Source organism: Citrobacter sp. RHBSTW-00570, assembly GCF_013739755.1.
GTDB lineage: Bacteria > Pseudomonadota > Gammaproteobacteria > Enterobacterales > Enterobacteriaceae > Citrobacter > Citrobacter braakii.
The window spans coordinates 2,126,456-2,357,141 of record NZ_CP056399.1; the positions used below are offsets into that span (position 1 = coordinate 2,126,456).

Annotated in this window: 220 protein-coding genes, 2 tRNA genes, 2 other RNA genes and 3 pseudogenes (2 of these 227 cut by a window edge); 124 read left to right on the forward strand and 103 right to left on the reverse strand. The window is 51.4% G+C overall.

Annotation, left to right across the window (positions count from 1 at the left end):
* The 4 genes in view from HV237_RS10080 to HV237_RS10095 are tightly spaced (at most 57 nt apart) and all read left to right on the forward strand, a layout consistent with a single transcriptional unit that may run on beyond the window.
* Window positions 1-2,401: the 3' portion of a type I restriction endonuclease subunit R gene (locus tag HV237_RS10080; protein ID WP_181541812.1), read on the forward strand. The gene continues 884 nt to the left of window position 1, outside the view; only the last 2,401 of its 3,285 coding nucleotides appear in the window; the start codon falls outside the window, past its left edge; it ends in the stop codon at window positions 2,399-2,401.
* Window positions 2,398-3,153: a SprT family zinc-dependent metalloprotease gene (locus HV237_RS10085; RefSeq protein WP_181541814.1), complete on the forward strand. Its 756-nt coding sequence runs from the start codon at window positions 2,398-2,400 to the stop codon at window positions 3,151-3,153. Before HV237_RS10080 ends, HV237_RS10085 begins: the two co-directional genes overlap by 4 nt.
* A 51-nt stretch (window positions 3,154-3,204) precedes the next feature.
* Complete coding sequence (locus HV237_RS10090; RefSeq protein ID WP_047358320.1) at window positions 3,205-3,714, forward strand: hypothetical protein; 510 nt, start codon at window positions 3,205-3,207, stop codon at window positions 3,712-3,714.
* 57 nt (window positions 3,715-3,771) lie between these two features.
* Window positions 3,772-5,643: a DUF262 domain-containing protein gene (locus HV237_RS10095; RefSeq protein WP_047358319.1), complete on the forward strand. Its 1,872-nt coding sequence runs from the start codon at window positions 3,772-3,774 to the stop codon at window positions 5,641-5,643.
* Between the two features lie 796 nt (window positions 5,644-6,439).
* Here the strand turns inward: HV237_RS10095 and cspH are convergent.
* On the reverse strand, window positions 6,440-6,652 hold the full coding sequence (gene cspH, locus HV237_RS10100; protein WP_049040548.1) for a cold shock-like protein CspH: 213 nt from the start codon (window positions 6,650-6,652) through the stop codon (window positions 6,440-6,442).
* A 297-nt stretch (window positions 6,653-6,949) separates the two neighbouring features.
* On the opposite strand from cspH, the gene cspA reads away from it, so the two are divergent.
* A complete protein-coding gene (gene cspA, locus HV237_RS10105; protein WP_016153470.1) occupies window positions 6,950-7,165 on the forward strand; it encodes an RNA chaperone/antiterminator CspA in 216 nt (71 codons plus the stop codon).
* Window positions 7,166-7,558: 393 nt separating this feature from the next.
* Here cspA and HV237_RS10110 read toward each other — a convergent pair whose 3' ends face one another.
* Entirely contained in the window at window positions 7,559-7,729 is a 171-nt protein-coding gene (locus tag HV237_RS10110) for a YnfU family zinc-binding protein (RefSeq protein ID WP_162835200.1), read from the reverse strand.
* 130 nt (window positions 7,730-7,859) lie between these two features.
* Between HV237_RS10110 and HV237_RS26180 the strand changes: the two are divergent.
* Window positions 7,860-7,994 (forward strand): annotated as a pseudogene (locus HV237_RS26180) (IS30 family transposase); the annotation flags it as partial.
* 58 nt (window positions 7,995-8,052) lie between these two features.
* Here HV237_RS26180 and arsH read toward each other — a convergent pair.
* The gene (arsH, locus tag HV237_RS10115) at window positions 8,053-8,751 is read right to left on the reverse strand and encodes an arsenical resistance protein ArsH (protein WP_016153469.1); all 699 of its coding nucleotides are present in this window, start codon (window positions 8,749-8,751) and stop codon (window positions 8,053-8,055) included.
* An 86-nt stretch (window positions 8,752-8,837) separates the two neighbouring features.
* On the opposite strand from arsH, the gene HV237_RS10120 reads away from it, so the two are divergent.
* From HV237_RS10120 to arsC, 3 genes are read left to right on the forward strand one after another with little or no spacing between them, the layout of a single operon-like run.
* The gene (locus tag HV237_RS10120; protein WP_016153468.1) at window positions 8,838-9,158 is read left to right on the forward strand and encodes a transcriptional regulator; all 321 of its coding nucleotides are present in this window, start codon (window positions 8,838-8,840) and stop codon (window positions 9,156-9,158) included.
* 44 nt (window positions 9,159-9,202) lie between these two features.
* The gene (locus HV237_RS10125; RefSeq protein ID WP_016156830.1) at window positions 9,203-10,492 is read left to right on the forward strand and encodes an arsenic transporter; all 1,290 of its coding nucleotides are present in this window, start codon (window positions 9,203-9,205) and stop codon (window positions 10,490-10,492) included.
* 12 nt (window positions 10,493-10,504) lie between these two features.
* Window positions 10,505-10,930 carry a glutaredoxin-dependent arsenate reductase gene (gene arsC, locus HV237_RS10130; RefSeq protein WP_019077061.1) on the forward strand — a complete coding sequence of 142 codons (426 nt, stop codon included), beginning with the start codon at window positions 10,505-10,507 and terminating at the stop codon, window positions 10,928-10,930.
* A gap of 220 nt (window positions 10,931-11,150) precedes the next feature.
* Here arsC and HV237_RS10135 read toward each other — a convergent pair whose 3' ends face one another.
* Window positions 11,151-11,492: a hypothetical protein gene (locus tag HV237_RS10135; protein ID WP_047358318.1), complete on the reverse strand. Its 342-nt coding sequence runs from the start codon at window positions 11,490-11,492 to the stop codon at window positions 11,151-11,153.
* Between the two features lie 218 nt (window positions 11,493-11,710).
* Between HV237_RS10135 and HV237_RS10140 the strand changes: the two genes are divergently transcribed.
* The 6 genes and pseudogenes from HV237_RS10140 to HV237_RS10160 all read left to right on the forward strand — a co-directional run bounded on the left by HV237_RS10140 (window position 11,711) and on the right by HV237_RS10160 (window position 15,707).
* A complete protein-coding gene (locus HV237_RS10140) occupies window positions 11,711-12,400 on the forward strand; it encodes a hypothetical protein (RefSeq protein WP_047358317.1) in 690 nt (229 codons plus the stop codon).
* Window positions 12,401-12,413: 13 nt separating this feature from the next.
* On the forward strand, window positions 12,414-12,884 hold the full coding sequence (locus tag HV237_RS10145) for an SRPBCC family protein (protein ID WP_047358316.1): 471 nt from the start codon (window positions 12,414-12,416) through the stop codon (window positions 12,882-12,884).
* 206 nt (window positions 12,885-13,090) lie between these two features.
* Window positions 13,091-14,233, forward strand: coding sequence for a transglutaminase domain-containing protein (locus tag HV237_RS10150; RefSeq protein ID WP_029139580.1), 1,143 nt, complete (start codon window positions 13,091-13,093; stop codon window positions 14,231-14,233).
* A pseudogene (locus HV237_RS26365) lies at window positions 14,211-14,554 on the forward strand (mercuric transporter MerT family protein). The gene HV237_RS10150 and the pseudogene HV237_RS26365 overlap by 23 nt, the downstream one beginning before the upstream one ends.
* A complete protein-coding gene (locus HV237_RS10155; RefSeq protein WP_047358315.1) occupies window positions 14,551-14,832 on the forward strand; it encodes a heavy-metal-associated domain-containing protein in 282 nt (93 codons plus the stop codon). Before HV237_RS26365 ends, HV237_RS10155 begins: the two are co-directional and overlap by 4 nt.
* Before the next feature lie 209 nt (window positions 14,833-15,041).
* The gene (locus HV237_RS10160; protein WP_016153459.1) at window positions 15,042-15,707 is read left to right on the forward strand and encodes a YecA family protein; all 666 of its coding nucleotides are present in this window, start codon (window positions 15,042-15,044) and stop codon (window positions 15,705-15,707) included.
* Window positions 15,708-15,735: 28 nt separating this feature from the next.
* Here HV237_RS10160 and tyrP read toward each other — a convergent pair whose 3' ends face one another.
* A complete protein-coding gene (tyrP, locus tag HV237_RS10165) occupies window positions 15,736-16,947 on the reverse strand; it encodes a tyrosine transporter TyrP (protein ID WP_019077056.1) in 1,212 nt (403 codons plus the stop codon).
* A 225-nt stretch (window positions 16,948-17,172) separates the two neighbouring features.
* Between tyrP and HV237_RS10170 the strand changes: the two genes are divergently transcribed.
* On the forward strand, window positions 17,173-17,412 hold the full coding sequence (locus tag HV237_RS10170) for a YecH family metal-binding protein (RefSeq protein ID WP_019077055.1): 240 nt from the start codon (window positions 17,173-17,175) through the stop codon (window positions 17,410-17,412).
* Between the two features lie 45 nt (window positions 17,413-17,457).
* Here the strand turns inward: HV237_RS10170 and ftnA are convergent, their stop codons facing one another.
* Together ftnA and HV237_RS10180 are read right to left on the reverse strand one after the other, a co-directional pair.
* Window positions 17,458-17,955 carry a non-heme ferritin gene (gene ftnA, locus HV237_RS10175; RefSeq protein ID WP_016153456.1) on the reverse strand — a complete coding sequence of 166 codons (498 nt, stop codon included), beginning with the start codon at window positions 17,953-17,955 and terminating at the stop codon, window positions 17,458-17,460.
* Between the two features lie 194 nt (window positions 17,956-18,149).
* Window positions 18,150-18,485: a YecR-like lipofamily protein gene (locus tag HV237_RS10180; protein ID WP_016153455.1), complete on the reverse strand. Its 336-nt coding sequence runs from the start codon at window positions 18,483-18,485 to the stop codon at window positions 18,150-18,152.
* A 268-nt stretch (window positions 18,486-18,753) separates the two neighbouring features.
* Here HV237_RS10180 and HV237_RS10185 point away from each other — a divergent pair, with 268 nt between their 5' ends.
* Window positions 18,754-19,392, forward strand: a complete 639-nt coding sequence (locus tag HV237_RS10185; protein ID WP_016153454.1) for an RpiB/LacA/LacB family sugar-phosphate isomerase — start codon at window positions 18,754-18,756, stop codon at window positions 19,390-19,392.
* A 33-nt stretch (window positions 19,393-19,425) separates the two neighbouring features.
* Here HV237_RS10185 and HV237_RS10190 read toward each other — a convergent pair whose 3' ends face one another.
* Window positions 19,426-20,847, reverse strand: a complete 1,422-nt coding sequence (locus tag HV237_RS10190; RefSeq protein ID WP_047358314.1) for an MFS transporter — start codon at window positions 20,845-20,847, stop codon at window positions 19,426-19,428.
* A 128-nt stretch (window positions 20,848-20,975) separates the two neighbouring features.
* Here HV237_RS10190 and HV237_RS10195 point away from each other — a divergent pair, with 128 nt between their 5' ends.
* Window positions 20,976-21,227: a DUF2766 family protein gene (locus tag HV237_RS10195; RefSeq protein WP_016153452.1), complete on the forward strand. Its 252-nt coding sequence runs from the start codon at window positions 20,976-20,978 to the stop codon at window positions 21,225-21,227.
* 138 nt (window positions 21,228-21,365) lie between these two features.
* Here the strand turns inward: HV237_RS10195 and HV237_RS10200 are convergent, their stop codons facing one another.
* Window positions 21,366-21,869, reverse strand: a complete 504-nt coding sequence (locus HV237_RS10200; protein ID WP_016153451.1) for a non-heme ferritin-like protein — start codon at window positions 21,867-21,869, stop codon at window positions 21,366-21,368.
* Between the two features lie 553 nt (window positions 21,870-22,422).
* Here HV237_RS10200 and HV237_RS10205 point away from each other — a divergent pair.
* The 6 genes from HV237_RS10205 to otsA all read left to right on the forward strand — a co-directional run bounded on the left by HV237_RS10205 (window position 22,423) and on the right by otsA (window position 29,291).
* A complete protein-coding gene (locus HV237_RS10205) occupies window positions 22,423-22,980 on the forward strand; it encodes a DJ-1/PfpI family protein (RefSeq protein ID WP_047358313.1) in 558 nt (185 codons plus the stop codon).
* A gap of 315 nt (window positions 22,981-23,295) precedes the next feature.
* Entirely contained in the window at window positions 23,296-24,285 is a 990-nt protein-coding gene (locus tag HV237_RS10210) for an arabinose ABC transporter substrate-binding protein (protein WP_003034602.1), read from the forward strand.
* A gap of 115 nt (window positions 24,286-24,400) precedes the next feature.
* Complete coding sequence (araG, locus tag HV237_RS10215) at window positions 24,401-25,915, forward strand: arabinose ABC transporter ATP-binding protein AraG (protein ID WP_019077050.1); 1,515 nt, start codon at window positions 24,401-24,403, stop codon at window positions 25,913-25,915.
* A 14-nt stretch (window positions 25,916-25,929) separates the two neighbouring features.
* Window positions 25,930-26,916 carry an L-arabinose ABC transporter permease AraH gene (gene araH / locus HV237_RS10220; RefSeq protein ID WP_016153448.1) on the forward strand — a complete coding sequence of 329 codons (987 nt, stop codon included), beginning with the start codon at window positions 25,930-25,932 and terminating at the stop codon, window positions 26,914-26,916.
* 175 nt (window positions 26,917-27,091) lie between these two features.
* Window positions 27,092-27,895, forward strand: coding sequence for a trehalose-phosphatase (gene otsB, locus HV237_RS10225; RefSeq protein WP_047358312.1), 804 nt, complete (start codon window positions 27,092-27,094; stop codon window positions 27,893-27,895).
* Window positions 27,870-29,291: an alpha,alpha-trehalose-phosphate synthase gene (gene otsA, locus HV237_RS10230; protein WP_181541816.1), complete on the forward strand. Its 1,422-nt coding sequence runs from the start codon at window positions 27,870-27,872 to the stop codon at window positions 29,289-29,291. The genes otsB and otsA overlap by 26 nt, the downstream gene beginning before the upstream one ends.
* Window positions 29,292-29,308: 17 nt before the next feature.
* Here otsA and uspC read toward each other — a convergent pair whose 3' ends face one another.
* On the reverse strand, window positions 29,309-29,737 hold the full coding sequence (gene uspC / locus HV237_RS10235; protein WP_016153445.1) for a universal stress protein UspC: 429 nt from the start codon (window positions 29,735-29,737) through the stop codon (window positions 29,309-29,311).
* A 792-nt stretch (window positions 29,738-30,529) separates the two neighbouring features.
* Here uspC and flhD point away from each other — a divergent pair.
* From flhD to cheW, 6 genes are all read left to right on the forward strand, one after another.
* On the forward strand, window positions 30,530-30,871 hold the full coding sequence (flhD, locus tag HV237_RS10240) for a flagellar transcriptional regulator FlhD (protein WP_016153444.1): 342 nt from the start codon (window positions 30,530-30,532) through the stop codon (window positions 30,869-30,871).
* Window positions 30,868-31,452, forward strand: coding sequence for a flagellar transcriptional regulator FlhC (gene flhC, locus HV237_RS10245; protein ID WP_085951062.1), 585 nt, complete (start codon window positions 30,868-30,870; stop codon window positions 31,450-31,452). Before flhD ends, flhC begins: the two co-directional genes overlap by 4 nt.
* Window positions 31,453-31,576: 124 nt before the next feature.
* On the forward strand, window positions 31,577-32,464 hold the full coding sequence (gene motA, locus HV237_RS10250) for a flagellar motor stator protein MotA (RefSeq protein WP_016153442.1): 888 nt from the start codon (window positions 31,577-31,579) through the stop codon (window positions 32,462-32,464).
* Window positions 32,461-33,390: a flagellar motor protein MotB gene (gene motB, locus HV237_RS10255; RefSeq protein ID WP_016153441.1), complete on the forward strand. Its 930-nt coding sequence runs from the start codon at window positions 32,461-32,463 to the stop codon at window positions 33,388-33,390. Before motA ends, motB begins: the two co-directional genes overlap by 4 nt.
* Window positions 33,391-33,394: 4 nt before the next feature.
* Entirely contained in the window at window positions 33,395-35,455 is a 2,061-nt protein-coding gene (cheA, locus tag HV237_RS10260) for a chemotaxis protein CheA (protein ID WP_047358310.1), read from the forward strand.
* A gap of 20 nt (window positions 35,456-35,475) precedes the next feature.
* Complete coding sequence (gene cheW, locus HV237_RS10265; RefSeq protein WP_003034638.1) at window positions 35,476-35,979, forward strand: chemotaxis protein CheW; 504 nt, start codon at window positions 35,476-35,478, stop codon at window positions 35,977-35,979.
* 75 nt (window positions 35,980-36,054) lie between these two features.
* Here the strand turns inward: cheW and HV237_RS10270 are convergent, their stop codons facing one another.
* Window positions 36,055-37,314, reverse strand: a complete 1,260-nt coding sequence (locus tag HV237_RS10270) for a dicarboxylate/amino acid:cation symporter (RefSeq protein ID WP_047358309.1) — start codon at window positions 37,312-37,314, stop codon at window positions 36,055-36,057.
* Between the two features lie 406 nt (window positions 37,315-37,720).
* Here HV237_RS10270 and tar point away from each other — a divergent pair, with 406 nt between their 5' ends.
* The 14 genes from tar to HV237_RS10340 all read left to right on the forward strand — a co-directional run bounded on the left by tar (window position 37,721) and on the right by HV237_RS10340 (window position 56,207).
* Entirely contained in the window at window positions 37,721-39,376 is a 1,656-nt protein-coding gene (tar, locus tag HV237_RS10275) for a methyl-accepting chemotaxis protein II (protein ID WP_047358308.1), read from the forward strand.
* A gap of 43 nt (window positions 39,377-39,419) precedes the next feature.
* On the forward strand, window positions 39,420-41,021 hold the full coding sequence (gene tap, locus HV237_RS10280; protein WP_065554700.1) for a methyl-accepting chemotaxis protein IV: 1,602 nt from the start codon (window positions 39,420-39,422) through the stop codon (window positions 41,019-41,021).
* 19 nt (window positions 41,022-41,040) lie between these two features.
* A complete protein-coding gene (gene cheR / locus HV237_RS10285) occupies window positions 41,041-41,913 on the forward strand; it encodes a protein-glutamate O-methyltransferase CheR (RefSeq protein WP_016153436.1) in 873 nt (290 codons plus the stop codon).
* Complete coding sequence (locus tag HV237_RS10290) at window positions 41,910-42,959, forward strand: chemotaxis response regulator protein-glutamate methylesterase (protein ID WP_016153435.1); 1,050 nt, start codon at window positions 41,910-41,912, stop codon at window positions 42,957-42,959. Before cheR ends, HV237_RS10290 begins: the two co-directional genes overlap by 4 nt.
* 18 nt (window positions 42,960-42,977) lie before the next feature.
* Window positions 42,978-43,367, forward strand: coding sequence for a chemotaxis response regulator CheY (gene cheY, locus HV237_RS10295; RefSeq protein ID WP_016153434.1), 390 nt, complete (start codon window positions 42,978-42,980; stop codon window positions 43,365-43,367).
* Window positions 43,368-43,380: 13 nt separating this feature from the next.
* Window positions 43,381-44,025 (forward strand): protein phosphatase CheZ, encoded by a 645-nt coding sequence (cheZ, locus tag HV237_RS10300; protein WP_029139578.1) that lies wholly within the window; start codon window positions 43,381-43,383, stop codon window positions 44,023-44,025.
* A gap of 487 nt (window positions 44,026-44,512) precedes the next feature.
* Window positions 44,513-45,364, forward strand: a complete 852-nt coding sequence (locus tag HV237_RS10305) for a helix-turn-helix domain-containing protein (protein WP_047358306.1) — start codon at window positions 44,513-44,515, stop codon at window positions 45,362-45,364.
* Window positions 45,365-45,521: 157 nt separating this feature from the next.
* Window positions 45,522-46,772: an MFS transporter gene (locus HV237_RS10310; protein WP_230675900.1), complete on the forward strand. Its 1,251-nt coding sequence runs from the start codon at window positions 45,522-45,524 to the stop codon at window positions 46,770-46,772.
* A 24-nt stretch (window positions 46,773-46,796) separates the two neighbouring features.
* Window positions 46,797-49,463 carry an alpha-L-rhamnosidase gene (locus HV237_RS10315; RefSeq protein WP_047358305.1) on the forward strand — a complete coding sequence of 889 codons (2,667 nt, stop codon included), beginning with the start codon at window positions 46,797-46,799 and terminating at the stop codon, window positions 49,461-49,463.
* Window positions 49,464-49,603: 140 nt separating this feature from the next.
* The gene (gene flhB / locus HV237_RS10320) at window positions 49,604-50,755 is read left to right on the forward strand and encodes a flagellar biosynthesis protein FlhB (protein ID WP_181541849.1); all 1,152 of its coding nucleotides are present in this window, start codon (window positions 49,604-49,606) and stop codon (window positions 50,753-50,755) included.
* Complete coding sequence (gene flhA, locus HV237_RS10325) at window positions 50,748-52,826, forward strand: flagellar biosynthesis protein FlhA (protein WP_016153428.1); 2,079 nt, start codon at window positions 50,748-50,750, stop codon at window positions 52,824-52,826. Before flhB ends, flhA begins: the two co-directional genes overlap by 8 nt.
* Window positions 52,826-53,218, forward strand: coding sequence for a flagellar protein FlhE (flhe, locus tag HV237_RS10330; RefSeq protein ID WP_016153427.1), 393 nt, complete (start codon window positions 52,826-52,828; stop codon window positions 53,216-53,218). The genes flhA and flhe overlap by 1 nt, the downstream gene beginning before the upstream one ends.
* 262 nt (window positions 53,219-53,480) lie before the next feature.
* Window positions 53,481-55,067, forward strand: coding sequence for an MFS transporter (locus tag HV237_RS10335; protein ID WP_016153426.1), 1,587 nt, complete (start codon window positions 53,481-53,483; stop codon window positions 55,065-55,067).
* Window positions 55,068-56,207: a glycoside hydrolase family 105 protein gene (locus tag HV237_RS10340; protein ID WP_047358304.1), complete on the forward strand. Its 1,140-nt coding sequence runs from the start codon at window positions 55,068-55,070 to the stop codon at window positions 56,205-56,207.
* Here HV237_RS10340 and mrdA read toward each other — a convergent pair.
* Window positions 56,179-58,098 carry a penicillin-binding protein 2 gene (gene mrdA, locus HV237_RS10345; RefSeq protein ID WP_047358303.1) on the reverse strand — a complete coding sequence of 640 codons (1,920 nt, stop codon included), beginning with the start codon at window positions 58,096-58,098 and terminating at the stop codon, window positions 56,179-56,181. The two genes, HV237_RS10340 and mrdA, sit on opposite strands and share 29 nt — an antisense overlap.
* Window positions 58,099-58,281: 183 nt before the next feature.
* On the reverse strand, window positions 58,282-60,015 hold the full coding sequence (gene argS / locus HV237_RS10350) for an arginine--tRNA ligase (protein WP_047358302.1): 1,734 nt from the start codon (window positions 60,013-60,015) through the stop codon (window positions 58,282-58,284).
* 238 nt (window positions 60,016-60,253) lie between these two features.
* On the opposite strand from argS, the gene HV237_RS10355 reads away from it, so the two are divergent.
* Window positions 60,254-60,820 (forward strand): VOC family protein, encoded by a 567-nt coding sequence (locus HV237_RS10355; protein ID WP_016153422.1) that lies wholly within the window; start codon window positions 60,254-60,256, stop codon window positions 60,818-60,820.
* 2 nt (window positions 60,821-60,822) lie between these two features.
* Window positions 60,823-61,569, forward strand: coding sequence for a copper homeostasis protein CutC (cutC, locus tag HV237_RS10360; RefSeq protein WP_047358301.1), 747 nt, complete (start codon window positions 60,823-60,825; stop codon window positions 61,567-61,569).
* A gap of 167 nt (window positions 61,570-61,736) precedes the next feature.
* On the opposite strand, the gene cmoB is transcribed toward cutC, so the two are convergent.
* The 5 genes from cmoB to HV237_RS10385 are packed head-to-tail and all read right to left on the reverse strand — an operon-like array spanning window position 61,737 to window position 65,315.
* The gene (cmoB, locus tag HV237_RS10365; protein ID WP_016153420.1) at window positions 61,737-62,705 is read right to left on the reverse strand and encodes a tRNA 5-methoxyuridine(34)/uridine 5-oxyacetic acid(34) synthase CmoB; all 969 of its coding nucleotides are present in this window, start codon (window positions 62,703-62,705) and stop codon (window positions 61,737-61,739) included.
* Entirely contained in the window at window positions 62,702-63,445 is a 744-nt protein-coding gene (gene cmoA, locus HV237_RS10370; protein WP_016153419.1) for a carboxy-S-adenosyl-L-methionine synthase CmoA, read from the reverse strand. Before cmoA ends, cmoB begins: the two co-directional genes overlap by 4 nt.
* A gap of 40 nt (window positions 63,446-63,485) precedes the next feature.
* Window positions 63,486-63,881, reverse strand: a complete 396-nt coding sequence (locus HV237_RS10375; RefSeq protein ID WP_016153418.1) for an MAPEG family protein — start codon at window positions 63,879-63,881, stop codon at window positions 63,486-63,488.
* 52 nt (window positions 63,882-63,933) lie between these two features.
* A complete protein-coding gene (locus tag HV237_RS10380) occupies window positions 63,934-64,752 on the reverse strand; it encodes a DUF72 domain-containing protein (RefSeq protein WP_016156804.1) in 819 nt (272 codons plus the stop codon).
* Window positions 64,749-65,315, reverse strand: coding sequence for a hydrolase (locus tag HV237_RS10385; protein WP_016156803.1), 567 nt, complete (start codon window positions 65,313-65,315; stop codon window positions 64,749-64,751). The genes HV237_RS10380 and HV237_RS10385 overlap by 4 nt, the downstream gene beginning before the upstream one ends.
* A 264-nt stretch (window positions 65,316-65,579) precedes the next feature.
* Here HV237_RS10385 and aspS point away from each other — a divergent pair, with 264 nt between their 5' ends.
* The 6 genes from aspS to ruvB all read left to right on the forward strand — a co-directional run bounded on the left by aspS (window position 65,580) and on the right by ruvB (window position 70,836).
* Window positions 65,580-67,352, forward strand: a complete 1,773-nt coding sequence (gene aspS, locus HV237_RS10390; RefSeq protein WP_016153415.1) for an aspartate--tRNA ligase — start codon at window positions 65,580-65,582, stop codon at window positions 67,350-67,352.
* Window position 67,353: 1 nt separating this feature from the next.
* Window positions 67,354-67,797 (forward strand): dihydroneopterin triphosphate diphosphatase, encoded by a 444-nt coding sequence (gene nudB, locus HV237_RS10395; protein WP_016153414.1) that lies wholly within the window; start codon window positions 67,354-67,356, stop codon window positions 67,795-67,797.
* 28 nt (window positions 67,798-67,825) lie between these two features.
* Entirely contained in the window at window positions 67,826-68,569 is a 744-nt protein-coding gene (locus HV237_RS10400; protein WP_016153413.1) for a YebC/PmpR family DNA-binding transcriptional regulator, read from the forward strand.
* A 34-nt stretch (window positions 68,570-68,603) separates the two neighbouring features.
* On the forward strand, window positions 68,604-69,125 hold the full coding sequence (gene ruvC / locus HV237_RS10405) for a crossover junction endodeoxyribonuclease RuvC (RefSeq protein ID WP_003034867.1): 522 nt from the start codon (window positions 68,604-68,606) through the stop codon (window positions 69,123-69,125).
* An 80-nt stretch (window positions 69,126-69,205) separates the two neighbouring features.
* On the forward strand, window positions 69,206-69,817 hold the full coding sequence (ruvA, locus tag HV237_RS10410; RefSeq protein ID WP_016153412.1) for a Holliday junction branch migration protein RuvA: 612 nt from the start codon (window positions 69,206-69,208) through the stop codon (window positions 69,815-69,817).
* Between the two features lie 8 nt (window positions 69,818-69,825).
* Window positions 69,826-70,836 carry a Holliday junction branch migration DNA helicase RuvB gene (gene ruvB / locus HV237_RS10415; protein ID WP_016153411.1) on the forward strand — a complete coding sequence of 337 codons (1,011 nt, stop codon included), beginning with the start codon at window positions 69,826-69,828 and terminating at the stop codon, window positions 70,834-70,836.
* Between the two features lie 74 nt (window positions 70,837-70,910).
* Here the strand turns inward: ruvB and purB are convergent, their stop codons facing one another.
* The 5 genes from purB to rluE are packed head-to-tail and all read right to left on the reverse strand — an operon-like array spanning window position 70,911 to window position 75,219.
* On the reverse strand, window positions 70,911-72,281 hold the full coding sequence (gene purB / locus HV237_RS10420; RefSeq protein WP_016153410.1) for an adenylosuccinate lyase: 1,371 nt from the start codon (window positions 72,279-72,281) through the stop codon (window positions 70,911-70,913).
* Window positions 72,282-72,284: 3 nt separating this feature from the next.
* Window positions 72,285-72,926, reverse strand: a complete 642-nt coding sequence (gene hflD / locus HV237_RS10425; protein WP_016153409.1) for a high frequency lysogenization protein HflD — start codon at window positions 72,924-72,926, stop codon at window positions 72,285-72,287.
* A gap of 34 nt (window positions 72,927-72,960) precedes the next feature.
* Window positions 72,961-74,067, reverse strand: coding sequence for a tRNA 2-thiouridine(34) synthase MnmA (gene mnmA / locus HV237_RS10430; protein ID WP_003832402.1), 1,107 nt, complete (start codon window positions 74,065-74,067; stop codon window positions 72,961-72,963).
* Between the two features lie 53 nt (window positions 74,068-74,120).
* A complete protein-coding gene (locus tag HV237_RS10435; protein ID WP_016153407.1) occupies window positions 74,121-74,582 on the reverse strand; it encodes an NUDIX hydrolase in 462 nt (153 codons plus the stop codon).
* 13 nt (window positions 74,583-74,595) lie between these two features.
* Window positions 74,596-75,219 (reverse strand): 23S rRNA pseudouridine(2457) synthase RluE, encoded by a 624-nt coding sequence (gene rluE, locus HV237_RS10440; protein ID WP_047358300.1) that lies wholly within the window; start codon window positions 75,217-75,219, stop codon window positions 74,596-74,598.
* A gap of 201 nt (window positions 75,220-75,420) precedes the next feature.
* Here rluE and icd point away from each other — a divergent pair, with 201 nt between their 5' ends.
* On the forward strand, window positions 75,421-76,671 hold the full coding sequence (icd, locus tag HV237_RS10445; protein ID WP_047358299.1) for an NADP-dependent isocitrate dehydrogenase: 1,251 nt from the start codon (window positions 75,421-75,423) through the stop codon (window positions 76,669-76,671).
* A 49-nt stretch (window positions 76,672-76,720) separates the two neighbouring features.
* Here the strand turns inward: icd and HV237_RS10450 are convergent, their stop codons facing one another.
* A complete protein-coding gene (locus HV237_RS10450) occupies window positions 76,721-78,094 on the reverse strand; it encodes an MFS transporter (RefSeq protein WP_016153405.1) in 1,374 nt (457 codons plus the stop codon).
* Window positions 78,095-78,268: 174 nt separating this feature from the next.
* On the opposite strand from HV237_RS10450, the gene kdgR reads away from it, so the two are divergent.
* Window positions 78,269-79,060: a DNA-binding transcriptional regulator KdgR gene (gene kdgR, locus HV237_RS10455; RefSeq protein ID WP_016156798.1), complete on the forward strand. Its 792-nt coding sequence runs from the start codon at window positions 78,269-78,271 to the stop codon at window positions 79,058-79,060.
* Window positions 79,061-79,172: 112 nt separating this feature from the next.
* Here kdgR and HV237_RS10460 read toward each other — a convergent pair whose 3' ends face one another.
* Window positions 79,173-79,412 carry a YobH family protein gene (locus tag HV237_RS10460; RefSeq protein WP_016153403.1) on the reverse strand — a complete coding sequence of 80 codons (240 nt, stop codon included), beginning with the start codon at window positions 79,410-79,412 and terminating at the stop codon, window positions 79,173-79,175.
* A 164-nt stretch (window positions 79,413-79,576) separates the two neighbouring features.
* Here HV237_RS10460 and mgrB point away from each other — a divergent pair, with 164 nt between their 5' ends.
* From mgrB to rlmA, 6 genes are all read left to right on the forward strand, one after another.
* Window positions 79,577-79,720, forward strand: coding sequence for a PhoP/PhoQ regulator MgrB (gene mgrB / locus HV237_RS10465; RefSeq protein WP_016153402.1), 144 nt, complete (start codon window positions 79,577-79,579; stop codon window positions 79,718-79,720).
* A 74-nt stretch (window positions 79,721-79,794) separates the two neighbouring features.
* The gene (locus HV237_RS10470; RefSeq protein WP_047358298.1) at window positions 79,795-80,079 is read left to right on the forward strand and encodes a YebO family protein; all 285 of its coding nucleotides are present in this window, start codon (window positions 79,795-79,797) and stop codon (window positions 80,077-80,079) included.
* A gap of 636 nt (window positions 80,080-80,715) precedes the next feature.
* On the forward strand, window positions 80,716-80,859 hold the full coding sequence (locus HV237_RS10475) for a DUF2627 domain-containing protein (RefSeq protein ID WP_006684179.1): 144 nt from the start codon (window positions 80,716-80,718) through the stop codon (window positions 80,857-80,859).
* 12 nt (window positions 80,860-80,871) lie between these two features.
* Complete coding sequence (gene cspE, locus HV237_RS10480; RefSeq protein WP_001062678.1) at window positions 80,872-81,081, forward strand: transcription antiterminator/RNA stability regulator CspE; 210 nt, start codon at window positions 80,872-80,874, stop codon at window positions 81,079-81,081.
* A gap of 219 nt (window positions 81,082-81,300) precedes the next feature.
* Window positions 81,301-83,046 carry a peptidoglycan glycosyltransferase FtsI gene (ftsI, locus tag HV237_RS10485; protein ID WP_016153400.1) on the forward strand — a complete coding sequence of 582 codons (1,746 nt, stop codon included), beginning with the start codon at window positions 81,301-81,303 and terminating at the stop codon, window positions 83,044-83,046.
* 63 nt (window positions 83,047-83,109) lie between these two features.
* Window positions 83,110-83,919: a 23S rRNA (guanine(745)-N(1))-methyltransferase gene (gene rlmA / locus HV237_RS10490; RefSeq protein WP_047358297.1), complete on the forward strand. Its 810-nt coding sequence runs from the start codon at window positions 83,110-83,112 to the stop codon at window positions 83,917-83,919.
* Here the strand turns inward: rlmA and mntP are convergent.
* From mntP to manX, 5 genes are all read right to left on the reverse strand, one after another.
* Window positions 83,916-84,482 carry a manganese efflux pump MntP gene (gene mntP / locus HV237_RS10495; protein ID WP_047358296.1) on the reverse strand — a complete coding sequence of 189 codons (567 nt, stop codon included), beginning with the start codon at window positions 84,480-84,482 and terminating at the stop codon, window positions 83,916-83,918. The two genes, rlmA and mntP, sit on opposite strands and share 4 nt — an antisense overlap.
* Window positions 84,483-84,915: 433 nt before the next feature.
* Window positions 84,916-85,374 (reverse strand): DUF986 family protein, encoded by a 459-nt coding sequence (locus tag HV237_RS10500; protein ID WP_047358295.1) that lies wholly within the window; start codon window positions 85,372-85,374, stop codon window positions 84,916-84,918.
* A 60-nt stretch (window positions 85,375-85,434) separates the two neighbouring features.
* The gene (locus tag HV237_RS10505) at window positions 85,435-86,286 is read right to left on the reverse strand and encodes a PTS mannose transporter subunit IID (RefSeq protein WP_016153396.1); all 852 of its coding nucleotides are present in this window, start codon (window positions 86,284-86,286) and stop codon (window positions 85,435-85,437) included.
* A 12-nt stretch (window positions 86,287-86,298) separates the two neighbouring features.
* Window positions 86,299-87,099 carry a PTS mannose transporter subunit IIC gene (gene manY / locus HV237_RS10510; RefSeq protein WP_016153395.1) on the reverse strand — a complete coding sequence of 267 codons (801 nt, stop codon included), beginning with the start codon at window positions 87,097-87,099 and terminating at the stop codon, window positions 86,299-86,301.
* Window positions 87,100-87,157: 58 nt separating this feature from the next.
* Window positions 87,158-88,120: a PTS mannose transporter subunit IIAB gene (manX, locus tag HV237_RS10515; RefSeq protein ID WP_016153394.1), complete on the reverse strand. Its 963-nt coding sequence runs from the start codon at window positions 88,118-88,120 to the stop codon at window positions 87,158-87,160.
* Window positions 88,121-88,579: 459 nt separating this feature from the next.
* Between manX and yoaE the strand changes: the two genes are divergently transcribed.
* Complete coding sequence (yoaE, locus tag HV237_RS10520) at window positions 88,580-90,139, forward strand: CNNM family cation transport protein YoaE (protein ID WP_016153393.1); 1,560 nt, start codon at window positions 88,580-88,582, stop codon at window positions 90,137-90,139.
* A gap of 6 nt (window positions 90,140-90,145) precedes the next feature.
* On the opposite strand, the gene HV237_RS10525 is transcribed toward yoaE, so the two are convergent.
* The 4 genes from HV237_RS10525 to pabB form a co-directional block, all read right to left on the reverse strand.
* The gene (locus HV237_RS10525; protein ID WP_181541818.1) at window positions 90,146-91,747 is read right to left on the reverse strand and encodes an EAL domain-containing protein; all 1,602 of its coding nucleotides are present in this window, start codon (window positions 91,745-91,747) and stop codon (window positions 90,146-90,148) included.
* A gap of 130 nt (window positions 91,748-91,877) precedes the next feature.
* Window positions 91,878-93,242, reverse strand: coding sequence for an L-serine ammonia-lyase (gene sdaA / locus HV237_RS10530; protein WP_016153391.1), 1,365 nt, complete (start codon window positions 93,240-93,242; stop codon window positions 91,878-91,880).
* 183 nt (window positions 93,243-93,425) lie between these two features.
* Entirely contained in the window at window positions 93,426-94,004 is a 579-nt protein-coding gene (locus HV237_RS10535; RefSeq protein WP_016153390.1) for a CoA pyrophosphatase, read from the reverse strand.
* A 3-nt stretch (window positions 94,005-94,007) separates the two neighbouring features.
* Window positions 94,008-95,369: an aminodeoxychorismate synthase component 1 gene (gene pabB, locus HV237_RS10540; protein WP_047358294.1), complete on the reverse strand. Its 1,362-nt coding sequence runs from the start codon at window positions 95,367-95,369 to the stop codon at window positions 94,008-94,010.
* 83 nt (window positions 95,370-95,452) lie between these two features.
* On the opposite strand from pabB, the gene HV237_RS10545 reads away from it, so the two are divergent.
* Entirely contained in the window at window positions 95,453-95,632 is a 180-nt protein-coding gene (locus HV237_RS10545; protein ID WP_016153388.1) for a YoaH family protein, read from the forward strand.
* A 6-nt stretch (window positions 95,633-95,638) separates the two neighbouring features.
* Here the strand turns inward: HV237_RS10545 and HV237_RS10550 are convergent, their stop codons facing one another.
* Complete coding sequence (locus HV237_RS10550) at window positions 95,639-95,983, reverse strand: RidA family protein (protein ID WP_016153387.1); 345 nt, start codon at window positions 95,981-95,983, stop codon at window positions 95,639-95,641.
* Window positions 95,984-96,124: 141 nt separating this feature from the next.
* Between HV237_RS10550 and HV237_RS10555 the strand changes: the two genes are divergently transcribed.
* The 5 genes from HV237_RS10555 to rnd all read left to right on the forward strand — a co-directional run bounded on the left by HV237_RS10555 (window position 96,125) and on the right by rnd (window position 102,558).
* Entirely contained in the window at window positions 96,125-98,035 is a 1,911-nt protein-coding gene (locus HV237_RS10555; RefSeq protein WP_016156792.1) for an ATP-dependent DNA helicase, read from the forward strand.
* 58 nt (window positions 98,036-98,093) lie between these two features.
* Window positions 98,094-98,789, forward strand: a complete 696-nt coding sequence (gene tsaB / locus HV237_RS10560) for a tRNA (adenosine(37)-N6)-threonylcarbamoyltransferase complex dimerization subunit type 1 TsaB (protein WP_029139572.1) — start codon at window positions 98,094-98,096, stop codon at window positions 98,787-98,789.
* Window positions 98,790-98,883: 94 nt separating this feature from the next.
* Window positions 98,884-99,468: a Slp family lipoprotein gene (locus HV237_RS10565; RefSeq protein WP_016153384.1), complete on the forward strand. Its 585-nt coding sequence runs from the start codon at window positions 98,884-98,886 to the stop codon at window positions 99,466-99,468.
* 204 nt (window positions 99,469-99,672) lie between these two features.
* Entirely contained in the window at window positions 99,673-101,358 is a 1,686-nt protein-coding gene (gene fadD / locus HV237_RS10570) for a long-chain-fatty-acid--CoA ligase FadD (RefSeq protein WP_131379489.1), read from the forward strand.
* 84 nt (window positions 101,359-101,442) lie between these two features.
* Window positions 101,443-102,558, forward strand: coding sequence for a ribonuclease D (rnd, locus tag HV237_RS10575; protein ID WP_016156789.1), 1,116 nt, complete (start codon window positions 101,443-101,445; stop codon window positions 102,556-102,558).
* Window positions 102,559-102,607: 49 nt separating this feature from the next.
* Here the strand turns inward: rnd and HV237_RS10580 are convergent, their stop codons facing one another.
* From HV237_RS10580 to HV237_RS10595, 4 genes are all read right to left on the reverse strand, one after another.
* Window positions 102,608-103,573, reverse strand: a complete 966-nt coding sequence (locus HV237_RS10580; RefSeq protein ID WP_047358293.1) for a PDR/VanB family oxidoreductase — start codon at window positions 103,571-103,573, stop codon at window positions 102,608-102,610.
* Between the two features lie 70 nt (window positions 103,574-103,643).
* Window positions 103,644-104,768 (reverse strand): carnitine monooxygenase, oxygenase subunit YeaW, encoded by a 1,125-nt coding sequence (gene yeaW, locus HV237_RS10585; protein WP_047358292.1) that lies wholly within the window; start codon window positions 104,766-104,768, stop codon window positions 103,644-103,646.
* A 45-nt stretch (window positions 104,769-104,813) separates the two neighbouring features.
* On the reverse strand, window positions 104,814-106,415 hold the full coding sequence (locus HV237_RS10590) for a BCCT family transporter (RefSeq protein WP_047358291.1): 1,602 nt from the start codon (window positions 106,413-106,415) through the stop codon (window positions 104,814-104,816).
* 256 nt (window positions 106,416-106,671) lie between these two features.
* Window positions 106,672-107,754 (reverse strand): tartrate dehydrogenase, encoded by a 1,083-nt coding sequence (locus HV237_RS10595; RefSeq protein ID WP_047358290.1) that lies wholly within the window; start codon window positions 107,752-107,754, stop codon window positions 106,672-106,674.
* 103 nt (window positions 107,755-107,857) lie between these two features.
* Between HV237_RS10595 and HV237_RS10600 the strand changes: the two genes are divergently transcribed.
* Window positions 107,858-108,775: a LysR family transcriptional regulator gene (locus HV237_RS10600; RefSeq protein ID WP_016153377.1), complete on the forward strand. Its 918-nt coding sequence runs from the start codon at window positions 107,858-107,860 to the stop codon at window positions 108,773-108,775.
* A gap of 85 nt (window positions 108,776-108,860) precedes the next feature.
* On the opposite strand, the gene minE is transcribed toward HV237_RS10600, so the two are convergent.
* From minE to minC, 3 genes are read right to left on the reverse strand one after another with little or no spacing between them, the layout of a single operon-like run.
* Window positions 108,861-109,127: a cell division topological specificity factor MinE gene (minE, locus tag HV237_RS10605; protein ID WP_001185666.1), complete on the reverse strand. Its 267-nt coding sequence runs from the start codon at window positions 109,125-109,127 to the stop codon at window positions 108,861-108,863.
* 3 nt (window positions 109,128-109,130) lie between these two features.
* A complete protein-coding gene (minD, locus tag HV237_RS10610; RefSeq protein WP_003020956.1) occupies window positions 109,131-109,943 on the reverse strand; it encodes a septum site-determining protein MinD in 813 nt (270 codons plus the stop codon).
* Between the two features lie 23 nt (window positions 109,944-109,966).
* Complete coding sequence (gene minC, locus HV237_RS10615; protein WP_016153376.1) at window positions 109,967-110,674, reverse strand: septum site-determining protein MinC; 708 nt, start codon at window positions 110,672-110,674, stop codon at window positions 109,967-109,969.
* A 126-nt stretch (window positions 110,675-110,800) separates the two neighbouring features.
* On the opposite strand from minC, the gene HV237_RS10620 reads away from it, so the two are divergent.
* From HV237_RS10620 to HV237_RS10630, 3 genes are all read left to right on the forward strand, one after another.
* Complete coding sequence (locus HV237_RS10620) at window positions 110,801-111,094, forward strand: YcgL domain-containing protein (RefSeq protein ID WP_016153375.1); 294 nt, start codon at window positions 110,801-110,803, stop codon at window positions 111,092-111,094.
* Between the two features lie 69 nt (window positions 111,095-111,163).
* Window positions 111,164-111,823, forward strand: a complete 660-nt coding sequence (locus HV237_RS10625) for a fumarylacetoacetate hydrolase family protein (RefSeq protein ID WP_016156786.1) — start codon at window positions 111,164-111,166, stop codon at window positions 111,821-111,823.
* A 92-nt stretch (window positions 111,824-111,915) separates the two neighbouring features.
* Window positions 111,916-112,362: a YcgN family cysteine cluster protein gene (locus HV237_RS10630; protein WP_016153373.1), complete on the forward strand. Its 447-nt coding sequence runs from the start codon at window positions 111,916-111,918 to the stop codon at window positions 112,360-112,362.
* Window positions 112,363-112,391: 29 nt separating this feature from the next.
* On the opposite strand, the gene HV237_RS10635 is transcribed toward HV237_RS10630, so the two are convergent.
* From HV237_RS10635 to nhaB, 3 genes are all read right to left on the reverse strand, one after another.
* Complete coding sequence (locus HV237_RS10635; protein ID WP_016153372.1) at window positions 112,392-112,733, reverse strand: DUF1971 domain-containing protein; 342 nt, start codon at window positions 112,731-112,733, stop codon at window positions 112,392-112,394.
* A 110-nt stretch (window positions 112,734-112,843) separates the two neighbouring features.
* Window positions 112,844-113,374, reverse strand: a complete 531-nt coding sequence (gene dsbB / locus HV237_RS10640) for a disulfide bond formation protein DsbB (RefSeq protein WP_003844060.1) — start codon at window positions 113,372-113,374, stop codon at window positions 112,844-112,846.
* Between the two features lie 141 nt (window positions 113,375-113,515).
* The gene (gene nhaB / locus HV237_RS10645) at window positions 113,516-115,060 is read right to left on the reverse strand and encodes a Na(+)/H(+) antiporter NhaB (protein WP_029139569.1); all 1,545 of its coding nucleotides are present in this window, start codon (window positions 115,058-115,060) and stop codon (window positions 113,516-113,518) included.
* 236 nt (window positions 115,061-115,296) lie between these two features.
* On the opposite strand from nhaB, the gene fadR reads away from it, so the two are divergent.
* Window positions 115,297-116,016, forward strand: a complete 720-nt coding sequence (gene fadR / locus HV237_RS10650) for a fatty acid metabolism transcriptional regulator FadR (protein WP_016153370.1) — start codon at window positions 115,297-115,299, stop codon at window positions 116,014-116,016.
* Between the two features lie 78 nt (window positions 116,017-116,094).
* On the opposite strand, the gene HV237_RS10655 is transcribed toward fadR, so the two are convergent.
* The gene (locus tag HV237_RS10655; RefSeq protein WP_003833557.1) at window positions 116,095-117,627 is read right to left on the reverse strand and encodes a SpoVR family protein; all 1,533 of its coding nucleotides are present in this window, start codon (window positions 117,625-117,627) and stop codon (window positions 116,095-116,097) included.
* 322 nt (window positions 117,628-117,949) lie between these two features.
* Between HV237_RS10655 and HV237_RS10660 the strand changes: the two genes are divergently transcribed.
* Window positions 117,950-119,248, forward strand: coding sequence for a D-amino acid dehydrogenase (locus tag HV237_RS10660; RefSeq protein ID WP_046275019.1), 1,299 nt, complete (start codon window positions 117,950-117,952; stop codon window positions 119,246-119,248).
* A 12-nt stretch (window positions 119,249-119,260) separates the two neighbouring features.
* Window positions 119,261-120,331 (forward strand): catabolic alanine racemase DadX, encoded by a 1,071-nt coding sequence (dadX, locus tag HV237_RS10665; protein ID WP_046275018.1) that lies wholly within the window; start codon window positions 119,261-119,263, stop codon window positions 120,329-120,331.
* 107 nt (window positions 120,332-120,438) lie between these two features.
* Here dadX and HV237_RS10670 read toward each other — a convergent pair whose 3' ends face one another.
* Entirely contained in the window at window positions 120,439-122,178 is a 1,740-nt protein-coding gene (locus HV237_RS10670; RefSeq protein WP_016153367.1) for a potassium/proton antiporter, read from the reverse strand.
* 97 nt (window positions 122,179-122,275) lie between these two features.
* Complete coding sequence (gene ldcA / locus HV237_RS10675) at window positions 122,276-123,190, reverse strand: muramoyltetrapeptide carboxypeptidase (RefSeq protein ID WP_047358289.1); 915 nt, start codon at window positions 123,188-123,190, stop codon at window positions 122,276-122,278.
* A gap of 98 nt (window positions 123,191-123,288) precedes the next feature.
* Here ldcA and emtA point away from each other — a divergent pair, with 98 nt between their 5' ends.
* A complete protein-coding gene (gene emtA, locus HV237_RS10680) occupies window positions 123,289-123,900 on the forward strand; it encodes a membrane-bound lytic murein transglycosylase EmtA (RefSeq protein WP_016153365.1) in 612 nt (203 codons plus the stop codon).
* An 11-nt stretch (window positions 123,901-123,911) separates the two neighbouring features.
* On the opposite strand, the gene ycgR is transcribed toward emtA, so the two are convergent.
* The gene (gene ycgR, locus HV237_RS10685) at window positions 123,912-124,646 is read right to left on the reverse strand and encodes a flagellar brake protein YcgR (RefSeq protein ID WP_016153364.1); all 735 of its coding nucleotides are present in this window, start codon (window positions 124,644-124,646) and stop codon (window positions 123,912-123,914) included.
* 200 nt (window positions 124,647-124,846) lie between these two features.
* On the opposite strand from ycgR, the gene HV237_RS10690 reads away from it, so the two are divergent.
* On the forward strand, window positions 124,847-125,101 hold the full coding sequence (locus HV237_RS10690) for a GlsB/YeaQ/YmgE family stress response membrane protein (protein ID WP_016153363.1): 255 nt from the start codon (window positions 124,847-124,849) through the stop codon (window positions 125,099-125,101).
* A 41-nt stretch (window positions 125,102-125,142) separates the two neighbouring features.
* Here the strand turns inward: HV237_RS10690 and HV237_RS10695 are convergent, their stop codons facing one another.
* The 17 genes from HV237_RS10695 to HV237_RS10775 all read right to left on the reverse strand — a co-directional run bounded on the left by HV237_RS10695 (window position 125,143) and on the right by HV237_RS10775 (window position 145,831).
* Window positions 125,143-127,113 carry a TonB-dependent receptor gene (locus HV237_RS10695; RefSeq protein WP_047358288.1) on the reverse strand — a complete coding sequence of 657 codons (1,971 nt, stop codon included), beginning with the start codon at window positions 127,111-127,113 and terminating at the stop codon, window positions 125,143-125,145.
* A 23-nt stretch (window positions 127,114-127,136) separates the two neighbouring features.
* On the reverse strand, window positions 127,137-127,994 hold the full coding sequence (gene modD / locus HV237_RS10700; protein ID WP_047358287.1) for a ModD protein: 858 nt from the start codon (window positions 127,992-127,994) through the stop codon (window positions 127,137-127,139).
* Window positions 127,991-128,803, reverse strand: coding sequence for a class I SAM-dependent methyltransferase (locus HV237_RS10705; RefSeq protein ID WP_047358286.1), 813 nt, complete (start codon window positions 128,801-128,803; stop codon window positions 127,991-127,993). The genes modD and HV237_RS10705 overlap by 4 nt, the downstream gene beginning before the upstream one ends.
* Window positions 128,804-128,812: 9 nt before the next feature.
* The gene (locus HV237_RS10710; protein WP_047358285.1) at window positions 128,813-129,574 is read right to left on the reverse strand and encodes an ABC transporter ATP-binding protein; all 762 of its coding nucleotides are present in this window, start codon (window positions 129,572-129,574) and stop codon (window positions 128,813-128,815) included.
* The gene (locus tag HV237_RS10715) at window positions 129,571-130,557 is read right to left on the reverse strand and encodes an iron ABC transporter permease (RefSeq protein WP_016156774.1); all 987 of its coding nucleotides are present in this window, start codon (window positions 130,555-130,557) and stop codon (window positions 129,571-129,573) included. Before HV237_RS10715 ends, HV237_RS10710 begins: the two co-directional genes overlap by 4 nt.
* Window positions 130,557-131,579 carry an ABC transporter substrate-binding protein gene (locus HV237_RS10720; RefSeq protein WP_047358284.1) on the reverse strand — a complete coding sequence of 341 codons (1,023 nt, stop codon included), beginning with the start codon at window positions 131,577-131,579 and terminating at the stop codon, window positions 130,557-130,559. Before HV237_RS10720 ends, HV237_RS10715 begins: the two co-directional genes overlap by 1 nt.
* Before the next feature lie 208 nt (window positions 131,580-131,787).
* Entirely contained in the window at window positions 131,788-133,500 is a 1,713-nt protein-coding gene (locus HV237_RS10725) for an alpha,alpha-trehalase (RefSeq protein ID WP_016153356.1), read from the reverse strand.
* A 171-nt stretch (window positions 133,501-133,671) separates the two neighbouring features.
* Window positions 133,672-135,102, reverse strand: coding sequence for a dihydroxyacetone kinase phosphoryl donor subunit DhaM (gene dhaM / locus HV237_RS10730; RefSeq protein WP_047358283.1), 1,431 nt, complete (start codon window positions 135,100-135,102; stop codon window positions 133,672-133,674).
* Window positions 135,103-135,112: 10 nt separating this feature from the next.
* Window positions 135,113-135,745, reverse strand: coding sequence for a dihydroxyacetone kinase subunit DhaL (gene dhaL / locus HV237_RS10735; RefSeq protein ID WP_016153354.1), 633 nt, complete (start codon window positions 135,743-135,745; stop codon window positions 135,113-135,115).
* Between the two features lie 11 nt (window positions 135,746-135,756).
* The gene (dhaK, locus tag HV237_RS10740; protein ID WP_047358282.1) at window positions 135,757-136,827 is read right to left on the reverse strand and encodes a dihydroxyacetone kinase subunit DhaK; all 1,071 of its coding nucleotides are present in this window, start codon (window positions 136,825-136,827) and stop codon (window positions 135,757-135,759) included.
* Between the two features lie 325 nt (window positions 136,828-137,152).
* Window positions 137,153-138,427, reverse strand: a complete 1,275-nt coding sequence (locus HV237_RS10745; RefSeq protein WP_016153352.1) for a Glu/Leu/Phe/Val dehydrogenase — start codon at window positions 138,425-138,427, stop codon at window positions 137,153-137,155.
* A 321-nt stretch (window positions 138,428-138,748) separates the two neighbouring features.
* A complete protein-coding gene (locus HV237_RS10750; RefSeq protein ID WP_047358281.1) occupies window positions 138,749-139,717 on the reverse strand; it encodes a spore coat protein U domain-containing protein in 969 nt (322 codons plus the stop codon).
* 13 nt (window positions 139,718-139,730) lie between these two features.
* Window positions 139,731-142,016, reverse strand: a complete 2,286-nt coding sequence (locus HV237_RS10755; RefSeq protein ID WP_047358280.1) for a fimbria/pilus outer membrane usher protein — start codon at window positions 142,014-142,016, stop codon at window positions 139,731-139,733.
* Between the two features lie 55 nt (window positions 142,017-142,071).
* Window positions 142,072-142,794, reverse strand: a complete 723-nt coding sequence (locus HV237_RS10760) for a molecular chaperone (protein WP_016153349.1) — start codon at window positions 142,792-142,794, stop codon at window positions 142,072-142,074.
* 14 nt (window positions 142,795-142,808) lie between these two features.
* Complete coding sequence (locus HV237_RS10765; RefSeq protein ID WP_016153348.1) at window positions 142,809-143,339, reverse strand: spore coat protein U domain-containing protein; 531 nt, start codon at window positions 143,337-143,339, stop codon at window positions 142,809-142,811.
* A gap of 327 nt (window positions 143,340-143,666) precedes the next feature.
* Window positions 143,667-144,398, reverse strand: coding sequence for a MerR family transcriptional regulator (locus tag HV237_RS10770; protein WP_032931597.1), 732 nt, complete (start codon window positions 144,396-144,398; stop codon window positions 143,667-143,669).
* 221 nt (window positions 144,399-144,619) lie between these two features.
* On the reverse strand, window positions 144,620-145,831 hold the full coding sequence (locus HV237_RS10775; protein WP_016156768.1) for a diguanylate phosphodiesterase: 1,212 nt from the start codon (window positions 145,829-145,831) through the stop codon (window positions 144,620-144,622).
* A gap of 318 nt (window positions 145,832-146,149) precedes the next feature.
* On the opposite strand from HV237_RS10775, the gene ycgZ reads away from it, so the two are divergent.
* The 5 genes from ycgZ (at window position 146,150) to HV237_RS10800 (ending at window position 147,927) form a co-directional block, all read left to right on the forward strand.
* A complete protein-coding gene (gene ycgZ, locus HV237_RS10780) occupies window positions 146,150-146,386 on the forward strand; it encodes a regulatory protein YcgZ (protein WP_016153345.1) in 237 nt (78 codons plus the stop codon).
* Between the two features lie 42 nt (window positions 146,387-146,428).
* A complete protein-coding gene (locus HV237_RS10785) occupies window positions 146,429-146,701 on the forward strand; it encodes a hypothetical protein (protein ID WP_047358278.1) in 273 nt (90 codons plus the stop codon).
* Between the two features lie 34 nt (window positions 146,702-146,735).
* On the forward strand, window positions 146,736-147,002 hold the full coding sequence (locus tag HV237_RS10790; RefSeq protein ID WP_016153343.1) for a biofilm development regulator YmgB/AriR family protein: 267 nt from the start codon (window positions 146,736-146,738) through the stop codon (window positions 147,000-147,002).
* Window positions 147,003-147,130: 128 nt separating this feature from the next.
* Window positions 147,131-147,376 (forward strand): hypothetical protein, encoded by a 246-nt coding sequence (locus HV237_RS10795; RefSeq protein ID WP_016156767.1) that lies wholly within the window; start codon window positions 147,131-147,133, stop codon window positions 147,374-147,376.
* A complete protein-coding gene (locus HV237_RS10800) occupies window positions 147,376-147,927 on the forward strand; it encodes a LuxR C-terminal-related transcriptional regulator (RefSeq protein WP_047358277.1) in 552 nt (183 codons plus the stop codon). The genes HV237_RS10795 and HV237_RS10800 overlap by 1 nt, the downstream gene beginning before the upstream one ends.
* A 142-nt stretch (window positions 147,928-148,069) precedes the next feature.
* Here the strand turns inward: HV237_RS10800 and HV237_RS10805 are convergent, their stop codons facing one another.
* The gene (locus HV237_RS10805; RefSeq protein WP_047358276.1) at window positions 148,070-148,861 is read right to left on the reverse strand and encodes an SDR family oxidoreductase; all 792 of its coding nucleotides are present in this window, start codon (window positions 148,859-148,861) and stop codon (window positions 148,070-148,072) included.
* A 148-nt stretch (window positions 148,862-149,009) separates the two neighbouring features.
* Here HV237_RS10805 and HV237_RS10810 point away from each other — a divergent pair, with 148 nt between their 5' ends.
* Window positions 149,010-149,903: a LysR family transcriptional regulator gene (locus tag HV237_RS10810; protein ID WP_016156764.1), complete on the forward strand. Its 894-nt coding sequence runs from the start codon at window positions 149,010-149,012 to the stop codon at window positions 149,901-149,903.
* Between the two features lie 24 nt (window positions 149,904-149,927).
* Here HV237_RS10810 and HV237_RS10815 read toward each other — a convergent pair whose 3' ends face one another.
* The 3 genes from HV237_RS10815 to HV237_RS10825 form a co-directional block, all read right to left on the reverse strand.
* Entirely contained in the window at window positions 149,928-150,917 is a 990-nt protein-coding gene (locus HV237_RS10815; protein WP_047358275.1) for an aldo/keto reductase, read from the reverse strand.
* Window positions 150,918-150,943: 26 nt separating this feature from the next.
* Window positions 150,944-151,795: an aldo/keto reductase gene (locus tag HV237_RS10820; RefSeq protein ID WP_047358274.1), complete on the reverse strand. Its 852-nt coding sequence runs from the start codon at window positions 151,793-151,795 to the stop codon at window positions 150,944-150,946.
* A gap of 267 nt (window positions 151,796-152,062) precedes the next feature.
* Window positions 152,063-153,292 (reverse strand): anaerobic sulfatase maturase, encoded by a 1,230-nt coding sequence (locus tag HV237_RS10825; RefSeq protein WP_047358273.1) that lies wholly within the window; start codon window positions 153,290-153,292, stop codon window positions 152,063-152,065.
* A gap of 157 nt (window positions 153,293-153,449) precedes the next feature.
* Between HV237_RS10825 and HV237_RS10830 the strand changes: the two genes are divergently transcribed.
* The 9 genes from HV237_RS10830 to HV237_RS10875 all read left to right on the forward strand — a co-directional run bounded on the left by HV237_RS10830 (window position 153,450) and on the right by HV237_RS10875 (window position 163,093).
* Window positions 153,450-154,994 carry a PTS transporter subunit EIIC gene (locus HV237_RS10830; protein ID WP_047358272.1) on the forward strand — a complete coding sequence of 515 codons (1,545 nt, stop codon included), beginning with the start codon at window positions 153,450-153,452 and terminating at the stop codon, window positions 154,992-154,994.
* A gap of 14 nt (window positions 154,995-155,008) precedes the next feature.
* Complete coding sequence (locus HV237_RS10835; RefSeq protein WP_047358271.1) at window positions 155,009-156,769, forward strand: sulfatase; 1,761 nt, start codon at window positions 155,009-155,011, stop codon at window positions 156,767-156,769.
* Window positions 156,770-156,771: 2 nt separating this feature from the next.
* Window positions 156,772-157,650, forward strand: coding sequence for an aldose epimerase (locus tag HV237_RS10840; protein WP_047358270.1), 879 nt, complete (start codon window positions 156,772-156,774; stop codon window positions 157,648-157,650).
* 43 nt (window positions 157,651-157,693) lie between these two features.
* Entirely contained in the window at window positions 157,694-158,575 is an 882-nt protein-coding gene (locus HV237_RS10845) for a MurR/RpiR family transcriptional regulator (RefSeq protein WP_016156756.1), read from the forward strand.
* Window positions 158,559-158,951 (forward strand): DUF202 domain-containing protein, encoded by a 393-nt coding sequence (locus HV237_RS10850; protein WP_016156755.1) that lies wholly within the window; start codon window positions 158,559-158,561, stop codon window positions 158,949-158,951. Before HV237_RS10845 ends, HV237_RS10850 begins: the two co-directional genes overlap by 17 nt.
* A gap of 815 nt (window positions 158,952-159,766) precedes the next feature.
* A complete protein-coding gene (locus HV237_RS10860) occupies window positions 159,767-160,720 on the forward strand; it encodes a lysozyme inhibitor LprI family protein (protein WP_047358269.1) in 954 nt (317 codons plus the stop codon).
* Window positions 160,721-161,520: 800 nt separating this feature from the next.
* A complete protein-coding gene (locus tag HV237_RS10865) occupies window positions 161,521-162,477 on the forward strand; it encodes a matrixin family metalloprotease (protein ID WP_227021138.1) in 957 nt (318 codons plus the stop codon).
* 5 nt (window positions 162,478-162,482) lie between these two features.
* The gene (locus HV237_RS10870; RefSeq protein WP_131350900.1) at window positions 162,483-162,680 is read left to right on the forward strand and encodes a hypothetical protein; all 198 of its coding nucleotides are present in this window, start codon (window positions 162,483-162,485) and stop codon (window positions 162,678-162,680) included.
* A 122-nt stretch (window positions 162,681-162,802) separates the two neighbouring features.
* Window positions 162,803-163,093: a hypothetical protein gene (locus HV237_RS10875; protein WP_131350897.1), complete on the forward strand. Its 291-nt coding sequence runs from the start codon at window positions 162,803-162,805 to the stop codon at window positions 163,091-163,093.
* Between the two features lie 411 nt (window positions 163,094-163,504).
* Here HV237_RS10875 and HV237_RS10880 read toward each other — a convergent pair whose 3' ends face one another.
* The 7 genes from HV237_RS10880 to HV237_RS10910 all read right to left on the reverse strand — a co-directional run bounded on the left by HV237_RS10880 (window position 163,505) and on the right by HV237_RS10910 (window position 169,616).
* Entirely contained in the window at window positions 163,505-164,569 is a 1,065-nt protein-coding gene (locus tag HV237_RS10880) for an alpha/beta fold hydrolase (RefSeq protein WP_047358268.1), read from the reverse strand.
* A gap of 135 nt (window positions 164,570-164,704) precedes the next feature.
* The gene (locus HV237_RS10885) at window positions 164,705-165,466 is read right to left on the reverse strand and encodes a carboxymuconolactone decarboxylase family protein (protein ID WP_047358267.1); all 762 of its coding nucleotides are present in this window, start codon (window positions 165,464-165,466) and stop codon (window positions 164,705-164,707) included.
* On the reverse strand, window positions 165,444-165,923 hold the full coding sequence (locus HV237_RS10890; RefSeq protein WP_047358266.1) for a cupin domain-containing protein: 480 nt from the start codon (window positions 165,921-165,923) through the stop codon (window positions 165,444-165,446). The genes HV237_RS10885 and HV237_RS10890 overlap by 23 nt, the downstream gene beginning before the upstream one ends.
* A gap of 107 nt (window positions 165,924-166,030) precedes the next feature.
* Complete coding sequence (locus HV237_RS10895) at window positions 166,031-166,678, reverse strand: DUF4405 domain-containing protein (RefSeq protein ID WP_052951271.1); 648 nt, start codon at window positions 166,676-166,678, stop codon at window positions 166,031-166,033.
* A gap of 51 nt (window positions 166,679-166,729) precedes the next feature.
* Window positions 166,730-167,350 carry a flavodoxin gene (locus HV237_RS10900; RefSeq protein WP_196406176.1) on the reverse strand — a complete coding sequence of 207 codons (621 nt, stop codon included), beginning with the start codon at window positions 167,348-167,350 and terminating at the stop codon, window positions 166,730-166,732.
* 100 nt (window positions 167,351-167,450) lie between these two features.
* Entirely contained in the window at window positions 167,451-168,920 is a 1,470-nt protein-coding gene (locus tag HV237_RS10905; RefSeq protein ID WP_047358264.1) for a heavy metal sensor histidine kinase, read from the reverse strand.
* 15 nt (window positions 168,921-168,935) lie between these two features.
* Window positions 168,936-169,616: a heavy metal response regulator transcription factor gene (locus tag HV237_RS10910; protein ID WP_046275295.1), complete on the reverse strand. Its 681-nt coding sequence runs from the start codon at window positions 169,614-169,616 to the stop codon at window positions 168,936-168,938.
* A 219-nt stretch (window positions 169,617-169,835) separates the two neighbouring features.
* Here HV237_RS10910 and HV237_RS10915 point away from each other — a divergent pair, with 219 nt between their 5' ends.
* Both HV237_RS10915 and HV237_RS10920 read left to right on the forward strand, forming a co-directional pair.
* Window positions 169,836-170,885: an alpha/beta hydrolase gene (locus HV237_RS10915; protein ID WP_016153322.1), complete on the forward strand. Its 1,050-nt coding sequence runs from the start codon at window positions 169,836-169,838 to the stop codon at window positions 170,883-170,885.
* A gap of 668 nt (window positions 170,886-171,553) precedes the next feature.
* Complete coding sequence (locus HV237_RS10920; RefSeq protein ID WP_047358262.1) at window positions 171,554-171,949, forward strand: VOC family protein; 396 nt, start codon at window positions 171,554-171,556, stop codon at window positions 171,947-171,949.
* A 670-nt stretch (window positions 171,950-172,619) separates the two neighbouring features.
* Here the strand turns inward: HV237_RS10920 and HV237_RS10925 are convergent.
* The 3 genes and pseudogenes from HV237_RS10925 to pth all read right to left on the reverse strand — a co-directional run.
* Window positions 172,620-173,258: pseudogene (locus HV237_RS10925) on the reverse strand (integrase arm-type DNA-binding domain-containing protein); the annotation flags it as partial.
* A 220-nt stretch (window positions 173,259-173,478) separates the two neighbouring features.
* The gene (ychF, locus tag HV237_RS10930) at window positions 173,479-174,573 is read right to left on the reverse strand and encodes a redox-regulated ATPase YchF (protein WP_016153303.1); all 1,095 of its coding nucleotides are present in this window, start codon (window positions 174,571-174,573) and stop codon (window positions 173,479-173,481) included.
* A 115-nt stretch (window positions 174,574-174,688) separates the two neighbouring features.
* Entirely contained in the window at window positions 174,689-175,273 is a 585-nt protein-coding gene (pth, locus tag HV237_RS10935; RefSeq protein WP_016153302.1) for an aminoacyl-tRNA hydrolase, read from the reverse strand.
* A gap of 274 nt (window positions 175,274-175,547) precedes the next feature.
* On the opposite strand from pth, the gene ychH reads away from it, so the two are divergent.
* On the forward strand, window positions 175,548-175,829 hold the full coding sequence (ychH, locus tag HV237_RS10940) for a stress-induced protein YchH (RefSeq protein WP_016153301.1): 282 nt from the start codon (window positions 175,548-175,550) through the stop codon (window positions 175,827-175,829).
* Window positions 175,830-175,953: 124 nt separating this feature from the next.
* Here ychH and lysC read toward each other — a convergent pair whose 3' ends face one another.
* Window positions 175,954-177,315 (reverse strand): lysine-sensitive aspartokinase 3, encoded by a 1,362-nt coding sequence (gene lysC / locus HV237_RS10945; protein WP_016156744.1) that lies wholly within the window; start codon window positions 177,313-177,315, stop codon window positions 175,954-175,956.
* Between the two features lie 611 nt (window positions 177,316-177,926).
* On the opposite strand from lysC, the gene HV237_RS10950 reads away from it, so the two are divergent.
* The 3 genes from HV237_RS10950 (at window position 177,927) to tnpA (ending at window position 181,446) form a co-directional block, all read left to right on the forward strand.
* A complete protein-coding gene (locus HV237_RS10950) occupies window positions 177,927-179,312 on the forward strand; it encodes a diaminobutyrate--2-oxoglutarate transaminase (RefSeq protein ID WP_019076946.1) in 1,386 nt (461 codons plus the stop codon).
* Window positions 179,313-179,327: 15 nt separating this feature from the next.
* Window positions 179,328-180,791 carry an aspartate aminotransferase family protein gene (locus HV237_RS10955; RefSeq protein ID WP_016156743.1) on the forward strand — a complete coding sequence of 488 codons (1,464 nt, stop codon included), beginning with the start codon at window positions 179,328-179,330 and terminating at the stop codon, window positions 180,789-180,791.
* A 196-nt stretch (window positions 180,792-180,987) separates the two neighbouring features.
* The gene (gene tnpA / locus HV237_RS10960; protein ID WP_079778750.1) at window positions 180,988-181,446 is read left to right on the forward strand and encodes an IS200/IS605 family transposase; all 459 of its coding nucleotides are present in this window, start codon (window positions 180,988-180,990) and stop codon (window positions 181,444-181,446) included.
* Between the two features lie 156 nt (window positions 181,447-181,602).
* On the opposite strand, the gene dauA is transcribed toward tnpA, so the two are convergent.
* From dauA to lolB, 4 genes are all read right to left on the reverse strand, one after another.
* Complete coding sequence (gene dauA / locus HV237_RS10965; protein WP_016153297.1) at window positions 181,603-183,258, reverse strand: C4-dicarboxylic acid transporter DauA; 1,656 nt, start codon at window positions 183,256-183,258, stop codon at window positions 181,603-181,605.
* 151 nt (window positions 183,259-183,409) lie between these two features.
* Window positions 183,410-184,357, reverse strand: coding sequence for a ribose-phosphate diphosphokinase (prs, locus tag HV237_RS10970; RefSeq protein WP_001518537.1), 948 nt, complete (start codon window positions 184,355-184,357; stop codon window positions 183,410-183,412).
* 217 nt (window positions 184,358-184,574) lie between these two features.
* Window positions 184,575-185,426 carry a 4-(cytidine 5'-diphospho)-2-C-methyl-D-erythritol kinase gene (gene ispE, locus HV237_RS10975; RefSeq protein ID WP_047358968.1) on the reverse strand — a complete coding sequence of 284 codons (852 nt, stop codon included), beginning with the start codon at window positions 185,424-185,426 and terminating at the stop codon, window positions 184,575-184,577.
* Window positions 185,423-186,046, reverse strand: a complete 624-nt coding sequence (lolB, locus tag HV237_RS10980) for a lipoprotein insertase outer membrane protein LolB (protein WP_047358971.1) — start codon at window positions 186,044-186,046, stop codon at window positions 185,423-185,425. The genes ispE and lolB overlap by 4 nt, the downstream gene beginning before the upstream one ends.
* 211 nt (window positions 186,047-186,257) lie before the next feature.
* Between lolB and hemA the strand changes: the two genes are divergently transcribed.
* Genes hemA through kdsA form a run of 6 tightly spaced genes read left to right on the forward strand, consistent with a single transcriptional unit; the run spans window position 186,258 to window position 191,562 of the window.
* The gene (gene hemA / locus HV237_RS10985) at window positions 186,258-187,514 is read left to right on the forward strand and encodes a glutamyl-tRNA reductase (RefSeq protein WP_016153294.1); all 1,257 of its coding nucleotides are present in this window, start codon (window positions 186,258-186,260) and stop codon (window positions 187,512-187,514) included.
* 41 nt (window positions 187,515-187,555) lie between these two features.
* Window positions 187,556-188,638, forward strand: a complete 1,083-nt coding sequence (gene prfA / locus HV237_RS10990; protein WP_016153293.1) for a peptide chain release factor 1 — start codon at window positions 187,556-187,558, stop codon at window positions 188,636-188,638.
* Window positions 188,638-189,471, forward strand: a complete 834-nt coding sequence (gene prmC, locus HV237_RS10995) for a peptide chain release factor N(5)-glutamine methyltransferase (RefSeq protein ID WP_047358967.1) — start codon at window positions 188,638-188,640, stop codon at window positions 189,469-189,471. Before prfA ends, prmC begins: the two co-directional genes overlap by 1 nt.
* Window positions 189,468-189,860: an invasion regulator SirB2 gene (sirB2, locus tag HV237_RS11000; protein ID WP_016153291.1), complete on the forward strand. Its 393-nt coding sequence runs from the start codon at window positions 189,468-189,470 to the stop codon at window positions 189,858-189,860. Before prmC ends, sirB2 begins: the two co-directional genes overlap by 4 nt.
* A 2-nt stretch (window positions 189,861-189,862) precedes the next feature.
* Window positions 189,863-190,672, forward strand: coding sequence for an invasion regulator SirB1 (sirB1, locus tag HV237_RS11005; RefSeq protein ID WP_003020775.1), 810 nt, complete (start codon window positions 189,863-189,865; stop codon window positions 190,670-190,672).
* Window positions 190,673-190,707: 35 nt separating this feature from the next.
* Window positions 190,708-191,562, forward strand: coding sequence for a 3-deoxy-8-phosphooctulonate synthase (kdsA, locus tag HV237_RS11010; RefSeq protein WP_016156739.1), 855 nt, complete (start codon window positions 190,708-190,710; stop codon window positions 191,560-191,562).
* Window positions 191,563-191,714: 152 nt separating this feature from the next.
* Here the strand turns inward: kdsA and chaA are convergent, their stop codons facing one another.
* On the reverse strand, window positions 191,715-192,815 hold the full coding sequence (gene chaA / locus HV237_RS11015) for a sodium-potassium/proton antiporter ChaA (protein ID WP_016153289.1): 1,101 nt from the start codon (window positions 192,813-192,815) through the stop codon (window positions 191,715-191,717).
* Between the two features lie 275 nt (window positions 192,816-193,090).
* Between chaA and chaB the strand changes: the two genes are divergently transcribed.
* Both chaB and HV237_RS11025 read left to right on the forward strand, forming a co-directional pair.
* Entirely contained in the window at window positions 193,091-193,321 is a 231-nt protein-coding gene (gene chaB, locus HV237_RS11020; protein ID WP_016153288.1) for a putative cation transport regulator ChaB, read from the forward strand.
* A 196-nt stretch (window positions 193,322-193,517) separates the two neighbouring features.
* Window positions 193,518-194,213, forward strand: a complete 696-nt coding sequence (locus HV237_RS11025) for a gamma-glutamylcyclotransferase (RefSeq protein WP_016156738.1) — start codon at window positions 193,518-193,520, stop codon at window positions 194,211-194,213.
* Window positions 194,214-194,267: 54 nt separating this feature from the next.
* On the opposite strand, the gene HV237_RS11030 is transcribed toward HV237_RS11025, so the two are convergent.
* Together HV237_RS11030 and HV237_RS11035 are read right to left on the reverse strand one after the other, a co-directional pair.
* The gene (locus HV237_RS11030) at window positions 194,268-194,513 is read right to left on the reverse strand and encodes a DUF1883 domain-containing protein (protein WP_003833405.1); all 246 of its coding nucleotides are present in this window, start codon (window positions 194,511-194,513) and stop codon (window positions 194,268-194,270) included.
* A gap of 262 nt (window positions 194,514-194,775) precedes the next feature.
* The gene (locus HV237_RS11035; RefSeq protein WP_016156736.1) at window positions 194,776-195,129 is read right to left on the reverse strand and encodes a DsrE/DsrF/TusD sulfur relay family protein; all 354 of its coding nucleotides are present in this window, start codon (window positions 195,127-195,129) and stop codon (window positions 194,776-194,778) included.
* A gap of 175 nt (window positions 195,130-195,304) precedes the next feature.
* Here HV237_RS11035 and HV237_RS11040 point away from each other — a divergent pair, with 175 nt between their 5' ends.
* Window positions 195,305-196,690, forward strand: a complete 1,386-nt coding sequence (locus tag HV237_RS11040) for a YchO/YchP family invasin (RefSeq protein ID WP_072058794.1) — start codon at window positions 195,305-195,307, stop codon at window positions 196,688-196,690.
* Between the two features lie 21 nt (window positions 196,691-196,711).
* Here the strand turns inward: HV237_RS11040 and narL are convergent, their stop codons facing one another.
* Window positions 196,712-197,362, reverse strand: coding sequence for a two-component system response regulator NarL (gene narL / locus HV237_RS11045; protein ID WP_003020756.1), 651 nt, complete (start codon window positions 197,360-197,362; stop codon window positions 196,712-196,714).
* Window positions 197,355-199,151: a nitrate/nitrite two-component system sensor histidine kinase NarX gene (narX, locus tag HV237_RS11050; RefSeq protein ID WP_047358965.1), complete on the reverse strand. Its 1,797-nt coding sequence runs from the start codon at window positions 199,149-199,151 to the stop codon at window positions 197,355-197,357. Before narX ends, narL begins: the two co-directional genes overlap by 8 nt.
* 340 nt (window positions 199,152-199,491) lie before the next feature.
* On the opposite strand from narX, the gene HV237_RS11055 reads away from it, so the two are divergent.
* The 5 genes from HV237_RS11055 (at window position 199,492) to narI (ending at window position 207,942) form a co-directional block, all read left to right on the forward strand.
* A complete protein-coding gene (locus tag HV237_RS11055; RefSeq protein WP_181541820.1) occupies window positions 199,492-200,883 on the forward strand; it encodes a NarK family nitrate/nitrite MFS transporter in 1,392 nt (463 codons plus the stop codon).
* 396 nt (window positions 200,884-201,279) lie between these two features.
* Entirely contained in the window at window positions 201,280-205,023 is a 3,744-nt protein-coding gene (locus HV237_RS11060; RefSeq protein ID WP_047358964.1) for a nitrate reductase subunit alpha, read from the forward strand.
* Window positions 205,020-206,558 (forward strand): nitrate reductase subunit beta, encoded by a 1,539-nt coding sequence (gene narH / locus HV237_RS11065; RefSeq protein ID WP_003833388.1) that lies wholly within the window; start codon window positions 205,020-205,022, stop codon window positions 206,556-206,558. Before HV237_RS11060 ends, narH begins: the two co-directional genes overlap by 4 nt.
* A complete protein-coding gene (gene narJ / locus HV237_RS11070) occupies window positions 206,555-207,265 on the forward strand; it encodes a nitrate reductase molybdenum cofactor assembly chaperone (protein ID WP_047358963.1) in 711 nt (236 codons plus the stop codon). The genes narH and narJ overlap by 4 nt, the downstream gene beginning before the upstream one ends.
* The gene (gene narI / locus HV237_RS11075) at window positions 207,265-207,942 is read left to right on the forward strand and encodes a respiratory nitrate reductase subunit gamma (RefSeq protein WP_016153281.1); all 678 of its coding nucleotides are present in this window, start codon (window positions 207,265-207,267) and stop codon (window positions 207,940-207,942) included. The genes narJ and narI overlap by 1 nt, the downstream gene beginning before the upstream one ends.
* 166 nt (window positions 207,943-208,108) lie before the next feature.
* Here narI and HV237_RS11080 read toward each other — a convergent pair.
* The 6 genes from HV237_RS11080 to HV237_RS11105 form a co-directional block, all read right to left on the reverse strand.
* A non-coding RNA gene (locus HV237_RS11080) (RtT sRNA) lies at window positions 208,109-208,240 on the reverse strand.
* Between the two features lie 44 nt (window positions 208,241-208,284).
* Window positions 208,285-208,416, reverse strand: a non-coding RNA gene (locus HV237_RS11085) — RtT sRNA.
* A 44-nt stretch (window positions 208,417-208,460) separates the two neighbouring features.
* Window positions 208,461-208,545: transfer RNA gene (locus tag HV237_RS11090), tRNA-Tyr, on the reverse strand.
* A 36-nt stretch (window positions 208,546-208,581) separates the two neighbouring features.
* Window positions 208,582-208,666, reverse strand: a tRNA-Tyr gene (locus tag HV237_RS11095).
* Window positions 208,667-208,822: 156 nt separating this feature from the next.
* Window positions 208,823-209,665, reverse strand: coding sequence for a formyltetrahydrofolate deformylase (gene purU / locus HV237_RS11100; protein ID WP_016153278.1), 843 nt, complete (start codon window positions 209,663-209,665; stop codon window positions 208,823-208,825).
* Window positions 209,666-209,720: 55 nt separating this feature from the next.
* The gene (locus HV237_RS11105) at window positions 209,721-210,176 is read right to left on the reverse strand and encodes a YchJ family protein (protein ID WP_016153277.1); all 456 of its coding nucleotides are present in this window, start codon (window positions 210,174-210,176) and stop codon (window positions 209,721-209,723) included.
* A gap of 111 nt (window positions 210,177-210,287) precedes the next feature.
* On the opposite strand from HV237_RS11105, the gene rssA reads away from it, so the two are divergent.
* The 3 genes from rssA to galU all read left to right on the forward strand — a co-directional run bounded on the left by rssA (window position 210,288) and on the right by galU (window position 213,416).
* Window positions 210,288-211,199: a patatin-like phospholipase RssA gene (rssA, locus tag HV237_RS11110; protein ID WP_016156731.1), complete on the forward strand. Its 912-nt coding sequence runs from the start codon at window positions 210,288-210,290 to the stop codon at window positions 211,197-211,199.
* 90 nt (window positions 211,200-211,289) lie between these two features.
* A complete protein-coding gene (rssB, locus tag HV237_RS11115) occupies window positions 211,290-212,303 on the forward strand; it encodes a two-component system response regulator RssB (protein WP_016153275.1) in 1,014 nt (337 codons plus the stop codon).
* Between the two features lie 204 nt (window positions 212,304-212,507).
* Window positions 212,508-213,416 carry a UTP--glucose-1-phosphate uridylyltransferase GalU gene (gene galU / locus HV237_RS11120; protein ID WP_016153274.1) on the forward strand — a complete coding sequence of 303 codons (909 nt, stop codon included), beginning with the start codon at window positions 212,508-212,510 and terminating at the stop codon, window positions 213,414-213,416.
* Between the two features lie 137 nt (window positions 213,417-213,553).
* Here the strand turns inward: galU and hns are convergent, their stop codons facing one another.
* A complete protein-coding gene (gene hns / locus HV237_RS11125) occupies window positions 213,554-213,967 on the reverse strand; it encodes a histone-like nucleoid-structuring protein H-NS (protein ID WP_003020723.1) in 414 nt (137 codons plus the stop codon).
* Window positions 213,968-214,590: 623 nt separating this feature from the next.
* Here hns and tdk point away from each other — a divergent pair.
* The gene (gene tdk, locus HV237_RS11130; RefSeq protein ID WP_019076935.1) at window positions 214,591-215,208 is read left to right on the forward strand and encodes a thymidine kinase; all 618 of its coding nucleotides are present in this window, start codon (window positions 214,591-214,593) and stop codon (window positions 215,206-215,208) included.
* 235 nt (window positions 215,209-215,443) lie between these two features.
* On the opposite strand, the gene adhE is transcribed toward tdk, so the two are convergent.
* Complete coding sequence (gene adhE, locus HV237_RS11135; protein WP_016153272.1) at window positions 215,444-218,122, reverse strand: bifunctional acetaldehyde-CoA/alcohol dehydrogenase; 2,679 nt, start codon at window positions 218,120-218,122, stop codon at window positions 215,444-215,446.
* Between the two features lie 487 nt (window positions 218,123-218,609).
* Between adhE and ychE the strand changes: the two genes are divergently transcribed.
* From ychE to HV237_RS11170, 7 genes are all read left to right on the forward strand, one after another.
* Window positions 218,610-219,257 (forward strand): NAAT family transporter YchE, encoded by a 648-nt coding sequence (gene ychE, locus HV237_RS11140; protein WP_003020714.1) that lies wholly within the window; start codon window positions 218,610-218,612, stop codon window positions 219,255-219,257.
* 772 nt (window positions 219,258-220,029) lie between these two features.
* A complete protein-coding gene (oppA, locus tag HV237_RS11145; protein WP_047358083.1) occupies window positions 220,030-221,661 on the forward strand; it encodes an oligopeptide ABC transporter substrate-binding protein OppA in 1,632 nt (543 codons plus the stop codon).
* Between the two features lie 121 nt (window positions 221,662-221,782).
* Window positions 221,783-222,703: an oligopeptide ABC transporter permease OppB gene (gene oppB, locus HV237_RS11150; protein WP_003020708.1), complete on the forward strand. Its 921-nt coding sequence runs from the start codon at window positions 221,783-221,785 to the stop codon at window positions 222,701-222,703.
* A 14-nt stretch (window positions 222,704-222,717) separates the two neighbouring features.
* The gene (gene oppC, locus HV237_RS11155) at window positions 222,718-223,626 is read left to right on the forward strand and encodes an oligopeptide ABC transporter permease OppC (protein ID WP_003020701.1); all 909 of its coding nucleotides are present in this window, start codon (window positions 222,718-222,720) and stop codon (window positions 223,624-223,626) included.
* An 11-nt stretch (window positions 223,627-223,637) separates the two neighbouring features.
* Window positions 223,638-224,651, forward strand: a complete 1,014-nt coding sequence (oppD, locus tag HV237_RS11160; RefSeq protein WP_003833364.1) for a murein tripeptide/oligopeptide ABC transporter ATP-binding protein OppD — start codon at window positions 223,638-223,640, stop codon at window positions 224,649-224,651.
* Window positions 224,648-225,652, forward strand: a complete 1,005-nt coding sequence (gene oppF, locus HV237_RS11165; RefSeq protein ID WP_016156729.1) for a murein tripeptide/oligopeptide ABC transporter ATP-binding protein OppF — start codon at window positions 224,648-224,650, stop codon at window positions 225,650-225,652. Before oppD ends, oppF begins: the two co-directional genes overlap by 4 nt.
* 46 nt (window positions 225,653-225,698) lie before the next feature.
* Window positions 225,699-226,535, forward strand: a complete 837-nt coding sequence (locus HV237_RS11170; RefSeq protein ID WP_016156728.1) for an ion transporter — start codon at window positions 225,699-225,701, stop codon at window positions 226,533-226,535.
* 36 nt (window positions 226,536-226,571) lie between these two features.
* Here HV237_RS11170 and HV237_RS11175 read toward each other — a convergent pair whose 3' ends face one another.
* Entirely contained in the window at window positions 226,572-226,901 is a 330-nt protein-coding gene (locus HV237_RS11175) for an HI1450 family dsDNA-mimic protein (protein WP_003020691.1), read from the reverse strand.
* Window positions 226,902-226,935: 34 nt separating this feature from the next.
* Entirely contained in the window at window positions 226,936-228,396 is a 1,461-nt protein-coding gene (cls, locus tag HV237_RS11180) for a cardiolipin synthase (protein WP_016156727.1), read from the reverse strand.
* 142 nt (window positions 228,397-228,538) lie between these two features.
* Between cls and HV237_RS11185 the strand changes: the two genes are divergently transcribed.
* Window positions 228,539-228,712, forward strand: coding sequence for a YciY family protein (locus tag HV237_RS11185; RefSeq protein ID WP_016153268.1), 174 nt, complete (start codon window positions 228,539-228,541; stop codon window positions 228,710-228,712).
* A gap of 51 nt (window positions 228,713-228,763) precedes the next feature.
* Here the strand turns inward: HV237_RS11185 and HV237_RS11190 are convergent, their stop codons facing one another.
* On the reverse strand, window positions 228,764-229,060 hold the full coding sequence (locus HV237_RS11190; protein WP_003020675.1) for a YciI family protein: 297 nt from the start codon (window positions 229,058-229,060) through the stop codon (window positions 228,764-228,766).
* Window positions 229,061-229,284: 224 nt separating this feature from the next.
* On the opposite strand from HV237_RS11190, the gene tonB reads away from it, so the two are divergent.
* On the forward strand, window positions 229,285-230,001 hold the full coding sequence (gene tonB / locus HV237_RS11195; protein ID WP_016156660.1) for a TonB system transport protein TonB: 717 nt from the start codon (window positions 229,285-229,287) through the stop codon (window positions 229,999-230,001).
* Window positions 230,002-230,076: 75 nt separating this feature from the next.
* Here the strand turns inward: tonB and yciA are convergent, their stop codons facing one another.
* Both yciA and HV237_RS11205 read right to left on the reverse strand, forming a co-directional pair.
* Window positions 230,077-230,478, reverse strand: a complete 402-nt coding sequence (gene yciA / locus HV237_RS11200; protein WP_016153266.1) for an acyl-CoA thioester hydrolase YciA — start codon at window positions 230,476-230,478, stop codon at window positions 230,077-230,079.
* Window positions 230,479-230,643: 165 nt separating this feature from the next.
* Window positions 230,644-230,686: the final stretch of a septation protein A gene (locus HV237_RS11205; protein ID WP_016153265.1), read on the reverse strand. 497 nt of this gene lie beyond the right edge of the window; the window shows 43 of its 540 coding nt (coding positions 498-540); its start codon lies off the right edge, out of view — the gene reads right to left on this strand; its stop codon occupies window positions 230,644-230,646.

A 230,686-nucleotide genomic window follows, 5' to 3' on the forward strand; every position in this document is an offset into this window, starting at 1 on the left:
ACGTCTGCTGGAGATGACCCGCTTCTTCACCCTGTTTGATAAAAAGACTGGGAAAATTGTTGCCCGCTATCAGCAGGTGTTCGGGATAAAAAGACTGCTGGAACGCATCAGTACTCGCAGACCGGATGGGGGCAGGGAAGGTGGGGTGATCTGGCATACCACGGGTTCCGGCAAATTGTACACTATGGTGTTCCTCAGCAAGGCACTGATTCTTCATGACAGCCTGAAGCAGTGTCGTATTGTGGTGGTGACGGATCGTGTAGACCTTGAAGGGCAGCTCAGCGGTACTTTCGCTTCTGGTGGAGAACTGGCCGGGAAGGATGATAAAGCCAAAGCGATGGCGACCTCTGGTCAGAAGCTGGCACAGCAGATTGGCTCTGGTAAAGAACGTATAATCTTTACCCTTATCCAGAAATTTAACTCAGCGACAAAATTGCCTGAATGCGTCAATACCAGCCCCAACATCATCGTTCTGATTGATGAAGGACACCGCAGCCAGGGTGGTGAGAACCATGTGCGAATGAAACTGGCCCTGCCGAATGCCGCCTTTGTGGCATTTACCGGTACGCCTCTGCTGAAAGAAGATAAGACCACCAATAAATTCGGGCCGATTGTCCACGCTTATACCATGCAGCGGGCGGTAGAAGATCAGGCGGTGACGCCTCTGCTCTACGAGGAGCGTATTCCTGATCTTGAGGTAAACGACCGGGCAATAGATGCCTGGTTTGACCGTATTACCGATGGGTTAAGCGAAGCGCAAAAAGCCGACCTTAAACGTAAATATGCCCGTAAAGGTGAGGTCTACAGTGCAGATGACCGCATCCGGCTGATCGCACTCGATATCGCCACACACTTCTCGAAGAATATCGATGAGGGGCTGAAAGGGCAACTTGCCTGCGACAGCAAGATTTCCGCCATCAAATATAAAAAGTATCTTGATGAAGCCGGGTTGTTTGAGTCAGCTGTAGTTATCAGCCCGCCGGATTCCCGGGAAGGGAATACCGAGGTGGATGAAAGCAAACTGCCGGAAGTGACGAAATGGTGGAAGGATAATGTCGGCACGCAGGAGGAGTCTGTGTATACCCGCAATATCATCAGTCGTTTCGATACCGATGATAAGCTTAAATTGCTGATCGTCGTTGATAAACTGCTCACCGGGTTTGATGAACCGAAGAATACCGTGCTGTATATCGACAAGCCGCTCAAGTCCCACAACCTTATCCAGGCGATTGCCCGGGTGAACCGACTGCATCCACTGAAAAAGTTCGGTCTGCTGATTGATTATCGCGGCATTCTGGCTGAGCTGGACACGACTATCGGTAAATATCAGGATCTCGCCTCCCGAACTCAAGGAGGATACGACATCAAGGATATTGATGGGTTGTACAGCGCCATGAGTTCTGAATACAAGCGGCTGCCACATCTCTATAACCAACTGTGGGCCATATTTGCCGGTGTCATAAACAAGAATGATACTGAGCAGTTGCGTGCAGTTCTGGTGCCTAAAATGGAAGAACGTGACGGAGATATGGTCGATATCCATCAGAAAACCCGTGATGATTTCTTCGAGGCATTAACGGCCTTTGCCGGATGCCTGAAAGTGGCACTGCAGTCCGCTACCTTCTTCACCGACAAGAGCTTTACGGAACAAGACCGAAATCTCTATAAAGAAACCGTAAAACAGATGTCCAGTCTGCGCCAGTGGGCAATGCAGGTCAGCGGCGAGCAGGTCAATTATGACGACTACGCTGAGCAAGTGAAAAAATTGCTGGATAAGCATGTCACCGGCGTTGAGGTTCGCGAACCGAATGGCGTATATGAAGTAGGTAAAATGGGCAAGAGCGAAAAGCCCGAAGAGTGGGACAACAATAAAACCCGCAATGAAACCGACATCATTAAAACCCGTGTGACGAAGATGATTGAGCAGGAACTGCGTGATGACCCGTACGCTCAGGAGGCTTTTTCAAAACTCCTGCGTATGGCTATCGAAGAAGCAGAAAAACTGTTCGACCATCCACTAAAACAGTATCTCCTATTCCGTGAGTTTGAAGAAAAAGTTGAAGCCCGCAAACTCAGCGACATCCCGGATGCGCTGGCCGTAAACAAACATGCGCAGGCATACTACGGAGTATTTAAAAAAGAGCTACCTGAGGTTTTTGCGGTAAACGACGATCAGGTGCAGGATAAGTGGACAAAACTTGCTTTTGAAGTGGACAGCATTATCGTCAAAGCGGTGGCAGAAAACTCCCTGAACCCTCAGGATATCGAGAAAGCCGTTAAGACAAGCCTGTTGCCGCGACTGTTTACTGCCTGTCGAGAGATCGGTGCTGGAATGAACCAGGTAAACCGTATCGTTGAAACCATCATACAGATCCTGCGCGTTGGTTTGATGAAATCATGAGTGAGAAAAAGTCACTATCTATGAATGCTGTACGTTTTGTTTATGGTGATGAAACCATCGTGGTTCAGTGTGTTTCGCGTCAGGTCGTTAAGGGCAGGGTGCTCATCAAGGTGCATCCGGACTGCCGGGTTATTGTCTCTGTACCTCCAGAAACACCGGAGCACGAGGTGTTGTCTGCGCTGAAAAAAAGAAGTCGCTGGATATACCAGCAACTGCGTGATTTCAGGGAGCAACAGACACACATTGTTTCGCGTCAGTATGTCAGCGGAGAAAGCCATTATTATCTCGGTAAGCAATATCAGTTGAAAGTGACAGAAGACGCTACTGTACCGCAACGAGTGAAAATGTTGCGTGGGCGGCTGGAAGTGACTGTCAGACACAAATCGGCAGAAAAGATTAAAGCGTTGCTGGCCGAATGGTATCGGGAACGTGCCAGAGATGTTTTTCAGCGCAGGCTTGATTTACTGATTCCGCAGACCCTTTGGGTCAGTGAGCGTCCTCCGATACGTCTGCGGGCGATGCAAACGCAATGGGGCAACTGTTCAGCAAAAGGCTGTCTGACCCTGAATCCATGGCTGGTTAAGGCATCCTCAGAATGTATCGATTATGTTTTGCTACATGAGTTATGCCATGTTGCTGAGCACAACCACAGTGAAGAGTTTTACCGCCTGATGGGGCAGGTTATGCCTGGGTGGGAAAAGGTCAAGAAACGGCTGGATGGCATGGCTGGGATGTTGTTGGCTGATATGTAGTAAGAGCCCAGCTAAATTAAAATATTACAGAACTATATAAGAAGGGGTTTTATGTTTTTCAAAATTGTTAGAAACTTTAAAGCCAAGATTGGACCGTTCTTATTAACCCTGTTTTTGGCTCCAGGTTATGTTCATGCCAATACGTGGGAAATAAATGTCACAAGAAAAGATAGTAATTTATATCAAATTACTGGGAAGGATTCTTTTGTTAATACTAAATATTGTTATGTTTATGCTTATTCTGAAGACGCATATCTCAGGGTTGATGGCTATGATAAAAAAATAATTTTTACAGATAGCAAGGATTCATGTGATGTAGATAATGTATTTAGCATGGTTAATATTGACTCAGGAAAGTATGAGGTAGAGGTTTCTAAAAAAGAAGATAACTGGTATGAGGTTTATGGTACAGATAATATGATAAAAACATCAATGTGCCTTAGTCTGGCTCTCAATGAAAAGGCTATTTTATCCATGGATGGTTATAGTGCAGGAGAGTTGATTTTTGATGACGGAGATAGCTGTAATGTAGAAGGGGTCTACTCTCCTGTTCGTTTGTGAATTGGATCTGGGATCAGTATGATCTGTGGTGTTCATCCAGCTATGTAAGGATATAAAATGAAAATAGAAGCCGATGTAAAAAATATATCAAAATTAAGCGATTATTATTTTTTAGTTCCCGATTATCAACGTGAGTATGTATGGAAGGTTGATGATCAGGTTGAACAGTTTATCATGGATTTAGACAATGAATACCAACCAGATCAGAAAGATCAAAATGGTTATTTTCTCGGTTCTGTTATTATCGTAAAGAATGGGGAAAAGCATGATGTAATTGACGGACAGCAGCGGTTGACCACTATTGTCATCACTATGTGTGCCTTACGGGATCTATTAAAAGATAGATTGGATACACTTGACAAAAAAGGGCTGGAATATCTGAAAACTATTGAGGAATGGCTCTCTAGTTATGATATTAACAGTGAGGAAAATCTAATTAGACTAGATCTTCAATATGAAGAAAGTCGAGGATTTATTTCGCGGTTAATTGAAGGGCAAACCAATACCTTTGCGGAAACAGCTTCAGTAAAAAAAATGGCTGACGCGTATGATCACATTCGTGATTATCTTAAATACCAATTGCAAGATAGCTTGAATGGATTAATCTCCTTCGCTCGCTTTTTTTTAACAAAAGTTGAGCTGGTTGTCATTGAATCAGAGAACTTAAGTAGCGCATTAAAGATCTTCGAAACGATCAATCAGCGTGGTGCCAGCCTTAATGCTATGGATCTTGTTAAAAATTTGATTTTCAGTCAGATAAAAGAAGAACAGTTTTCGGCAATAAAGACAACATGGAAATCCATCACTAATAACCTTGAGTCTTGCGGCGAAAGTGATAACCCGCTTCGTTTTTTACGTTACTTTCTGATGGCACGATATCATCACGGGATTTTGCGTGAAGATGATATATATAAATGGATCATTTCAGCTGAGGGGGAACTGTCGTTGCAGTATAAGACACGCCCTATGGTCCTCGTCAAAGAATTGGAAAAATTATCAGAACGATACGCTAACCTGGTCAATGCAACAAATGAAGCAGCCTACTGGCGTGAAAATATCCGTTTTCCAAACGTAAGTAACATTGGATATATTAATAAATATCGCTCACGTCAGCATTTGGTTTTACTAATGGCATTGGACATTAGTTGTTCTGATGATGTAATGGATTTCTTAGGTGCTCAACTTGAGAGCTTTTTATTCTTTACAAATACAATGGCTATTCAATCGAAGACATATGAGCAACGCTTTACTCAATGGGCTGTAAAGCTTCGGGATGTGAAAACGAAAGCAGAGGTTGCAAATGTTGTTTCAGCAACACTTATACCTTTTGTTGTGGAGCGTTTAGATGAATTTAAAGAACGATTCTCAATTATTAATGACTATAATTTTACGCCTCAGTATCGCCAACGTTATGTATTGGGTAGATTAGAGAATCATATCCGCCATCTTTGCGGTTTTCCGGAAAAGAGCCAGCAGGCTATTCAGCAGATGCAAATTGAGCATATTCTTCCTCAGACGGTACGAAACGCCCCTGAAAACGGGGAGTTCTCTGATGCAAATCGAACAAGTTATCTCTACAAGATTGGTAATGTAACATTATTAGAGGGTACAATTAACCAGTCCGTCAATAACTGCAATGATTTGAGTGAAGACTGGTTTTTGAAAAAACAAACAGAATATTTAAACTCTGAAATCATCATGACTCGATTACTCCACTCCCAGTACTCAATTGGTGATAACACTGCATTAAATCGCTTTAAGCTGAAATATGGATATGAATATCAAGACTGGTCCGCAGAAAATATCACCGCAAGGCAACGCCTGCTGATGGATCTTGCCATTGACTGCTGGCGATTTAATGATCAGAGAATAGATGCTTATATAGTAAATAACCTGGGCACTGGACCCGGAAACGAATTTACGCTGTAAAAATATCCTTCATCGCAAAGTACCCCCTGGAACGTTATGTTTACCAGGGGCTGGGTATTCAACCTCTAAAGGTAGCGCTGATTATGAATGGATCACATTCAGAGAGCGGTTCACAGAACAGATATTACTAACTGACAGTTGTACCGAATACTGGGGGCAGGTCAAGCGCTTTAGCCTGTGTGGCAACAACCTCCTTTACAGGACCAGGTAGACGATTACCCTGTGCTGTTTCTGTGCTCAACGCAATCTACGGCTATCCATTTTCTGCCAGTGGTTGCAAAGACGACCATTCAACGTCAGCAAAGTTTCGCAATGCACTGCTATGTAACTCATTGATCCTACGTAGAATTTAAAATCCCTCGGCGTTCGCGCTGTGTGGGTTCAAGTCCCACTCCGGGTACCATGGGAAAGAAAAGAATAATCAAAGCAATAAGCAGTGTCGTGAAACCACCTACGGGTGGTTTTTTTGTGCCTGAAATTTCTCGCTTCTCGCTCAGCGAACCTTCAAGCTCAGAAATCCCCTGGCTTTCATCCTATGCACATCACAGGCATTTGGGGTGTAACGCAAGCATATCACCCTGACGGGCTCAACATAGATACGCCAACGCTATTGCAACTCTTACCGGTCTTGAACTAACAGGTTAGATGAAAACAAGCAGAGTTACTATCAGCGTGCAGCATGAGCTCTTAAGGCCCGTCAGCCAGTCGTTGAGATAGATTTTCTGATACATATGAAACTCTCCCTGTTTTGAAATTCTCTTTTATGATTCCAGAAGTCAGGAGGGGCGGCTACAGGTCATGAGAGATAAACGTTCGCAGCCGAGGGGCCTCGAAGACCATTTATTCGACAAAACTCAACGCGTAATCCGGGGATGAGTACTTCTGAGTCACGGAGACTTAAGGCTGAAATGTGAAGCTGTACATCTTTGCGACCATCGGAGGGGGAGATAAGGCCTTTACCGCTCTTGCAGTCAAAGGCTTTGACAATTCCTGTCATTTTACGAGACAAAAAAATTCCTTAAAGCTAATAACGTGTTGCACTATACACATACCCTTGGATAATGCCAGAAATATTTTTCAGCTATCGTGAGATCTGGATAGCTAAAATAAACATTGATTATTATATACGCCCGTGCGTTAATGGTCGCGTCGGTTTGAAGAACAGACAAAATACAAAGTAGTTTACTAAAGCAGTTCTCATTTCAGGTGTTTTATATTTATCCCTTCTTTGAGTCTCCCCACTAAGCACTAAGTAGTTTCTGTAATAAAACCATGTTCGCCGGAAGGCCAAATTAAGGAATACAAAATGTCAAAAAAGATGAATGGTTTAGTAAAATGGTTTAATGCCGATAAGGGATTCGGTTTTATTTCTCCTGTTGACGGTAGTAAAGATTTATTTGTACATTTTTCTGCTATCCAGAGCGATAATTTCCGCACCTTGTTTGAAGGGCAAAAAGTCTCTTACTCCATTGAGAATGGTACTAAAGGTCCGGTTGCTGGCAATGTAGTTATTACAGAGTAAATCCTTTTTTTGTCTGTATGCGATAACGAAGAAGGCTAAAGCCTGAGTAGACATACTGACAGAAGCAATGGATGTATTGTTGGGTCAGTAGAGATGAAATGTTACTGATCCGGCATTCAGGGCAACGGTCAGCATATTTCATCTCTCTTTTGCATGAGAAAGTATGCTGACCATTGTGAGTACGTGTAGGTTCGCTGCACGAAAAGTCTAACCACTTGCTTTGCACGACAACATACGCAAGAAGATAGCTTTTCCCAGATATCACCATATTTTTTATTTTTAAATATGAAAATACTAAACCCGCAGCCAGCGGGTTTTCTATTATCTGTAGCTTGATAAATCTTAAAATACAGATGTGGTGATTCTGTTCCAGAAATAGAGTCTAAAACGGATTCAGGCTGCTTCTTTTTGGTTTGTCTGGAATACTTTATTGCAATGAGGACAGATTAAAAGAGAACCTTTTTGTACTCTTGAAAAACTGTGTTCAGATTGTTGGGTACAGTTTGGGCAGGTGCATTTGACAAGATAGTTGCGGCGTGATTTAGAGTCTTTACGTTCTGACATAGGCTTTTCCTTGAGTGGATGAACTTCAACCATACCCTAATTCGTCCAAAAAATCTTAACTTTATGATGTTTTGGATATGTAAATAAAAGAAAAGGTATCGCAAAGAGCCTGATGATAAGGGCGGCTTCCCAAATTTAATTCTGTAATCCTCAATCTTCCTGGCTGCGTGGTTCAAATAAAAATACGAAAAGATTGCTCAGACAGTATTTTCCAAAAGGAGCTGGCTTATCGGTTCGCAGCCAGCAAAGAATTAAAATTGTTGCATCCAGCGGTTGAACGCCCAGCAAAAAGCGGACGTTTTTGAGCTCAGTAAAAAAGGACTTTATATTTTCGCCTGATTGACGCGGGATGAAAGCTCCTGATGGCTCTCTTTTCGTTCGCTGTAGCGATCGGCAAGGTAATCGGTTTGCCCCTTGAGCAGCAGCGTGATTTTAAACAACTCCTCGGCGACATCGACGATACGATCATACCAGGACGAAGGTTTCATTCGCCCGTTCTCATCGAATTCTTGCCAGGCTTTGGCTACTGAGGACTGGTTAGGGATCGTGAACATCCTCATCCAGCGCCCAAGGATACGCATCTGGTTCACGGCGTTAAAAGATTGCGACCCGCCGCAGACCTGCATCACCGCCAGTGTTTTACCCTGTGAAGGGCGAACGGCCCCTTCGCTTAAGGGTATCCAGTCGATCTGTGCCTTCATCACCGCACTCATTGCCCCATGCCGCTCCGGGGAACTCCACACCATCCCATCACACCATCTGACCAGCTCGCGCAGCTCGGTGACTTTTGGGTGCGTATCTGGGGCATCATCCGGCAGGGGTAAACCTGAGGGGTTAAACAGTCTTACTTCCGCTCCCATCGCCGTCAGCAGGCGTCCCGCTTCTTCTGCGGCAAAGCGACTGTAAGAACGCTCTCTTACCGAGCCATACAGGATCAGTATGCGTGGCGGCTCCTGGAGCTGCAGGCGTTCAGCAATCTGCTGATCGAAGCAATCAGCATTCAGTGCAGGAAAGTGTTCCATTTTTTACTCCTCCGGGAGGTTCTGTGATTTTAAATTCAACACATATGATTTATCATATATGTATTCTAAAGGGAACGGAGTAAAAAATGCTACAGCCTGTTCAGCTTTTTAAAATCCTGTCGGATGAAACCCGTCTCGCCATTGTTATGCTTCTCCGGGAATCCGGCGAACTGTGCGTATGCGATATATGCGCGGCGACCTCTGAATCACAGCCTAAAATTTCTCGCCACATGGCTATTCTGCGAGAAGCGGAGCTGGTGCTTGACCGCCGGGAAGGCAAATGGATTCACTACCGTCTGTCTCCCCACATGCCAGCGTGGGCCGCTGAGACGATCACGACGTCCTGGCAGTGTCTGAGGAAAGATGTGGGTGAATGGCTGAAAAAATCAGCCTGCACATCCTGTTGAGAGAATTTTTTACATACGCATAATCATATATAAAGGAATCTAAAATGCTTTTGGCAGGGAGTATTTTTATACTGACGCTGGTCTTGGTCATCTGGCAGCCCAGAGGTCTCAGCATTGGCTGGAGCGCAAGTATCGGAGCCTTACTGGCACTGGGGACAGGGGTCATCCACATTGATGATATTCCCGTAGTCTGGAATATCGTCTGGAACGCAACAGCGGCATTCATCGCGGTGATTATCATCAGCCTGCTGCTCGATGAGTCCGGTTTCTTTGAATGGGCCGCGCTGCATGTCTCCCGCTGGGGTAACGGGCGTGGTCGCCTGCTGTTTACCTGGATAATACTGCTTGGCGCTGCTGTTGCTGCGCTGTTTGCTAACGACGGTGCAGCACTGATACTGACGCCGATTGTGATTGCGATGCTGCTCGCCCTGGGGTTCAGCCAGGCGACGACGCTGGCCTTTGTCATGGCTGCAGGATTTATCGCAGATACAGCCAGCCTGCCGCTGATTGTCTCTAACCTGGTCAATATTGTCTCGGCGGATTTCTTCGGCCTGGGCTTTACACAGTATGCCTCCGTGATGGTTCCTGTGAACCTGGCGGCCATTGCTGCCACGCTGGTCATGCTCCATCTCTTCTTCCGCCGCGACATCCCGGCCAGTTATGACGTTTCACTGCTCAAGATGCCTGCCAGTGCGATTAAAGATCCGGCGACGTTCAGGGCGGGCTGGATTGTTCTGCTGTTCCTGCTGGTCGGTTTCTTTGTTCTGGAGCCGCTGGGGATCCCAGTAAGCGCGATAGCAGCAGTTGGGGCTGCGGTGCTGTTCGTGGTAGCCAAGCGTGGCCACGCCATTAATACCGGGAAAGTGCTGCGCGGGGCGCCCTGGCAGATCGTGATTTTCTCGCTGGGTATGTATATGGTCGTCTACGGCCTGCGTAATGCAGGACTCACCGAGTATCTTTCTGCTGTACTCAATATGCTGGCAGACAAAGGTTTATGGGCTGCCACGTTCGGTACCGGCTTCCTGACTGCCTTCCTGTCGTCTGTGATGAACAATATGCCGACGGTGCTGATTGGTGCATTGTCCATTGACGGGAGTGCTGCGACCGGCGTCGTCAAAGAGGCGATGATTTATGCCAATGTGATTGGCTGCGATTTAGGGCCTAAAATCACCCCGATAGGCAGTCTGGCAACTCTGCTGTGGCTTCATGTGTTGGCACAGAAAAATATGACCATCACCTGGGGATATTACTTCCGCACCGGCATTATCATGACTCTGCCCGTGCTATTCGTCACTCTGGCCGCGCTGGCGTGGCGGCTCTCTGTCACTTTGTAATGAGATATTGATATGAGCAACATTACCATCTATCACAACCCGGCCTGTGGCACCTCACGTAACACGCTGGAGATGATCCGTAACAGCGGTAACGAACCAACTATTATTTATTATCTCGATACGCCCCCGACTCGTGATGAACTGACCAAACTGATTTCAGATATGGGCATTTCAGTACGCGCATTGCTGCGCAAGAACGTTGAACCTTATGAGCAGCTGGGTCTTGATGAAGATAAGTTTTCTGATGAGCAGTTGATCGATTTTATGATTCAGCATCCGATCCTGATTAATCGGCCGATTGTAGTGACGCCGCTTGGCACGCGTCTTTGTCGTCCCTCAGAAATTGTGCTGGATATTTTACCTGAAGGTCAGAAAGGCTCTTTTACCAAAGAGGATGGCGAAAAGGTCATTGACGAAACAGGGAAACGGGTTAAGTAATCTTTCCGCTTAATATTATCGGGAGCCTGTTTAACTTCATACCGGGGTCTGCTCTTGGCTGATAACCCTCATAGAACAATCAAAGCAATAAGCAGTGTCGCGAAACCACCTACGGGTGGTTTTTTTGTGCCGGCTTTTGACGAACCATAGATATTTTGCGTCAAGTAAGCCAGCCAGATACGTTAAGCCGCCCGCTACACACTCCCCATTGCCAATCAATCTATCGACGAATCGGTGCATTAAACATAAACCTTCCCCGGGCTGGGTTGTTGATAAAGCCATCCCGGGCGGGATTATAGTTGTGGTCCTGAAAACCATTCATCATGATGGGATCGCCTATGCCATCCTGAATCGCCAAATGTCTGTGGATTCGGTTACGTGCCCTGAATGTGAAAGCGAAATCATCCGTCCCGCCAATGATGATGACGCCATTTCCTGCAAGAAGTGCCGCGCTTAACTCTTGCTCTCTTGCGGCCTGGTTTTGTAACGCGCTGGCTGCGGCGGACGATGACGCCAGCAGCAATACGAGGACGGCGCATGAAAATACCGATGGCAGTTTCATGATTAATACCCATTAAAAGTATGGCTATTAAAGTATAGCTATTAAAGTATAGTCTTATACCTTCATCTCATCTGAATAGAAAATAAACAATTTAAGCCTGTTGCCTGTACGGAGTCTGAGTGGGCGGGAGAAGAGAGCCGCGCAATTAAGAACTATAATAAAAACAGTCGACAGCTGATGACTCCAGTTTACAGATAGTACCGATACAGGGGGCGGTTATGCGCGTCTCATTTTCTCCGCGAGTTGCGTTCACCGCATTGCTTATTTTTAGCTTTGCAGTATCCCCGGCGGAAAAAGGAGGGCCATTTTCGCCGTACGCCAGGAGCGCGGATCCTGTTGCATTGTCGCAGCAGTCATTCAATCACATGACCTCTTACCAGGTTATGATGCGATCCTCATCTGCGCATGATGAAAATAAAATCATTCGCTACAGTTATCAAAAACCCGGCTACGTGCGAATGGATTTTACCCAGCCGCATTCTGGCGCGGTGCTTATTTTTAATCCTGTCAGCGGGAAAGTGACTCTATGGCCATTTGGTGTGGGTACGTTGCCCGTTTTGCACCTGTCGCCCACCAATTCATTGATCCAGGATGAGCGAGGTCATCGGGTGGATCGCTCTGATATCGGCGTGTTGTTGGGCAATGTTCGCCATCTGCAACGCGGGGGAACAACTACCATTGTTGCTAAGGAGCGCCTTGCGGGACGGGAGACGACACACATATCCGTAATGGGGCTAGGAAAACAGACCGTAGATGGCGTTCACCGCTACGACATCTGGCTGGATAATTATCACGGACTCCCTGCCAAAGTGATCAGCTATGCGCCAGATGGGCAGCGATTAGAAACTGTTCTGCTGGATGCTATGGTTATCAACACCCGTTTCCCCGTCAATTTTTTCACGCCTTGAGGGAGCCTGCACTATGGCTGACTATCAGTTTTCCACAGTCTGGCGGGTTGAGGCTTCAATTCAGGAGGTATGGGATGTTTTTTCCCATCCGGATAGCTGGCCTGAATGGTGGGGAAGTCTGGAACGCGTCGTTGAGATAAGGAAAGGGGATTTACGGGGTATTGGGGCGTTGCATCGTTATACCTGGAAAGGGGCGCTTCCTTACCGCTTAACCTTTGATATCAATGTGTTGAAAATACGGCCTTGCACATTGCTTGAAGGACAAGCCAGCGGCGCGGTGGAAGGGCGAGGGGTATGGTCTTTTACTGCCAATGGTACAGCGACTATTGTCAGATATGACTGGAATGTGCGTACCACGATCCGCTGGATGAATTATCTCGCCCCGCTGGCAGCACCTGTATTTCGCTGGAATCACAATACGGTCATGCGCGAGGGGGCAAGAGGGTTAGCCCGCAAACTGGCAACGACTGTGTATATAGTCTGAACGTATCTCCGCTGCTGTACTTTTTTGGCTGTAAATGGCTTAATAGCGACCTTGCAGTTTCTCACTTCATTCACAGTTAACAGGTCTGTTATTGATGAATAATCTCCATCGACTCGCCTTTTTATGCCAGCCTCTGTCTGCTGTGATGATCGCGTACGGTTTCCCCTTTAGCCGTAGCTCAACTCTTACAACCTGGACAGACAGCAATGCAACGTCGTCAGTTTCTCAAAAATAGCGTTCTCCTTTCCGCCGCCGGATTAGTCGGCCCTGCAGTCATTAGCCAGACGGTACGTGCCGCTGAGCCATCCGTTGCGCCAATAGCTCGTCGACGCTTTGTCTTATCTCAAACGTATAAACTTAATCCTCCTAAGGGATCGAGCGGCGTGGTGAAACTGTGGATCCCGCTACCGGTGGATACCGCGTTTCAACAAATGACAGCGCTTGCCTTTAGCGGAAACTATAAGCAGGCGTACGTCACCACCAATAATACCTACGGCGCGAAAACGCTGTTTGCCACCTGGGCTGACTCGCAGGGTGAATTGTTGGTTAACGTTGATATCGACATTGAAACCGCCGACTGGGAACCGCTGAAGCAGGACGCGCTGAAAAACTGGCAGGCACCTGAGCAGATTATTTATCCGCTGGATGTAAAACCGTATCTGTTGCCGACGGCACATACCCCAGTTGATGGACTGGTCCTGGAAACCGCGCGTAAAATCACCGGTAATGAGCAGGATCCGCTAAAAAAAGCGCGCCTGATTTACGAATGGGTCAGCAGCCATATGGAGCGTGACAACGACGTTATTGGCTGCGGCACGGGAGATGTGGCGGAGATATTAAAAAGCGGTAAGCTCAAAGGAAAATGCACCGACATGAGCTCCGTTTTTGTTGCTCTGGCGCGGGCCAGCGGTATTCCGGCGCGCGAACTGTTTGGCATCCGTCTGGGCAAGGCCAATAAGCTCGAACGTTACTCGAAAAGTGCTTTTGGCACAGCCGACAGTGCAGGCGTTGCCAATGTGAGCGGCGGTCAACACTGCCGTGCTGAGTTCTATCTGGCAGGTTACGGTTGGTTACCGTGCGATCCTGCTGACGTGACCAAAATGCGTCTGGCAGAGAAAAAAACGCATCAGGATGCCGATGTCCAGGCGGTTAACGCTTACCTGTTTGGTAACTGGGAAATGAACTGGGTTGGATTCAACTACGGGCGTGATTTCGAGTTGTATCCGGCAACGGAGCAGGGGGCCATGAATAACTTTGGTTATCCTTACGCTGAAGTCGATGGCGACCCGATCAATTTTTATGATCCTAAAGCGTTCTCCTACAGCTATGTCGCCACAGAACAACGCTAAAGGTGCGGGGCGGCTGCTGCGGCCGCCGTCACCGCTGGCTTATGCTGTGTTGGACCGCTACTTTACCTGCTGTTTGGTATTTCGGCGGCGAGCTTCGCCGTTTTCACCCGGTTTGAGTTTTTGCGAACTCCTCTGGTACTGCTGTCCCTGGGATTATTACTGCGTGTCTTCTGGCGGCTCTATTTTTCCAAACGGTTGTGGTGCTCCGGGTGGTTAACTCTGAAGCAAGCGCGCGTTCTCTACTGGTGCGCGCTGGCATTGATTTTACCGGTGCTATTTTACCCAACGCTTGTTGCCTGGTTTTATGAGGTATTTGAATGAAGATCTTCGCGTTAGTTGCATGCTTGCTGTTGCCGCTGTGGGCTCAGGCGGCCAATCAAAAAGTGGTGCTGAATATACAAAATATGACCTGCTCGTTATGCGTTATTTCGGTCAATCAGGCGCTACGTGAAACCGACGGCGTGATTAAAGCAAAATCCTCTCTCAAAACCCGGCAGGCAGAAGCCATCGTGCCAGAAGGTTTCCCAACCGATACTCTACTTAACGCAGTAGCGAAAACGGGCTATACCGCAACGCTCAACCGTATTGAACAACAGTAAACCACCTGCGGGTGGTTTTATTGTGTTTTCCCGGTATGATGCCCGGCGGCTTAGTGTTCTCTTTTGTGCGTTAACTACCGGAATTCCCCTCTTTTCCTGTTAACCTGAACAGGCGGCTGCTGTAAGCCGCATATGCCCATTTATATCTGTTATCCCTCCAGCCATGTAGGATGATCACAGGCAAGATTTTTTGACTAAGGAAAAGCGTTATGAAAACGGGACCATTAAACGAGAGCGAACTGGAATGGCTGGATGATGTACTGACTAAGTACAATACGGATAAGGCTATTCTGGATGTGTCAGAACTGGATGGTTTACTGACGGCGGTACTGAGTTCACCGTATGAAATTGAACCGGAGCAGTGGCTGGTCGCTATTTGGGGCGGCGCGCAGTATGTTCCTCGCTGGTCCTCCGAAAAAGAAATGACGCGTTTCATGAACCTGGCGTTTCAACATATGGCGGATACGGCCGATCGCCTGGATGAATATCCTGAGCAGTTTGAGCCGCTGTTTGGTTTGCGTGAAATTGACGAGCATGAACTGACCATCGTTGAAGAGTGGTGTTTTGGTTATATGCGCGGCGTCGCGCTGTCGGACTGGTCCGCGTTACCAGACTCGTTAAAACCGGCGCTCGAGGCTATTGCGCTGCACGGTACGGAAGAAAACTTTGCGGTCGTTGAGAAAATGACGCCAGAAGCGTTCGAAGAGAGCGTGGATGCCATCCGCCTGGCGGCGCTGGATCTGCATGCTTACTGGATGGCGCATCCCCAGGAAACGCCGATTAAAGTACCGGTCAAAGTGGATGCCAAGGTAGGGCGCAATGACCCTTGTCCGTGCGGTAGCGGTAAAAAATATAAGCAGTGCTGTTTGCATTAAGAAAAAGGGGCGTTAAGCCCCTTTTGTTTTAACCCACTTCCGGTAGTAATCCTGCTGCAATAGAAAACTGTACGGCTATCACCACAATGCCGCACAAAAATACCAGCGCCAGCGCCGGAGCACCCCCTGCCACGCGATATTTAGCCTGTGGATTCTGTTTTCTGCTCTGCCATGCCAGCATCGAGGGAATGAGCAGCGCCAGCACCGCCAGGGCAACGCCCGCATACCCCAGGGCCATGACGAAACCACGCGGATAGAACAGCGCGAATGCCAGCGGCGGCAGGAAGGTCACCACGCCGGTTTGCATTCTTCCTGCTACGGTATTGCGGCGCTGGAAGAGGTCGGCCAGGTAGTCAAATAATCCCAATGCGACGCCGAGGAAAGAGGTTGCCAGCGCAAGGTCGGCAAACAGATGCACCGCCAGTTCGACGTGCGGCGAAGCCACGACTTCACGTAATGCTTGTAATAAACCGTTTAAACCAGCGTGGTTGGCTAACAGCCCCATGAACGTTGAGGAGTTAATACTGCCAAGCGTGGCCAGTTGCCAGAAGATATAGGCGACTAGCGGAATGGCACTACCGGTGATAAACACCCAACGCAGTTTACGGATGTTACCGTTCATATAGCTGACGATACTGGGGACGCTGCCGTGAAAACCGAACGAAGTGAAGATAACCGGGATTGCAGACAGTGCCAGCCCCTGCTGAAGCGGTAACGTAAGCAGGTTTACTTTATGGATATGCGGCATTAACAGGGCCAGCATCACCACCAGGAAGATTATCTTGGCACTGAACAACAGACGGTTGAACAGATCGACCAAAGATGTGCCAACGCAAACCACGCCACCGGCAACAAAGGTGAACAGCAGTACGCCTGTTGTCGGGGAGAGCGTTGTCCCGGTCCAGTCGCTGATGCTGGAAGCCAGCAACTCACCAGCGCCACTGATATACGCCGCCGTCAGCGCGTACATTAAAAACATCATGCTAAAGCCCGTTACCCATTGTCCGTAACGACCAAGATAACGTTTTGCCAGCGTACCCAACCCGGTGTCTGCCGGTACGTGTTGATACACTTCAAGCAGCAACAGCGCGGTGTAGCACATTAGCGCCCAAAGACTCACTAACAATACCAGCGTGACGCTAAACCCCACGCCTGCCGCGGCCAGCGGCATTGCCAACATACCGGCACCAATCGTGGTTCCCGCCACGATAAAAATACTACCCAGGGTTCTGTTTTTCACGCTTTCCTCTGTCCCAGAGATAATCAACGGTTATATCTGCGGCGCAGGTTAAGGCAAAACGCTATTTTCGTCAAATCACCGTTACAATGAATGTACATTAATCTTTACGATGTTTGGCGCATTAAGATGTATCACAAATGATATTTATCTGCGGGTAAACCTGCGTTAGCGCAAAGCAAGGCCGTGCCGTTCACATTAGGCTACGGACTTTATTGAGGAGGTAGTATGGAATCTATTCACGGTCACGAAGTGCTCAACATGATGATTGAATCTGGCGAGCAGTATTCACATGCCAGCCTTGAAGCGGCGATTACGGCACGGTTTGGCGAGCAGGCTCGTTTTCACACCTGTTCTGCGGCGGATATGTCGGCAGCCGAGCTGGTGGCGTTTTTAGCGGCGAAGGGAAAGTTTATTGCAAAAGAAGACGGCTTCTCTACGCACGAAAGCAAGATCTGCCGTCACTGATTTTAGCGGGTAATGATGGCGGGTTGCCTTCATTACCCCACAACATTAATTCTGTGTATCAAGCGTAGCCAGTTCTTTATCGATGAAATAAAGACCTTCGCCACTTTTCCCTGCCAGCGATAACTTATCAATGACAGATTTAAATAATTTTTCTTCTTCATGCTGCTCGGCAACATACCATTGCAGGAAATTAAACGTCGGATAATCCTGGTGGGTCATTGCCGCGTGTGCCAGCTCATTAATTTTCTGGGTGATCAACTGCTCGTGTTCATAAGTAACACGGAACAGTTCGTCCAGAGACGCATATTCAGCAAAGGGGGAAGGAACGGTGTTAATACACGGCAAGCTGCCAGTATCGGTCAGGTAGTCAAACAGACGCTGCATATGCGTCATCTCTTCCTGGGCGTGACGGCGCAGGAACGCGGCGGCGCCTTCAAAGCTGTGATAGCTGCACCACGCGCTCATCTGTTGGTAGAGCAGAGATGAATATAATTCAAGGTTCATTTGCTCATTCAGTTGGTCGATCATTTCTGTTTTCAGCATGGTTGTGCTCCACAAACGTTATTATATATTAGCGTGGCGTCACTATAATTTGTTATTTAATTATTTGCAAAAGGTAAAATAATAAATTTATTTATTAAAAATGCGAATGGGAATAAAACGCATTAACGCTATTAAGCGGAGAATATAAATAATGAAAAGGCAGAAGACCAGCAATAATGTGCTGGTCGAAAATATTAATAATTGAAGGCAGGCGACTGGGATACCGCAACGCCGTGACACTGCCAGGCGAGCGTGATTTTGGTATTTAAGCACAGAGAACCGGCATATACGCTACAGGTTGACACCGGCTGACCAAACGCCATGGCGTTGGCATAACCCAGGCGCTGACACTCTTTGGTGGCTGTACCTTGGGTAACGTAGTCATCAGTACGCGCCGTTTGTAGCATGGCCTGGTTGTAGGTCAGGCGAACGACGCCGGTGATGGCACTGGCTTCGCTGACCTGCGCCTGTTTAGTAATAGTGCATCCTGTCAGCACGAGCGGCAAAAGGGCAAGGATAAAGGTCTTCATGTGATCGCTCTGAAAGTTCGGAGATAGGCTATCATGGCATATGTGGTGGCGCATCAATGGCTTGAATAGCCCGAAGATCACCTGCGATTAATCGCAACGACGTCATTTTATTGAGGCTATTCTGAGCTGTCTCAGAAAAAATGTGAGCACCTCATTATTTTATAAAACAAAATTTCATTAAATTTGAAAGTGAGTTTGCAAAATAGTAATGTGGCCTGAATGTTATGACTTTCAGCGGGCCTCCGCAGCGCATTCAGGAGATTACAGAATGAAAATTGCATTGATGATGGAAAACAGCCAGGCAAGCAAAAATGCCATCATTCATAACGAGCTTAAAGCCGTTGCGGATGAGAAAGGTTTTCCAGTGTATAACGTCGGGATGAGCGACGAAAATGACCATCATCTGACCTACATCCATTTAGGGATTATGGCCAGCATCCTGCTCAATTCCAAAGCCGTGGATTTTGTGGTTACGGGTTGCGGTACGGGTCAAGGGGCAATGATGTCACTGAATATTCATCCGGGCGTGGTGTGTGGTTACTGTCTCGATCCGGCAGACGCATTCTTGTTCTCTCAGATCAACAACGGGAATGCGCTTTCTCTGGCATTCGCCAAAGGTTTTGGCTGGGGTGCTGAGCTGAATGTGCGCTATATGTTTGAAAAAGCATTCACTGGTCGTAACGGCGAAGGGTATCCACCAGAGCGTAAAGAGCCGCAGGTGCGTAACGCGGGTATTCTGAACCAGGTGAAAGCGGCGGTGGTAAAAGAAAACTATCTGGACACTCTGCGCGCTATCGATCCTGAACTGGTAAAAACCGCCGTATCTGGCCCGCGCTTCCAGCAGTGCTTTTTTGAAAACTGCCAGGACAAAGCGATCGAAGCGTTTGTACGCGAGATAGTTGGCTAAATCCTGTTGGCCCGGCGGTGTTCGCCTGCCGGGCTATTTGCTCTTGTTAGAAACCGCGCTTCCAGCATCATGGGCAAGCCGCAGCGTATCAACCATACCTACCAGACAAATAATCGCAATAGCGACAAAGGCCAGCCGGAAACTGATCCCCGGAATATTGCCTAACGCCAGCCATTCACTCACCTCATCGCCGATACGGATCCCGATAGCGGCCAACGAAATGCCCAAGCCTACCGCTAATTGTGTTGCCGTACTGAACAGCGTATTGGCGTAGCTCATTTGTGGTCCGGGGACGTCTGCAAAGGCAAGCGTGCTGATGCCGGTAAACTGAATTGAGCGGAACACGCCGCCCAGATACAACACCAACAAAATAACCCACACCGGGGTCTGCGGCGTAATTAATGCACAGGCCAACAGCGCCAGGACGTTTAGCGCACCGTTGATTAACAGCAGTTTCTTAAAGCCCAGCCAGCGTATCAACGGCGTGGTGGCAGGTTTTATCGTCAGATTGCCCACAAACACCGCCAGAACCAGCGAACCCGCGTGAAAAGCGTTCATGCCAAAACCGACCTGGAACATTAACGGCAGCAGAAATGGTACAGCGCTAATAGATGCACGAAATAGTGACCCGCCGTACAGGGTGACGCGAAAAGTAGGGACGCTCATGGCATCAAGACGAATCATCGGCCAGGTAGTGCGACGAAAATGATGCAGGGCAAACAGAAAGGTCACGGTTCCTAGCGCCAGCAGCCCGGCGGTTAGCCAGCCCTGCGGCTGCTGGGTTCCCAGTAACTCCATGGCATACACCAGGCTAACCATCGCAACAGAGGTCGCGATAAAACCCGCTATATCAAATGGACGGCGCTCGTCGTCATGAATATCCGGGATAAAACGTAGCGCCAGCGCGATCGCCAAAACTCCCAGCGGTACGTTAATAAAGAAGATCCAACGCCAGTTAGCATAGCTGGTAATGAATCCTCCAAGCGGTGGCCCGATGATAGGCGCGACTAATGCGGGCCAGGTCAGGGTCGCAATAGCGGTGATCAACTGATGTTTAGGCGTGGTGCGCAGTACCGCGAGACGGCCAACAGGAACCATTAGCGCGCCACCTACACCCTGTAAAATTCGCATTGCTACAAAGCTCTCAAGGCTTTCGGACAAACCGCATAAAACCGAAGCGAGAGTAAAAATCGCCAGCGCCAGGGTAAACACTTTTCGGGCGCCGAAGCGATCCGCAATCCAGCCGCTGGCGGGGATAAGCACCGCGAGGGTGATCAAGTAGGCGCTGATACCAATGTTCAGGTCTACCGCCTGTACGCCAAAGCTTTTGGCCATGTCGGGTAGGGCTGTGGCAATCACCGTGCCGTCAATAAATTCCATAAAGAAAGCCCCGGCAACAAGTAATGCTGCCGGGGAAAGACCGCGTTGGTTCTCAACCGCTAACTGTTCACTCATGTTGTGCTTGCCATCTCAAAAGAAACTGACTGGACCTTTTTTATTTTCAGCGCATTTGTAATGTGTGCGCGGCTATCGTTTCGATCGCTGAATAGGTACTATGACGACCTTTCTATAAGGAGCTCACTATGTCCCAAACATTGAATGCCGATCAGGAACTGCTCTCGGACGTTGTTGCCTGTCAGCTGGTTATCAAGCAAATTCTTGATGTTCTTGATGTTATTGCCCCGGTAGAAGTTCGGGAAAAAATGTCCAGCCAACTGAAAAACATCGATTTTTCCAGCCATCCTGCAGGGGCCGATCCGGTCACTATGCGCGCAATACAAAAAGCGGTTGCCTTGATCGAGTTGAAATTCACGCCGCAGAATGAATCCCACTAAAATAAACCGTTGTTTCAGGTTTTAGAAAGGTTTTTTTGCGCCTCGCAGAATGGGAGGCGCGTGCCAGGGAAAATCAGAGGTTGACCGGATAAGGTGCGCAGCATCGCTATCCGGCATTAACGCGATGAAAACTGAAGATTAGTGATGCTGGTAGTTAACGACGTTGAGCAAGTGCTTATCGGTTTGCGCCATGCACAACCCCGCGCGTTTGGCGCTGCGGACTTCATCAAGAATCGTCTGTAACAGCACGCCATCCTGCTGCTGCTCTTTTTCCAGATCGTGAAGAAAATCAATGGTTGGCGCATCGTTTAATGCTTCAGCTTCATTGGTTAAACGCGAGAGCTTACTCGAACGCTGCTGATATTCATCCAACGTTTTCTGAAACAATTCTTCAAGGGAACTCAGTTCATCACCCGGCACATCCATGGCCTTGACGATGGGATTAGCCCCGGCACTTTTCATAAAATTGAACATACGCATCATTTGAGTCACGTTACCTTGCGCCTGCGTGCGTAAAAACGTGGCTGTACCTGTCAGGCTATGCTCGTAGCACCATTCGCTGAGATGCAGGTAAAGATTCGAGGCGTAGAACTCGAGATTCATTTGTGTATTGAGTTTATGAACAATTCCAACTGCAGCCATATCAATATCCTTATTTCCAGAAAGGGGGATGTACGTTACTCACGCCAGTACAGCGGGCTGCCGCTGCACTTCACCTCTACGTACAATTAAAGCTGTTAGCAGAATAAATCCGTTCCGCCGGTCCTTTAGTGATCACGAATTATATTCGCTCCGATCGAGATTCAGCATAACGCTTGCCCTGGTATAAGAAAATCCTTAAATCTGCGTATTTATGTTTTTTTACATATTGTCATAACAGTATTCATGCTTCTGCTGTTTTGGCATATAGATGACATGAATGTAAGAGGTTGAAATTTATGTTATTAAATGATTTTTATGATAATGAAATGGTGTTTCATATCACAAAATTAAATTCCACAATAAGGTATTGTCTGGCATCTGATGATTATCTGCCCAAGTTGAAAGGCAATTTCACGATCGGGATGGATTAGTACAAATTATCTGATGGCTAATTTTTTGCGCCAGATCAGTTTTAATCAAATTGAGAAATTTAACAGTCTGCACTGGTCGTCATTAATTGTTTCGTTTATGTGGATTAAGCAAGGAGTTACATATGAAGAAGGTTGCGGTGCTGCTGGCACCCGGTTTTGAAGAGGCGGAGGCGATTGTTACCCTTGATATTCTGCGTCGCTTGAATATCGAAGTCGAAACCCTGGCCTGCGCAGAGTCACGTGCGGTGGTGAGTTATCATGACGTACCGATGGTGATGGATAGCACGCTGGCCACGCGCCAGACATATCTCTACGATGCCGTCGTATTGCCAGGCGGGCCGCAGGGCAGCGTTAATCTTGCCGCCAGTGAGGCGGTCATCCAGTTTGTATCCCGTCATGATCAGGCAGGAAAGCTCATTTGCCCGGTATGTTCTGCGGCCGCGCGCGTGTTGGGCGGCAATAGTCTGCTGAAGGGGCGTCGCTATGTTTGCTCAGGAGATCTGTGGCAAAACGTCACGGACGGGGAATATATCGATGCGCCGGTTGTTGAAGATGGCAATCTGATTAGCGGCAAAGGGTTAGGGCATATTTTCGATTTTGCATTGACGCTTGCGGCGCGCCTGCTGGGAGATGACATTCCGGTTCGCGATCACGCTGACCACATTTATTACCGATGGTAATCATGTTCCCGAATGCTTCGGTATTCGGGAACAAGGATTCGTTGGCTGATGTTATGGATTAATCTGCTACCCCTCTTTTTCCCCGTCGACAAAACCGCGTTTTTTTATGTCATTTCCCGCTGAATTTATGTACGCAATTACTGTAATTCTGTGGTGTGATGCCGCTCTCTTATGGAGAATCAATTTCCCGCTAAAACTACTCTCAGCACTGGCATTGATCTTATCACTAAAAGGTAATGCCTTGTTTTACGTCCGAATTACAAAAAATCGTCTGATTTTACCCTACATAAAAGAACGTTAAAGCTGGAGTTAACCATGCACAAATTCACTAAAGCGCTGGCTGCCATCGGTCTGGCTGCCATTATGTCACAATCCGCTATCGCTGAATCCATGAAGCTCGGTTTCCTGGTCAAACAACCGGAAGAACCGTGGTTCCAGACTGAATGGAAATTTGCCGATAAAGCCGGTAAAGACCTTGGCTTTGAGGTGATTAAAATTGCCGTCCCGGATGGTGAGAAGACCCTTAACGCCATCGACAGCCTGGCTGCAAGTGGCGCAAAAGGGTTTGTGATTTGTACGCCGGACCCCAAACTCGGGCCTGCCATTATGGCCAAGGCGCGTGGCTACGATATGAAAGTCATTGCCGTCGACGACCAGTTTGCTAACGCCAAAGGTAAGCCGATGGATACCGTGCCGCTGGTGATGATGGCTGCAACCAAAATTGGTGAGCGCCAGGGCCAGGAGCTGTATAAGGAGATGCAAAAGCGCGGTTGGGATGTGAAATCCACAGCCGTAATGGCCATTACCGCGAATGAACTCGATACCGCGCGTCGCCGTACATCGGGTTCAATGGAAGCGCTTAAAGCCGCAGGCTTCCCGGAAAAACAGATCTACCAGGTCCCCACAAAATCGAATGATATCCCCGGGGCATTCGATGCCGCTAACTCCATGCTGGTTCAGCACCCTGAAGTCAAACACTGGCTGATTGTTGGCATGAACGACAACACCGTGCTGGGCGGCGTACGTGCGACCGAAGGGCAGGGCTTCAAAGCGCCGAATGTGATTGGTATCGGCATCAACGGCGTTGATGCCGTGAGCGAACTCTCCAAAGGCGAAGCGACCGGGTTCTACGGTTCACTCCTGCCAAGCCCGGACGTTCACGGCTACAAATCAAGTGAGATGCTCTACAACTGGGTAACGAAAGGTGCAGAGCCACCGGCGTTTACTGAAGTGACGGATGTGGTGCTGATTACCCGCGATAACTTTAAAGAAGAACTGGCGAAGAAAGGCTTAGGCGGTAAATAACACAAATGCCGGATGCGACGCCAACGCGTCTTATCCGGCCTACGAATTGCGTACTCAGTAGGCCGGATAAGGCAAAGCCGCTATCCGGCATAAAGATCTGACTCACGGAGACGTTATGCAACAGTCTACCCCGTATCTCTCATTTCGCGGCATTGGCAAAACGTTCCCCGGCGTTAAAGCGCTCACGGATATCAGTTTCGACTGCTATGCCGGTCAGGTGCATGCGCTGATGGGCGAAAATGGCGCCGGGAAATCAACACTATTAAAAATTCTCAGCGGCAACTATGCGCCAACGACGGGATCTTTGGCGATCCGTGGACAAGAGGTTTCGTTTGCGGACACCAATGCCGCGCTGAACGCCGGTGTTGCCATTATTTACCAGGAGCTGCATCTCGTCCCGGAAATGACCGTTGCCGAGAATATTTATTTAGGGCAGATGCCGCACAAAGGCGGGATTGTGAACCGCTCGCTGCTGAACTATGAAGCGGGTCTCCAGCTTAAGCATCTGGGCATGGATATCGATCCCGATACGCCGTTGAAATACCTCTCCATTGGTCAATGGCAAATGGTGGAGATTGCGAAAGCGCTGGCGCGCAACGCCAAAATTATCGCGTTTGATGAACCGACCAGCTCCCTTTCAGCGCGCGAGATTGAGAATCTGTTTCGCGTCATCCGTGAGCTACGCAACGAAGGGCGCATCATCCTGTACGTTTCGCACCGTATGGAGGAGATCTTTGCCCTTAGCGATGCCATCACCGTGTTTAAAGATGGTCATTACGTCAAAACGTTCACGGATATGCAGCAGGTCGATCACGACGCGCTGGTGCAGGCGATGGTCGGGCGCGACCTCGGTGATATTTATGGCTGGAAATCCAGACCTTATGGTGCAGAGCGCCTGCGTTTGCATGAAGTCAAAGCCCCTGGCGTGCGTACCCCGATCAGTTTATCGGTGCGCAGTGGTGAAATTGTCGGATTGTTTGGACTGGTGGGCGCCGGACGTAGCGAATTAATGAAAGGTCTGTTTGGCGGCACGCGTATCACGGCAGGCCAGGTGTTTATCGATGAACAGCCTATTGATATCCGTAAACCGAGCCACGCCATTGAAGCGGGGATGATGCTGTGCCCGGAAGATCGCAAGGCTGAAGGGATCATTCCGGTCCATTCGGTGCGTAACAACATCAACATCAGTGCCCGTCGTAAACATGTTCTGGGCGGATGCGTGATCAACAACGGCTGGGAAGAGACCAATGCCGATCACCATATTCGCTCACTCAATATTAAAACGCCGGGCGCGGAGCAACTGATTATGAACCTCTCCGGCGGTAATCAACAGAAGGCTATTCTCGGCCGTTGGTTATCGGAAGAGATGAAAGTGATTTTGCTGGACGAACCTACACGCGGTATTGATGTGGGCGCCAAGCATGAAATTTATAACGTGATTTATGCCCTCGCGGCGCGCGGCGTGGCCGTGCTGTTTGCTTCCAGCGATCTGCCAGAAGTGCTCGGTGTCGCCGACCGTATCGTGGTGATGAGAGAAGGTGAAATTGCCGGTGAGTTACTTCATGAACAGGCGGATGAACGCCAGGCGTTAAGCCTTGCTATGCCAAAAGTTAGCCAGGCTGTAGCCTGAATAAGGAGAGAATGATGTCTTCCGTTTCAACATCGGGTTCAGGTGCTGCAAAGTCGGCGCTAAATCTTGGTCGCATTTGGGATCAATACGGGATGCTGGTCGTGTTCGCCGCGCTGTTCCTGGTTTGTTCCCTCTTTGTGCCTAACTTTGCCACTTTCATCAACATGAAGGGGCTGGGGCTGGCGGTATCGATGTCGGGTATGGTCGCGTGTGGGATGCTGTTTTGCCTGGCATCCGGTGACTTCGACCTGTCCGTTGCCTCCGTGATTGCCTGCGCCGGGGTTACTACAGCCGTGGTCATTAATATGACCGAAAGCCTGTGGATTGGCGTGGCTGCCGGGCTACTGCTCGGTATTCTATGTGGTCTGGTGAATGGGTTCGTGATTGCGCGGCTGAAAATTAACGCCCTAATCACGACCCTTGCGACGATGCAGATTGTGCGTGGTCTGGCCTACATTATTTCCGACGGTAAGGCGGTAGGGATTGAAGACGAGCGCTTCTTCACTCTCGGCTACGCCAACTGGTTTGGTCTGCCGGCACCTATCTGGATCACGGTCGTCTGTTTCATCGTTTTTGGCTTACTGCTCAATAAAACCACGTTTGGTCGTAACACGCTGGCCATTGGGGGGAATGAAGAGGCGGCACGTCTGGCTGGGGTTCCGGTCGTTCGTACCAAAATTATTATCTTTATTCTGTCCGGGCTGGTATCCGCCATCGCCGGGATTATCCTCGCATCACGTATGACCAGCGGCCAGCCAATGACCTCAATCGGCTATGAGCTGATCGTGATTTCCGCGTGCGTGTTAGGGGGCGTTTCGCTTAAAGGCGGCATCGGAAAAATCTCATATGTGGTGGCCGGGGTGTTGATTCTGGGTACGGTTGAGAATGCAATGAACCTGCTGAACATCTCTCCGTTCGCACAGTATGTCGTACGTGGTCTGATCCTGCTGGCGGCGGTGATCTTCGACCGTTACAAGCAAAAAGCGAAGCGTACTGTTTGATGATTTTAACCCCAACTTTTTAGTCTAGCTTTAGCTCATCGCCAGCCGCTACCCGGCTGGCGATTGTTTTTCCAAATGGCGAGCATGGTCACACTGTCTATACTTATATCCGTCATACATCATATATACGGCGCGATCCGCGCGGCGTACAGACCATGATGAGGAGGATAACCGGGTGACAGCATCACTGATCTTACCCCCTGAACAATCTGCAAGCTGTGCTTATTTTTTTGATCTCGATGGGACGCTGGCTGAGATCAAACCTTATCCAGACCAGGTCGTTGTCCCTCAGACAATCCTGCAGTTATTACATCAGTTGGCGACGCATAATGCGGGTGCGCTGGCATTGATTTCAGGGCGCTCGATGGTCGAGCTTGACGCGCTTACCACTCCCTTTCGTTTTCCGCTCGCCGGAGTGCATGGGGCAGAGCGCCGTGACATCAATGGCCAAACTCATATAGTGCGCCTGGCTGCGGCAATAGAGCGCGAAGCAGGAGAGCTATTAAGTGCCGCATTGGCGACGATGCCGGGTACAACGCTTGAAGCAAAAGGGATGGCGTTCGCACTGCACTATCGCCAGGCCACGGAACATGAAGCGGCGCTAATTAATCTGGCTGAGCGCATCACGCACAGATGGCCGCAGTTGGCTTTACAGCACGGAAAATGCGTTGTGGAGATAAAACCAAAGGGTACGAACAAAGGCGACGCAATTGCTGCATTTATGCAGGAAGCACCTTTTGCCGGACGGATCCCCGTTTTTTTTGGTGACGATTTGACGGACGAAACAGGATTTGGCGTGGTTAATCGCGCTGGGGGCATTTCCGTGAAGGTGGGGAATGGAGCGACGCAGGCGACATGGCGTCTGGATGGCGTGAGTGATGTCTGGCACTGGCTGGAACAAATTAACTCTTCGCAGCAAGAATCGAAAGCAACGAATAACAGAAGAGGTGGCTATGAGTCGTTTAGTCGTAGTATCTAATCGTATCGCCTCACCCGATGACAAAGGAAGCGCAGGTGGGCTTGCCGTCGGTGTGCTGGGCGCGTTGAAGGCTGCTGGTGGCCTGTGGTTTGGCTGGAGTGGGGACACGGGTAATGAGGACAAACCATTAAAAAAAGTCACGCGTGGCAATATTACCTGGGCTTCGTTTAATTTGAGTGAACAGGATTACGAAGAGTATTACTGCCAGTTTTCTAATGCGGTTTTATGGCCTGCATTTCATTATCGCCTCGATTTGGTGCAGTTTCAGCGTCCTGCATGGGAGGGCTATCAGCGGGTGAATGCCTTGCAGGTAGATAAACTGCTGCCGCTGCTCAGCGATGACGACATAATCTGGGTTCATGATTACCATCTGTTGCCGTTTGCCAGCGAGCTGCGTAAACGCGGCGTGAATAACCGTATCGGTTTTTTCCTGCACATCCCTTTTCCGACGCCGGAAATCTTTAATGCCTTACCCCCACATCAGATGCTACTTGAGCAGATGTGTGATTTTGATTTACTCGGTTTCCAGACCGAGAACGATCGTCAGGCTTTTCTGGATTGTCTGGCAGCCCAGACTCAGGTAACCACTCAGAGCGAGCAGCACCACCGTGCATGGGGAAAAGCGTTTCGTACCCAGGTCTATCCCATCGGTATTGAGCCGGATGAGATCGCCCGTCAGGCTTCCGGCCCTTTGCCGCCGAAGCTGGCGCAACTGAAAGCAGAACTTAAAAATGTGCAGAATATCTTCTCCGTTGAGCGTCTGGATTATTCTAAAGGTTTGCCGGAGCGCTTTCAGGCCTATGAGGCTCTGCTGGAACACTATCCGCAGCACCATGGTAAAATTCGCTACACCCAGATAGCGCCAACTTCGCGTGAAGAGGTGCAGGCCTACCAGGATATTCGGCACCAACTGGAGACTGAAGCGGGGAGGATTAACGGTAAATATGGGCAGTTGGGCTGGACGCCGCTCTATTATCTGAACCAGTACTTTGATCGTAAATTGCTGATGAAAATCTTCCGCTACTCTGATGTAGGGCTGGTGACGCCTCTGCGAGATGGTATGAACCTGGTCGCGAAAGAATTCGTGGCCGCGCAGGATCCTGCCAACCCCGGCGTGCTGGTGTTATCGCAATTTGCCGGGGCCGCGAATGAGCTAACTGCCGCGCTTATTGTTAATCCTTATGACCGCGACGAAGTGGCTGGCGCATTAAACCAGGCTCTGACGATGCCGCTTGCTGAGCGTATCTCCCGCCACGCTGAGATGCTCGAAACTATCATTAAAAACGATATCGACAACTGGCAGGCGAGGTTCATTTGCGATCTGGAAAAAGTCATCCCACGTCAGAGTAAACAGCCATTGCCAGACAACGTTTCTCCCTGCACTAAACTGGCGTAACGCTCAGTAAACGCAGGTCAATCTCCAGCCAGTGGAACCAGCAGAACATCCACGTGGCTGGCACCGATCACGCTTTTTGCTGAGCAGGACGCGCGCGAAAAGAAGCTGTGGTTATGGTTGCCATAAATGACCAGATCGACCGCGTGTTTACGGCATACATCCAGAATATGTTCATTCAGTGCCCCATAGGTAATAAAGGTATGCTCAATGGGGTACTGTGCTTCTTTGCTGAGCTTGTCGATAAAATCCTGAGTCTCCTCTTGCATCACTTCACGCAGGTCCTCCAGCATAGGTGCTGCAAACTGATTATACAGTTCAGGGTCTGAGACTAGGGTTATCAGGCTAATACGAGCGTTGACAGGGCGAGCGATTGAAACCGCCTTGGCTAACAACTGCTGGCTTTCAGGGGTGGCGGCAACGGCCACAAGAATGTGTGTATAGCTCATAACTCGCTCCTTTTTTCAAGAATTATGAGAGGGTTTCTCAGCATTGCTCAGCTTACTCCATACTGCAACGTTTCCTTCCTGGATAGTGTGAATGTCATCATGGTTATTCATTAATTATTCTTATAAATAGAATAATTGCGTCATATAAGTTGTAAATACGTTCAGCTTACTTAAGTAAAACTCACCGCTAATGAAAACAATGTGTTAATTAAAAATTAACATAAGTTAACATTTAACGGGTTATCACTACCCGGTATTAATTAATCACCCTTAATATTTAAGTCATTGTTTATAAAGGATTTAATTAAAATAGTGTTTTACATTAAATATGTGATCAAGCTCGCTATTTCACAAGGTGATATTAACGTTTGTGAACAAAATACTATTCGCTTTTATTGCAAGAATATTCGTATGTCAGGAATTGAAATGGCGAATTTGAGATTAAAAAATAAGCAAAGTAAAAGCTGTGCTGATGGATTTATGTTAAGTGTTTAGCTGGTTTATGTGATCTATGTCACATATTCTTCAAATTCGCAGCATAGCTACGTTGTATGTGTAACGGGCGGCGGGTAGAGTTGCGTCGAATTAGGAAAAATCTTAGACATTTGTAAGAATTGATGTGAGCTTGTAAGGGGCGCGGCTTTCTGAAAAGGGAATGTTTAGACAACGCGTAAGTGCCGTCACGCTGCTATGTATTTGACCTTTTGCTTTTTTTTACCGGGCCTTCCCGGCGACATCACGGGGTGCGGTTTCACCGCATGAAAACAATGTTGGTTATTATGGATGCAAATAATGCATACATCCGAGTTGCTGAAACACATCTATGACATCAATTTGTCATATTTATTGCTTGCACAGCGTTTGATCGTTCAGGACAAAGCATCTGCGATGTTTCGCCTTGGTATCAGCGAAGAAATGGCGGACACGTTGGCAACATTAACACTTCCACAAATGGTCAAACTGGCTGAAACAAACCAACTGGTCTGTCATTTCCGTTTCGACGATCACCAGACCGTTACTCGCCTGACGCAAGACTCCCGCGTTGACGATCTTCAGCAAATTCATACCGGTATCATGCTTTCAACGCGACTGTTAAGCGACATCGATGAAGCAGCACGCAAGAAAAGGGCTTGATGATGAGCGAAAAAAGCATTGTTCAGGAAGCGCGTGATATCCAGCTAGCAATGGAATTAATCACATTGGGCGCCCGTTTGCAAATGCTGGAAAGCGAAACGCAATTAAGCCGTGGCCGACTTATCAAGCTGTATAAAGAATTACGCGGCAGCCCTCCGCCAAAAGGGATGCTGCCTTTCTCCACCGACTGGTTTATGACGTGGGAACAAAATATTCATGCTTCGATGTTTTGCAACGCATGGCAATTCCTGCTCAAAACTGGTTTGTGCAGCGGCGTGGATGCCGTGATCAAAGCGTATCGTTTATATCTTGAGCAGTGCCCGCAGCCAGAAGAAGGGCCACTGCTGGCGTTAACTCGCGCATGGACGTTGGTGCGTTTTGTCGACAGCGGATTGCTGGAGTTGTCCCGATGCAATTGCTGCGGTGGGAATTTTATTACCCACGCTCACCAACCCGCAGGCAGCTTTGCCTGCAGTTTATGCCAACCGCCATCACGCGCCGTAAAAAGACGTAAACTTTCCCAGAATGCTGCCGATATTATTCCACAACTGCTGGATGAACAGATCGAACAGGCTGTTTAACTGATACGGTGTGGACAAACACTCCAGCAGCGGTAAGCGATTACCGCTGCTTTTTTTTGTCCTGACCTCGAGTTAACTGCCCGACTGCGCATCCTGTCATAGTCAATTGCGAAAGGATGATGTCGTGCTTATCTTATTAGGTTACCTGGTTGTTATTGGTACAGTTTTCGGCGGTTACATGATGACCGGCGGACACCTTGGGGCACTCTATCAACCGGCTGAGCTGGTGATTATCGGTGGCGCGGGTATTGGGGCATTCATCGTCGGCAATAACGGGAAAGCCATTAAGGGGACGATGAAAGCAATCCCGATGCTTTTTCGTCGTTCAAAATACACCAAAGCGATGTATATGGATCTGCTGGCGCTGTTGTATCGCCTGATGGCCAAGTCACGTCAACAGGGCATGTTCTCGCTTGAACGCGATATCGAAAACCCCAAAGAGAGTGAAATTTTCGCCAGCTATCCGCGCATTCTTGCTGATGCCGTGATGCTTGATTTCATTGTCGATTATCTGCGTCTGATCATCAGCGGCAACATGAACACGTTTGAAATTGAAGCGCTGATGGATGAAGAGATTGAGACGCACGAAAGTGAGGCCGAAGTCCCGGCCAACAGTCTGGCGATGGTGGGGGATTCATTACCGGCGTTCGGGATCGTGGCGGCGGTCATGGGGGTTGTCCATGCGCTGGCTTCTGCCGATCGTCCGGCGGCTGAACTGGGTTCGCTGATTGCACATGCCATGGTAGGGACATTCCTCGGTATTTTACTGGCCTATGGATTTATTTCTCCGCTTGCCAGCGTTCTGCGCCAGAAAAGCGCTGAAACCACCAAAATGATGCAGTGTGTGAAGATAACTCTGCTCTCCAATCTGAATGGTTACGCGCCGCCAATTGCCGTCGAATTTGGTCGTAAGACTCTGTATTCCAGCGAACGTCCATCGTTTATCGAACTGGAAGAGCATGTTCGTGCGGTGAGAAATCCAACTGCGCAGCAGACGACTGAGGACGCATGAAAAATCAGGCCCATCCCATTATCGTTGTAAAGCGACGCAAGCATAAAGGTCACGGTGGTGGGGCGCATGGTTCGTGGAAAATCGCCTACGCCGATTTTATGACCGCGATGATGGCCTTCTTTCTGGTGATGTGGCTCATTTCCATCTCTAGCCCTAAAGAATTGATCCAGATTGCCGAATATTTCCGTACGCCGCTGGCTACTGCGGTAACCGGGGGAAATCGTATTTCGAATAGCCAAAGTCCAATTCCAGGCGGCGGGGATGATTACACCCAGCAGCAGGGAGAGGTGAACAAGCAGCCGAATATCGATGATCTGAGAAAACGCATGGAACAAAGCCGCTTGAGCAAACTTCGCGGCGATCTCGATCAGTTGATTGAATCTGACCCCAAACTGCGTGCGCTGCGCCCGCATTTGAAAATTGATTTAGTTCAGGAAGGGCTGCGGATACAGATTATCGACAGTCAGAATCGCCCGATGTTTAAAACCGGTAGCGCTGAGGTGGAACCGTATATGCGCGATATCCTGCGAGCCATAGCGCCAGTGCTTAACGGCATTCCTAATCGAATCAGCCTCTCCGGCCATACGGATGATTACCCTTACGCCAATGGTGAAAAAGGGTATAGCAACTGGGAGTTGTCCGCCGATCGCGCTAACGCGTCGCGTCGCGAACTGGTTAGCGGCGGTCTGGATGATGGAAAAGTATTACGTGTGGTAGGTATGGCCGCCACGATGCGTCTGAGCGATCGCGGTCCTGAAGACGCTATCAACCGCCGTATTAGCCTGCTGGTTCTCAATAAGCAGGCGGAAGAGGCCATTTTGCATGAAAACGCTGAAAGCCAGAATGAGCCGGTAAGTGTCTTACAACAGCCAGCGGAACTCCCGCCGGCAAGCGTTCCCACATCGCCACCAGCCAATCCGAGGTGATAGCGTGAGCATGGATATAAGCGATTTTTATCAAACATTTTTTGATGAAGCTGACGAACTGTTGGCTGACATGGAGCAACACCTGCTTGATTTGGTTCCTGAAGCCCCGGATTCCGAACAGCTGAATGCAATTTTTCGTGCTGCGCACTCGATAAAAGGCGGGGCGGGCACCTTCGGCTTTACCATTTTGCAGGAAACGACCCATCTGATGGAAAACCTGCTGGATGAAGCGCGGCGTGGCGAGATGCAGCTCAATGCCGACATTATCAACCTGTTTTTGGAAACGAAAGATATTATGCAGGAACAGCTCGACGCCTATAAAAACTCAGAGGAGCCGGATGCCGCCAGCTTTGAGTACATTTGTAATGCGTTACGACAGTTAGCGCTCGAAGCGAAAGGTGAAACCGCACCGGCAGTCGTCAACACCGCAAAACTGAGCGTTGTTGACAGCGCTGCAATGCAGGAAGAGGCGGTTGCACAGCCTGAGTCTGCAAGTGAAGAGAGCAAGAAACGCATTATTCTCACGCGCCTGAAAGCCAATGAAGTGGATTTACTGGAAGAGGAGCTGGGGAACCTGGCGACCTTAACCGATGTGGTGAAAGGGAGCGACACGTTGTCAGCAACGCTTGATGGCAACCTCGCGGAAGATGACATCATCGCGGTGCTGTGCTTTGTGATTGAAGCTGATCAGATTGAATTCGAAACCGTCAGCGCAGCGCCCGTAGCCGTTGAAACTGAAACTGAAGCTGAAGCTGAAGCAGAAACGGTAGCCGTTGTCGCGAAGCCGCAGCCGGTTGCCGTTGCGCCAGCGGTGAAAGCCGCCGCCAGCGAAGCGCCAAACGGACGCGCGGAACGCGACAAACCCGCCCGCGCCAGCGAGTCGACCAGCATCCGCGTAGCGGTTGAGAAGGTCGATCAGCTCATTAACCTGGTCGGTGAGTTGGTCATCACCCAGTCTATGCTGGCACAACGTTCTAACGAACTGGATCCCGTCAATCATGGCGATCTCATCACCAGTATGGGTCAGTTACAACGTAACGCCCGCGACTTGCAAGAGTCGGTGATGTCGATTCGTATGATGCCCATGGAGTACGTGTTCAGCCGTTTTCCGCGTCTGGTGCGCGACCTGGCCGGTAAGCTGGGTAAACAGGTCGAACTGACACAGGTGGGAAGCTCAACCGAACTCGACAAGAGCCTGATTGAACGCATCATCGATCCGTTGACGCACCTGGTGCGTAACAGCCTCGATCACGGTATTGAACTGCCGGAAAAACGCCTTGAAGCCGGGAAAAGCCCAATCGGTAATCTGACGCTTTCCGCGGAGCACCAGGGCGGGAATATCTGTATTGAAGTCACCGATGATGGCGCCGGTCTGAACCGTGAACGAATCCTCGCCAAAGCTATCTCCCAGGGGATGCCGATCCACGAAAACATGAGCGATGACGAAGTCGGTATGCTGATCTTCGCCCCGGGCTTCTCGACCGCTGAACAGGTGACGGATGTCTCTGGCCGCGGCGTGGGTATGGATGTGGTGAAGCGAAATATCCAGGAGATGGGGGGCCATGTTGAGATCCAGTCCAAACAGGGGCAGGGGACGACTATCCGAATTCTGCTGCCGCTGACGCTGGCGATCCTCGACGGCATGTCCGTGCGCGTGGCTGACGAAGTCTTTATTCTGCCGCTGAATGCCGTTATGGAATCACTGCAACCGCGCGAAGAAGATCTCCATCCGCTGGCCGGAGGAGAGCGCGTGCTGGAAGTGCGTGGCGAATATTTACCGCTGGTTGAGCTGTGGAAAGTCTTTGAGGTTGAAGGTGCAAAAACCGAAGCGACTCAAGGTATTGTGGTGATTTTGCAAAGTGCAGGGCGTCGCTACGCGCTGCTGGTCGATCAGTTAATTGGTCAACACCAGGTGGTCGTCAAAAACCTGGAAAGCAACTACCGCAAAGTGCCAGGTATTTCTGCAGCAACGATCCTCGGCGACGGCAGCGTCGCGCTGATTGTCGATGTCTCTGCATTGCAGGGATTAAACCGCGAACAACGTGTGGCGATCACAGCCGCCTGATTGAGTGAGAAGGGAATAATATGACCGGTATGAGTAATGTAACTAAACTGGCCGGCGAACCGTCAGGTCAGGAATTCCTCGTGTTTACGCTGGGGGATGAAGAGTACGGTATCGATATCCTGAAAGTGCAGGAAATCCGAGGGTACGATCAGGTGACGCGTATTGCTAACACGCCTGCGTTTATCAAAGGTGTCACCAATCTGCGCGGTGTGATTGTGCCGATTGTTGACCTGCGCGTGAAGTTTAGCCAGAGCGATGTGGATTACAACGAAAACACCGTGGTGATTGTGCTGAATCTGGGCCAGCGGGTGGTCGGAATTGTGGTCGATGGCGTCTCGGATGTGCTGTCGCTGACAACGGATCAAATCCGTCCGGCACCGGAATTTGCCGTAACGCTGTCGACGGAATACCTGACGGGACTGGGGGCTCTGGGTGACCGGATGCTGATCCTGGTTAACATTGAGAAGCTGCTCAATAGCGAAGAAATGGCGCTGCTGGATATTGCCGCCAGCCACGTCGCGTAACCGCTATACCATATCCGGCCTACAATGATTGCTGTTGTAGGCCGGATACGCGTAGCACATCCGGCAGATTTCCCCTTACGCTTCCCGCTCAACCAGCTCCGGTTCTTCTTCCAGTAAACCCTCATCTTGTGCCAGCATCGCCGTTGCAATCCCGTTACCTAATACGTTAATTGCTGAACGTCCCATATCCAGGAAGTGGTCAATACCCATCAGTAACAGAATCCCGGCAACCGGAATATTAAAGCTTGGAATGGTTGCTGCCAGCACCACCAGCGCAGAACGCGGCACGCCGGCAATCCCTTTTGACGCCAGCATCAGCGTCAGCATCAGGACGGTGATTTCTGCAAAGGAGAGGTGAATGTTATAGGCCTGCGCGATAAACATCGAGGCAAATGAACAGTAAACCATCGAGCCGACCAGGTTAAATGAATAACCGATAGGCAATACAAATGACACGATGTTAGGCGAGCAACCAAATTTGGTTAATTGCTCCAGCGTTTTCGGATAGGCGGCTTCCGAGCTGCTGGTAGTAAATGCGACCAGAACCGGATCTTTCAGCATGCTTACCAGACGAAAAACCTCTTTTTTCAGCATGACATAACCGACCGCCAGCAGAACCAGGCAGGTCAGCAAAATAGCCACATAGTAGCCGCCGATGAACGACGCATAGTTGAGCAGGATCCCCAGACCCTGGGTGGAGATAACGGAGGAAATGGCGGCGAAAATGGCCAGCGGCGCAACGTACATCACGTAGCCAGTCACCTTCAGCATAATGTGGGAGACCACATCCAGCGCGGCAACCAGCGGGGCATTGAATTTCTCACCAAGGGATGCGCCACCAATACCGAAGAACATCGAGAACACCACAATTTGCAGGATCTCATTGTTGGCCATCGCCCCGGCTATGCTGGTTGGGATGGTGTGAGTCAGGAAACCTTTCAGGCTCATGCCGCTCACGGCCAGGCCGGTATCAGTGGCTTCCAGCGGGATCGCCAGGTTCAGGCCGCTTCCGGGTTGCTCAAGAGAAACCACAAACAGACCGACCAGAATAGACAGTATGGAAGAGCTGATAAACCAGATCATCGCTTTGCCGCCTACGCGCCCGATGGTGGACGTTTCCCCCAGGCGCATAATACCGACGGTCAGGGTGCTGAATACTAAAGGTGCGATCACCATTTTAATCAGGCGCAAAAAGATGTCGGTGAGAAGCGTAATATTATCGGCCCAGGCGGTCACTACGCCGGGGGCGGCATAAGAGTGGATCACCGCCCCTGACAGGATCCCCGCCAGCATGAAGATCACGATAAACAACGTGAGTTTGTTTGCATTTGCCACTAAAAAGCCCTCAGTAAGGATTTAACATTTATTGTTCGGTTACTCATTTTTTATATTTATTAATTGGTAACTAAGTATTCATCATATAAATTGAATTAAAGCGCCAGCTGATACAACTTTTTTTAATTTTTTATCCATTTTGTTGTGGTGCAGAGGATATGTATTTGTGATCTTGGTCACGAAATAATGACTATTTCATCCAATATGACCGCGCCCACAGATAAATTTGAATGTTATTCACATGATAATTGTGACGTTTTTATGTGAATGATTTGTGGTTGCCGTACACCCGTCTTCCCCTCCTTCCGCGAGGCTTCACGTCCCTTCAGGATTTCCTTTTCGCAAACGTAAAGTTATCTCAGCGACTGCCGATAACGTTGATAACTCGTTTTCAGGAAGGTGCCTTATGTTTAACCGTATCCGCGTTGTCACAATGCTGATGATGGTGCTGGGGGTTTTCGCACTGCTACAGCTTGTTTCCGGTGGTCTGTTGTTTTCTTCATTGCAGCAGAATCAGCAAAGTTTTGTTATTTCAAACGATCTTCGACAGCAGCAAAGTGAACTCACCTCAACATGGGATCTGATGCTGCAAACACGTATCAATTTAAGCCGTTCTTCTGCACGCATGATGATGGACGCGTCCAACCAGCAAAGCAGCGCGAAAAACGATCTGCTGAAGAATGCGAAAGCATCGTTGGCGCAGGCCGAAACACATTACGCAAAATTTAAAAACATCACACCGTTACCCGAGATGGCAGAAGCCAGCGGCAACGTTGAGGAGAAATATCAGCAGTACCATGCGGCCTTAACAGAACTGGTTCAGTTTCTGGAGAACGGCAATATGGATGCCTATTTCGCGCAACCGACTCAGGGAATGCAAAACGCGCTTGGTGAGGCGCTGGGCAAGTACGCCAGCGTTAGCGAAAAGCTTTACGCTCAGGCATTCGATCAAAGCGCGCGGGATTACCATTTCGCCCAATGGCAGCTTGGCGTGCTGGCCGTAGTGCTGGTGCTGATTCTGGTGGTGGTGTGGTACGGCATCCGCCATACCCTGCTTAATCCTCTGTCTCGCGTCATTGCCCATATTCGGGAAATCGCCAGCGGTAACCTGACCGCGACCCTGGCCGTCAGCGGTCGTAATGAAATCGGCGAGCTGGCCAGTACGGTTGATCATATGCAGCGCTCGCTGACGGAAACCGTCACCCTGGTGCGTGAAGGTTCTGATGCGATTTATTCCGGGACCAGCGAAATTGCCAGCGGGAACACCGACCTTTCATCTCGTACTGAACAGCAGGCCTCTGCGCTGGAAGAGACCGCAGCCAGCATGGAACAGTTGACCGCAACCGTGAAGCAAAATGCGGACAACGCGCGTCAGGCCTCGCAACTGGCGAAAAGCGCCTCCGATACCGCACAGCATGGCGGCAAAGTGGTTGATAGCGTGGTGAACACCATGCACGAAATCGCCGATAGCTCGAAGAAAATCGCCGACATCATCAGCGTTATTGATGGTATTGCTTTCCAGACCAACATTCTCGCACTGAACGCGGCGGTTGAAGCGGCGCGTGCCGGTGAACAAGGCCGTGGCTTTGCCGTGGTTGCGGGCGAAGTGCGTAATCTGGCAAGTCGCAGTGCGCAGGCGGCGAAAGAGATCAAAGCGTTGATTGAGGATTCGGTTTCCCGAGTGGATACCGGGTCCGTATTGGTAGAAAGCGCAGGCGAAACGATGAACGACATCGTAAATGCCGTAACGCGGGTGACCGACATTATGGGCGAGATTGCCTCGGCCTCCGACGAGCAAAGCCGGGGGATTGATCAGGTGGCGCTCGCGGTATCCGAGATGGATCGCGTTACGCAGCAGAACGCCTCGTTGGTACAGGAATCGGCTGCCGCTGCCGCTGCTCTTGAAGAACAGGCCAGCCGCCTGACGCAGTCGGTGTCGACTTTCCGCCTTGCGTCACGTCCGGCGTCGGCTAAGCCGCGCGATACACGATTACCTGCAACGGCGGCCGCATCCTATCCGCGCCAGAACAATGAACAAGATACGAATTGGGAAACATTTTGACTGATAGTTAAACCGCGGCCAGTGCCGCCCAATGGGAGCGTTGATGTTTAATCGTATTCGAATTTCGACCACGCTGTTTTTGATTTTAATCCTCTGCGGTGTTTTGCAGATTGGCAGTAATGGCTTGTCCTTCTGGGCATTTCGGGACGGTTTTCAGAACCTGAATCAGGTCGAACGAAGTAATCAGCAACGCGCTGCGCTGGCCCAAACCCGCGCTGTGTTATTACAGGCCAGTACGGCCCTTAATAAGGCAGGGACGCTGACCGCCCTGAGCTATCCGCCAGAGGATATCAACACGCTGATGACCCTCGCACGTGATAGCCTGGCGCAGTCTGAATTGATGTTTAAACGCTTTATGGCGACATCGGATACGACGGCACAAGGGAAGGCGCTGTTTGGCGCAACGGAGAAAAGTTTCAGCCAGTGGCACAGCGCTCTCGCGCATCAGGCCACCTGGCTTGAAAACAATCAGTTGTCAGATTTTCTGACCGCGCCGGTGCAGGCTGCTCAGGATGCTTTTGATGCAAATGTGAATGCGTGGCAGAGCAACATCGATCGCGTGTTGCAAACGGCAGGAGAGCAGAGCCAGCGAAATTACCATATGTCGGGGGTGATTTTCGCCACCATGGTGGTACTGGCGGCACTGCTCACCAGCGGTGCGCTGTACTGGTCGCGCAAGATGATTGTCCAGCCGCTGGCGATCGTGGGCAGTCATTTCGACAGCATTGCCGCGGGTAATCTGGCCCGGCCGGTAGCGGTTTATGGGCGCAATGAGATATCAGCCATTTTTGCCAGTCTGAAGAAGATGCAGCAGGCACTGCGTGAAACGGTAAGCGAAGTACGCCAGGGCAGCTCAGCCATGCATAGCGGTATTTCAGAAATCGCGATGGGCAATAACGATTTGTCTTCGCGCACTGAACAGCAGGCGGCCGCGCTGGCGCAAACGGCAGCCAGCATGGAACAACTGACCGCAACCGTAGGACATAATGCTGATAACGCGCGTCAGGCGTCAGGAATTGCCAAAAGTGCGGCAGATACAGCGCATAAAGGCGGCGAACAGACGTCCCGGGTCGCCAGCACCATGCATGAGATTTCCGCGAGCTCGCAGAAAATTGGCGACATCATCGGCGTGATTGACAGCATTGCCTTTCAGACCAATATCCTCGCGCTGAATGCCGCGGTTGAGGCCGCTCGCGCGGGTGAGCAGGGGCGTGGTTTTGCCGTGGTTGCGGGCGAAGTGCGCAATCTGGCAAGCCGTAGCGCACAGGCGGCGAAAGAAATTAAGGGGCTCATTGAGGAGTCTGTCACCCGAGTGCATCAGGGCTCGCAGTTGGTTGATATGGCAGCGCGCACCATGACGGAAATTGTCAGCTCGGTTACTCGGGTTAACGACATCATGGGCGAGATTGCCTCTGCGTCTGATGAACAGCGCAGAGGCATCGAGCAGGTGGCGCAGGCCGTCAGCCAGATGGACTCCGTGACGCAGCAAAACGCCGGGCTGGTGGAAGAAGCCGCATCCGCCACCGGACAACTTGCCATGCAGGCCGATAATCTTTCTGCCTGTGTCGCATTTTTTAAACTTGAAGAGCTAACCGTAGCAAAACAAGAGTTGGCGCAACCGCAGGTTGTGCCCGTTGTATCCTGAATGTGATTGAGAAGGCGCTATGACATCATCTCTGCCCCCTGGGCAAACGTCATTATTGTTACAGATGACCCAGCGCCTCGCGCTGTCTGACGCGCATTTTCGTCGGATATGTCAATTAATCTACCAGCGTGCGGGGATCGTGCTGGCCGACCATAAGCGGGACATGGTTTATAACCGCCTGGTCCGCCGTCTACGAACCCTGGGACTGGATGACTTTGGTCGCTATCTCAGCATGCTGGAAGCTAACCAGAACAGTGCTGAGTGGCAGGCTTTTATTAACTCCCTGACTACCAATCTGACCGCGTTTTTTCGCGAAGGGCATCATTTTCCAGTGCTGTCAGATCATGCTCGTCGGCGCAGCGGTGAATACCGTGTCTGGAGCGCGGCGGCGTCAACCGGAGAAGAGCCGTACAGCATTGCGATTACGCTCGCCGATACCTTAGGTATGGCTCCGGGCCGCTGGCGTGTTTTTGCCAGCGACATTGATACCGAAGTGCTGGAAAAAGCCAGAAGCGGCATCTACCGCCTTGATGAGCTAAAGACGCTGTCACCGCAGCAGCTACAGCGTTATTTCATGCGCGGCACCGGACCGCATGAAGGACTGGTACGCGTTCGGCAGGAACTGGCGGGGCATGTTGAATTTTCCAGCGTGAATTTACTGGATAAGCAGTACAACGTGCCAGGCCCCTTCGATGCCATATTTTGCCGTAACGTGATGATCTATTTTGATAAAACGACGCAGCAGGACATTTTGCACCGTTTTGTTCCACTTCTTAAACCAGATGGGCTGCTGTTTGCAGGTCATTCAGAAAACTTTAGCAACCTCGTGCGCGAGTTTAGCTTGCGTGGACAGACGGTGTATGCGCATGCGCCAGGTAAGGATAAAGCATGAGTAAAATCAGGGTGTTATCGGTTGATGATTCTGCACTGATGCGTCAAATCATGACCGAAATTATTAACAGCCACAGTGATATGGAAATGGTGGCGACGGCGCCGGATCCGTTGGTTGCCCGGGATTTAATCAAAAAATTCAATCCCGACGTCCTGACGCTGGATGTGGAAATGCCGCGCATGGACGGCCTCGACTTTCTTGAGAAGCTGATGCGTCTGCGTCCGATGCCAGTGGTTATGGTCTCTTCGCTGACCGGTAAAGGTTCTGAGGTCACGCTGCGGGCGCTGGAGTTGGGGGCGATTGATTTTGTCACCAAACCACAGTTGGGGATCCGTGAAGGGATGTTGGCCTACAGCGAAATGATCGCTGAGAAGATCCGCACCGCGTCGCGGGCAAAACTGGCGGCCCACAAACCCATGACGGCACAGGTGACCTTGAAAGCGGGGCCGTTACTCAGTTCTGAAAAACTGCTGGCGATTGGCGCCTCAACCGGAGGAACAGAGGCAATTCGCCATGTACTCCAGCCATTGCCGCTTTCAAGTCCCGGTATTCTTATTACCCAGCATATGCCGCCAGGATTTACCCGCTCATTCGCCGAGCGTCTGAACAAACTGTGTCAGATCACCGTGAAAGAGGCTGAGGACGGGGAGCGCGTGCTTCCAGGGCATGCGTATATCGCCCCTGGTGACAAGCATATGGAACTGGCGCGCAGCGGGGCGAACTACCAGATCAAAATTCATGATGGTCCACCGGTTAACCGGCATCGGCCTTCAGTGGATGTGCTGTTCCATTCGGTGGCCAAACATGCGGGGCGTAATGCCGTGGGAGTGATCCTGACGGGTATGGGCAACGATGGCGCCGCCGGAATGTTAGCGATGAACCAGGCGGGTGCCTGGACCATTGCGCAAAACGAAGCAAGTTGTGTGGTGTTCGGCATGCCGCGCGAGGCCATCAATATGGGTGGCGTAAGCGAAGTGGTCGATCTTAGCCAGGTAAGCCAGCAAATGCTGGCGAAAATCAGTGCCGGACAGGCAATACGTATTTGAATCAGGAGTTTATTTTTTATGGCGGATAAAGAGCTTAAGTTTTTGGTTGTGGATGACTTTTCCACCATGCGTCGCATCGTGCGTAACCTGCTCAAAGAACTGGGTTTCAACAATGTTGAAGAGGCCGAAGACGGCGTGGACGCGCTGAATAAGCTGCAGGCTGGGGGATTTGGTTTTGTCATTTCCGACTGGAATATGCCGAACATGGATGGCCTGGAACTGCTGAAAACCATTCGTGCTGATGGCGGAATGTCGGCCCTGCCGGTGCTGATGGTTACGGCAGAAGCGAAGAAAGAGAATATCATTGCGGCGGCACAGGCTGGCGCCAGTGGTTATGTCGTGAAACCGTTCACGGCGGCGACGCTAGAAGAGAAACTCAATAAAATCTTTGAGAAACTGGGCATGTGAGGGTGTGATAATGATGATGCAACCACAAATTAAACCTGCTGACGAACATTCAGCCGGGGACATCATCGCGCGCATCGGCAGTTTGACCCGAATGCTGCGCGACAGCCTGCGTGAACTGGGGCTGGATCAGGCTATTGCCGAAGCGGCAGAAGCGATTCCCGATGCCCGCGATCGTCTCGATTACGTTGTGCAGATGACCGCACAGGCGGCAGAGCGCGCGTTGAACAGTGTGGAAGCTTCGCAGCCGCACCAGGACGCGATGGAAAAAGGGGCCAAAGACCTGACCAAACGCTGGGATGAATGGTTCGAAAATCCGATCGAGCTGTCTGACGCCCGTGAACTGGTCACCGATACCCGCCAGTTCCTGGGTGATGTGCCAGGGCATACCAGCTTTACTAACGCTCAACTGCTGGACATCATGATGGCGCAGGATTTCCAGGACCTCACCGGTCAGGTCATCAAGCGCATGATGGATGTTATCCAGGAGATTGAACGTCAGCTGCTGATGGTTCTGTTGGAAAACATTCCAGAGCAGGGCGCTCGTCCGAAACGTGAAAACGAAAGCTTGCTTAACGGCCCGCAGGTTGACACCTCAAAAGCTGGCGTGGTGGCAAGTCAGGATCAGGTTGACGACCTGCTGGATAGCCTCGGGTTCTGATCCGTAGCGTTTTTATTTGCTGGCCCGGCAGGCGCTCGCCGCCGGGCATTCTAACCGATAACGGCTTGCGCGTTATCCGGCCTACAGATACCTATCGTTCTCTTTACTTACTATCCATTTTTACGGTGACGTTGCCAGAACGGGTTCGCTCGCTGCATACCGAGCGCTGCGCTTTTGTGGATCCCGCAGGGTTATTGGGCCGCCAGTCGGCACAATGTGTCCTGTACTATGATTCGTACCCGGTTGAATGCCTGGATGAAGTGGGTTCATCTGCACGGCGTATATCCTCTTTTTTATGCCATAACTTGGCGGTTATTTGCCGAAATGATGCTGAGGTCACAGCAGGTTACGCCTGAGTGACAGTGCGATATATAGACTTGTCATAATAATTGCAGTTAAATGGTTATCAGTGCAAGGCAATATATTATGTCAGTAGGTTATTTATCGATATCCCGAGTGTTTTTACTCGAATAGCGGCGGGGGAGATATGCGAATTTTACGTGAGAATGATTTTTTTCATTCAGAGCAACATGCGTTTTGTCTTTTTTCGATGAATAACCAATTAATGGAAGGTGTGCACGGGCATGATTTTGATGAACTGGTGATTGTCCGTAGCGGTAGCGGGTTTCATATTATTAATGACTTGGTTCGTTTTATCTGCCAGGGTGACTTTTTTTTAGTGACCGCTAACGATACCCATAGTTATGTTTCAACTAATAATCTGTCGGTTATTAATATATTAATTCGTCGCCCGCGCAGTTTTCATTTTTTACAGCACATTGATAATTTGCTCGATTGTATAAAAGAAAAACTTCTACAGCCTACCGCGCTGGCGTTAACTCAGGGAGCGCTGGCGCGTATTGAGGTATTGAGCCAGGAGATAATCTCACGTAACGAGAGTAACTATGACGTGCTCTATTTTTCATTGTGTGAAGTCGCTTTGCTGAACATCATCAACACACTTTGCCAGTGCGACCGCCAAACTGGGGCGCTTAGCCCTGATGAGCGAGGGCGAGCCAACCTGATCCGTATGCTCAAGACCAGTAGCTTGCGTCATTTAGACTGGAATGTGTTGAGTGATGATAACGGTGTCGCCAGGCGCACGATGTATCGCTTAATTAAGCGAGTGACCGGTTATACTCCGGTTAAATTCCAGATGTTGTATCGTGTATTAAAAGCTCAAGAATTACTGCGCACTACGGATAAAACCATCAGTGAAATTGCGGCACGTTGTGGTTTTATGAATGCGATCAGGTTGACTGAATCGTATCGACGGTATTTTCATTATCCTCCAAGCCATGAACGTGAACTTCATTCACGAGTTTTAATAGCGATTTAATTGTTAGGTTAATAACAATAAAAAATTATTACTACCATCCATCGTGACGGGGGTAGGCCATACGCTTATTTCTCGCCTTACTATCTGTAAATTTAAGGGAATCGTTATGTCAAAAAATAAAACACCTAACCCCTGGTATATTGGGGTGGTGTCTGGAATGGCATCATATATTGATTCGGCGGCTATTGTTTCCAGTGGTACAGCCTTAGTCATTTATCAAAAAACAATGGGTATTACTGCACTACAAATTGGCATTTTATCTGGATTATTAACGCTGAGTATTGCCGCTGGGGCTTTTGGTGGCGGTCGTCTTGGAGACCGTATTGGTCGTCGTAATGTTTTTATTATTACGATGGCGATGATTTTTATCGGCACGCTGGCGCTGGCCTTTGGTTTGAACTTCCCGTTCCTGGTGCTGGGCACACTCTTGGTGGGGCTGGCGACAGGGGCTGATTTACCTGTCTCTCTGGCGACTATCTCCGAAGCGGCGAACGATGAAAACCGCGGCAAGATTATCGGCTTGTCCAATTTACTCTGGCTGGTGGGAATTGGCGCCACGATGGGGATCTCCGCTATCGTCGGCGACTGGGGGCTGATTGGCGCGCAAATCATGTATATGCACGTTGGGCTGGTGGCGGTTGTGCTGATGATCCTGCGTTGGTCTATCCCTGAGTCGCCGCTATGGTTGGCGGCAAAGGATGAACTGCGTCGTGGCATCGCCACCGTGCGGGCGCAGAAAACCGGCTGGCGCGATCTGCTCGAAGGCAAATACCTGTGGCCGTTTATCTCGCTGTGCATCTTTTATACCTTCACCAATCTGGCGGCCAATACCGGCGGGCAGTTTGGGGCTTATGTAGCGGTAAATGTGGTGGGCATTTCGGTCAGCACGCACTCGCTGTGGGGGCTGTTGATTCTGCCAGTGAGCGTGGCGTCTGGGTTGATGTTTATGCGCGTCGTTGATACCTCAAAACGGGTTCCATTCTTTATTTTTGGCGCGGTGATGATGTCCGGTGGTTATTTCGTGCCGGTACTGTTTAATTTCTCGCCGCTCTCCTGGTTCTGCTGCCTGCTGTTTACCAATATCGGCACAGGATTTGCCTTCGAAGGCATCATGAAAGTGTGGGCGCAAGAGTCATTCCCCACCATGCTACGCGCCACCGCGCAAGGCGTGATTGTCGGTGTCGCCCGTCTGACCTGCGGCTTGTTGGCGTTCGTCACTCCTGTGCTGTTGAGCGCGGGGCCGGTGGTTCTTTATTGCCTGCTGACGGCGATTGTGGCGATAGGCATGGTTATCGGCTGGCTGTGCTTCCACGGCAAGCAACGTAATGAATTTAATGCAGAAACAGAAATGGTGGCGACGCCTGATAACGGACAGGCGTCGCACGATACTTTGCGGGCCAAAGCCTGAATATGAGCCACTGAGGGAAAAATTATGTTGGCAGTAGAAAAGATTACGCTCAACTATGAAACCACGCTGACGGGCTGCGAAACGTTGCCGGTTTTCGGCTGGATAATCACCAGCACCTTGCGCGATGTACAGCAGCGTAGCTGGCGTTTGCAGCTGTCGGCGCAAGAAGATTTTGCCCAATGCCTGTTTGACAGCGGCGAAATGCACGATGACCGCTCCAGTAATATCGAATTGCCCGACGTCGCCTGCCAGCACTCGACGCGCTATTTTGTGCGGGTGCATATTACCGACAACCACGGTGAAGAGAGCGGCTGGAGCCCGGCGGCAACGTTTATTACCGGCCTGCCAGCGCGAGCGTGGCAAGGGGTGTTTATCTCGGCTGAAACGCCGCAGGATAAAGACAACTCGAAAGGCACGTTGTTGCGCCATGCGTTCAGTTTGTCCGACGGTGATGACATTGTTTCGGCGGTGGTACATGCCAGCGCGCTGGGGTTGTACCAACTGTGGATCAACGGCGAAAAAGTCGGGCGTGATGAGTTATCGCCCGGCTGGACGAGCTACCACCACCATCTGTTGTATCAAACCTGGGATGTGACCGAGCACCTGCGAGAAGGCGAAAACGTGATTGGCGCGATGGTGGGGGCGGGTTGGTATAAAGGGGATATGAGCTTCAACCGCTATCGCAACTATTACGGCCAGCAGACGGGGTTTATTTGCCATATGGTGGTGACGCACCGCGATGGTAGCCAGCGGGTAATCGCCACGGATGCACAGTGGCAGGGCTGCGATGACGCGATTTTGTTTGCTGAAATTTATGATGGCGAAGTGTATGACGCACGTCGGGAGCAGCGCGGCTGGAGCGAGCCTGCGTTTAGCGCCGGGCATTGGCGTGCGGTGACGACGCTTGCGGCAGAGACGTCGGTGCTGCAACCGCAAACGGCCTGCCCGGTACAAGAAATAGAACGGCTTGCGCCGTGCTCAATCATCACGACGCCAAAAGGCGAGACGGTGCTTGATTTTGGCCAGAACCTCAGCGGCTGGGTGGAGTTTCGGGTGCGCGGTGCGGCAGGTGAGCGCGTGGTGCTGCGCCATTTTGAAGTGCTGGATGCCGAAGGCAATGTTTATCTGGCGAACCTGCGCACCGCCAAACAGTGCATTGATTACACCTTACGTGGCGAGGGTGAAGAATGTTATCACCCGCATTTTACCTTTCAGGGTTTCCGTTATGTGCTGATTGAACGTTGGCCTGGCACGCCGACGCGGGATGATTTTGTCGCGGTCGTGCTGCATTCCGCGATGACGCCGACGGGTCACATTGAAACCTCAAACGCGGATCTCAACCAACTGCATCACAACATCATGTGGGGGCTTAAGGGCAATTTCGTCGATATCCCAACCGACTGCCCGCAGCGCGATGAACGTCTGGGATGGACGGGCGATGCGCAAATTTTCTGCCGCACCGCCAGTTATCTGATGCAGACGCGCACTTTTTTTGCCAAATGGCTGACTGATCTTCAGCATGACCAAACGCCGGAGGGCGGTGTGCCGCACGTCATCCCCGATATCCTCACCGGCAAATGCGACAACGACCGCTTTTTATCCCACGGGCGCACCCATTCCGCCGCCGCCTGGGCCGATGCGGCGGTGATTAACCCGTGGACGCTGTACCTGATGTACGGCGATAAACAGACGCTGGCCCACCAGTACGACAGCATGAAAGCCTGGGTGGAGTTTATGCATGACAACGCTGTTGAGAACCAGTGGTCGTGGAAACTGCAGTTTGGCGATTGGGTTGCGCTGGATGCCAAAGAGGGCAGCTATTTTGGCGCAACGCCGAATGAACTGACCTGCATGGCCTACTATGCGTTGTCCACGCTGCTGCTGGCGAAATCAGCCAAAGCACTGGGAAATGACGTTGATCACACCCATTATCAGGCGCTGCATACCGCGATTGTCGAAAGCTTCCGCAAGGAGTTTTTTACCGCCACCGGGCGGCTGGCGGCACGCACGCAAACGGCGCATATTCTGGCGCTTTACTTCCAGTTAGTGCCGGACGCGCACCGCGAGCGCACCGTGCAAACGCTGCTGGAACTGCTGGCGGAAAATGACGGTCATCTGGTGACGGGGTTTGTCGGCACACCCTATTTCTGTCACGCATTGAGCGAAAACGGACAGGCCGACGCGGCGTGGCAATTGCTGATGAAAGAGGACTTCCCAAGCTGGTTGTATCAGGTAAAAGCCGGGGCAACGACGATTTGGGAACACTGGGATGGCGTGAAACCGGACGGCACAATGTGGAGCCCGGACATGAACTCCTTCAACCATTATGCCTACGGGGCGATCGGTGAATGGCTGTATCGCGTGGCGGCGGGAATAAATACCGAAGAACACGCGCCGGGCTTTAAATCTTCAGTACTGCGGCCTATTCCGGGCGGTGGCCTGACATGGCTGAAAGCGCGATACGGCTCGGTATATGGTGATATTGCCGTCCACTGGACGCAGGAACCGGCGCGCGATGGCTTACAGTCCATCACCCTTGAGGTAGATATTCCGCCGAATACTCACTCAATGGTGATCCTTGATGGCGCACAAACGCTGCTCGATACCGATGGCCTCGACTTCGCGCCAGTAGACGGCGGCTATAGCGCGCAGGTGGGATCGGGCCATTATCGCGTTATCTGGCAGCGCTAACCGCGTGGTTGTCACGGCAGCGTTCGCGCTGTCGTGGCAAACGAACGCTCGAATTCCTCTGTTTTCGTTTCGCTATTCGACGCATTGGCAATGGTTGCGGTCGCGATAATACTCGTGACCGTGACGACGAGAGTAATGCCGTGGCAGAAGAAAGCGACGACGACAAAACAGAAGCCCCCACACCCCACCGACTTGAAAAAGCACGGGAAGAAGGGCAGGTCCCCCGATCCAAAGAACTGACCTCACTGCTTATTTTGCTGGTGGGCGTGTGCATTATCTGGATTGGCGGGGAGTCGCTTGCCCGCAGACTGGCCGGTATGCTGTCGGCCGGATTACGTTTTGACCACAGTATGGTCAATGACCCTAACCTGATCCTCAGCCAAATCATCCTGCTGATTAAAGACGCGATGATTGCGCTGTTACCGTTGATTACCGGCGTCGTTCTGGTGGCATTAATCTCCCCGGTGATGCTTGGCGGCTTGATTTTCAGCGGTAAATCTCTGCAGCCCAAGTTCTCTAAGCTGAATCCGTTGCCGGGCATTAAACGCATGTTTTCAGCGCAAACCGGGGCGGAACTGCTCAAAGCGATACTGAAATCCACGCTGGTGGGGAGCGTGGCCGGATTTTATCTTTGGCATAACTGGCCGGCGATGATGCGTCTGATGGCGGAATCGCCGATTACGGCGATGGGCAACGCACTGGATTTAGTTGGCATGTGCGCGCTGTTGGTGGTGCTTGGCGTTATTCCGATGGTGGGGTTCGACGTTTTTTTCCAGATTTACAGCCATCTGAAAAAGCTGCGCATGTCGCGTCAGGATATTCGTGACGAATTTAAGCAAAGCGAAGGCGACCCGCACGTTAAGGGCAAAATACGCCAAATGCAGCGCGCGGCCGCGCAGCGTCGCATGATGGCGGATGTGCCGAAAGCGGACGTGATTGTTACCAACCCCACGCACTATTCGGTGGCGTTGAAGTATGACGAGAACAAAATGAGCGCGCCGAAAGTTGTTGCCAAAGGCGCGGGGCTGGTGGCGCTGCGCATTCGTGAGATTGGCGCTGAACATCGAGTCCCTACGTTAGAAGCGCCACCGCTGGCGCGTGCGCTATACCGTCATGCTGAGATTGGGCAACAAATACCGGGTCAATTATATGCCGCCGCTGCCGAAGTGCTGGCATGGGTATGGCAGCTAAAACGCTGGCGTCTCGCCGGCGGCAAGCGTCCACCACAACCTGAAAACCTTCCGGTGCCTGAAGCACTGGATTTCATGAACGAGAAGAATACTGATGGCTAATCTGGTCGCGATGTTGCGTTTGCCCAGCAACCTGAAATCCACGCAACTGCAAATCCTTGCCGGACCGATCCTTATCCTGCTGATCCTGTCGATGATGGTGTTGCCGTTGCCGGCTTTCGTCCTCGATTTGCTGTTCACGTTTAACATTGCGCTGTCGATCATGGTGCTGCTGGTGGCGATGTTCACCCAGCGTACGCTGGAGTTTGCCGCATTCCCGACGATTTTGTTGTTTACCACATTATTACGCCTCGCCCTGAACGTCGCGTCGACGCGTATCATTTTAATGGAAGGACATACCGGCGCGGCGGCGGCGGGAAAGGTGGTTGAAGCTTTTGGTCACTTCCTGGTGGGCGGTAACTTTGCGATCGGTATCGTGGTCTTCGTTATTCTCGTCATTATCAACTTTATGGTTATCACCAAAGGTGCCGGACGTATCGCCGAGGTTGGCGCGCGCTTCGTGCTGGATGGTATGCCCGGCAAGCAAATGGCGATTGATGCGGATTTGAATGCGGGTCTGATTGGCGAAGATGAAGCCAAAAAACGGCGCTCGGAGGTGACGCAGGAAGCGGATTTCTACGGCTCTATGGACGGTGCGAGTAAATTCGTTCGTGGAGATGCCATCGCCGGTATTTTGATCATGGTGATCAACGTGGTCGGCGGTCTGTTAGTCGGGGTGTTGCAGCATGGTATGAGCATGGGTAGCGCAGCGGAAAGTTATACCCTGCTGACCATCGGTGACGGGCTGGTGGCGCAAATTCCTGCGCTGGTAATCTCCACCGCGGCGGGGGTTATCGTGACCCGCGTGAGTACCGACCAGGATGTAGGCGAACAGATGGTGACCCAACTGTTCAGTAATCCTAGTGTCATGCTGCTTAGTGCGGCGGTGCTTGGTCTTTTGGGTCTGGTTCCGGGGATGCCGAACCTGGTGTTTTTGATGTTTACCGCCGCGTTACTGGGTCTGGCCTGGTGGATGCGTGGTCGTGAGCAAAAAGCTCCCGATGAGCCGCAGCCGGTGAAAATGCCGGAAAACAACTCCGTGGTGGAAGCAACATGGAATGATGTACAGCTGGAGGATTCCCTGGGGATGGAGGTAGGCTACCGCCTGATCCCAATGGTGGACTTTCAGCAAGATGGCGAGTTGCTGGGGCGAATTCGCAGTATTCGTAAGAAATTTGCCCAGGATATGGGCTTTCTGCCGCCGGTGGTACATATCCGCGACAATATGGATCTGCAGCCAGCCCGCTATCGTATTTTGATGAAAGGGGTGGAAATTGGCAGCGGTGACGCCTATCCGGGACGCTGGCTGGCCATTAACCCTGGTACTGCCGCCGGGTCACTGCCGGGCGAGAAAACGGTCGATCCGGCTTTCGGTCTGGACGCTATCTGGATTGAAAGCGCATTGAAGGAACAGGCGCAGATTCAGGGCTTTACGGTTGTTGAAGCCAGTACCGTTGTCGCCACGCACCTTAATCACCTGATTGGGCAGTTCGCTGCTGAGCTGTTTGGCCGTCAGGAGGCGCAACAGCTACTGGATCGCGTCTCGCAGGAGATGCCAAAACTGACGGAAGACCTGGTCCCGGGCGTCGTGACGCTCACTACGCTGCATAAAGTGCTGCAGAACTTACTGGATGAGAAAGTACCGATTCGCGATATGCGCACCATTCTCGAAACGCTGGCTGAACATGCACCGCTGCAAAACGATCCGCATGAGCTTACCGCGGTGGTACGTGTTGCGTTGGGACGCGCCATCACTCAGCAGTGGTTCCCGGGTAATGAAGAGGTTCAGGTTATCGGCCTTGATACTCCGCTCGAACGTTTGCTTCTGCAGGCGCTGCAGGGCGGCGGCGGTCTGGAGCCGGGTCTTGCAGACCGACTGCTGGCCCAGACTCAGGAAGCGCTGTCTCGTCAGGAAATGTTGGGTGCGCCGCCGGTCTTGCTGGTTAACCACGCGTTGCGTCCATTACTGGCACGCTTTTTACGTCGCAGCATTCCGCAACTGGTGGTGTTATCGAACATGGAGCTGTCTGACAACCGCCATATCCGTATGACGGCGACTATTGGAGGTAAGTAATGCGTAAATTACTGTGGTTGTTGTTTTTTCCTCTGGTAGCGCAGGCTGCCGGAGAAGGCGCCTGGCAGGCCAGCGGCATGGGGATTACTTTAAATCACCGCGGCCAGTCAGCCTCGTCTTCACCTCTGACGCCCAGCCAGCCGGTCTCGGGGTTGATGACGCTGGTGGCCTGGCGCTATGAGCTCAATGGCCCAACGCCTGCGGGTTTACGGGTACGTTTATGTTCCCAGTCCCGCTGTGTTGAGCTGGACGGGCAAAGCGGGACCACCAACGGATTCAATAATGTTCCCGCCATCGAACCGATGCATTTTGTCTGGGAAGTACCCGGTGGCGGTCGCCTGATCCCCGCCTTGCAAGTTCAGAGCAATCAGGTGATTGTGAACTATCGTTAACGCCTCCCTTCATTCCGGCCAGCAGCAGAAACTGCTGGCTGCTTCGCAATTCTAGTCCGCCTCTTTGATTAAATAGAAACACTGTTTTATAAAATAGGTGACATACGTTGCCGGACTCTTTGTGCTGTTGCCATTTCACGAATACCCCTGGCAAAAATAGAAAGGTTTCACTTGCTGTTAGCTTTTACTGTGGCCCTGTAAGGAGGCCCAATGTCAAAGCGAGGATTGCGGGGCCTCCCAATAATGTGCAGGGGTAACGGCAATGAATACACGTAAAATTGGGTTGGTTAACTATTTTGCCTACGGTTCGGGGGATTTTTTAGGCGCAGGCACCACGGCGTTAACCGCGGCCTGGCTACTCTATTTTTACACGACGTTCTGTGGCCTGACGCCAATCGAAGCAACCTTTATCTTCGCTACCGCCAGGGTGTTGGATGCCGTTGTTAGCCCATTAATGGGTTTTTTAACCGATAACTTTGGCTCCACCTGGCTCGGAAAACGCTTTGGGCGACGCAAGTTTTTTATTCTGTTGGGGATACCCTGTGTCTTTAGCTACTCACTAATGTGGGTGGGTGATATGGGGTTCTGGTACTACCTGCTCACCTATCTGATTTTTGACGTGGTCTACACCATGATTCTGGTGCCATACGAAACGCTGGTACCCGAAATGACCGATGACTTTAAACAGAAAACCAAATTCTCCGGCGCGCGCATTTCGATGGCGCAAATGTCTGCCATTCTGGCCTCATTCTTACCCGGCGTTCTGCTGACGCTGTTTGGCAAGGACAACCCCGTCTCTTTTTTCTACGCCAGCCTGGTGTTTTCTGTGCTGTGTGCACTGATGCTGACCTTCGTCTGGTTCTTTACCTGGGAACGCCCACGGGAAGAGTGGACTGAGGCGGCGCTGCGAGCCGAAGAAGAGAAGAAAAGCCTGACCTTGAGTCAGAGTATGAACCGTTTATTTGTGGAACTGAGTTCAACACTGCGCATCCGTATCTTTCGCCAGCATTTAGGAATGTATCTTGGCGGCTATATTGCCCAGGACGTCTTTAACGCCGTCTTTACTTACTATGTGGTGTTTGTGCTGATGCAGGAAGCATCGATGGCGTCAAACCTGCTGGGTACGATGGCTATCTTCCAGTTTATTGCTGTTATCGCCATGATCCCATTGTGCATCCGTTTCGGACCTGCGCCGTCTTATCGCATGGTGGTCGTCCTGTTTGGCCTCAGTTCACTCTCCTATGCGGGGCTGTATTACGCCGGATTAAGCGATGTTTATTCTCTGTTGCTATTGGTTTCCGCCGTTGCGGGCTTGGGACGCGGTGGTATCAACTACGTTCCCTGGAATATCTACACCTATATTGCCGACGTTGACGAAGTGATTACCGGTCAGCGTCGGGAAGGGATCTTCGCCGGCATTATGACGTTAACGCGTAAAGCGTCGCAGGCGGGAGCGGTGATGCTGGTGGGGATTGTGATGCAGTTGTCTGGTTTTGTCTCCGGTCAGAGCGCACAACCCGCGGCGGTCAGTCATACCATCCTGTTAATTCTGAGCTGCGGAACGCTGATTGTTCTGGCGCTGGGTTTCCTGGTTTCCTTGCGCTTCAAACTGAACCTGCAAACGCACAGCACCCTGCGTGAAGAGACAGCAAAAATGCGTGAGTCCGGGCAACCCGTGTTGGAAGGACTATCCGCTAAAGGACGCGCGACCGTAGAGATGCTATCGGGCATGCCTTATGAATCACTTTGGGGTAACAACAATATTGGTTACCTGAATCGTAATAAACCAGCGGCACCGAAACTGGAAAAGGGTGCTGTATTGAATTCGACATTGACAGAGGTTAAGTAAATGATTGTTTATCCGGTTAAACACAGTCCATTGTTGCGCCAGCCAGAACATTTTATTGCCAGGGATGAATTAAAAGCGTTGATCAAAAAGGTGACGCATAACCTGGTCAATATTCATGATGAGACCGGCGAGTTCTTGCTACGTCTGGATGACGGACGCGTTATTGATACCAAAGGCTGGGCGGGATGGGAGTGGACGCACGGCATCGGCTTGTACGGGATGTATCAGTATTATCAGCAAACCGGCGATGCCACGATGCGCGATATTATCGACAACTGGTTTGCCGATCGCTTTGCGGAAGGTGCAACGACCAAAAACGTTAACACCATGGCACCGTTTTTAACGCTGGCATATCGCTATGAAGAGACGCGTAATCCCGCGTATCTGCCGTGGCTCGACAGCTGGGCTGAGTGGGCAATGCATGATATGCCGCGTACCCAATTCGGCGGTATGCAGCACATTACGCTGGCGGAAGAAAATCACCAGCAGATGTGGGATGACACGTTGATGATGACGGTCTTACCGCTGGCGAAGATTGGCAAGTTGCTCAACCGCCCCGAGTATATTGAAGAGGCAACCTATCAGTTCCTGCTGCACGTGCAAAACCTGATGGATAAAGAGACAGGGCTGTGGTTCCACGGCTGGAGCTATGAAGGACAGCATAACTTCGCCAACGCTCGCTGGGCGCGTGGCAACAGCTGGTTAACTATAGTCATCCCGGATTTCCTCGAATTACTTGATTTGCCGGAAAGCAATGCAGTGCACCGCTATCTGGTGCAGGTTTTGAACGCGCAAATCGCGGCGTTGGCGAAGTGCCAGGATGAAAGCGGACTGTGGCACACCTTGCTGGACGACCCGCAGTCGTATCTGGAAGCCTCGGCAACCGCCGGATTTGCCTATGGGATCCTCAAAGCGGTACGTAAACGCTATGTCGGACAAGACTATGCGGCTGTAGCCGAAAAAGCCATCAGAGGCATTGTGCAACATATTTCGCCGGAAGGTGAATTGCTGCATACCTCGTTTGGTACCGGGATGGGCCACAATCTCGATTTCTACCGCAACATCCCCCGGACCTCCATGCCTTACGGTCAGGCGATGGCGATGCTGTGCCTTACCGAATACTTGCGTAAGTATTTTTGATATCGGTGTCCGATGGCGTTGCGGCTATCGGACCCGCTTGTGCATCGTCGCCCTGCGCAGCAAACAGATGATCCATGATTTGACGCATGACTGGTGCGGCGGTGACGCCATCGCTGCCGCCGTTTTCCAGAATTAACGCTATGGCGACTTTCGGGTTCTTATATGGCGCAAATGCGGTATAGAACACGTGGTCGCGCAGACGCACGGGGATCATTTTCGCATCGTAGGTCTGATTTTCTTTCAGGCTAAAGACCTGTGATGTGCCACTTTTCGCTGCAATGCCGTAAGGCGCGGTGTGAAAGAACTTATAACCGGTACCGTTTGGCTCATTCGCCATGCCGAACATCGCTTGACGCACCAGTCCCCAGTAGGGGGACGAAGCAGAGGCAATTTGTGACGGTGCTTCGGGAGCCTGGTACGGCGTGATGACTTTTCCGCTCTCTTCATCACGTAGCAGGTGAGGGGCGATAACCTTGCCGTTGTTAATCAGCGCGACCATGGCTTTAACCATCTGGATCGGCGTGGCAATCCAGTATCCCTGACCGATGCCAACCGAAATGGTATCTCCCTGATACCAGGCTTTTTTATGCACTTTCTGCTTCCATTCGCGGCTCGGGAGCAGGCCGTTATACTCCTCACCAAGATCGATGCCGGTCGGCTTGCCATAGCCAAACTGGCTGAGCATGCTGTTAATACGGTCAATCCCCATCATATATGCCACCTGATAAAAGAATGTGTCGGCAGATTCTTCAATTGCTTTGGTGACATCCAGCATACCGTGTCCCGTTTTTTTCCAGTCACGGTAATGTCGCTCCGTGCCGGTGAGCGTCCAAGTGGGGGCGCCGAAGAAACGGGTCTGCGGCGTGATCACGCCGTCCAGTAACGCTGACATCGCCATATACGGTTTGACCGTGGAGGCAGGAGGATACAACCCCTGCGTGACGCGGTTGATTAACGGCAGGTCCTTATCCTGAAGCAGCTTGTTATAGTCCTGATAGCTGATACCTTTGACAAACGGGTTGGGGTCATAGCTGGGGTTCGAAACCATTGCCAGCACGGAACCGTCATGTGGATCCTCAACCAAAACGGCGGCCCGCTGGCCCACCAACAGACTCTCAATATATTGCTGTAAATGGAGGTCCAGCGTCAGATGGATATCTTTTCCGGCAACGGGCGGCACATCTTTGATCAGGCGTACGATGCGTCCGTGGTTATCAACTTCGACCTCCTGATAACCGGTTTTCCCATGCAGTTCATTTTCATAGTAGTGCTCAATACCCTGCTTACCGATGTTGTGATCGGCGGCGTAGTTCTCTGTCAGGCCTTTTTGATCCAGCGCTTTCAGGTCGTTGTCATTGATTTTTGACACATAGCCAAGGACATGCGCCAGCGCTGCGCCATAAGGGTACTGGCGGTCTTCATAGCTATTGATATTGACGCCGCTGAAATGAAACTGGTTAACCGAGAAGCGGGCGATTTCCACATCGGTCAGCGCATTTTTTAGCACGACCGGGCGATAGCGGCTGCTGGCTTTCAGCGCATGGCGAAACTGGTCAATGTCATCAGGAGTGAGGTCAATGATAGGCGTGAGCTGCCTGATCAGGGCATTCATATCACTGATTTTATAAGGCGTAACGGAAATGTCGTACCAGGTTACGTTGCGCACCAGCGGGATGCCGTTGCGATCGTAAATCATGCCACGCGTCGGGGCCACGGGCAGCATTTTGATGTCGTTTGCATTCGAGCGGGTGGTGTAATACTGGTGCTGACAGATTTGTAAGTTGTAGAGATTGTAAATCAGGATGCCAAAGCAGATGACCACCAGGCCAAAGGCCACCAATACACGCCGCTGGAAGAGTTTTTCCTCCGCCTCAAAATCTCTGAATGTCATTGACCCGTACCCGATTAATTCGCCGCCTCATGATACGGAGGCTTAAACGGGATGACAGGCAAAAAATGTTCCATATCTCTACGGAAATGTGTCATTCCTTGTGAGTTGTTACAGATGGCCTGTTACAGAAATAAAAAAGGCCTGAGTCCGAATTTCGGAGTCAGGCCTGATAGATGAGCTGATTTACATACGTTCTACGGTTTCGATACCCAGCGTATCCAGACCCAGCTTCAGGGTTTTCGCCGTCAACTGTGCCAGTTTCAGGCGGCTGTTACGAATCTCTTCGTTTTCAGCGCTAAGGATTGGGCAGTGCTCGTAGAAGCCGGAGAACAGACCGGCAACGTCGTACAGGTAAGCACACATCACGTGCGGCGTACCTTCACGTGCAACAACGGTCAGCGTTTCTTCAAACTGCAGCAGACGCGCTGCCAGCTGAGCCTCGCGATCTTCACTGATAATCACCTGCGCATTTGCCAGCGCGCTTTCGTCGATATCCGCTTTACGGAACACGGACAGTACGCGGGTGTAAGCGTACTGCATATACGGCGCAGTATTCCCTTCGAACGCCAGCATATTGTCCCAGTCGAAGATGTAGTCGGTGGTACGGTTTTTGGACAGATCGGCATATTTCACCGCGCCGATACCGACTGCATTCGCCAGTTTTTCCAGCTCGTCGGCAGGCATGTCCGGGTTCTTCTCCGCTACCAGACGGCGTGCGCGTTCCAGCGCTTCATCCAGCAGATCGGCCAGTTTAACCGTGCCGCCCGCGCGGGTTTTGAACGGCTTGCCGTCTTTACCCAGCATCATACCGAACATGTGGTGTTCCAGCGGCACAGAGTCCGGCACATAACCGGCTTTACGCACGATGGTCCAGGCCTGCATTAAGTGCTGATGCTGACGGGAGTCGATGTAATAAAGTACGCGGTCGGCATGCAGCGTTTCATAACGGTACTTGGCGCAGGCGATGTCGGTCGTGGTGTAGAGATAGCCGCCATCTTTCTTCTGAATGATTACGCCCATCGGTTCACCTTCCTTGTTCTTATACTCATCAAGGAATACGACGGTAGCGCCTTCGCTTTCAACAGCCAGGCCTTTAGCTTTGAGATCGGCCACGATGCCAGGCAGCATCGGGTTGTACAGGCTTTCACCCATGACGTCGTCACGGGTCAGGGTGACGTTCAGGCGATCGTAGGTTAACTGGTTTTGCGACATGGTGATGTCGACCAGTTTGCGCCACATCTCACGGAAGTACTCGTCGCCGCCTTGCAGCTTCACGACATAACTCCGGGCACGTTCCGCGAAGGCTTCATCTTCGTCGTAATGTTTTTTCGCATCACGGTAGAAACCTTCAAGGTCAGCCAGCGCCATCTCGCCAGCATTTTCCTGCTGCTGTTTTTCCAGCCATGCGATGAGCATACCGAACTGAGTACCCCAGTCGCCGACGTGGTTGGCGCGGATAACATTGTGACCGAGGAACTCCAGCGTACGCACCGCAGCGTCACCGATGATGGTGGAACGCAGGTGACCAACGTGCATCTCTTTCGCTACGTTAGGTGCGGAGTAATCAACCACAACGGTTTGTTTAGCCGGTTGGGTGACGCCCAGACGATTGGAAGCCAGCGCCTGCTGAACGTGCTGCGCCAGAAATGCCGGATCGAGAAAAATATTGATAAAGCCCGGGCCTGCAATTTCAACTTTGCTGGCGATCCCGTTGAGATCCAAATGAGTCAGCACCTGCTCAGCCAGTTGTCGCGGCGCCATACCCAGTTTTTTAGCGACAGCCATCATGCCGTTAGCCTGATAGTCGCCGAACTGTACTTTTGCTGACTGACGAACCTGCGGTTCGCAATCTGCAGGCGCGCCTGCAGCAATCATGGCCTGACTGACTTTTTCTGAGAGAAGAGCCTGAATATTCACCGGAATACCTTACATTTATGAAGCGGCTTAAAATGCACCGCACCAGTTTAAGAATTAAGGGCGGGAGTATACTGCAAATGCCCGTTGCCGTCAGCATTGCGAGTATCGCCAGCAGCCTGAAATATAAACATTGTCATTACGTATAATTATTCATATTGCGCTTAAGAAAATCAGCAGTTGGTTGGGGCTGCGCAACAGGGTAAATTAGCGGCTTTGAATATGGATATGAGCTTTCATTATGGCGAACTGGCAAACAGTTGCAGAACTGCATGATATTTCCGCAGATTTACCGCATTTCATTCAGGCGTTAACGGATCTTTCCACTCGCCTTGGGCTGGATATCTCATCGCTTGAAGCCGATCACATTTCTCTGCGTTGTCATCAAAATACCACCGCAGAGCGCTGGCGTCGTGGGTTTGAACAGTGCGGCGAATTGTTGTCAGAAAATATCATCAATGGCCGACCGATTTGCTTGTTCAAACTCGATGAGCCAGTTTGTGTGCAACACTGGCAATTTACTATCGTAGAACTGCCGTGGCCGGGCGAAAAGCGTTATCCGCATGAAGGCTGGGAGCATGTTGAAATTGTTCTGCCGGGTGAGGTGGAGACGCTGAATGCACGAGCGCTGGCGCTGCTTTCAGATCACGGGCTGAGCCAGCCGGGTATATTTGTAAAAACCAGTTCGCCAAAAGGCGAGCGCGAACGTTTACCGAATCCAACGCTGGCGGTCAGCGATGGCAGTGTGACGATAAAATTCCATCCGTGGTCGATTGAAGCCATTGTGGCAAGCGAACGTCAGGAGTGAGTATGGCATTACTGGAAATCTGCTGTTACAGCATGGAGTGCGCGCGCACGGCGCAGCAAAACGGCGCGGATCGCATTGAGCTATGCTCGGCGCCCAAAGAGGGGGGCTTAACGCCGTCCCTGGGCGTCTTGCGTTCGGTTCGCCAGCATATCTCGATTCCGGTCAATCCCATTATTCGCCCGCGCGGGGGCGACTTTTGTTACACCGACGGTGAATTTGCTGCAATGCTGGATGATATTGCGATGGTAAGAGATCTGGGGTTCTCAGGGTTGGTAACCGGCATTTTAGATGCAGAGGGTGATGTCGATATGCCGCGCATGGAGAAAATAATGATCGCGGCGGGACCGCTGCACGTCACTTTTCATCGGGCCTTTGACATGTGCGCTAACCCACTCAATGTGCTAAAAAAATTAGCTGATTTGGGCATCGCCAGAGTGCTGACTTCCGGGCAAAAATCAGATGCGGCGCAAGGTTTAACAAAAATTATGGAACTTATTGCGCAGGGGGATGCTCCAATCATTATGGCCGGAGCGGGGGTTCGCGCCTCGAATTTGTCCCTGTTCCTTGATGCTGGAGTGCAGGAAGTCCACAGTTCTGCCGGAGTATGGCTGGCTTCCCCCATGCGTTATCGCAATTCGGGGTTGTCGATGTCTTCGGATGCACAGGCGGATGAGTATTCACGCTATGCGGTAGACGGGGCGGCGGTTGCGGAAATGAAAGCAATCATTGCACACCACCAGGCCAGCTGATTTTTACCGTTGCATCATGTCGCCCAATATGATGCTTGCTCGTACCAGGCCCCTGCAATTTCAACAGGGGCCTTTTTTTATCCTGCATATTTCAAGCCGCAGCGGAGTTGTCTGCCTTGCTGCAAGTTGAACTATTTTGCAGAAAGAGTGCTATCTGGCAAAAATAACTACGGCTTACGTGCAATCAATACCGCGCGTAATGGGGCCGGGTAGCCTTCCACCGTTTTGCTGTGATCGTTCGGGTCGAGGAAGTCGGCCAGTGATTCGGTTATCATCCACTCGGTGCGGCGCTGCTCTTCGGTGGTGGTGACGCAGACATCAGCGATGCGCACATCAACAAACCCACATTTTTCCAGCCAGTTTTTTAACGCCAACGCAGAAGGAATAAAGTAAACGTTACGCATCTGCGCGTAGCGATCGCCCGGTACCAGTACGGTATTTTCATCACCTTCGACGACCAGCGTTTCCAGTACCAGTTCGCCATCTTTCACCAACTGATCCTTCAACTGCCACAGGTGTTCCAGCGGTGAACGGCGGTGATAAAGCACTCCCATGGAGAATACGGTATCAAAGGCGTTGAGCGCCGGAAGCTGCTCAATACCCAGCGGCAGCAGGTGAGCGCGTTGGTCATTGCCCAGCAGTTTACGCACTGCCTCGAACTGGCACAGAAACAGCTGGGTAGGATCGATGCCAACCGCCAGATGCGCCCCCGCGCCAATCATGCGCCACATGTGATATCCACTCCCGCAGCCGACATCAAGAATGGTGCGCCCGGTGAGGTCAGACAAGTGCGGCAGAACGCGATCCCATTTCCAGTCCGAGCGCCACTCGGTATCTATATTGACGCCGTACAACGAGTACGGCCCTTTACGCCATGGCATCAGGTTACGCATCAGGGTGTCGATACGTTTGAGCTGACCGTCGCTGAGCGGCTCATCGCTTTCGGCGGTAACGCTATGCAGTAAGTCCAGGCGATGCGGCGTCAGCTCGGGCAGAAACTCGACCGCATTTGACCACTGCTTAAACAAGCCGTGCTGATCGCGCTGCCAGGTCGCGATTTGCGCCGGGAGCGTTTCCAGCCAATGAGAAAGGTGATTTTTGGCAATCAGTTGATAAAAGTTACCAAAGTCGATCATGCGCTAACCTCAGCTTTCAGTGCCACCAGAGAACCAAAGTTAAAGCACTGGAACCACAATTCGCTGTGTTCAAAGCCCGCCTGATGCAGTCTCGCTTTGTGCGTTTCGACCGAGTCGGTCAGCATCACGTTCTCCAGCATGCTGCGCTTTTGACTGATTTCCAGCTCGCTATAGCCATTTGCCCGTTTGAAATCGTGGTGCATGTTGAACAGCAGTTCGCCAACGTTAGCGTCTTCGAAACTGAATTTTTCAGACAGTACCAGCGCGCCGCCGGGGTTCAGCCCCTGATAAATCTTATCCAACAATGCCTGGCGCTCAGGTGGCTCAAGGAATTGCAGGGTAAAATTCAGCACCACCATCGAGGCGTTTTCGATAGTAATGTTGCGAATATCGCCTTCGACAACGTCAACCGGTGTCGGCGCTTTATAGGCGTCAATATGACGGCGGCAGCGCTCAACCATGGCCGGGGAGTTATCAACGGCAATAATTTTGCAATTCTCGTGATGAATATTGCGACGCACCGAGAGCGTCGCCGCGCCCAGAGAACAACCCAGATCGTAGACCTGTGTGTTGGGCTGTACGAAACGTTCGGCCAACATCCCAATCATAGAAATGATATTGGAATAGCCAGGAACGGATCGTTGGATCATATCCGGGAAGACTTCAGCTACCCGTTCATCAAAGGTCCAGTCACCCAGACTGGCGATAGGCGCAGAAAAAAGCGTGTCGCGGTGAGACATAACGTAAAAATCCGGGAAAAATAAAGTGGCGTATTGTGCGCTAATGCAGGGAGAAAACCAACTCCCAGGGCATATACCAAAGATTCGCCAGCACCATTAGCAACAGCGAACACCAGGTCGCGCTCATGCCTGAACGGCGCCAGCGGAAAAGCCGGTGATGGAATCCGTAATAATGCATCAATCGTCCGGCAATCAAAATCAGCCCGCAAATATGCACCATCCACGTTTCTGCGCCGTTCATTTCCATAAATAACAGCAGCACCAATGCGACGGGAATATATTCCACCGCATTACCGTGAATGCGGATAGCGCTTTGTAGTTCGCTAAAACCTCCGTCACCATATGCAACGCGGTATTGCATGCGCAGGCGAACGACGTCAAAGGAGAACTTAATTAACAATAACGCACCCAATACGGCATAAAGCGCGCTTACCATACAAACTCCCTTTTAAAATGGCTGATGGCATTGACTATGATAGGTGGCATTTTCAGAAAAGAGAAGATTGCTGTGGAATAGACGGAGCTGATCCGATCTCTGGCAGGGCGCTGCGTAAATTTGCCCATAGCGTATCGACAAGCTCCGGGGCCTGCGCGATATCCGGGGTATGTAAAAACAGATACGGCGTTGTGGTTTGTTGCCATTGCGACAGCTTGGTCAGCCAGACGGCAAAAAGCGCGCTGTTTTGTGCCATATTATCGCTGCCGATAAAGCGTACCATCGGATGGTTTGCCGTCACCACTGCATGCACCGGAACCTTTGGCTTCTTGCGCTGGGCGTCACGTATCGCTTCAGTATGTGGTATTGCGGCATGTACCGGTCGACTGTCCAGAATCACCCGATTTACCCTGCGCTCATGTAGGCCTCGATTGAATCGTTGCTCTGTTTCGCCTTTGGCAAAGAAGTCCGGATGGCGAACTTCCACACCGTAGGTAAAGGATTTGGGGAGCGCATCGAGAAACTGCCACAAGGCTGGCAGGTCGTGCGGGCCAAAAGTTGCGGGTAATTGCAGCCAGTATTGCCCAATGCGTGATTCAAGTGGCGACATGCGCGTGAAAAACTCTTGTACCAGGTCATCGCAATTACGCAGCGCGGCCTGATGCGAAATGGTGGCCGGAAACTTAAAACAAAATCGAAACGCATCGGTAGTCTGCGCATGCCAGCGGGCCACAATGTCGGCTTTTGGCAGCGCGTACAGCGTGGTATTGCCCTCCACACAGTTAAAGTGGCGGGCATACTCTTCAAGGCTGGTGATCCCCAGACGCACCCATTTGGGATGCGCCCACTGGGGTAAACCGATATAAATCATAGCGCTTGCAGGATCTCGTCCACGCTGCGTACGCGTGCGATACGCGGGAAAATATGCGTCATGCTGCCCTGATGTTGCTCAGCGCTGGCGGCACTACAGGCGTTTTCTGCAACGATCAGATTAAAACCCAGCTCCCACGCATTTCGCGCCGTTGACTCCACGCCAATATTTGTGGAGATTCCGCACAGGACGATGGTCTCGATGCCCCGACGACGCAGTTGTAATTCCAGATCGGTGCCGTAGAAAGCTCCCCACTGGCGTTTGGTCACTTCGAGGTCGCTGGCGCATTTACCCAGAGCGCTCGGGTAATTCCACCAGTTTTCGGGTAACGCTTTGGCCGGAGCGTGAGCATCAACTGGCTGTTTCAGCGCTTCGGCATAATCGTCAGACCAGCCGACGCGCACCATTACCACCGGGGAACCGTGGGCACGGAATTTTTCCGCCAACTGCGCGGCGCGGGCAACCACGTCGTTTGCCGAGTATGGGCCGCCAGCGAAAGGCAGGATACCTTCCTGTAGATCAATAACAACAAGAGCGGTTGTTTTTGCGTTCAGTTCCAGCATGATCACTCCAGTAAAAAAAGAATTCCGTTACACCTTAATCGCGAATCAGTGTGAAAGGGACGACAATTTTTGTTATTTTTTGTGAGATTACGCAATGCCCGTCCAGGAAACAGGCGTACAGTCAGTACCGGACTTATCGTGCGGCAGAATTTCCAGTATAATAGCCGCCTTTTTTCATTCAGTTGTGACATTCAGCTAAAGCTGCGACTTCGTCACCTGCGAGACAGGTGACAATCCGCCTGCGGCAAAGTTAAGGGATATCTCATGCGTACAGAATATTGCGGACAGCTACGTCTGTCCCACGAGGGGCAGCAGGTGACTCTGTGTGGTTGGGTCAACCGTCGTCGTGATCTTGGTAGCCTGATCTTTATCGATATGCGCGACCGCGAAGGTATCGTGCAGGTATTTTTCGATCCGGACCGTGCGGATGCGTTAAAGCTGGCCTCCGAACTGCGTAATGAGTTCTGTATCCAGGTTACGGGCACCGTGCGTGCGCGTGACGCGAAAAACGTCAACGCCGATATGGCGACTGGCGAAATTGAAGTGCTGGCCTCCGATCTGACCATCATCAACCGTTCAGACTCGCTGCCGCTGGACTCTAACCACGTAAACACCGAAGAAGCGCGACTGAAGTATCGCTACCTGGATCTGCGTCGCCCTGAAATGGCGCAGCGCCTGAAAACGCGTGCCAAAATTACCAGCCTGGTGCGTCGTTTTATGGACGATCACGGCTTCCTCGACATCGAAACTCCGATGCTGACCAAAGCTACGCCGGAAGGCGCGCGCGATTACCTGGTTCCTTCTCGTGTTCATAAAGGTAAGTTCTACGCGCTGCCGCAGTCTCCTCAGCTGTTTAAACAGCTGCTGATGATGTCCGGTTTTGACCGCTACTATCAGATCGTAAAATGCTTCCGTGATGAAGACTTACGTGCTGACCGTCAGCCTGAATTTACTCAGATCGATGTTGAGACTTCCTTCATGACCGCGCCGCAGGTGCGTGAAGTGATGGAAGCGCTGGTGCGTAACCTGTGGCTGGAAGTTAAAGGTGTGGATCTGGGTGATTTCCCGATCATGACCTTTGCCGAAGCCGAGCGTCGTTACGGTTCTGATAAACCAGACCTGCGTAACCCGATGGAACTGGTTGACGTTGCCGATCTGGTGAAAGGCGTTGAGTTCGCCGTGTTCTCTGGTCCGGCGAACGATGCGAAAGGCCGCGTGGCTGCCCTGCGTGTACCGGGCGGTGCGAGCTTAAGCCGTAAGCAGATCGACGATTACGGTAACTTTATTAAGATTTACGGCGCGAAAGGTCTGGCTTACATCAAAGTCACCGAGCGTGCGAAAGGCCTGGAAGGCATCACCAGCCCGGTTGCTAAGTTCCTGAACGCAGAAATCGTAGATGCGATTCTGGAGCGTACTGGTGCGCAAGACGGCGACATGATTTTCTTCGGTGCCGACAACAAGAAAGTGGTTGCCGACGCGATGGGTGCGCTGCGTCTGAAACTGGGCAAAGACCTGAACATTACCGACGAAGCCAAATGGGCGCCGCTGTGGGTTATCGACTTCCCGATGTTTGAAGACGATGGTGAAGGCGGTCTGACCGCGATGCACCACCCGTTCACCGCGCCAAAAGACATGACTGCCGCTGAGCTGAAAGCTGCGCCGGAAGACGCGGTTGCCAACGCGTACGATATGGTCATCAACGGCTATGAAGTGGGCGGTGGTTCCGTGCGTATTCACAACGGTGATATGCAGCAGACGGTATTCGGCATTCTGGGCATTAACGAGCAAGAACAGCGCGAGAAGTTCGGCTTCCTGCTGGATGCGCTAAAATACGGTACACCGCCGCATGCGGGCCTGGCGTTTGGTCTGGATCGCTTAACTATGCTGCTGACCGGTACTGACAACATTCGTGACGTTATTGCCTTCCCGAAAACTACGGCTGCAGCGTGTCTGATGACTGAAGCGCCAAGCTTTGCCAACGAAGCCGCGCTGGCGGAACTGAGCATTCAGGTTGTTAAGAAGGCTGAGAATAACTGATATGAGATACAAACAGCCTGTCTCGGTGTTAGTCGTGATTTATGCAAAGGACACCGGGAGAGTGCTGATGTTACAGCGACGCGACGATCCTGATTTCTGGCAGTCGGTCACCGGCAGCCTTGAAGAGGGTGAAACCGCGTCGCAAGCCGCGATGCGCGAAGTAAAGGAAGAGGTCGCCATTGATGTTGCGACTGAGCAACTGACCTTAATTGACTGTCAGCGCACGGTGGAATTTGAGATTTTTAGCCATTTACGTCATCGCTATGCGCCGGGAATTGAGCGTAATACTGAATCCTGGTTTTGCCTGGCACTTCCCTCTGAACGAGAGATCGTGTTCACCGAACATCTGACCTACCGTTGGGTTAATGCGCACGAAGCCGCGCAGTTAACCAAGTCGTGGAGTAACCGGCAGGCGATTGAAGAGTTTGTAATTAACGTCGCCTGAGAAGGCGCGCTTTTTGGAGAGATTATTTATGGCAGGTCATAGTAAATGGGCCAACACCAGACATCGTAAAGCAGCGCAGGATGCTAAACGCGGTAAAATTTTCACCAAAATCATTCGTGAGCTGGTGACGGCAGCCAAACTGGGCGGCGGCGATCCGGATGCTAACCCACGTCTGCGCGCCGCGGTTGATAAAGCGCTGGCAAATAACATGACCCGTGACACCCTGAACCGTGCAATCGCGCGTGGTGTTGGTGGCGACGATGATGCGAACATGGAAACCATCATCTATGAAGGTTACGGTCCTGGCGGAACAGCCGTTATGATTGAGTGTCTGTCTGACAACCGTAACCGTACCGTTGCGGAAGTGCGTCACGCATTCACTAAAACGGGCGGCAACCTCGGTACCGACGGTTCCGTAGCTTACCTGTTCAGCAAAAAAGGCGTGATCTCTTTTGAACAAGGCGACGAAGACGCCATTATGGAAGCGGCACTGGAAGCGGGCGCTGAAGACGTTGTGACCTTCGACGACGGCGCGATTGACGTTTACACCGCGTGGGAAGAGATGGGCAAAGTGCGTGATGCGCTGGAAGCGGCTGGTCTGAAAGCGGACGCGGCTGAAGTGTCTATGATCCCCTCCACCAAAGCGGATATGGATGCAGAAACGGCACCGAAGCTGATGCGTCTGATCGATATGCTGGAAGACTGCGACGACGTGCAGGAAGTTTACCACAACGGCGAAATCTCCGATGAGGTTGCTGCAACGCTCGAATGATGTGGTTAAGCCATAAACTAACAGGAGATGCGTGATGTCTATCATTCTCGGCATTGACCCGGGGTCGCGCATCACCGGTTATGGCGTAATCCGTCAGGTCGGCAGACAGCTGACCTACCTCGGTAGCGGCTGCATTCGCACCAAAGTCGACGATCTTCCATCACGTCTGAAGTTGATTTATGCGGGCGTGACGGAAATCATCACCCAGTTCCAGCCCGACTATTTTGCCATTGAGCAGGTCTTTATGGCGAAGAATGCCGACTCGGCGCTAAAGTTGGGGCAGGCGCGCGGCGTGGCAATCGTTGCGGCTACCAATCAGGATCTTCCGGTCTTTGAATACGCGGCCCGCCAGGTAAAACAGACCGTGGTGGGTATCGGCAGCGCGGAAAAAAGCCAGGTTCAGCATATGGTACGCACGCTGCTAAAACTCCCGGCAAATCCGCAGGCGGATGCCGCGGATGCGCTGGCGATTGCTATTACCCATTGCCACGTCAGCCAGAACGCCATGCAAATGAGCGAGTCGCGGCTGAATCTGGCGCGAGGTCGGTTACGTTAGTGACAAATGAGGCTGGATATCTATCCAGCCTTTTTTTATGATAGCGCATTACCTTTTAGCCCTTAACGCAGGAGCGTCACGTGATAGGCAGACTCAGAGGCATCATTCTTGAAAAACAACCCCCGCTGGTCCTTCTGGAAACCGGCGGAGTAGGCTATGAAGTCCATATGCCGATGACCTGTTTCTACGAGTTGCCGGAAGCCGGGCAGGAAGCGATTATCTTCACCCATTTTGTGGTACGTGAAGACGCTCAACTACTATATGGTTTTAACAACAAACAAGAACGCACGCTGTTTAAAGAGTTAATCAAAACCAATGGCGTCGGGCCGAAGCTGGCGCTGGCGATCCTCTCCGGTATGTCTGCACAGCAGTTCGTTAATGCCGTTGAGCGCGAAGAGCTTGGCGCGCTGGTGAAATTACCGGGCATAGGTAAGAAAACCGCAGAGCGTTTGATTGTGGAAATGAAAGACCGCTTTAAAGGCCTGCATGGCGATCTCTTCACGCCGGCGGCGGATCTGGTCCTGACCTCTCCGGCCAGTCCTGCAACGGATGACGCCGAGCAGGAAGCGGTTGCTGCGCTGGTGGCGTTAGGCTATAAACCACAGGAAGCCAGCCGCATGGTGAGCAAAATTGCTCGCCCTGATGCCAGCAGTGAAACCCTGATTCGTGAAGCGCTTCGCGCGGCATTGTGAGGTAAAGGATGATTGAAGCAGATCGCCTGATTTCGGCTGTCAGCACGACCCCTGAAGATCTGGTGGATCGCGCGATCCGCCCCAAATTGCTGGAAGAGTATATTGGCCAGCCTCAGGTGCGTTCGCAAATGGAGATTTTTATCCAGGCGGCGAAGCTGCGCGGTGAAGCCCTCGATCACCTGCTGATTTTCGGTCCTCCAGGTCTCGGTAAAACCACGCTTGCCAATATTGTTGCCAATGAAATGGGCGTTAATCTGCGCACCACTTCCGGTCCGGTACTGGAAAAAGCGGGCGATCTGGCGGCAATGCTCACCAACCTTGAACCGCACGATGTGCTGTTTATCGATGAAATCCATCGCCTGTCACCGGTGGTGGAAGAGGTGCTGTATCCGGCGATGGAAGATTATCAGCTGGATATCATGATTGGCGAAGGACCAGCCGCACGTTCGATTAAGATCGATCTGCCGCCGTTTACCCTGATCGGGGCGACGACGCGCGCCGGTTCGTTAACGTCTCCGCTGCGTGACCGCTTCGGTATTGTACAGCGCCTGGAATTCTATCAGGTGGCAGACCTGCAGCACATTGTTGGACGCAGCGCCCGCTTTATGGGACTGGAAATGAGCGATGAAGGCGCATTGGAAGTGGCACGCCGCGCCCGTGGTACGCCGCGTATCGCCAACCGTTTATTACGCCGGGTGCGCGACTTCTCCGAAGTGAAGCATGACGGCACAATTTCAGCAGATATTGCCGCTCAGGCACTGGATATGCTCAATGTGGATGCGGAAGGATTCGATTATATGGACCGTAAGCTGCTGCTGGCGGTTATCGATAAATTCTTCGGCGGACCGGTAGGACTGGATAACCTGGCGGCGGCGATTGGGGAAGAGCGTGAAACCATTGAGGACGTGCTGGAGCCGTATCTGATTCAGCAAGGTTTTCTGCAGCGAACTCCGCGCGGACGTATGGCAACGGTGCGGGCGTGGAACCACTTTGGCATTACACCGCCGGAAATGCCATAAGATCCAATAATCCCTAATGGCGCTACGCCTGGCAGGCCTACGATATGATGCAGGCCTGACAGGCGTAAAACAGATTACTTCAGTTCATCAACCATGGTGACGGCGCGACCAATGTAATTGGCCGGCGTCATTGCTTTCAGGCGTGTTTTCTCGTCTTCAGGCAGCGCCAGACCGTCGATAAACTGCTTCATACCTTCGGCGTCAACGCGTTTGCCGCGGGTCAGTTCCTTCAGCTTCTCGTATGGCTTTTCAATGCCATAGCGACGCATCACGGTCTGGATCGGCTCTGCCAGCACTTCCCAGTTATGATCCAGTTCATCCAGCAGATGATCGCGGTTCACTTCCAGTTTGCTCACACCTTTCAGCGTGGACTGATAAGCGATCAGCGCATAGCCAATCCCCACGCCCAGGTTACGCAGAACGGTAGAGTCCGTCAGATCGCGCTGCCAGCGGGAGACCGGCAGTTTGCTCGCCAGATGCTGCAGAACCGCGTTAGACAGGCCCAGGTTACCCTCGGAGTTTTCGAAATCGATTGGGTTCACCTTGTGCGGCATGGTGGAGGAACCAATTTCACCCGCGATGGTTTTCTGTTTGAAATGGTTCAGCGCCACGTAACCCCAGACATCGCGGTCGAAGTCGATCAGGATAGTGTTGAAACGGGCGATGCAATCAAACAGCTCGGCAATGTAGTCGTGCGGCTCAATCTGCGTGGTGTACGGGTTCCACTGGATGCCCAGCGAGGTGACAAATTCTTCGCTGAACTGATGCCAGTCCACTTCCGGATAAGCGGCGATGTGGGCGTTATAGTTACCGACTGCACCGTTGATTTTGCCGAGAATTTCGACCTGATTGAGCTGGCGGTACTGACGCTCCATACGGTAAGCCACGTTAGCCATTTCTTTGCCCAGCGTAGACGGGGTGGCTGGCTGACCGTGGGTACGGGAGAGCAGAGGAATATCGCGATACTGTACGGACAAATCTTTCACCGCGTCGATAAGCTTGCGCCAGTACGGCAGAACTACTTCGTCACGGGCGGTTTTCAGCATCAGCGCGTGAGACAGGTTGTTGATGTCTTCTGAGGTACACGCGAAGTGGATGAACTCGGAAACAGCGTGCAGTTCCGGGATATCCGCCACTTTCTCTTTCAGGAAATACTCAACTGCCTTCACGTCATGGTTGGTCGTACGCTCAATGGTTTTGATACGCGCAGCATCTTCTTCATTGAAGTTAGCGACAATCGCATCAAGGAAACCGATTGCGTCGGCAGCAAAAGCAGGAACTTCCTTGATCGCTGCGTGCGCGGCCAGTTTTTGCAGCCAGCGTACTTCAACTTGTACACGGAATTTCAGCAAACCGTATTCGCTGAAAATCCCGCGCAGCGCGCTGACTTTATCGCCGTAGCGTCCATCGACAGGGGAAACGGCGGTCAGTGAGGATAATTCCATAGATCACAACTCCGGGGTTAAATGAGCAAGAATTTGTTTAGCCTGAGTCGTCAGGCGATTACGAGAAAACATGAGTTGCAGACGGCCTCCACCAACCTGATGCCAGAGCACGGCAGCGCGAATGCCAGCCAGCAGGGAAGCGCGTACTTTAGCCTGAACCTGTGGGCTCTGAAGGATGGCCGGGGAGCCCGTAACCTGAATACGTGGGCCGAGTGGGCTGATGACGTCAACATAAATGCCTGCCATCGCACTCATCAACGTTTCTGACTGCAAATCAAAATGGTCCAGTTGGCGCTGCAAGCCGTTGATGCGGTCTCCCAGCGTGTCCATAGCGCCTTTAGCGGCTGACAGCTTACGCTCCAGCACCATCAGGCTTAACGTGTAGCGGGTGAGTTCCGCGTTCAGCCCCTGACGACTGCTGGCGTTGAGCACGCCGAGCATCGTTTCCAGACCTAAACGCAGGTTGGCCTCGCTACCGCCAAACACGCCCAGCGTAGAGCTGGGATTCATGTCGATGACACTGTTCAGTGAAACGTGCAATGCATCGGCATCACAATGCCCCTGGTGCGCCAGTTCCTGCACCAGGCGTGCCGACTGACAAATGCCTGCCAGAGCGAGGGTGATGTCATAATAATTCTTTGCCACGTTCACTGCTTCCTTGTATTAGATGTGTAAGTAATTATACAGGCAGAGGCAATCGTTGTTCGATAATGCCGCCGCCGAGGCACACTTCGCCATTGTAAAAGACAGCCGACTGACCCGGCGTTACCGCCGCGACTGGCTCGTCGAAAATGACTTCAATACGCTCAGCATCCAGCGCCTTAACGGTGCACGGAATGTCGGTCTGACGATAGCGGGTTTTCACCGTGCAGCGCATTGTGCCGGTGAACGGTTCGCGATCGACCCAGTGCAGCTGTTGCGCCACCAGGCCAACGGACATCAGACGCGGGTGTTCATGACCCTGAGCAACAACCAGAATGTTGTTCTCGACATCTTTATCCACCACGTACCACGGATCTTCAGTGCCTTCTTTCGTCCCGCCAATGCCCAGACCTTTACGCTGACCCAGCGTGTGGTACATCAGCCCCTGATGTTGGCCAATCTCTTCGCCATCAACGGTGATGATTTTGCCAGGCTGAGCCGGCAGGTAACGACCGAGAAACTCGCGGAACTTACGTTCGCCGATGAAGCAGATACCGGTTGAGTCTTTTTTCTTGGCCGTAATCAGACCGAGATCTTCGGCAATTTTACGCACCTGCGGTTTTTCCAGTTCGCCGACCGGGAACAGGCTTTGCGCGATTTGTTCATGACCGAGCGTGTAGAGGAAATAGCTCTGGTCTTTATTGCCATCGAGTCCACGCAGCAGGCGGCTTTTGCCGTCGACGTCGGCGCGGCGCACGTAGTGACCAGTGGCGATATAATCGGCACCTAAATCTTCGGCGGCAAACTCGAGGAAGGCTTTAAACTTGATTTCTTTATTGCACAGAATATCGGGGTTTGGCGTACGGCCCGCTTTGTACTCTTCAAGGAACAGTTCAAAGACGTTGTCCCAGTATTCTGCGGCAAAGTTGACGGTATGCAGTTCAATGCCGAGTTTGTCACAGACAGCCTGCGCATCTGCAAGATCGGCGGCCGCTGTGCAATATTCCTCGCCATCGTCCTCTTCCCAGTTCTTCATGAACAGGCCTTCTACCTGATAACCCTGTTGTTGCAACAGCCAGGCAGAAACGGAGGAATCGACACCGCCGGACATGCCGACGATCACTTTTTTTGGGCTTTCAGACATAGGAATACTCACGACATTGAACTTCAAGGCGGCATATTCTAGCACGCAGCCCCTTACTTGACACCCTCTGTAAACGGCCAGTTAAATTCGCCGATCATCGCCAGCGGGTAGCGCTGTCCGCTCTGATAGCAACGAATACTTTCCGCAACCAACGGCGAACGCAGATTTGGCGCTGAGAGAACCTCTTCTGCGCTGACCCAGCGACAGCAATCTATATCGCTGTCATGAGGTTCAGTAGCGCACATATTGGCAAGCTCGATAGAAAACAGAAAACGTAAAAATGGCGTTTTGTCCGGCGCAATCCATTGATGCATCCGGATGAAGTGCTGCGGCTGCGCTTTGATGCCCGTCTCTTCCCACAGTTCGCGAGCGGCGGCTTGCACCAGGGTTTCATCCGCTTCCAGATGTCCTGCAGGTTGATTCCACAGGGCTTTGCCATTGATTGTTTCCTCAACGACTAAGAACTTATCTTCTGCATGCACAATGCAGGCGACCGTGACGTGCGGTTTGAACATACCTGTTCCTTATTCAGTTAGTTGCATCCCGCCATTGACCGTTGGCGAGATTTTCCAGCGTGTAATCTCCCATGGCATAGCGGATGAGGCGCAGCGTCGGGAATCCAACATGCGCTGTCATACGACGAACCTGGCGGTTGCGGCCTTCATATAAAGTAACTTTCAGCCAACTGGTGGGGATATTTTTCCGTTCCCGAATAGGCGGGTTTCTCGGCCACAGCCAGGTGGGTTCCTCTACTATTTCAATACCTGCGGGCAGCGTGGGACCATCATTGAGCGTCACCCCGGTACGCAGCGCATCCAGCGCTTCTGCTGTCGGCTCGCCTTCGATCTGGACGTAATAGATTTTCCCCGTGCGCTTGCCGGGTTGCGTTAACCGCGCCTGCAGCGCGCCGTCATTGGTCAGCACCAAAAGTCCTTCGCTGTCCCGGTCGAGTCGGCCCGCAGCATAGATTCCCGGCACGGGAATAAAATCTTTTAACGTGCTTCTGCCCGCCTCGTCAGTAAATTGTGGCAAAACATCGTAGGGTTTATTGAACAAAACCACGCGTTTTGGTTGGTTTTCTTTACGCTGTTTGGTGACTTGTCGTGAGCTGAATCGCTCAACCCGGTGATTTCTAAAAGAAGTTTTTTGCATGGTATTTTCAGATTATATCAATTGCCGCATTATAGCCTAAGAACGAGTGTCTTTCATGGCGACGAACATTAGGGTAGTATTGACATGCTCATTACAAAACATTAACAAAAATTGCTCTAACGCATTCGTGCAGCAGGACGCAAACGCACATGCAGCGCGATGACAGACGAGCAGAACCAGAAGCGCTCGAAGGAGAGGTGAATGGAAAGCAAAGTAGTTGTTCCGGCGGAAGGTAAGAAGATCACCCTGCAAAACGGCAAACTCAACGTTCCTGAAAATCCGATTATCCCGTTCATTGAAGGCGACGGTATCGGCGTTGATGTAACCCCACCGATGATCAAAGTTGTCGATGCTGCTGTCGAGAAAGCCTATAAAGGCGAGCGTAAAATCTCTTGGATGGAAATCTTCACCGGCGAGAAATCCACTCAGGTTTATGGCCAGGACGTCTGGCTGCCTGCTGAAACCCTTGATCTGATTCGTGAATATCGTGTTGCCATCAAAGGCCCACTGACCACCCCAGTTGGCGGCGGTATTCGCTCTCTGAACGTTGCCCTGCGTCAGGAACTTGACCTGTATGTCTGCCTGCGCCCGGTGCGTTATTACCAGGGCACGCCTAGCCCGGTTAAGCACCCTGAACTGACCGACATGGTCATCTTCCGTGAAAACTCCGAAGATATCTACGCAGGTATCGAATGGAAAGCGGACTCTGCAGATGCCGAGAAAGTGATTAAATTCCTGCGCGAAGAAATGGGCGTGAAGAAAATCCGCTTCCCGGAGCATTGCGGTATTGGTATCAAACCGTGTTCTGAAGAAGGGACTAAACGTCTGGTTCGTGCGGCGATCGAATACGCCATCGCTAACGATCGTGATTCTGTTACCCTGGTACACAAAGGTAACATCATGAAATTCACCGAAGGCGCGTTCAAAGACTGGGGCTACCAGTTAGCGCGTGAAGAATTCGGTGGTGAACTGATCGACGGCGGTCCTTGGGTGAAAATCAAGAACCCGAAAACCGGTAAAGAGATCGTGGTTAAGGATGTTATCGCCGATGCGTTCCTGCAACAGATCCTGCTGCGTCCGGCTGAATATGATGTGATTGCCTGTATGAACCTGAACGGCGACTACATCTCCGATGCGCTGGCCGCACAGGTTGGTGGTATTGGTATCGCGCCGGGCGCGAACATCGGCGACGAATGTGCGCTGTTCGAAGCAACCCACGGTACTGCACCGAAGTATGCAGGTCAGGATAAAGTGAACCCAGGTTCCATTATTCTGTCCGCTGAAATGATGCTGCGCCACATGGGTTGGGTTGAAGCGGCTGACCTGATCGTTAAAGGTATGGAAGGCGCGATTAACGCGAAAACCGTAACCTATGACTTCGAACGTCTGATGGACGGCGCTAAGCTGCTGAAATGTAGCGAGTTTGGTGACGCGATCATCGAAAACATGTAACCCAGATTCTGGGTTGTGTGAAAACGGGAACCGAGAGGTTCCCGTTTTTTTATGCCTGAACTCGCGGTTGCGTAATACGTAAACCACTCACAATTGCTGCCAGCGAGGCCAGAATGCCAGCGGCTATCAGCGAGACGTGCGTTCCACTGTCGCCAAACTGGTTTAGCATCAGCGCGACCAGTGCGGCCCCGGTACTCTGACCCAGCAAGCGCGCCGTCCCCAGCATACCGCTCGCCCCACCGCTGCGTTCACGCGGCGCGGAGGTGATGATGGTGTGATTATTTGGGGACTGGAACAAGCCAAAGCCCGCGCCGCACAGAATCATCGGCCAGATGATATTAAAATCGGAGGGGGAAACGGGCAGCAGCACCAGCGAAAACAACCCGCTGGCCATCAACGCCATGCCCAGTGCGCCCAACAGCCCGGCGTGAACGCGTTCAATCAGATATCCCGCCAGCGGTGCCATCACCATGGTTGCCAGCGGCCATGGCGTCAACAGCAGGCCTGTTTCGACCTCGCTGCGTCCGAGCACCGTTTGCATAAAGAAGGGCAGGGAAACCAATGCCAGCATTTGTGCGCAGAATGAACATATCGAGGTACAAATCGAGAGTGAAAACAGTGGAATGCGTAACAGGTCAACCGGCAGTAACGGCACCTCCAGCGCGAGCTGGCGTCGGATAAAGAAAAAACCCACCACCATAAGCGCCACAAGCTCGGCACCAATCAGTTTTAGCGACTGTCCTTGTGCAAAGCCGCTGAGCGCCGTAATTAACAAGCCAAACGTTAAGGCATTCATTACCGCACTGGGCAGGTCAAAGCGTGGTTTAGTGCCGCGGGACGCATTGGCTGGCAAAAAACGCATCGCCAGCAACAGGGCAACTATTCCCAGCGGGACGTTAATCAGAAACAGCCATTTCCAGGAGGCAATAGAAAGAATTGCTGCGGCAATGGTCGGACCCGCAGCCGAGGAGACTGCGACGATAAAAGAGTTAATCCCCATCCCCCGCCCAAGCTGACGCTGGGGATAAATAAGTCGGATCAATGCCGTATTCACGCTCATTAGCGCCGCACCGCCAAAACCCTGGGCGACGCGAGCCAGCGTCAGCATGTGCAACGAATCTGACAAGGCACAAAATAGCGATGCAAGCAGGAACACGACCAGGCCACACTTATAAATGCGCCGGTAACCGAACATATCGCCTAAAAAAGAGAGGGACAGGAGCGAAACGACGATCGCGATTTGATAGGCGTTCACAATCCAGATTGAGCTGGCAGGTGAGGCCTGAAGATCGGCGGCGATAGTTGGCAGGGCCACGTTCGCTATTGCACCGTCGAGTACTGCCATAGAAATGCCAATAACAATGGTTAAAATTGCGCCATATCGCTGGGGCAATGGCAGACCATCGGCCTGAATTTTTTCCATAGAAAGTCGATATTTGTGGAATTTATGATGAGAGTAATAATTTTAGCATTGATATTCAGGTGTTAGGTCGCAGATTTGTAACTAAGTGAGCAAAGAGCGATTGCGAGGGTTGGTACGTGAAATTATAATAAAAACCGGTTCTGATTTTTATAAAACACTCGAAAGGGGTGATAAATGGCAATCGCAGATCTGGATAAGCAACCCGATTCTGTATCTTCCGTGCTGAAAGTTTTTGGCATTCTGCAGGCGCTGGGTGAAGAGCGCGAAATTGGTATTACCGAGTTGTCGCAACGCGTCATGATGTCGAAAAGCACCGTTTATCGTTTTTTGCAGACCATGAAAACGCTGGGTTATGTGGCACAGGAAGGGGAGTCTGAGAAATACTCACTGACCCTGAAATTATTCGAGCTGGGCGCGCGCGCGTTGCAAAACGTCGATCTTATCCGTAGCGCTGACATTCAGATGCGCGAACTTTCGCGCCTGACCAAAGAGACTGTACACCTCGGTGCGCTGGATGAAGACAGCATCGTCTACATTCACAAAATCGACTCTATGTACAATCTGCGCATGTATTCCCGCGTTGGTCGTCGTAATCCGCTGTACAGTACAGCTATCGGTAAAGTTCTGCTGGCATGGCGTGACCGCGATGAAGTGAAGCAGATTCTGGATGGCATTGAGTACAAACGCAGCACCGATCGTACCATTACGAATACTGATGAATTACTGCTACTGCTGGATAAAGTACGTGAGCAGGGTTACGGCGAAGATAACGAAGAACAGGAAGAAGGCCTGCGCTGCATCGGCGTACCGGTGTTTGACCGTTTCGGCGTGGTTATTGCGGGGTTGAGTATTTCATTCCCAACGCTGCGTTTCTCAGAAGAGCGTTTACACGAGTATGTGGCAATGCTGCATACGGCAGCGCGCAAGATTTCAGAACAAATGGGCTATAACGACTATCCGTTCTAATCTGACGTAATCGCGAATGTAAAAAACCCCAGGTATTTTGTACCTGGGGTTTTTTATGAACAGTCATAACGTTACCTGGCGTAAATAACGTATCGAATGTAATGTTGCATTATTAGCCGTTATCGATAATGACCGTGCTTTTCCTTAACAGGGGACAATCCGACAGGCCAATGATACCGCTACTGGTGTGGACGTACTGTGCCGTGCTGGTTCCACGGGCAGTCAGATATTGGCATTGCAGACCCAGACCGGCAGCATTCTCCTTACTTCCAATCAAAATTCCATAGCCGCTCAATAATAAACCGATCCAAACCAGAGCTAACAACACAATAGCGCGGATAATCAGACGCATTACAACCTCTTATCTTTTCTCATTGTTATTAGATTAGCCTGTACACGGTATGAAACAAGTCAATCATTCCTAAAAAGATTGAATGCCTATACAGTTAACTCTGGGTTTAGGTAACGCATGATAATTTATAGACATAAGATGTGGAGTTGAAGAGTGGAGCTGGAGTGAAAAAAATTCGCTGGGTAGTGCTGATTGTTGTTGTACTGGTATGCATACTGATGTGGGCGCAGGTGTTCAACATCATGTGCGATCAGGACGTACAATTTTTCAGCGGTATTTGTGCCTTCAATAAATTTATTCCCTGGTAAGCGCATTTTCGCAACAGTTGATTACCTTCTTGTGCGGCAGTGGTAAACTACGCTGTCTACATTGAGGTGGTAAAATGAACGAAGTTTTGAATTCTGGCGCGTTGAGTTTTGCGCCTTTAGCGGTATCGGTGGTGGTTCTGATTGTTGGGCTTGTTCTTTGGTTTTTTATCAATCGGGCAAGTTCGCGTACTAACGAGCAGATTGAGCTGCTTGAGGCATTGTTAGATCAGCAAAAAAGACAGAACGCTTTGTTACGTCGCCTTTGCGAAGCTAACGAACCCGAGAAAGCAGCAGAGCCTACTGCACTGCCCATTAAGGATGAAGACGATGACATCATCCGCCTGGTAGCTGAGCGGTAAAAAAGGTATGGCAGGATGAGGAACGGCTGTTGTTGTTCTCAGTTGCTTCATCCTGTCGTCAGCGCGTCAGATTATTTTCTTCTGTCCCCGTCGTGTAATTGGCGGCCGGGCAGTCATCTATTCTCAGTATTTTCAGATGCTCCGCCTAATTAATATCTTATCCCCAGTCTGATATAAATATAATCTTCCATACGTAAAAAATATGATTATGTCATTTTTGTGATAACGATCGTTTTATTAACAGCGAAACGTTTCTCTTACTTTTTTTGTGCCTTGTCATCATTCTTTCATTATTTTGGTGCAAAACCAGAAGGCGGATCTCATTTTTACGCTTGTGACATTTTATGCATTACTAAGCATAAAAAATGATATCTGGCAGAACCCGTAACAGATAACCTGGAACAACTGAAGCTATTGAGCTATGGTAGAAATATCCCGGCTATGGCGCAAGTCAGGCGGGGATAGGGGAGAGAGGCGAGAATATAATTCTACTCGATCTGGCGCATAACTGTGCAGTTGCTGTTTGATGGACGACGGGATTTGTGCGACCGATCGAGACACGTTTAAAAATGGCTTGCCATTATTAACGTTGTATGTGATAACACGTTTTGGGTTAAACGAGGTACAGTTCTGTTTATGTGTGGCATTTTCAGTAAAGAAGTCCTGAGTAAACACGTTGACGTTGAATACCGCTTCTCTGCCGAACCTTATATTAGTGCCTCAAGCAGTAATGTCTCAGTTTTATCTATGTTATGCCCGCGGGCGAAGAAAATACTCTAAGGAATTTTGCAAATGGCAAAGATTAAAGGTCAAGTTAAGTGGTTCAACGAGTCTAAAGGTTTTGGTTTCATTACTCCGGCTGATGGCAGCAAAGACGTGTTCGTACACTTCTCCGCTATCCAGGGTAACGGCTTCAAAACTCTGGCTGAAGGCCAGAACGTTGAGTTCGAAATTCAGGACGGCCAGAAAGGTCCGGCTGCTGTTAACGTAACAGCTATCTGATCGACACCACTGATTTGAAGCGCTTTTGCGCATCCATCTCAGATATAAAGCCTCGCTTATGCGGGGCTTTTTAATTCTAATTACGTCAAAATATTACTGAATGCCCATCCATTAGCGCTTTGTTGCAAAGGCGTGAGGTTCGTAGCATAGTTTTCCCCGCTTTCTTGCGGCATTTCCCGTTAAATCAGACACCTGAAAAACTATCTTGTTGGAGATCGGGTGAAAAAGAAAAACGACGGCGATGCGCGCAATTTTACTCCCGTACGTTTTGCCCTGCTTTGTGTGGCAATATTATTGAGCCTTGGATTGCTGCTGGGGCGGGTTGCGTGGTTGCAAATTGTCACGCCGACGAATCTGGTAAAACAGGAAGACATGCGTTCCTTACGCGAGGTGTCCATCGCTTCGCCACGCGGAATGATAACCGACAGAGAAGGGCGACCGCTGGCGGTAAGCGTTCCGGTTAACGCCGTCTGGGCCGATCCGAAGACGATTATCAGCAAGGGTGGTGTTGGCTATAACGAACGTTGGCAGGCGTTAGCGAAGACGCTGCATATTTCGCTCAGCACGCTGGCTGAACGCGTTAACAGCAATCCAGCCGGGCGGTTTATCTATCTGGCGCGCCAGATCTCTCCTCAGCAGGCAGAATGGGTCGATAAACTGGATCTGCCGGGAATCAACCTGCGTGAAGAGTCCCGCCGCTTTTATCCCGCCGGACATGTTGCGGCCAATCTGATTGGTTTCACCAACATTGACGGTCAGGGGATTGAAGGGCTGGAGAAAAGCTTCAATAGCCAGTTGATGGGCAAACCCGGCTCCCGCCTGGTACGGAAAGACAAATTTGGCCATGTCATCGAAAATATCACGGAAGTGATGCCGGTGCCGGCGCATGAATTACAGCTCAGCATTGATGAGCGTTTGCAGACGGTTACTGAAGACGCGCTGGACAATGCCGTGACATGGAATAAAGCGGAATCAGGGGCCGCAGTGCTGGTCAACATTGCCACCGGCGAAATACTCTCCATGGCAAGCTTTCCCGATTTCAATCCCAATAACCGTGATGGCGCGGTACTGGATGATTTTCGTAATCGTGCGATTAGCGATACCTTTGAACCCGGTTCAACCGTAAAACCACTGGTGATTATGACCGCTCTGCAGCAGGGGATAGTACAGCCTGACAGTGTGATTGATACTCATCCTTTTATTGTTGATGGGCATCGCATCCGCGACGTCGGATTTTACCCGGAGCTATCGCTGACCGGGATTTTGCAGAAATCGAGCGATACCGGCGTGTCACACCTTTCGCTGGCGATGCCGGTACAGAAATTACTGAATACCTATAAAAGCTTTGGCTTTGGCGATCCAACCGGACTGGGTTTAACCGGGGAAAGTCGCGGATTAATGCCTCAACGCCGCTACTGGAGCGATCTGGACCGGGCAACCTTCGCATTTGGTTATGGATTAATGGTGACGCCGCTCCAGCTGGCGCATGTATATGCCACCATCGGCAGTTTTGGTATCTATCGACCCCTTTCTATTACGCGTATCGATCCGCCGGTAATAGGTACGCGAGTGATGCCGGAGGCGTTGGTTCACCAGGTTGAACATATGATGGAAAGCGTCGCGCTACCCGGCGGCGGGGGAACCAAGGCCGCGGTCAGAGATTATCGCGTCGCGGTTAAGACCGGAACGGCAAAGAAAATTGGCGATGACGGCAAATATGTCGATAAATATGTGGCCTATACGGCGGGCGTTGCGCCAGCAAGCGACCCAAAGTTCGCGCTGGTTGTGGTTATAAATAACCCGCAAAACGGTGCTTATTATGGGGGGGCAGTCTCCGCGCCTGTATTCAGCCAGATAATGGGCGATGTCCTGCGTCTGGAAAACGTAAAGCCGGACGGTATGCCTCCCGGCTCCGATCATCTGCTGGTAATGCACGGCAGCAACGTATCCTCGCCGTCGCTGTAAGTTATTTTCCCAGGGCGCAATTCGCGTTACACTTGCGCCCTTAAGTCACCTGCCGGAGTTGTCATGTCGTTTTCCTGTCCTCTTTGCCACCAGCCTCTTACTCAAGCGAATAACAGTTTTGTCTGCCCTGGGCGGCACCAGTTTGACGTGGCGAAAGAAGGGTATGTCAACTTACTGCCGGTTCAGCACAAACGCTCGCGCGATCCGGGTGATAGCGCGGAGATGATGCAGGCGCGCCGGGCATTTCTCGATGCCGGACATTATCAGCCGCTGCGCGATGCAATTGTAGATGCGCTCACCCAGAGGTTGAGTTCAGAAGATGCGGCGATCCTGGATATTGGCTGTGGGGAAGGGTATTACACCCATGCGTTTGCTGATGCTCTGACGGGCTGTACAACCTTTGGTCTTGACGTCTCTAAAGTGGCGATTAAGGCCGCAGCCCGACGTTATCCGCAGGTGACCTTTTGCGTTGCCTCCAGCCATCGCCTGCCGTTTGCCGACGAGTCAATGGATGCCATCATCCGGATCTATGCTCCCTGTAAAGCGCCGGAGCTGGCTCGCGTGGTCAAACCGGGTGGCTGGGTTATTACCGCCACGCCGGGTCCGCGTCATTTAATGGAGCTGAAAGGGCTGATTTATGATGAGGTGCGTTTGCATGCGCCACACACTGAGCAACTGGACGGTTTTGTTCTGCAAGAGAGCCTTGCGCTGGGGTATCAGATGCAGCTCAAAGGTAGCGAGGCCGTTGCGTTACTGCAAATGACGCCGTTCGCCTGGCGGGCAAAGCCGGAAGTGTGGGAAACGTTAGCCGGAAAAACGACGTTTGACTGCCAGACAGACTTTAGTATTCATATCTGGCAGCGCCTGAATTAACCGTGGAAGTGTGCCCAGAGGATCTGGGCGCCAATACCTATCAGTACCACCCCGCCCAAAATTTCAGCTCGCTTGCCCAGCATCGGGCCAATGAAACGACCGATCATCATGCCGAGCGTGGACATAATCAACGTGGCACAGCCGATGGCCAGCGCTGTGGCAATAATGTTGACCTGCAGGAAAGCCAGACCCACCCCGACGGCCATTGCGTCGAGACTGGTTGCAATGGCGGTGGTGACCAGCAGCCAGAAGCCATGGCGGCGCTGTGGCTCTTCATCTTCATCCCTGTCGTCGCGAAAGCCTTCTATTATCATTCGTCCGCCTAAAAAGATCAGCAGAATGAAGGCGATCCAATGGTTCCACTCCAGTACAAATTTGCTGGCGAGCATACCCATGCCCCAGCCAATGAGCGGCGTAAGCGTTTCAACGGCGCCGAAAATAAGACCGGTGCGCAGTGCTTCAGAAAATTTGGGTTTATGCAGGGTGGCGCCTTTGCCAATTGATGCAGCGAAAGCATCCATCGACATGCCGAAAGCAAGAAGAACAGTAGCGGTGAGATTCATAACAGCGTCCTGACCGGGGTATCCATAAAACACATCACTGCCCCCAGTAACCATGCATACAGGCTGGAATCACTGTAAATACAGCGCCATTCAGGTATGCATTGCAGTTGATGTGCCTATGGTCTCGCCTGACTGAACCTGTAAGATCAGTCCGTACGCGCCACGTTTTTCAACGAGTATGTTGACACGTACATTTCCGGAGTCTGGAAATCGGCTACTCCCCAACGACGGGCGCAACCTTAACATATTTTGAGAATATAAAACAAGAAACGCAGAAATAATATTTGGCCTCTAATTGAAAACGATTTTCATTTAGATTTGTTTATAAATAAAACGTTAAAATAAATAACATTATGAGCGGTGGGATATAGCCTTAGCTATGTTTATTTTTGAATGGATATATAAAAAACATAGTTCAGGCTATATTTGTAACTTACTGATTTGAAATTAAAAGTTTATATATGTTTTCGAGATCGTCTATATTCCGTACGCGAATCAGTAATCTTCGATGTTCTAATTGCATCACCAGGACACCGTCTTCAGATAAATTCATCTCTTTAATCCGGTTATATTCAATCCAGACATTGGCGAAAAAAAAGCCTTTCTGTTTGAAGATGATTTTTGGCGTACGGATCCAAAACAGATACAGTCCCATCAATACCAGTGCACATAATAACCATGTAGTAAATTGCGCGCCGTGGCTGGTGATGTTGTTGTAGATAAGAATAGCAATCAAGCCAAGGAAGATAACGCTGTCGACTCTGCTACGAGGAAGCAGGGTGACAGACAACAAAGTGGGGCCATTACGGCGGGGCATGATGAACTGATCGTAAATGGCATACGCCAGCAGCGAAAAGATAAAAAGAACCAGCACCAGGTCCGTGATAGTCATGAATCCTCAACCCTCTAAATAGAAAAACCGGGGGCAAGCCCCCGGCGGTGTACAACAGTCTTACAGGCCGAGCAGTCCGACAGCGTAGCCCGCGATACCGATGACGAAGAAGCCAACGATGATCCACAGCGGGTTCACTTTTTTACGCAGCAGCCACATACAGGCGAAAGTTAACAGCAGAGGAACCAGACCCGGCATCAGCTGGTCAAGGATAGTCTGCACAGTGGTGACGCGAGTCTGACCATCCTGACCGGTGATGGTGGAAACCACCAGCGGGATGTTTACGTGCGTCCACTTGTTAACCAATGCCCCCATGACAAACAGGCCGAGGATTGACGCCCCCTCAGTCAGTTTCTGCAGGAAGCCGCCGCCCATATCTTTAACGATATCGATACCTTTACGGTAGCCGTATGCCACACCGTAGTAACGGGTTGCCAGACGAACCAGGTTAAACAGGATGAAGAACAGCAGTGGTCCAAGCAGACTGCCGCTCATCGCGATACCTGCGCCAAGTGCGGCGAATACCGGACGTACGGTACCCCAGAAGATCGGGTCGCCCACGCCTGCAAGCGGTCCCATCAGACCAACTTTGATACCGTTGATGGCACCATCGTCAATCTCTGCGCCGTTTGCACGCTGCTCTTCCATCGCCAGCGTAACGCCCAATACGGGGGCCGCTACGTACGGATGGGTATTAAAGAATTCCAGGTGACGCTTAATAGCCTGCTTACGTGCGTCGTTGTTTTCCGGGTACAAGCGGCGGATAGCCGGCACCATGGAGAAACAGAAACCCAGCGCCTGCATACGTTCGAAGTTCCAGGAACCCTGAAACAGGTTAGAACGAAGGAACACGCCACGAATGTCACTCGGAGTGAGTTTTTTCTCGGTGGTAGTTTTAGTCATATCAACCATTTCGCTCACCTGCTAGTCCAGTTCGTTATCGAGATCATTATTGCCAGCCGCAGCAGCAGGTGCACCGGCTACGCGGTTATATTTCGGGCTCAGCTGAATGTAGAGGATAGCCATTACTGCGCCAATCACACCCAGAGCAACCAGGTTGAAGTTAGTAAATGCCGCGGTGACGAAGCCGAGGTAGAAGAATGGCATCAGGTAGCCTGCGCGCATCATGTTGATGACCATCGCATAACCAACCACTACGATCATACCCCCTGCGATGTTCAGACCGCCGGTCACAACTTCCGGAATGGCATTAAGCATGCTCTGAACTTCACTGGTACCAACAGAAATCGCCACGATTACCGCCGGGATAGCGATACGCATAGCCTGCAGGAACAGGGAGGATACGTGCAGCCAGGAGATCGCCGTTAGGTTACCGTTTTCTGCCGCCTTATCCGCTGCGTGCTGGAATGCTACGGTGATAGTACGAACGATGATGGTCAGTACCTGGCCTGCTGCTGCCAGTGGGATAGCCAGCGCGATACCTGCACCAATGCTTTGGTGACCCGCGATAACCAGAACGGTAGAGATAATTGAGGCCAATGCGGCATCAGGTGCAACCGCAGCACCGATGTTCATCCAGCCCAGGGCGATCATTTCCAGGGTACCACCGATGATGATACCGGTTTTCATATCACCGAGAACGGCACCAATCAGCGTACAGGCCACCAACGGACGGTGGAACTGAAATTCATCGAGTACCGACTCCATACCCGCGATACATGCGACGATGAACACCAGCACAATCTGAAGAGTGGTAATCTCCATTGTACTTCTCCTATTGCTATACAGACTTAAGTGTGAAAACTAAGTAAATGCCAGGGCGTTATTTCACCTTGGCAATCAAATCCATCATTTTCAGTTTCTGATCGGTAGAAACCTTACGAGCCTCGAGCTCAATACCGCGTTCGTTGAGTTTCTTGAAGGCTTCGATGTCTTTTTCATCGACAGAAATTGCGTTGTTTACCTGCGTTTTACCCTGACGGAAAGCCATACCGCCAATGTTTACAGAGGTAATTTTCACACCACCTTCAACGATACGTTCTACGTCGGTCGGGTTGGTAAACAACAGCATCACACGCTCACCTGCATATTTCGGGTTGTTGTAGACGCGGATCATTTTCGCGACATCAACCACATGCGCCGTCACACCCGGAGGTGCAACCTGGGTCAGCAGCGTTTTACGCACGGTATCGGCGGCAACTTCATCACTGACGACGATAATGCGTGTTACGTTGGTTTCTTTGGTCCAGCGAGTTGCTACCTGACCATGGATTAAGCGGTCATCAATACGCGCCAGGCCGATCTGCATATAATCGTTCGGCCCCATCGGTTTGGCGGGAGCTGCTGCTTTTGGCGCCGCGACTGGGGCTGGAGCGGCTTTCTCCACCGGTTTTGCTTTCAGCGCTTTCACGCCTTCGCTACCGGTTTCAACGGCCAGTGCTACTAATTCATCGAAGCTGGGGTTGTCATCACGCGCCATGAAGGTTTCAACCAGCATGGGAATGTTCACACCGGCGATGACTTCGTAATGCTCTTTATCGACGACAATGCGGCTCGCAGCGTTAAACGGGCTGCCTCCCCATGTGTCAACGAGAAACAGCACGCCTTTACTGGTATCGAGTTTTGCCAACTGAGCGTTGTACTTTTCAATCAGCGTTTCGGCATTTTCGCCTGGAACGAAATCGATCCAGCCGACGTTTTCCTGCTCGCCTAACAGCATTTCTGCTGTCTTAAGTAACTGCTCTGCAGCCCAACCATGTGTGCCTATTACAATAGCAATGGTCACTTGCTACCTCCTTTATTATCGTTAACACATCAACGTGAAGATGTATTTGAATCGTCGTCCGCAATCGAATCGATTCAGATAAGGGTTACAAAGAAAAACCTATGATTTTCGTGAATTATTTTAGATATCGAAAAAAATATTTTATGTGATGAAGATCCGTAATTTAACTTCCGATAAAAAGAAATTTCGAAGGGTAAAATATCTCCGAAACAACTTATTGCAAAGGAAGGTAAATCTTTGCTAAAAAACGGTTGTCTCTGTTATGTTTAGCATCGGTTTAATTACTCAGGAGTATAGGGCAGTAGCTCACCATATGGATCGTCACCGACGTCATTTCACTATCAGGCCGTATCAAGCCTGTCAGATTGGCACTTTTTGCCACAAATTTTCTCTGCATATCGCTTCAACGCCTGAGATCCTCAGCGCGCAGTTTGGTCATTCCTTAAGCAGGAGCTTGTCATGGAATTATTAATGGACCCGCAGATTTGGGTGGGTTTGCTCACGCTTGTCGTTCTCGAAATTGTTCTGGGTATTGATAACCTGGTCTTCATTGCGATCCTGGCTGATAAGCTGCCGCCAAAACAGCGAGATAAAGCGCGTTTAATCGGTTTGTCACTGGCACTGGTTATGCGCCTGGGCTTGTTGTCCGTGATTTCGTGGATGGTGACGCTAACTAAGCCGCTATTTACGGTAATGGACTACTCGTTCTCGGGGCGCGATCTGATCATGCTGCTGGGGGGGATTTTCCTCTTGTTCAAGGCCACGACAGAGCTGCATGAGCGGCTGGAAAACCGTGAACATGATACCGGCCAGGCAAAAGGGTATGCGAGTTTTTGGGTTGTTGTGACGCAGATTGTCATACTCGACGCGGTGTTCTCGCTGGATGCCGTTATTACGGCGGTCGGTATGGTCAACCATCTGCCAGTGATGATGGCGGCGGTCGTGATTGCTATGGCCGTGATGCTGCTGGCTTCTAAGCCGCTGACACGATTTGTGAACCAACATCCGACGGTGGTGGTGCTGTGTCTGAGCTTCCTGTTAATGATCGGTCTGAGCCTGGTTGCCGAAGGGTTTGGCTTCCATATTCCGAAAGGCTATCTGTATGCGGCGATTGGCTTCTCAATCATCATTGAGTTGTTTAACCAGATTGCCCGTCGGAACTTTATTCGCCACCAGTCGACGCTGCCGCTGCGTGCGCGCACTGCCGATGCAATCCTGCGTCTGATGGGGGGTAAAAGTCAGGCCAGCGCGCAGATGGAATCCGACAACCCAGTGCCGGTTCCCGTCCCGGAAGGCGCATTTGTGGAAGAAGAACGCTATATGATCAACGGCGTCCTTTCTCTGGCGTCGCGTTCATTACGCGGCATTATGACGCCTCGTGGCGAAATTAGCTGGGTTGATGCAGACCTGAGCGTGGAGGAAATTCGCGAGCAATTGCTCTCGTCACCACACAGCCTGTTCCCGGTGTGTCGTGGCGAACTGGATGAAATCATCGGTATTGTGCGTGCTAAAGAGCTGCTGGTCGCGCTGGAAGACGGTGTGGATGTGGCGGCCATTGCCTCTGCGTCTCCGGCTATTATTGTCCCGGAAACGCTGGATCCTATCAATCTGTTAGGTGTTCTGCGACGCGCTCGCGGCAGCTTTGTTATCGTCACTAACGAGTTTGGTGTAGTCCAGGGTCTGGTCACGCCGTTGGACGTATTAGAAGCTATTGCCGGTGAATTCCCGGATGCTGATGAAACGCCTGAAATTATTGCTGATGCAGGCGGTTGGTTGGTGAAAGGTGGTACCGATCTGCATGCGTTGCAACAGGCGCTGGACGTGGATACGTTAGTGAATGAAGATGAAGACATCGCCACGGTGGCAGGTTTAGTCATTGCCGCTAACGGCCATATTCCACGCGTAGGTGATGTTATCGATGTTGCACCGTTGAGCATTACGATTGTCGAAGCCAATGACTATCGTGTGGATTTAGTTCGCATTGTTAAAGAACAACCCGCTCACGACGAAGACGAGTAAGCGGGGTTAGCGAAACGGCATAACGTGCATACTGTGTCGCCCGTTATGCCGGGCGGGCGGCGGCGTGCTGCCCGCCAGCCATTTGGGAAAATCGCGCAGCGGCATCGGCTTTGCATACAAAAAGCCTTGCAATAAATGTACGCCGTGTCGGCGTAAATGCTGTGCCTGCGCCTGTGTTTCAACGCCTTCCGCCACCAGTTCGATATTCAGTTTTTTCCCCAGAGCGATAATGATGTCTGTGACGGTTGAGTTCACGGCGTCTGTCCCGATTGCCGAGGTAAATGATTTATCAATCTTCAGCACATCCGGGCGAAGCTTTTCCAGCCAGGAGAGCGAGCTGTTGCCGGTGCCGAAATCGTCAATTGCCAGCTTTACGCCAAGCCGATTTAACTCGCGCACGACCCGATAATCCACATCCAGTAACGCATCGCGCTCGGTGAGTTCGATAACCAACTGCTGAATAGGGTGCTGGCTGAACCAGTACTGGTTGAGATCTTTTAGCAGCGTACCGTTACGAAAATGGCTGGCGGCAACATTTATTCCAATATGAAACTGGCTGCTCATCGGGAATACGTGCCGTTGCTGAATGGTTTCTGCGATGACATGACGGGTAAGCGGCACAATCAGGTTGTGCTCCTCTGCGATGGGAATAAACACTTCGGGAGAGATCCAACCCTGGCGCGGGTTATTCCAGCGTAAAAGGATTTCCACTCCCATACATTGCTGGGTTTGCGCATTAAGTAGCGGCTGGCAAAACAGCTCGAATTCCCGTGCAGCAAGGGCCAGATTTATCTCCCAGGAGAAGCTCATTCTGCTGGCGGTCGCCAGCCATGCCAGGTAGCCCACTAAAAAACTTAGGATCACCGCCAGCGGCAGTTGTGTTGGCAAATGTTTTATAGCCAGTTCGCTGGCACCCGGACCGGTAACGCTGATAGTAAAGGGGAAATGTTGCGATGAGAGCTGGTAGCGTTTTTCATTATCCAGTTCAGGTAGCGTATCGACAACACCCTGTCCATATAGCAAATGGCGATTACTGACGGTTAAGCTGGCATGGGTAATTTGCGGTGGCTGGGGTTCAAGCAACATGGACGATAATAAATCAATGTTAACGATTTCCAGCACGCCATCTGAGCCATCGGCAGATGCTGGATACCATTGCGTCAGAATCGGACTGCCCTTAATCAACGAATGGTCGGTAGACAGCAGCAATTGCGGCTCCCGACTGGGTAATTCAGGCTCCAGTTGGCGAATAGGCACATTGCGATAGCCAAAAATGCTGGAACAATAAAGGATCCCGCTCTGAATCAGGCTGATAGAACGTACCGTTTGCAGTCTGGCTGCATGCTTACTCAGAGGTAAACGCGCGACTGAGCAGGGAAGCCCAATCAGCGGTAGCAGTACATCGCGTCCGGTCTGTAGGGGCAAAAGCACGTCATCCAACTCTTCAACGGCGTGGTTGGCAAAGGTAACGGTATTGCGATGATTTAAATTACGCTCCGAAATAAATCGGACAGTTAATGTGAGAATGAGCGTCAGTAGTGCACATAATGTGCAGACGATTAAGCGATTCCGGCGATAGTTCTTGATGATCCTTTGCGCTGTTTGCATGCGGGCCGCCCGATAAGCCGTTGGTCACAGTAGCCAACAGCAACAGAGCAAGTGTAGTGGGGAAAATTACGCCAGACGAGGGAGAGGGGGCAAATTCGCCCATCCGTCGCAGATGGGCGAAAAATAAGTATTAGTCACATTGAACTTTGATTGCCAGACCACCGCGTGACGTTTCACGGTATTTGGCGTTCATGTCTTTACCTGTTTCGTACATGGTCTCAATGACTTTATCCAGCGAGACGCGCGGAGCGCTGGTACGGCGCATTGCCATACGCGCAGCGTTGATCGCCTTCACTGACGCAATGGCATTACGTTCGATGCACGGAACCTGTACCTGTCCCGCCACCGGATCGCAGGTTAAGCCGAGGTTATGTTCCATGCCGATTTCAGCAGCAACACACACCTGCTCAGGGCTTGCGCCTAACAGTTCAGCCAGACCCGCGGCAGCCATGGAACAGGCTACGCCCACTTCACCCTGACAACCCACTTCTGCACCAGAGATAGACGCGTTCATTTTATACAACGCGCCAATCGCGCCGGCCGCCAGGAAATAACGAGTATAGATATCCGGGCTGACGGACTCGATGAAATGATCGTAATAGGCCAGTACCGCAGGCACGATACCGCAGGCACCGTTGGTTGGCGCAGTGACTACGCGACCACCCGCGGCATTTTCTTCGTTAACGGCCAGCGCGAACATGTTCACCCAGTCGATCACGTTCATCGGATCGTTGGACAGTTTATCGCTGGAAACCAGCATACGACGCAGGGCTGAAGCACGACGAGGAACGCGCAGCGGACCCGGCAGCACGCCTTCGGTGTTCATACCACGATCGATACAAGCCTGCATGGTTTGCCAGACGTTACCAAAGTACTCTTCAATCTCTTTTTTACTGTGCAGAGCAAGTTCGTTCTGCATCGCCATGCCAGAGAGAGACAGGCCGGTGCTGTTGCAGTATTCCAGCATTTCGGTGGCGGATTTGAACGGATAAGGCACACTGACCTCGCCCGCGGCATCCTGACCAAAATGTTCTTCATCAACGATGAATCCACCGCCGATGGAGTAGTAGGTTTTGCTGTAAATGACGGTTTCGCCACTGTACGCGTGGATCTGCATTCCGTTTTCATGCAGCGGCAGGTTGCCGTTGTGAAAACGCATTCCGTCATTCTGCGGGAAATCCACTTCGTGCTGGCCCTGCGCAAGCAGCAGGCGTCCACGCGTTTCTACGTCGCGGATAAATCCGGGGATGCTGTCAATATCCACGGTAGCAGGCTCATTGCCCGCCAGACCCATAATAATGGCGATATCGGTATGGTGACCTTTACCCGTGAGCGACAGTGAACCATACACGTCGACGGCGACACGAGTAACGCTGTCCAGTAATCCTTTTTCGACCAGGTCATCGACGAACTGTTTACCCGCCTTCATAGGCCCTACGGTATGGGAAGATGAGGGACCAATCCCCACCTTAAACATGTCGAATAGACTAATCACGATAATACTCCTACAGGGCGACTGGGGTTTCCAGTAACGATGTTATAACTGCGCATAGTGTAAGAGGGAACGCGGCGATCGGCTTAACTATTCACATGAATTAAACTAATAGATAACCGCGGTTTTACTAATGTTGTGACCTGAGTTTCAAGTTGTCTATGGTGTGCGTAAAGATAAGTATAGTCAGGGCTTGACGCCAATTTGCAGCGCCAGCTCACGAATTATTCCGGCGGTCATTCCCCAGACGAAATATTGCTCATACCAGGAAAGCCATACACGATGTGAATCGCCGCGACGGTAGATATCCAGCGGATGATAACGACCTAAATGCAGGGCTTGTGCCAGCGGCATTTCGAACACGGCGGAAACTTCATCAACACTTGCGCGATACGGCAAATTTGGCGGGATAATGCCTACCACCGGCGTGACCTGGAAACCGGTCACGCTGTCGACCGGCGGCAGAACGCCAATCACCTCAACGCAGGATGGTGGGATCGCCACTTCTTCCTGCGCTTCGCGAAGGGCGGCGGCAATTAACGAGGCATCGCTGCTATCCACCGCGCCGCCGGGAAAGGCGACCTGTCCGGCATGCTTGCGCAGATGAACGGAACGCTGAGTTAATAGTAACCCCGGCTGTGCACGACGCACGACGGGGATCAGTACGGCGGCCTGACGCTGGTTTAACGCAGTATGATTAACCTGCGGGCGCAGGAGTTGAAAGCGCGATAAAAAATCATCAAGCGTCAGGCTGCTGTATTCCACGTGTCAGTTCTCCAGTTGGTGCAAAATACGATTCACTTTATCAAACGTTTCCTGATACTCCGCATCTTCCTGGCTGTCCGCCACAATGCCACCGCCAGCGGAACAATAAATGCGTCCGTTGGTGGCTGTCAGCGTGCGAATGGTGATGCTGGTATCCATATTGCCGCAAAAGCTCAGATAGCCAATGCTACCGCACCAGGCGTTGCGTCTTTGCGGTTCCAGTTCGTCAATAATTTCCATTGCCCGCACTTTTGGCGCACCGGTAATAGAGCCGCCGGGGAAGGCGGCGCGCAGCAGGTCAGTGGCGTGCAATGATTCTGGCAGACGCGCGGTAATGGTGCTGACCAAATGATGAACGGCAGGGAACGGTTCGACAACGAACAGTTCCGGAACCTGTACCGAACCGGGTTCGGCAACGCGGCCGATATCATTACGCATTAAATCGACGATCATCAGGTTTTCCGCCTGATCCTTTGGGGAGTTCGCCAGTGATTGAGCCTGCAGACGATCGGCATCGGCATCTTCAAGTCTGGGCAGCGTGCCTTTAATCGGACGCGTCTGGATGTGCTGGTTTTCCAGCAGAATAAAACGCTCAGGTGAAAGGCTGAGAATCGCCCCCTCCTCAAGACGTATAAACGCACTGAACGGGGCGCGGTTCGCATGGTTGAGACGTACAAACGCCAACCACTCATCTCCTTGATAATGCGCCTGAAAACGCTGGGCAAGATTGACCTGATAGCAATCGCCGCTGTGCAGATAACGCTGCACCTGACGGAACCTTTCACCATACTGCTCGCGGGTCATGTTTGACTGCCACGAGGATGTTAACGAAAACGGTTCGCGCACGGGTATCTGTTGATTTTCCAGCCAACGGCGTCGTGCCTGTACATCGGAGTGGCTAAGTAGCGACACCCTTTGCAACTGATGATCGACAATCAGCGCCCAATCGTAAATGCCAACCGCCATGTCCGGTAGCGTGATATCCTGTTCGGCTTCCGTTGGCAGAGATTCAAAACGACGGCCTAAGTCATAACCGAACAGACCCAATGCGCCTCCCTGGAAGGGAAAATCGGGATTATAATCGGGCTGAATAGTCAGCGATGTCAGCGCCGAACGTAAAACTGTCATCGGATCATCAACCGTTTGCATAGTGCCGTGATGGTCATGCACAACGGTCTCTTCTGCATGTGTGACCAGCGTGGTAATGGGGTCGGCGACCAGAATATCAAAGCGATTATGCGGATGGTCGGCATGGCCTGAATGCAAAAGCATTGCCCAGGGCTGGTGGCTTAATGTGGCAAAATAGTGCTCAGCGGCGTCCAGACGCCAGGGGAGTGTGATTACAGCGGGAGATAACGTCTTCATCAGTCCTGACTCGTTGCTACTTCACTGGCTATGTGCCGGGTAGCATGAAATAATTAGCGCTAATAATTTAGCAGGAGTTCACCATGATTGCAGGTTTACCTTCACTCACGCACGATCAGCAGCAACAGGCGGTTGAACGCATTCATGAACTGATATCCCAGGGGATGAGCAGTGGCGAGGCGATTACGAAAGTGGCTGCTGAATTACGCGCCAGCCATACCGGCGAGCGGATCGTGGCGCGTTTTGAAGATGAAGACGAATAACGCCGCTTATACCGCAGCGATAATCTTAATTTCAACTTTGTATTTCGGGTTCATTAACCCGGCCTGAACGGTGCAACGTACCGGCGCGTGACCAGCAACAACCCATGCGTCCCAGGCTTTGTTCATGGCGGCAAAATCATTTTTGTCCGCCAGGAACAGGGTTGCATCAAGAATACGTGACTTGCTGCTGCCCTGTTTTTCCAGCACCGCATCAATTTGCGCCAGCGTATTTGCCGTTTGCTCAAAGGCGTCGGCATCCAGATTTTCCGGTACGCCGGTGTAATACAACGTGTTGTTGTGGATAACCACGTCGGACCAACGCGCTTCGGCATCAATGCGCACAATCGTCATAAATCATTCCTCATTTACGTTTTTTCATAATGGCTTCGGGTTGCGCCAAGACTGCCATAATGTTGTGTCCACGTCACCTCTTCAACTGGCGAAAGAGCCGCTGGCCTGACATAATCCCTGTTCAAATTAACAGGGGGCAGTGTGACGGACGATTTTGCAGCAGACGGTCAGTTGGCTAAAGCGATACCCGGTTTTAAACCGCGTGAACCACAGCGGCAGATGGCCTTCGCCGTCAGTCATGCTATCGAAAAATCACAGCCGCTTGTTGTCGAAGCCGGAACAGGAACGGGTAAAACCTACGCTTATCTTGCCCCCGCGCTGCGTGCCGGAAAGAAAGTAATTGTCTCCACGGGCTCGAAGGCGTTGCAGGATCAGCTATACAGCCGCGATTTACCCACAGTAGCGAAGGCTCTGGAATTCACGGGTAAACTGGCGCTGCTGAAAGGGCGTTCAAACTATCTGTGTCTTGAGCGTCTCGAACAACAGGCGCTGGCGGGCGGTGACCTGCCGGTACAGACTTTAAGTGACGTCATTCTGCTACGCTCCTGGTCAAATCAAACCCTTGATGGTGACATCAGCACCTGCGTCAGCGTGGCGGAAGACTCTCAGGCCTGGCCGCTGGTGACGAGCACAAACGATAATTGCCTTGGGAGCGACTGCCCGCTGTACAAAGAGTGCTTTGTCGTTAAAGCGCGCAAGAAGGCGATGGATGCGGATGTCGTCGTGGTAAACCACCATCTGTTTCTCGCTGATATGGTGGTGAAAGAGAGTGGGTTTGGCGAGCTGATCCCGGAAGCTGAAGTGATGATCTTCGATGAAGCGCATCAGTTACCGGATATCGCCAGCCAGTATTTTGGTCAATCGCTCTCCAGTCGCCAACTGCTGGATCTGGCGAAAGACATCACCATTGCCTATCGCACCGAGCTGAAAGACACTCAGCAGCTTCAAAAATGCGCCGACCGACTGGCGCAAAGCGCGCAGGACTTCCGCCTGCAGTTGGGCGAGCCGGGCTATCGAGGAAATTTGCGGGAACTGCTGGCCGACCCGCGCGTGCAGCGCGCGTTTTTGTTGCTCGATGACACGCTGGAGCTGTGTTACGACGTGGCGAAACTGTCTCTCGGACGTTCCGCTTTGCTGGATGCCGCGTTTGAACGTGCCACGCTTTACCGTACTCGTCTGAAGCGCCTGAAAGAGATCAACCAGCCAGGTTTCAGCTACTGGTATGAATGCACCTCGCGCCATTTCACCCTTGCGCTGACGCCGCTCACGGTGGCGGATAAATTCAAAGAAGTGATGGAACAGAAGCCGGGCTGCTGGATTTTTACCTCCGCGACGCTGTCGGTAAACGATGACCTTCATCATTTCACCGCGCGGCTGGGTATTGAAGATGCCGAGTCGATGCTGCTGCCAAGTCCATTTGATTACACCCGCCAGGCGCTGCTGTGCGTGCCGCGTAATCTCCCGCAAACCAACCAACCGGGAGCGGCGCGTCAGCTGGCATCCATGCTGCGTCCTATTATCGAAGCGAACAACGGTCGCTGCTTTATGCTGTGTACCTCGCACGCGATGATGCGCGATCTGGCGGAACAATTCCGCGCCACCATGACCCTTCCCGTGCTGCTGCAGGGCGAAACCAGTAAAGGGCAACTGTTACAGCAGTTTGTCAGCGCAGGTAATGCGTTACTGGTTGCCACCAGCAGCTTCTGGGAAGGGGTGGACGTGCGTGGCGATACGTTGTCGCTGGTGATTATTGATAAACTGCCGTTCACCTCGCCGGACGATCCGCTGTTAAAAGCGAGGATGGAGGACTGCCGTTTGCGCGGCGGCGATCCGTTTGAAGACGTTCAGTTGCCGGATGCGGTAATCACCCTGAAACAGGGCGTGGGGCGTCTGATTCGTGACGCTGACGACCGCGGGGTGCTGGTGATTTGCGACAACCGTCTGGTGATGCGACCTTACGGTGCCACTTTCCTGGCAAGCCTTCCGCCTGCGCCGCGGACACGTGATATTGCTCGCGCTGTTCGTTTTCTTGCCATACCAACGACTGAGTAATTTGTTACGGAGTGTGGTAAGATGCGCGCCAAATTTATTGACCTGATCACAAACACCCATGCGAATTCTGGCTATCGATACCGCCACAGAGGCGTGCTCTGTTGCCCTGTGGAATGACGGTACTACCAAGGCTCATTTCGAGCTTTGCCCACGAGAACACACCCAACGAATTTTACCAATGGTTGAGGAAATCCTGGCCGCTGGCGATCTCACGTTAACCGATATCGACGCTCTGGCGTTTGGTCGCGGTCCTGGCAGTTTCACAGGTGTACGTATTGGTATTGGCATTGCTCAGGGGCTGGCGTTAGGCGCGAATTTACCGATGATCGGCGTCTCCACCCTGGCAACAATGGCGCAGGGAGCCTGGCGTAAGTCGGGCGCGACCCGCGTACTGGCCGCGATCGACGCGCGAATGGGCGAAGTCTATTGGGCCGAATACCTGCGTGATGAGAACGGCAACTGGCACGGTGAAGAAACCGAAGCGGTGCTAACCCCCGAGCAGGTGCATGCGCGTTTACTGCAACTGTCTGGCGAGTGGGTAACGGTCGGAACGGGCTGGCCTGCCTGGCCTGAGCTCGGTAAAGACAGCGGTCTGACGCTGAGCGATGGCGACGTTTTGCTTCCGGCGGCTGAAGATATGCTGCCTGTTGCCACGCAAATGCTGGCTGCCGGTAAGACCGTGGCGGTTGAACATGCGGAACCGGTTTATTTACGTAACACCGTGGCATGGAAGAAACTTCCCGGTAAAGAATGAATCTTAGTAGTACATCCCTGGTTAATTCGCATAGCCGTCAGTGCGCAGCATGGTGAATTGGTCGGGGCAGAAGCTAAGAAAAGGGAGTCGCAATATGGCGGTGCAAAAGCAGTTATTGAAAGGTGTGTTGGCGGGCGCATTCGCGTTAATGCTTAGCGGTTGTGTCACCATCCCGGACGCGATTAAAGGTTCGAGCCCTACGCCGCAGCAGGATCTGGTGCGGGTTATGAATGCCCCGCAGCTGTATGTCGGACAGGAAGCGCGTTTCGGCGGTAAAGTGGTGGATATTCAGAACCAGCAGGGGAAATCCCGTCTGGAAATTGCCACTGTTCCTCTTGATAGTGGGGCGCGACCGGTGCTGGGCGAAGCCTCCCGCGGGCGAATTTATGCTGATGTAAATGGCTTCCTCGACCCGGTGGACTTCCGCGGTCAACTGGTTACCGTCGTCGGTCCGATTAGCGGTACTGTGGATGGAAAAATCGGTAATACGCCGTATAAATTCATGCTGATGCAGGTAACTGGCTATAAACGCTGGCATATTACTCAGCAAATTGTTATGCCGCCTCAGCCGATCGACCCCTGGTTCTACGGTGCGCGTGGCTGGCCTTACGGTGGCTACGGTGGATGGGGATGGTACAATCCCGGCCCGGCACAGGTTCAGACCATAGTAACTGAGTAACTCTTTGTTTTATGAGTAAAAGAAACAGCGGCTCGTCCGCTGTTTCTGCATTAACGTGGATATAAGAAAAATAAATAGTGACGTGCTTCGCAACCTTGTCGTTGTGTAATAAACAAACTGGTACGCTGAGTTAATATTATGTTAACAGTTTGTTTATTGCCTGGGGTTGTGATGACGACGAATACGCATTTTAGAGGTGATGTATTGAAAAAGGTTTGGCTTAACCGTTATCCCGCTGGTGTTCCTGCGGAGATCAATCCTGACCGTTATCAATCCCTGGTGGAACTCTTTGAACACTCAGTAAGACGGTATGCCGATCAGCCCGCGTTTGTAAACATGGGGGAGGTGATGACCTTCCGCAAGCTTGAAGAGCGTAGCCGGGCATTTGCGGCCTATTTGCAACAGGGACTCGGGCTGAAGAAGGGCGATCGCGTCGCATTGATGATGCCGAACCTGCTGCAATATCCGGTCGCACTGTTTGGGATTTTACGTGCTGGCATGATCGTCGTGAACGTGAACCCGCTGTACACGCCTCGCGAGCTGGAACATCAGCTCAACGACAGCGGCGCGTCGGCGATTGTCATCGTGTCTAACTTTGCCCACACGCTGGAAAAAGTCGTCGACAAAACGTCGGTGCAACACGTGATTCTGACGCGTATGGGCGATCAGCTGTCGACCGCCAAAGGGACGTTGGTTAACTTCGTCGTCAAGTATATCAAGCGTCTGGTGCCGAAATATCACCTGCCGGATGCCATCTCATTTCGTAGTGCGCTGCAAAACGGTTATCGCATGCAGTATGTGAAACCCGAAGTAGTGTCGGAAGATCTGGCGTTCCTGCAATATACCGGGGGGACTACCGGTGTGGCGAAGGGCGCGATGCTTACGCACCGTAACATGCTGGCTAACCTTGAGCAGGTTAATGCCACTTATGGCCCGTTGCTGCATCCGGGTAAAGAACTGGTGGTGACGGCCCTACCGCTGTATCACATTTTTGCGCTGACGATGAACTGCCTGCTGTTTATTGAGCTGGGCGGTCAAAACCTGCTGATTACCAACCCGCGTGATATTCCGGGACTGGTAAAAGAGCTGGCGAAGTATCCGTTCACCGCCATGACCGGCGTCAACACGCTGTTTAACGCGCTGCTGAATAACAAAGAGTTCCAACAACTGGACTTCTCGTCACTGCACCTTTCGGCTGGCGGCGGGATGCCTGTTCAACAGGCGGTAGCTGAACGTTGGGTGAAGCTGACCGGTCAGTATCTGCTGGAAGGCTATGGCCTGACGGAGTGTGCCCCTCTGGTGAGCGTCAATCCTCATGATATCGACTACCACAGCGGCAGTATCGGGTTACCGGTTCCTTCCACCGAGGTCAAACTGGTGGATGACGACGATAACGAAGTGCCGCCGGGAGAACCGGGCGAACTGTGCGTGAAAGGTCCGCAAGTGATGCTGGGCTACTGGCAGCGACCAGACGCCACCGACGAAATCGTCAAAGACGGCTGGCTGCACACCGGCGATATTGCGGTGATGGATGATGAAGGCTTCCTGCGTATTGTCGATCGTAAGAAAGATATGATCCTGGTGTCCGGCTTTAACGTCTATCCAAATGAAATTGAAGACGTGGTTATGCAACATCCTGGCGTACAGGAAGTGGCTGCGGTTGGTGTTCCGTCGGGCAGCAGCGGTGAAGCGGTGAAAATTTTCGTGGTGAAGAAAGATGCCTCGTTAACTGATGAGGCGCTTATCACTTTCTGCCGTCGTCACCTGACGGGCTATAAAGTACCGAAGCTGGTGGAGTTTCGCGACGAGTTGCCGAAATCTAACGTCGGTAAAATTTTGCGACGAGAATTACGTGACGAAGCGCGCGCCAAAGTGGACAATAAAGGCTGAGCGTTAAGTCAGCCAGCAGAAAACGCCGGGTAAACCGGCGTTTTTTTTGGCGCAAACCTAAGAGAGCACGATTTGAATTATCAAATGATCACCACGGACGACGCGTTAGCCACGCTGTGCGAAGCCGTCCGTGAATTTCCGGCGATAGCCCTGGATACCGAATTTGTTCGCACACGTACCTATTATCCGCAGTTGGGGCTGATCCAACTGTTTGATGGCAAACACGTTGCTCTGATTGATCCGCTAGGGATCACCGACTGGTCGCCCCTGCGCGATATTCTGCGTGATACCGCCATCACCAAATTCCTGCATGCGGGAAGTGAAGACCTGGAAGTGTTTCTCAACGCTTTTGGCGAACTTCCGCAGCCGTTAATTGACACACAAATCCTGGCTGCGTTTTGCGGTCGTCCGCTGTCGTGGGGCTTCGCCTCGATGGTGGAAGAGTTTACGGGGGTGGCGCTCGACAAAAGTGAATCGCGTACCGACTGGCTGGCCAGACCGCTGACCGAGCGTCAGTGCGAATACGCGGCGGCTGACGTCTGGTATCTGTTACCGATCACCACAAAACTGATGGCTGAAACCGAAGCCAGCGGCTGGCTGCCAGCTGCGCTGGACGAATGCCGCTTAATGCAGCAGCGTCGCCAGGAGATTCTGGCGCCAGAAGACGCCTGGCGTGACATCACCAACGCGTGGCAACTGCGCACCCGTCAGCTAGCCTGCCTGCAATTGCTTGCCGACTGGCGACTGCGTAAAGCACGCGAGCGCGATCTGGCGGTAAACTTCGTGGTGCGTGAAGAGCACCTGTGGGCGGTGGCGCGTTATATGCCGGGCAGCCTGGGTGAACTGGATAGCCTGGGTCTTTCCGGGAGCGAAATTCGTTTCCACGGTAAAACGCTGATCGCCCTGGTAGAAAAGGCCCAGGCTTTACCGGAAGAGTCGCTACCGCAGCCGCTGCTGAATTTGATGGATATGCCAGGGTATCGCAAGGCGTTCAAAGCCATCAAAGCGCTGGTTGCCGAGGTGAGTGCGGAACATAATCTCAGCGTCGAACTGCTTGCTTCGCGTCGCCAGATCAACCAGTTGCTCAACTGGCACTGGAAATTAAAGCCGCAGCAATCCCTGCCAGAGCTGGTTTCCGGCTGGCGTGGCGAATTGATGTCCGATCGCCTCAACGCGCTGCTGCAGGAATACCCGCAGTAAGTCACCAGGCTCGCCGGGTCGCGCGTTTGCTGACCCGGCCTGCGCAACGCTACAGATCGAGCACCAGGCGCTTACCTTTGGCGCGCGAGCAGCAGATGAGCATGCTTTGCTGGCTGGCTTTTTCGTCGTCGCTGAAATACTGATCGCGGTGATCCGCTTCCCCTTCGAGAATCGTCGTTTCGCAGGTGCCGCAAACACCTTCCCGGCACAGGCACTCAACCCGGGCGGCTTTGTTATTTTCGATAACCTGCAAAATGGTCATCTCTTCCGGGACCACAAACTCGCGCCCGGAACGCGCCAGCACCAGGGTGAAGGCGTCGCCGCCTTTCTCTTCCACGGCAAATTGTTCGAAATGTAGCGTATTGCTGTCCAGCCCAAGGCGGGAAGCCGCTTCTCTGACAGCATCGTTGAGCACCGCAGGGCCACAGGTGTAGATATGCGTGCCGGGTTCAACATCAGCCAGCAGACGGGCTAAATCGAGGCGGGTGCCTGCGTTCGACAGGTGCAGATGAATGCGATCGGCGCTGGGGTGTTGCATGAGTTCGTCATGAAACGCGCAGGTCTCCTGGCTGGGAGAACAATAGTGCAGTTGCCATTGCGTCTGAGATTGTTCCAGCTCCGGGAGTTGCGATAAAAACGGTGTGATGCCGATGCCTCCGGCAATCAACAGATGTTTTTGTGCCTGAGGGGCGAGGGCGAAGAGATTATTTGGTGTGGAGATCGTGAGCGTGTCGCCGGGCTTCACGTTTTGATGCAGATATCGTGAGCCGCCTTTGGACGCTTTCTCCAGGCGTACGGCGATTTTATAGGCGCGCGTATCGCGTGGTGAACTCATCAGCGAGTACGCATTGCTGTACAGGTTCTCGCCATCGCGCATCTGCACGATAATATGGCTGCCACCTTGAAACGCAGGCAACGGCTGGCCTGAGGTCGCCGTTAAGGTGAAGCATTTTACCTGCGCGGTAATCGTCTCAATCCGGCTGACCCGGACTTCTTGCATTTGATAATCAGACATTGCGGCCTCCCTAAAAAATCTGTCCGACGCGCCTCAGCGACGCGCCGGAACCTGTCGTAACAGCCCCGGGTTATTTCTGAAAAACCTGGGCGACCAGATTATGAAAATGGGCAATGCCATGCTCGGAGATGCCACTGCCGCTGGTGTCTGCCATAATGCGTCCCTGGCCGCGATACCCGCGCGATTTCAGCCCTTTTTGTACGCTTTCAACCAGACGTAAATCTTCAGGACGAAAGACGTTGCGATACCATTCGATCAGTTGTTTCTGCTCTTCGGTCAGCTCTTCGTTGGTGAAGTAGATGTCATAGTTTTGCAGCGTGGTTTCCGCATCTACCGGGAATTCGTAGATAACGGTCATCATGCCTTTGATTGGCGTCACGTTGAGCATGGTGCACGGCCACAGCCAGAAACCGTGGAAGGCGGCATCAACTCCTTCTTCGAACTTAAATGACTGCTCTGAAGGTTTGGCGAAACCGTATTGCAGCGTCCAGTTGCCGTGCATGGTATGCCAGTAACGGTCAACCTGGACCGAGTCGGAAAAACCTGGATGGGCCGGACCGCAGTGGTAGCACTCCAGATAGTTATCGACGATATTCTTCCAGTTGGCTGGGGTACGGGTAGTAAAACGTGCAGCAAGTTTCAGGTCATGCACGTCTGGGCAGGCTTCGATAACTTTGTCTGCAAGACCAGGGAGTTGTTCTTCCACGCTGCCCGCATTCGGATCCATGTTAATAAACACGAATCCGGCATATTCTTCCAGGCGTACCGGTGTAAGGTGCGCTTTTTCGCTGTCGAAGTTGGCGACGTTTTCGCAGTTACGCGCATGCGCCAGATTGCCGTCAAGTTTGAACGCCCATGCGTGGTAAGGGCAGGTAATCACATTTTTCGCTTTCCCCTCGCCGCTCAACAACTGATGACCGCGATGCGGGCAGACGTTGTAGAAGGCCCGCAGCACGTTATCGCGCCCACGTACCAGCACGATATTCTCGCCAATCACTTCTCGGGTAACATAATCATTGGGTTTCGCCAGTTCGCTACTGTGAGCGACGCAAATCCAGCTTTTAGCGAACACCTTTTCTTGTTCGTGTTCGAAAGCCTGATGGTCGGTATAAAACCGGGCCGGGATAGTCCAGGCATCCTGCGGGTTGGCACAGAAATTTTGCGGCAGAATAAACTCAGGGCTCAGATTGCTCATTGGAATACCTTTAATTTGTGAGTAAGAGGATTTTTGTACTGGCGCTTAATTGTCGCCTTTGAGTAGTGTCCCGGCCGGTGGCGCGACCGGGACGTCAACTGGCACTTCGGGAATATGACTTTCAATTTGATGCGCAGGAACGTGGGCATAGTCCTGCCGTACCCAGCGCAGAAAACCGCCAACCTTCACCAACAGGATGGCGAGGAATGGAAGAGCGGTCAGAACCACCGTGGTCTTCATGGTTTCCAGTGACGCGCCGGTGAACAAAATCGATAATGGGATCAGGGTGATAACCACGCACCAGAACAGACGAAGACTGCGCTGCGGATCTTCCCCTTCCTGCAGGTTGCGCGTGCTGGTGGCCGCCATGGTGTAGGCCACAGCATCCATGTGTGAGGCGAGGAATATAATCATGATCGCCAGATACGCCACCAGAAACAGTTTCCCGGCAGGCAACGACATCAACACTTGCTGTACGGCCGTCTCACCGCCCAACGTCGCCATAACCTGCGGTACGTCGATCACACCGTTCACAAACTGGTGAATGGAGTAGCTTTCCATCACGCCAAAGAAGAACCAGCAACCAACAGTGCTACCGAGGATTAATGCCCAGATAACCTCTTTGATTTTGCGACCACGGGATACGCGAGTGACAAACATTGCTACGCCCGGCGTGTAGGAGATCCACCACAGCCAGTAGAACACCGTCCAGTTACGGGTGAACTCACCGTTGCCAAGCGGGTCGGTGAAGAGGCTCATTTGCAAAAAGTTTTGTGTCGTCAGGCCGATGGCGTTGATGATGTTGTTGGTGATGAACTCGGTCGGGCCGACGATCAGCACCAGCAGCGGCAGTAAAAATGCCCCCCAGCCGACCATTTTGCTCAGACGTTGCAAACCGTTATTGATGCCAATCCAGGAGCTCAGGCAGAAAATGCCGCCAGAGAACAGGATCACAAACGCCTGCACCGTGAAGTTATCCGGTAACCCCGTCAGGGCAGACAAACCGCGGGTAAAGGTGGCGGCGGTGACGACCAGAGAGATAGTTAACGCGCCAACTGTCGCGATCAGGAACATCAGGTCAACCAGGCGACCCCAGACGCCCTGCGGATGCACGCCGGTAATGGCGGCGATAATCCCGGACAGGCTCAGTCCTTTGTTTTTACGCACATGGAAGTGGTAGGCCATGGTTAATGAGGCCAACGTGTAGGTCGCCCATGCGCTGATCCCCCAATGGAAAAAGGAATAGGGCAGGCTGTATTCCAGCGCTTTTTGCGAGTGCGGCGCGATATTCAGACCCGGGGTCTGGTAATAATAGGCCCACTCAGCAACGCCCCAGTAGAGCGTGGAGGAGCCTAATCCGGCGCATATAAACATAAACAGCCAGGAGAGCGTGCTGTATTCCGCTTTACCTTCTCCCAGACGGATGTTGCCGTATTTGCTGGTAGCCAGCCAGACGACCAGACCCATAGCCATCAGAACGAGGATCTGCACGGCGGAACCCAGCATCCGGGTAACGCCGTTAAAAAGGGTATTTGCGACTTGTGCAGACTGCTGAGGGAAGAGACTAAGTGTGGCGGCGATGAAAAGAATAGCCACCAGGCTGATGGCTATCAGCGGCATGTCTTTTTTCTTGACGTTGCTCAACATGGGATCTCCTGGGCACAGTTGCCCGCGTATGGCATTAGCCTGTCGTTGTTATCATGCTGTAGGGGTAGAATGAGTTACTTTGTATTTAACAATTTTATTATTTGTTCTTTACATGAATTAAACAATTGCTCGATGCGTGAAGCAATAAAACACGGAACGGAAATAATAAAAGGTGAATTAGCGCAGGTTATTGGCTCCACAAAACGCATAAAAAAAGCCGCGTCAGTGACGCGGCTCATATTTCGTGGTTTGACCTCTAACGTAGTGCCTGACATATGGCTTCACCCACCTGTTGCGTGGTGGCGCTGCCTTTCATATCCGGCGTTTTCGGGCCACAGGCAATAACGTGCTCAATTGCCGCCAGAATACCGTCGTGGGCAGCCTTATAGTTGGCATCACCGTTGCCAAGGAAGTCCAGCATCATGGCGCCAGCCCAGATAGTGGCAATCGGGTTGGCGATGTTTTTTCCGTAAATATCGGGGGCCGAACCATGTACTGGCTCGAACAGGGACGGGAAGGTGCGTTCCGGGTTTAAGTTGGCAGAAGGCGCGATGCCAATCGTCCCGGTACAGGCCGGACCCAGATCGGAGAGGATGTCGCCGAACAGGTTGGAAGCAACCACAACGTCAAAACGCTCCGGCTGCATCACAAAGCGGGCGCACAGTATATCGATATGCTGTTTATCCCAACGGATTTCAGGAAAGTTAGCCGCCATTGCTTCAACACGCTCGTCCCAGTAAGGCATGCTGATGGCCAGACCATTGGATTTGGTCGCCGAGGTCAGGGTTTTGCGCGGGCGGTTTTGCGCCAGCTCGAAGGCGTAACGCAATATACGATCTACGCCGCGACGGGTGAAGACCGACTCCTGGATAACCACCTCGTGTTCCGTCCCTTCACTCACGCGTCCGCCGAGAGAAGAGTATTCTCCCTCGGTGTTCTCGCGTACGACGTAGAAATCAATGTCGCCTGGCTGCTTGCCCGCCAGTGGGCAAGGGACTCCCGGAAACAGGCGTACCGGACGCAGGTTGACGTACTGGTCGAATTCGCGGCGAAACTTAAGCAGCGAGCCCCATAAAGAGATGTGGTCCGGTACGGTGTCCGGCCAGCCAACGGCGCCAAAATAGATAGCATCAAAGGATTGCAACTGCTCATGCCAGTCATCCGGCATCATTTTACCGTGATGGGTGTAGTACTCGCAGCTCGCCCATTCCATTTGCTCAAAGCTGAGCGACAACCCCCAACGCTCGGCGGCTGCCTGTAACACATGAATACCTTCAGGCAGCACTTCTTTACCAATGCCATCTCCGGGGATAGCGGCAATACGACAGGTTTTCTTCATAGCAGCTCTCACTTGTACGCCATCAAAATTGACTTTCCCCTTATCCTATAATTGACTGATTAAGAGTTAATCCCCCTAACTGGTGAAACATAAAACACAGATCATGAATAATCTGCCGCTGCTAAATGATTTACGCGTCTTTATGCTGGTTGCCCGTCGGGCAGGATTTGCCGCCGTTGCCGAGGAACTGGGTGTATCACCGGCTTTTATCAGTAAGCGAGTAGCCCTGCTGGAGCAGACGCTGAACGTGGTGCTGCTGCACCGGACAACGCGGCGTGTAACCATCACGGAAGAGGGGGAGCGGATCTACGAATGGGCGCAGCGGATCCTGCAGGATGTCGATCAGATGATGGACGAGTTGTCTGATGCCAGGCAGATCCCGCAGGGGATGCTACGCATTATTAGTAGCTTTGGTTTTGGCCGTCGGGTGGTGGCTCCGGCGCTGTCTGCGCTGGCAAAAGCGTACCCGCAGTTAGAACTGAGGTTCGATGTTGAAGACCGCCTGGTGGATATGGTGAATGAGGGCGTCGATCTTGATATTCGTATCGGGGATGATATCGCGCCGAACCTGATTGCCCGCAAGCTGGCGACTAACTACCGTATTCTGTGCGCCTCGCCGGAATTTGTGGCGCAGCACGGGACGCCGAAGCAACTCAACGATCTCTCCACTTTTCCTTGTCTGGTTATCAAAGAGCGCGACCATCCGTTTGGTATCTGGCAAATGCGTAATAAAGAGGGCGCTCACTCAATTAAAGTTACGGGGCCTCTGTCGTCTAATCATGGCGAAGTGGTACATCAGTGGTGTCTTGATGGGCAGGGAATTGCCCTGCGTTCGTGGTGGGACGTTTGCGACAACATTGCCGGTGGACATCTGGTACACGTATTGCCCGAGTATTATCAACCAGCAAATATATGGGCGGTTTATGTTTCTCGGCTGGCGACGTCGGCAAAGATCCGTATTACGGTTGAGTATTTGCGCCGCTATTTTGCCGAAAACTATCCAAAGTTTACTTTGGAATAAATCCGCAACAGCTGGCAAGAAACTGAAAATAAAAAAGGCAGAATAATCTGCCTTTTTTGCAACTATAACTCACTGAGCAAAGCCGTTATTTAGACTCTTCAGCTTCAGGTAATGTCACGTTAAGTTCGAGGATAGAAATATCGCCGTCTTTTTGTTCAAGCTGTACGGTGACCATTTCGGGATCAATTTGTACATACTTGCAGATAACCTCGAGAATATCTTTCCTCAGTTGCGGTAAATAATGTGGCTCGGCGTCACTACGACGACGTTCCGCAACAATAATCTGCAGTCGCTCTTTAGCGATGTTCGCTGTGCTCTTTTTCCGCGAGAGAAAAAAATCCAGTAATGCCATAACTTATCCTCCGAACAGGCGTTTGAGGAAACCTTTCTTCTCTTCTTCAATGAAGCGGAAAGGACGTTCTTCTCCCAACAGACGGTCTACGGTATCAGCATAGGCTTTACCGGCATCAGCATTGATGTCGAGAATAACCGGCTCACCCTGGTTAGACGCGCGCAGGACTGACTGATCTTCAGGAATCACGCCAACCAGCTTGATTCGCAGAATTTCCAGTACGTCTTCCATGCTCAGCATGTCACCTTTATTTACGCGGCCAGGGTTGTAGCGCGTCAGCAACAAATGCTCTTTAATCGGATCTTCACCGTTTTCCGCACGACGAGATTTCGACGCCAGAATACCCAGAATACGGTCAGAGTCACGTACAGAGGAGACTTCCGGGTTAGTGGTGATAATCGCTTCATCGGCAAAATACAGGGCCATCAGCGCGCCGGTTTCAATACCCGCCGGGGAGTCGCAGACGATGAAATCGAATTCCATCGTTTTCAGGTCGTCCAGAACTTTCGCGACGCCTTCACGCGTCAGCGCGTCTTTATCGCGAGTCTGTGATGCCGGAAGAATAAAGAGATTTTCGGTACGCTTATCTTTGATTAACGCCTGATTTAACGACGCATCGCCCTGAATAACGTTGACGAAGTCGTAAACGACGCGGCGTTCACAACCCATAATCAGATCGAGGTTACGCAGGCCGATATCAAAATCAATAACGACAGTTTTCTTTCCCTTCTGGGCCAAACCTGTAGCGATGGCCGCGCTGGAGGTGGTTTTGCCAACGCCCCCTTTACCCGAAGTAACAACAATAATGCGTGCCATAGAAATTCCTTGTTAAAAAGGGATCAATTCAACGGTTGAACTGTCAAAGCGTTCTCTGCTAATTGCAGACGGGCCGCTTTGCCATAAAATTCTGCTGGGATTTTATCACTCAGCCAATAAACACCTGCGATAGACACCAGTTCTGCCGTCAGATGGGTACAAAAAATTTGCGCTTCACGATCGCCGCTTGCACCTGCCAGCGCACGGCCTCTCATCATTCCATAAACATGAATATTGCCATCAGCGATAAGCTCTGCGCCCGCACTGACGTGGCTTGTAACAATCAGATCACATTGTGGAGCATAAATGCGCTGACCGGAACGAACCGGCACATTTATTAATCGTGTTTTTGTGATGGGAGTAACGTTTTGCGGCGGAGCGACGGGAGCCGGGACCTCAACAGGCGCAGGACGAATAGCTTTTTCTTTACCTTCAGTCAGTAAAGGAAGACCCATTTCGTCGATTTCTGCCTTTAGTCTGGCGTCTTTGCATCCGCTAACGCCAATAATGCGCAATCCGGTAGACGCGACCACTTTCTGCAGCGCTGACCAGTTTACCGGGCTTTCAAGACCACTCACGTTAACCACCACGGGAGCATGTTTTAAAAAAGCCGGTGCCTGCGCGATTTTGTCTTCCAACGCCTGACGAATAACCTCGGGTTCTGCTTCATGTAAATGAACCACTGATAAGGTGAAGCTACTGCCTTTAAGCTCGATTGGCGTGTTTGACATCCTGGCCTTACTCAATTTGCTATTTATCATCCCCAGCGCGGGGTGATATTCCGAAGACTATAAGGCATGTTATAGTCAGTATTATATTGAGGCAAGCCACCATTCCGTGAATTCAGAGTAAAAGATATGTTTTGTGTGATCTACCGAAGCAGCAAACGTGACCAGACCTATTTATATGTCGAAAAAAAAGACGATTTCTCGCGCGTTCCTGAAGAACTGATGAGAGGATTTGGTCAGCCGACGCTGGCAATGATGTTACCGCTTGATGGGCGTAAAAAATTAGTTAATGCCGATCTTGAAAAAGTAAAACAGGCCCTGACTGAGCAGGGCTATTATTTACAAATACCCCCGCCGCCAGAAGATTTACTTAAACAGCATCTGGCAGCGGCAAAACAAAATACACCAGACGCTAAACGTTAAACTGCATCGGGCAGCAGCACGTTCCATCGATGCAGTACCTGAAATCTATGACTACGTTAGGGGAAAGTAATGTATCAACATCACAACTGGCATGGTGCTCTGCTGGATTATCCGGTGAGTAAGGTGGTTTGCGTAGGGAGTAACTATGCCAACCATATTAAAGAGATGGGTGGAACTACCCCGGAAGAACCGGTTCTGTTTATTAAACCGGAAACCGCGCTGTGCGATTTGCGCCAGCCGCTGGTGATCCCATCTGATATGGGGTCTGTCCACCATGAAGTTGAGCTGGCTGTGCTGATTGGCGCGACCCTGCGGCAAGCGACAGAAGATCATGTGCGCAAAGCCATTGCCGGTTATGGTGTCGCGCTGGATCTGACTCTGCGCGATATTCAGGGCAAAATGAAGAAGGCGGGGCAGCCATGGGAAAAAGCGAAGGGTTTTGATAACTCTTGCCCGCTGTCTGGATTTATTCCGGTGGCGGAGTTTAACGGCGACCCGCAGGATACGATGCTTGGATTAACGGTCAACGGTGAAACTCGCCAGCACGGCTCCACGGCGGACATGATCCATCACATCGTTCCCTTGATTGCTTATATGAGCCGTTTCTTTACCCTCAAAGCGGGCGATGTGGTGCTAACGGGAACGCCAGCAGGCGTGGGACCTTTAAGCAGCGGCGACGAACTGGCCATCAGTTTTCACGGTCAAACGCTAACAACCCGTGTACTGTAATCTCTGCTTGCCGCCTTTTCGGGCGGCAAAACTTGCATCAGCGTGCCAGACTGGTTATAAGGTGCAGCTTTATTGCAATAGCGGAAACCCTGATGAGCGACATACCTTTCTGGCAAAGTAAAACCCTTGATGAAATGACCGATGCCGAGTGGGAGTCATTATGTGACGGGTGCGGTCAATGCTGCCTGCATAAGCTGATGGATGAAGACACTGACGAAATCTACTTTACCAATGTCGCCTGTCGTCAGCTCAACATTAAAACCTGCCAGTGTCGTAATTACGAACGTCGATTCGAGTACGAGCCTGACTGCATCAAACTGACGCGTGATAATCTGCCGACTTTTGAATGGTTGCCTATGACCTGCGCCTATCGTCTGCTCGCAGAAGGAAAAGGGCTGCCGGAGTGGCACCCGTTGCTGACAGGATCAAAAGCGGCGATGCACGGTGAACGTATCTCCGTTCGTCATATTGCGGTGAAAGAATCGGAAGTGCGTGACTGGCAGGATCATATCCTGAACAAACCTTCATGGGCGGACTGACCCGCCCATCGATTAGCAGGCGTTAAGGGTTAAGACTTTTTCGCCTGATACATTTCATCGGAGTGGTTGTCATCTTCCACCCAGAAGTTAATGTTGAATTGCGCATCGTCGCTTAATTCAACGCGATGCCAGTACTGCGGTGGGCTGGTCGCGAACTGACCGGCATTAATCACCACTTTCACTTCAGGTTCTTTTGCGTCTTCATTGGCAAAGCCATAATACGTTACCGTACCTTCCATTACGCAGAGCTGTCCAAACACGCCTGCTGCGGTGTTATGGTGAGAAAGAAGTGCTGCCGGGACGTTGTCTTTGGTAAAGAAGGGAGTAGAGCGTTTTACTTTCCAGTTTGCCGGGATGCGTAAATGGGACATCAGACATCTCCTTGGTGTGGCATCTATAAGATGTATTTAATATGCATTTTATAGATGCCAGCAGGCAATGAATTTAAGGCAAAAAAAACGCTCCCGAAGGAGCGTCTCTGTTAGCGACCGAAGAGGTCACGTTTTTTCGGTTTAAACGGCTGTGCTATGACTACCAGCACGGCGACCACCAGGTAAGCGGCGAAGATCCCCAACAGCCACTGTGGCATTTCCAGGGTTAAAAAAGACCACTGGCGTTCAGCACAGTCACCGGATGCTAAAAACACCTGCGGCAGCCATTTGTCCAGCGGCAGCCAGCTCGGGAAGCGTGCTGCAAAATCACAGGTCATAAACGGTGATGGGTGCAACTGAATCATGGTGTGCTCATAAGCTAACTGCAGTCCGCGCCAGGCACTGTAAATCCAGATAATCATCGCCACATAGCGTAGTGGCGTTTTTGGTGCGATAGCCCCCACCAGCCCCGCGCCCATCACGCCAAATAATGCGCTACGTTCGTAAATACACAACACGCAAGGTTTTAGCAGCATGACGTGCTGGAACCACAGCGCGACAAGCTCCAGCGCAAAGGCGGTTAACGCCAACAATAACCATGCACCACGACCTCGGGAGCACTGGTTTAAAAATCGCAACATAATAATTTCCCTGCAACATGCGTAGAGAGCGCAGTTTAAACCAATTCAATTTATGCGCCACTAGCAGGAATTGAAAATTTGAGTAATCGGATAATTATCATGCAAAAAGTCAAACCGGGCAGTGATTTGCCCGGTAAATTGTTATGAAAGTGTAGCTAACCAGCCCGCCTGGGTCATCCACTCAGTCACCGGAACAAGCGTGAACTCGACGCAAAGCAGACCAACCAGCGTCAGGACGAGAGTATAAGGCAGAGCCATCCACACCATGCGGCCATAAGAGAGTCGAATCAATGGTGCCAGCGCGGAGGTCAGCAGGAACAGGAATGCCGCCTGGCCGTTTGGCGTAGCAACGGAAGGCAGGTTAGTCCCGGTATTGATCGCCACCGCTAACAGCTCAAATTGGTTAAGGCTGATGGTCCCATGTTCCAACGCGGCTTTGGCTTCGTTAATGTAGATGGTGCCGACAAACACGTTATCAGAGATAGAAGACAGCAGGCCGTTAAAGAGATAGAACAGCGTCAGTTGAGCATGTTCAGAGGACTGCAAAACAAACTGAATAATCGGTGAAAAGAGCTGTTGATCGATAATCACCGCAACGATAGAGAAGAACACGGTTAGCAGGGCAGTGAAAGGCAGCGACTCGGTAAACGCTTTACCAATCGCGTGTTCGTCAGTAACGCCGGTCAACGACGTGGCCAGGATAATGACGGACAGACCGATTAATCCGACTTCCGCCAGATGCAGGGCCAGGGCAACCACCAGCCAGATACCGATAATCGCCTGAACAATCAGTTTGATTTTTTCCTGACGAGTACGCTGCTGACGGCTTTGATCGTCAAACTGTTGCAGGACATCGCGGACGGTCTCCGGCAGCGTTTCGCCATAGCCAAACCAGCGCAATTTCTCAACCAGCATGCAGGTTAACAGGCCGCAAATCAGCACCGGGACGGTGACCGGCGACATGCGCAGGAAAAAGTCACCAAAATGCCAGCCAGCCGCTTTGGCGATAATCAGGTTTTGCGGTTCGCCGACCATAGTCATTACGCCGCCTAACGCCGTACCGACACCCGCATGCATCATCAGGCTGCGCAGAAAACCACGGAACTGCTCCAGTACGACCTTATTGTGCTGATCGATATGGCTATCATCGAGCATATTGTTGTCTTCCGTGCGGGAAGAGGCGAAGCGATGGTAAATACCATAAAAACCAACCGCTACGCTGATTACCACGGCAACAACGGTCAGCGCATCCAGGAATGCAGAAAGGAAGGCAGCGGCAACGCAAAATGCCAGCGACAGCAGCATCTTGGAGCGAATCGTAAGCAGTAGGCGGGTGAAAATAAACAGCAGCAACTGCTTCATAAAGTAGATGCCAGCCACCATAAACATCAGCAGCAATAGCACCTCAAGGTTAGCGGCAACCTCTTCACGCACATGTGTGGCGCTGGTCATGCCGATGATGACCGCCTCGATGGCTAGCAGCCCGCCTGGTAGCAGCGGGTAACATTTTAACGCCATCGCCAGCGTAAAAATGAACTCGGCCACCAACAGCCAGCCCGCAATAAAGGGATTGATGAAAAATATTACCGGGTTAACGACTAAGAATACGAGTAGTGCAAGTTTGTACCAGTCAGGTGATTGACCTAAAAAATTGCGCCACATAGCGCGGCCCCATGATAGCTCCATGGTGATTTCCCTACCTTTAAAAATGAAATCATGTTTTTATGTTTGACCGCAAAGCTTAGCGGGAGGAGGGAGTACAGGCAAGCTATTCACGCGACGGACAAGGCTGGCTGTGCTTCAGCGTAATCTGGAAAATGAAGCCTTGATCCACTTTTTCTTCATTGCGTCAGCTATCAGCCATGTAGCCCGTCTGGTATGATAACTGTAACTATGTTTTGCTGTGTAATGGAATTATCACTATGGTCATTAAGGCGCAAAGCCCGGCTGGGTTCGCGGAAGAGTACATCATTGAAAGTATCTGGAATAACCGCTTCCCACCTGGCACTATTTTGCCTGCTGAACGTGAACTCTCTGAACTGATTGGAGTGACACGTACCACGTTACGCGAGGTATTACAGCGTCTGGCGCGGGACGGCTGGTTGACCATTCAACACGGCAAGCCGACGAAGGTGAATAACTTCTGGGAAACCTCCGGGCTAAATATCCTTGAAACGCTGGCGCGTCTCGATCACGAGAGCGTGCCGCAGCTTATTGATAATCTGCTGTCCGTGCGTACCAACATCTCGACGATCTTTGTTCGTACCGCGTTTCGCCAGCATCCTGATAAAGCGCAGGAGGTTCTGGCAACGGCAAATCAGGTGGCCGACCATGCTGATGCGTTCGCCGATCTGGACTACAACATTTTCCGCGGTCTGGCATTTGCCTCTGGCAATCCGATTTACGGTTTGATCCTCAATGGAATGAAGGGATTATATACCCGCATTGGCCGCCATTATTTCGCCAATCCGGAAGCTCGCGCGCTGGCGCTGAGCTTTTACCGTAAGCTGTCAGAACTTTGTGATCAGGGTGCTCATGAGCAGGTATATGAAACGGTGCGTCGCTATGGTCACGACAGCGGCGAGATTTGGCATCGTATGCAGAAAAACCTGCCGGGCGATTTAGCTATTCAGGGGCGCTAATCGCACCTTATCCGGCCTACGAACTGCACGATTGTAGGCCGGATAAGACGTTTTCGCGTCGCCATCCGGCAATAAGATTTACAGACCGTTCATCCTCGGCGGGCAACGCTCCAGCAGTTCCACACTGCCGTCTTCATTCTGCTGCTCCAGCATTACGTCAAAACCCCAGAGCCGGTGCACATGCTTGAGCACCTCTTTGCGTCCTTTATCCAGCGGAGCGCGGTTATGCGGAATATAGCGCAAGGTGAGCGAGCGGTCGCCGCGCAGATCGACATTCCAGATTTGAATATTCGGCTCAAGGTTGCTCAGGTTATATTGCGACGACAGCCTGTTGCGGATCTCACGATATCCTTCCTCGTTGTGAATCGCGGAAATCTCCAGATAATTATGACGATCGTCATCCAGCACGGTGAACAGGCGGAAATCACGCATAACCTTCGGTGACAGGAACTGGCTGATAAAGCTCTCATCTTTGAAATCGCGCATCGCGAAATGCAGGGTTTCCAGCCAGTCAGAACCCGCTATATCCGGGAACCAGTATTTGTCCTCTTCGGTAGGCGACTGACAAATTCGTTTAATATCCTGGAACATGGCAAAACCCAGAGCATAGGGATTTATCCCGCTATACCACGGGCTGTTGTACGGCGGCTGGAACACCACGTTGGTATGGCTATGTAAAAACTCCAGCATAAACCGTTCGGTGACTTTACCTTCGTCATAAAGGTGATTAAGGATGGTGTAATGCCAGAAAGTGGCCCACCCTTCGTTCATCACCTGGGTCTGTTTCTGCGGATAAAAATACTGGCTGACCTTGCGCACAATGCGCAGCACTTCGCGTTGCCAGGATTCCAGCAGCGGGGCGTTCTTCTCCATGAAGTACAGAAGGTTCTCCTGCGGTTCAGAAGGATAACGTCGGGCTTCCGCAACGGTTTTCTCTTCCTCTTTCTTCGGCAGCGTACGCCACAACATATTTACCTGGCTTTGCAGATACTCTTCACGGCTTTTCTGTCGGGCTTTCTCTTCCTGTAGGGAGATTTTTTGCGGGCGTTTGTAACGATCCACGCCGTAGTTCATCAGCGCGTGACAGGAGTCGAGGAGCTTTTCGACTTCATCCACGCCGTAACGCTCTTCACACTGGGTAATATAGTTTCGCGCGAAGATCAGGTAATCGACGATGGAGCTGGCATCCGTCCAGCTACGGAACAAATAGTTGTTTTTAAAGAAGGAGTTATGTCCGTAGCAGGCATGCGCCATCACCAACGCCTGCATGGTGATGGTGTTCTCCTCCATCAAATACGCGATACACGGATTGGAGTTGATAACAATCTCATAGGCCAGCCCCTGCTGACCATGCTTATACAAACGCTCGGTTTCAATAAATTTTTTACCAAACGACCAGTGAGGATAGTTGATTGGCATCCCGACGCTGGAGTAAGCGTCCATCATTTGTTCGGAGGTGATCACCTCGATTTGGTGCGGGTAGGTATCCAGTCTGTAGAGTTTCGCCACGCGGTCTATTTCCGCCAGATAGACATCCAGCAGATCAAACGTCCAGTCGGGTCCATCGCTTAACCGTGTGCTGTCCTTGTTCATGGAATCAATCGTAGCCATTCGCGCACCCTCATTGTTGGCGGCACTCTCTGTCTGGAGTACCTCATTTCAAGCATAGATCATGGTGTTAAAAAACGTGCTGCGGCTGAATTTTTTTCTTTGCGATTTCTTGTTAGCGAGGCGTCGAAAAACGGTATGGCCGCAAAATTTTATGCTGGATAAAAATAACGCACAGCAGGAGATACCAAAGCAGGGAGTTCCCCGCCATCACCGCCATATGTGAGATAAGTCACCATAAAAAAGCCATATGTTGAATAATATTTTCAACTGAGTTATCAAGATGTAATTAGATGATTGTTCTTTTACTGTTAACGGAGTGGCTATGCGAGTTGTCATACTGGGAAGTGGTGTCGTTGGCGTGACCAGCGCCTGGTACTTAAGTCAGGCTGGACACGATGTCACCGTCATTGATCGTGAGCCCGGTCCGGCACTGGAAACCAGTGCGGCGAACGCGGGGCAAATCTCTCCAGGTTATGCAGCACCCTGGGCGGCGCCAGGCGTACCGCTTAAAGCAATTAAATGGATGTTTCAGCGCCATGCGCCGCTGGCCGTTCGCCTCGACGGGACGCAGTTCCAGTTGAAATGGATGTGGCAGATGCTACGCAACTGCGACACCAGCCATTACATGGAAAACAAGGGCCGGATGGTGCGACTGGCGGAATACAGCCGTGATTGCCTGAAAGCGCTACGCGCCTCTACCGGTATCGAGTACGAAGGACGCCAGGGCGGAACGTTACAACTGTTCCGTACCGCTCAACAGTATGAGAATGCGACCCGCGACATCGCCGTCCTTGAAGACGCAGGCGTGCCGTATCAGCTCCTGGAAGCAAGCCGTCTGGCGGAAGTTGAACCGGCGCTGGCGGAAGTGGCACACAAGCTGACCGGCGGTCTGCGTTTACCGAATGACGAAACGGGTGACTGCCAGCTGTTTACCCAGCGTCTGGCGCTGATGGCGGAGCAGGCGGGGGTGAAATTTCGCTTTAATACTCCGGTCGATAAGCTGTTGAGCGATGGTGAGCAGATTTATGGCGTTCAGTGTGGCGAGGAGATAGTCAAAGCCGATGCCTATGTAATGGCGTTCGGCTCGTACTCTACGGCGATGCTGAAGGGGATCGTTGATATTCCGGTCTATCCGCTCAAAGGCTATTCATTGACCATTCCGGTGGCGCAAGATGACGGCGCGCCGGTTTCAACGATCCTTGATGAAACCTACAAAATCGCCATTACCCGCTTTGATAATCGTATTCGCGTTGGCGGCATGGCGGAGATTGTCGGCTTCAATACGGAATTGCTGCAACCCCGTCGTGAGACGCTGGAGATGGTCGTCCGCGATCTCTTCCCACGCGGTGGGCATGTGGAGCAGGCAACCTTCTGGACCGGGCTGCGTCCGATGACGCCGGACGGTACGCCAGTGATCGGGCGAACGCGCTTTAAGAATCTACTGCTTAATACCGGCCACGGCACGCTGGGCTGGACCATGGCCTGCGGTTCGGGTCAGTTGCTGAGCGACATTCTGTCTGGCCGCACACCAGCCATTCCTTACGACGATCTGAGCGTGGCGCGTTACAGCCCGGGGTTTACCCCATCTCGTCCACGGCATTTACATGGCGCACATAACTGATAAGGACGTGAGATGACTCGCCCGATACTGGCCAGCATTGACCTGCAGGCGTTGAAACAAAACCTGACCATTACCCGCCAGGCCGCGCCGGACGCCCGCGTCTGGTCGGTGGTGAAAGCCAATGCCTACGGACACGGCATTGAACGTGTCTGGAATGCGCTGGGCACAACCGACGGTTTTGCCATGCTCAATCTTGAAGAAGCGATAACCCTGCGTGAGCGCGGGTGGAAAGGCCCGATACTCATGCTGGAGGGATTTTTCCACGCCGAAGACCTGATGGTGTATGACAAATATCGTCTAACCACCTGTGTACACAGTAACTGGCAATTAAAAGCGCTGCAGAATGCGCGCCTCAACGCGCCGCTGGATGTTTACCTGAAGGTGAACAGCGGCATGAACCGACTGGGTTTCTTACCGGAAAGAGTATCAACGGTCTGGCAACAGCTGCGGGCAATGCCCAACGTCGGTGAAATGACGCTGATGTCCCACTTTGCAGATGCGGAGCACCCGGAAGGTATTCAGGACGCCATGGCGCGGATTGCACAGGCGACAGAAGGGCTGGAGTGCAGACGGTCGCTGTCCAATTCGGCCGCCACGCTGTGGCACCCTGAAGCACATTATGACTGGGTGCGCCCGGGCATTATTTTGTATGGCGCATCACCTTCGGGACAGTGGCGGGACATCGCCAATACCGGCCTGAAACCGGTCATGACCCTGAGCAGCGAGATAATCGGCATACAGACGCTGAAAGCTGGAGATCGGGTGGGCTACGGGGGACGCTATACCGCCAGCGGCGAGCAGCGCATTGGCATTGTGGCGACCGGGTATGCAGACGGTTACCCGCGCCATGCGCCAAGCGGAACGCCGGTGCTGGTGGACGGCGTACGCACTACAACGGTGGGGACGGTCTCAATGGATATGCTGGCGGTAGATCTGACACCGTGTCCGCAGGCGGGGATCGGGACGCCGGTAGAGCTGTGGGGCAAAGAGATTAAAATTGACGATGTGGCCAGCGCAGCGGGTACGGTGGGCTACGAGTTGATGTGTTCTCTGGCGCTGCGCGTGCCGGTTGTGACGGTGTAACGTATCTAAAGCCGGATGTCGACGCTGATGCGTTTCATCCGGCTACACCGTTTATGCGACGCAGAGCGCAAACCGGGCAAAGCGCTGCCGCCGCCCGGCAAAAAGCATCAACGCGCCTCATCCTCATCTTCAGCAACGCGAACACCGACCTTCAGCACCGCATTATCTTCTTTCTCAGCAACCGTCCAGATCATGCCAGCAAATTCAACCTGGTCACCGACGACCGGCGCGGCGCCAAGCAGATGCTGGACAATTTCACCCAGCGTTTGCTGTTTATCACGATACTCTGTGCCATCTTCCAGGCCATATATCAGTGCCACATCGGCATATTTTGCGCTGGCCTCGAGAATAAAATCACCGAAGAAGCGCTGGTCTAACGATACCGGCGGCGACTGGCTAAACAGCTTGCCGAGAGCAGGGAGATCGCGCTCACGACCAATGACGCACAGAACATCGCCTTCACGCAGCCGCGTACTGCCGGATGGGTGAAACAGCACGTTGTCACGAAACAGGGCGGCAATTCGCGTCTCTTCCGGCATATGCAGGTCACGCAGTGCGGCTCCTACACACCACTTATCCGCGCTGAGCTGATAAACGAACTGCTCCCAGGGGTTTTCCGGATGAATATCCAGACCAATGCGCGAAACGGGCCAGCCGACGGGAGGAACCACCACTTTGGCTTTTTTGGCGGCCCAGGAAAGCGACGTTCCCTGAAACAGCAGCGAGATCAGAACCACGAAGAACGCGACGTTAAAGAACAGGCGCGCATTCTCCAGACCCGCCATCATTGGGAACACGGCGAGGATAATGGGGACTGCACCGCGCAGGCCCACCCAACTGATGAAAATGCGCTCGCGCAGATTGAAGCCACGAAACGGCAGCAGTCCGGCGAAGACCGACAGCGGACGGGCAATGAATATCATCCATGCAGACAAAATCAGCGCAGGGATCGCGATAGGCAGCAGGTCGGACGGCGTAACCAGCAGTCCCAGCACCAGGAACATGGCGATTTGCGCCAGCCAGGCCAGACCGTCGAAGTTTTGCAGAATGCCAAATCGGTTGCGGATGGGGCGATTACCCAGCAGGAAACCACACAGATAGACCGCCAGAATACCGCTGCCTTCCAGTGCAGTGGTCAGGGCAAAAATCAGGATCCCACCGCTTAAGGCCAGTAGCGGATAAAGCCCGGCAGGCAGTGAAATGCGGTTAATCATTTGCTGAAGCAGGTAGCCACCACCGAGACCCAGTATGATCCCTAAGCCGAACTGCTGGATAATATGCACTGCAAACATCCAGCTTAAACCGGTCTCGTGATTTTGAATCATGGCGATAAGCGTGATGGTTAAAAACACCGCCATCGGGTCATTACTCCCGGACTCAATTTCCAGCGTAGAGCCAACACGTTCGTTAAGCCCCTTGCCGCCAAGCAGGGAAAAAACCGCCGCGGCATCGGTTGAACCGACAATCGCGCCAATCAGGAGTCCTTCGATAAGATCCAGATGAAACAGCCACGCGGCCATCATGCCGGTGAGTCCGGAGGTAATCAGCACCCCGACGGTCGCCAGCGACAGCGCCGGGCCTAACGCGACACGAAATGAGCTGGCCTGGGTGCGCATCCCGCCGTCGAGCAGGATAACCGCCAGCGCCAGGTTACTCACCATATAGGCGAAAGGGTAGTTATCGAAAGGAATACCGCCCACGCCGTCGACTCCCGCTAACATACCGATAGCGAGAAATATCACCAGAATAGGGATACCAAGACGTGATGAGAATGAACTGAGTAAGATACTGCAGGTGACGAGTACGGAACCCAAAATAAAAAGGCTAATTATTGCTGCGGCATCCAACGTTCGGTTACTCCTGAATTACGCTGTTTCGTATATATAAACCCTAACATAATAACGACAGAAACAGCGTTTTACTTAGCCCTGTTAACCGCTTTTTTTACGATTTAAGTACCGGATGCCCACTTAAGGTGAGCTGAGCGCCGTTTTTATCATTTTTCAGTACCGCTCTTGCCCCTAACGGCAAGGTGACGGTGCGTTGTTCATGACCAAAATCGAGGCCGTCGATCAACGGAACCGATAACCTGGCGCGTAGAAAATCACAAACTGAGTCAAGACTGTAGCCCGCGTCGTAATCATTAGGTGCGCTGCCGCTAAAACTGCCGAGGATAATGGCGTTTTGTCGGGCCAGTATTCCTGCGTGATACAGTTGCAGCAGCATGCGTTCAATGCGAAAAGGATGCTCGTTAATGTCTTCCAGCACCAAAATGCCGTTTTCGATAGCGGGCATCCACGGCGTGCCCATCAGAGAAATGAGCATCGCCAGATTTCCGCCCCATAGCGTACCTTCGGTCGCACATGCCGGACCGTTACCTTGCCACTCGAGGGTAAATTGGGCATTGCGAACAGCCTGCCAGAAATGGTGCTCGGTAAATGCGTTCATCTCCTCGGCACCAAAGTTAGCCGCCAGCATCGGGCCGCTGAAGCTAATCACATTCCCCTGCGCCAGCAGACCACACTGGATTGCGGTAAAATCGCTGTGTCCGCACAGCAGCAGTGGGTTGTGTTGCTGACGGTTCGCCAGCGCCTGCCAGTCAATATCTGCCAGTAAACGGCTCGCGCCATAGCCGCCGCGTACTGCCATCACAATGGTATCGGGCGTGTTCAGATTTACGAGCGCGTTCACATCAGCAAGCCGTTCTGCTTCTGTACCCGCAAAACGCTGGCAACGGCGCGCAATGACCGCTGAATTGTCGACCTGATGACCGGCCTCAGTAAGACGCGCCAGCCCGCGTAAGGCAGCCTGCTGGTTGATACAGTAGCCCGACGGGGCAATTAAGTGAAACCGGGACATGGCATTTCCTTGCTACAACTAAAACCAAATGTATATCATGCCGCGTAGGTATGTCGTTGTCACCTCAGCGACAGGTTCCGGCTATAAGGATAGATGACGTGAAATTGAGATGGTTTGCTTTTTTGGTTGTATTACTTGCGGGCTGTAGTTCAAAACAGGATTACAAAAATCCGCCGTGGAATGCTGAAGTTCCGGTTAAACGCGCAATGCAATGGATGCCGATCAGCGAAAAAGCCGGTGCGGCCTGGGGTGTCAGTCCACAATTGATTACCGCTATCATCGCCATTGAATCAGGTGGAAATCCGAATGCGGTCAGTAAGTCTAATGCGATTGGCCTGATGCAGTTAAAAGCCTCTACGTCAGGGCGTGATGTTTATCGTCGCATGGGGTGGAGTGGCGAGCCGTCGACCAGCGAGCTGAAAAATCCTGAGCGCAATATCTCGATGGGGGCCGCATACCTGAGCATTCTTGAGACCGGGCCGCTGGCCGGGATCGAAGATCCGCAGGTGATGCAATATGCGCTGGTGGTATCGTACGCCAACGGTGCGGGCGCGCTGCTGAGAACGTTCTCCTCCGACAGGAAAAAAGCCATTAATAAGATAAACGATCTCAGCCCGGATGAATTTATTGAACATGTTGCTGATAATCATCCGGCGCCGCAGGCTCCGCGCTATATCTGGAAGCTTCAACAAGCGCTGGATGTGATGTAATTCAGGTGATGCTAATCGCGCACCTTATTCGACTTTTCCCGGGCCTCGCGCTCGAGGGAAAAAATAATCCGCTGTAGGTTACGCTCCACCGCCGGGCCGACGTTGAGAAAACGAAAGCTCAGGCGGGGAGTGGTAATTGTTTCGTTTTTCCCGTCGATAACTTTGCGTTCACTAATGGAAATTAGCTGGGCGTCAACCTGATACACTCCCCATTGCTCCATGTTCAGTTCAACCTGTGAAAAGCGCATGCCTTCTACCAGTCCCTCTGGTTTTGCCGTTTCTAACAGCCCGCCCATACCGCCAAGAGACAAATCGAATAAGCGAAAACACAGCGTGCTGTTATCCGGCATTTTTACCGTGCAGCGATAGGGGGGATGCAGTGGAGCACCGATACGGAAATATTCCCGACGCTGGACGAACCACAGAGATGGCGGCAATGATGAGATAAATGCGGGTAGCCGCTGGTATTCGCCTTTTTTCAGCTGTGGCAGGGTGAACTCCACTTTGGCTCCCTGCGTTTCGGCGATAATCGTAATTTGATTGGCTCGCTGCACGGCCTGGTTTTCATATTCCTGACTACCAAAATCCATGATCAGTTCGTCCGGGCTGACCGCCAGTATTTTGCTGATGAACTGGCCACCTGACCAGGAGATACGCAGCGGAACCTGCTGCGAATTTAAGTCCCGGAGTACGCCTAACACCGCTAATGGATTTTGCTTCAGGAACTGCTCATTGTAGTTACTCACACCTAATGACTCCTGGATGCCTGGTTTATCGTTGGATTATCGGCATCAATCAACGGAACTTAATACAAATGGATGAAATTTTTTACCAAACCCAATGAATTAAGTCTGAGGGAAAAAGCACGTAGCGATGGCTTGCCTATACTTAACGTGCTGGCGCAAGAATGTCTTGCGCGTGCGTTCACTGGAAAGAGGGCCTGGAAATGGGAATTATTACCTGGATTATTTTTGGTCTGATTGCGGGGGTTATCGCCAAACTGATTATGCCGGGGCGCGATGGCGGTGGATTTATCCTGACCTGCATTCTCGGTATTATCGGTGCTGTGGTCGGTGGATGGCTGGCTACGATGTTCGGTATCGGCGGCGATATCAGCGGGTTTAATCTCCACAGCTTCCTGGTGGCCGTGGTCGGCGCGATTGTTGTGCTGGGTGTCTTTCGGCTTGTACGACGAGATTAATCGAACGGCCCCTGACGGGGCCGTTTTTCTGCATTGTTAAGTCAGAACTGATACTCAATGCCCGCCCAGTAATTACGCCCCTCTTCAATAAATCCTTCACTGTAAACGTACTGCGTATCGAACAGGTTATTGACCGAAGCGTTAACGCTAAACCCGTGACCAATGGCGTAATCAGCGCGCAAATGGGTAATGGCGAAACCAGCGGCTTTCTGCGAGCCGTCGGTATTGCTATAGCTTGACGAACGGGCCTCTTCGGACAGCGTAATGCTGAGTGGCTCCCACGGTTTCAGCGTCATCCAGGCTGTCAGGGTTTGCGTCGGCAGATCGGTAATCTTACCGATATCGCTGCGTTTGGCGTCCGCATGAATAAGGCCGTAGCTCAGCCCGACGTCCAGCATATCAAAAACTTTACCTTTAACGCCTGCATCCAGGCCGGTGTAATCCACCCGACCACTGTTTTGATTCTGGATGGTGTCGGCATCAATATTGTGCGAAAGAATCGCATCGCTGATGCGGTTGTAATACACGCTGGCTTCGAATCCCCAGTTCTGGCTAAGTGAACCATTCCATGTCAGGTCCACGCTGCGGGCGCGCTCCGGTTTAAGCTGTGGATTGACCAGCGCCACCTGGTTATAGGCCGGTTTCGAGGTCGTGTAGCGTTCTTTTAACGTTGGGAAACGCGTTCTGTCAGAGTAAGACAGCGCTAATGTGTCTGAATTTTCAAAGTGGTATTTGGTCATCACCTGCCAGTTAAAGGCCGACTGATTGTTGTCATCGTAGTGCGTGACGCTGCCGTTTTTCTCGTGCTTCATACCTTCCAGACTGTCTCGCCAGTCATAGCTTATTCCCGCCACCACATCGACATTATCCGCCGCAGCCCACTGGTATTCACTGGCCACGGACCAGGTGCGGTCTTCGTAGCGGTCGTAAGCCGCATTCGGTGCGCCTTTCTCGCGGTGAACATCGTCCTTCCAGTTCACGGCGAAAGAGAGCAGATCGTTTTCTCGCATATCCGCAGCGAGCTGCAGGCCAGCCCCATCGCTATAGTCCGAATAATGGCTGTAGCTGCCTTTCTTATTTTTCAGATCGGCCAGCGAGTTGTACATCATCAACGTATTTTCAAAGGTGTCGCGATACAGACGGCTTTTCAGGGTAAAACGGTCGCCCAAATGCGTGGTTCCCTGATAGTAATAGCTCTCTTTATCGTATTGTGGCCATTGCCAGTAGCGTGATTTCTGGCTGCTGGTTCCGGCGTACGGTGGATTATCTTTTTCACCGTCCTGATTTATATAGGTCAGCACATATTCATCATCTCCACGAGGGGTAAAGCCCAGCTTCACGATGCCACGCTTGTCATCAGCGGAAGAGTTGATCATCTTGCCGTGACTGCCTGCAACCGGGTTGTCCACGCCATGCGGTAACCCAAGAAAATCCTGCTTCAGCTGACTGCCGCTGAGCTGGATATAGCCGAGATCGTTACTGGCGCCAAATGAAGCGTGCATATCGTGGGCGTGGTCTTTGCTGCGACTCCAGCCCTGGCGATAGCCAATGCTGCCTTCAAGCGGTTTGGTCGGTTTTTTTGTAGTGATATTGATGGCACCGCCCATCTGGTTTGGCCCCTGTAACAGAGACGAGTAGCCTTTGGAGACTTCAACCGAAGCGATATCGGATGTCAGAAAACGGCCTAAATCGAGGTTGCCGTCATAGGGGATGTATACCGGCACGCCGTCGAAAAAGACGGGAACCTGACGGCTGTCAAATCCGCGCACTTTTACCTGTTGCTCGTTGCGGTTGCCTGACTTTTGCAGCACGACGCCAGGGACGACGCTCAGCGCCTGCGCCACGTTCTGTTTATCCAGCTGTTGTATCGTTTCCTGGCCGAGAACCGTGGTGTTGGCCGCGGAGACCGGACTAGACCAGACGGTCATGGTTTCGCTTTCCTGCCCAGCAAAAGCACTGTGCGCGAAAGCAAACGACAGGGCTGTGTAAAGACAACTTTTGTTGAAATTCATTATTTTTAGTCCATTTTTTGATGTTATAGGCCACGTGCGTCCGGGCTCATGCTCACTTTGATATCCGCAGGTGGAGCGTAGTAAGGCGCGGAAGTGATAAAGAGTCTGATACCGCAGTCGAGATAACCCGCCAGCGAGGCGAGGGTAATGCCGCCGGTCAGCGCCAGCGTGCAATGGGGGGCCAGAGCAGGGGCCTGACGGGCAATTTCTGCCGCCTGCTCGGGGGTAAATTTGTCGAGTTGTAGGACATCAGGGGCGGCACGTAGGGCGGCCAATGCCTCATCTGGCGTATCCGCTTCGACCACGATCTTTTTTTCTGGCGCATGGCTGCGTAAGCGCGCAATCGCGCCTGTCCAGTCGTTTGGGTTGGTAAGAAAACGGCGGTGATTAGCAAACAGCAGTACCGTTTCGGCGCATCCTCCCCGATGGATAATGCCCCCGGCGGCAAGTATTGCCTGAGTCGCCAGTAAACGCGTACCGGGAATGGCTTTGCGGGTGCAGGCAATCTGCCCATCGGGATAGCGTTGATGCAGCATGCTCAGCATCTCGACGAGATAGCCCGACACGCCGCAGCTCCACTCCAGTACATTTTGTACCGCTTTCCAGCCCTGGTGCAGCGCCGCCGCCGGTCCGTGTGCGCGAATCAGTCGCTGTCCGGCGTTCGCCCGTTCGCCATCAGACAAAATATCGGTGACGGTTAATCCCAATGACGTCAGCATTTGTCTGGCAACAGCGGTACCGCTAACGCATCCGCCCTGGCGATGGTTAAACTCGATGACGCCTGGTTGGGCGCCGATACCCAGCGCGCGGGTGGTCAGATCGCCGCCCTGAATATCTTCCAGCAGCAGCGCGTCAATTTGCGCCTGCGAAAAGTAGATCATCGCAGCGCCTCCCGCGGGATGCTATCCCACCAGATAAGCGCCCAGTCACGGCTTGCGGGGGCAATAGCGCGTGGATCCTGCTGTTGGTACCAGTTTTCCAGACGTTCGACCTCGTCGGCGCTCAGTTCACCCATACTCCAGCGCACGTTTTCCAGAAAACGCGTCCAGGTGCTGTTGTCCTGCTGACAGTTGGGACCGCGGATAAAATCAACGTGCGCGTGGATCCCCATCTGATAAAGAACATTAAGCGCATAGATATAGTTGGGCAGTTCAATCACTTCGCGGCCCAGTGCGCGCTGAATGGTGGGAGAAACGAAAGATGAACTGACGAGGTGGGTGGTATAAACCCGCAGCCGGGCCTGATTATTCAGCTTGCTCATTGCCTGACGCATATCGGCAACCAGCGTGGAGCGCGAGGCGACGGCGATATCGCACTGGGGTAAATCATCCCAGTGCTCTTCCCAGGCTCGTTGCACCCATTGTACGTGACGGGCGTTCATTTGTGCGGCGCGGCGGGCAGCTACGCTCAGCATTCCCTTGCTGTAATCTACGCCGTAAATTATTGGCATTTTTTTAGCCAGCGCCAGCGAGACTGTACCGGGGCCGCAACCCATATCAAACAGCGACTCTGCACCTTGCAGGTCGATTTTCCCCAGCAGTTGCAGCAGATAGCTGTCGGTTAATGAGGCGCAATTCTCCGCCATTTTTTCCGCACGTTTGTCCCAGTGCTCCGGCTTTTTCTCGGTTCTGTTCGCCAGCTGTAATTGCTTACGGTAAAGATCGGCAAAATCAATGTCGTCAATGAGCATGAATATTCCTTAATTGAGTGAACCATAAAGATGGTGGGTAATTTGTGACGGTGTAACGCGATACAGCGCGGCCAGGCGGTCGGCGGCGAGCTGATGTTCAGGCAGACCCTGCGACACCTCGCCGTTTGGTTCAACCCGTACCACGCTGTCGGCGATTGCCCGGGCGTGCAACGGGTGATGGGTCGACATCAGCAGGGCCATACCGGAATTTTTCAGCGTCACCAGCGTGTCGAGCAGACGGATTTGATGCCCAAAATCAAGGCTGGATGCGGGTTCATCCAGCAATAAAAGACGCGGACGTTGCGCCAGCGCGCGAGCGATCAACACCAGTTGCCGTTCGCCGCCGCTCAGGGTGTTCCAGCGTCGAAGTGCCAGGTGAGAAATCTCCAGTATCGCCAGTTTCTGATGCGCAATTTCACGCTCTTTAGCGCCGGGAACCGCAAATGCCGCCAGTTGCGGGGCCAGTCCCATCATCACCATGTCCAGGGCGGTGAAGGCAAACGCGCCGTCGTGCGCCTGAGGAACCCAGGCGATGGCTGCGGCGCGTTCCCGATCGCTGAGATGATTCACTGCGACGCCATCAAGCAGAATGTCACCGCGAAGCGGCGGAAGAACGCCGAGAATGGTGCGCATCAGGGTGGTTTTACCGCTGCCGTTAGCACCAATCAGACAACAGACAGAACCGGGCGAAACCTGAAAGGAGATATCACGTAACACGGGTTGTTTACTGTGGTATCCCAGCGACGCGTGGCGCACGAGTAATAGCGTCATGGGCGGTTTCCCCGCAGCAAAAGCAGCAAAAAGAACGGTGCGCCAATAAATGCAGTCAGGATCCCCAGCGGGATTTCCGTGCGGCTCAGCGTGCGGGCGAGGGTGTCGGTGAGCAGGAGTAGAATGGCGCCGATCCCCATGGACACCGGCAGTAACTGCTGGTGGTTATTCCCGCTGAGGAGTCTGCCGATGTGCGGCACCACCAGTCCAATCCAGCCGATAATGCCGGCAATGGCGACGGTACAGGCGGTGACTAACGTTGCGCAGACGATCAGTCCCAGCCGCAGTCGGGAGACGTTGATCCCAAGCGATCGGGCTTCATCATCCGACAGAGTGAGCAGGTTCATGCGCCAGCGCAGCAGCAATAACGGGACCAGTCCAGCAAGGATCAGCGGTGCTGAGAACCACAGATCGTGCAGAGTAATTGTCGATAAACCGCCGAGCAGCCAGAAGGTGATCGACGGGAGTTGGGTATACGGGTCGGCCAGCGTTTTGATGAGCGAGATTCCCGCGCCGCAGACCGTACCCAGCGCAATCCCGACCAGCACCAGCGTTAACACCGGATCGTGACGCTTGACTCGCCGGGTGATCAGCCAGACACCGGCGACCACTAACAAACCGCCAGTGAACGCATACAGCTGAATAAACAGGATTGGTAGCCCCAGCAGGATTGCCGTACAGGCGCCCAAACCGGCACCGGCCGCCACGCCGAGGATATCCGGCGAAACCAGTGGGTTACGGAACATTCCCTGATAGGTGGTTCCTGCACCAGCCAGCGCTGCGCCGAGTAACAATGCAGCCAGAATGCGTGGCAGTCGGATTTGCCAGAAGACGATTTTGTCCTGCATCGGGACGCCATCCCTGCCTGCAATAAGATCCACGACCTGCTGTGCATCGAGGCGATAAGCACCCGACACCGCGGCGATGCTCGCGCAAAGCACCACCGTCGTAATCATCAGAAAACCGAGGGTAGATGTTTTCATCAGACGCTCACCAGTTGTTGATACTGTGCGTCGCTTAACGTGGTGTGCCAGAACAGTTCACTGTAGCGCTGCATATCGGTTTTAAAGCCCGCTTCAACCTGTGGATCAAGCCAGGCATGCAGACGGCGTAACCCCAGCAAACGATTGATGCCGGGAGGCGCGTCCAGCCAGCCAAACGGCAGGCCGCTGAGAAACAGAATGCGCCGATCGGCAACCGCTTTGACTCCTTGCCAGACGGGATCTTCTCGCAGGTACTGTGCCGTAATCGCATCCTGTACCAGAATAATATCGGGCTGCCAGCTCAACAGGTTTTCCATTGAAACCTGCGCCAGCCCGTGCCGCCCAGGAATTTGCGCCACATTGTGTAATCCCAGTAGTTCTGCCGCTTCGGTATGCAATGAACCTTGTAATCCAGTTTCAAGTCCGCGGGCGCCGCGCGCGGCATAAAAACGCAGCTTTGCTGCGGGAGAGTGTGAAAACGCGAGGGCTTCATCAATAAAACGCTGGGCCAGTTTGGCCTGAGTCCAGGCCCGCGTTGCGACTCCCAGCGCTTCACCTGCCGCGAGTAGCTGTTGCGGGCTGAGCCGCAGTTCGCCATTAATCAGCAGCCAGGGAATTTGCGTTTGCGCGTTGACTTGTCTGGCCTGAGAAAGCCAGGTTTCATCGGCATTGCCGCAGTCAATCACCAGGTCGGGTTTAAGCGCCAGTAGCGCTTCAAGCGAGAGTGTGCTGGCGCGTCCCGCCAGCTTGCCCAGTTTCGGTAAAGCCCGAATGTCTTCGTGAAACGGGATGGCGGTCTGACGAGAAAAATCAAAGGATGAAAAACCAACCAGTTTTTCCGGCGCGACGGCCAGCAGCAGCATGTCGGCGGGTGCGCCTGCGCTGACCACGTGTTGGGTCGCCTCTGGCGCTGGGTGGCCTCCAACGGCAACGGTTAGCGGTGTTTGAGCCAAGGCGGGAAGATGGCGTAGCAGCAATGCAGATGCCACAAGCTGGGCAAACATCCGTCTTGTCAGTGGCATAATTGTTATCCTGAAGGTGATAAAATCGCTATATATTTACATATACAGCGAATAAAAACATGTTCAGAATCAATTTCTCACGGATGAAAACCCGGAATACCCCATAAGGGCTAGATGGCGTAGAGACAACAGGAATGGCGGAATAGAAGCCAGAAAAAATCCGCGACGCAGCGCGGATTCGGGGAGTAAAACGCTTCAGGTAACGGCGTTAAGACGTCGGCTGAGCCTGTTTTTTAGGCTCGACTGGCGTGGTACTTGCCGGGGCCGGGCGCGATGCGGGCACGCTGTCACAGGGCTTTTCTTTGGCACAGATCAGGTCGAGCATTTTAAGCGTTACGCCGTTGGTCCAGCCAAAACCATCCTGCAACGGATATTCGCCGCCGCCTCCGCCAGTGCCTGTGCTGCTCACGTCATACTTTTCAACCAGCTTTTTCTCACGATCGTAGGTGTGCTGCACGTTGGTGAGGAATCGCCAGGTCACGTCCATGGCGACGTTATCCTGACCGTAATTCTGTAATCCCGATGCGGCGACCCACTGGAGCGGGGCCCAGCCGTTGGGAGCATCCCACTGCTGGCCGCTTTTCACCGACGTGGTGGCCAGGCCGCCGGGTTGCAGCAAATGCGCCTGGGTTGCCGCGGCCACTTTACTGGCGCGATCTTTTGCCGCTGCATTGACATACAACGGGAACAGGGCAGCGGCCGTCAGTTGGTTACGTACTTTGTGGCTCTTCAGATCGTAATCGGCATACCAGCCTTCTTTGTCGTTCCACAGGTGCTTTTCGATCCCTTTTTGTCGGGCATTAGCGAAGCCTTCATATTGTGCAGCTTTGGCATTATCCCCGGCGGCCTTGCTGGCGAGGGCGATCATCTTTTCCATTTTGTACATCAACGCATTGAGATCGACCGGAACGATGCTGGTGGTGCGCAGGGTGCCTAGTTGATTGGGGTTATCCATCCAGCGGGAACTAAAGTCCCAACCCGACGCGGCGGCAGAACGCAGGTCGCGGTAGATTTCTGTGGCCGGTCGGTTCGGATTGCTTTTCGCTGTGGCGATATCCTCCACCCAGGACTCTGGCCGCGGCGTATCGCGGTCATCCCAGTAGCGATTCAAAATGGTGCCGTCATCCAGCTTAACCACGCGCTTATTCTGCTGACCGGGCTGGAGCGTTTCGACGCCTTCCATCCAGTAGGTGTATTCTTTGAGCATCTGCGGGAGGTATTTTTTCAGCGCGTCATCCCCGTCATGCTGCGCCAGCAGTTCCACCATAAAGGCAAAGAATGGCGGTTGAGAACGGCTCAGATAGTAGGTGCGGTTGCCGTTAGGAATGTGTCCCCAGGAATCAATCTCGTAAGCGAAGTTTGCCACCATGTCGGAGACCTTATCCCAGTGATTGCTCTCAGCAAGCCCCAGCATGGTGAAATAGCTGTCCCAATAATATATTTCGCGAAAACGCCCGCCAGGCACGACATACGGCTCCGGGAGCGGCAGCAGAGAGTCCCATTTTTCAGCGTCGGTTGTCGAACGGGTGAGTACCGGCCACAGTCCGTCAATATGCTCGCGCAGCGATTGCCCGGCTGGGGGGACGTATTTCTCGCCAGCTTTCGGCAAGGTGAAATTCACTTCCACAAAATGACGTAAGTCGAATCCGGACTGATTTTTCTGCATCCGGTAATCGGCAAGGATCATTAATGGATCGCTGTTAGGGACGGCGTCAGCAAAGGTTTTCTGGTCAGGAAACAGTTTGGCCGTTTGTACATCGTTAAACAGTGGGCCAAGCAAAATATCAGGCGGCTGAGGCGTTGCGGTTGGCGCGTCCTCGGCGTTGACGGCAAAAGAGGAAAGGGCAAAAAAGGTGCTTGCGAGCGTCAGTTTTATTGCAACAGAGAGCAGGCCTGGATGGCGAGTTGCAGGCGTTATCATCGGTTAATCTCCTTAGGGTGTGCCGAAGCAGCGGCATTTACCATGAGAAAACCTTAGTTCAGGATCGACCGTTGCGCGTGATCGACGCCCCATTTTGCGAATAAACAGACATTTCCCGACGCGAATCGAAAAGATGCACACCCTTTGTCGGCAAAGGGCGTGCAACCAACATCAGCCCGCGCGGGTTATCCGCTGGGCCACGCTGTCAAGGGTCAGGGTATCACCCATCGTGATACTCTCGATGGCCTCGCCTTGCTGACATAACCAACATAACCCCATTGCACGGGCGATAATCGCCGGGTGAGACGCTTCGCTCCCGTCTCGCAGGCAGATGCCTTTGATGGTCTTCGGATCGAGTTGCAGCACCGTAGATGGATAGATGACCTCCGCGACCAAAATAGTGGGGCGGATGAACGCGGGAATTTGTGCAGTCTCTCCCGTCAAATACTGCAGTGAACGAGACAACAAATCTTCAATATCGATGTATCGCGCCTGCAGGTAAGGATCGTCGAGCTGTAAATACTGCTGGCTGAGATCGCTCAGCACCTGATGCCAGGCCCAGGCCGCGCTGCACTGCGTTTCACGCATTAGATCACAGGCCATATCGAACAGATCCGGATCGTCCAACAGCGTGTGGTGACCGGAGAAAATAGCGGCGATATCTGCGGAATATCTCTCTTCTGCAAGCGCGGTTAGCCCGCTTAAGTCGTTCAGCGTGCTTTGGATAGCGACCCGTAACCGTTGCTGCTCAATCTGGAGTGAGGCTACAGGCTGCTGGCTTACCTGTGGTGAGAACGGTGTGTAACAGAATGCCGTCCCCGTGACCTGTGAGGGAACCTTCGTCACTACGGTATCAGCATGCGCGGGCTCGAGTGATTCACCAAAATTCTCAGCTGCCAGCTGTTTGAATGCGGCCAGCGCATCCTCTGCCTGTTCGCCCTTGGCAATCAGGCGCAGCGTGTCGTTACAGCGTACCTGCAGCAGGGCAATCTGATTCAGGCTATCAGGGACGACGCACTTGCCATTTTTCTCCAGCCACAAATCGGCGTTAAAGCCAGACAGCGCGGAAACCAGCCGTGAAGCCGGACGCACATGAATGCCGTTTGGATTTTTCACCACAATGGCCACTGAATGAGCATCTGCATCAGGCGCGAATTCGGCGGATGTCGGCTTTGCTGCAGATGGCGAAGGTAAACCCAGTTGCTCACATTTGGCGTCGAGGGCGTTCATGGCATCACAGATGACCCGCTCAATGTCAGCACCTGCGGCAGCGCTAACCGTTGCGGCGAGCGTGCCTTCGACCAGCGGCGCGGCGCACAGACGTACTTTAGCGGCAATGGCCGGATCGAGCAGTTCCAGCGCGGTTTCCGCACTCAATAGCGCACTACCGATATCCATCATCACCAGCACGTGATCCGTATCGGCCACGGACTCAATGGCTTCCATCACCTTGATAGGATCGGTACCAATCGGATTCTCAGGATCGTCAATGCCTGCGGCAATAGCGATTTTGCAACCATCACCCATTAACATCTGCCGGGCTAGCGCGCCGACGCCTTCGCCCAACTGGGCGCTGTGAGAAACAATAACCAGGTTTACCATCGCTTTATCCTTACTCTCTGGACGCCTGAGCCAGCATTTGCATCATAAACATTACGGACGTTGCGCCGGGATCCTGATGCCCAATGCTGCGCTCACCGAGATAGCTGGCGCGGCCTTTGCGGGCCTGCATGGTGATGGTGCTTTGCGCTGCTGCTTCCGCTTGTTGGCTTGCCGCTTCCAGCGCCGCCTGTACGCTCAGCTTTTGCTCGCAGGATTGGCGTAAAGATTCCACTACCGGCAGCCAGACATCGCACATGGTTTTGTCGCCAGGTTCAGCTTTACCGCGGCTAATCACACCTTCTGCGCCATCACGAATCATTTGATACAACTCCTCAAGCGTCAGGCTTTGATGAGCCTGGGTCACCTGGGCGGCGCGGATAAAAAAGGTACCAAACAGTGGACCGCTGGCCCCCCCGACGCTTGAGAGCAGCACCATGCCGGTGTTTTTCAAAATAAAACCAATGTCTTTATCGGCGATGGACGGCAGCTTTTCGACGACTTTGCTAAAGCCGCGGTGCATGTTCAGACCGTGGTCGGCATCACCAATTTCCCGATCAAGACCGGTGAGAAAATCACTTTCGGTGGTGAAGATCTCACCGCAGCGATAGAGCCAGTTAACAATTTGTGTTCTGTTGAGGGACATCATGTATCTCCTTATTTACCCCAGTTGAGAGCAGGGGTGTGAACCGGTGCATCCCATAAGCTCAGCGTGTCGTCATCCACCTGTAACAGGGTGATTGAGAAGCCGGTCATATCCAGAGAGGTACAGTAAGAACCGATCAGGTTGCGCTCAATGACGATGCCGGCGTCCTGGCAACGGCTTTCGAGGCGGTTATACACGCCGAAGAGTTCTGACAGCGGCGTCGCACCGAGATTATTGACCAGCGCAATGACGCGATCGCCGCTTTGCAACGCGCGCTTGCTTTCTTTGCCTTCCTGCCACGCGCCCTGAACGTTGTCCCAGTGGCGGAGCGTACGGCTGTAGTTGCCGTTTTCCAGCAGGGTATCGAACATTTCATCAACGGTCTGATCGAGGGAAGTGAAGGTGCGGCGGTCAATGCCCGGTTCCCCGTGGATACCCACGCCAAACTCCATTTCGTTATCCTGCAACGTGAACGACGGTTGTCCGGCGGCCGGAACGGTACAGGCGCCAATGGCTATCCCAATGGAGTGGCCCTGATTATTCAGTTTACGACCCAGCGCCGCACAGACTTCCAGTGAGTCACCGCGTTCGGCGGCCGCGCCGACCAGTTTTTCGATCAATACGGTATTCGCCACACCACGACGACCGGCGGTATACAGACTGTCTTTCACCGCCACGTCGTCATCCACTACCATGGTGGTGACTTTGACGCCGCTTTCATGCAACAGCTCGGTGGCGGTTTCGAAATTAAGAATATCGCCGGTGTAATTTTTGATGATCAGCAGTACGCCTTCGCCGCCATCAATTTGCATGGCGCATTCGAACATTTTATCCGGCGTGGGTGAGGTAAAAATTTCACCCGGGCAGGCACCAGAGAGCATGCCCTGACCAATATAGCCGCAGTGCATAGGCTCGTGTCCGCTGCCGCCGCCGGAAAGCAGCGCCACTTTGCCCATTACCGGCGCATCTGCGCGGGTGACATATACCGGATCCTGATGCAGTGCCAGGGAAGGATACGCTTTCGCCAGTCCGGTGAGTTGTTCAGTCAGTACGTCTTCAACACGGTTAATCAATTTTTTCATTATTTATGCTCCGCAGACAGTCCTGGATGGCTGCCAGATTCGGGCAGGCATCTGATGTAGGGTATCGGGTTATACAACGCCACGGCGACTGCTCGCTGCCGATAAGGTAATTTTGCACACGGGTTGGCAAAAGAAAATTGCTGTAATGGGCGTTTCAATACGAAACGTAGCAACATAATAATGTTCCGTATTGGAACGTCATGGTGCATAAAACAGCGAAAATGAGAGGTTGGGCCGTATTTGGCTGGGAAGCTGATTCACGGGTGTTTATGGAAAACAAACCACCTGCAGAGCAGGTGGTTTGTAGGCATGGTCGATTTCGGCGTTAGCCCGGATAAATTCCGCGATCTTTACGTGCCAGCAGAATGCGTTCGCAGGCAACAATGTAGGCTGCCGTACGCAGTGAGCAGGATTTCTCTGCCGCTTTTTCCCACACGTGTACCATCGCATCGGTCATGATTTTGTCCATGCGATTGTTAATCTCTTCTTCGCTCCAGAAGAAGCTAGCCATGTCCTGAACCCATTCGAAGTAGCTGACGGTTACGCCGCCGGCGTTACAAACAACGTCTGGGACAACCACGATACCGCGGCTTGCCAGAACGTCGTCGGCATCCGGATAGGTTGGGCCGTTAGCGCCTTCGAGTACCAGTTTACAGGTCAGCGTTTCCGCGCGGTGACGGGTGATCTGGCCTTCGAGCGCGGCCGGGATCAGAATATCCATCTCCAGGCTCCAGAAGGCTTCGCTGGCAATGGTTTCAGCGCCCGGGAAACCGGCAATCTGTTTGTGCTCCAGTTGCCAGGCAGACAACGCGGCCATGTCGATACCCGTTGAGTTAAACAGCGTTGCGGTGTGATCCTGAATCGCGACCACGCGTGCTCCTGCTGCCGCGAACAGGCGGGCGGCTTCGCTGCCGACGTTACCAAAACCTTGCACCGCTACGCGAGCGCCTTCAACGTCGATGTTGGCACGACGCGCCACTTCCAGACCGCTGACGAAAACACCACGACCGGTGGCTTTATCACGGCCTAACGAGCCGCCGAGGTGAATAGGTTTACCGGTGACCACGCTGGTCACGGTGGTGCCGTGGTTCATGGAGTAGGTATCCATCATCCAGGCCATTACCTTTCCGTTAGTCCCCACATCCGGCGCAGGAATGTCTTTCTGCGGCCCGATGATAATGCCGATTTCGCTGGTATAACGGCGGGTTAAACGCTCCAGTTCACCTTCGGAAAGCGAGAACGGATCGACGCGCACGCCACCTTTCGCACCGCCGTACGGCAGGTTCAACGCTGCGCATTTGATGGTCATCCATGCGGACAGGGCCATCACTTCATTAAGATCAACATCAGGATGATAACGCACACCGCCTTTGCCCGGCCCGCGGGAGAGGTTATGTTGCACGCGATACCCTTCAAAATGACGGATAGTACCGTCATCCATCTGCACCGGGATATCGACAATCAGCGCGCGTTTTGGGTGGCGCAGGGTATCCACCCAATGGGAAAGTTCGCCCAGGTAAGGGGCCACACGCTCGATTTGTTGCAGGTAGGTATTCCAGGCAGATGTGCTGCTATCTGAAGCGTAAGATAACTTATCCATGATAAACCTTAGTTATAAAAGTAATATGTTCTTAATTTGGCCGTGGTATACAGTGAATCACACCATATGAACCTAAATTTAACATTTATTTCATAGAATGGCCTGTCCGGCTAACACGGTTTATCGGCATGAAGCGTGTGGGCTTTAGCTGGGAAGTGAATAGTTATTCTTTGATTGTGCTGATATTTCGGTTATTTTGCTGGCTGGGTAATTTAATATGCATGATTTATAAAAAACGCAATTTGTCAGATTTATGACGCACCTCTAAAAGTAAATAATATGATAATAAAATGTATTTGCTTTATTGCGATTAAGCTGGGGTCAGTAGGTCACGGCGATGGTAACGGTATCAGCATAGTTGTCAGGCGTGTAGTTCGCGCTGGGAACGGTGGCGTAAACCGGGTAGGTGGTGGTGGTTCCCGTACCGTTGCCCGCGATGGTATTGAGCGATGAATTGCCCCAAACCGTTCCGGACGGCCCCGGCGTCGAGCTAAGCTGGTAGGGGACCTTGTCCGTATTTGACCCCGTGCCGGCCATCACGCCGCTGCCTGCCGTATTGCCGTTAGAGGGCTGAAGTCCGATGGTGTAAGGCGTGTTATTGGAACATGCTACGCCCACGGTATTTGAAGCCGTTAGGTTACGCCCGGTCGCCCCGGCGGGCGCAAAGCTAATATTGGTTGCAGAGGTGATATTGCACTGTTTGCTGACCGTCGCCGATACGGTGAAGGGAAGCCTGGCGGCAACGGTATCGCCACAGGTGGTCGGCGGGAAAAGCAATCCAGGATTGAGGGTGACAAGGGCTGTCGCCGCCGTATAGCTATCCTGATAGCTTCCGGGGACCGCTGAGGTTTGTGGCGTGACAATCTGTGCTGATACCGTGAGTGAGCCCGTCACTGGCGTCAGATTCAGCAGGTTAAGCTGTACCATTGGAAAAGTCGTTCCCGACTGATACTGACTCCCCCAGACTTTGGTGTGTCCGGCATCCTGGTAAAGCTGGTATGCCAGCGTTCTGGCAGGTGTTCCGTTTAATGACATATTTCGAGGTGTCACCTGGCCACTGACGGCTGAGGCGCCAATATTAAAACAGAGGTTGATCCCTGCCAGCGCGTCGCCAAGCTCTTTGGTGCAGGTGTAGTTGAACGTCATTGATGACGTTGCGCCTGTCGCAGACAGCGGATTGACTGAGCCCAAATTTATGGGTTGCACATTGCTCACCGAACAGGTTACGGCATGGCTAATCGCCGGACAAAAGAGTACGGCTGCGATGAGTAACAGATGCCTTAACCTCATGAGCGCACTCCTGTTAGTGTGGCCGGCAAACCAGTGGACCTATTTGCACAATCCCCTTTGCAGAAGTGGGATAGTCAAATTGCACGCGACAACTGCCGGTGTCTGTCTCAACGCGTAGCGCGTTGTGCTGTTCCAGCGTGTCGAACCAGGTCATCCCATCAAAACCAACGACAGACGATTGTCCTGCTCCGCTGATGGCGTATGCCATGCTGCCTTCGGTAATGGGTTTACCCTGATTGTCGACGAGGATGACCTGCGCAGCGCGTACCGGGGTAATGCCAAAGCTAACCAATGTACCGGAACGATCGGCAGGCGTTGCATTCGTCTCAACGCGTGCGATCCGCATATTGGCGGGGAGATCCATAGGGTCAATACTGATCAGGTTTTTTTGATAACTGTTCAGCGGCGTGACCAGTAATAGCCCCTGGTCGTCGCTGCGACCAATCAGGTTATTTTGTAATTTAATCGGGACGTCAGGAACGCCGTCAGTGGATACGACGGCAAAGCCATTGTTGATTTCACGTGCAGCAAACAGGCCGCCTCCCATGGTAACAAGCGATCCGGTGGCGCCTGCGTAGCCGTAGTGGTTATCCGGTAAACGGCTGAATCCCGCGTACGCTTTACCATAACGACCCAGATATCCCACTTCTCCCTGACCGCTTTGCCGGGAAGCCTGCTGACTGGCGGCCAGATTCCAGCCCCAACCGCCGTCGGCAGGAGGCGTCAGGCTGGCGTTGAGCTGGTAGCCGGTCTCATCATTGGTACGTTGTAGGGTGCTGCTGGCACTGAGATTGTTATCAGTGGTCATTGTCACCATCAGATAGAGACTGCGATCGCGGTTATCGTCGATGTTTTGGTTGAATCCGGCATTCAGTGAAATGTTGTCGGTAATCGATTTGAACCAGCTGGCGTTGGCGTAGCGCACCGCATTTTCGTGCGGATAACGAAACTGCAGGTAACTCAGGCTGACATTACCGGCAGCTTCCAGCGAATAGCCAATGACCGTATTGCTGTTAAGCGTCGGTGGCGGCTCGCCATAATGGGTGGCGACATCACGATAATCGCCGGAAGTGGCCGTCGTACTGGTACTGAAATTAAACCGTTCGCCGGACCAACGGTAACCAAAACTGTACAGAAAACCGTTCTTTCCTGAGTCGGTACTTGCGGCAACTGAGGTCGAAAACGTGCCGCTGCGGGTACCTGGGATCCAGTCGTTACTGAAGCCCGCGTTAATCAGTCCATCGCTGGTTTCAGCGTGAGTCCCGGCGGTGAACGTATTGCTAAACCCACGACGCCATGTACCGCTCAGTACCGGTGCGCTGGCATAATCAAAAGAGGAGTAACCATAGTTTTCGCGCACTGTACCCAGTTCTGCAGACCAGGCAGTTAATCCTTCCCGCAGCAGTTGCTGATCGTTGTAGAACGAAAAATTTTGTACGCTCGTTCTGCCCAGCGCATCCGTCATCATTACCTGACCCGTTCCCGCGCCGCTGATGTTCGGCATTGTGTTGATCTGAAAGCTACCCGCGGGGACTTCTCCGTTGTAGTACCTGACGCCGTCGACGTACAGCTCAACGTTTGACGGTAACGTCGCGGAGCCAAGATATGCAGGGAGCGGGGTGGTTGGCATATAGGGCCGCAAACCAAAATCGGTTCCTATCTGAATGCCGCCGATACGCGTCGGTCGGGACCAGATAAGTGAACTGGTCAGGGTATCGCCAACGGTTACCGCCAGCATCGTTTCGGGAAATGACGTACGCCAGCTGGTATCGAGTCGCTCAACGCTGTTATCCGCATTTTCCTCGGTGGAGTACTGCGTCAACTGGGTGGTGCTGAGCACGCCTGCAGCATTGAAAGCGCGGAGTTCGCTGAAGGTATTTATTGCGCTTTCATCCCCCTGTTGGGTATAGATATCGTAATTGAGCAGCGCTCCGCGTGATGTTGTCGCCGTCGGCGCGGTCTCTACGGGGGCGTTAAGCTGCGTGGTCGCAAGATCGAGTGAACTGAGTGGCGCAGTAAGCGAAAGCGTTTGCAACTGAACGTTATAGTCAATGGTTAGCTCGGGGATATCGTTCAGGCAGACGGCGTGAGTGGCGTCAGGCGCAAAGCGAAAGCCCATTTTTCGCAGGGTATCTGCCCCTGCATAGAGCTTTCCATTATCGTAACCCAAATGCACCAGCCCAACGGGATTCCCATTTAAGGTGACGTCGAGATACAAATTGACCCCCACGAGCTGCGCTGCGCCATTAATAACACCATCGTCGTTCAGGTTATTATTCAGCGTTTGTGCGCAAACCATTCCCGATATTAATACTCCATTGAGAAAGCAATATTTCACCAGAAGCCAGGATCTGTTACAGATCTTGTACTGTTTTTTGGCCATTGATTGTGACTTCAACTTTCCCGCCATCATGAGTATTACTGGCCGACGGAGAGACTATCCAGCGCATCGTTGAGCCGGGTAAAACGTAGCCTAACAGTCCGGGCGTAATAACTTTTTTAGCACCGTCAGGGCTTATAAATGTTGCAGCAGATAATTGTGCATGCCCATTTCCCTGGTTACTCACTTCAATAAATTTTTTGCCATCAAGCTGTTGTAATTTCCATTGCAATTTTGCCTGCGTTTGCGCCGCTGATGTTGGTTGAATGAAAACGGGGACGGAATAATGCAGCACAAACTGAAGCTTATTTTTTTCTACTTTTGCAGGCGGTAACTCATCTATCGATAACCGATAAGCGTCTTCAGCATGTGCCGAAGGTGGGCCGGTCCGAATAACGCGAATCAACTGACGTTCTCCGGGGGCTAATGCCAGCATCGGCGGGCTAATGACCAGCCCCTGAGAGGGGGAAAGTTTGTCGCCGTAAGCGCTCTGGCTCCAGCGAAAAACCCGAACCTGGGCATTGAGCACATTTTCACCCGCATTACTAAGCCAGATACCATCGGCATTTTGCGTCGCGAGCAAAGTTAATGTGACCGGGGCGATTTGCAGCCCGCTGGCGGCGGCAGGGTTGAGGCTCGCAACCATCCCTAACAGGCATGCGCAGGCACACTGCTGAACAGGCAGTTTTACTCTCATGTGGCTTCCTGAAGTTAGTAGTTAACGTTAACCGTTACCGTGTCGGCATAGTCGTCAGGAGTGAAGTTGGCGCTCGGTGCGGTGGCATAAACCGTAAACGTTTGCACCAGCCCGGTCCCCGTCGCCGCTACGCCGTTTCCAGGCGCGGTGTCGGTGGCGGTGTTCCCCCACACCGGACCTGTTGCTGATGTTCGATTTAGCTGGTAGGGCACTTTATCGGTATTGGTGGCAGCGTTAGCCACGGAGGACATGGCGCCTGAGCCCGTCGTCGTCCCCCCATTGGCGGCCGACGGCGCCAGGCCGATAAAATAGGGCGTGGTTTTTGAGCAATTAATCGAAATCGTGTTGCTTGCATTGGTATTTGTTGCCGTGGTATTCACCGGCCCAAGCGTGATATTTGAAGCCGAACCGGCAGTCACGGTACAGGCCTTTTGAATCGTCATCAGTACCTGAAATGTTCCGTTAACGGTTGCTGCATTTGCCACGGGAATAATGGAAAAGGCGCAGCAACAAAGAATTAAGCGTTTGTCTAAGACTAGAGCCATATCCTTTACCTTTTTCAAATAACCACATTTATTACTTTAGAAAAACAATAAACAATAATGTGGTACAAGAAGACATGGTTTAACCCTAGAATAAGTATTAGGCGTGCGCCAGTTGATCTAATGAATTTTACTTAGGAAAAAGGTGATGTCGTATGCAAAAAAATAATACCCACGGGTGAGTATATTGTTTTGTTTTTATGCTACTGCGGGCATTAAGTCAGGCAGGTAGGGAACACAGATTCATTGGATGGCATTCAAAATAACCACCCAAAAAATGAGAATTAGTAAGATTTATCTTACTCAGCTCATTACTGCGATACATGTTGGTTACGGGCTGTGAAAAATGACTTTATAACCTTGTTCGTTCCAGTGTTGTAGAAGTTCATTTTGTCTGCGGGTTGGCGTAATACCAGTCCAGACAAAAAGCGTTTGCCCGGGGAAGAGTTCAGGTCTTGGCGATTCAATGGGTTCAGCAAGCACGGCAATATGCCAGCCCGATTGCGATAAACGCCAGGCTTCGAGCCATAAACGGGTTCGGTCTTCAACATCCCAGGCCATCAGGATGGCATCTTTCCCTGATTTGCGCCGCGTTTCAGACAGCAGGGTGGCTACATATTCAATCAATGCGCCATCAAGCATACTGTTCATGATGCGGGATGTATTATGGTCAAGTATCAACCGCTGACGCACAGGAAGATAAACGCGATCAATCAACGCATCTACGGGGTAGGCGCGACCGAGTGCGATAATTTTGGCTCGCAGCTTCGGGGGATACGCCATACGAAGAATGCCCATCATCTCTTCTTGCAATTGATTCCAGTCGTCGTCAGTTTCGCGAGTACTGGTTTCCAGCAATGCTTTAACTTTGCCAACGGGTGTGCCACTGCTAATCCAACGTTTTATTTCTTCAATACGTTGAATATCCTCTTCATCAAAGAGTCGGTGGCCACCTTCGCTGCGTTGAGGTTTGAGTAAACCGTAACGTCGTTGCCATGCCCGAAGGGTGACAGGATTTATCCCGCAACGTTCTGCGACATCCCCAATGCTGTAATAAGCCATAATTCCCCCAGACACTCATGATTCTCCGTCACCGATATGCGGTTCCTGCTACTTTGTACAACATGCATCAAATTGTACAAAACATACATAGGATTCTAGCAAAATTAAGATTTACTTTACTATCACGTAGGGAGTAAATGCTGAATTTTTATGTTCAGCATAAAAGAGGTGGCGGGATTATTGTGTAATAACAATACGTTAATTATTATAACGCTGAGAAATCATTTTTTCTCTGGCCACGCGACAGACGGAGTACCATTCAGGCAGGCTCTTGCAAACAGGTTACCCTGGAAGATCTCAATACCCGCGGATTCAAGCCACATCCACTCTTCAGGTTTTTCGACGCCGACCGCAGAAATCATAATCTCCAGTGAAGCGCAGCATTTGATTATGGCCTGAATGATGGCCTGCCGTGGTCCACTTTTATGCACATCAGTGATGAGTTCGCGGCTTATCTTAATTCGGTCCGGTTGAAAGCGAGACAAAAGCTGAAGCCCGGCAAAACCTGCCCCGAAATGATCTATCGCCACACATATTCCCGCTGCCTTGAGTGACTTCACGGCCTGCGCGAACGTATCAAAACGCGAAATAACTTCACTTTCGGTAAACTCTACGATGATTTGTTCAGGCACCAGTCCATGCGCCGCGATTTCGTTTATAAGAAAGCTGACTGCATCGGGTCTGTTTACCAGGGTCATGGGTAACAGATTAACCGACAGCATTTTGTGATTAAGACCCAGTGCGCTTGCCATTGCAAATGCAGTCTTTTTGCTCTGCAGATCAGCGGTATACACATCTTCAGGTTTGAATTTGTCAAAATACGTTGCGGGCGTTTCACCGTCTTTACCGCGAATAAGGGCTTCCAGCGCAATGACGCGCTGTGACATAGGATCGATAATTGGTTGAAAAGCAAAGCTGAAATCTGTATCTGACGGGAGTGTGCTTTCATCCAGGATGGTACAGGTATTGTCGGTTATAAAACTCCAGTAATCAGGCGCAGGTATTTCAAAATAGCTCGATTTTTCCGTGGCGAGGACAAATGTGCGGAAAAACTGTAATGCTCTGTCATCATACGTGAGCTGAAATTTGGACGTACCCTTATTGAGTACAGCTTGCAGGACGTCATTCCGTTCATGTTTTTGTAAATCAAATAACTCCATCCCTACATTCCCGAATCTTCTCGCAGGCGCGTAATCACACATCAGTTCAACGATATTGTGGTGCCGGGGGTCGTTACAAATACAACGATAGATCTCTTTTACCTGCTCCTCTGGGCCTTCAAGCAGTTGGAAAAAGTGATGGCCGTTAAAGAGTAAGATCCCCGTAACATCTGATCGCCTGTTTTTGATATTTGCGGCTGTCACCATATCCTCAAGCGCTTTGAGAGGGGCGTCTTCACGTAGATGGCTACGGTAAATAATGGTCGTGAGCATGGACAGTCCGGGATCAAGGAAGGAGAAGAGGTCTGGTCAGTATCAGACAAACCAGGTTACGCCCTGATTTTAATACATAATTCTAACTTTGTCTTTACAAGTAAGCGGGCTAATACAGATCAATTTCATTGATAACACAAAGTGATTTGTACAAAGAAATTGGATTTCATATAGATCTGAACTATCGTAACTACATGATTTAATTAATTTAGCATTTTTTGCTAAAAATTAGCGTGCTATGTTGTACACATTTTCGGTACAGCTTTGCTACTGTTATAAAACTTAATATTCACCAGCATTTTGTTACAGGAGCACTCCATGCAGCAGCATACCGTTCGCACTGATTCTGCAAGCGCGATTTCTCGTTACTTTGCTAAAGCGCATCTGCCAACCCAACAGGAAACGTTGGGCGAAATCGTGACTGAGATACTAAAAGATGGGCGCAATCTCAGTCGCAAATCACTGTGTACCAAACTTCTGCACCGTCTTGAAAATGCATCAGGTGAGAATGAACAGAAACATTACAATGCGTTAATCGGCCTGCTTTTCGAATAAAATAAAGCCCTACTATGATAATGGGTAAGTAGTGAAGGAGTTATGAAGAAACCTGACAGTGAACGCTTGAAACATGAAATTACAGGTTTGGCTGTGCTAGAAATTTTGCGAATGCATAAAGACGTTTCGTTAGCTGCACTGATTAAGCAATTGCGGCTTATGCATGCCAGTGAAATGGATGGTACACGTAAACAATTAATTGACAGCGTTATCAATGATTTCACAAATGTTAATCCGGGGAAGATAAGCAGAAAACCGGAACAAACGAGAGATGAGAGTGCTTTCAGTGCCAGCAAAAACCCTAAATTACATTAAAGATAATTCTCCAGACTATACAAGCGAGGTTACCATGCTTCATGAAATTAATGTCCACAGTGTAATGACGGATAAAGCTTTATCAAGTTACTTCCATAATGCAGGTGAACTATTAGCAGATGAGTCAGTGGTATTGGGGCAGGCGGTGACAAATGTAATTCTGGCAGGTGATAATGTTAATAATAAAAACATCATTTTAAGCCTGATTAGTTCTCTGGAGTCAACAACTGACGTTGTCAAGGCAGACATTATCAGAAAAACCCTGGAAATAGTGTTACGTTATACGGCTGATGACGTCTAATGAGATAGCACATTAATATAAATACACAGCACAATTATTGTATGATGTAAGTTCTGTCGCTTCGCTGTTTGGATTAAGACTATACATAGCATCCTCTTATTTTTATGACTGCATATTATGGTGTTGATATGGCTAATTCAATTCCGGAAGATTTTATTTTCCGCTGCGCTTTGTATAAGGATATAGAGCGTAATGTCATGTTAAAACAGGGTTGTATCAGTAATGATGTTCTTATTCAGGCATTCAGCACGCAGTTGAAGAATGAGAAGAATGTGATACTGACCGATCTCTATTCACAGATTCTGGCACATCTTCAACTCGATAAAACTTCGCAGCCCGGTGAGGTCAATGGTGATTTTTCGTTGAGGTCATAATGATGAACATCATGCAGGAACATGCTGGAAACGCAGTTTTATGGATTGATGATATCTATATCAGGCAAGGGTTAAAGAATATCCTTGCAGATATCGTTTTTGAAGATGACAAGGCGCGACTTGTTTTCTTCACCGCTAATCACTTTGACGCGGTAAAAAAGCAAAATTACGATCTGAATACATATCGCCTGGTGCTGCTGATTGATGGCCATCTGTATCAGTATCTCAATGACATCTCACTTTACAGACTGCCAGTAGATAGCGATGTTGCCTCAATCAAGCAATTTATTATTGATATTACTCGTGCTGGTGGAAAGCACGAGCATCAATCGGAACTCAATATCTCCTTGACTGCGCGAGATAAATATATTTTAACGCAGCTAGGGGAGGGGCGAACTGTTTTTGAGATATCTGCCATGTTAAATCTACACTTAAAAACCATTTACCAGGCCAGGCAGAATCTGATCAAGAAACTTGGTTGCTCAGGGCTGATTGATTTTCAGGGAATACTGCAAGCGCAAATATTCCGGAACTGGCTGAAGCATGCCTGATCATCGATACGCTAAACTTACCTTCAGCGATTTGTGTAAGTTTAAATCAATCGCTCGGGTTATCTTATCGATGATGTCTTCTGTTGTGAACATAAATTAACGCTCATTATAAGAGGGCGATGATACAGCCTTGTCGAGATGCTTATGATTTATTTATAGATTTCAGCAACCCCGTGCGGTTCAGCTCGTTAATAATGCACTCAGGTTCTTCATACAGAGGCATATTGTCTATATCTAAAACGCCATCATTTTTTTGTGGATCATCAGCCTGCAGGTCTGCAAACAGTGGAGTAAGATCCTGCGGTGCTTCGCCTCGTTCGGCCACCAGCTCAAACGTTTTATTTTTTGCTGCCTCGTTGGTCAGGGCACTGACCAGAACCTGGGCGATTTGCTGCCTTGATATCACACCATCTTCTGGTGTTCCTGCATGGCGACGATCCCCCTGGAGCAAAACAATTCTGTGTTCATCATCATTGTTGTAATCAAACCAGCCGGGTCTGACGATGGTATAGGGGTGACCACTCGCTCTGACCAGACGTTCGGCACGTCTTTTCCAGTCATGAACCTCAGTGCGTTGATTCCAGGTACTGAGTCGTTCAGTCACGCCAATCGTGGTCATTAAACCGATGCGTACAGGTGTATCCCTGAAGAGTCGTAAAATGTTACGCACACCGCCGTAATCTATCGCTCTGGCGCCAATACGCCCCTGGCCATCGGAACCGAGAGTGAAGATGATGGCATCAATATCTTTCGGCAAATCGGTAAGTGTTTCAGGCATTGAAACATCGCCGTAAAAAACATCCGTTCCACGCGGAAGTAATTTTACTTTCCGTTTATTTCTGACCAGCGCCACGGGCTGATGACCCATTTCGATAGCGGTATTCACGACATGAAGACCAATACTTCCGGTCGCGCCTGCAATGAGTATTTTCATGATAAACCTTCTGATAATTCAGACTTATTTTCTCTACAGCCAGAATATCAATTATCATTATTGTCAGTAATAGGGCTAAAATGATTGTGTCTATGAACACCCTTCATGAGTGCGCGATGAAGGGAATGCCACCATAAGGAAATCGCCGATGCTCAAAGAAAACTTCAACGAACTGCAAATCTTTCTGGTGGTGGCAAGGGAGCGAAGTTTTACCAAAGCAGCGGGCAAACTGGGTGTATCTCAGTCTGCACTCAGCCATGCGATGAAGGCGCTGGAGGAAAGGCTCAATATCCGCCTTCTGACCCGTACGACCCGAAGCGTTGCCCCTACAGAGGCCGGTGAGAGAATTATTGCCTGCCTTGAACCGCGTATTGCCGATCTTGAGCAGGAGCTGGAATCGCTGGTTCAACTGAACGGCACTGCCTCCGGCAATATCCGCTTATCTGCTGGGGAGCATGCCGCGCGAAGTCTGGTATGGCCAAAGTTAAAACCTTTCCTCAGGGAATATCCGGAAATTAATCTCGAACTGGTGGTTGATAACGGCTTTGTCGATATTGTTGAGGGCCGTTTTGATGCCGGGATCCGCCTGGGCGAAAGCGTGGATAAGGATATGGTTGCTGTAAGAATTGGCCCGGACATGCGCATGGCCGTGGTGGGAGCACCGTCTTACTTCGCGGCAAACCCTGCACCTGAAACGCCGCACGAGCTACAAAATCATCGGTGCATCAATATGCGCCTGCCGACTGCCGGTGGGCTTTATCACTGGGAGTTTGAGAAGGAAGGGAAACCGTTACGGGTCAGAGTGGAAGGGCAGGTAACGTTTAACCAGCAGGCAGAAAGGATTGATGCTGCTTTATCCGGTTTTGGCATTGCCTGTATGCCTGAAGACAGGGTGCAGGATTATATAAAGTCAGGAGAGCTTATTCAGGTTCTGCAGGACTGGTGTCCATCTTTTCCCGGCTATTATCTCTACTACCCGAGCCGTAAGCAGCACCCGCCCGCATTTGCGCTGATGATCGATGCACTTCGCTACGCCCAATAACGGGTCCGTAGACCCGTTCGGGTATTAACGGCCTACGCGGGCCAGGTGCTCAGGAGAGTAACGTTCACCGACGATGTTAATCGTTTCCAGCGCCTGGGTTATCTGCTGCGTATCCTTCTGCGAAAGAATGATGTCGGCAGCCCCCAGGTTTTCCTCCAGCCGGTGTAGTTTGGTGGTACCAGGGATAGGAACAATCCACGGCTTTTGTGCCAGCAGCCATGCCAGCGCGATTTGCGCAGACGTCACGCCTTTCTCTGCCGCCAGTTCACCCAGCAAGGTGACCAGCTTTTCATTGGCTTCAATCGCCTGCTCGGCGAAACGCGGCACTTGGCTTCTGTAATCATCCTTGCCAAAAGTGGTTCCTGGCTTAATCGATCCCGTCAGGAAGCCTTTGCCTAATGGGCTGAAGGGAACGAAACCAATACCCAGTTCCTCCAGTAACGGCAGGATTTCCTGCTCAGGTTCGCGCCACCACAGAGAGTATTCGCTTTGCAGCGCAGTGACCGGTTGTACGGCATGTGCACGACGAATGGTTTGTGCGCCCGCTTCGGACAGACCGAAATGTTTGACTTTGCCTTCCGCTATCAGGTCTTTCACGGTTCCCGCAACATCTTCAATAGGGACATCCGGGTCGACACGGTGTTGGTACAGCAGATCAATGACATCAGTCTTAAGGCGGCGTAATGATCCTTCCACGGCTTCACGGATATGCTCCGGACGGCTGTTTAAAATCTGCTGCTTGTTGTCCGCACCGAAGGTAAAACCAAACTTGGTGGCAATAACCACACGGTCACGAAACGGTTTTAAGGCTTCGCCTACAACCTCTTCATTAAGAAAGGGGCCATACACTTCAGCGGTATCGAAGAAGGTGACGCCACGTTCAACCGCAGCGCGAATGAGCTCGATAGCCTGACGGGTATCGGTCGCCGGACCGTAGCCATGGCTTAAGCCCATGCAGCCGAGCCCAAGCGCGGATACTTCGAGTCGGGATTTACCCAGATAACGTTTTTGCATTGAATGAATACCTCTTTTATCGAGACTTAAACATCAAGTTTGCGGCCGGTCAGCCATTCCACCATCGCCGGATCGCGGTGAGAGAAGAAGGCGCTGGTTGCAGTGTCGAGGGCAGCAATCTGCAGCATATCTTCAGAACTGAGTTCAAAATCGAAAATGTTAATGTTCTCTGCCATGCGTTCTTTGCGCACCGATTTCGCCAGTGAAATGATGCCTCGCTGGAAGATCCAACGCAGAACAACCTGGCCCACGCTTTTGCCGTACTTCTGACCAATTGCCGTTAACACGGGATGCTGGAACAGACCATTTTTCCCTTCAGCAAACGGAGCCCAGGCTTCCGGCTGAATGCCACGGCTTTGATTCCAGGGAACGGCATGCAACTGCTGGTTGAAGGGGTTAACTTCAATCTGGTTTACCGCAGGGGCAACGTTGTTGAAGGCGATAAGGTCGGCCAGTCTGTCAGGATGGAAGTTGCTGACGCCAATGGCGCGAATTTTTCCTTCCTGTTGTAATTCTTCCATGGCACGCCATGCCCCATGGACATCACCGTAAGGCTGGTGAATCAGATACAGGTCAACATAATCAAGTTGCAGACGATTCAGGGAGCGTTCGAACTGGGCTTTAGCGCCTTCGTAATGAGTATCCTGCAGCCACAGCTTGGTCGTTACAAAGAGTTCGTTACGGTCGATACCGCTTTGTTTCAGAGCGTTCCCGACCTGGGTTTCATTCTGGTAAGACGCGGCGGTATCGATCAGGCGGTATCCCGTATTGATGGCATCAATAACGGCTCTTTCGCATTCAGCGGCATCAGACATTTGAAACACACCAAAGCCCAGCAGGGGCATTTCAATACCGTTGTTCAGTTTTACAGTTTGCATGACGTTATCCTTTGGCTGTTGTCGAGGAAAAGCATAACGCAAAGTTATTTATTCGATTAGATGGGGTAATTAGCTAGGGTTTATTAGATGTGTTCATTAATTTTGAGGAGGGCTGATGACCGGCGTTGTGCCAGATATCGTCATTCACACCCTGAGACCTTCAACAAAGGTTTGTCTGACGAACTTAGCACAATGCCTTATTTTCTTGCGTGGCCGAAAATATATCCATTACTGGAATCCATCAGCGATTTATAGCTGATGCGTTATCTATGAGCCCCGGGAATGGCTTTCCTGATTAGCAATAATCGCGGCCACCTGCATCACCTCTGCTGGTGGTCGCTGCATACTGATTTGTCTGGCCATATAATGCATGTAAGGGGAAACATGACTGAAAATTGCCTTGTAGCCCGCACACAGGTGATTATGCCAGCGCTCGCCCATTTTATGTATCCGGTGCTTCGGGCAACCGCCATGACAGGCAAATCGCCACTCACAGCGCATGCACTCTGAACTCACCTCTGTTTTAGCAAACCCAAACTTGCGTTGCTGTTTGCTGGCGACCATCTTCGCCAGGCTATCCCGGCGCAGATTTCCCAACCGGTGCTCAGGGTAAACGTAATGGTCGCAGCTGTAGACGTCACCGTTTTGCTCCACGATCAGACCAAAACCGCAGGAAGACTGCATTACGCACAGTGATGGCTTTTCACCAAGCCAGGCCGCCAGCGCGCTATCAAACATCTGTACATACACGCGGCCAACGTCCCTGCGTATCCACAGGTCAAATACCCCCTTCATGAAGTTCCCCCATTGTTCCCCGGATACTGACCACTCCGTGACGGAACCGGCGAGTGTCTGCGGGTAGAGTAATTCACCATACTTTTCGTTAGCCGGGCGCTGCTCGACCGCCGGGATAAACTGAACAAACTCAGCCTTCAGTTCCTGGGTCAGATACGCGTAAATCTCTTGCGGATGTTCAGCGGTGACATTATTGACGACAGTCAGAACATTCACATCAACATGGTGTTTCTTCAGCAAATCCATCGCCCGCAGTACGTTGTCAAAAACAGACTGCTTACTCCGGGTCTTCCTGTAGCGGTCGTGCAACCAGGCTGGACCGTCAATCGACAGGCCGACCAGAAACTGATTTTTCGCCAGGAATGCAGCCCATGCCTCGTCAATCAGCACGCCATTGGTCTGGATGCTGTTACTGATACGCTTCTTCCCGGCATATTTGCTCTGCAACTGCATCGCCTTTTCATAGAAAGCAATACCGGCAAGCGTTGGTTCGCCTCCCTGCCAGGTAAATTCCACCTCTGGGCCAGGGTTCGCCTCAATGTACTGCCGCACATAGGCTTCAAGCGTGACATCATCCATATGCCGGGCGGGTTTACGGGGTTTCAGCGTGCTCTGTTCTTTTTCCAGATAGAAGCAGTAATCGCAGGCGATATTGCACTGATAGCTGACGGGCTTGGCCATCAAATGGAATGGTTTGCTCATGGTCGCTCCTGAATAAATCACACACGAAATTTAGTGATATTGCTCACTCTTTTATCACTGTGTTTTGACTTTGGCCAAAAAAGACTGAAACATAGTTTTCATTGATATCAATATAACATGAAATATAAACTTCATAACGCCAACATTAGGGGTCTTTATGAGCAAACTGTTTGCCGGAGCACAAAATCTGGGTAAATCGTTTATGCTGCCGATTGCCGTCCTGCCAGCCGCAGGTCTGCTTCTGGGATTCGGTGGCGTGTTCACCAATCCGGTTACCATCTCCACCTATCCAGCCCTCAACAGTGAAGTGATTCAGGCGATTTTTACCGTCATGAAACTGTGTGGTAGCGTGGTCTTCGATAATCTCTCTCTGCTGTTTGCCGTGGGCATCGCTGTAGGTATGGCACGAAGCGACAAGGGAACGGCCGGTCTTGCTGCAGTACTTTGCTTTATCGTCATGAACAAGGCGATCAACGCGTCACTATTGCTATCTGGAACGCTGGCCTCAGAGAATCTGGCCGCAGCCGGGCAGGCGAGTGTAATGGGGATCACTACGCTACAAACCGGCGTGATGGGCGGGATCATGAGTGGTCTGCTGGCCTTCTGGGTTCAAAAGCGGTTTGGCAAAACCGAGCTACCCAGTCTGCTGGCCTTTTTCAGCGGCTCCCGTTTCGTGCCTATTGTCAGTTCCTTTTTTGCCATCTTCCTCGGGGTGGCGCTGTTCTGGGTCTGGCCTCATATCCAGACGGGCATTACCCATCTGGGGGGGCTGGTTGAAAAAACCGGTTATGTTGGGACCCTGTTCTACGGCATGATCCTCAAATGCCTCATTCCCTTGGGCCTTCATCATCTGTTCTACCTGCCATTCTGGCTGACCAGTGTGGGAGGGGAGCAAATGGTGAACGGACACCTGGTACAAGGAACGCAAAAAATCTTCTTTGCCCAGTTGGCCGATCCCTCTGTGACGCAGTACTACATCGGGGTATCCCGTTTCATGGCCGGGCGTTTCGCAGACTTTATGTTCGGCCTGCCGGGTGCAGCGCTGGCTATCTACCATTCTGCCCGTCCTGAGAACAAGAAAAAAGTTGCCAGCCTGATGCTTTCCGCTGCGCTAACTGCGTTTGTCACCGGCATTACTGAGCCGCTGGAATTTGCGTTCATGTTCTGCGCGCCGTTGCTGTATGTCATGCACATTGTGCTGACCGGCGTGGCATTTATGTTTACACACATCCTGCAAATCACGGTTGGACAGACATTCTCCGGCGGGCTTATCGACTTTCTGCTGTTTGGTGTTCTTCAGGGTAATGCCAAAACCAACTGGTTGCTGATGCTCCCTCTCGGTGTGGTCATGTTCTGCCTGTATTACTTCTCCTTCCGCTTCCTTATCAAATGGCGTCAACTGAACACGCCGGGCCGTGAAGATGACGCAGAAGATGAACAGCCGGTAGCGGCATCTGTCAGTGGCAGTGAACGGGCTGCAGGGATCGTGCAGGCACTGGGGGGCCGGGACAATATTGTTGATGTGGATTGCTGCGCTACTCGTCTTCGTATCACAGTCAAAAACCCACAAAGCGTTGTTGTGGACGCCTTTAAACTACTCGGCAGCCGTGGGGCGTTTATCCGTGGAGAGGGGGTGCAGGTAGTCTACGGCCCACACGTGACGCTGATTAAAAACGAAGTCGAAGAATTTATCGGTTCATAAAGAAGAGACGTTTTATGAAAGCTGTAATGCTGATGTTTGATACGCTGACGCGTAACCACCTCGCCCCTTATGGGGGCGATGCCATCACTCCCAATTTTACCCGGCTAGCCCGTGAGTCTGCGCAGTTTGATAACTTCTATGTCGGCAGCATGCCCTGCATGCCAGCCCGACGCGAACTGCATACTGGGCGTTATAATTTTCTGCACCGCAGTTGGGGGCCATTGGAGCCGTTCGATTTCTCAACGTTCCAGGCGCTGAAGCAGGCTGGCATTCATACCCATATGGTGACCGACCATAAACACTACTGGCGTGATGGCGGAGCGACCTACCATACCCGTTATTCCACCTTTGAGTTTATCCGCGGCCAGGAAGGGGATTGCTGGAAAGGGCAGGTTGAAAAACCAGCCATCAACTGGCAGGGAATGGAAGACGAAGAAACCCTGCGCCGTCGCAGCGGGCGTATGATCCAGGACCTGATTAACCGTGCGGCGATGTCCATCCAGGACGATCACTTTACTCACCGTACCATCAGTGCCGGTATAGATTTCCTGGAAACCAATAAAGATCAGGATAACTGGTTCCTGCAGATCGAATGTTTCGATCCCCATGAACCGTTCTTCGTACCGGAAAAATACCTTGCACAGTATGGCTGCACCCCTGATGAATTTGACGGGTGGGTGCCTTACTACTGCGGCGCACCTGGCGGCAGGGATGATGATAAAGTCCGAAAATTCTACCAGGCACTCATCACCATGTGTGACGACTACCTTGGCCAGGTGATGGACAAGCTGAAAGCACTGGAGCTGTGGGAAGACACGTTGTTCATCGTCTGTACCGACCACGGATTCCTGTTGGGAGAGCATCAATGGTGGGGCAAGAACATCATGCCGGTGTACAACGAAATCGCAAACACACCGTTCTTTATCCGCGATCCACGTTGTAAAGCAGAAGGCGTACGCCGCAGCGCGCTGGCACAGACTATCGATATTCCGGCAACTCTGCTGGAGTATTTCGATGTTCCACGTCCGCCATCCATGACCGGTAAGCCGCTGCGTCCGGCTGTGGAAAATGATACCCCAGTACGTGATTATGCGATGTTTGGCTACTTTGGCGGCCACATCAATATCACCGACGGCGAGTACGTCTATATGCGCTGCCCACGGGAGGAAGGGAAGGGGGGGCTGTATGAATATACCCTGATGCCGGCCCGAATCGACAGCATGTTCAAGGTGAATGAGCTGCAGAATATCACTATCCATCCCGGCTTTGATTTCACCCAGGGCGCGCAGGTCATGCAAATTCCTGCAACCTTTGGTTATCTGAATCCGTGGCGGTTCGGGGATAAACTCTTCGATCTCAACGCCGATCCGCAGCAGATGCGTCCTCTTCACGACAGTGAACGTGCGTTTCACTACGCGCAGGCAATAACCGGACTGATGGAACGGCATGATGCACCACCAGAACTCTACGTCCGCTTTGAACTGGACATGCTAACGCCGGAACGCGAAATGGCCTTCGCTGAGCGCTGGGCCAGACAGCGTCCATGGACCGGGAAAGCCTATCGCTGTGCGCATCATGGCGTGGAAGAGGCATTACGTTTTGTCCTCAGTGCAGCCAAAGAGCAGGGCATAACGCAGGATGCGTTGCTGAAGCATTTCCCGGCCGGGCATTCACTGGCTGAAAGGGATATCTTCACGCTGATTGATGCTTGTTTCACCGGAGACCGGCATAAGGCGCTGGTTTATCAGAGCCGATTGCTGCTGAGGACAGAGTAACCATGAACGTCTGGCAGCTTGAAAATAACCGCTTTCTGGTCGTGGTGAACGCGGCGGGCGGTGAGCTATCTTCTCTGCGCGATAAATCCACGGGGCGTGAATGGTTGTGGCAACGGCAGCCAGGCGTCTGGAATAACTCGGCTACGCAGCTGTTTCCTGTGGTCGGGGCGCTCATCCATGAAGGACTGCGTGTAGACAATCGACATCTGCCGTTACCGGCGCACGGTTTTTTACGACATCAGACGTTTACCTGCCTTGAACAAGGTGTGAACCATCTGTTGCTGGAAGCCTGCTCCACCTCTGAAACCCTTGGCGTATGGCCATGGTGCTGGCGGATTCAGTTACGGCTCATGTTGCATGAGTTTGGGGTCAGTGTGACACAGCGAGTTTTTAATGATGACCGTCAGCCATTCTTGTATTCCATTGGCTGGCACCCCGGGTTTGCGCTGCCTGTATCCAGCCAAACGGGATGGCAGGTGAAGTTTGGTGAGCTGGCGGTCAGAGGGCCTTTTCCGACGCGTAACAGAACACTGGTCACGGAAGACCTGACTCGAACAACGCAGTCCTTTGCACTGACAGAGGCAGCCTTTCGCGAGGGGGCCATTTACTTCGGTGACTGCCAGCAGCAACAGATCAGGGTTTGTTCACCCGACGGCACAATCGTCATGACGCTTGAAACGGCTGAATATGACTGGCTTGCGCTCTGGGGCGTTCCCGGTGCTGACTTGCTCTGTATCGAGCCACTCGCCGGGACGACCGATGCGCCAGATTTTGACGGAACGGTGGAGAAGAAGCGCGGAATACGACTGCTTGCACCGAACCAGAGTCAGAGATTCTCCGTGAAACTGCGTTTTACGGTGGACGCATGCGAAGGGGATTGACAGAATACCCGTTATTTTTCATGCAAAAGGATCGGGTGTTGCGATGAGCGTAAATCGTGAAAATGTGCGGGTGTATATCAGTAATGTGCTGGGTGGACTTGGTGAAACTGACCAGCATATTGCCCGGTTTATTCTTGAGCAGCCCGCTACGGTAGCGCAAATGCCGGTACGTAAACTGGCCGAAGCCATATCAGTCAGTGAAGCGACGATCGTGCGCTTTTGCAAAAAAATTGGTTATACCGGGCTGCTCGAGCTGAAAGCGGCGCTTAAACGTGAGCTTCTGGCCGATCGCGAGCAACTGCTGCCATCGTCCCCGGACATCTTCCTGGATGATTCCCGCAACGATGTGGCGCAGAAAATAGCCATGACGGTTGAAACCACCCTGAATGAGACCATCGGTCTGCTGGACATGAAAGTGGTCAATCCAGTGGTTGAGCGATTTTTGACCGCGAACCGCGTTTTGTTCGTGGGGTTTGGAGCCTCAGGTCTTTCCGCAATGGAAGCCCGCGACAAAATGAACCGTCAGGGCATTGATTCGGAAGCCTATACCGACCGTTTTACCATGACGTTGAAACTCGCCAACCTCAAACCAGAAGATCTGGTGGTCGCATTTTCTCATTCAGGCGAAACACCGGAAGTGGTTAATGCCTTCCGGCTGGCCAAAAAAGCGGGCGCGCATTGTCTGGCAATAACGCACAGTCCGCAGTCACCGCTGAATGAACTGGCAGACACCTGGTTGCTGACCAGCGGTAGTGCTGGCCCCTACCAGGGAGACTCGATCGCCACCCGTATGTCACAGCTGTTCATGATTGAGTTTCTGTGCACAGAAATCACTCGCCACAATCTGCGCGACAGCGAATCGACCGGACTGTCTATTAAAGAATTGTTGATAAAAGAAAGGATTAAACGTGAGTCTACAGGATAATACTCCGTCAATACGCCCAAAGGGGAAGTGGTGGCTTGAGGGCAAAACCCCCGATTATCGTTTTACGCTCGCCAACGAGCGTACATTTCTTGCCTGGATCCGTACTGCGCTGGCACTCATGGCCGGTGCTGTCGGCATCGAGCAGTTTTCCCCCCAATTATCTTCTGCGGAACTGCGTATCGGTATTTCAACACTGCTGCTGGTCGCTGCATCAGCGATGGGATATATGGCCTGGCGACGCTGGCGCAAGAATGAATATGCTATGCGTCTTGAAAATGATTTACCTTACACCCGTTTGCTGGTGGTTCTGTCAATACTGATGCTGGTTCTCGCAATATTGCTGGGTATATTACTCTGGCAGGGAAGACCATTATGAAAAGAGATCCGGGCTTACAACCAGAACGTACACACCTGTCATGGCGAAGAACAGGATGGTCAATGCTCGCGCCAGGTCTGTTGTGTTTTCGGGGATGGAGTCATACTGGTAATATTCTCTACGGTGTGGCGGGTATGCTGCTGATGGCTGGTTCTTTCGCTATTTTCTGCGGAGCCCTCACTTGCCGGCATGTAGTGATCTCATTCAATGTAATGATTGCAGGTGTATTGCTCTTGTTATCTCAGTTATAAGCGCACCGTGAAGGACGTAGAGGTAGAATTTAGTTTACAGGAAGGATTTCGTCCCAGGGCAGTCACTCTTTCACTCGGTTGGCGGGCCTGTTTTAGTTGACCTCTACCCTTTGAAGGGATCAGGACATATGAGCCAAGAACGACTTTCGGTGAAATTCTTATCTTGCATCGTGGTAGTGGGGGTAATCCCCCACGGTGATAAGAAGAATCAGGTCAAATGAGACTCGCTGTAAAAAATATACCAGCGAAGAAACCACCGTTCCGAACTTCTGTGCGGATTAGCGCAGGTGAAAGGTCATAAACGGTGCGCCAGCATTGGCTTTATCCTAGCCTTTATTAAGTCAGCAGCGAAAACCTGCATTGCATGTTTCCGGCTTCGGGATCATCGCTACAGTACCCTGTGCATACCGTTCTCATCAGTTGAATTAAAGATTTCACAGCCTTTGCCGATATCACCTTGGTTCTTGCTTGTGATGCGTTCAGTGTTCAGCGCTGTTTACTGTAGCCCTCCGGACTGATTACAGACCGCCTCTTAAAAGCCAATCCTTACTCTAAAGGGAACTCATGAGATTAAAATACTCAGCACTCTTACTCGCCGTTGCCATAACAGGCTGTGATAACAAAAAAGACGTGATCGGTTGTTCCTCTGAAATGACCCAGTCAGCCCTCATGGATTTATTAAAAAAGTCTGCTTATGAAGGACTCTCTGAACAGGTCGATAAATATCCTGACGTCACTAATCAGACCAAACGAAGTGCTTTGGACAAGATCAAACTGGCCATCTCTGAAATCTCCACAACCTCAAGTGACACGGGTAGCACAATGAAAACTTGTGAAGGGACCGTGACGATGACCCTACCTGCGAACGAGTACGCCCAGCTTTCTGATGCTTACAGAAAGAACTTTAACCGTAATCTCGACAAGCAAATGGAAAGCCTGTCTTTGGATAACAACGCCAACGCCTTTTCAAAACGCATCTCCTACACCGCACAGGCGACCGACGATCAGAAAAACGTTTTTGTAAAAGCCTCTTCTGATAATCCGATATCAGTGGGTGCCGCTGCACTGACATCGCTTTCCATCATCAATCCGATCGTTGAGCAGCAGAAAATCCAGCAGGCTAAGCATGCCCAGCAAAGCCAAATTGAAGCGGAACAACAGGCGCAACTCAGAGCGCAGCAACAGGCTAAGTATGAGGCGGCTCAGCAAATAGAGAGGCAGACACAGCTTCAGGCGCAAGAAAAGGCGGAGCAGCAGGTTCAGCAGCAAAAAGCTGACAGCCTTGATCTGTCCCGAATGGCGTTTGCGAATGCCGACTCTGATTTGAATACCGCCTGGAGCACGTTAACGCCGGCGAAGAAAAAAGAATTGCTGCCTTCTCAGCGTCAGTGGATCAAAACTAAGGATGCTATGTGCGGCAAAGTTTCAATGCAGGGAACAGATGCTGAAATCAAGAAAATGATCGACTGCCAGACGCAAATGACCCTTTCCAGGACCGATTTCTTCAGAAACCAATAGCTGAACTCCCCTTCAGGCTGGTGGTCAGTGCTAAGCTGGCGCCAGCGTAATGTGGGATAATTTCAGTCGTTTCCGCTGGCCCACGCCGGATATATTGCTCGCGGTTAGAACGGGATTTTGGGGCGTAGGTATTTCATTAAAGGCGATGGCCAGTGTAGTCATCAAGTGCATTTGCTGTTAGAGATATGCAAGAATTAAGACATCTTGCTTTCCGTGATTACCAATAATGTTCATCGTTGCAGGCACTCAAAAAAGAATTCATCGAGCATCATTTGCAACTGGTATTGCTTGTCCGAGATCGATAAATAAAAATTAAAAATTTTACTGGAAAATACTGTCTAATTAATCGGAAACGTACCTATGCCATGAGTAAAATGTCTGCTCCTCGCTCACAATGGACCTTTAGATCAGTTAGCGAGTCCGCCCTGTGCCATGAGCTGAAGTTCTAAAAACTAACTTCACTAATTTTTCATGATTAGAATCAATATAACCTCTTCCCCTTAATTAGCATCATACTGATTTGAGACAGGATAACATTATTCATTGTAATGTATCAACTTAACAATCTGTAAACTCGATAAAGCAACAATAATACTTCTGTATTATTGACGGTGACATGTACATTGAATATATATCTACCTGCAAATTATGCAATAGTCCATCTTAATTAATACCTTATCATAATTTCAACATTGAATACCTGCTGAGATAATCTATTCTAGGTAATGGCATATGATGAATTTATAATTTGTGCCATAATTTCCCATTAACATCATTATGCCCTTGACATTAAGGAGGGAATGGTGAAAAGACTTAATTTTCTCTTAACTATATACTTAACTGTGATACCTATTGCATCAGTAACCTCTGCGTCAACACTACCCACTGATGAACTGATTGAACAGGCAAAGGTTATAAGTGATATTAATGATGTAAAGCTTAGCCATAAGGTAGTAGTAAATGGCTTTGAGGAGTTTAAAAAAACGGTCTATAAAGAACCATTTTCTAGTGGTGTCTATATTGTTAATGGTGATACACCTATTGCTAATGAATCTGATTTGCGAGAGTTTTATGAAAGAGAACTTGCAGCCAGTTGGAAAAGTGTTTTATTCGGTTTGAATATAAATGAAAATACATGGCTTATTGTTGATGCCCCACAAGGGAATATAAGTAAATGGGACAACGTAACAAAAAGGAATATCACATATTGTGTCAGTACCTCGTTTGGAGAGAAATATGATTCCGTCGTAGCAGCAATGCAAGATGCAGCTAAAGCATGGTCAGAGGCAAGTGATGTAAGATTTATACATTCTTCATGGCTTGACCCACTTTGCAATGAGAATACAACTGATGTCATATTTGATGTTCGGCCTGTAGATGTCAATGGGCAATACCTTGCACGTGCGTTTTTCCCAAGATACGAAAGATTGCAACGAAATGTTCTTATCGACAAATCAGCGCTGAGTCTTTCCCCTGGAAAATTAACCTTGACCGGCATACTCAGACATGAACTAGGACATACGCTTTCATTTAGGCATGAGCAAACCCGCCCTGAAGCAGGCAAGTGTTTCGAGGACAAGGACTGGAAACCTTTAACTTCCTATGATGGGTTTTCAGTAATGCATTACCCTCAATGTAATGGGTTGGGTGACTGGTCACTTAATTTAACAGAAAAAGATAAAATAGGTTCTGCATGCCTTTATGGCCCAGTCCCCAATGCTGTTTTTGATCCTGCTGTATGCTCAATAAAAGGGTGATTATAATGAAATTATTACCATTCCTATTTTTAATTAGTATGCCATTATCTGGTATTGCTGCACAGGTGCCTAATAATGATTTACATGTGGATGGATATGATTCAAAAGGATTCCCTAATTTTGATAAGAAAAACCTTGGATCTGCTTTAAGTTCTGGTGGTCAGTATGGAAGGAAAAAATTGCACAGTGGGGAGATCCTCTGACACCACCGCAAACAAGAATAAGATGTATTGGTGAAGCATGGGGTAACTGGCCATGGGGAGGTGAATGGCGTACCTGTAACCAGTGGGCAACAGATTACCGGACAATGCAGGTAGAAGTATATATGAATGGAATTGGGCCCACAGATCTTTCAGAAGCCGCGCGCAGCGTAGTGGAAAATATAGTAGCGACGTGCGTTGGTCTCTCCTCCGCCGTTGCAGTTGCCGCACTTTGGGCTACACCATCACCAGAGCCAACTGCCCGAGTTGCTGCGGCATACGCAGGCGCATCTGCCACTTTCACTGGATGCCTGTCCGGTAAGGCTACTGAACTAACTGCCGTTGGACTGGCTACGGCTGCAATAAAACTGGCCTTTGAACAATCCGCTGGGTGGTCAAACTGGAGTAATGAATAAAATAATAGACGGTCACATATAACTTCTTGATTATTATCACACTAATCATACCCAAAGCTTACTTTTAAGATAACCCTTTTACTCTAAAAAAGAGTAAAAGGGTTCAGTCATGAAAACACGAATGTTATCAGCCGGCTTGTAGCGTCATTCTTGTTAGTGTAATGCCATTGATCTGTAAAATATTACCGAAAGACTAGAGGTATGAATCACTGTGATTAACTTTGTCAATTATGAATAATTTATTATCAAAGACGTTCTCAAACTTAACGTCCCCTTGATTAAGGATAGCGTTGCATCGACCCGTTGAACTCAAACCTTATAGCAGACTTTCGCTCCCCCATTTTATTTTTTTTTGATATAACTGATGATTGTATTGAGCCCTCAATAATGAAGGCTCAATACTAGCTCTTCCTATTGTAGATCTTTTTCCTCTAGGAATTTACTCACCATATCAGCAATCTGCACGTTATTCAGATCCGAGAACGGGAAGTGGGTATTCCCTTTGATTCCTTCCTCAGGCAGATGCGTCACAGTGACATCCCCGCCATGCTTGTTCACCACGTCACGCCACTCGCGAGCCATTGCCAGACGCACGCGCCAGCTGTCTTGCGCGGGCATGGCGACAGGTTTATCAGGGATGTTATCGCCGTAAATAATCAGAATCGGAATTTTAGTCAGTGCCATAAACTGCTCCATCGGCACCGGTTCACCCTTCAGCGTGTCGAACGCGCTTGGCATTGGGGCAGGGAGCTCTTTCTCCGGGAAGACAAAGCTGCTACCAGGCTCGAAGGCGACAATGGCTTTGACCTTGTCATTTTTCATCGCCGTGTACCAGCCTGGTCCGCCACCCTGGGAGTGGGTGAAAAGGATAGCCGGGCCGGATTTATCCACGACGGCGGACATCGCATCGGAGATAACATTGATATCAAACGGCCCGGTATTTGGGGTCATCTGACGGAAATACTGATTCAGGGCTTCTTTGTCGTGAGAAAACTGAACGCCCTGAAAATACTCTGGCCACACGCCAACGCGGAACTGGTTAAACCACATCTGTTCATCCGGTTTAGGCGTAACCGTACCTTCTACCGTCGTGCGCCCGGCGCTGCCCCGGCGGGGCTGATCGACAAGATAAGTTGAGAATCCACGACGCAGGAATATGTTCTGGAACCCTTCGCGACCATCCGGGGTGGTTTCCCAGGTGCGGGAGAACTGACCTGCGCCGTGCAGCATGACGATAGGGTATTTATGCGGATTTTCCGGAATTTGGTAGAACACAGACGCATGATCGCCATGCCAGGTTTGACCCGCAGAGTCCAGCGGCGTTTTCGCGTCAAATTTCCCTGGTGCGGTGATGATAGTGCCACCAGCAGAAAAGCTTCCCTGTTCCTGAATGACCAGCGGCTCGGCGTATACCGACTGAGCCACCATGCCACCCGCCATCGCGCAGATGGCCAGCGTTTTTAAGACAGTTTTCAAGATTACATCCTCTGTTATGTTTGCCGTTCAATCATATCTGAGTTGTCAGCGTGAATTATTTAGCACCTTTGATTGCCCTTATTTGGCAGACTCATGAATGCGGAGGATTAGCGCCGTATCGTCTCAAACCAACGCCTAACTGTTTGCTAACGCCCGTTGCAGCGCCTGTTCCGCCCGCGTAGCCGCATCTTCTTCGCCATTTTCACGAAGAACTTGTGCCAGTTGGCGCAGTTGCGCTGCCGTCAGGCCGACTCGCATGCTGGCTCGCGTATGCGATAACAGCTGAGCTTCAACGCCCGGCGTGGCGGCTAATGCGCCAACCGTTGCCAGCTCGCGGCTTTGCCAGTCGAGGTTATCGCGGGCGAAAATGTCGCCGAACAGATGCGTTTGTAGGAATTGATTAATGACCGGGGCAAAATCAAACAGAGGTCCCTGGACGGGGGCGCCGGAGATTTTAGTCTGGTTTGCGGTACCGACACGGCGAAGCTCATCTCCGACAGGGATGGCGGCGACCGGCTCTTTACCTTCAACGTCTTCAACGCCACGTTGTTTACGTGCTTCGACGACTTTCATCAGTTCATTCAGCGCGTTCAGGCTACGGGGAAATCCCGTATAGGCATAGAGCTGGACGAGAATCTCTTTGGTCTCGTTTATCGTAAGTCCTGCATCAAGCCCCTGATTCAGTGCGGCATTCAGCTTATCCATCTGACTGCTGGCCATTGATGCCGCAATCAACGGGATGGCTTGCTGGCGAGCTGACAGCGTATCTGAAACCGTTTGTTCGTGGTTCATTTCTGAGGCTCCTTTATTGACGGGCGCAGCATGTGCCGTGAGACCCAAACCAAAGGTCAGCAGTACCGCTGCCGTTAATGCCTTAATGGGCGTGGTATTGTTCATCTGTCACTTTCTCCATCCAGTTAACGCTTTTGCCATCCACAATCCCGGTTATCGCCAGGTGCGTCATTGCGCTGCCGGGTGCCGCCCCGTGCCAGTGTTTGACGCCCGCCGGACAAGAGACAACGTCGCCAGCGCGGATGACCTGCACCGGCTGGCCTTCTTGTTGGGTAAGCCCAACTCCCGAGGTTACAATCAGCCGCTGGCCTGCCGGATGCGTATGCCAGGCGGAACGAGCACCTGGCTCAAAGGTGACATAAGCCCCGGAAACGCTAATTTCGTTATCTGGTTTGAAGAGAGGATCAACCCGGACGCGACCGATAAAGTTCTCTGCTGCCCCGTACACCGCATTCTGGCTTCCGGCGGTGGCGATATGGACAGCGGGATTTTGCTCCGCCGCCCAGGATGAAAACGTAAAGAGGGGCAGTAACAGCCCGAGGTAACGTAAATGTCTGATCATGCAAAGCGTCCTTATCTACAATGATGGAGAGGGTCTGCAATGATTCTAATCAGGGGGAGATGTCGTCAGACTGACGCCAGCCTGACAATTCTGTCAGTTAACCCTTATTATGGTGACGCTGCTTTGTCTTTTCTAAAAATAAGGCCCCAAAGCGAAAACCGTGTCATTAATGAAAATAAAACAATAATGGCCAGGTAGCGTAGATAAAAAAGTAGGGCAGATTCATCGTAATCGAAAAAGGAGAAATCGACCTTCATCAACAAATAATCGAGATAGTCCCGGTTTAGTAATTCGTACAATCCCAGTAGAGCGATTAGCGAAAAAACTCCTGGCATCATGACATTTGCATAGAATGAATTGCTGGAGATGTTCAGGACCCGGCAGAAAAAAGTCGCCAGCATTTTCCAGTGCAACCCGATATGCAGCGCTAGAATGAGCATTCCCCAGTGGACCGACGTCATGTGTACTTTCCTGATCCAGCTCGCCGGGTTGTGGAACGCCAGGTCCAGAAGGATATGTCGGGACAGCATCATGCCCGATACAATCGCGGTCAGAATGACAACGAATGTCACTGCATTAATGATTCTGTTAACTACCAGCATGGTTAACGGAATATTGGGCGACAGTGACCACAAGCGATGCCGGTTAAGATATAAATGCAGCATGATGAGCAGCGTAAAAATAATACCCGCCCATTCATGCACGATTTCACCGTGAAGGTGAAATCCCATCAATACCAACAGAAGTAACGTCATCAGCGCATCCTGCATGACCTGGAAAATATAAATTTTCTTCATGTCGAGGGATTAACGCTGTGGCTGGACTTGTTTTACCCATTGCTCAACCTGCGCGGGTACGTCAGGAGCTGAAATATCGTTGCGCGAGATCGCGAGCGCACGAGTGACTAATTTGGCCTGTGGCTGCATGCGAGCAATTTCTCGCAGGGAGTCGGCTAACCTGCTGCCACCATGGGTGGTAAAGGGAACGACCGTTTTGCCTGCAAAGTCATTTTGCTCAAAGAGGCTGTATATCACCATTGGCATGGTATACCACCAGATGGGGTAGCCGACGTAAATGGTGTCGTAACTGCTCAGGTCAGGGAGCGGCGTTTTTAGCGAGGGTCTGGCTTTCGTTTGCTGTTCCTTTTCGGCAACGCGCAAAAGTGCATCATGCTGGCGAGGGTAGGGAGTGGCGGTTTCAATGCGAAACAGGTCGCCGTGAGTCTGCTTCTGAATCAGTTGCGCAATAAACTGCGTGCTGCCAGTCTCTGGCGTATTTTTTTGTAATACGCTGGCCCCGGAAAAACCATCCACGGCACCAGGTTTCATCTCCTCTGGTTGTGAAAAGTAGATAATCAGCGTGCGGGCGTGTGCGGATGAATCCTCTGATGCGAACGCGGGCTGCCCCAGAAGCCCCATGACCATCATCGCCAGAAACCCGCTAAATACCTTTTTCATTCTCACTGTTTCATTCCTTCAATCAGCCGTGGTGAGTATCAGCAGTGATTCTGGCGCAGATAGCCTGACATCAGACTGACGACTCTCTGACAATTTTGTCAGAAGTCTTTGCGCGCGGAGATCCCGATTTTGTCTCTGAAATCAGTCTCCCGATTCGGATAGCGTCAGGCTGTTTAGCAAACGTCAGGCCAAAGGTATTGATACCGTTCTCGCTACGGGCAAAGACATCTCCCCGGTGCATAATGGCGACGGCACGGACAATCGACAGGCCCAGCCCATGATGGGTATCACTCCTGGCTCGGGAGGTGTCAACACGATAGAACCGTTCGAAAAGCCGGTGTAAGTGCTCTGGCGCTATCGGATCGCCAGGGTTAGAAACGTCTACACAAACTTGATTGCCTTTTTCGCTTAAGCGCACCGTAACCGTGCTATTGGAGGGGGAATGCCTGGCGCTATTTTCCAGCAAATTAGCCAGTGAACGGTGAAACAGCCACCTGTCGATATGCGCCGTGACGTCGCCCTCAACCTCCAGCGAAAGCTGTTTTTCAGCAAAAGAGGGTTCAACATATTCCGCTGTTTTCAGGGTTTCTTCTCGCAGGGAGACTTGCGTAAGCTGGGAAGCATGTTCACCCGCGTGCGCATGAGACAGGAACAGCATGTCGTTAACTATCGACGTCATGCGTTCAAGCTCCTCCAGGTTTGAACCCAATAACTCTTCCAGTTCATCTTGTGAACGTCGGCGTGATAGCCCGAGTTGCGTCTGACCGATCAGGTTAGTCAGCGGAGTACGAAGTTCATGCGCAACATCGGCATTAAAGCTCTCGAGCTGTCGCCAGGCGATTTCCTGACGCTCTAACACACCGTTAAATGATGATGCCAGTTGCTGCAGTTCTTCGGGCAACGCGCAGGTATTCAGGCGCTGGCCATGGTCACCTGGTGCAAGGTGTTGTGCCTGCTGACTGAGCATGCCCACCGGACGCAGGCCAATCCGTGAAACAACGTATCCCAGTAAGGCGACAATCAGTACGCCCAGCGCGGCAATAATCAGCAGCGTTCGTGTGAACGCATCAAGTGTGCCCATATACGGCGTAGAGTCGATGGCAACCACATAGCGCAGCTCAGGCCTTTCACCGTTGGCGGGGATGGTTTTCACTAACAGGAACAGTGAGCATGCACCTTCCGATGCGCCGGGCACTTTATTAAATCCCTCCTGCAAAGAAGACCACTGAACGCCCACCGGTGGTATTCCCCCCATGCTAAAGCGCGGGTTATCGCTCACTATCCAGTAGCGAACGCGCTCACCTTCAGAATTGGTTAGCAGAGTAAATTTATTAGCCAACGTCGACCAGCCGTCAGCCGAGGTTCGTGCGGCGATCCACGGACTCATTAATGATTCCCGGAACAACAGTTCGTTGTGCATCTGCTTTTGCAAAGAGTCATGTAAGGAGCTTCTGAGCAGGATACCGATAATAGACACAATCAGCAGCGCGGATAAGGCAAACATCAGCGCCAGGTGAACGGAGATGGAACGTTTAGGCATGCTGAGCCTCTTCATTTATTCCGACCGGACTTCGAGGACATACCCCATGCCACGAACGGTATGTAACAGTTTGACGTCGAACGGGGTATCCACTTTGGCTCGCAGACGTTTAATGGCGACTTCAACTACATTGGCATCGCTGTCAAAATTCATGTCCCATATCTGCTCAGCAATCATCATTTTTGACAGGATCTCCCCCTGATGCCGGGCCAGAAGACTTAACAGGGAAAACTCTTTTGCGGTCAACTCAAGTCGCGTTCCGGCGCGAAATACGCGGCGGGCCAGCAGGTCGAGATGCAGATCGTGAATTTGCAGTTGGGTGATGTCTGCGCCATCCGTGGAGCGGCGACGCACCAGAGCCTGAATGCGCGCCACCAGTTCAATCAGCGAAAAGGGTTTAGGGAGATAATCATCCGCGCCAAGCCGAAGCCCTTTGACGCGCTCGTCGACCGAACCGCGGGCCGAGAGCATTAGTACCGGCGTCTGTTTGACGGCCCGCACCCCCTCAAGTACCCGGTAGCCATCCATCCCCGGCAGCATCACATCAAGGATTATCGCGTCGTAGTCAAGCTCCAGTGCGTAATGAAGACCTTCAGCGCCATCTGCAGAGACATCTACCGTAAATCCGGATTCACTCAACGCACGGTTGAGATAGGTTGACGTTTTTTCTTCATCTTCGACTAGCAACAGGCGCATAACGGGATTTCCTCTTAACTGTTCAATCGGGCTTATTCTGCCTCTTGATTGCCAACATAAAGCTGACGCTTACCTGACAGCATTGTCAGAAACATGAAGCCATCTCTGCCTGTTTGCTGACAAAAATGTTATTTACCTGTCACGATGCTGACAGGCCTCTCTCTCTAACCTGAGTCTGCACATTTAAATCCGCAAGCCTGAAACTCATCGGGAGAGACCATGAAATTCAATCTGTTAACTGCAATACTGCTCACGGCAATAACCGGGGCCACCTCAGTCAATGCGGCTGATTACAAAAAAAATCCATTCACCCTGGCCTATGACGGTGCCATCACTGAGAACGTCAAAGGCAAGGTCAACATTCATCCGGTGAAGTACGATCTGCATGGCATTCAGATAGCTGCGAATGTCTATACCCCTGCTAACTACGATCCCGCCAAAAAATATCCTGCCGTGGTGGTTGCACATCCGAATGGCGGCGTAAAAGAGCAGGTCGCAGGCTTGTATGCCCAGCGTCTCGCCGAACAGGGCTACATCACGATTACTGCCGACGCGGCTTATCAGGGCGCGAGCGGTGGGATGCCTCGCAGCGTGGATAAACCCGCTAATCGCATCGAGGATATCCACGGCATGGCTGACTACATCAGCCAGTATCCGGGAGTGGATACTTCCCGCCTCGGTCTGCTGGGTATTTGCGGAGGCGGCGGTTATTCACTTGTTGCGGCCGAAACGGATCAACGGTTTAAATCGATTGCAACCATCAGCATGTTTAATTCAGGCCTGGTGCGCCGCAACGGTTTTCAGGACTCACAGCTGGATACTATTCAGCAGCGTCTTCAGCAGGCTTCTGACGCACGTGCTCAGGAAGCTTCCGGAGGCGAAGTCCTGTACTCCGGTGATGCCAATCTGACTGATGAACAGATCGCTAAGTTGCCTTTTGCCTTATATCGACAGGGCTATGAGTACTACTGGAAAACTCACGCGCACCCGAACTCTACGTTTAAATACACGACAAGTAGCCTGTTAGATTTGATGAGTTTTGACGTTACGGACCATATCAACCTCATCAATAAACCGCTGCTGATGATTGCTGGTACAAAAGCGGATACGCTCTATATGACGGAAGATGCGTTTGCGAAAGCCACCGGTACAAAAGACAAAGAACTCTTCCTGATCGATGGCGCTACCCATATCGAGACGTATTGGGTTCCTGAGTACGTCGACAAGGCTTTGCAAAAGTTAGACGTCTTCTTCGATAAGAGTATTTAACCCCTATCAGACGATACCTTTGGCCAGCCACTCAGGCTGGTCATATCAGGACATAATGAGTGTGTCCGCATGTGACCAAGACTAACGAAGTCGGGAGGAAAGATAATTACGCACATTAAATAGCCGCTATGAATGAAATTCATAAAACGGCAGGGACATCTGAGGATTATTATTTGCCTGTAAGGTTTTACTTCGTGGTCCAGGCCAACTTTAGGTTTAGCATTACGGCATTGAGTGCCTCCTTATCCAGCATGGCTTCGGCACGCAGCTTCTTGAGGCGGGCGTTCTCCTCTTCAAGCGACTTGTTCGTCGGAAAAAACTTTAAAATAATACTTAAGGCGTTAAATGCTAATGCCCGACGCCTTTCAGGTTACTTGCAGGACGGTCACAGCGGGAAAATGCAAACACGGTTGTGCTATTAGTCAGATACACACCTTTTAACTTGCAAAGAAAAGCTATAATCTGATGTCGTCAACGCAAACTATAAGCTCAATGAGAGAATATACAGGAACAGAACTGGAATAATCGCACTTTCAGGAATACAAAGGAGCACCAGGATGATATATCTGAATTTTGACAGAGCTTATCTCTGATAAGCCAAATTAATAGTCACGCTCAGATGCTCAAACTTGCGTTTTGTGGTTTATGTAATATATAAGGGAAAATATATGAAATTCAACAATGTAAGACTGTTAGTCAAAGATTACCGCAAATGTTTCAATTTCTACACCCAGAAGCTTGGTTTGGAAGCTGTCTGGGATATTGAAGATTGCTATGCCAGCTTCAAAGTCGCTGAAGGTATAGAAGGCCTTGCTATCTTTACTTCTGATCTGATGGCACCAATTATTGGAAATGCTGACAGAGACAAATCGATAATATATCGCGAAAAATCAATGGTTTGTTTCGAGGTTGATAATGTAGATGAAAGCTTTGAGGCCTATTCGTTAAAAGGGATTAAATTCATTAACGAGCCAATGGATATGCCAGAATGGGGTGTGAGAGTGGTTCATCTGTACGATCCGGAGGAAAACTTGATTGAGTTATTTACGCCGCTTGGAGGCTAACAGGGGTGTCATTACTTGAGGCATAACACCCGACTGTTGATACACGGTTATCCGGACCAACACTAAACTCGTTGGGGACTGCAGACGTTTTGGCTATCGCATATATGACACCTCTGTATAGCTGAGGTCAGCATGCCTGCAACTGCTCCGTCATGTGCCCCCTAACTTCTCATTCGTGCTTCCTATTTCAAGTAGATTCCCCTCTGGATCGGAAATATAAAAATTTCGGATGCCAAAAGAAAGCGTCATTGGTCTACCTGCAGAAAATTGCAATTTCGACTTTAACTCTTTACTTGCAAATAATGGTTATTATCACCTGATAATATAACTGAGCTAATTCACTTATTACTTAACCACCTTTAGCTAAATTCGCAAAATCCCTTTTATTTCTACTAAAGGTGAATTGTAATGATGTGATTGATGCGCATCCCATTATATTCTTTGCTTACGCTTAATAACGTCTTAATTCAAGAATGAGATTACATAAACACGAACAGAGCTGTTGTGACCGGTTTCCCATTGATTAAGACACTCGTATTTAACCGTCGCCGCTGCCAGCCAGGTAACCGTCAGGCTTTTTTGAACGTGCACTGACCATCACCCGTGAACGCTACGCTTATTTTGGGCCAGCGAGAAGCTCGCTGAGGCTTATGGTCTTTGACCCTATGATATCGTCAAAACAGCTTAATAACTTTCCGATTTGCTGAGGATTCAGTGCCTGTTTGTGCTGTGTCTTATTGGCGGGGAGGGCCTTGCGCACAGGCCAGACAGGATCACTATCAGCTCTAAGTGTCGCGACTGCTAACTCGAAAACTGATGAAATGGTTCGACGAGCTTCAGCGGCAACGGTCGGAGCGCCGCGCTTAGCCGTTTCCTGAAGAATTTTAAGGATGTGGTGTGGAGTGATCTCTCTGACTGGGAGCTTACCGGTTGCGGGAAAAACTACTCGTTCAAGCATATCAAGTCGGCGCGTTTTGGTGATTTCGGCCCAGTCTTTCATCTGCAACCACTCTTTTGCGATTAGCTCAAAGGTGTTGGATGCGTCGTTGACCTTGCGAATCTTATCTAACTGACGAGCCTGTGTTGGGCTAACTCCATCCGCGACCTGCTTTCGCGCTTGCTCGCATTTCTCGTGGGCTTCGGCAAGTTTGACTGTCGGGTTCTCACCCAGCGCAAACATGCTGGATTTACCGTTGAGTCTAAACCGATAGCACCATGCCTTTTTGCCATTGGGTTTCACTTCGAGGTAGAGACCGTTGAAGTCATTGAGACGATAGAGTTTTTCTTTAGGCTTGGCAGTGCGTATCAGTGAACCAAACGAGCCTTGTTTATTTATTATACCGTTATTGTACTCACTTAAAATGAAGATGGAAGAATGTTGTACTCATCCGTGTACTCATTTTTGACTGCGTTATTATGAGATAACTTGAGACGTTATGAAATGAAAAATCCACGCAATTGCGTGGATTTTATGGGGTTTTCCATTTTTCATGCGATTCACTGAGATCGCATGAGACAACAGAAACGGCTTAGACGTTGAACAGGAAGTTCATCACATCGCCATCTTTAACGATGTAATCTTTACCTTCTGCACGCATCTTACCGGCTTCTTTCGCGCCTTGTTCACCTTTATAGGTGATGAAATCTTCAAACGCGATGGTTTGTGCGCGGATAAAGCCTTTCTCGAAGTCAGTATGAATTTTACCCGCCGCCTGCGGAGCCGTTGCGCCAACAGGAATGGTCCATGCACGAACTTCTTTCACGCCAGCGGTGAAGTAGGTCTGCAGGTTCAGCAGTTCGTAACCAGCGCGGATAACGCGGTTCAGACCAGGTTCTTCCAGACCCATTTCAGCCATGAATTCTTCACGGTCAGCATCATCGAGTTCTGCGATGTCAGCTTCAACGGCAGCGCAAACTGCAACAACCACGGAGCCTTCAGCTGCGGCGATTTCACGCACTTTATCGAGGTATGGGTTGTTTTCAAAACCGTCTTCGTTGACGTTGGCGATATACATGGTTGGCTTCAGCGTCAGGAAGCTCAGGTATTTGATAGCCGCTTTGTCTTCATCGGTCAGCGTTTTCAACGCACGCAGCATGCCAGCGTTTTCCAGCTGTGGCAGGCATTTTTCCAGTGCGGCCAGTTCCGCTTTAGCGTCTTTATCGCCGCCTTTAGCCTTCTTCTGTACGCGATGGATAGCGCGCTCACAGGTATCCAGGTCAGACAGCGCCAGTTCGGTATTGATAACCTCAATGTCGTCAGCCGGATCCACTTTGTTATTAACGTGGATGATGTTGTCGTTTTCAAAGCAGCGAACCACGTGGCCGATAGCTTCGGTTTCACGGATGTTAGTCAGGAACTGGTTACCCAGACCTTCGCCTTTGGACGCGCCTTTTACCAGACCGGCAATGTCGACGAATTCCATCGTTGTTGGCAGGATACGCTGCGGTTTGACGATTTCGGCCAACTGATCCAGACGCGGATCGGGCATCGGGACAACACCTGTGTTCGGCTCGATAGTACAGAACGGGAAGTTTGCCGCTTCAATACCCGCTTTTGTGAGCGCGTTGAACAGGGTGGATTTGCCTACGTTTGGCAAACCGACGATACCGCATTTGAATCCCATGTTTAAATCACCTTAATCTTTTGATATTCAACCTGTTATGGAAAACAGATTGTAGAAAAGTAAATAACTCTGCCTATTATACACAGCACGCGAGAAAAATGCCGCACATCGCTGCTTATTGCGCTTTAAAGGTGTGTAACCGGCTCGTTGCCTTGGTCAGGCCATCTTTGAATAAAATCTCGGTACAACGTGCCGCTTCGTCAATTGCTTCATCAATTAACTTCTGTTCTGAAACAGGCGGTTTGCCTAAAACAAATCCGACAACTTTGTTTTTATCACCCGGATGACCAATTCCCACGCGTAAACGATGAAAGTTGGGGTTATTGCCCAACTTGCTGATGATGTCTTTCAGGCCATTATGTCCGCCATGACCGCCACCGAGCTTAAATTTTGCCACGCCAGGCGGCAGGTCTAATTCGTCGTGCGCGACCAAAATTTCATCGGGGTTGATACGATAAAAACTGGCCATCGCACCCACGGCCTTGCCGCTGAGATTCATAAATGTGGTCGGTACCAGCAAACGGACATCTTCCCCTTCGAGCGTTACTCTGGAGGTGTAGCCGAAGAATTTCGGCTCATCACGCAGGGGCGCGCGTAATCTCTCTGCCAGTAAATCGACATACCATGCGCCTGCGTTATGTCGCGTTGCCGCATACTCTGCGCCGGGGTTCGCCAGGCCGACAATCAATTTAATCGTCACGTGTTTTGTCCTGAGTGTTTCCATAAACGACGTGTAGTTTACTGTCTGACGCTGCTCTTGACAAAAAACTGCGTTCTAATCGCCAAAAACTGAATAATTGCACAAATGGACTATTAGAAATTGAGTATGTTCAGTAGCTTATTTGTAAAGTTTTGTTGCGCGAGTGTTTGTAATTGTGATCGCTCCCGCACTTGCGAACGGCAGTGTTGTCTATACTTTACACATAAGGATTAGGGGTATTCCCTGTAGCAACCCAAAGTTCCGGAGGTGACACATGAAACGCAAAAACGCTTCGTTACTCGGTAACGTGCTCATGGCTTTAGGGTTGGTGGTGATGGTGGGGGGGGTTGGTTACTCTATTTTAAACCAATTGCCGCAATTTAATCTGCCACAGTTTTTCGCACATGGTGCCGTGCTCAGTATTTTTGTAGGTGGTGTTCTGTGGTTGGCGGGAGCCAGAGTGGGCGGGCACGAGCAAATCAGTGACCGTTACTGGTGGGTACGCCATTATGACAAACGCTGTCGTCGCGGTGATACCACTCATCGTCATAACTAAATCGTTTCCCGGCAGAGAGGGCTGCGGTTTGAATACAAAGTCCTGGTTGAAAAACCAGGACTCTGCTTGTTCATTATCCTTGCATAGAACGCACTTTTATATTCGCTATGGAATATAAGAAACGTTATTCGAATAACCGATAATGTAACGTTTTAACCGCGCTATCCGCGTCTTCAGCGGGCAACAGGAAACACAGGTTGTCATTTGACGCGCCGTGGCAGATCATTCGCACTGTATGCCCTTCAAGCCAGGCAAAAACGTCTTTGCAAACTCCCGCCGCCTGAGTCAGTCGATTCCCCACCAAAGTCACTAATGCCAGTCCGGTTTCCACTTCCACACGACAGTGGGAGGATAATGCGGTAAACAATGCGCTGGTCAGTATATGATCTTCACCTGAGGTAGCGTGAGTCGCGTCCAGCGCCAGCGCAATACTGTTCTCTGAGGTTGTAACCAAATCCACCGTGACCGCGTGGCGAGCTAAAATGGCGAAGGACTGCGCCAGGAAAGAACCTGACGGTTGTGTCTCCAGACTATGCAATCGCAACAGCGTCTGTTTACGGCGCACGGCAAGCGCACGATAGCGAGGTGGGTTGTCGGTGGTGTTATGCACCAGCGTACCACCGGCAGCAGTATCCTTACTTGAGCCAACAAACACCGGAATGCTTTTGCGCATTGCCGGAAGCAGCGTAGCCGGGTGGAGGACCTTCGCACCGAAGGCGGCCATATCGCTGGCCTCGGAAAATGAGATGTGGTCAATCCGTTTGGCCCGCGGCGCAATGCGCGGATCGGTGGTGTAGATCCCTGCGACATCGGTCCAGATGTCCACGCGTGCGGCGTGAAGCGCCTCACCGAGAAGCGTCGCCGTGTAATCACTACCACCGCGTCCCAGCGTAGTGGTATGCCCTGCGGCATCCCGGCCGATAAACCCCTGGGTCACCATAATCGCTTGCTCAAGACGAGGGCGCAGGTGAGTCTCCACCAGGTGGTGCAAGGTACTGAGTTCGGGTTCGGCGCAGCCGAAACTCGAGTTGGTACGCATCACGCTGCGGGCGTCAAACCACCCGGCCTCGGCATGCCGTTCACGTAAGACTTCAGTAAACAGTAAAGAGGACATCAGCTCGCCGTGACTGACCAATTCATCGCTTAGCGCATCAGACGGTGAAACGGTCGCCGTTTGTGCAAGATGGCGGATGTTGTTGAGAAGATTATCGATTTCCGTGCTGATAACGGACGGCTGCTTCAGGCGGGAAATAATGTTGTATTGGATGGCGCGTAAGGTCTCAAGCTTATCTAATTGTTGATGCGTTTCCAGACCTTCAGAAAGCTCGACCAGTAAGTTTGTAACGCCTGCTGAAGCAGACAGTACGACTAAACGGACATCTTGATCAGCAAGGACAATGCTGGCGCTTCGGTTCATCGCATCAAAATCAGCGACGCTGGTGCCGCCAAATTTGGCAACGACGGATGGTGGATAAATGCGAGTCATAACAATCTCATATCAGGGCGCCATAAAAGTATGGCTAGAAAATTTTCATTCTCGGCATAAGGGGAAACGGTGTTCGCCTTACGAAATGTCCGCCCGCGAACATTTCTGCTGACAACCCAGGGAATTCCTGTTGTCGAAAACGCGTGTCGCCTGTACGCGTTACCGGGTGCTGCGCATTAATTTTATTTACATAGCCTGCAAATAAGCGCGCCATACTAAGTGATTTATATTTAGGGATCGACTTTTTTATTCGATTTATCGACAAATAAGTGAAAAATCATGTCGTAACAAGAAAACGCGTACATTATTAATGGTAAAAACGTGTAAAAAAATAATAAAAACATGAAAATCACATGGTTTTTATAACATCGTATGCGTTGCAATTGGCTACGGTAATTGTTAATTAAATAGATATATTTCTTTAGGATTTCGTAATGAAGGGTGGCTATTACACTTTGAATTATAAAGAAAAAACACCTGCTAAATGTGTTGAAAAATAAATGATTGAGTCCAGGGCTAAAACAACATATATTAGCCGCGCTTTTTTACAGGTAACCCTTATAACCATTTATTCAATCAGGCGTTAATCTACACCTGGTTGTAGGAGTGATATGATGACGGATAAAGTCCGTATTGATACTTTAAGTGCTAATTCATTACCACAGAGCAATGATACCTTTTTAGCAAGACAGGCTGAGTTTGAATCTAATGTCCGCAGCTATCCACGTAAACTGCCATTAGCGATTGCTAAAGCGCAGGGCGTCTGGATTACTGACGTAGAAAATAATCAATATCTTGATTGCCTGGCAGGTGCCGGAACCCTGGCGCTTGGTCATAATCATCCTGAAGTGCTGCAGAGCATTCAAAGTGTCATCACAAGCGGCTTACCGTTACATACGCTTGACCTTACCACACCGTTAAAAGATGAATTCTCATCGTATTTACTTTCTTTATTACCGGGCCAGGGCAAAGAGTATTGCCTGCAGTTCACCGGGCCGTCCGGTGCCGATGCCGTTGAAGCGGCGCTAAAGCTGGCGAAGAAAGTTACCGGCCGTTCCAGCATCATCAGCTTCTCCGGTGGCTACCACGGGATGACCCACGGCGCGCTGTCCGTGACCGGCAACTTGTCGCCGAAAGAAGCCGTCAGCAACATGATGGCGGAAGTGCAGTTTATGCCGTATCCGCATCAGTACCGTTGCCCGCTGGGTATTGGCGGCGACGCTGGCGTCAAAGCATTGACCTACTACTTCGAAAACCTGATCAACGACGTTGAGAGCGGCGTGCGTAAACCGGCTGCCGTGATCCTCGAAGCGGTGCAGGGCGAAGGCGGGGTAAACCCGGCTCCGATCGAGTGGCTGCAGCGTATTCGTAAAGTGACCCAGGAACACGGCATTCTGCTGATTATCGATGAAGTGCAGGCTGGCTTCGCGCGCACGGGTAAACTGTTCGCCTTCGAACACGCCGGTATTGAGCCGGATATCATCGTGATGTCCAAAGCGGTTGGTGGCGGTCTGCCACTGGCGGTACTGGGCATTAAAAAGCAGTTCGATGCGTGGGCCCCGGGCCACCACACTGGCACCTTCCGCGGCAACCAACTGGCGATGGCGACCGGTCTGACAACGCTGAAAATCCTCAAAGACGACAAGATTGCCGATAAAGTTGCTGCGCAGGGCGAGTGGCTGAAAGGTAAACTGACTGACCTGCAGAAACGTTACCCGGTTATCGGCCAGGTACGTGGTCTGGGCCTGATGATTGGTCTGGAAATCGTTAAGCCGAACGAAGCGCAGGATCACATGGGCTGCTACCCGGCCGATGGAGAGCTTTCCGCGCTGCTGCAGAAAAAATGTTTCGAAAACGGCCTGATTCTGGAGCGTGGCGGCCGTAACGGTTGCGTACTGCGTCTGCTGCCGTCTCTGTTGATCACCAACGCAGAGCTGGAGATTTTCCTCGATAAATTCGAAAATGCCCTGCTGGGCGCTGGCGTGAAGCCGGTTTAAACGGAGTTGGATCGAATGTCAGACGTAAATCCGATTCTGTCCGGCTCGGCACAAAGCATTGCTGCCTACCAGGACGCTATCGAGCAGAGTACGCAAGCGGTCGTTGAATGGTTGAAGCAACCTGAGATGTATCAGGGCAAAACCGTTGAGCAACTGCGCGAACGTATCAACCTGAATTTTACGTCTCAGGGCCTGGGCAACCAGGCCGCTATTGAGCGTGCGGTTGAATACTTTCTGAAAGACAGCTTGTTGGTTCACCATGCGCAGTGCGTGGCGCACCTGCACTGCCCGAGCCTGGTGATTAGCCAGGCGGCAGAAGTGCTGATCAACGCCACCAACCAGAGTATGGACTCCTGGGATCAGAGCCCGTCGGCGACCATCATTGAGATCAAACTGATCGAATGGTTGCGTGAGCAGGTGGGCTATGCGGCAGGCGACGCGGGGGTGTTCACCAGCGGCGGCACCCAGAGCAACCTGATGGGCCTGATGCTGGCGCGCGACGCCTTCTTTGCCCGCCAGGGGCATTCCATTCAGCAGAATGGTCTGACCGGCGACCTGAGCAAAATCAAAGTATTTTGCTCTGAAAGCGCGCACTTCTCTGTGCAGAAGAACATGGCGCTGATGGGGCTGGGTTACCGTTCCGTCACCCAGGTGAAGACCGATGCGTTCTCACGCATGGATCTGGCTGACCTGAAAGACAAGCTGGCCCAGGCGAAAGCCAACGGCGAACAGGTGATGGCGATTGTCGCCACTGCTGGTACTACCGATGCGGGCGCAATCGATCCGTTAGCGGACATTGCGGCGCTGGCGGCAGAACACCAGATCTGGATGCATGTGGATGCAGCATGGGGCGGGGCGTTACTGCTTTCTGAGCAGTATCGTCACTTCCTGAACGGCCTTGAACTGGCGGATTCCGTGACGCTGGACTTCCACAAACAGTTCTTCCAGACCATCAGCTGCGGCGCGTTCCTGCTGAAAGACGCGCGTCATTACGAGCTGATGCGTTACCAGGCGGCGTACCTGAACTCTGATTTTGATGAAGAGGCGGGCGTACCGAATCTGGTGTCGAAATCGCTGCAGACCACGCGCCGTTTTGACGCGCTGAAGCTGTGGATGGGTCTCGAAGCGCTGGGCAAAAAGCAGTATGCCGAAATCATTGATAACGGCGTAACGCTGGCGCGTGATGTGGCTGCGTTTGTGAAAACTCAGCCACACCTGGAACTGGTGATGGAGCCGCAGCTGGCAAGCGTGCTGTTCCGTTTCCGTCCGCACAGTGACGACATGGCGTTCGTTGCGCTGTTAAACCAGCGTATTGGCGACGTTCTGCTGGCTTCTGGTAGCGCCAACGTTGGCGTGACCGAAGCGGATGGCGTAACCTGCCTGAAGCTGACGCTGCTGAACCCAACGGTGTGTCTGGAGGATGTCAAAGTCCTGCTGGCAAGCGTGAAAGCGACAGCTGAGCAACTGCTGAACGCGTAAGCAATAAGCTGGTTATAAAAATGGCTCCCACACACGGGAGCCATTTTTTTGTTGTGCACAGAAAACCCCCAGCTAGGCTGGGGGTTCCGGAAAGCTTTCAGCTTTGGGCCAGTTATTAAAACCCCTTTTGATTTGTTAAAACACATTGCGGTCTGGCAACTGCAAATGTTTAACAAGAAATCAAAAGGGGGTCCCAATGGGGGACGAAAAGAGCTTAGCGCACACCCGATGGAACTGTAAATATCACATAGTTTTTGCGCCCAAATACCGAAGACAAGCATTCTACGGTGAGAAACGCAGGGCGATAGGCAGCATCTTAAGAAAGCTGTGTGAGTGGAAAAACGTGCGGATCCTGGAAGCGGAATGCTGTGCAGATCATATTCATATGCTTGTGGAAATCCCACCCAAAATGAGCGTATCCGGCTTTATGGGGTATCTGAAAGGGAAAAGCAGTCTGATGCTGTATGAACAGTTTGGGGATATGAAATTCAAGTACAGGAATAGAGAGTTCTGGTGCCGGGGATACTACGTAGATACGGTGGGTAAGAACACGGTGAAGATACAGGAATACATAAAGCACCAGCTTGCAGAAGATAAAATGGGTGAGCAGTTATCGATCCCTTATGCGGGTAGCCCGTTTACGGGCCGTAAGTAACGAAGTCTGATGCAAATGTCAGATCGTATGCGCCTGTTAGGGCGCGGCTGGTAACAGAGCCTTATAGGCGCATCCGAAAAACCTCCGGCTATGCCGGAGGATATTTATTGCCTGTCATTTGTAGTCCGGCGGCGCTTCGCCTGGCTGGGCTACACGTCAGCTGATATCTGCCAGCGCGGCGTCTTTATTCGGGAAGAACGTCAGGCGTCCGGCAATCGGCTGAATGCCCGCGCGCGCCATGGTACGTAACGGCTGGAATTCCAGATTACTGATCCGCAGTTCACACCCTTCCGGGAGGCGTTTTACAAAACGCTGGAAAGCGTCCAGACCACCGGCATCCAGTACCGGGACCGCGTCCCACTTCAAGACCACAATACGTTTACCTGCAATGCGCGATTCGAGATCGGTAAATAATCCCTCCGCAGCGGCAAAGAAAAGTGGGCCAATAACGCGCAGCACCAGCACATCGTCAGGTACATCTACGTTGACCGGCGCCAGACGCGTCATGCGCGCGATACGACGCATAAACAGCAGGGAGGCGAGAACGATACCGACGCTGATGGCGATCACCATGTCGAATAGCACCGTCAGCGACATACACATAAGCATGACAATGATGTCGTCTTTTGGCGCATGACGCAGCAGATCCACCACTTTATGCGCTTCACTCATGTTCCATGCCACCATCAGCAGCAGGGCGGCCATGGCGGAAAGCGGTAACCAGGAAAGCAGCGGCGCAAGCACCAGCAGGGCAAGGATCACCAGAATCGCGTGGATGACCGCTGAAATTGGTGAGGTCGCCCCGGCGCGGACGTTTGCCGCAGAACGGGCAATTGCCGCCGTGGCGGTGATACCACCGAAGAACGGTGCCACGATGTTACCCAGGCCCTGGCCAATCAGCTCACTGTTGGCTTTATGCTTGGTGCCGGTCATCCCATCGAGCACGACGGCGCACAGTAGAGATTCAATCGCCCCGAGCATCGCCATGGAGAAGGCGGCCGGTAACAGCGCCTGTAACGAACTCCAGCTCAGGGTAAAGTTTGACTCCGGCATGTCCCACGGTAATACCAGTTGCGGCAGCAACTGCGGGATGCCGTTACCCTGCGAGCCGTCAGCCAGAATGTAGTGGAACTGAGAACCGATGGTGGCGACATGGCCGCCGGTCAGGTTCACAATCCCCATTACCGCACAGCCTGCCAGCAGCGCAGGAAGGTGGCCCGGCAGTCGGATCCCCAGACGCGGCCAGAAAATCAGGATCCCCAGCGTCACCACGCCAATTGCGGCATCGCCAACGTTGAGGGTTGGCAGGGCCATAAACAGCGCGCCGACCTTTTGCAGGTAGTGCTCCGGGACATGGGCCATTTGCAGACCGAGAAAATCTTTAATCTGCATGGTACCGATGGTGATACCAATACCCGATGTAAAACCTAACGTAACGGATACCGGGATATATTCGATCAGGCGACCAAAACGGGCGAGGCCGAAAAGGATCAGGAATATCCCGGACATTAGCGTTGCGACCAGCAGGCCTGCCAACCCAAACTGTTGCGACACCGGATACAGAATCACCACGAAGGCGGCAGTTGGTCCAGATACGCTAAAACGTGAACCCCCGGTAAGGGCGATAACAATCCCAGCCACGGCTGAGGTATACAAGCCGTACTGCGGCGCCACGCCACTGCCTATTGCCAGGGCCATCGCCAGCGGAATGGCAATGATCCCAACGGTTATCCCGGCGATCAGGTCGCGGGTAAAGCGAGAAGCGGTATATTTTTCTTTCCAACAAGCGTCGATGAGGGCGCGGAAAGGCATCACATGTGAGGAAAATAATCTGTTCACAATAATGTTTCATCCATGAGCGCATCATCTGTCAACTAAATGGCAGGTGAAGGAGGCATAAGTCATACAAATAGATGTTGCAGATAAAAAAACCCGCCGCAGCGGGTTTTTGAGCCGGGCTCGATTAATGCTCGAACATAGCAGAGATGGATTCTTCGTTGCTGATACGACGAATCGCTTCGGCCAGCATACCCGACAGGGTCAATGTACGCACGTTTGGCAGTGCTTTGATTTCGTCAGTCAGTGGAATAGTGTCACAGACAACGACTTCATCAATCACTGAATTGCGCAGGTTGTTTGCCGCATTACCTGAGAAGATCGGGTGGGTAGCGTAAGCAAATACGCGTTTTGCACCACGTTCTTTCAGTGCTTCTGCTGCTTTACACAGCGTACCGCCGGTATCGATCATATCATCAACCAACACGCAGTCACGACCTGCAACGTCACCAATAATGTGCATCACCTGAGAAACGTTCGCGCGCGGGCGTCGTTTGTCGATGATAGCCATGTCGGTATCGTTCAGCAGTTTAGCGATAGCGCGGGCACGCACGACGCCACCGATGTCCGGAGAAACCACAATCGGGTTGTCCAGATTCAGCTGCAGCATGTCTTCTAACAGGATCGGGCTACCGAATACGTTATCAACCGGTACGTCAAAGAAGCCCTGGATCTGTTCAGCATGCAGGTCAACGGTGAGGACGCGGTCAACGCCAACGCTGGACAGGAAATCAGCGACGACTTTAGCAGTAATCGGTACACGAGCGGAACGTACGCGACGATCCTGACGTGCATAGCCGAAGTAAGGAATAACGGCGGTGATACGGCCTGCGGAAGCACGGCGCAGCGCATCAACCATAACGACCAATTCCATCAGGTTGTCGTTAGTAGGGGCACAAGTGGACTGGATGATGAAAATATCACCACCGCGTACATTTTCATTAATTTGTACGCTGACTTCGCCGTCGCTAAAGCGACCTACAGCGGCGTCGCCGAGTGAAGTGTACAGGCGGTTGGCAATACGTTGTGCTAGTTCCGGGGTGGCGTTACCAGCAAAAAGCTTCATATCAGGCACGAGAAGAACCTCAGGCATGCGTCCATTGGTGGAAAGAATCTGCCGAAAACTGTGCGGGCCAGGCAGTATCCTCTCCATGCGGTGTATTAAAGAGCGCGATGCAACGTCTGGAACAGGGTGACGTTGTCACCGCAACTCAGCTTGCCCGGCTTACTCGTCATCTTTCACGTTTCATGTGTGCTGGCATATTTCGCCATCTTCCTGAAACCCGAATGATTTAGAGTAGCGCTCTGTGCAATGGGGAGAGGTTGACACCTTTCGCCACAAAGCCTTTGAGCCATTCCGGGGCTTGCTCAAGCACCTGGCGAGCACGAGACTCAGTGTCAAATTCAGCAAAGACACAAGCCCCTGTACCAGTCAGGCGCGACGGCGCGTATTCTAACAGCCAGGAAAGCGCCGCATCAACCTCGCGAAAACGTTTTCTTGCGATAACCTCGCAATCATTGCTGAATTCACATTTTAGTAACGTTTTTATTGACCTTTTTGGCGTGTTGCGCGGGAGGTCGGGATCTTTAAAAATCACTGGCGTCGGAATACTGACTCCCGGGTGGGCGACCAGATACCATTTTTCCTCTGGCTCGACCGGGGTCAGAATTTCACCTACGCCTTCAGCAAAGGCCGCATGGCCGCGCACGAATACGGGAACGTCCGCCCCCAGCGTTAAGCCGAGTCCTGCCAGTTCATCAACCGAAAGTCCGCACTGCCAAAGGTGATTCAGCGCCACCAGGACGGTAGCTGCATTAGACGAACCTCCGCCAAGACCGCCGCCCATCGGCAGGCGTTTTTCGATACTGATGTCGGCGCCGCTCCCTTTGGGAAGGCGATCGCTTTCAGACGCCGCCTTTATCAGCAAGCGCGCCGCACGGACAATGAGATTATCTTCATGTGCAACGCCTTCCACCGGCGTTAACAGGCGGATTTCGCCGTCGCCACGCAGCGCAATACCTAACGTGTCGCCATAATCAAGAAACTGGAATAGCGTTTGCAAAGTGTGATAACCGTCCGCACGCTGCCCGGTGATGTATAAAAACAGATTCAGTTTTGCCGGAGAGGGCCAGTGGGTCATCATTTCACAATCCAGTTATCCATTTTCAGCTTAATACGCTGATCGCCGTCGGACAGTTCCATGTTTGCCGGCATCGCAGGCTTAATTTTGCTGTCGTAGGCGCTATAGACCACTTTCCAGTTTTTACCGTCTTTGCTGTAGTTCACTTCACTCAGACGATACTGGTCGTCGAGTTTGTAATCGCTGGCGTCTCCCGGCAGGCCAAGGATCCACTGGCGCAGGCTGTTCAATGGAATAGGCATGCCGGTCAACTTACCAATCATCTCTTCGGCGTCGTCAGCGGTGTAGTGCTTGCCTTTGTTATCGACAAGTTCGACGTTGCCCGGCTGGGCATTGAGTTCCAGTTCAGTGCTGCCCAGGGGATTGGTCAGCAGGAGACGATAGCGATCCTGTCCGGTTTGTTGCCAGAAAAAGCGGGCATAGACTTTCTGTTGATCGGAAATATACGCAAACGCACCGCGCGTCTGATATTGGTTCAGGGCGCGTACTTCCTGCTGGTGCTGGCGCCACTGTGGAGAGTCAGGGCTTTTGCCGGGACCTTTCGGCGCGTTGAGCGTACAGGCGGTAAGAGCCAGGGCCGCCAACGGCAGCAGGCGAATCAGGCGAAAATCAGGCAGGGTCATAATGATGACAAATCCTTGAGATACGTTGCAGTTATAACTCTTAATGCTAGCGCCGCCATCATACATCGTCTACGTTCAAGTTATCTTAAATCGCTCAAATTTGTGCACTAAGCTATTACTCCAAAAGGGGGCAGTCTCTTTTATTGACCGCACGCATCCTGTATGATGCACCCAGTCTAACCTTATCAACGCTGGTACTATTCCCGCACACATGACCCTTTTAGCGCTTGGTATTAACCATAAAACGGCACCTGTATCGCTGCGAGAACGCGTAACGTTTTCGCCGGATACGCTCGATCAGGCGCTGGACAGCCTGCTTGCGCAGCCAATGGTGCAGGGCGGGGTGGTGCTGTCGACGTGTAACCGTACGGAACTGTATCTCAGCGTTGAAGAGCAGGATAACCTGCAAGAAGCGCTGGTTCGCTGGCTGTGCGATTACCATAATCTTAATGAAGAAGACTTGCGCAATAGCCTGTACTGGCACCAGGACAACGACGCCGTCAGCCATTTGATGCGTGTTGCCAGCGGTCTGGATTCGCTGGTGCTTGGTGAACCGCAGATTCTGGGGCAGGTGAAAAAAGCTTTTGCGGATTCGCAAAAAGGTCACCTGAACGCCAGTGCGCTGGAGCGCATGTTCCAGAAATCATTCTCTGTCGCTAAACGTGTACGTACAGAAACAGACATCGGTGCCAGCGCCGTGTCCGTGGCTTTTGCCGCCTGTACGCTGGCGCGGCAAATATTTGAATCGCTCTCCACGGTGACCGTGCTGTTAGTGGGCGCAGGCGAAACCATTGAGCTGGTGGCGCGACACCTGCGTGAGCATCAAGTGAAGAAGATGATCATCGCCAACCGTACCCGCGAGCGGGCGCAAGTGCTGGCGGATGAAGTCGGCGCCGAAGTGATTTCGCTGAGTGATATCGACGCGCGTTTACAGGATGCCGATATTATTATCAGTTCTACCGCCAGCCCGCTGCCGATTATCGGCAAAGGAATGGTGGAGCGCGCGCTTAAAAATCGCCGTAATCAACCTATGCTGCTGGTGGATATCGCCGTACCGCGCGATGTCGAGCCGGAAGTGGGTAAGTTGTCCAACGCCTATCTGTACAGCGTTGACGACCTGCAAAGCATCATTTCGCATAACCTGGCCCAGCGCAAAGCGGCGGCCGTGGAAGCCGAAACCATTGTGGCGCAGGAAACCAGCGAATTTATGGCCTGGCTACGCGCTCAGGGCGCAAGTGAAACTATCCGCGAGTATCGCAGTCAGTCAGAACAGATCCGTGATGAACTGACTGCCAAAGCGTTGGCCGCTCTTCAACAGGGTGGTGATGCGCAAGCCATTATGCAGGATCTGGCCTGGAAACTGACCAACCGCTTGATCCATGCACCAACCAAATCACTTCAACAGGCCGCCCGTGACGGGGATAGTGAACGCCTGAATATTCTGCGCGACAGCCTCGGGCTGGAGTAGCAGCACACCAATCTTATTTTTTACAGGGTGCATTTACGCCTATGAAGCCTTCTATCGTTGCCAAACTGGAAGCCCTGCATGAACGCCATGAAGAAGTTCAGGCGCTGCTCGGGGATGCGGGTACTATCGCAGACCAGGAACGCTTTCGTGCACTGTCGCGCGAATATGCGCAATTAAGCGATGTATCTCGCTGTTTTACGGACTGGCAACAGGTTCAGGAAGATATCGAGACGGCTCAGATGATGCTCGACGATCCTGAAATGCGTGAAATGGCGCAGGATGAACTGCGTGAAGCAAAAGATAAATGCGAGCAGCTGGAGCAACATCTGCAGGTTCTGCTGTTGCCTAAAGATCCTGATGACGAACGTAACGCCTTCCTCGAAGTGCGTGCGGGAACCGGTGGTGATGAGGCCGCGCTGTTTGCCGGCGATCTATTCCGCATGTACAGCCGTTACGCTGAATCGCGTCGCTGGCGGGTAGAGATCATGAGCGCCAGCGAAGGCGAACATGGCGGGTTTAAAGAAGTCATTGCCAAAATTAGCGGCGAAGGCGTGTACGGTCGACTGAAATTTGAGTCCGGTGGGCATCGCGTGCAGCGAGTACCTGCGACGGAGTCACAGGGCCGTATTCACACTTCTGCCTGTACGGTCGCGGTCATGCCGGAACTGCCGGATGCCGAACTGCCGGACATCAACCCGGCCGATCTGCGTATTGATACCTTCCGTTCATCAGGCGCAGGGGGTCAGCACGTTAACACCACCGACTCCGCAATCCGTATTACCCACTTGCCGACCGGTATCGTAGTGGAATGCCAGGACGAACGTTCGCAGCATAAAAACAAAGCGAAAGCGATGTCGGTGCTGGGGGCGCGAATTCGTGCCGCCGAAGTGGCAAGACGTCAACAGGCAGAAGCCTCTGAGCGTCGCAATCTGTTGGGCAGTGGCGATCGCAGCGATCGCAACCGTACCTATAACTTCCCGCAGGGTCGCGTGACCGATCACCGCATTAACCTGACGCTCTACCGTCTGGATGAAGCGATGGAAGGCAAACTGGATATGCTCATTGAGCCGATTGTCCAGGAATACCAGGCCGACCAACTGGCGGCGTTGTCCGAGCAGGATTAATGGATTATCAGCACTGGCTGCGTGAAGCGATAAGCCAATTACAGGCAAGTGAAAGCCCGCGCCGTGACGCCGAGATTTTGCTCGAGTTTGTTACCGGTAAGGGACGCACCTTTATTTTGGCTTTTGGTGAAACGGTGTTAACCGAGGCGCAGCGTCAACAGCTCGGCACATTACTGGAGCGCCGTCAGCGGGGTGAGCCGGTGGCGCATTTAACCGGCGTGCGGGAGTTCTGGTCGCTGCCGCTGTTTGTGTCTCCGGCTACGCTTATCCCTCGTCCGGATACTGAGTGTCTGGTGGAACAGGCGCTGGCTCGCCTGCCGGCGTCAGCGTGCCGCATTCTCGATTTGGGAACCGGCACGGGCGCCATTGCGCTGGCATTGGCAACCGAACGTCCGGATTGCGCGGTAACGGCGGTTGACCGCATGCCGGATGCTGTTGCGCTGGCCACTCGCAACAAACAGCATCTGGGCATCGACAATGTTTGCGTGCTGCAAAGCAACTGGTTCAGCGCTTTGCAGGGACAGCAGTTTGACATGATTGTCAGCAATCCGCCGTATATCGACGAACAGGATCCGCACCTGGCGCAAGGCGATGTACGCTTTGAACCTCTGTCGGCACTGGTGGCGGGCGATCGGGGACTGGCGGATATTGTGCATATCATTGACCAGTCTCAGCGCGTGTTAACGCCCGGCGGCTATCTGTTGCTGGAACATGGCTGGCAGCAGGGGCAGGCCGTCCGGGACGTCTTTACTCGTGCGGGTTACCAGGCGGTTGAAACCTGCCGTGATTATGGCGGCAACGAGCGAATTACGCTTGGACGCATCCCATCATGAGTACCTTCAGTGTGTTACTCAACATTCATCTCATCAGTATTGCGCTTTCCGTTGGCTTGCTGACGCTGCGTTTTTGGTGGCGTTACACCGACTCGCGTCTTGCCTGCGCACGCTGGACGCGCATTGTGCCACCGGTTGTGGATACTGTTTTATTACTCAGCGGCGTGGCGTTAATGGTTAAAGCGCACATCCTGCCATTCACTGAGCACGGGACATGGCTGACTGAAAAGCTGTTTGGGGTTATCATTTACATCGTTTTGGGTTTTATTGCGCTCGATTATCGTCGGGCGCGCAGTCAGCAGGCGCGATTAGTCGCATTTCCGCTGGCGCTGGTGGTGCTGTACATCATCATTAAACTCGCCACCACAAAAATACCGTTACTGGGGTAAGCATGAGGTCGTTAGCTGATTTCGAATTTAATAAAGCGCCATTGTGTGATGGGATGATCCTGGCGTCGGAGTCTATCCGTCTGGATTTTCCAACACAAACTGTCTACGACGAACTGGAACGTCTGGTCAGTCTGGCGCAAGAAGAAATTAGCCAGCTCCTGTCTCAGGATGAGCAACTGGAAAAACTGCTGGCACTTTTTTACGGCGAATGGGGATTTACGGATACCCACGGCGTCTATCGTCTTTCTGATGCACTCTGGCTTGACCAGGTACTGAAAAATCGGCAGGGTAGCGCCGTGTCTCTGGGGGCGATCTTATTGTGGATTGCCAACAGACTGGAGCTGCCGCTGGTACCGGTGATTTTCCCGACGCAACTGATCCTTCGTATTGAGTCGCTCGATGGTGAAATGTGGCTAATCAATCCATTCAATGGCGAAACGTTAAATGAGCACACGCTGGAAGTGTGGTTGAAGGGGAACATCAGCCCGGTCGCGGAGCTGTTTAATGAAGACCTGGATGAAGCGGATAACGCGGAAGTGATCCGCAAACTGCTCGACACGCTGAAATCATCACTGATGGAAGAGCGGCAAATGGAGCTGGCGCTGCGTGCCAGTGAAGCACTATTGCAGTTTAATCCTGAAGATCCGTATGAAATTCGCGATCGTGGTTTAATATACGCGCAGCTCGAGTGCGAACATGTTGCGCTGACAGATTTAAGTTATTTCGTTGAACAGTGTCCGGAAGACCCGATCAGCGAAATGATTCGTGCGCAAATTAATACTATTTCGCACAAACAAATTGTATTGCATTGATTAATCACACTTTACCTACCGTTTAAGGCGATCCTATGAAACAAAAAGTGGTTAGCATTGGCGACATCAACGTGGCAAATGACCTGCCGTTCGTGCTGTTTGGCGGAATGAACGTGCTGGAATCCCGCGATCTGGCGATGCGCATTTGTGAGCACTACGTAACCGTTACTCAAAAGCTGGGTATCCCTTACGTGTTTAAAGCCTCCTTTGATAAAGCCAACCGTTCTTCCATCCACTCTTACCGTGGACCGGGCCTTGAAGAAGGGATGAAAATCTTCCAGGAACTGAAACAGACTTTTGGCGTAAAAGTGATCACCGACGTTCACGAAGCCAGCCAGGCACAGCCTGTTGCTGATGTGGTGGATGTGATTCAGCTTCCGGCATTCCTTGCTCGTCAGACCGATCTGGTGGAAGCGATGGCGAAAACCGGTGCCGTAATCAACGTGAAGAAACCGCAGTTCATCAGCCCGGCTCAGATGGGCAACATCGTGGATAAATTCCATGAAGGCGGCAACGATAAGGTTATTCTGTGCGACCGTGGTGCGAACTTTGGTTATGACAACCTGGTTGTGGACATGCTGGGCTTCAGCGTGATGAAGAAAGTCTCCGGCAACTCACCGGTGATTTTTGACGTTACCCATGCGCTGCAGTGCCGCGATCCATTTGGCGCAGCAAGCGGTGGTCGTCGTGCGCAGGTTACCGAACTGGCGCGTGCCGGTATGGCGGTTGGTCTGGCAGGTCTGTTTATTGAAGCGCATCCGGATCCAGCCAATGCGAAATGCGATGGCCCATCCGCGCTGCCGCTGGCGAAGCTGGAACAGTTCCTGACGCAGATTAAAGCGATTGATGACCTGGTGAAAAGCTTCGACGAGCTGGATACCGAGAACTAAATGAGTGTGACAGGCCGGAGTTTCCCTCCGGCCTGCTGTTTGAAAAGGGTGTCAAGGTCGTCGTCAGGCACCAGACGCGCCATCGATTGTGTTATATCGGCAGAAAAGAAAACGGCCCTGAAGAGGACCGTGCGGTACGTCTAAAATAATAATCAGGCAAATATTGTCATCAGATAGGCGATAAACAGTGCCAGATGCGCTGCACCGTTAAGCACATTAGTACGTCCGGTGGAGAAAGAGATCTGACACAGAACCAGTGATGAAACCATCACAATCATCTCTGGCGCTCCCAGCGCAAACATCAAATCATTCCCGGTTGCCCATGCAATCAGCGTCACCACCGGTACGGTCAGCGAAATTGTGGCTAATACCGAACCGAAGAATAAATTCATTGCCCGCTGTACCTGATTGCTCAGAACCGCTTTCAGTGCGCCCAGTCCTTCAGGCGAGAGGATCAGTAACGCGACCAGGAAACCCGTAAATGCGACTGGCGCATTCAGTTCAGTCAGCAAGGTCTCAAGCGGGCTGGCGTTCATCTTGGTCACGGCGATAACAGCGATCAGATGAATGATAAGCCAGGCGGCGTGCCACAGATTGCTGTGCGCTGACGGCTTACCGTGATGCGGGTCGTCGTCGTCACCCTCGTCTTCATGCTCGTAAATGAACAGACTTTGGTGCGTTTTAGTTTGAATCAGCAAAAATACGCCGTACATCGCCGCAGAAATTAACGCCACCAACAGCGCCTGCGCGGTAGTGAAATTTGCCCCCGGCAACGCCATCGGGAATACCAGTACAATAATGGCCAGTGGGAACAGGGCGATTAAATACTGCTTAATACCAAATAGGTTCATATACTGAGTGGCAAATTTACGGCCACCTAATAGTAATGAAAAACCGACCAGACCCCCGGTTACGATCATAATGATTGAATACAGCGTATCGCGCATGAGCGTAGGTGCGGCATCGCCGGTTGCCATTAATGCGGAGATTAAGCTGACTTCAAGAATAACAACGGACAAACTGAGGATCAGCGACCCGTAGGGTTCGCCAAGTCGATGGGCTAATACGTCCGCATGACGGACAACGCTGAATGCGCTGCTTAATATACCAATAAGGGCCAGCGCATTAATACCGATGACCACTGGTAGTGACTGACTGCTCCCCCAGAAGAACAGGACTACCAGCGCCAAAATCGGGAAGACGAGAGAGGTCTCCTTGTGGCGGGTTTTTACCGCCTCATGTGCTTGTGTCATTGCATTAATTCTCCATCTCTGCAGGTATTTATAATTATAAAAAGTATTAAAGAATGTAAAAAATAACAGAAAACGTGGTTTTGTAGGTGACATTTTACGAAATTTTACTACATCACCTGTTTTCCCTCTCAAAGCGGCCAAAAACCAATTTCTTGTTTATAGACTGTTTAATTAACAGAAGGTTAGGTAAAGAAAATTTCTAAAAATGTCCATTATTGACGTCTCGCCGCATTGTTAACCACACTTAAGGTTTAGCCTAAAAAGAGGAGTTCACAATGCCCTATAAATCTAAAAGCGATCTGCCTGACAGCGTGCAGCACGTTCTGCCAGCCCATGCTCAGGACATTTATAAAGAAGCTTTCAACAGCGCCTGGGAACAGTATAAAGACAAATCTGACCGCCGTGACGATGCCACCCGAGAAGAGACGGCACATAAGGTGGCGTGGGCCGCGGTTAAAAATGATTACCAAAAAGGTGATGATGGTAAATGGCATAAAAAGACGTAACAGTATCAATTATAATGCCTTTATAAACTCGCTTGCATCAGGCGTTAGCGAATCGTGCTACGCCGCGCGGTTACTGGCTTGCAAGCGAGCGGTGAATTGCCTATTGTCCAGCTATTGGTTTCAAAATGAGCAGTAAAAAAGCCCGGAAGGCGTCAAAAAAGTTGTCGCAGGGAAGCAGCAGTGGCGGAGGTGTAAGGTGTTAACGCGTGATTTTTTATTGAATGCCGACTGTAAGACGGCATTTGGTGCTATTGAAGAATCACTACTCTGGTCAGCGGAACAACGTGCAGCCTCACTGGCCGCCACGCTCGCTTGTCGACCAGATGATGGACCGGTGTGGATCTTCGGTTATGGATCGTTGATGTGGAACCCGGCCTTAGAGTTTGAAGAGTCCTGTACCGGCACATTAGTCGGCTGGCACCGTGCATTTTGTCTGCGCCTGACGGCGGGGCGAGGAACGGCGTGTCAGCCAGGCCGCATGCTGGCCCTGAAAGAGGGCGGACGTACCACCGGTGTGGCCTACCGCTTGCCGGACGCGTCGCTGGAACAAGAGCTTTCTCTGTTGTGGAAGCGAGAAATGATCACCGGATGCTATCTGCCGACCTGGTGCCAGTTGGCGCTTGATGACGGCCGTACGGTGAACGCGCTGGTGTTTATTATGGATCCGCGCCATCCGCTGTTTGAGTCAGACACGCGCGCGCAGGTGATCGCGCCGCTTATTGCCGCGGCCAGCGGACCTTTAGGCACTAATGCCCAGTATCTATTCTCGCTGGAACAAGAGCTGGTCAAGCTGGGGATGCAGGATGATTGTCTTAATGATCTGGTGATCACGGTCAAACGATTGTTGGGAGAGAACCTGCCGGAAGGCGTTATGCGGCCAGGGTTTGCCTGAACCCGGCGTGGAATTGTATGCCCGAAAGCCAGGTGCTTTTCGGGCATGTCACGCTTAGGCTGCAATATAACTTATCGAATGCTCAAGCGACTGACTGTGGCTGTCGATCAGCACGTTCCAGACGCCGGTATAGGGCACGGTCAACCATGCGTTATCACGATCCTGCACGCTTAAGATGTCGGACTGCGTGTCTTTGACGTGATTTTTTTCGCTCATCAGGTGGATGTGACAGCGCTCGGAACAGCGCACAACCACCGTATCGCCACCAAATAACTTTAAACTTGCCTTCACTAATGCCATTTTTCACCCCGTTCTTGAAAACAACGTACTTTCTGTCGAAAGTGCTGCGTGATGTTGTTCACATTTCACTCATTGCATAACACCAAAGGGGGAGCAACAGGATGCTGATTTTGATCAAAAAATGGCATAACGATTAAACAAAAGTGACAAAACACCTCAAAAGGGTTGAACGGGCGTGCTAACGTTCAACGAAACCGCGCCCATCAAATATTAAATCCGGAAATTATCGACACTTTCAGTGCGCTTGCCTGAAAACGGTGTATCAGAAGGTCAACACTTTATCTGCAGCCAGCGTCCATTGAGCCAGTTCTACCAGCGTGCCGACGGCCACTCCATCAATTAACGGCAGCGCCGTGATCCCACGACCATCGGTGCAGGTTTTGCATAGTTTTACCGGAACATTTTGCGCAGTCAGGATCTCCAGCATTTGCTGAATATTGTAGCCTTCCGCGGGTTTCTGACCACGTAATCCTGCGGTTACGGCGTCAGACATTAAAAACAGACGCAGGTCGAGACCGGCTTCCTGTTCGCGCAGGGCGATAGCCAGACGCAGGCTGTTAAATAACGATTCACTTCCATAAGCCGCTCCGTTCGCGACGATCACTATCTTTTGCATTTTTACTCCTGTTACTGCATGTAAGCGTTAATAACCGACACGTATGTTACACCTATTTCTCAATGCCAGGATAATGCCGAAAAAAGGGGGAGGGGCTGAAAATCAACGCTGAAAACGTTATGGTTTAAGATAAGTATGCCACTGTGGCTAATTGATGTAAGAAACCACTAACGATTTGAGCCGTATTATCTGTTCTTCTCTTGCTGTATTCGCACTCTTGCCGCTGGCAGGCGGTACTGCTAACGCGCAGTCGTCCTTTGTGCACCAGGCTGAAAACCCTTTCGATAACAATAGTGATGGCTTGCCCGACCTTGGCATGGCCCCGGAGTCGCGGGCAGGCGAAAAGCATTTTGCCGAAATGGTCAAAGCGTTTGGTGAAGCCAGCATGACTGATAACGGGCTTGATACCGGTGAACAGGCGAAGCAGTTCGCGTTTGGCCAGGTGCGAGATACGGTCAGCGAACAGGTGAATCAGCAACTGGAATCCTGGCTTTCTCCCTGGGGAAACGCCAGCATCGGGTTGCAAGTTGATAACGAAGGCAGTTTTACCGGGAGTCGGGGAAGCTGGTTTGTGCCGTGGCAGGACAACCAACGTTATCTTACCTGGAGCCAGCTAGGAGTGACGCAACAGGAAGACGGCTTAGTCAGTAATGCGGGGATTGGGCAACGTTGGGTACGCGACGGTTGGTTACTGGGTTACAACACCTTTTATGACAACTTACTGGATGAAAATCTGCCCCGCGGAGGCCTCGGCGCAGAGGCGTGGGGCGAATATTTGCGCTTATCCGCTAACTATTATCAACCGTTGTCTTCCTGGCAGGATCGTTTTGCAACCCAGCAACAACGGATGGCCCGCGGCTACGATCTGACCGCGCAAATGCGGATGCCGTTCTATCAACACCTCAATACCAGCGTCAGCGTGGAACAGTATTTTGGCGACCGGGTGGATCTATTTCATTCGGGAACCGGGTATCACAATCCGGTGGCGGTGAACCTTGGGCTGAGCTATACACCGGTGCCGCTGATCACGGTGACAGCGCAGCATAAGCAGGGGGAAAGCGGCATCAGCCAGAATAACCTCGGCTTAACCCTTAGTTACCGTTTTGGCGTGCCGTTAAAAAAACAGTTGATGGTCAGTGAGGTGGCGAACAGTCGTTCACTGCGCGGCAGTCGTTATGACGATCCGCAGCGTAACAGTTTGCCGACGCTGGAGTATCGCCAGCGTAAAACGCTGTCGGTATTTTTGGCCACGCCACCCTGGGATCTCAAACCGGGAGAGACGGTGGCGCTGAAGCTGCAGGTGCGTAGTTTGCATGGGATCCGCCACCTGACGTGGCAGGGCGATACTCAGGCGTTGAGCTTAACGGCTGGCAGCAATAACCGAAGCGCGCAGGGCTGGACGATTATTATGCCGAAGTGGGACAGCAGAGAAGGTGCGACGAACCGCTGGCGGTTGTCTGTGGTGGTAGAAGATGAGCAGGGCCAGCGTGTCTCTTCCAATGAGATCACGCTATCACTGACCGAACCGTTTACTACCGTTTCGGAAAATGATCCTCGTTAACAATGACGCATGCGCGCGTTATCAGAAAATACGTTCCTGGTGCACCCATACCGCGGCTTCAACACGTGATTTGAGCTTCATTTTCTTCAGCATATGCTTCACGTGAACTTTTACCGTGCTTTCGGTGATGTCCAGGCGGCGGGCGATCATCTTGTTAGGCAGGCCCTGGGCGATGAGCTTAAGAATATCGCGTTCGCGCGGCGTCAGTTGGGTAACATCACGGTCGGACGTTGCGCGATTTGCGCGTAGGCTGGCGGCCAGAACCGGCGTTAAGGCTTCGCTCAGCACCATTTCACCGGCAGCCGCTTGCTGCAATGCTTTCAGCAAATCTTCCGGCTCCATATCTTTCAGCAGATAACCGTCGGCACCGCGCTTCAGTGCAGTAACCACGTCTTCTTCATGATTGGATACGCTAAACACGACGATACGGCCTGACAGTGATTTCTCACGCAGCTTGTCGAGTGTTTCCAGACCGTTCATGCCAGGCATGTTGAGATCAAGAAGGATCAGATCGGGATCAAGGGATTCTGCCAGCTCGATACCCTGCTCACCATTGCTGGCTTCGCCGACAACGGTGATATCGGGCGCCATGCTGACAAGCTGTTTTACACCGGTTCGCAGCATCGGATGATCGTCGATCAACAGGATGGTTGCCGGTTCCAGATTACTCATGGGTATCTCCTTGGACTTCTGTGAAGTTTGTTTCGGGAATAAAAGTGACAGCAACTTCAGTACCGCCTGTCTCGCGACGGCGTACACGGCAATCGCCGCGCAAGCTCTGCGCACGGTCGCGCATGATTATCATGCCGTAGTGGTTACTGCGTTCGGCGTTTTCCGGTACGCCGCAGCCGTTATCTTGCACTGTTAGTTTGACCTGCTTACCATTTTGCACCACCGTCACGACTACTTCATCGGCCTGAGAGTGTTTGAGGGCGTTGCTCAGGGCTTCGCGCGCAATTTGTAGCAGGTGAATCGCCTGATGCGAAGGGACCAGACGCGGTGGCAACTGATAATCCAGCTTAACCGTAAAGCCAAAACGCGCGCTGTATTCCTGACAGCTGGCTTCCAGCGCCGGTCTTAATCCAGGTTCCGTCAGCTGTAAACGGAAGGTCGTTAACAGCTCGCGCAGTTGCGCCCAGGAGGCGTTCAACTCGTTACGAATCTGACTGAGCAGCTCGCGGCAGTTATCTGAAAGCGCATCGCCCTGCATCTGCAAACAGCTCACCTGCATCTTCATACAGGAGAGCGATTGTGCAATAGAATCATGAAGTTCGCGCGCAATGGTGGCACGCTCTTCCATCACGATCAACTGCTGCTGACGCTCCTGATGCCTGTCGAGTGCAAGCGTTGCGGTCAGTTGCTCAACCAGGGTATCAACCAGTTGCTGCTGATCGTGGCTGAGATGGCGTCCGTACGGCAAAGTCGCGAGCAGGATACCATACTGGGTATGGGCATCGGTTAGCCGCCATTTCAGCGTGATACCGCCGTCAATGGCGGGTAGCGTACCGCGCGGACACAAATGGCAGCCTTTCTCATCACAGCTGACATTGGACTGGCAGGTAAATTCCTGATGATTATCTTCATCTTCCAGGTCATAGACCCGCAGTTCAATATCATGCAGCAGGGTCAAATTTTGCAGGCCGTTCAGTACCGGAGAGAGGCGTTCGCACAACGGCACCTGAGAGTGCAGGCGGCGGTTGGCTTGCCACAGGAAAGAGAGGATCTGATTTTTGTGCTCCAGACCCGCCGTTTTCTCCTGTACCCGCTGTTCCAGCACCGCGTAACTTTCGGCCAGTTCTTCCGACATATTATTCAGCGCCGAGCCCAGCGCTGCCATCTCATTACGCCCACTGATATGTGCGCGTTGGGTAAAATCACGTTGACTGACGGCTCGCGCCATCGCCAGCAGTTGTTTCCACGGCTGTAACAGGCGCACGCGCAGCCAGATAATGGTGAAGACCAGCAGCAACGCCATAAATACGGCCATCAGGCGATGCAGCAAGACGACGCGTTCAATGCGTAATTCGGTGGTATGGTCAAAGGCGGTGACCAGCTTATCCAGTCCGCCCACAAAGCGCCTGACATCCTGCGCTACCGCATCGGGCGTTTGCGCATGCGCAAGCCCCGGTGCCAGTTTGGTGTGCCAGTAATCCTGTAAGGCTTTTAACTGCGCCTGTTGTCCGTCACGCTGCGCGGCACGCGTCAATTCCGGGCTAAACGCCGTTTGCTCCATTTCATCCAGCAGTGGTTGATCGTTGGTGTCCAGCGGTATGGCCGCCAGCAGGCGATAGCTTTGCATGCGCAGCGATCCCGCTTTGTTGATTGCATGCGCGCTACCCTGAACGCCCTGAACCAGCCAGCCAGAGACTGCCATACCCGCCACGCCGATGGCAGTAGACAATAAAACAATCAGCGCCACCTGGTTGACCAGCGTAAGCGGGGAAAGACAACGTTTAAACATGGTGACTTGTTCCTTCGGGTTTTCGTAAAACCGAAAACCTTATTGAATGACGATTCTGCTGCAGGCAGTGGCGTTATTCTCGGCGATACACTGGAGTATACCCATACCTCAAACGGGCTACCCCTTAATTGCCGCCAGAGGGAGAGATCCTAAACGAGGGGGAGTAGGGGACGACAGAAGCGTGAAAAACCACATCTTTTTTACCGAAGTTATGTACTCATTTAGGATGATGATAAATTTCAGGCATCAATAATGACACCTTTTCCTTTGATTTATATCAACTTACCTCCAGCTGTAAACCCTAATGTGGCAGGCATCGAAACAAGTATCAGAGGTGTCTATGAGTCACTCATCTGCCCCGGAAAGGGCATCTGGAGCTGTAATTACCGAATGGCGGCCGGAAGATCCCGCCTTCTGGCAGCAGCGTGGTCATCGAATCGCCAGCCGTAACCTGTGGATTTCCGTCCCTTGCTTGCTGCTGGCGTTTTGCGTGTGGATGTTATTTAGCGCCGTGGCGGTGAACTTACCGAAAGTCGGATTTGATTTCACCACTGAACAACTGTTCATGCTGACGGCATTACCTTCGGTGTCCGGCGCGCTGCTGCGTGTACCGTACTCCTTTATGGTCCCCCTGTTTGGTGGACGTCGCTGGACGGCGTTCAGCACCGGTATCCTGATCATTCCTTGCGTATGGTTAGGTTTTGCGGTGCAGGATACTTCCACGCCATTTAGTACCTTTATCATTATCTCGCTGTTGTGCGGTTTTGCCGGCGCGAACTTTGCCTCCAGTATGGCAAACATCAGCTTCTTCTTTCCAAAACAGAAACAGGGCGGCGCGCTGGGTCTGAACGGTGGTCTGGGTAACATGGGCGTCAGCGTGATGCAGTTAGTCGCTCCGCTGGTGGTTTCACTGTCAATCTTTGCCGCATTTGGCAGCCAGGGTGTTGAACAACCGGATGGTACGCAGCTGTATCTGGCAAACGCCGCATGGATTTGGGTCCCGTTCCTGGCTGTATTAACGCTGGCCGCATGGTTTGGTATGAATGAACTGGCAACCTCAAAAGCTTCGCTGAAAGAGCAGCTGCCGGTGCTGAAACGCGGGCACCTGTGGATTATGAGCCTGCTGTATCTGGCAACCTTCGGTTCATTTATCGGTTTCTCTGCCGGTTTCGCGATGCTGTCAAAAACGCAGTTTCCTGAGGTACAGATCCTGCATTACGCCTTCTTTGGACCGTTGATTGGCGCTCTGGCTCGTTCAGCAGGCGGCGCAATCTCTGACCGACTGGGGGGGACCCGCGTAACGCTGGTGAACTTCGTGCTGATGGCTATTTTCAGTGCCTTACTGTTCCTGACGCTGTCATCAAACGGTGTCGGTGGCAACTTTATCGCCTTCTTTGCGGTGTTCCTGGCGCTGTTCCTGACGGCTGGTCTGGGGAGTGGTTCAACCTTCCAGATGATCTCTGTTATCTTTCGTAAGCTGACGATGGACAGAGTGAAAGCTGAAGGCGGTTCAGAAGAGAAAGCGATGCGCGAGGCGGCGACCGACACCGCGGCGGCGCTGGGTTTTATCTCAGCTATTGGTGCGATCGGCGGCTTCTTTATCCCGAAAGCATTCGGTACGTCCCTGGCATTAACTGGCTCTCCGGTCGATGCGATGAAAGTATTCCTGATCTTCTATGTCGCCTGTGTGGTTATCACCTGGGCGGTGTACGGACGTCATTCTAAAAAGTAAAAAAAGTAGTAACTGTTGATTATCCATTGCGCGGTGTTAGACCGCGCTTTTTTTTGCCCGCCATTAGTTACAACATACTTTTATATTGTGACGCGACAACAGCCTGTTAGAACGGTGCTCGTAATATGCTAAACAGGGGGGATACCCCTTAATACCCACTTATAAAGAATTTAACATTTGTATGATAAGTGAGTTTAAAAAACTCAATAAAATTCAATATGTTGATTGATTTATCGATATCCCACTAAGGGGGTATGTGAAAATCGACCCTTAATTTTCATCCCTGCCTGCCTTGATCGTTATCAATTCTCACGCCCTTTCAGAGCGTTACCTTCGCTCTCAATCAAGCAATGTCGATTTATCAGAGAGCCGTCAGGCTCCTACAGGAGAAAACCGATGAGTAAATTCCTGGACCGGTTTCGCTACTTCAAGCAGAAGGGCGAAACCTTTGCCGATGGGCACGGCCAGCTTCTCAATACCAACAGGGACTGGGAGGATGGATACCGCCAGCGTTGGCAGCATGACAAAATCGTGCGTTCAACCCACGGTGTAAACTGCACCGGCTCATGCAGCTGGAAAATCTATGTGAAAAATGGTCTGGTGACCTGGGAAACCCAGCAAACTGACTACCCACGCACTCGTCCAGATATGCCCAACCACGAGCCTCGCGGCTGCCCGCGTGGTGCAAGCTATTCATGGTATCTCTACAGTGCTAACCGTCTGAAATACCCGCTGATGCGCAAACGTCTGATGAAGATGTGGCGTGAAGCAAAAAGACTGCACAGCGATCCGGTAGATGCATGGGCATCCATTATCGAAGACGCCGATAAAGCAAAAAGCTTCAAACAAGCGCGTGGTCGTGGTGGATTCGTTCGTTCTTCCTGGCAGGAAGTGAATGAGCTGATTGCCGCATCTAACGTTTACACCATCAAAACCTATGGTCCTGACCGCGTCGCAGGCTTCTCGCCGATCCCGGCGATGTCGATGGTTTCTTATGCGTCCGGCGCACGTTATATGTCGCTGATTGGCGGGACCTGCCTGAGCTTCTATGACTGGTACTGTGACCTGCCGCCAGCTTCCCCGCAGACCTGGGGCGAGCAGACCGACGTACCGGAATCTGCCGACTGGTATAACTCCAGCTACATTCTGGCATGGGGCTCTAACGTACCGCAGACCCGTACCCCGGATGCGCACTTCTTTACTGAAGTTCGTTATAAAGGCACCAAAACAGTAGCAATTACTCCTGACTACGCAGAAATCGCCAAACTGTGCGACCTGTGGCTGGCTCCGAAGCAGGGAACCGATGCGGCGATGGCAATGGCGATGGGTCATGTCATGCTGCGCGAGTTCCACCTCGATAACCCGAGCCAATATTTCACCGACTACGTTCGTCGTTATACCGACATGCCAATGCTGGTGATGCTCGAAGAGCGCGACGGCTACTATGCTGCTGGTCGTATGCTGCGTGCTGCGGATCTGGTTGACTCTCTGGGGCAGGAAAATAACCCGGAATGGAAAACTGTCGCTATCAACAGCAACGGCGAAATGGTTGCGCCAAACGGTTCAATTGGTTTCCGTTGGGGCGAAAAAGGCAAATGGAACCTTGAGCAGCGCGATGGCACGTCCGGTGATGAAACTGAACTGCAGCTCAGCCTGCTGGGTAGCCAGGATGATATCGCTGAAGTGGGCTTCCCGTACTTTGGTGGCGAAGGTACCGAGCACTTCAGTAAAGTCGAACTGGAAAACATTCTGCTGCATAAATTGCCCGTTAAACGCCTGCAACTGGCCGATGGCTCTACGGCGCTGGTGACCACCGTTTACGATCTGACTATGGCCAACTACGGCCTGGAACGTGGTCTGAACGATGAAAACTGCGCGACCAGCTACGATGACGTGAAAGCGTACACGCCAGCGTGGGCAGAAAAAATTACAGGTGTATCACGTTCTCAGATTGTACGCATCGCCCGTGAATTTGCGGATAACGCAGATAAAACGCACGGTCGTTCGATGATTATCGTCGGCGCCGGTTTGAACCACTGGTACCACCTCGATATGAACTATCGTGGCCTGATCAATATGCTGGTGTTCTGTGGCTGTATCGGCCAGAGCGGCGGCGGCTGGGCCCACTACGTAGGGCAGGAAAAACTGCGTCCGCAAACTGGCTGGCAACCGCTGGCGTTTGCTCTTGACTGGCAGCGTCCGCCTCGTCATATGAACAGTACCTCCTACTTCTATAACCACTCCAGCCAATGGCGCTATGAGACGGTGACTGCGCAGGAACTGCTGTCCCCAATGGCAGACAAATCCCGCTATAGCGGTCATTTGATTGACTTTAACGTTCGCGCTGAACGTATGGGCTGGTTACCGTCGGCGCCGCAGTTAGGGACTAACCCGCTGTATATCGCGAAAGAAGCGCAGAAAGCAGGTATGACGCCGGTGGACTACACCGTTAAATCCCTGAAAGAAGGTTCTATTCGCTTTGCGGCAGAGCAGCCGGAAAACGGTAAAAACCATCCGCGTAACCTGTTTATCTGGCGTTCAAACCTGCTCGGTTCTTCCGGTAAAGGCCACGAGTACATGCTCAAGTATCTGCTGGGTACTGAACATGGTATTCAGGGCAAAGATCTCGGCCAGCAGAGCGGCGTGAAGCCAGAAGAAGTGGAATGGCAGGATAACGGACTGGACGGCAAACTGGATCTGGTCGTTACGCTGGACTTCCGCCTGTCGAGTACCTGTCTGTATTCCGATATCGTGCTGCCGACCGCTACCTGGTATGAAAAAGACGACATGAATACCTCGGATATGCATCCGTTTATTCATCCTCTGTCTGCGGCCGTTGACCCGGCCTGGGAATCGAAGAGCGACTGGGAAATCTATAAAGCCATCGCCAAGAAATTCTCTGAAGTTTGTGTGGGCCACCTCGGTAAAGAAACCGACGTCGTTACGCTGCCGATTCAGCACGACTCCGCCGCTGAACTGGCGCAGCCGCTGGACGTGAAGGACTGGAAAAAAGGGGAATGCGACCTGATTCCAGGTGTTACGGCACCGCACATCATGACCGTTGAGCGTGATTATCCGGCAACGTACGAGCGTTTCACTTCCATCGGTCCGCTGATGGAAAAAATTGGTAACGGCGGTAAAGGGATTGCCTGGAACACCCAAAGCGAAATGGATCTGCTGCGTAAGCTCAACTACACCAAGGCTGACGGTCCGGCGAAAGGCCAACCGATGCTGGATACCGCAATTGATGCTGCTGAGATGATCCTGACGCTGGCTCCGGAAACTAACGGTCAGGTTGCCGTTAAAGCCTGGGCGGCGCTGAGTGAATTTACCGGTCGTGACCATACGCATCTGGCGCTGAATAAAGAAGACGAAAAAATTCGTTTCCGCGACATCCAGGCGCAGCCGCGCAAAATTATCTCCAGTCCGACCTGGTCAGGTCTGGAAGATGAACATGTGTCTTATAACGCCGGTTATACCAACGTTCATGAGCTGATCCCATGGCGTACGCTATCTGGTCGCCAGCAGTTGTATCAGGATCACCAGTGGATGCGTGACTTCGGTGAGAGCCTGCTGGTGTATCGTCCGCCAATCGACACCCGTTCGGTGAAAGCGGTGATCGGCGAGAAGTCTAACGGTAACCCGGAAAAAGCGCTCAACTTCCTGACGCCGCACCAGAAATGGGGGATCCACTCCACCTACAGCGACAACCTGCTGATGCTGACGCTGTCTCGCGGTGGTCCGATTGTGTGGATGAGTGAAGTTGATGCGAAGGATCTTGGTATCGAAGATAACGACTGGATCGAAGTCTTCAACAGCAACGGGGCGCTGACGGCGCGTGCAGTTGTCAGCCAGCGTGTGCCGGCCGGGATGACCATGATGTACCACGCGCAGGAACGTATTGTTAACCTGCCGGGTTCTGAAATCACCCAGCAGCGCGGCGGGATCCACAACTCGGTAACCCGTATTACGCCGAAACCAACTCACATGATCGGTGGTTATGCGCAACTGGCATACGGCTTTAACTACTACGGTACCGTCGGTTCAAACCGCGATGAGTTCGTAGTTGTACGTAAGATGAAGAACATTAACTGGTTGGATGGCGAAGGCAATGACCAGGTACAGGAGAGCGTAAAATGAAAATTCGTTCACAAGTCGGCATGGTGCTGAATCTCGATAAGTGCATCGGCTGCCACACCTGTTCAGTGACCTGCAAAAACGTCTGGACCAGCCGTGAAGGTATGGAGTACGCCTGGTTCAACAACGTCGAAAGTAAGCCTGGCGTTGGCTTCCCGAACGACTGGGAAAACCAGGAAAAATGGAAGGGCGGTTGGATCCGTAAAATCAATGGCAAGCTGCAGCCGCGCATGGGTAACAAAGCACTGCTGCTGGGTAAAATCTTTGCTAACCCGCATCTGCCGGGCATGGATGATTACTATGAGCCGTTTGATTTTGACTACCAAACGTTGCACAACGCCCCAGCAGACAGTAAGGCGCAGCCGATTGCCCGTCCGCGTTCGCTGATCACCGGTCAGCGGATGGATAAAATCACCAGCGGTCCGAACTGGGAAGAAATTCTGGGGGGCGAGTTCGAAAAACGCGCCAAAGACCAGAACTTCGAAAACATGCAGAAGGCGATGTACGGTCAGTTCGAAAATACCTTCATGATGTATCTGCCGCGTTTGTGTGAGCATTGCCTTAACCCGGCGTGCGTGGCGACCTGCCCAAGCGGCGCTATCTACAAGCGTGAAGAAGATGGCATCGTGCTGATCGACCAGGATAAATGCCGCGGCTGGCGTATGTGTATCACTGGCTGCCCGTATAAGAAGATCTACTTCAACTGGAAGAGCGGGAAATCTGAGAAGTGCATTTTCTGCTACCCGCGTATCGAAGCCGGTCAGCCGACCGTTTGTTCCGAAACCTGCGTAGGCCGTATTCGTTACCTCGGCGTACTGCTGTATGACGCAGATGCGATCGAAAGTGCGGCAAGCACGGAGCACGAGAAAGATCTGTACCAGCGTCAACTGGACGTGTTCCTCGATCCGAACGATCCGGCTGTTATTGAACAAGCGCTGAAAGATGGTATTCCGCTGAGCGTCATTGATGCTGCACAGCAGTCGCCGGTTTACAAAATGGCGATGGACTGGAAGCTGGCGCTGCCGCTGCATCCGGAATACCGCACGCTACCGATGGTCTGGTATGTGCCGCCTTTGTCACCGATCCAGTCTGCCGCCGATGCGGGTGAGCTGGGCAGCAACGGTATTCTGCCGGACGTTGACAGTCTGCGTATCCCGGTTCAGTACCTGGCGAACCTGCTGACCGCAGGCGACACTCAGCCGGTACTGTTGGCGCTGAAACGTATGCTGGCGATGCGTCACTACAAACGTGCGGAAACCGTTGACGGTAAAGTTGATACCCGCGCGCTGGAAGAGGTGGGCTTAAGCGAAGCGCAGGCACAGGAAATGTATCGTTATCTGGCGATTGCTAACTACGAAGATCGTTTCGTGGTACCGAGCAGCCATCGTGAACTGGCACGTGACGCGTTCCCGGAGAAAAGCGGTTGTGGCTTTACCTTCGGTGACGGTTGCCACGGTTCTGATACTAAATTCAATCTGTTCAACAGCCGCCGCATCGACGCTGTCGATGTGACCAGCAAAACGGAGCCGCACCAATGATTGAACTTGTCATTGTTTCGCGTCTGCTCGAGTACCCGGATGCTGCCTTGTGGCAGCATCAGCAGGAACTTTTCGATGCACTCGCGTCATCTGAAAACCTGGATAAAGAGGATGCCCAGACTCTGGGCATTTTCCTGCGCGATCTCACCGCGCAGGACATGCTGGATGTGCAGGCAAGCTATAGCGAACTGTTTGACCGTGGCCGCGCCACCTCGTTGTTGCTGTTTGAACATGTACACGGCGAGTCCCGCGATCGTGGTCAGGCTATGGTTGACCTGATGGGGCAGTATGAACAGCACGGTCTGCAGCTCGACAGCCGCGAACTTCCCGATCATCTGCCGCTGTATCTGGAATACCTTGCGCAGTTGCCGAAAAGCGAAGCATTAGGGGGGTTACAGGATATTGCGCCGATTCTGGCGCTGCTCAGCGCTCGCTTGCAACAGCGTGAAAGCCGTTATGCAGTGCTGTTCGATCTGCTGTTAAAACTGGCGAATACCGTTATCGACAGCGATAAAGTGGCTGAAAAAATTGCAGATGAAGCGCGTGACGATACCCCACAAGCCCTGGATGCGGTCTGGGAAGAAGAGCAGGTGAAATTCTTCGCCGATCAGGGGTGTGGTGAGTCGGAAATTTCCGCTCACCAGCGTCGTTTTGCCGGGGCCGTTGCGCCGCAGTATCTGAATATCACCACCGGAGGACAGCAATAATGCACTTCCTGAATACGTTCTTCTTTGACATCTATCCGTACATCGCGGGTTCTGTCTTTCTGATTGGCAGTTGGCTGCGTTATGACTATGGGCAGTATACCTGGCGCGCGGCTTCCAGTCAGATGCTGGATCGCAAAGGGATGAACCTGGCGTCAAACCTGTTCCACATCGGGATCCTGGGGATTTTTGCCGGGCACTTCCTTGGCATGCTGACACCACACTGGATGTATGAAGCGTGGCTGCCGCTTGAAGTGAAACAAAAGATGGCGATGTTTGCGGGTGGTGCCAGTGGTGTGATGTGTTTGATTGGCGGCGTTCTGCTGCTGAAACGCCGCCTGTTCAGCCCACGTGTGCGGGCGACCACTACCGGAGCGGACATTCTGATCCTCTCCCTGCTGGTGATCCAGTGTGCGCTGGGCCTGCTGACCATTCCGTTCTCCGCCCAGCATATGGACGGCAGCGAGATGATGAAGCTGGTGAACTGGGCGCAGACAGTGGTGACCTTCCAGGGTGGTGCATCTCAATATCTGGATGGCGTCGCGTTCATTTTCCGTATGCACCTGGTCCTGGGTATGACGCTGTTCCTGTTGTTCCCGTTCTCGCGTCTGGTGCACATCTGGAGCGTTCCGGTCGAATATCTGACGCGCAAATACCAGATTGTTCGTGCGCGTCATTAATCGGTTATCTGTGTAAGACAAAACCCTGCTCCGGCGGGGTTTTTTTACGACTAATTGCCGGATAAGCATTGTGCATCAGGCAAATTGCCGACCCGAATTGAGGCTTGATCGAGGGTCGGGTATGGGGCATTACAGATGGATGGGATGCTGGTGCTTTATGGGGTGATGGTGGTGGGGGAAGGATTACTCAGCGCGGTGCGCTTCGCCCTTCGGGTCGTTGCCTGCGGCAACGCTTTCTCGCTAACGCTCGAATCGAACCTTAGTCGAAGCTTCTCATCCTTCCCGTCTGGGCAGAATATGAGACATTACAGATGGATTTGATACAGGTGCTTTATGAAGTGATGGTGGTGGGGGAAGGATTACTCAGCGCGGTGCGCTTCGCCCTTCGGGTCGTTACCTGCGGCAACGCTTTCTCGCTAACGCTCGAATCGAACCTTAGTCGAAGCTTCTCATCCTTCCCGCTTGGGCAGAATATGAGACATTACAGATGGATTGGATGCTGGTGCTTTATGAGGTGATGGTGGTGGGGGAAGGATTCGAACCTTCGAAGTCGATGACGGCAGATTTACAGTCTGCTCCCTTTGGCCGCTCGGGAACCCCACCAGGGGTATACTAATTTTATGAATCTATCGGAATGAATGGTGGTGGGGGAAGGATTCGAACCTTCGAAGTCGATGACGGCAGATTTACAGTCTGCTCCCTTTGGCCGCTCGGGAACCCCACCACGGGGTAATGCTAGTTACTGGCCTGCTTCCGTTGGAAGCGGGGCGCATCATATCAAATGATGCGCCCCTGTAAAGTATTCCGTTGATAAAAAAGAACTGGTTGCCTGATTTTTACGCGTAAAGATGTAAAGGTAACCAATTCAATTATCAATCGATTACAGAATAATCGTTCGGTTACCGTAAACAAAGACGCGTTGAGCCAGAACCTGATACAGCGCGCGGCTTAATACATTTTTCTCAACGTCGCGGCCCGCACGCATCATGTCTTCCGCGGTGTAGGTGTGATCCACATGAATTACGTCCTGCATAATGATTGGGCCTTCATCGAGGTTATCATTCACGTAGTGGGCTGTTGCACCGATGATCTTCACACCGCGCTCATAAGCCTGATGGTAAGGGCGAGCGCCAATAAACGCTGGCAGGAATGAATGGTGAATATTGATAATCTTATTCGGGAAGCGTGAAACAAATGTTGGCGTCAGAACGCGCATGTATTTTGCCAGCACGACATAGTCAGGTTGGTGCGCGTCGATAGCGTCGGCCATTTTCAGGTCATGTTCGTCACGCGTTAAACCTTCGTGGCTGACCAGCTCAAACGGGATATCAAACCGTTCAACCAAAGGTCGCAGCGTCTCGTGGTTGCCGATCACAGCGGCGATTTCAACATCCAGCCCGCCATAATTGGCCTTCATTAACAGGTCACCCAAACAATGAGCCTCCTTGGTGACCAGAATGACGATACGGCGGCGTCCTGCTGGTGTTAATTCACGAATGGAGCCATCTGGTAGGGCACTATCCAGATCGGCAAGCAGCGTGACGTCGTTAAAAATACCCTCCAGTTCGGTACGCATAAAAAAGCGCCCGGTACGGTGGTCCACGAACTCATTGTTCTGCACGATGTTCAGTTCATGCTTGTAACAGATATTCGTAATGCGTGCGATCAGACCTTTTTGGTCCGGGCAAATAGTACGCAGCACTTTTCGTTGTAATGAATGCATTTGCAGCGGTGATCCTGTTGAGAATGTTTGCAAAATTGATACTGTCGGGCGTTGATTAGCCGCAGCACTTTTTAAATTTTTTACCGGAGCCACAAGGGCAGGTATCGTTTCGTCCAATTTGAGGGCGTGTACCGTCTATATAGTACCACTGACCGTTTTCTTTTAAAAAACGAGAGCGCTCGATAATTGCACCTGTTTTACCTTGTTCAGAAAATCGCGCAACAAAGCTGACATAGCCGATATTTTCTGTGTCTGCCGTTTGTTGTTCAAAAACGGTCAGCCCGAGCCATTCGGTGTGGCTAAATCCTGCGATAATGTCGTCGCGAAACGCGGCTGCATGACAGTCCGGATGCCAGGTCTTGATAAGGTAATCTGCGTCTTTCATCACAAAAGCACAGTAACGAGAACGCATGAGGTGTGACGGCGTAGGTGCTACTTGCGCGCCGGACACATAACGGTAGCAACATAGGCTATACTCGACAGCGCTACCACAGGGACAAAGCTGAGACACAAAGTACTCCCTGGAATAAAAAAACGGCGTAAAAACGCCAGGGTAGCACTATGTTAACTGAGCGGTAGCGATGTTGCTACGTCTGCAAGCCAGGGGAAGTTTGTACGTACAATGAGAAAAATAAAAATTGGGCTGGCGCTAGGTTCCGGCGCGGCGCGAGGTTGGTCGCATATTGGCGTTATTAAGGCCCTAAAGCATATGGGCATTGATGTTGATATTGTGGCAGGGTGTTCCATTGGTTCGCTGGTTGGTGCAGCCTACGCATGCAATAAGTTACCTGCTCTCGAACAATGGGTTTGTTCTTTCAGCTATTGGGATGTCTTACGTCTGATGGATCTCTCGTGGCGCAGGGGCGGTTTACTGCGTGGTGAACGGGTATTCAATCAGTACCGTAATGTCATGCCGGTAGAAGCAATTGAGCAATGCACTCGCCGTTTCGCAACTGTGGCTACTAATCTGAGTACGGGTCGGGAGCTCTGGTTCACGGAAGGTGATTTGCACCTGGCTGTTCGGGCCTCCTGCAGTATTCCTGGTCTGATGTCCCCTGTAGCGCATAATGGTTACTGGCTGGTTGATGGCGCGGTGGTGAATCCCGTTCCTGTATCCTTAACTCGCGCGCTGGGCGCTGACATCGTTATTGCCGTCGATCTGCAACACGATGCGCATCTTATGCAGCAAGATTTACTCTCCTTTAACGTCAGCAGTGATGCCGAAACGGGTGATGATGTCGACGCGCTTTCATGGCGTGCCCGACTGAAAGAGCGCTTGAGCAACATAACGGCCAGGCGTGCGGTAACCGCGCCGACGGCGATGGAGATCATGACGACTTCTATTCAGGTTCTGGAAAACCGTCTGAAACGTAACCGCATGGCCGGTGACCCGCCAGACATCCTGATTCAGCCGTTTTGTCCGCAAATATCCACGCTGGATTTTCACCGCGCCAGCGCAGCAATTGCTGCTGGACAACTGGCGGTCGAGAAGAAAATGGATGAGCTTCTACCCCTGGTGAAAACCAACATCTAACGCATTTTTTATCAACACTTAAGCAAATTCTGACAGGCGTGAGTAGCAATAGCATGCCACTATTTACTAAAGCCAGTCAGGGGGGAGAATATGACGCAGCCATTGGTCGGAAAACAGATTCTTATCGTTGAGGATGAGCCGGTATTTCGCTCACTCATGGACTCATGGTTTTCCTCTTTGGGAGCGACAACGGCGGTAGCTGGCGATGGACTTGAAGCACTTGAATTACTCGGGCACTTTAACCCCGACCTGATTATCTGCGACCTGGCTATGCCACGTATGAACGGACTTAAGCTAGTAGAGTATCTGCGTAATCGTGGCGATCAGACCCCAATCCTGGTGATATCAGCGACGGAAAACATGTCTGATATAGCCAAAGCACTGCGATTGGGTGTGGATGATGTGCTGCTAAAGCCGGTAAAGGACCTGAACCGCCTGCGCGAAACCGTCTTTGCGTGTCTGTATCCGAATATGTTTAATTCACGCGTGGAAGAAGAAGAGCGGCTGTTTCGTGACTGGGATGCGATGGTTGGTGATCCTGCCGCTGCAGCGAAGCTGTTGCAAGAATTACAGCCTCCTGTGTCGCAAGTTATTTCACGATGTCGGATCAACTATCGTCAATTGGTAGCCGCCGATCAACCGGGGCTGGTACTGGATATTGCACCGCTATCGGACCATGACCTTGCGTTTTATTGTCTGGATGTGACGCGGGCAGGGGATAATGGCGTTCTGGCAGCATTGTTACTGCGGGCGCTATTTAACGGTTTGCTGCAGGAACAGCTCGCGCATCAAAATCAACGATTGCCGGAGCTCGGTGCGTTATTGAAACAGGTTAACCATTTATTGCGCCAGGCTAATTTGCCCGGACAATTCCCTTTGCTGGTGGGTTATTACCACAGCGGATTAAAAAACCTGATTCTGGTATCAGCAGGGCTGAATGCGACATTAAATACAGGTTCCCACAATGTACAAATCAGCAATGGCGTTCCGTTGGGAACCTTAGGGAATGCGTATCTTAATCAACTGAGCCAACGTTGCGAATCCTGGCAATGCCAAATTTGGGGGGCCGGTGGTCGGCTGCGCCTGATGTTGTCTGCAGAATGAACAACCGAGTGGAGTGAGAATGAAATTGGCTCACTCCCCTCATGCTGTGAGTGCTACTATCAGCGCCAGATTTATTCGTATTTATCTTAATTATACCGACGCGCGTCCTTTTCAGACCAGAAGCTTGTCGCGGTACTGATATACTTGGATGCGATACAGATTGATGAACACGTTCAATACATGAACAGTCCAGGAGAGTTTTAAATGGCTGCCCTTAATTCAAAAGTCAAAAAGGCCGTTATCCCGGTTGCGGGATTAGGAACCAGGATGTTACCGGCTACGAAAGCAATCCCGAAAGAGATGCTACCGTTGGTTGATAAGCCATTAATTCAGTACGTCGTAAACGAATGTATTGCTGCGGGCATCACTGAAATTGTACTTGTAACTCACTCGTCTAAAAATTCGATTGAAAACCACTTCGATACCAGCTTTGAACTTGAAGCTATGCTGGAAAAACGTGTAAAACGCCAGCTTCTGGAAGAAGTGCAATCTATTTGTCCGCCACATGTCACTATTATGCAGGTGCGTCAGGGACTGGCCAAAGGTCTGGGCCACGCGGTATTGTGCGCGCACCCGGTGGTTGGCGATGAGCCCGTTGCGGTTATCTTGCCGGACGTCATTCTTGACGAATACGAATCTGATTTATCACGCGACAACCTTGCCGAAATGATTCATCGTTTCGATGAAACAGGCAGCAGCCAGATTATGGTTGAGCCGGTAGAAGATGTTACCGCTTATGGTGTTGTTGATTGTAAAGGCGTTGAATTAGCGCCGGGCGAAAGCGTACCGATGGTTGGCGTTGTTGAAAAGCCGAAAGCGAATGTGGCGCCATCTAATCTGGCCGTCGTGGGGCGTTACGTCCTTAGCGCGGATATCTGGCCCCTGCTGGCAAAAACGCCTCCGGGAGCCGGTGACGAAATTCAGCTGACTGATGCTATCGATATGCTGATTGAAAAAGAAACGGTTGAAGCTTATCACATGAAGGGCAAAAGCCATGACTGTGGTAATAAGCTGGGCTATATGCAGGCGTTCGTTGAATATGGTATTCGCCATAATACTCTCGGCGCTGAATTTAAAGCCTGGCTGGAAGATGAGATGGGTATTAAGAAGTAACCTGCTGGTATTATCAGGTCTGAACGGTGCTGTTAATCCAGCACCGTTTTTTTATACCTGAACTGGGTAGGGACTGTGCGAAGTACAGGTAAAAAAAATCCCGCCACTGGCGGGATTTTAAGCAAACTATTTCTGAATTATTCTTTGATTAAGAAATCGTCCAGTTGTTTACCTTGTTCTTCCATCGCTTTTTTGATCACTGCCGGTGTACGACCCTGACCAGTCCAGGTTTTAGTTTCACCGTTTTCGTCAACATAGCTATATTTAGCCGGACGTGCAGCGCGTTTAGCTTTGGTGCCAGATTTAACAGCAGCCATGCTATTCAGCAGTTCGTTCGGGTCAATGCCATCAGCAATCAGCATTTCACGATATTGTTGCAGTTTACGAGTACGTTCTTCAACTTCAGCAGCTGCAGCGCTTTCTTCTTCACGGCGCTCGCTAACAACAACTTCTAATTTTTCCAGCATTTCTTCAAGCGTTTCCAGAGTACATTCTCTTGCCTGCGCACGAAGAGTACGGATGTTGTTCAGAATTTTAAGTGCTTCGCTCATTGTAGTAATCTCAAACTTATATTGGGGGTGGTTTGTTGAGCTAATAATAGAGCGATAAATTCAGTTGTGCAATAGCCAGGAATGTAAGGAATTCAAAATTGCGCTTTATTTAGTATCAGAATTAATTCATCTGTCTTAAATTCTCCGCGACGTTGGGCATAAAAAAGGCTTATTGGTGAGGGGGCTTCTCAGCGGCTGAGAGTAAAAATTCAAGATTCAGGTCACATTTTATGGTGTACAAATAGTATCTCTTTGCAGTGATTTCAACCTTTTGTATTAGTTTTGCTTACATGAATTCGCTAATACATGGCGACAGTGGGTAGATTCAATAACAATAAGGGAAGGGTTTCTTTATTGCCGTAAGAAGATAAGAGGTATGGATAAATTTCATGAGCACTATTTGTGAAAGAGTGTGTATATACCCGTCGAGTTTCAGGCTACCTGGGCCATGGCTGGAGTGTACTAGCGCTCCCATGTCACTTAAAGGATCGGTTATTTAGGCGACACTGAGCGAGTCTGAACGCCTATTTATACGCCTATGCAGGCAACGCTACACCGACACGTTCGTGAAATATGGTACAATCCTGCCCATATTTATTTCCCCGGGTGAGGGCCTACGGTCAATGGCACAGCTATATTTTTACTATTCTGCAATGAATGCCGGTAAGTCGACTGCATTGCTGCAATCTTCGTACAATTATCAGGAACGTGGGATGCGTGCCGTGGTATATACAGCGGAAATTGATGACCGCTTTGGTGCTGGAAAAGTAAGTTCACGTATAGGTCTGTCGTCACCTGCAAAATTGTTTAACCAAAATTCATCATTGTTCGAAGAGATTCGGGCTGAGAATGAGCAGCAAAGAATTCACTGTGTACTGGTTGATGAGTCGCAGTTTCTGACTCGACAGCAGGTTTATGAATTATCTGAAGTTGTCGATCAGCTGGATATTCCCGTGTTGTGCTACGGCTTGCGTACCGATTTTCGTGGTGAGTTATTTGGCGGCAGCGAATACCTGTTGGCATGGTCAGATAAACTGGTTGAATTAAAAACCATTTGTTTCTGTGGGCGTAAGGCCAGTATGGTGTTGCGTCTTGATCAGGCAGGACGACCTTATAACGAGGGCGAACAGGTGGTGATTGGCGGGAACGAACGCTATGTATCGGTATGCCGTAAGCATTATAAGCAAGCACAGTCTGAGGGCTCTCTGACGGCGATACAAGAACGACACAACCACGATTAACTCTACGCGCTTCTGGGCGCTTATTAGCACAGGGTAGGCTGCGCATTCGCTAATGTTCGCTACCCTGTCAGACACTCTCCTGACGCTATTCTCGCATCCTCCTAAGCATCCTTTTGCAGGGCCATCCTTTACACGTTGCTGAATTGGTCATGTATCGATTCTGATAACGTAAGATGTAAAAAAACGGCCCCAAATTGGGACCGTTTATGGTGAGACTAATACTTATCTGGTTGAATTAAGCGGATTTCTTCGCTTTCTTCTCAGCTTTCGGAGCAGCTACTGCTTCAGTCTTAACGGCGGTTTGATCTTCGCTGTATTCACGACCGTAGTAGGTATCCATCAGGATCTGTTTCAGTTCAGAAATCAGCGGGTAACGCGGGTTAGCACCAGTACACTGGTCATCAAACGCATCTTCAGACAGTTTGTCCACGTGTGCCAGGAAGTCAGCTTCCTGAACGCCAGCCTCACGGATAGACTTAGGAATACCCAGTTCAGCTTTGATTTCGTCCAGCCAGCCCAGCAGTTTCTGGATTTTTGCAGCAGTACGGTCGCCCGGTGCGCTCAGACCCAGATGGTCTGCGATTTCAGCGTAGCGACGACGAGCCTGCGGACGGTCGTACTGGCTGAATGCAGTCTGTTTAGTCGGGTTGTCGTTCGCGTTATAACGAATAACGTTGCTGATCAGCAGGGCGTTCGCCAGACCGTGAGGAATGTGGAACTGAGAACCCAGCTTGTGCGCCATTGAGTGACATACACCCAAGAAGGCATTAGCAAACGCAATACCGGCGATGGTTGCTGCACTGTGTACACGCTCACGCGCTACCGGGTTCTTAGAACCTTCGTGGTAGGACGCTGGCAGGTTTTCTTTCAGCAGTTTCAGCGCTTGCAGAGCCTGACCGTCGGAGAACTCAGAAGCCAGCACGGATACGTAAGCTTCCAGAGCGTGAGTGACGGCATCCAGGCCACCGAACGCACACAGGGACTTAGGCATATCCATCACCAGGTTGGCGTCAACAATCGCCATATCCGGAGTCAGCGCATAGTCCGCCAGCGGGTATTTCTGACCAGTTGCATCGTCAGTAACAACCGCAAACGGAGTAACTTCAGAGCCAGTACCGGAAGTGGTAGTGACGGCAACCATCTTCGCTTTTACGCCCATTTTCGGGAACTTGTAGATACGTTTACGGATGTCCATAAAGCGCAGTGCCAGTTCTTCGAAGTGGGTTTCTGGGTGTTCGTACATAACCCACATGATTTTCGCGGCATCCATCGGGGAACCGCCACCCAGCGCGATGATCACGTCTGGTTTAAAGGAGTTAGCCAGCTCAGCACCTTTGCGTACAACGGTCAGAGTTGGGTCAGCTTCAACTTCAAAGAACACTTCGGTTTCAACGCCAGCAGCTTTCAGCACGGAGGTGATCTGGTCAGCATAGCCATTGTTAAACAGGAAGCGGTCAGTCACGATCAGCGCACGTTTGTGACCATCGGTAATCACTTCATCCAGTGCGATTGGCAGAGAGCCACGACGGAAGTAGATAGATTTCGGAAGTTTGTGCCACAACATGTTTTCAGCTCGCTTAGCAACGGTTTTCTTGTTGATCAGGTGCTTAGGACCAACGTTTTCAGAGATGGAGTTACCACCCCAGGAACCACAACCCAGAGTCAGGGAAGGCGCGAGTTTAAAGTTGTACAGGTCACCGATACCACCCTGAGAAGCTGGGGTGTTAATCAGGATACGTGCGGTCTTCATCATCTGACCGAAGTAAGCAACACGTTCTGGCTGGTTGTCCTGGTCGGTGTACAGGCAAGAGGTATGACCGATACCGCCCATCGCAACCAGTTTTTCAGCTTTAATAACGGCGTCTTCGAAGTCTTTCGCACGGTACATTGCCAGCGTCGGAGACAATTTTTCGTGAGCGAACGGTTCGCTTTCGTCAACAACTGTCACTTCACCGATCAGAATCTTAGTGGTTTCTGGTACGGAGAAGCCTGCCAGTTCAGCAATTTTGTATGCCGGCTGACCAACGATAGCCGCGTTCAGCGCGCCATTTTTCAGGATAACGTCCTGAACGGCTTTCAGCTCTTTGCCTTGCAGCATGTAGCCGCCGTGAGTCGCGAAACGCTCACGTACTGCGTCGTATACAGAATCAACAACGACAACGGACTGTTCAGAAGCACAAATCACGCCGTTATCGAAAGTTTTAGACATCAGAACAGATGCAACAGCACGTTTGATATCAGCGGTTTCATCGATAACTACAGGGGTGTTACCTGCGCCTACACCGATTGCCGGTTTACCGGAGCTGTATGCTGCTTTAACCATGCCTGGACCACCGGTCGCAAGGATCAGGTTGATGTCCGGGTGGTGCATCAGTGCGTTTGACAGTTCTACGGAAGGTTGATCGATCCAGCCGATCAGATCTTTCGGTGCGCCAGCAGCAATTGCTGCCTGCAGAACGATATCAGCAGCTTTGTTAGTGGCATCTTTAGCACGCGGATGCGGAGAGAAGATGATTGCGTTACGCGTCTTCAGGCTGATCAGTGATTTGAAGATTGCAGTAGAAGTCGGGTTAGTGGTTGGAACGATACCGCAGATGATACCAATCGGTTCAGCGATGGTAATGGTACCGAAAGTGTGGTCTTCAGCCAGTACACCACAGGTTTTTTCGTCTTTATATGCGTTATAAATGTATTCGGAAGCAAAGTGGTTTTTAATCACTTTATCTTCGACGATGCCCATGCCAGATTCGGCAACGGCCATTTTCGCGAGAGGGATTCGAGCGTCTGCAGCAGCCAGAGCGGCGGCACGGAAGATTTTGTCAACCTGTTCTTGAGTGAAACTGGCATATTCACGCTGGGCTTTTTTTACGCGCTCTACAAGTGCGTTAAGTTCAGCGACATTAGTAACAGCCATAATGCTCTCCTGATAATGTTAAACTTTTTTAGTAAATCATCTGCTCGATACGAGAGTATAGACAGATCGACGAAAATTTGTGTAACGTTTTGAAAATCAAACGGTTAATTAACGTCCACTTTACCTTGATTTACTAAAAGAGCTTATACGCTAGCGCCACTTAATTCTAACGCGCTACCTCCAGGTGGCGTAAGCAAGATTACTCACTTCTGAGTAGTAATTGCGTGATCTGGATCAAAATTTCGCAAAGCTGACACCTTTCAGCAGGCCCTTTTAGCGTTTATCGGTAAGTGTTAATAAATTGATGGGGTGAATGTCATTAACATTAGCATATTTAATACATATTAATAACACTAAGTATTGGAAGTGTATTTACGTAGATATACACAGATAGAAGGTGAAGTATGCTGACAAAAGGCGTATCTTCAGCGCGGATTTTATCAATTTTTATGACTCATTTTATCCGGCTAACGCTTCGGAGCTAACCGTGATCCAAACGCTATTTGATTTTCCTGTCTATTTTAAGTTTTTCATTGGGTTATTCGCATTGGTTAACCCGGTCGGGATCATCCCTGTCTTTATCAGTATGACCAGCTATCAAACGGCTGCTGCGCGAAATAAAACCAACCTTACGGCAAACCTGTCGGTTGCCATCATCCTGTGGACTTCGCTGTTCCTTGGTGACGGTATTCTGCAGCTCTTCGGTATCTCGATAGATTCGTTCAGGATTGCCGGCGGCATTCTGGTGGTGACTATCGCAATGTCGATGATTAGCGGAAAACTGGGCGAAGATAAGCAAAACAAACAGGAAAAATCAGAAACAGCAATCCGCGAAAGTATCGGCGTAGTGCCGCTGGCATTGCCGCTTATGGCGGGGCCAGGGGCGATAAGCTCAACTATTGTTTGGGGTACGCGTTATCACAGTGCGATTAACCTGTTTGGTTTTTTTGTGGCGATTGCGTTGTTTGCCCTGTGCTGTTGGGGACTGTTTCGCATGGCACCGTGGCTGGTACGGCTGCTGGGCCAAACCGGTATCAACGTCATTACGCGTATTATGGGGTTGTTGTTAATGGCCTTAGGGATCGAATTCATTGTGACTGGAATCAAGTCCATTTTCCCCGGTTTGCTTGCCTGATATTCCTCTTCGGCATCAACGGAGCCTCTTTCGGCTCCGTTTCCTTTCGTTATTAGTAAAACTTCTCACTAAAGTTGAAAATCAGCATAGAAATATAAAAATATCTGATGGTTATTCATTGATTTATTCATTGATTTTATGGATATAACACTCAATGGTCCACCAGAGGGATCCCGATGTCACTGTTATTTTATTAACATCATACTCTGGGGCTTGCTGAAGGATTATCGAAATGTTATTAGTTATTTCAGCGTTTTTTTTAGATGAATGTGCTAATTAATAACCAATTGTTAAATTTATGTGCATTTTGGCGTGGTGTTGACACAGGACTGGGGAGTTAACACTGCGCGTTATGCAATATATTGATTTTTATCGTTTTATTGTCATAATCTTTCATTCGTAAGACTTTTTTAGTGAGATTTATTTCCAATAAAAGAGAATTGGTTAACAAATTTGTAAAATGTATTGGCGGTTAAGAAACGCATTTGATACTTTCCGGCCAGGTATTATGCAGAAGAATTCACGTTGATGAGAATCATTTTCAATTAGTTTCTCTCAACAGGGTAATAGCGTGTTTCCGGCAGGGGAGGCACGTAGATAATCGACGCAAGGCGATCATACGAATCGCCAGAAATAAATAAAGTCGGTGATAGCAAGCAGTAAAACAAGAAACTACCTGACGGCAGAAAATCTCCGGTGCCGTACAGGGATCCTGACAGGATTAACAGTCTGGTTAAAAAACCAGCCATAATAATGAGGGAGTACAAACACAATGACTAACATCACTAAAAAAAGTTTAGTAGCTGCGGGGATCCTAACTGCGCTAATCGCTGGGAATGTTGCTACGGCGGCAGTTGTGCCAGCAGGTGTGCAGCTTGCTGAAAAGCAGACTCTGGTGCGTAATAACGGTTCGGAAGTTCAGTCACTCGATCCACATAAAATCGAAGGTGTACCTGAATCCAATATCAACCGTGACCTGTTTGAAGGTTTATTAATCAGCGATGTCGATGGCAAACCATCGCCTGGCGTAGCTGAAAAGTGGGAAAATAAAGACTTTAAGGTGTGGACATTCCATCTGCGTAAAGACGCTAAATGGTCTGACGGCACGCCTGTTACCGCGCAAGATTTCGTGTATAGCTGGCAACGCCTGGCTAATCCAAATACCGCGTCACCGTACGCCAGTTATTTACAGTACGGTCACATTGTAAATATTGACGATATTATCGCCGGCAAAAAGCCGATCACCGATCTCGGTGTCAAAGCTCTCGACGATCATACATTTGAAGTCACCCTGAGCGAGCCTGTTCCTTATTTCTACAAATTGCTTGTGCACTCATCCGTTTCTCCGGTTCCTAAAGCAGCGGTTGAAAAATACGGTGAGAAATGGACCCAGCCCTCTAACATCGTCACCAACGGCGCCTATAAGCTGAAAGACTGGGTGGTCAACGAGCGCATTGTACTTGAGCGTAACACCAACTACTGGGACAACGCCAAAACGGTTATTAACCAGGTTACCTACCTGCCAATTTCTTCTGAAGTGACTGACGTTAACCGCTATCGCAGCGGCGAAATCGACATGACCTATAACAACATGCCGATCGAGTTATTCCAGAAACTGAAAAAAGAGATCCCGAACGAAGTTCACGTTGACCCGTATCTGTGCACCTATTATTACGAAATCAACAACCAGAAAGCACCGTTCAACGATGTTCGTGTTCGTACCGCCCTGAAACTGGCGTTGGATCGTGACATTATCGTCAACAAAGTTAAAAACCAGGGGGACCTGCCGGCGTATAGCTTTACCCCTCCTTACACCGATGGCGCGAAACTGGTTGAACCAGAGTGGTTCAAATGGTCTCAGGAAAAACGTAATGAAGAAGCGAAAAAACTGCTGGCTGAAGCCGGGTATACCGCTGAAAAACCGTTGACCTTTGACCTGCTGTATAACACCTCAGATCTGCATAAAAAGCTGGCCATCGCTGCGGCATCTATCTGGAAGAAAAATCTGGGCGCCAACGTGAAGCTGGAAAACCAGGAATGGAAAACATTCCTCGATACGCGCCATCAGGGAAACTATGATGTTTCGCGTGCGGGCTGGTGTGCGGATTACAACGAACCAACATCCTTCCTGAATATGGTGCTGTCTGACAGCTCCAACAACACCGTCCACTATAAGAGCCCGGCGTTTGATAAGCTGATTGCGGATACGCTGAAAGTGACTGATGAAGCGCAGCGCAGCGAACTGTATTCGAAAGCGGAACAGCAGCTGGATAAAGATTCTGCGATTGTACCGGTTTATTACTATGTTAACGCCCGCCTGGTAAAACCATGGGTTGGCGGATACTCCGGTAAAGACCCGATGGATAATATCCACGTTAAAGACTTGTATATTATCAAGCATTAATGGCAAGACGTGGGGCAATCATTTTGCCCCACAGTGTCTTTTTTCTTCGAACTATTAACACCGCTTTACCTGAACGTCGGGGTAGAAGAGGTGTAAAGGCACACGCCAGAAGGTACGGGCAATGTTAAAATTTATATTACGTCGCTGTCTGGAAGCGATTCCGACGCTGTTTATACTTATTACGATTTCATTCTTTATGATGCGCCTTGCGCCGGGAAGTCCATTCACCGGGGAACGTGCGTTACCGCCAGAGGTACTGGCTAATATCGAAGCGAAATATCATCTTAACGATCCTATCTCGACGCAGTACTTCAGCTACCTCAAGCAGCTGGCGCATGGCGATTTTGGGCCATCTTTTAAATATAAAGACTATACGGTAAACGACCTTGTGGCATCGAGCTTTCCGGTTTCTGCGAAGCTGGGAGCTGCGGCCTTTATTCTGGCGGTCCTCGTTGGCGTTAGCGCTGGGGTGATAGCCGCGCTGAAACAAAATACGCGTTGGGACTACACTGTGATGGGGGTGGCAATGACCGGGGTGGTTATCCCCAGTTTCGTAGTCGCTCCCTTATTGGTCATGATATTTGCCATAACCTTGAAATGGCTGCCCGGAGGCGGCTGGAATGGCGGGGCGTTGAAATTTATGATCCTGCCGATGGTGGCCTTGTCGCTGGCTTATATCGCCAGTATCGCCCGTATTACCCGCGGTTCGATGATTGAAGTGCTGCACTCTAACTTTATTCGTACCGCGCGCGCTAAAGGGTTGCCGATGCGGCGGATCATTTTCCGCCATGCGTTAAAACCTGCGCTGTTGCCCGTGCTGTCCTATATGGGACCAGCATTTGTCGGCATTATTACCGGTTCGATGGTTATTGAAACCATCTATGGTTTGCCGGGCATTGGCCAGCTCTTCGTCAATGGCGCGTTAAACCGCGACTATTCGCTGGTCCTGAGCCTCACCATACTGGTAGGGACGCTGACCATCGTGTTTAACGCGATTGTCGACGTGCTGTATGCCGTTATCGACCCGAAAATTCGTTACTGATACTGGAGCTCGCTATGATGTTAAGTAAGAAAAACAGCGAAGCGCTGGAGAATTTCAGTGAAAAGCTGGAGGTCGAGGGCCGCAGTCTGTGGCAGGACGCGCGTCGACGCTTTATGCATAACCGCGCGGCGGTGGCAAGCCTGGTAGTGCTGGTGATTATTGCGCTGTTTGTGACGCTGGCGCCGATGCTGTCGCAGTTTACCTACTTCGATACCGACTGGGGTATGATGTCCAGCGCGCCGGATACAGAATCTGGACACTATTTCGGCACCGACTCGTCAGGTCGAGACCTGCTGGTTCGTGTGGCGATTGGCGGTCGCATCTCGCTGATGGTCGGCATTGCCGCGGCGTTGGTCGCGGTAGTTGTCGGCACGCTATACGGTTCTCTGTCGGGCTACCTCGGCGGTAAAATCGACTCGGTGATGATGCGTCTGCTGGAAATCCTCAACTCCTTCCCGTTCATGTTCTTCGTGATTCTGCTGGTCACTTTCTTTGGGCAAAATATCCTGCTGATTTTTGTCGCTATTGGGATGGTATCCTGGCTGGATATGGCGCGTATCGTGCGTGGACAAACGCTGAGTCTCAAGCGCAAAGAGTTTATTGAAGCAGCGCAAGTGGGTGGGGTATCTACCGTGCGCATCGTTATCCGTCATATTGTGCCGAACGTGCTGGGCGTGGTGGTGGTGTACGCTTCGTTGCTGGTGCCCAGCATGATCCTGTTTGAATCCTTCCTGAGCTTTTTGGGATTAGGGACGCAGGAGCCATTAAGTAGCTGGGGGGCGTTGCTGAGTGATGGTGCCAACTCGATGGAAGTCTCACCATGGCTGCTGCTCTTCCCGGCAGGATTCCTGGTGGTCACTTTGTTCTGTTTTAACTTTATTGGCGATGGCCTGCGTGATGCCCTCGACCCGAAAGACCGTTAAGGAGTGCAGCCATGAGCGTAATTGAAACCTCAACCGCGCCGCTCGCGCAACAACAGGCTAACGCACTGCTGAACGTTAAAGATCTGCGCGTGACGTTTGCCACCCCCGACGGCGATGTGACTGCGGTAAACGATTTAAACTTTTCTCTGCGAGCTGGAGAAACGCTGGGTATTGTTGGGGAATCCGGTTCAGGGAAATCGCAAACGGCCTTTGCCCTGATGGGCCTGCTGGCAGCAAATGGCCGTATCGGAGGTTCTGCAACTTTCAACGGACGTGAAATTCTGAATTTACCGGAACGTGAGTTGAACAAACTGCGCGCCGAGCAAATCTCGATGATTTTCCAGGACCCGATGACCTCTCTCAATCCGTACATGCGAGTCGGCGAGCAGTTGATGGAAGTTCTCATGCTGCATAAAGGCATGAGCAAAGCGGAAGCCTTTGAAGAATCTGTAAGAATGCTGGATGCGGTGAAAATGCCGGAAGCGCGTAAGCGTATGAAAATGTATCCGCATGAATTCTCCGGCGGGATGCGTCAGCGTGTAATGATCGCCATGGCACTGTTGTGCAGGCCTAAATTACTGATAGCCGATGAGCCGACTACTGCGCTCGATGTTACGGTACAGGCGCAAATCATGACCCTGCTGAATGAACTGAAAAGCGAATTCAACACTGCGATTATCATGATCACCCACGATCTGGGAGTAGTTGCCGGTATTTGCGATAAAGTTTTGGTGATGTACGCCGGACGTACCATGGAATATGGCAGTGCGCGGGATGTCTTTTATAAGCCCGTTCATCCGTATTCGATTGGTTTGCTGAATGCCGTACCTCGTCTGGATGCCGAAGGGGAAGAGATGCTGACTATCCCGGGCAACCCGCCGAACCTGTTGCGTCTACCAAAAGGCTGTCCATTCCAGCCGCGTTGCCCGCATGCGATGGAAATCTGTAGCAGTGCTCCGCCACTGGAAGAGTTTAGTCCGGGCCGCCTGCGCGCCTGCTTTAAACCGGTGGAGGAACTGGTATGAATGCGGTCACCGAACAACGAAAAGTGCTCCTTGAAATTGCCGATCTTAAAGTCCATTTCGACATTAAAGACGGCAAGCAGTGGTTCTGGCAGCCGTCTAAAACCCTGAAAGCGGTTGATGGCGTGACTCTGCGACTGTATGAAGGTGAAACCCTGGGCGTGGTCGGCGAATCAGGCTGTGGAAAATCGACTTTTGCCCGTGCGATTATTGGCCTGGTGAAAGCCACCGATGGAAAAGTCGCCTGGCTGGGTAAAGATTTGCTGGGCATGAAACCCGATGAGTGGCGGGAAGTGCGTAGCGATATTCAGATGATTTTCCAGGATCCGCTGGCATCATTGAATCCGCGCATGACCATCGGTGAAATCATTGCCGAACCGCTGCGGACTTATCATCCGAACCTGTCTGGTCAGGAAGTCCGCGACCGTGTGAAGGCGATGATGATGAAGGTGGGGTTGCTGCCAAATCTGATTAACCGCTACCCGCATGAGTTTTCCGGCGGTCAGTGTCAGCGTATTGGTATTGCCCGGGCGCTGATCCTCGAGCCGAAGCTGATTATTTGCGATGAACCGGTTTCGGCGCTGGACGTATCCATTCAGGCCCAGGTGGTGAACCTGTTACAACAGCTCCAGCGTGAAATGGGATTATCGTTAATCTTCATTGCTCACGACCTGGCGGTGGTGAAACATATCTCCGATCGCGTGCTGGTCATGTATCTCGGACACGCGGTGGAATTAGGGACTTATGATGAGGTGTACCATAATCCGCTGCACCCTTATACCAAAGCGTTGATGTCTGCAGTGCCGATTCCCGACCCGGATCAGGAAAGGAACAAGGTTATCCAGTTGCTCGAAGGCGAATTGCCGTCGCCGATTAACCCTCCTTCCGGCTGCGTGTTCCGTACGCGCTGCCCGATTGCCGGACCGGAATGCGCAAAAACCCGCCCGGTTCTCGAAGGAAGTTTCCGTCACGCAGTTTCCTGCCTGAAAGTAGACCCGCTATAATCCTGAGGGCTGACAAAGGTCAGCCCTTCTTTTTGGTGAGGTATATGTGTCAGGTTTAGTCTCTTCTGTCCGCCGCGCGCTCTATCGCAAATTATTCGATTTAAACACCCGTTCAGGGCGTCGCTTTGAAGGTATGTGTGCGCTGTTCGCCTTGCTCAGCGTTATTGTTATCTTCATTGAGTCCGGCGTCGGGACGCAATACCATTTAACCTTCGAGGAATGGCGCATTTTTGTCTGGCTGGAGGTCTTTATTACTCTGGTCTTTACCCTCGAATATTTTCTTCGCTTATGCAGCTGGGCCAATCCCGCTAAATATGTGTTTAGCTTCTGGGGGATTATCGATCTGGCCACCATTCTACCGCTGTACGTGATGTGGCTATGGCCTGAAATAAGTCTGAGCTATGTCTTCGCCTGGCGAGCGATGCGTGTCCTGCGCGTCTTGCGTATTCTCAAGCTGCTGCGTTTTATGCCTTCTCTGCGAGTGTTCTGGAATGCGTTAAAAAGCGCCCGTCATCAACTGATGTTGTTCTATTCCTTTATTGCCATTCTGATGGTTGTTTTCGGCGCGATGATGTATCTGATAGAAGGGCCCAAATATGGCTTTACTACGCTGAATGCGTCTGTGTATTGGGCAATTGTTACGGTCACCACCGTCGGCTACGGTGACATTACACCGCACACGCCGTTGGGACGCATGGTGGCGTCAGTGCTTATCCTGATTGGATACTCTGTGATTGCGATACCGACCGGATTGATAACCACACACATGAGCAGTGCGTTCCAACAGCGCGGATATCAGCGTAGATGCCCACAGTGTCAGCAGGCGCAGCATGAACATAGTGCGCAGTTTTGTAACCGCTGCGGAAGTAAACTGCCGGGATAAAAATGAAAAAAGCTGCGAGAGCAGCTTTTTTGTTTGTTACTCGCGCCAGAGAATATGGCAGAGTTTGTGATCTTTTTCGCGACATAATAAAACGCGCGCAAAAATATCGTTAATCTCGCCGTCTTCTGTATCTGCCAGACCAATCACCACTTCGGCAAAGAAGTCAGGGTTCAGGTCAAAATCAACATGCTCCTGCCAGTCTTCTGCCGGGTCGAATAACTCGGCACCACCGCGCTCTTCAAACTGTAAATTGAACAGAATGATGTCGGCTGGATCCAGGTTGTCCGCAGCCAGTTCAAGAAAAATATCGTAAGCCTGCTCAAGCGTTTCGTCTTCAGTCAGGCGATTGTTCAAATCCATATCCATAATGACTACCTGTTTACTGTCTGATGGGCACGTTTTACAGCAACGGACTAAAGAAGTAAAACAGTCGCTCAGCGATCCGCTGCCAGAGTGGTCGTTTTACCCACAAACGGGCATCAAGCAGACGAGAACGCGAAATATAATCATCCTGTACTGCCGCGAGATCACCACCGAATCCGGCATCATCAATGACCAGCGTGATTTCAAAATTGAGCCACAGACTGCGCATATCCAGGTTAACGGTACCGACCAGACTCAGCTCGCCATCGACCAGTACGCTCTTGGTGTGCAGTAAGCCACCTTCGAACTGATAGATTTTAACGCCAGCCGCCAGCAGCTCAGTGAAAAAGGCCCGGCTTGCCCAGCCAACCAGCAGGGAATCATTCTTGCGTGGAAGAATAATACTGACGTCGACCCCGCGCTGCGCCGCTGTACAGATCGCGTGCAGCAGATCGTCGCTGGGAACGAAGTAGGGCGTGGTCATTATTAAATATTCACGCGCCGAATAAGCCGCGGTTAACAGCGCCTGATGAATCAAATCTTCAGGGAAGCCAGGTCCCGAAGCGATTGTGTGAATGGTGTGGCCACTGGCCTGCTCAAATGGCATGATATTGACGTCTGGCGGCGGGGGCAGAATGCGCTTGCCGGTCTCAATTTCCCAGTCGCAGGAATAGACAATGCCCATAGCGGTGGCTACCGGGCCTTCCATTCTCGCCATCAAATCCACCCATTGCCCGACGCCGGCATCTTGTTTGAAGAAACGGGGATCGACCATGTTCATGCTGCCGGTATAAGCAATATAGTTATCGATCATGATCATTTTGCGGTGCTGACGCAGGTCCATACGGCGTAAAAATACACGCATCAGGTTTACTTTCAGCGCTTCAACAACCTCGATACCCGCGTTACGCATCATCGCCGCCCATGGGCTGCGGAAGAACGCCACGCTACCCGCGGAATCCAGCATTAAGCGACAGTGAATTCCACGCCTTGCGGCAGCCATTAATGACTCGGCGACCTGATCGGCCATACCGCCTGGTTGCCAGATGTAGAACACCATCTCGATGTTGTGACGCGCCAGTTGAATATCACGGATCAATGCCTGCATCACGTCCTCTGAACTGGTGAGCAACTGCAGTTGATTCCCTTTAACGCCAGCGATTCCCTGACGACGCTCGCACAGCTTAAATAAGGATGACGCGACACTGCTGTTTTCCTGCGCAAAAATATGCTTACAGGCTTTTAGATCGTTCAGCCACTTGGCCGTTGACGGCCACATTGCCCGGGCGCGTTCGGCGCGACGTTTACCCAGGTGGAGCTCACCGAAGGACAGATAAGCAATGATCCCTACCAATGGCAGAATATAGATGATCAAAAGCCAGGCCATTGCGGAGGGCACTGCGCGTCGTTTCATTAGAATGCGTAATGTTACGCCAGCAATGAGTACCCAGTAACCCAGAATGACCAGCCAACTCACCACGGTGTAGAAGGTTGTCATAAATTTAAAAATCCTTTTGAAAGCGTATTGTTAAGAGTTTACGCATCAGGATTAATCTGGCAAATAAAAACACGGGAAAACCACTGGTCTGCATTCGGTGTGGCGTTATAATGGCCGCTCAGTGACTGAAAGAGTAGTAAACATGAAGCGTAGTAGAACGGAAGTGGGACGCTGGCGGATGCTGCGTCAGGCTAGCCGCCGTAAAGCACGTTGGCTTGAAGGACAATCGCGCCGTAATATGCGTATCCATACCATCAGAAAGTGTATTCTCAACCATCAACGTAACTCGTTGCTGTTTGCGATTCACAACATCTGATCTCAAAAGGGCACCGCTGTCGGTGCCCAATGTCTGCTTTTCGTTTTGTTTTTAAAATACTTTTTTGTACGGTTTTACTGAAACCTGCGCATAAACACCTGCCGCCACGTAGGGATCGGCTTCAGCCCACGCCTGCGCGGCTTCTAAAGATTCAAATTCTGCAATCACCGTTGAGCCGGTAAAGCCTGCGGCGCCCGGATCGTTACTGTCAACCGCTGGCATGGGACCCGCCGTGAGCAAACGGCCTTCGTCATGAAGGAGTTGCAGACGAGCCAGATGAGCAGGGCGTACGGAAAGACGTTTTTCGAGAGAGTCTGCGATATCTTGAGCGTAAATAACGTACAGCACGGGTAGAGCTCCTTGAACGGTAAAAGGTCATATTTACGTTATTGGAAAGGCCTGGTAACTGCAACGGAAAGATAACTAATATGTTAAGGCCATACTTTGAAAATGGTTTTTTATCATAAAATCGCGTTTTAAATGCCAGTTAGCTTCACGGTCTTATTGAATATGATTGCTATTTGCATTTAAAATCAGGGCCTGGTTTTTTTACTGAAACGATTATGACTTCAATGACCCTTGATTTACCTCGTCGCTTTCCCTGGCCTACGTTACTTTCTGTCGGCATTCATGGTGCTGTAGTGGCAGGTTTGCTGTATACCTCGGTACATCAGGTTATTGAACTGCCTGCGCCAGCGCAGCCGATCTCCGTTACGATGGTTGCGCCTGCCGATCTTGAACCGCCTCAGGCCGTTCAGCCGCCGCCGGAACCCGTCGTCGAGCCTGAACCGGAGCCAGAACCGATCCCCGAACCGCCAAAAGAAGCGCCGGTAGTGATTGAGAAACCGAAGCCCAAGCCTAAACCGAAGCCAAAACCGGTGAAAAAGGTGGAAGAGCAGCCGAAGCGTGATGTTAAACCAGCAGAGCCGCGTCCGACGTCCCCGTTTGAAAATACGGCGCCTGCGCGTCCAACAACCAGTACCGCTCCGGCAACCACTAAACCGGCGGTGAGTGCTCCATCGGGTCCGCGAGCCTTAAGTCGTAATCAGCCTCAATATCCGGCACGTGCACAGGCGTTGCGCATTGAAGGCCGTGTGAAGGTCAAATTTGACGTGACCTCGGATGGCCGGGTTGAAAATGTGGAAGTTCTGTCCGCACAGCCTGCGAATATGTTTGAGCGTGAAGTGAAAAATGCGATGCGCAGATGGCGTTATGAAGCCGGTAAGCCAGGTTCCGGGCTGGTGGTGAATATTGTTTTCCGCCTGAACGGCACAACACAGATCGAGTAAGCATCAGGCCGGATTTGGCGTTACGCCGCCAAATCCGGCAGAATGATTGCCGGATGGCGATGCTTGGGCGTGCTATCAGGCCAGGGAGGGAATCGGCCGCGGTTTACCGTCTTTATCAACGGCAACGTAGATAAACAGGGCTTCGGTAGCTTTATAGCGCTGGCCGATAGGTTCTGAAGCGACTTTCTTCACCCAGACTTCAATATTAATGCTGATCGAGGTCGTCCCGCGTTTCACGCAGCGTGCATAGCAACAAACCACATCGCCCACGGCAACCGGGCGCAAAAAGCTCATTCCTTCAACCCGCACCGTGACCACGCGACCATGTGCGATCTCTTTGGCCTGAATAGCGCCACCTATATCCATTTGTGACATCAGCCAGCCGCCAAAAATATCACCGTTTGCGTTGGTATCGGCAGGCATAGCCAGAGTGCGTAAAACCAGTTCGCCCTGGGGAGTGTTATTCGTTGTTGTCATTGTAGAACCGACTATAGAGAAAGATTACAGGCGCGATGCTACTAGAATTTACGCGCTGAGAACAGAGGGGATGCGGCCTGCGGGGCGGAAGTAAGCCAGGTTGATGGCAACAAGGAACTCGAAGGGATAAAAATTCGCCAGATCCGGAGATCTGGCGAGCATTTATTACGATTTATCTTCCTGCGGAAGGTGGCGGTAAATATAGACT

What these genes read in the sequence shown, in the direction of transcription:
- HV237_RS10135 (WP_047358318.1), bottom strand. Translation starts at nt 11,492, where the DNA reads ATGAAACTGCCATCGGTATTTTCATGCGCCGTCCTCGTATTGCTGCTG.
- HV237_RS10170 (WP_019077055.1), top strand. Translation starts at nt 17,173, where the DNA reads ATGGAATCTATTCACGGTCACGAAGTGCTCAACATGATGATTGAATCT.
- HV237_RS10185 (WP_016153454.1), top strand. Translation starts at nt 18,754, where the DNA reads ATGAAAATTGCATTGATGATGGAAAACAGCCAGGCAAGCAAAAATGCC.
- rluE (WP_047358300.1), bottom strand. Translation starts at nt 75,219, where the DNA reads ATGCAAAAAACTTCTTTTAGAAATCACCGGGTTGAGCGATTCAGCTCA.
- cheY (WP_016153434.1), top strand. Translation starts at nt 42,978, where the DNA reads ATGGCGGATAAAGAGCTTAAGTTTTTGGTTGTGGATGACTTTTCCACC.
- HV237_RS10315 (WP_047358305.1), top strand. Translation starts at nt 46,797, where the DNA reads ATGTTGGCAGTAGAAAAGATTACGCTCAACTATGAAACCACGCTGACG.
- HV237_RS10545 (WP_016153388.1), top strand. Translation starts at nt 95,453, where the DNA reads ATGATTGCAGGTTTACCTTCACTCACGCACGATCAGCAGCAACAGGCG.
- dsbB (WP_003844060.1), bottom strand. Translation starts at nt 113,374, where the DNA reads ATGTTGCGATTTTTAAACCAGTGCTCCCGAGGTCGTGGTGCATGGTTA.
- HV237_RS10690 (WP_016153363.1), top strand. Translation starts at nt 124,847, where the DNA reads ATGGGAATTATTACCTGGATTATTTTTGGTCTGATTGCGGGGGTTATC.
- HV237_RS10595 (WP_047358290.1), bottom strand. Translation starts at nt 107,754, where the DNA reads ATGAAGAAAACCTGTCGTATTGCCGCTATCCCCGGAGATGGCATTGGT.
- HV237_RS10380 (WP_016156804.1), bottom strand. Translation starts at nt 64,752, where the DNA reads ATGATTTATATCGGTTTACCCCAGTGGGCGCATCCCAAATGGGTGCGT.
- minC (WP_016153376.1), bottom strand. Translation starts at nt 110,674, where the DNA reads ATGTCAAACACGCCAATCGAGCTTAAAGGCAGTAGCTTCACCTTATCA.
- HV237_RS10475 (WP_006684179.1), top strand. Translation starts at nt 80,716, where the DNA reads ATGTGTGGCATTTTCAGTAAAGAAGTCCTGAGTAAACACGTTGACGTT.
- HV237_RS10900 (WP_196406176.1), bottom strand. Translation starts at nt 167,350, where the DNA reads ATGATGGTCATGGGGCTTCTGGGGCAGCCCGCGTTCGCATCAGAGGAT.
- tar (WP_047358308.1), top strand. Translation starts at nt 37,721, where the DNA reads ATGTTTAACCGTATCCGCGTTGTCACAATGCTGATGATGGTGCTGGGG.
- galU (WP_016153274.1), top strand. Translation starts at nt 212,508, where the DNA reads ATGGCTGCCCTTAATTCAAAAGTCAAAAAGGCCGTTATCCCGGTTGCG.
- modD (WP_047358287.1), bottom strand. Translation starts at nt 127,994, where the DNA reads ATGATCTACTTTTCGCAGGCGCAAATTGACGCGCTGCTGCTGGAAGAT.
- HV237_RS10830 (WP_047358272.1), top strand. Translation starts at nt 153,450, where the DNA reads ATGAGCAAACTGTTTGCCGGAGCACAAAATCTGGGTAAATCGTTTATG.
- chaB (WP_016153288.1), top strand. Translation starts at nt 193,091, where the DNA reads ATGCCCTATAAATCTAAAAGCGATCTGCCTGACAGCGTGCAGCACGTT.
- HV237_RS10745 (WP_016153352.1), bottom strand. Translation starts at nt 138,427, where the DNA reads ATGGATAAGTTATCTTACGCTTCAGATAGCAGCACATCTGCCTGGAAT.
- HV237_RS10460 (WP_016153403.1), bottom strand. Translation starts at nt 79,412, where the DNA reads ATGCGTCTGATTATCCGCGCTATTGTGTTGTTAGCTCTGGTTTGGATC.
- HV237_RS10950 (WP_019076946.1), top strand. Translation starts at nt 177,927, where the DNA reads ATGATGACGGATAAAGTCCGTATTGATACTTTAAGTGCTAATTCATTA.
- HV237_RS10720 (WP_047358284.1), bottom strand. Translation starts at nt 131,579, where the DNA reads ATGCCACTGACAAGACGGATGTTTGCCCAGCTTGTGGCATCTGCATTG.
- narI (WP_016153281.1), top strand. Translation starts at nt 207,265, where the DNA reads ATGCACTTCCTGAATACGTTCTTCTTTGACATCTATCCGTACATCGCG.
- tap (WP_065554700.1), top strand. Translation starts at nt 39,420, where the DNA reads ATGTTTAATCGTATTCGAATTTCGACCACGCTGTTTTTGATTTTAATC.
- HV237_RS10150 (WP_029139580.1), top strand. Translation starts at nt 13,091, where the DNA reads ATGCAACGTCGTCAGTTTCTCAAAAATAGCGTTCTCCTTTCCGCCGCC.
- ftnA (WP_016153456.1), bottom strand. Translation starts at nt 17,955, where the DNA reads ATGCTGAAAACAGAAATGATCGACCAACTGAATGAGCAAATGAACCTT.
- cheW (WP_003034638.1), top strand. Translation starts at nt 35,476, where the DNA reads ATGACCGGTATGAGTAATGTAACTAAACTGGCCGGCGAACCGTCAGGT.
- HV237_RS10860 (WP_047358269.1), top strand. Translation starts at nt 159,767, where the DNA reads ATGAGATTAAAATACTCAGCACTCTTACTCGCCGTTGCCATAACAGGC.
- rlmA (WP_047358297.1), top strand. Translation starts at nt 83,110, where the DNA reads ATGTCGTTTTCCTGTCCTCTTTGCCACCAGCCTCTTACTCAAGCGAAT.
- HV237_RS10660 (WP_046275019.1), top strand. Translation starts at nt 117,950, where the DNA reads ATGCGAGTTGTCATACTGGGAAGTGGTGTCGTTGGCGTGACCAGCGCC.
- narJ (WP_047358963.1), top strand. Translation starts at nt 206,555, where the DNA reads ATGATTGAACTTGTCATTGTTTCGCGTCTGCTCGAGTACCCGGATGCT.
- HV237_RS10865 (WP_227021138.1), top strand. Translation starts at nt 161,521, where the DNA reads ATGGTGAAAAGACTTAATTTTCTCTTAACTATATACTTAACTGTGATA.
- HV237_RS10825 (WP_047358273.1), bottom strand. Translation starts at nt 153,292, where the DNA reads ATGAGCAAACCATTCCATTTGATGGCCAAGCCCGTCAGCTATCAGTGC.
- cspA (WP_016153470.1), top strand. Translation starts at nt 6,950, where the DNA reads ATGTCAAAAAAGATGAATGGTTTAGTAAAATGGTTTAATGCCGATAAG.
- arsC (WP_019077061.1), top strand. Translation starts at nt 10,505, where the DNA reads ATGAGCAACATTACCATCTATCACAACCCGGCCTGTGGCACCTCACGT.
- HV237_RS10760 (WP_016153349.1), bottom strand. Translation starts at nt 142,794, where the DNA reads ATGAGAGTAAAACTGCCTGTTCAGCAGTGTGCCTGCGCATGCCTGTTA.
- araG (WP_019077050.1), top strand. Translation starts at nt 24,401, where the DNA reads ATGCAACAGTCTACCCCGTATCTCTCATTTCGCGGCATTGGCAAAACG.
- HV237_RS10190 (WP_047358314.1), bottom strand. Translation starts at nt 20,847, where the DNA reads ATGAGTGAACAGTTAGCGGTTGAGAACCAACGCGGTCTTTCCCCGGCA.
- arsH (WP_016153469.1), bottom strand. Translation starts at nt 8,751, where the DNA reads ATGGAACACTTTCCTGCACTGAATGCTGATTGCTTCGATCAGCAGATT.
- yciA (WP_016153266.1), bottom strand. Translation starts at nt 230,478, where the DNA reads ATGACAACAACGAATAACACTCCCCAGGGCGAACTGGTTTTACGCACT.
- HV237_RS11175 (WP_003020691.1), bottom strand. Translation starts at nt 226,901, where the DNA reads ATGGATATGGATTTGAACAATCGCCTGACTGAAGACGAAACGCTTGAG.
- HV237_RS10920 (WP_047358262.1), top strand. Translation starts at nt 171,554, where the DNA reads ATGAAATTCAACAATGTAAGACTGTTAGTCAAAGATTACCGCAAATGT.
- purB (WP_016153410.1), bottom strand. Translation starts at nt 72,281, where the DNA reads ATGGAATTATCCTCACTGACCGCCGTTTCCCCTGTCGATGGACGCTAC.
- HV237_RS10755 (WP_047358280.1), bottom strand. Translation starts at nt 142,016, where the DNA reads ATGGTTTGCGCACAAACGCTGAATAATAACCTGAACGACGATGGTGTT.
- HV237_RS10840 (WP_047358270.1), top strand. Translation starts at nt 156,772, where the DNA reads ATGAACGTCTGGCAGCTTGAAAATAACCGCTTTCTGGTCGTGGTGAAC.
- HV237_RS10290 (WP_016153435.1), top strand. Translation starts at nt 41,910, where the DNA reads ATGAGTAAAATCAGGGTGTTATCGGTTGATGATTCTGCACTGATGCGT.
- araH (WP_016153448.1), top strand. Translation starts at nt 25,930, where the DNA reads ATGTCTTCCGTTTCAACATCGGGTTCAGGTGCTGCAAAGTCGGCGCTA.
- oppA (WP_047358083.1), top strand. Translation starts at nt 220,030, where the DNA reads ATGACTAACATCACTAAAAAAAGTTTAGTAGCTGCGGGGATCCTAACT.
- HV237_RS10210 (WP_003034602.1), top strand. Translation starts at nt 23,296, where the DNA reads ATGCACAAATTCACTAAAGCGCTGGCTGCCATCGGTCTGGCTGCCATT.
- cspE (WP_001062678.1), top strand. Translation starts at nt 80,872, where the DNA reads ATGGCAAAGATTAAAGGTCAAGTTAAGTGGTTCAACGAGTCTAAAGGT.
- prfA (WP_016153293.1), top strand. Translation starts at nt 187,556, where the DNA reads ATGAAGCCTTCTATCGTTGCCAAACTGGAAGCCCTGCATGAACGCCAT.
- icd (WP_047358299.1), top strand. Translation starts at nt 75,421, where the DNA reads ATGGAAAGCAAAGTAGTTGTTCCGGCGGAAGGTAAGAAGATCACCCTG.
- HV237_RS10790 (WP_016153343.1), top strand. Translation starts at nt 146,736, where the DNA reads ATGCTTCATGAAATTAATGTCCACAGTGTAATGACGGATAAAGCTTTA.
- HV237_RS10525 (WP_181541818.1), bottom strand. Translation starts at nt 91,747, where the DNA reads ATGCAAACAGCGCAAAGGATCATCAAGAACTATCGCCGGAATCGCTTA.
- HV237_RS11035 (WP_016156736.1), bottom strand. Translation starts at nt 195,129, where the DNA reads ATGCAAAAGATAGTGATCGTCGCGAACGGAGCGGCTTATGGAAGTGAA.
- motB (WP_016153441.1), top strand. Translation starts at nt 32,461, where the DNA reads ATGAAAAATCAGGCCCATCCCATTATCGTTGTAAAGCGACGCAAGCAT.
- lolB (WP_047358971.1), bottom strand. Translation starts at nt 186,046, where the DNA reads ATGACCCTGCCTGATTTTCGCCTGATTCGCCTGCTGCCGTTGGCGGCC.
- mnmA (WP_003832402.1), bottom strand. Translation starts at nt 74,067, where the DNA reads ATGTCTGAAAGCCCAAAAAAAGTGATCGTCGGCATGTCCGGCGGTGTC.
- dhaL (WP_016153354.1), bottom strand. Translation starts at nt 135,745, where the DNA reads ATGTCCCTCAACAGAACACAAATTGTTAACTGGCTCTATCGCTGCGGT.
- HV237_RS10600 (WP_016153377.1), top strand. Translation starts at nt 107,858, where the DNA reads ATGAATAATCTGCCGCTGCTAAATGATTTACGCGTCTTTATGCTGGTT.
- kdsA (WP_016156739.1), top strand. Translation starts at nt 190,708, where the DNA reads ATGAAACAAAAAGTGGTTAGCATTGGCGACATCAACGTGGCAAATGAC.
- HV237_RS10155 (WP_047358315.1), top strand. Translation starts at nt 14,551, where the DNA reads ATGAAGATCTTCGCGTTAGTTGCATGCTTGCTGTTGCCGCTGTGGGCT.
- HV237_RS10400 (WP_016153413.1), top strand. Translation starts at nt 67,826, where the DNA reads ATGGCAGGTCATAGTAAATGGGCCAACACCAGACATCGTAAAGCAGCG.
- HV237_RS11185 (WP_016153268.1), top strand. Translation starts at nt 228,539, where the DNA reads ATGAAGCGTAGTAGAACGGAAGTGGGACGCTGGCGGATGCTGCGTCAG.
- HV237_RS11060 (WP_047358964.1), top strand. Translation starts at nt 201,280, where the DNA reads ATGAGTAAATTCCTGGACCGGTTTCGCTACTTCAAGCAGAAGGGCGAA.
- cutC (WP_047358301.1), top strand. Translation starts at nt 60,823, where the DNA reads ATGGCATTACTGGAAATCTGCTGTTACAGCATGGAGTGCGCGCGCACG.
- HV237_RS10875 (WP_131350897.1), top strand. Translation starts at nt 162,803, where the DNA reads ATGAATGGAATTGGGCCCACAGATCTTTCAGAAGCCGCGCGCAGCGTA.
- HV237_RS10505 (WP_016153396.1), bottom strand. Translation starts at nt 86,286, where the DNA reads ATGGTTGATATGACTAAAACTACCACCGAGAAAAAACTCACTCCGAGT.
- chaA (WP_016153289.1), bottom strand. Translation starts at nt 192,815, where the DNA reads ATGACACAAGCACATGAGGCGGTAAAAACCCGCCACAAGGAGACCTCT.
- tdk (WP_019076935.1), top strand. Translation starts at nt 214,591, where the DNA reads ATGGCACAGCTATATTTTTACTATTCTGCAATGAATGCCGGTAAGTCG.
- HV237_RS10205 (WP_047358313.1), top strand. Translation starts at nt 22,423, where the DNA reads ATGAAGAAGGTTGCGGTGCTGCTGGCACCCGGTTTTGAAGAGGCGGAG.
- HV237_RS10845 (WP_016156756.1), top strand. Translation starts at nt 157,694, where the DNA reads ATGAGCGTAAATCGTGAAAATGTGCGGGTGTATATCAGTAATGTGCTG.
- cls (WP_016156727.1), bottom strand. Translation starts at nt 228,396, where the DNA reads ATGACAACCTTCTACACCGTGGTGAGTTGGCTGGTCATTCTGGGTTAC.
- dadX (WP_046275018.1), top strand. Translation starts at nt 119,261, where the DNA reads ATGACTCGCCCGATACTGGCCAGCATTGACCTGCAGGCGTTGAAACAA.
- cheR (WP_016153436.1), top strand. Translation starts at nt 41,041, where the DNA reads ATGACATCATCTCTGCCCCCTGGGCAAACGTCATTATTGTTACAGATG.
- HV237_RS10110 (WP_162835200.1), bottom strand. Translation starts at nt 7,729, where the DNA reads ATGTCAGAACGTAAAGACTCTAAATCACGCCGCAACTATCTTGTCAAA.
- HV237_RS10120 (WP_016153468.1), top strand. Translation starts at nt 8,838, where the DNA reads ATGCTACAGCCTGTTCAGCTTTTTAAAATCCTGTCGGATGAAACCCGT.
- HV237_RS10795 (WP_016156767.1), top strand. Translation starts at nt 147,131, where the DNA reads ATGGCTAATTCAATTCCGGAAGATTTTATTTTCCGCTGCGCTTTGTAT.
- HV237_RS10835 (WP_047358271.1), top strand. Translation starts at nt 155,009, where the DNA reads ATGAAAGCTGTAATGCTGATGTTTGATACGCTGACGCGTAACCACCTC.
- ruvC (WP_003034867.1), top strand. Translation starts at nt 68,604, where the DNA reads ATGTCTATCATTCTCGGCATTGACCCGGGGTCGCGCATCACCGGTTAT.
- HV237_RS10910 (WP_046275295.1), bottom strand. Translation starts at nt 169,616, where the DNA reads ATGCGCCTGTTGCTAGTCGAAGATGAAGAAAAAACGTCAACCTATCTC.
- HV237_RS10725 (WP_016153356.1), bottom strand. Translation starts at nt 133,500, where the DNA reads ATGATAACGCCTGCAACTCGCCATCCAGGCCTGCTCTCTGTTGCAATA.
- HV237_RS10500 (WP_047358295.1), bottom strand. Translation starts at nt 85,374, where the DNA reads ATGACTATCACGGACCTGGTGCTGGTTCTTTTTATCTTTTCGCTGCTG.
- HV237_RS10340 (WP_047358304.1), top strand. Translation starts at nt 55,068, where the DNA reads ATGATTGTTTATCCGGTTAAACACAGTCCATTGTTGCGCCAGCCAGAA.
- HV237_RS10590 (WP_047358291.1), bottom strand. Translation starts at nt 106,415, where the DNA reads ATGTTGAGCAACGTCAAGAAAAAAGACATGCCGCTGATAGCCATCAGC.
- mrdA (WP_047358303.1), bottom strand. Translation starts at nt 58,098, where the DNA reads ATGACATTCAGAGATTTTGAGGCGGAGGAAAAACTCTTCCAGCGGCGT.
- HV237_RS10090 (WP_047358320.1), top strand. Translation starts at nt 3,205, where the DNA reads ATGTTTTTCAAAATTGTTAGAAACTTTAAAGCCAAGATTGGACCGTTC.
- HV237_RS10770 (WP_032931597.1), bottom strand. Translation starts at nt 144,398, where the DNA reads ATGGCTTATTACAGCATTGGGGATGTCGCAGAACGTTGCGGGATAAAT.
- dauA (WP_016153297.1), bottom strand. Translation starts at nt 183,258, where the DNA reads ATGCCTTTCCGCGCCCTCATCGACGCTTGTTGGAAAGAAAAATATACC.
- HV237_RS10895 (WP_052951271.1), bottom strand. Translation starts at nt 166,678, where the DNA reads ATGACGTTACTTCTGTTGGTATTGATGGGATTTCACCTTCACGGTGAA.
- nudB (WP_016153414.1), top strand. Translation starts at nt 67,354, where the DNA reads ATGAGATACAAACAGCCTGTCTCGGTGTTAGTCGTGATTTATGCAAAG.
- HV237_RS10435 (WP_016153407.1), bottom strand. Translation starts at nt 74,582, where the DNA reads ATGTTCAAACCGCACGTCACGGTCGCCTGCATTGTGCATGCAGAAGAT.
- HV237_RS10305 (WP_047358306.1), top strand. Translation starts at nt 44,513, where the DNA reads ATGCGAATTTTACGTGAGAATGATTTTTTTCATTCAGAGCAACATGCG.
- flhA (WP_016153428.1), top strand. Translation starts at nt 50,748, where the DNA reads ATGGCTAATCTGGTCGCGATGTTGCGTTTGCCCAGCAACCTGAAATCC.
- cheZ (WP_029139578.1), top strand. Translation starts at nt 43,381, where the DNA reads ATGATGCAACCACAAATTAAACCTGCTGACGAACATTCAGCCGGGGAC.
- oppF (WP_016156729.1), top strand. Translation starts at nt 224,648, where the DNA reads ATGAATGCGGTCACCGAACAACGAAAAGTGCTCCTTGAAATTGCCGAT.
- HV237_RS10180 (WP_016153455.1), bottom strand. Translation starts at nt 18,485, where the DNA reads ATGAAGACCTTTATCCTTGCCCTTTTGCCGCTCGTGCTGACAGGATGC.
- flhD (WP_016153444.1), top strand. Translation starts at nt 30,530, where the DNA reads ATGCATACATCCGAGTTGCTGAAACACATCTATGACATCAATTTGTCA.
- cmoB (WP_016153420.1), bottom strand. Translation starts at nt 62,705, where the DNA reads ATGATCGACTTTGGTAACTTTTATCAACTGATTGCCAAAAATCACCTT.
- HV237_RS10625 (WP_016156786.1), top strand. Translation starts at nt 111,164, where the DNA reads ATGTATCAACATCACAACTGGCATGGTGCTCTGCTGGATTATCCGGTG.
- flhe (WP_016153427.1), top strand. Translation starts at nt 52,826, where the DNA reads ATGCGTAAATTACTGTGGTTGTTGTTTTTTCCTCTGGTAGCGCAGGCT.
- aspS (WP_016153415.1), top strand. Translation starts at nt 65,580, where the DNA reads ATGCGTACAGAATATTGCGGACAGCTACGTCTGTCCCACGAGGGGCAG.
- HV237_RS10870 (WP_131350900.1), top strand. Translation starts at nt 162,483, where the DNA reads ATGAAATTATTACCATTCCTATTTTTAATTAGTATGCCATTATCTGGT.
- ychF (WP_016153303.1), bottom strand. Translation starts at nt 174,573, where the DNA reads ATGGGATTCAAATGCGGTATCGTCGGTTTGCCAAACGTAGGCAAATCC.
- oppD (WP_003833364.1), top strand. Translation starts at nt 223,638, where the DNA reads ATGAGCGTAATTGAAACCTCAACCGCGCCGCTCGCGCAACAACAGGCT.
- HV237_RS10750 (WP_047358281.1), bottom strand. Translation starts at nt 139,717, where the DNA reads ATGAGGTTAAGGCATCTGTTACTCATCGCAGCCGTACTCTTTTGTCCG.
- HV237_RS10195 (WP_016153452.1), top strand. Translation starts at nt 20,976, where the DNA reads ATGTCCCAAACATTGAATGCCGATCAGGAACTGCTCTCGGACGTTGTT.
- ychH (WP_016153301.1), top strand. Translation starts at nt 175,548, where the DNA reads ATGAAACGCAAAAACGCTTCGTTACTCGGTAACGTGCTCATGGCTTTA.
- tnpA (WP_079778750.1), top strand. Translation starts at nt 180,988, where the DNA reads ATGGGGGACGAAAAGAGCTTAGCGCACACCCGATGGAACTGTAAATAT.
- dhaK (WP_047358282.1), bottom strand. Translation starts at nt 136,827, where the DNA reads ATGAAAAAATTGATTAACCGTGTTGAAGACGTACTGACTGAACAACTC.
- HV237_RS11030 (WP_003833405.1), bottom strand. Translation starts at nt 194,513, where the DNA reads ATGGCATTAGTGAAGGCAAGTTTAAAGTTATTTGGTGGCGATACGGTG.
- dhaM (WP_047358283.1), bottom strand. Translation starts at nt 135,102, where the DNA reads ATGGTAAACCTGGTTATTGTTTCTCACAGCGCCCAGTTGGGCGAAGGC.
- yoaE (WP_016153393.1), top strand. Translation starts at nt 88,580, where the DNA reads ATGGAATTATTAATGGACCCGCAGATTTGGGTGGGTTTGCTCACGCTT.
- HV237_RS10550 (WP_016153387.1), bottom strand. Translation starts at nt 95,983, where the DNA reads ATGACGATTGTGCGCATTGATGCCGAAGCGCGTTGGTCCGACGTGGTT.
- nhaB (WP_029139569.1), bottom strand. Translation starts at nt 115,060, where the DNA reads ATGGAGCTATCATGGGGCCGCGCTATGTGGCGCAATTTTTTAGGTCAA.
- otsA (WP_181541816.1), top strand. Translation starts at nt 27,870, where the DNA reads ATGAGTCGTTTAGTCGTAGTATCTAATCGTATCGCCTCACCCGATGAC.
- HV237_RS10565 (WP_016153384.1), top strand. Translation starts at nt 98,884, where the DNA reads ATGGCGGTGCAAAAGCAGTTATTGAAAGGTGTGTTGGCGGGCGCATTC.
- fadR (WP_016153370.1), top strand. Translation starts at nt 115,297, where the DNA reads ATGGTCATTAAGGCGCAAAGCCCGGCTGGGTTCGCGGAAGAGTACATC.
- manY (WP_016153395.1), bottom strand. Translation starts at nt 87,099, where the DNA reads ATGGAGATTACCACTCTTCAGATTGTGCTGGTGTTCATCGTCGCATGT.
- adhE (WP_016153272.1), bottom strand. Translation starts at nt 218,122, where the DNA reads ATGGCTGTTACTAATGTCGCTGAACTTAACGCACTTGTAGAGCGCGTA.
- HV237_RS10160 (WP_016153459.1), top strand. Translation starts at nt 15,042, where the DNA reads ATGAAAACGGGACCATTAAACGAGAGCGAACTGGAATGGCTGGATGAT.
- rssB (WP_016153275.1), top strand. Translation starts at nt 211,290, where the DNA reads ATGACGCAGCCATTGGTCGGAAAACAGATTCTTATCGTTGAGGATGAG.
- cmoA (WP_016153419.1), bottom strand. Translation starts at nt 63,445, where the DNA reads ATGTCTCACCGCGACACGCTTTTTTCTGCGCCTATCGCCAGTCTGGGT.
- HV237_RS10905 (WP_047358264.1), bottom strand. Translation starts at nt 168,920, where the DNA reads ATGCCTAAACGTTCCATCTCCGTTCACCTGGCGCTGATGTTTGCCTTA.
- HV237_RS10815 (WP_047358275.1), bottom strand. Translation starts at nt 150,917, where the DNA reads ATGCAAAAACGTTATCTGGGTAAATCCCGACTCGAAGTATCCGCGCTT.
- HV237_RS10820 (WP_047358274.1), bottom strand. Translation starts at nt 151,795, where the DNA reads ATGCAAACTGTAAAACTGAACAACGGTATTGAAATGCCCCTGCTGGGC.
- HV237_RS10450 (WP_016153405.1), bottom strand. Translation starts at nt 78,094, where the DNA reads ATGGAAAAAATTCAGGCCGATGGTCTGCCATTGCCCCAGCGATATGGC.
- lysC (WP_016156744.1), bottom strand. Translation starts at nt 177,315, where the DNA reads ATGACTCGCATTTATCCACCATCCGTCGTTGCCAAATTTGGCGGCACC.
- minD (WP_003020956.1), bottom strand. Translation starts at nt 109,943, where the DNA reads ATGGCACGCATTATTGTTGTTACTTCGGGTAAAGGGGGCGTTGGCAAA.
- HV237_RS10310 (WP_230675900.1), top strand. Translation starts at nt 45,522, where the DNA reads ATGGCATCATATATTGATTCGGCGGCTATTGTTTCCAGTGGTACAGCC.
- sirB1 (WP_003020775.1), top strand. Translation starts at nt 189,863, where the DNA reads ATGAGGTCGTTAGCTGATTTCGAATTTAATAAAGCGCCATTGTGTGAT.
- HV237_RS10140 (WP_047358317.1), top strand. Translation starts at nt 11,711, where the DNA reads ATGCGCGTCTCATTTTCTCCGCGAGTTGCGTTCACCGCATTGCTTATT.
- narL (WP_003020756.1), bottom strand. Translation starts at nt 197,362, where the DNA reads ATGAGTAATCTGGAACCGGCAACCATCCTGTTGATCGACGATCATCCG.
- HV237_RS10710 (WP_047358285.1), bottom strand. Translation starts at nt 129,574, where the DNA reads ATGACGCTATTACTCGTGCGCCACGCGTCGCTGGGATACCACAGTAAA.
- HV237_RS10095 (WP_047358319.1), top strand. Translation starts at nt 3,772, where the DNA reads ATGAAAATAGAAGCCGATGTAAAAAATATATCAAAATTAAGCGATTAT.
- rssA (WP_016156731.1), top strand. Translation starts at nt 210,288, where the DNA reads ATGAGAAAAATAAAAATTGGGCTGGCGCTAGGTTCCGGCGCGGCGCGA.
- HV237_RS10470 (WP_047358298.1), top strand. Translation starts at nt 79,795, where the DNA reads ATGAACGAAGTTTTGAATTCTGGCGCGTTGAGTTTTGCGCCTTTAGCG.
- narH (WP_003833388.1), top strand. Translation starts at nt 205,020, where the DNA reads ATGAAAATTCGTTCACAAGTCGGCATGGTGCTGAATCTCGATAAGTGC.
- HV237_RS10765 (WP_016153348.1), bottom strand. Translation starts at nt 143,339, where the DNA reads ATGGCTCTAGTCTTAGACAAACGCTTAATTCTTTGTTGCTGCGCCTTT.
- ruvB (WP_016153411.1), top strand. Translation starts at nt 69,826, where the DNA reads ATGATTGAAGCAGATCGCCTGATTTCGGCTGTCAGCACGACCCCTGAA.
- HV237_RS10145 (WP_047358316.1), top strand. Translation starts at nt 12,414, where the DNA reads ATGGCTGACTATCAGTTTTCCACAGTCTGGCGGGTTGAGGCTTCAATT.
- kdgR (WP_016156798.1), top strand. Translation starts at nt 78,269, where the DNA reads ATGGCAATCGCAGATCTGGATAAGCAACCCGATTCTGTATCTTCCGTG.
- prmC (WP_047358967.1), top strand. Translation starts at nt 188,638, where the DNA reads ATGGATTATCAGCACTGGCTGCGTGAAGCGATAAGCCAATTACAGGCA.
- ispE (WP_047358968.1), bottom strand. Translation starts at nt 185,426, where the DNA reads ATGATGACCCACTGGCCCTCTCCGGCAAAACTGAATCTGTTTTTATAC.
- rnd (WP_016156789.1), top strand. Translation starts at nt 101,443, where the DNA reads ATGATCACCACGGACGACGCGTTAGCCACGCTGTGCGAAGCCGTCCGT.
- oppB (WP_003020708.1), top strand. Translation starts at nt 221,783, where the DNA reads ATGTTAAAATTTATATTACGTCGCTGTCTGGAAGCGATTCCGACGCTG.
- HV237_RS10375 (WP_016153418.1), bottom strand. Translation starts at nt 63,881, where the DNA reads ATGGTAAGCGCGCTTTATGCCGTATTGGGTGCGTTATTGTTAATTAAG.
- HV237_RS10580 (WP_047358293.1), bottom strand. Translation starts at nt 103,573, where the DNA reads ATGTCTGATTATCAAATGCAAGAAGTCCGGGTCAGCCGGATTGAGACG.
- HV237_RS10705 (WP_047358286.1), bottom strand. Translation starts at nt 128,803, where the DNA reads ATGCTCATTGACGACATTGATTTTGCCGATCTTTACCGTAAGCAATTA.
- HV237_RS10805 (WP_047358276.1), bottom strand. Translation starts at nt 148,861, where the DNA reads ATGAAAATACTCATTGCAGGCGCGACCGGAAGTATTGGTCTTCATGTC.
- HV237_RS10620 (WP_016153375.1), top strand. Translation starts at nt 110,801, where the DNA reads ATGTTTTGTGTGATCTACCGAAGCAGCAAACGTGACCAGACCTATTTA.
- oppC (WP_003020701.1), top strand. Translation starts at nt 222,718, where the DNA reads ATGATGTTAAGTAAGAAAAACAGCGAAGCGCTGGAGAATTTCAGTGAA.
- minE (WP_001185666.1), bottom strand. Translation starts at nt 109,127, where the DNA reads ATGGCATTACTGGATTTTTTTCTCTCGCGGAAAAAGAGCACAGCGAAC.
- narX (WP_047358965.1), bottom strand. Translation starts at nt 199,151, where the DNA reads ATGTTTAAACGTTGTCTTTCCCCGCTTACGCTGGTCAACCAGGTGGCG.
- uspC (WP_016153445.1), bottom strand. Translation starts at nt 29,737, where the DNA reads ATGAGCTATACACACATTCTTGTGGCCGTTGCCGCCACCCCTGAAAGC.
- mntP (WP_047358296.1), bottom strand. Translation starts at nt 84,482, where the DNA reads ATGAATCTCACCGCTACTGTTCTTCTTGCTTTCGGCATGTCGATGGAT.
- HV237_RS10630 (WP_016153373.1), top strand. Translation starts at nt 111,916, where the DNA reads ATGAGCGACATACCTTTCTGGCAAAGTAAAACCCTTGATGAAATGACC.
- HV237_RS10655 (WP_003833557.1), bottom strand. Translation starts at nt 117,627, where the DNA reads ATGGCTACGATTGATTCCATGAACAAGGACAGCACACGGTTAAGCGAT.
- HV237_RS10885 (WP_047358267.1), bottom strand. Translation starts at nt 165,466, where the DNA reads ATGAACAATACCACGCCCATTAAGGCATTAACGGCAGCGGTACTGCTG.
- HV237_RS10715 (WP_016156774.1), bottom strand. Translation starts at nt 130,557, where the DNA reads ATGAAAACATCTACCCTCGGTTTTCTGATGATTACGACGGTGGTGCTT.
- HV237_RS10810 (WP_016156764.1), top strand. Translation starts at nt 149,010, where the DNA reads ATGCTCAAAGAAAACTTCAACGAACTGCAAATCTTTCTGGTGGTGGCA.
- HV237_RS10125 (WP_016156830.1), top strand. Translation starts at nt 9,203, where the DNA reads ATGCTTTTGGCAGGGAGTATTTTTATACTGACGCTGGTCTTGGTCATC.
- HV237_RS10695 (WP_047358288.1), bottom strand. Translation starts at nt 127,113, where the DNA reads ATGAATTTCAACAAAAGTTGTCTTTACACAGCCCTGTCGTTTGCTTTC.
- hemA (WP_016153294.1), top strand. Translation starts at nt 186,258, where the DNA reads ATGACCCTTTTAGCGCTTGGTATTAACCATAAAACGGCACCTGTATCG.
- HV237_RS10085 (WP_181541814.1), top strand. Translation starts at nt 2,398, where the DNA reads ATGAGTGAGAAAAAGTCACTATCTATGAATGCTGTACGTTTTGTTTAT.
- HV237_RS10635 (WP_016153372.1), bottom strand. Translation starts at nt 112,733, where the DNA reads ATGTCCCATTTACGCATCCCGGCAAACTGGAAAGTAAAACGCTCTACT.
- HV237_RS10785 (WP_047358278.1), top strand. Translation starts at nt 146,429, where the DNA reads ATGAAGAAACCTGACAGTGAACGCTTGAAACATGAAATTACAGGTTTG.
- HV237_RS10775 (WP_016156768.1), bottom strand. Translation starts at nt 145,831, where the DNA reads ATGCTCACGACCATTATTTACCGTAGCCATCTACGTGAAGACGCCCCT.
- HV237_RS10335 (WP_016153426.1), top strand. Translation starts at nt 53,481, where the DNA reads ATGAATACACGTAAAATTGGGTTGGTTAACTATTTTGCCTACGGTTCG.
- HV237_RS10955 (WP_016156743.1), top strand. Translation starts at nt 179,328, where the DNA reads ATGTCAGACGTAAATCCGATTCTGTCCGGCTCGGCACAAAGCATTGCT.
- HV237_RS10915 (WP_016153322.1), top strand. Translation starts at nt 169,836, where the DNA reads ATGAAATTCAATCTGTTAACTGCAATACTGCTCACGGCAATAACCGGG.
- HV237_RS10800 (WP_047358277.1), top strand. Translation starts at nt 147,376, where the DNA reads ATGATGAACATCATGCAGGAACATGCTGGAAACGCAGTTTTATGGATT.
- tsaB (WP_029139572.1), top strand. Translation starts at nt 98,094, where the DNA reads ATGCGAATTCTGGCTATCGATACCGCCACAGAGGCGTGCTCTGTTGCC.
- ycgZ (WP_016153345.1), top strand. Translation starts at nt 146,150, where the DNA reads ATGCAGCAGCATACCGTTCGCACTGATTCTGCAAGCGCGATTTCTCGT.
- tonB (WP_016156660.1), top strand. Translation starts at nt 229,285, where the DNA reads ATGACCCTTGATTTACCTCGTCGCTTTCCCTGGCCTACGTTACTTTCT.
- yeaW (WP_047358292.1), bottom strand. Translation starts at nt 104,768, where the DNA reads ATGAGCAATCTGAGCCCTGAGTTTATTCTGCCGCAAAATTTCTGTGCC.
- HV237_RS11055 (WP_181541820.1), top strand. Translation starts at nt 199,492, where the DNA reads ATGAGTCACTCATCTGCCCCGGAAAGGGCATCTGGAGCTGTAATTACC.
- HV237_RS10355 (WP_016153422.1), top strand. Translation starts at nt 60,254, where the DNA reads ATGGCGAACTGGCAAACAGTTGCAGAACTGCATGATATTTCCGCAGAT.
- hns (WP_003020723.1), bottom strand. Translation starts at nt 213,967, where the DNA reads ATGAGCGAAGCACTTAAAATTCTGAACAACATCCGTACTCTTCGTGCG.
- HV237_RS10200 (WP_016153451.1), bottom strand. Translation starts at nt 21,869, where the DNA reads ATGGCTGCAGTTGGAATTGTTCATAAACTCAATACACAAATGAATCTC.
- sirB2 (WP_016153291.1), top strand. Translation starts at nt 189,468, where the DNA reads ATGAGTACCTTCAGTGTGTTACTCAACATTCATCTCATCAGTATTGCG.
- purU (WP_016153278.1), bottom strand. Translation starts at nt 209,665, where the DNA reads ATGCATTCATTACAACGAAAAGTGCTGCGTACTATTTGCCCGGACCAA.
- ldcA (WP_047358289.1), bottom strand. Translation starts at nt 123,190, where the DNA reads ATGTCCCGGTTTCACTTAATTGCCCCGTCGGGCTACTGTATCAACCAG.
- HV237_RS10890 (WP_047358266.1), bottom strand. Translation starts at nt 165,923, where the DNA reads ATGATCAGACATTTACGTTACCTCGGGCTGTTACTGCCCCTCTTTACG.
- pabB (WP_047358294.1), bottom strand. Translation starts at nt 95,369, where the DNA reads ATGAAGACGTTATCTCCCGCTGTAATCACACTCCCCTGGCGTCTGGAC.
- HV237_RS10385 (WP_016156803.1), bottom strand. Translation starts at nt 65,315, where the DNA reads ATGCTGGAACTGAACGCAAAAACAACCGCTCTTGTTGTTATTGATCTA.